Raw genomic sequence first — 230,160 nt, forward strand, 5'->3', positions numbered from 1 at the left:
TTACTTGTATAATTATGTATCATAGAAAATATCCTTTTTTGTACAGATTATACCATAGATTCTAAACAGGTTCTTAGAGGGAGGAGATTTCCAAAAAGCATTGAACACGTACATGTCACAAGATAGAAAGATTGCTAAAATGATCATCATTTTAGATGTAAATCCGTATTCAAAAGAAGCAATGCCGATTATTCAAGAAATCAATAAAACAATCGAGGGCACTGTAAAGGGAACGGAATTAAAGGATGCGAAAACAGCAATTGGCGGAACAACAGCTAGAAACGTTGATTTAAAAGAAGTAACGGGGCAAGATTTCTTACGTACAGCTACGATTATGTTATTTGGAATTGCGATTGTATTAATGGTAATTACACGTTCATTATTAAATACAATATTTATTATTGGCTCATTACTATTAGCGTACTTTGCATCGCTTGGTATAAGCGAACAAATTAGTGCACATGTATTACATGTAGAGTCATTAAGCTGGAATGTTCCATTCTTTAGCTTCATTATGATTGTCGCTTTAGGAGTGGATTATAGTATTTTCGTAATGATGCGCTATAACGAGGTAGAAGGGGATTCGGTAACGAAAATTATAACTGCATCTCGTCATATAGGAGGAGTTGTATTATCAGCGGCGCTAATTTTAGTAGGGACATTTGCAGCATTAATCCCTTCAGGTGTATTAACACTTATACAAGTAGCATCAGTTGTTGGCGTTGCACTATTACTATTAGCTTTAATCGTGATGCCGATATTGTTACCTGCTTTAATGGGGTTAACGAGTAAATTGAAGAGTTATAAAGAAAAGATAATAAATACGAAATAAGTGAAGACTGTAGGGGATGATTTCTCTACAGTTTTTCTATATATAAAATTTTGAATGAAAAATGAATCCAATGTATTACAGAATGAGAAGTGAATGGTTATATGAGAAAGAGGTCAATGATATACATACAATAGCTAGGGGAATGGATAAAAACTATCCGATTTCATTATAGAAAGGTAATCAACCGTTGCTATTCATCCAGCTTCTACTATATAATAGCTATAGTCTACAATAATTGAGTCGTAATATGCGATTTTTTAAGACAATCGGTGAGAAAACGCTGAAATAAGCGGTATTAGTAGGAGGACACAAATGATTACAGTAAGTAACGTTAGTTTGCGTTTCGCGGATCGCAAATTATTTGAAGATGTTAACATAAAATTCACGCCAGGTAACTGCTACGGTTTAATCGGAGCAAACGGTGCTGGTAAATCAACATTTCTAAAGATTTTATCTGGAGAAATTGAACCATCAACAGGTGATATACATATTACGCCAGGTGAGCGTCTAGCAGTATTAAAACAGAACCACTTCGAATATGAAGAGTTCCCAGTATTAGAAACAGTAATTATGGGTCACACGCAACTTTACAAAGTAATGCAAGAGAAAAATGCTATTTACATGAAAGAAGACTTTAGTGATGAAGATGGAATGCGTGCTGCAGAACTTGAAGGTGAGTTCGCTGAGCTTAACGGTTGGGAAGCTGAGTCAGAAGCTGCAATCCTTCTAAAAGGTCTTGGTATTGGTGAAGATCTTCATGACAAAAAATTATCAGAATTGACTGGTGCAGAGAAAGTAAAAGTATTACTTGCTCAAGCATTATTCGGTAAACCTGATATTCTATTACTAGATGAGCCTACCAACCACTTGGACTTAAAAGCGATTCAATGGTTAGAAAACTTCTTAATGAACTTTGAAAATACAGTAATCGTTGTATCCCATGACCGTCACTTCTTAAATAAAGTATGTACGCACATGGCTGATCTTGATTTCGGTAAAATTCAACTTTATGTTGGTAACTATGACTTCTGGTATGAGTCAAGCCAATTAGCTTTAAAATTAACACAAGATGCTAATAAGAAAAAAGAAGAGAAAGTAAAAGAGTTACAAAACTTCATTGCACGCTTTAGCTCAAACGCATCTAAAGCGAAACAAGCAACTTCTCGTAAAAAATTATTAGATAAAATTACATTAGATGATATTAGACCATCATCACGTCGTTACCCATTCGTTGGCTTCACACCTGAGCGTGAAATAGGAAATGACTTATTAACTGTTGAAGGCCTTTCTAAAACAATTGATGGCGAAAAAGTGTTAGATAATGTGTACTTCACTTTAAATAAAGGTGATAAAGTTGCATTTATCGGTCGTAACGATATCGCGATGACAACATTATTTAAAATCCTTATGGGTGAAATGGAGCCAGATAGCGGTTCATTCAAATGGGGTGTTACAACATCTCAATCTTACTTCCCAAGAGATAACTCTAAATACTTTGAGAACAGTGACTATAACTTAGTTGATTGGTTACGCCAATTCTCTCCACAAGATGAGTCAGAAAGCTTCTTACGTGGTTTCTTAGGCCGTATGTTATTCTCAGGTGAAGAAGTTAAGAAGAACGTTTCTGTATTATCTGGAGGCGAAAAAGTTCGTTGTATGTTATCTAAAATGATGTTAAGTGGTGCGAACGTAATCACACTTGACGATCCAACGAACCACTTAGACCTTGAGTCTATCACTGCATTAAACAACGGTTTAATTGCTTTCAAAGGTACAATGTTATTCACATCTCATGACCATCAGTTCGTACAAACAATTGCAAACCGCATTATCGAAGTAACACCAAACGGTGTAATCGATAAAGAGGCAACTTACGATGAGTACTTAGAAAATGAAGAACTTCAAAAACAAGTAGATGCAATGTACAAAGGTCAATAATATATCATGAAAAAACTCGCTCTTTTTAGAGCGAGTTTTTTTGTCGAGAAAACATAACACCACTGGTGGGGCAAATGAATAATTATTCAAATATAATATTAGTGAACATGAGGATTTTTCATGTACGGAAGAGATGTAATGACTTTAAGATTTAGTTGAAGCAGGGGAATGTAAGGTGAGCAATATAATTAAATAACATTATTTTGTCATGTGAAATATGTACCAAAATTGGAGATAGAATAGTTTGCGAATGAGTTTATAAAGGTATATAGTATGGGATGTCATAATTAGTGGATGAATCTTGGGAGAAAACAGGAAATGTTACAAATTTATTTTGTTAAATAGAAACCAAGGTCAAAATGTTTAAAAAGAAATAGTTGAATAAATACTAGCTTCAAATTATAATTACTAATATTCTTCATATAGTTAAATAAAGATAATCTATTTGAAGAAGAAAATTTGAATAGAGAGACAGACTTATAAAAAATAAGCCTTGGATGATTAAAAGAGGTGGAGAAATGAAACAGTTCTTATTAAAGAGCAAAAGTGTGTTAAGCAATCATTTTGGATTCTTTCTGTTTGCCGTTATTTTATTGTGGCTCAAAACGTATGCAGCCTATGTAACGGAATTTAATTTAGGAATTTCAAACACAATCCAAAAATTCTTGCTGTTTTTCAACCCGCTTAGTTCAGCAGTTCTATTTTTAGGACTTGCATTATTTGCAAAAGGGAAACGATCTTATATTTGGTTAATCGTTATCAACTTGTTATTGTCGATTCTTTTATACGCAAACGTAGTTTACTATCGCTTTTTCAGTGACTTTATTACGTTCCCGACATTAACACAAACGAATAACTTTGGAGATTTAGGTGGTAGTATTCTTGCGTTGCTACATCTTTATGATCCACTATACTTCTTAGACACGATTATATTAATTGTGTTAGTCGCAACAAAATTCGTAAATCCAAAACCAATTCGTGTTGCGAAGCATAAATTATCTCTAGTATTTGTAGCAGGTATTTTATTATTCAGTGTTAACTTAGGTCTTGCAGAGTCTGACCGTCCTGAATTATTAACAAGAACGTTTGACCGTAATTATATTGTGAAATATTTAGGGGCATACAACTACACAATTTATGATGGAATTCAAAGTGCGAAAGCATCGACAGAACGAGCATTAGCTGATGGCGATAATATGACAGAAGTACGAAATTATTTAACATCAACTTATGCAAGTCCAAATCCTGAGTATTTCGGTAAAGGAAAGGGAATGAACGTAATTTATATTCATTTAGAGTCATTCCAAAACTTCTTAATTGATTACAAATTAAATGGTCAAGAAGTTACACCGTTCTTAAACTCATTTACAAAAGATGCGAATACACTATACTTTGATAACTTCTTCCATCAAACAGGACAAGGGAAAACATCTGATGCGGAGTTTATGTTAGAGAATTCAATGTTTGGTTTACCACAAGGTTCTGTCTTTACAACGAAATCTCATAATACGTATCAATCAGCACCAGCTATTTTAGGACAACAAGGATACACATCAGCAGTATTCCACGGTAACTACAAAACATTCTGGAACCGTGACGATATTTATAAATCATTTGGTTTTAATAAATTCTTTGATGCGTCATACTACGATATGAATGAAAAAGACGTAGTAAACTACGGATTAAAAGATAAACCGTTCTTTAATGAATCTATTCCGTTATTACAAACGTTGAAACAACCGTTCTATACGAAGTTTATTACTTTATCGAACCATTTCCCTTATCCAATTGATAAGGCAGAAGCAACAATTGAACCAGCTACAACAGGTGATTCATCAGTAGATACGTACTTCCAAACAGCACGCTATTTAGATGAATCTGTAAAAGGCTTCATCGATTACTTGAAACAATCTGGTTTATATGATAACTCAATTATCGTTATGTACGGAGACCATTACGGTATTTCAGATAATCATAACGCAGCAATGTCAAAAGTAATGGGTAAAGAAATGAACTCATTTGAAAATGCACAGTTACAACGTGTACCTTTAATCGTTCGTGTACCAGGAGTGAAAGGTGGCGTACAACATCAATATGGCGGTGAAATTGACGTTCTTCCTACGTTATTACACTTACTAGGTACAGATACGAAAAACTATGTTCAATTCGGTTCAGATTTATTATCACCAGAGCATAAACAAGTCGTTGCGTTCCGTAACGGTAACTACGTAAGCCCAACTGTTACTGCACTAAACGGCAAATACTATGATACAACAACTGGAAAACCTGTAGAATTTACAGATGAAATAAAGAAAAATGAACAAATGGTTCAAAACTCACTAAAATACTCTGACCAAGTCGTAAATGGTGACTTATTACGATTCTACACACCGGAAGGATTCACTCCAGTAGATCGTTCGAAGTATAACTATAACAATCGTGATAAAAACAAAACGAAGGTAAAAACGACTCCGGAAGGGGAAGCTAAATAAAAAAAAGCGCTATTCATATGAATAGCGCTTTTTATTTGTAAATATACCATCATTATTAGACAGAACTAGCTGTTGCTTTTTGTTTTGCCTTTCCGAAGAAAACTACACCGACGATGATAATAATGATAAATGCCCATTTAATGAAAGGGTTACTTTCGAAAAATCCAGCAAACCATTTCTCATCTACAATCATTTTTGCAGCAGTATAAGCTAAAACCGCTGCTCCAATCGTAATGATGACAGGAAAACGATCCACCCATTTTAAAATCAATGTACTGCCCCATACGACTACAGGAATAGAAACTAATAGACCAATGATTACTAAAGAAAAGTTACCATGGGCAGCTCCTGCAACAGCGAGTACATTATCAATGCCCATTAACGCATCAGCGATAATAATGGTTTTAATAGCAGACCAAAATCCTTCTTCGGCTTTAATATCATGATTTTTGCCCTCAGCAATCAACTTGTAAGCGATCCATATAAGAAGTACACCGCCAATTAGGAGTAAACCAGGTATTTTTAATAACCAAACGACAACTAAGGTAGCGAGGGCTCTAATAGCGATTGCCCCGACAGTACCCCATATAATAACTTTTTTTTGTTGGTTTTTCGGTAATCTTCTTGCTGCTAATCCAATTACGATGGCATTATCACCGGCTAACACTAAATCGATTACAATGATGGCAAGTAAGGCAGACAAATATTCAGATGAGAGAAACTCCATATACATATCACTCCTTATGGTTAATATGTGCTAAGCTATATTAAAAATTCTAAAGATCTTTTTGTCATTGCTGTAAATGAATAATGAGGGGAACTTTAGAATTAAAGGAAAATAAAGTATTCCATCGGGGGAATGTATGCTGAAGTAATTTTTAAAGCACAATCATTGCACTACAGAGAAAACAAAATTTGGACTTATATTTGGAGGTAATAAAAGATATTATATTAATAGAAAACGATTACAAAATCTAATTTTGCAAAGTTAGTATCTATACTTGCAAGTCAATTAGTGAACAAGTATAGAAAGGGTGTACACCATATATGATATTAGGTAATCGAAGTGTAAATATTTTGCAACAAATTATTCAAGCAGAAGGTTATGTGTCTATAAATCAATTAATTGATGTAATTTGAGTTTCTAAGCGAACAATTTATTATGATATTAAGAAGATTGAAGATTGGTTAGAAGAGGAAGGGCTACATTCAATTGAATATATCCGGCCTCTAGGTTATTGCTTAAATAATGAAACGAAACAGATAATAGTAAAAAAATTAAATGAATTTACGAGTGATCAATATGAATATTCTCCACAAGAAAGAAAAATATGGTTAATTTTATGCTTACTCATAAAGGAAAACAGAATTTTATTAGAAGACTTAATTGACCTTTTACAAGTAAGTCGTAATACTGTGCTTACAGATTTAAAAAAGCTAAAAGTAGAACTAAATAAGTATGATTTATTATTACAATTTGGGCGTAAACAAGGCTATCAAATTGCTGGAGATGAACAGGATAAACGAAATTTGTTAATTTCCAGTCTCTCTCACATTATTTCCAAAAACGGCTGGGAGTATTTAATATCACAAGTAAAATGCATTATAACTGACATGAGGAAAGAAAAAGATACTCTGGAACGAGAAACACTTTACAACATAAAAAATATTCTTTCAAACTGTGAAGAGTTTTTAGGTATCCAATATACAGATGAGGTGCTTGAAAATTTAAGCGTTTACATGTATTTGTTCCATAGACGTATTTTAAAAGGACAGTACATTGAAATGGAAGAAGCAGAAAAAAATGTTCTTCGAGATTCAAAGCAATTTGAAGCAGCAAAGTATATCGCGAAGCAGTTTGAGCGAAAGTTTGCTGTTAAATTCCCAAGTGATGAAATTTATTATATTACGACGCATTTGTTAGGTGCAAAAGTAAATTACCAGGAAAATATGTATGAAAAAAATAATAAGGATGAAATACATTTGGTTGTTGACAGGATGATTAAAGAATTTCAGGACTATGCTTGCGTTATATTTGAAGATTTTAACGGGCTGTCTTCAGACCTATATTTGCATATGAAACCCGCATTTTATCGGGTGAAGTATGGAATAGATATTGAAAATCCATTACTGAATACGATTCAGCAAAATTATAAAGAGGTATATTGTCTTACAAAAAAAGTGATTCATCATTTTGAAGAATATGTGAGAAAATCTGTTTCAGATGATGAGATTGCATATATTACTATGCATTTTGGAGCGTGGATGAGGAAAGAAGGAATCGTTCCCAATCCGCGGAAAACTGCGCTACTTGTATGTCCGAATGGCATTGGAACATCACGTATGTTGCAATACCAATTAGAAAAATTATTTTCAAATGTGGATATATTAAATGCAATTTCAAAGCGAGAATATGAATCAAATACATTTGATGTAGATTGTATTATTACAACTACTGAAATTGAGAAGAGAGGGGTACCTGTTTTTAAGGTGAATCCAATTCTAACTGATTCTGAAAAAGCATCTCTTTTAAGAAACGTAAATGGAGTATTGTATGGTGAGAATCAAAAGGATTCTGTTGATGTAGTCATGGGAATTATTCGAAAATATTCCGATGTAGTAGATGAGCAATCTTTAAAAAGAGAATTGACTGAATTTATGAGTGGTCCGGTGTATTTTGAGAAGGAGGAGAAATATAAACCAATGTTAAACGAACTTTTAACTAAAGAGTTTATTCAACTACAAAATCGAGTTGATAATTGGAAAGATGCGATAAAGGTAGCAGCTGAACCGTTATTACAAAATCAATATATCATTGAAGAATATATTGATGAAATGATTGTAAATGTAGAAAAATTAGGTCCCTATATTGTTATTGCACCTAAAATTGCAATACCACATGCTCGTCCAGAAGCAGGAGTTAAGCAGCTAGGAATGAGTTTACTACAGTTAAAAGAAAGTGTTTCATTTTCAGAAAAACAAGAGCATGCTGCTAATTTGATTATTGTGCTAGCGGCTATAGATAATGAAACACATTTAAAAGCATTAGCACAATTAAGTGAGATGCTATCTGAACAAAAAAATGTGGAAATGTTAATACATTCAGATTCAAAAGATAAATTATTAGAAATGATAGCTAAATATTCTAATTAAAGGGGAAATTAAAATGAAAAAAGTATTAGTTGTATGTGGAAATGGTTTAGGAAGTAGTTTTATTGTGGAAATGAATGTGAAGAAAATTTTAAATGAACTAGGATTACAAGCAGAAGTATCTCATACAGATTTAGCTTCTAGTAAATCTGAGCAAGCTGATTTATATTTAGGTGCAAAAGATATTATTTGTAATCTTGAAGATGGCACACGCACAGTTGCTGGTTTAACAAATATTTTAGATCAAAATGAAATTAAAGAAGCATTACAAAAACACCTGATGTAGTACAGTGAAAGGGGAGTAATGCTATGTTTGATATAATAATGAAGGATATTTTGGGACAGCCTGCAATATTAGTTGGATTATTTGCTATGTGTGGTTTACTACTGCAAAATAAAAACTTTGCAGACACAGTTTCAGGAACCTTAAAAACAATTATGGGCTTTGTCGTTTTAGGAGGCGGAGCTACTATATTAGTAGGAGCTTTAGACGTTTTTGGTAAAATATTTGATAAAGCATTCCATATTAAAGGTATAATTCCAAATAATGAAGCTGTTGTTGCAATAGCTCAGCAAACATTAGGAAAAGAAACGGCATTAATCATGGTATTTGGTATGATTACAAATTTAATAATCGCACGATTTACGAAATTTAAATATGTATTTTTAACTGGTCATCATACGCTCTTCATGGCATGTTTAATTTCAGCGGTATTTTCAACTACAGGGATGCAAGGCGCTTCACTAGTCATTATTGGGTCAGTTATTTTAGGGGCACTCATGGTGATTTTTCCAGCATTACTACAACCGTATGTTAGAAAGATTACAGGGATGGATGATATTGCAATTGGCCATTTCGGTTCTGTTGGATATTTAGCGGCAGGGTTTGTTGGAAGTAAATTTGGAAATAAAGAAAAATCAACAGAACAAATTCAAGTTCCGAAATCACTTGGTTTCTTACGTGATACATCAGTATCTATGTCATTAACGATGGCTGTATTGTTCTTTATTGTCGCGCCATTTGCTGGTAAGGGGTTTATCGAAACTGAATTAAGTAACGGACAAAATTATCTCGTTTATTCTTTCATGCAGGCCATTACGTTTGCAGCAGGTGTATATATTATTCTAGCAGGTGTACGTATGTTAATTGCAGAAATTGTACCTGCATTTAAAGGGATTGCGGATAAACTTGTACCAAATGCAAAACCGGCATTAGATTGTCCAACAATCTTTCCGTTTGCACCAAATGCAGTTATTATTGGCTTTTTAACAAGTTTTATTGCTGGACTCCTTTCCATGTTTCTGCTTCCATTTATCGGTTTAAGTGTAATAGTACCAGGATTAATTCCTCACTTCTTCACAGGAGCAACAGCAGCTGTATTTGGAAATGCAACAGGAGGTAGGAGGGGAGCGATACTTGGCGCTTTTGTAAATGGGTTACTAATTTCATTCCTACCAGCGATATTATTACCTATATTAGGTGGTTTAGGATTTGAGAATACAACATTCGGGGATTCTGATTTCGCAGTGGTCGGTATTTTGATTAGTGAAATTGTGAAGTTAGTTGGCTATATTTTTTAATATATGGAATAAAAAAAGACTTGATAACCTACTAGAGGGAATCAAGTCTTTTCATTACATACGATTATCATGCCAGAAGTTTAATGGGAAGTGTTCGTTCTCATTATATGCTTCTAATTCATATCCTTTTTCTTTCAGTCCTTTAATAATTCCAGGAACTGCTTTTACTGATTGTGGATGAATATCATGCATAAGGATAACTTCTGTTGGATTTGTAGCACCATGTAACACGTTTTCTACAATTTTAGCAGATGCAGCATCAACTTGCATTTTGTTGTATTTCCAGTCTAAAGAATCAATTGTCCAATCCCAAACTTTTAAGCCATTTTCTACAACTTTGTTGCGAAGAGCTTCGTTTAATCCTGGCATAGAGCCGTAAGATGGACGAGTTAATACTGGTGATTTACCTAAAACACCAGCGATTAAGCCTTGGTCTTCCTTCATTTCATCTACGTAATGACCTTCTGTGTAAAGTTTCTTGTAGTTATGAGTCATACTGTGCATCCCAACGTAGTGGCCTTCAGCATCTTCGCGTTTTACAAGATCAGGGAAAGCTTTTACGTTTGAACCAATTAGGAAGAATGTTGCTTTTGCATTTTCTTTCTTTAACATATCTAAAAGCTCAGCTGTGTATTTTCCAGGACCATCATCAAATGTTAAATAAGCGACTTTTCTAACTTGCCCGTTATAATGTTTAGGAGCTTCTTTCGGAGCAAGAGATGTTTGAATCTCACTTACAAGTTGAACAGATTTTGCTTCATCCTCTGTACTAGCTAGAGCAGTATGTACTGATCCCAAAGCCGCTTCGTATGTGAATAATACCCCCGCACAAACTAACATAGCCCTTTTTACTAAAGTTGTCATTCGAATTCCATTGTGCATAATTTTCCTACTCTCTATAAAAGTTCTACTCTACTATATTAGCAATTATAGGTAGGGAAATGCAAAAAAACTTTTTTACAAGTGTAAAAAAGTTTACTCAAAAGTATGCAAGATTTTATATCAATTGCAGTTTTGAAAAATAGGATGAATTTAAACTTTATTATTTAAACTTTCAATCATCAAATTTAAATCTTCTAATAAGGATGCATGCGCTTTTTTAGGAGAACCTGTATCAAAGGGAGGCTGAGGGTCGTATTCTAACATGAGTTGAACTGCTTTGCTTTTTTCATCTCCAAATTCCCAAGCTATTAACTGAAGGGCCATATCAATACCTGCAGATACACCAGCAGCTGTTATAATTTTTTCATGGCGCACGAATCTCTCTTCAGTTGGAATAGCTCCGAGAGAACGAAGTAAGTTAAAACAGCTCCAATGACTAGTAGCATTAACACCATTTAGTAGACCAGTAGCACCTAAGATTAAGGAGCCCGTACATACAGTTGTAGTCCACTTTGTCGTTTTATGTATTTGGAGAATCCAATTAAGAGTTTCTTCATCCTTCATAAGTTGTGTAAAGTTTGGTGGACGACATCCGGGAATAATAAGAATATCTGCTGAAGTAATTTCATTAAAATTGTAATCAGCATGTAAATAGCCCATTTTCGAATCTAATTTTATTAATCCCTTCGTTTTAGCAACAAATTTTATGTTGTTGTTGCTTTCTGCAGCAAATACTTCGTATGGACCAATAGCATCTAATGCAGTAATTCCATCATAGAGCATAATAACGATTTCCATTAAAACCTCTCCTTTATTTGTTACGAATTGAATCTAGTAACGATAAGGAAGATAAAATTATTGAATATTCTTTTATCGTTACTTTAAATATACTATACCCCTAATGTGTATCGCTTAGTGCAACTTTGTCAAAGGTGTGACAAAATCTATGAATAGGTTCATTTATTTTGAAAAGATGTATTCACTTATTTAATGGGTAAAAGTTTAATTTACTTGGAATTTCTATTAAAAACGATATGCAACTTTCACAGAAAGAAGAAATGAAAAATATAGTACTTAGGCTAAAGTCTTAAAACGAAAGGAGACTAATCATACTTTCGTATCATTTCATTTTCGTTCCAATTATTGATTCGAATATTTTTGTTTTTTATTAAAATATTGGTAAAGAAACAATTACATGAAAAAAGGAGTGGGAATATGGATAATTATATTTGCACTACATGTGGAGTACAGTATCCCGAAAATGAAGAAGCACCTTCTCGCTGTAAAATTTGTAATGAGGAAAGACAATATGTTAATCCAATTGGGCAGTCATGGACAACATTAGAAACGATGCAAAATAGCAATTTATACAAAAACGAAATAATAAAAGAAGAAAGCGGTTTGTATAGCATTACTACTAAACCTAAATTTGCGATTGGACAAACAGCATTTTTAATACAAAGTAAAACTCTAAATGTTATGTGGGATTGCATTAGTTATTTAGATGATAAAACGATACAACGTATATATGATTTAGGTGGTATTCAAGCAATAGCACTTTCTCATCCACATTATTACTCTACACAAGTTAAATGGGCGGAAACATTCAATGTACCTATTTATATTCATGAAGATGATAAAGAGTGGGTGGTTCGTCCGAGTAAGCAAATTAAATTTTGGTCTGGGGAGCATCTGATATTATCGGAAGAACTTACATTGCATCGCTTAGGAGGCCATTTTAAGGGTGGAACTGTTATACATTGGAAAGACGGTAATGAAGGGAAAGGTATTTTGTTATCAGGTGATATTATACAAGTAGTTTCGGATCGAAAATGGGTAAGTTTTATGTATAGTTATCCCAATCTCATTCCATTACCAGCGAATAAAGTTAGAGATATGGCAGAGAAGGTAAAAGATATCCAATTTAGTCGACTATATAATGCATTTCATGGTGTGGTGGAAGATGCGAATAAAGCTGTACAAAGATCTGCTGATCGGTATATAAAGGCCCTGCAAGGAGAACTATTTCATACGTAATAGCTTGTAATTCATCTCTATATTTATATAACTAATTTTATATGAATTTTATACTAAAGTCCTATTGTTTATTAACTAATAGGTCTTTCAACTTAGGAAGTTCACACTAATGAGGGATGTTAAAGGGAATATATGTAACCTATACTAATTACTATAAAGCTTTGGAAAATGAAAAGGAGGAGATTTGCATGAAGAATTGGGTTCAATTTAGAATTGCAAGACCAACAGATAAATTTGAAGAAGTGATAAGTTTTTATGAAACAGGATTAGGTTTAAAACGTATAGGGGAATTTCACAATCATGAAGGATATGATGGGGTTATGTTTGGCTTACCAGATGAAGAGTATCATTTGGAGTTTACTACACATGTTAATGGAAGTCCATGTCCGGCACCGACAAAAGATAATTTACTAGTTTTTTATATGCCTATTAAAGATGAAATTGAAAAGATAGTGAATCGATTAAGTAATATGGGCTATCATGAGGTAGAACCTGAAAACCCGTATTGGATAGAGAAAGGAACCACAATAGAGGATCCAGACGGTTGGAGAATTGTGCTTATGAATGCATCTGAATAAGAAAACTATTTTCATATGAAATAGAGTGTAACAAAATGATTTAGACATAAATCCCTACAGTGTTTGTAGGGATTTTTATATAAGAAATTTTTATTGAGAGAGTTATTAAAATGTAGAAAGTATTTTGGCTAAGAACAAATGTAATAAACATAATTTATGAAGGAGGTATAAAAGTATGATAGTAAACCATTTTGAAGAGTTTTCTAAACATGTTGGAAATACACCTCTCGTGAAATTAGAATGCAAAGAAACGAAGGACCTTTCTATCTATGCTAAATGTGAATGGCATAACCCTACAGGGTCAATTAAGGATAGGGCGGCACTTGGAATGATTAATAAATATTTACAAGAAGCGGACAAAAAACAAAATATTTTAGAGTATAGTGGTGGAAGCTTAGCGAGGTCAATTGGGTGTATTTGTAATTATTTAGGGATTCAATGCACGTTAGTTTTAAGTTCTGGAACCGGTAAATCTCTCTTAAATGAACTTGATCGTTATGGTGCTAACGTAATCTTAGTTGATAAATATAAAGGGTTCTACGCAGTAATTGAGAAAACAATAGAGATTAGCAAACAAAAGCCAGAATTATACTTTTTATTCCAACATTATAATAATGCAAATCTAGTAAGTCATATAGAAGGTACAGGGCGAGAAATTATTGCACAAATGAATGGAAAACCAATACATGCATGGGTAGCATCTGCTGGTACTGGTGGAACTCTAATGGGAGTCTATACAGCAATAAAGAATTATACAAAAAATGTTGAACTACATTTAGTAATGCCTGCTGAATTGCCTTATGGTTCGGAACAACCACCAAATGATTTAAAGAAATATGCTGGATCAGGTGGGTTCGGCTTAGGAAGGAAACAACATTTCATAGAAAAGGAAGAAAATTTGATAGAAAAACAATGGACTTATTCATATGAAGATACCCTGTATGAAATGGCACGTTTTTACAAAGATACTGGTATAAAAATAGGAACTTCTGCGGCAGCGAATTTATTAGCAGCTAAACAAATTGGGAAAGAAAAAGGTGCGAATTTTAATGTAGTTACAGTTTTTCCGGACGCAGGGTCAATAGAAGAGTGGTCAGATGTAAAAAATTTAGTTGAAAAAATAGGTGATTGAGAGGACCATTAAAAGTTCTTTCGTAGTTTATATCTTATTCTACGCAAAATTGATACCATCAAAAAACTGTATGTTTAACATGTACAGTTTTTTGATGGTATAGCTGTGCAATGTTTAGAAATTTCACATATCGTATTTTAAAAATAAATATAGGAAAAACAAAAAGTAATGTAGAATATATCGTACATACATATATACAGTCAACATAAAAGATAAAGAGGTGGGTATATGTTACTTGAGGAAGTAATGCAGCAACTAGAGGAATATGGAACAGAACAAAATCGAAAAACGTATAAAAACCACGGAGCGAAAGAGCCATTATTCGGAGTTAGTTTTGCGAATCTAAAATTGTTAAAAAAGAAAATAAAAAAAGATCACGATTTAGCAGTTGAATTGTGGGAAACAAAAAATATGGACGCGATGACATTAGCAACTTATATTTTAGACCCGAAGAATATAACAGCAGAACAGCTTAATAGTTGGGTTCAGGATGTTGATTATTACTGTTTAATGGATGTTTTTATGACATCTATATGTACTTCGCCAATTGCAATAGAAAGAATGCAAGAGTGGACAAAGTCTAATGATGAATGGATTGGAAGAGCTGGCTGGTCTTTATTAGCAAATATATCGATTAAAAATAAAGCGTTACATGATGATTTCTTCTCTCCATACTTAGAAGAGATTAAAGAAAATATACATAATGAAAAAAATAGAAAAAAAGAAGCGATGAATAGTGCTTTATTCGCAATAGGAATTCGTAATGAAGACTTAGAGCGACAAGCGATTGAAATTGCACGTGAAATTGGAAAAGTAGAGGTTGATCACGGTACAACATCATGTAAAACACCAGATGCAGAAAGCTATATAAAAAAAGCGAGAGAAAGAGCTGAAAAAAAGAAAATGAAATAAGAAAAGAGGAACGGCTATGAAGCCCATTGAAGCAGCACAAAGCATAATTACATCACAATTTCCGAATTGTGATGTAGCTTTACTCGGTGGAAGCGTTGCACGAGGAGAAGCGACAAAAACATCTGACCTTGATATTGTAATAGTTGACCAAATTTTAACTTCTTGTTATAGAGAATCTTTCTATAGTAATGGATGGCCTGTTGAGGTGTTTGTTCATAATTTTACAACATATAAAACCTTTTTCAAAATGGATTGTGATCGAGGGAGACCGTCGTTACCACAATTAGTTTCAGAAGGGGTTGCATTAAAAGGGGAAAAGGAAATTGTTGAGAAATTAAAAAAAGAAGCGAATGATTTACTACATAAAGGACCAGCTAAATGGACCGAAGAAACGATTAAGCAGAAGCGATATTTTATTACGGATACTTTAGATGACTTTATTGGTGCAACAAAAAGAGAAGAAGAATTGTTTATCGCTAATTTATTAGCGGATTTAGTACATGAATATGTATTAAGAGTAAATGGTAGGTGGCTTGGGAGTTCAAAATGGTTTATTAGAGTGCTAAGAAGATATGATGAGCAATATGCAAACAAATTTGTAGCGGCTTTTGATCATTTTTATAAAACGGGAGAGAAAAATGAATTAATTCATTTTATAGAAATGACGTTAGAACAGTATGGTGGAAGAGTGTTCGAAGGATTTTCTATTGGTAAATAAAAAGGGGAGAGAAAAATGAATGTACCATATGTTCAATTAAGAGAATTGACACTAGATGATGTAGAAGATCGCTATCAATGGTCGTTAGATAGCGATGTAACAAAGCATTTAGTCGTACCAGACCAATATCCTCCGTTCACTCGTGGAGATACGAGAATCTGGATTGAAGCTTGTATAAGCCGAAAAAATGGTTATGAACAAAGGGCGATCGTTACTGAGAAAGGTATACATATTGGATGGGTAGACCTTAAAAATTTTGATAAAACAAATAAAAATGCAGAACTAGGAATTACGATTGGAAATAAAGACTATTGGGGGAAAGGATTTGGAATGGCAGCTCTAAACAGCATGTTACAAATAGGTTTTTCCCAGTTTGAATTGGAGAAAATTTGGTTACGTGTAGATGAAGATAATACACAAGCTAAAAAGAGTTATGAAAATGCCGGATTTGTATGCGAAGGGTTAATGAGAAATGATCGATTGAGACAGGGGAAGTTCATTCATCGCTATCGTTACAGTATATTAAAAGAAGAGTATGAATCAAAAAATAATAACCTATAAAAATATTATGTCAATTAAAAAGGGGAAGATAAAATGATTCGATTACTTACAAAAGCGGATGCAAAACAATATTGGGAGTTACGTTTACAAGCACTACAAGTAAATCCAGAAGCATTTGTAACGACTTATGAAGAAGCAGTACGTCAAGAAAACCCTCTTGAACGCGTTGCGGGTAATCTTTCATCCAACAGTAGTTTTACATTTGGTGCTTTTAATAATGAAAATCGTTTAGTTGGGGTTGTTACTTTATTAACAGAAGAAAAGGACGCATATAAGCATAAAGGGCATATCGTTGCAATGTATGTAGATACTGAAAATCGAAGAAGTGGTCTTGCACGTGATTTAATACGTAAAGCAATTGAAAGGGCAAAAGAGATGAAGCTAGAGCAATTGAACTTAGGGGTTGTGTCAACGAACGAACCAGCCAAACGATTATATGAATCAATGGGATTTAAAACGTACGGAATTGAAAAAAAGGCTATAAAAATGAATGGTGTGTATAGTGATGATGAACATATGGTGTTGTTCTTTTAAGAGAGGAAGTTTTGTATGAAAAAGGGGAAAATGCGACTATAAGATGGGGAGTTTGGCATATAGCAGATCATAATCGGTATCATCAAGCACATATAAGTCGATTGAGGAAATTATATAGAGAATATAAACTGCATATTCTTTAATTTTTGAATAAACAAACGCCCCTAAATAATAATTAAAGGGGGCGTTTATTTTTATTCGTTTGTTTTTCTTCCCAAGCTATCATTAAATTTTTATGATAATTTTTTGGTTTTTCAATAGAAAACCAGTAAATTGAATGTGCAATAGTTGGTAGCCATCTTTTATGGCAGATTCGTATATTTTCATGGTGAGTATAGTAGGTCGAGATTAAGGTAGATTTTGACCCTTAAAAATTTTGGTATGTAATATCCTCGATTTCATACCAATACACTTTATTCCCATGCAAATCTACTACAATTCCTTCATCATCCCAATAGGAACCTATATCGTTTGCACGTGTTTTCCATAAGGTTAGGGCATACTTTAGTAGCCATAAGGAGAAAAATATTGAAATAATTCCTAGTAAATCAAATTCTTCCATTAAAGATAAAACACTTATTAGAAGGAAAACAACTCCGAAAGAAAGTACAAATAAAATAGATTGTATAGAGGCTCTGTATATTTTCAGTGTTATCACATCCATAGAAGTAACTTATTTTTAAAATTATTTCTGTTTAATGTTTTTATATTAAGTATAATAAATGAATGAATGTATTATTATCTTTTTCATTGCAAGTGAATGGAAAGTGAAATGTAAGTTTGTATGTAGATTTTTCATCGCGTATACTAAAATATATGTTATAGAGATTAAAAATTAAATACAAGGGGTTTTACGATGAAAGCAATTGTTATAGGGATACTGGCATCATTTTTCTTTGCCTTTACCTTTGTTTTAAACCGGGCAATGGACTTAGAAGGTGGAAGCTGGATTTGGAGTGCATCATTACGGTATTATTTTATGGTTCCAATGCTATTACTTATTGTTATGTATAGAGGGAACTTAAAGCAACTCTTTCAATATATGAAAAACAATCCGAAAGAATGGTTAGTATGGAGTATCGTTGGATTTGGTCTCTTTTATGCACCGCTTAGTTTTGCTGGAGCGTTCGGACCAGGTTGGCTCGTTGCATCAACATGGCAAATTACAATCGTTGCAGGGATTTTGTTAACACCATTTTTTGCGGTGGATCCACTACATAAAAAACTTCCGATGAAGGAATTAGTTATGTCGGGCATTATTTTATTCGGTGTTGTTCTCATGCAAGTAGAACATGCTTCTTCATTAGGTATTCGTGAAACCGTTTTATGTGTAGTTCCTGTACTTATTGCAGCATTTGCGTATCCTCTTGGAAATCGAAAAATGATGCAAGTTTGTAAAGGGGAATTAGATGTATTTCAGCGAGTACTCGGTATGACATTAGCAAGTTTACCATTTTGGTTTTTATTATCTGGTTACGAAGTATCAACTGGCGGATTACCGTCAAGTAACCAAGTTTTTCAATGTTTTATTGTAGCAGTTAGTTCTGGGTTAATCGCGACAATATTATTTTTCTTTGCAACAGATCTTGTAAAAGATGATCCACAAAAACTAGCAACAGTGGAAGCGACGCAGTCTGGTGAAGTTTTATTTGCGCTAGTAGGAGAGCTGATATGGTTATCTGCACCAATTCCGTCATCTTTATCTTGGGTTGGTATGAGTCTCGTTATTATTGGAATGATACTTCATAGTTATGTGGCTGTCGTTGTAAAAAAAGAAGAAAAAATAACGGCGTAATGAGATTAGCTCTTTTTATTAAGAGTTAGTCTTTTTTCATAGAAAGGGATGAAAATATGAATTTACAGCGTGTTGAACAAATTGAAAAAGATTCAATATTAAATGTGCTACAATATGCCGTCGGTCCAAATGAAATAAGCTTAAAGACGGCAGTAATATTTTATCAAAGTAATAAAGGGACTTTGTACAAATATGAAGAAAAAGCTTGTATAGGTATTGAATTAATCGGAGCAACTAAAGCACGAGTATGTCATATAGCAGTGGCTTCAGATTATCGTCAAAAAGGAATTGCACTGCAAATGATTAAAGAAGTGGTAAGGATATATCAATTGACTTATATAGAAGCAGAGACAGACGATGGGGCGGTAGAATTTTATAAAAGAATTGGTTTTCAAGTTAAAAGTTTAGGAGAAAAATATATGGGAATCGAAAGATTTCATTGTTATTTGAAAAAATAGTATAAAAATATGCATATGGAGTATAGCTTGAAAAAATAAGATTTACATTTTTCTTCATTTAATAAAACTCTCGCTTATCATTCTCTACGATTTTAATAGAGTTTTGAGGCTTCAGTACACCCATATACATATTTTTGTAGTAATGAATATGATTAAGTTAAAAATTAAGAAAAATATGATAATATATTTATATAAAAGTTTAAATTTACGTGGCTAGTGAGGGAACCAATATGAAAATGAATGAAATAGTAGCAAGCACACAATTTCCAAATACAATCGAAACAATAACAAAAGATTTAAAAGCATTAGGAATCGAAAAAGGAATGACAATTATCGTTCATTCATCACTAAGTTCTATCGGATGGATATCTGGTGGTGCGGTTGCCGTAGTAGAAGCATTAATGAAAGTTGTTACGGAAGAAGGAACGATAATAATGCCAACGCAATCTTCGGATTTGTCCGATCCGAAACATTGGTCAAGACCACCTGTACCGGAAGACTGGTGGCAAATTATCCGAGATAACGTCCCTGCATTTGATTCACGTATAACCCCAACAAGGGGAATGGGTGAAATAGTTGAATGTTTTCGTACATATCCGAATGTAGTACGTAGTAATCATCCGTTAGGAAGTTTTGCTGCATGGGGAAAACATGCAGTAGAAATAACAATGAACCATTCATTATCAATGAGCTTTGGAGAAGAATCTCCATTAAGAAAAATATACGATTTAGACGGGTACGTATTATTAATTGGTGTTGGATATGATTCAAATACGTCTGTTCATTTATCCGAGGTGCGTACTGGTGCATGTGAGTTAATACAAGTAGGAGCACCTATTATAGAAAACGGTGAAAGAGTGTGGAAAGAGTTTGTTGAAATGGATTACGAATCTGAGAAGTTTGTAGAAATTGGTGTTGAGTTTGAGCGAAAAGGAACTGTAAAAAATGGGAAGATAGGGAATGCAACGTGTCGTCTAATGAAACAGCGTGATATAGTTGACTTTGGAACAGAATGGTTTCGTAAGAAAAATTAGTAAGGGATGGTTACAATGAAAGGGAAAAAGGTATTAATTACGAGCGGTGGTTGTCTAGAAAAATGGGATCAAGTACGCGGGCATACGAATATGGCTAAAGGTACAATCGGAAGGATAATCGCAGAAGAACTTCTAGCTAAAGGGGCACATGTTATATATTTACACGGTTATTTTGCGGAGAAACCGAGCGATGTACATAGAGGGTTAGAATTACATCCATTTGAAGGGATTGTTGATTTACAAGATAAAATGAAAAGTATCATCACACATGAAAAGGTTGATGCGGTTATTATGGCAGCGGCTGGATCAGATTGGATTGTGGAGAAGATCTGTGATCAAGATGGTAATGTTCTTAATATGAACGGAAAAATTTCAAGTGATATTGCACCGATTATTCACTTTCAAAAGGCTCCAAAAGTATTAAAACAAATAAAAGAATGGGACCCAGAAACAGTACTTATTGGTTTTAAACTTGAAAGTGATTTAAATGAAGAAGAACTGTTTGAAAGAGCGAAAAATAGAATGAAAGAAGCAAGGGCGAATGTAATGATTGCGAATTCACCACATTCTTTATATTCGCGCGGAGCTGTGCATTATGTAATTGGACAAGATGGTAAAGGGAAGTTGTGTAATGGGAAAGATGAAACAGCGAAAGAAATTGTCAAAAGCTTAGAGGTATTATGTAATCGTGTCACTGCTTTTTAAAATTAAGTTTTTAGATAAGAATGAATCCGCATAGTAATAAGTAAGCGAAACTTTAATTGGTGGGAATTTTACTTTTACACGAATGTGAAGCGTATATCAATCAAGAGCTATACACAGAATAATTGGTGAGGAGTGGATTCTATGGAACATTTATTAAAGCAAGCTATTAAACTTAGAAACGAAAAGAAATATGCGCAGTCTAAAGAGATGCTTATAGGATTAACAAACTTTACAAAGGATGCAGAAGTACTGTATCAGTGTGCGTGGATACATGATGTAATGGGGCTAGAAACAGAAGCAGTTCCGTATTATGAGCAGGCGATCGCAAATGGACTTGATGGCGAATCCCTTTGCGGTGCTTATATTGGTCTAGGAAGTACATATCGTTGTATAGGGGAATATGAAAAGGCAATTACAGTATTAGAAGCTGGGGTGAAAAAATTCCCAGAGAACGATCCGATGAAAGTATTTTTATCATTAGCAAAATATAACGTAAACGATCACGAGTCAGCGATGAAATTATTACTTGAAACTGTCGTGAAAGTAGAGGAAGTAAAAGAATTTGAACGTGCCATTTCATTTTATAAAGACCACTTAAATGAGGTTTTTAAATAAAGGAGTGAACGTATGAATGTTACACTATCGCGAAGGCGAAAAGGTATTTGGATTGGACTCGTCTCTTTAATTATGCTATCAAACTATTTATTGTATGCTCTTCCAATAGTACCAGCTGCGCCGAAAGAAGTTGTACTTGGGTCATTATTAGATTGCATGTTTGTCATTCCAATCATCACGTATTTCTTCATTATTCGAAAAAGGTACTCGTTAACGTATATAGTTCCTGTTGTAATAGCTGGTTATATTTTTGCAAGATTTATTATTCCAAGTGACTATTTACAAGATTTTTCATACGTTTCTTATATTATAGTTGCAGGAGAAATTGCTTTTGTATGTTTAGAGTTATTCCTTCTATATAAAATTGTTAGAAAGCTTCCTACCATAATAAAAAAATATAAAGAATATAAAAGTGAGTACTCTTCATTTTCTTATGCAATTGATGCTGCGTTTGACGCTACTATGAAAAGAAATAAATTAATAGATATCATTGTAACGGAGTGTAAGTTAATCTATTATGCATTTTTATCGTGGCGTGAAAAAGTACCAGAAGGTGAATACGTATACTCATATCACAAAAAGACTGGTGCAATAGGTGTATATATCATGATCACCCATGCGACCTTAATAGAAAGTATTGGTTTTCATTATTTGCTACACCAGTGGAATCCAGTAATAGCATGGATTTTACTTATTTTAAATGTATACGCGATGATTTATTTTATAGCTGAAATACAAGCGATGCGTAAAAATCCACTTAACGTAACAGAAGAACAAGTAATCATTCAAATTGGATTAGGAAAGAAAATTGTTATACCATTTACACAAATTGATAATATTGCGTTCTACAAGGGTGATGAATTGCTAACGGCAAAAGAAGGGAAACAGGTATTGGATGCAACTGTTATGGAGTTCATAAAAGAACCTGCTACTTTTGAAATAACATTAAAAGAGCCAGTGAAAGCACAGTTGTTATATGGATTTTCTAAAACAGTAAGTCGTGTGCACTTAAATGTTGATGAAGAACGAAAATTTTATGATGCGGTTAAGGAAAAGTTAAAACATGAGTAATAGTGCTGTTAGTTACATAAAAACAAATAAGCTTCCGTTAGAAGTGAAAAAATATGAAACATGGATAGTGAAAAACTCTTTCTAAATAAGAAGGAGTTTTTCTTGTGTACTTGTATAAATCATTATATAAAAAACTATATACTTCTTTATCGTTAGATGAATGGATATAATTGAGGATAGAACTAGTATAAGGGGAAACAAAATAATGAATAAGTTACTTACATCGAAAGGTGAAATTATAGAAAGAAAAATCCGATATAACTCAACAATAGTAGATCACAATTGCTTATTACTTGAAAAGCAATCACAAAGTATCGTTTTATTTCACGAGGTGCAGTATTCATTTACAATGATTGCAAATGATACTAAGTTAACAATTCCAAAAGGGAGTTATACAATCGCATATTACTGGAAAGATTGTCCGTACAATTTATACGTATGGAGAGATATAAAAGGGAAGTATTTAGGTTCCTATTTTAATATCGTAAAAAATACACAAATAAAAGACGAAGTGGTTTCCTTCGAAGATTTAATCATCGATATTATGGTACTTCCTAATGGAGAATACTTCATATTAGATGAGGATGAATTACCAGAACCATTAGGAAATTTCGAAGGTGGTTATGTGAAGAAAGCTCTTTATGGACTGAAAGAAATCATTCAAAAAGAGCTTCCACAAATAGTTTTGGAGACAGCCAGGGTGCAGAAGAACTAAAATTTAATTACATAAATATTTTGAATGGAAATGAGTAGTCTCAAGTTATATGATCTAACTTTTTTGATAAATCTAAGGTTAGTAGCATATTTCTTGAGATTACTTTTTTTGTAGAAATTTCGTTGCTTAGTTATTAAATGGATTTTAAATTTATGAAATAAGATTGACTGAATAAAGTTCAGTCGTTTATGATTGAATCAGATTCAGTCGCAGGAAAAACAAAGTAGGAGATGACCTATGAAAAGAATATCAAAAGAACCAGATATAAGACGGCAAGAGTTAATGGATATTGGTTTTGAACTATATATGAAAAATGGTATGAAAGGATTTGGCATAAAAGATGTTGTGAATCATGCAGGTGTAGCAACGGGCTTATTTTATTATTACTTCAAGTCTAAAGAGATTTTTGTTGATGAAGTTTTAAATGACTGTATTGTGAAAAATATGGAGTTAATTGAAGAAATACTTGTTTCAAATGAACGGTCTGTCATGCAAAAGATGAAAGATTCACTAGATATATTTTGGACATTTATTGAAAAGTTAGCACCCTATAAAAATGTGAGTTCGTTTCAGACGGAACAACATTTTCAACTGGAACAGAAATTATTCGCACGTATGCAACCGTTAATTAGACAAGTAATTGAAGAGGGAGTAAACATAGGGGTTTTTTATACTGATAACTCATTATTAGCTTCTGGGTTTATTCTATACGGTCTTAGCAGTATTGCTCATTCAGAAGTAAAGTTGAATCTAGATACAAAACAAGAAATGGTTAATTTAGTATTAACTACACTACGATACAATCAAAAGGAAGGAGAAAGTTTATGAAAATTATTATCGATGGAAATAATATCTCACAAGAGCAACTTATAGAATGGAAAAGAGAACGGATAAAAAAAGTATTATATACATTAGGACATAAAGAGCTTGAAATAAATGATACAGACGTCATGATAAAACAGCTAACGGAAATAAAGTTGCGATATACATACAATGAAATGTACGAAAAGTTGAAATCAAAACTTAGATTAAGTGCAATAGGTATGCGTATCTGTACTCTTTTATCTGGTGATAGACGAAAATTTTCGAAAACTAGTATTTATTTAGACGGGATTACAGCAGAAGTAGCTATACATGGAATTGATAGTTTGATGCTTGAACAATCATGTGAAAATAACAAAGTGAATTTATCTGCTTGTCCTGATCACTATGTACTAAGACCCTTTGGGGAAAATGAATTAGAGGTTATCGAAACTACTGGTAATTCTCCGTTTCCAGTTCAATTTTTCATTGTTTTTGGTGACGAAACCGGATTGAAAACACCGAGAGATAAATCTTATCAATACCAATCAACAGGTGTTGCACGTATGAAAGATGGTACTACTATTGGTGGAGTTCGACATCAATTTAAAGATACTGATACAGGGATAGAAGTAAGTCTAGTTGTTGAGTTCCCAGCCCTTTGTCCTAATAGTCTAATTAAATCCCATCAAATGCATTTAGCATGTGAGTTTTCTTATTGGTTACAGTGGATTAAAAATCAGAAAAAATAGTAAGTAAATGATATCGTTCAAATAAACAACAGTAAAAATATTTAAACGAATCATATGTATGTTTTGATAAAACCCAGTTGACTTATCGGAAATATTTGTATAATATGTACTTAATTCCATAACGTATTGCTGATTGGAGAAACCAAAGGCATTTTATCTGTTGATAAAATGCCTTTGGTTTTTTTATTGCACAAATACTGAATCTGTTCATTTATATGAATCATTTTAAGGAGGGGAAGAAATGACTGTTTCAATTGATGGGGTATCAAAATATTTTTTGAAACAAACTGGTACTGTTCAAGTATTAGAGAATATTAATTTTCAATTAGAGAAAGGGGACTTTGTTACAGTAATTGGTCCGAGTGGGTGTGGAAAAAGTACATTACTAAAAATTGTTGCAGGTCTAGATAATGATTTTGAAGGGGAAGTTGTTATTGATGGGGAGTCTATCTTAAAACCGAGTAAGAAACAAGGTTTTATTTTTCAAGAACATAGGCTTTTTCCGTGGTTAACGGTTGAAGAAAATATAGCGGCAGATTTGTCGTTAAAAGATAAGTATGTGAAAGATAAGGTGAGAGAATGGGTTGAAATCGTTCGGTTAGATGGCTTTGAAAAATCGTATCCGAAAGAAATTTCAGGCGGGATGTCACAACGTGTTGCGATAGCGAGAGCGTTATTAAGAGATCCGAATGTATTATTACTTGATGAACCTTTTGGAGCGCTAGATGCTTTTACTCGAAGTCATTTGCAAGAAGTATTGCTAAATATTTGGGAGCAGAAAAAAACAACAATGATATTCGTTACACATGATATAGACGAAGCGATATATCTTTCAAACCGGATCATCATTATGAATGCAAAACCAGGGGAAATACATAAAGTGATTGAAAATAATTTACCTTATCCGCGAAATAAAACTGCTCAATCGTTCCAACAACTTCGAACGAAAGTATTACAGCAGTTTGAATATGGAGGATTGATTCAAACAAGTATATAGGAAAAGGGTGATTTTATATGTATAAAAAATTTAAAGTTCTTTCTTTTGCTTTAGCTATATCAATGTTTTTATTAGGATGTGAAAAAAGTACAGCAAGTAGTAAGAAAGAAGATGTAACAATACAAATTGGTATACAGCAAGGATTAAGCCCGCTATTACTAGCAAAGAAAAAGGGATGGTTTGAAGAGGAGTTTAAAAAAGAAGGAGTTAAAGTGAAATGGACAGAGTTCCAAAGTGGACCTCCTTATTTTGAAGCAATCGCATCAAACCGGTTAGACTTTGGTGAAGTAGGGAATTCTCCAGTCATTTCAGCGCAAGCAGCAGGTATTGGATTTACGGAAATCGCCAATACAGGTTATGCGAGAAAAGGAACTGGAATTCTCGTTCAAAAAGATAGCAAGATTGCGAGTGTAAAAGATTTAAAAGGTAAAAAAATTGCAGTAGCAAAAGGAAGTAGTGCCTTTAATTTATTATATCGAGCGCTTGATAAAGAAGGTATTGATGTAAAAGATGTAAATGTCATTCAATTACAACCAGATGAAGCGCAGCCTGCATTCGAATCAGGATCAGTAGATGCATGGGCGATTTGGGACCCTTTCATATCATTACATACGTTAAATAAAGGTGCGAAGGTGGTTGTAGACGGTGAAACATTAAATGTCTCTTCACCAGAATTTTTAATTACGAGGACAAAATTTGCGAAAGAACATCCAGAATTAGTTGAGAAATTCCTCAAAGTTTATGAGAAAGCACGTGTATGGCAAGATGCTAACTTAGATGAAGCAATAAAAGTGTACACTTCTGTAAAAAAGATAGATGCAGAGATTGTAAAAGAAGTGTTTAATCACGACAAACCAATTTTAGTTCCGGTAACGAAGGAAATAATAGCAGAACAACAAAAGACAGCGGATTTTCAATATAAGCTCGGTTCTATAAAGAAAGAAATTAAGACGGAAAAAGTTGTAGATAATTCTTTCGTAGAAAAAGCATTGAAAGCGAAGTGAAAAGAGGTTTTGTAAAGTGGAAAATACGAAAGCTGTTATGAAACCAGCGAGTATAACGATTAAGAAAAATGGCATAAAGAAGGTACGAAAGTTAAATGTAAAAGTTTTAGTAAGGGCGATTACTATACCGGTTATTATATTAATAATTTGGCAGTTGGCTGGCGTATTCGGTCTTGTTTCTAAAACAGTTTTACCAACACCATTAGATATTTTTCTAGCTTTCCAAGAGCTTATTAAAACAGGAGAGTTATTCGGCCATTTAAGTATTAGTGTATTCAGGGCTGCGGCTGGTTTCATTATTGGTGGGGGCTTAGGAATCATTTTAGGAACGATTGTTGGATTTTCAACGAGAATTGAGCAATATTTAGACCCATCTGTGCAAATGTTAAGAACTGTCCCTCATTTAGCTGTTGCGCCGCTTTTCGTATTATGGTTCGGTTTCGGTGAAACATCGAAAGTGCTATTAATTGCAGATGGTGCATTTTTTCCTTTATACGTGAACGTATTTTTAGGTATTAGAGGTGTGGATTCAAAGTTATTTGATGTTGCGAGAGTATTAGAGTTTAGCAAAAGAAAACTAATTACGAAACTAATTTTACCATCTGCATTGCCTAACCTTTTACTAGGAGCAAGGTTATCGTTAGGTGTTGCATGGGTGAGTTTAGTAGTAGCAGAACTTATGGGATCTACAGAAGGTATTGGTTATATGATTATGGATGCAAGGCAATTTTCAAATACAGATATCGTATTTGTCGGCATAATTATCTTTGCATTTGTTGGGAAGTTTTCTGACTCTCTAGTACGTTTACTAGAAGTGAAGTTTTTAAGATGGCGAGATAATTTTAAAGGTGAGACTGGGAATTAACATATAAATTTTTAGGGGTAATTTATATAGAATTTGTTAGTATACGTTTCAAAATAAATAAGGGGTGTGTAAAGGTATGGAATTATTATGGTTTATTCCGGCTTATGGAGATGGTCGATATTTAGGAACGACAAAACGAGGAAGAGCAGCTGAATATGGTTATTATAAGCAAGTTGCTGCGGCAGCTGATTATTTAGGATATACGGGTGTTTTACTTCCAACTGGTCAAGGATGTGAAGACCCTTGGGTGTTAGCTTCAGCTCTTGCTGCTGAAACAGAAAAACTAAAATTTTTAGTAGCAGTGAGACCAGGACTAATGTCACCTACAGTTGCAGCGAGGATGGCATCTACATTTGATAGAATTTCAGATGGGAGACTACTTATTAATGTAGTAGCTGGAGGAGATCCAGTTGAACTACAAGGAGATGGATTATATCTGGAGCATGATGAAAGATATGAAGCAGCGGATGAATTTTTAAAAGTTTGGAAATCGACATTGCAAGGTGAAACGATCTCTTTAGAAGGAAAACATATTCAAGTTACAGATAGTAAAGTTGTATTCCCGCCAGTTCAAACACCATATCCTCCTATATATTTCGGAGGATCATCAGCTGCTGGAAAAGAAGTAGCAGCTGAACATAGTGATGTATATTTAACGTGGGGAGAGCCACCAGAGCAAGTGAAAGAGAAAATAGAAGAAGTAAGAAAACTTGCAGAAGAGAAGGGGCGTACAGTACGATTTGGCATTAGATTACACGTAATTGTAAGAGAAACAGAAGAAGAAGCGTGGGAAGAGGCAGAACGTTTAATTCAATATGTGGATAATGAAACAATTGAGCTTGCTCAAAAGACATTTGCAAGATATGATTCGGTTGGTCAAAAGAGGATGACACATTTAAATAAAGGTACGAGAGAGTCGTTAGAGATAAGCCCTAATTTATGGGCTGGAATCGGACTTGTAAGAGGTGGGGCAGGTACTGCACTTGTAGGCAATCCACATACAGTAGCAGAAAGGATAAAAGAATATGAATCGTTAGGAATTGATACGTTTGTTTTATCAGGATATCCGCATTTAGAAGAAGCGTATGAGGTCGCAGAATTGTTATTCCCATTATTGAAAGACGAGAAGAAAGAAGAAAATAAAATTGTTGGTGAAATGATTGCTGATGCATATGCATTAAAAAAATAGTGAGAAATAAAGTTTCACATATTTATTGCTTTATTTTGTTCACTGCCTGTTAATACGGGATAAAAAACCCGCAAGTTATTCGCTTGCGGGTTTTCATCGTAAATTATTAGAAAATATGGTAAAATTAAAGGGTAACTTCAGGTGCGGTTGGTTGTTCAATTATCACTTCTCCGAGTAGGAGGGGGGTGATAATACGTGAGTGAAATAGCGTTGCTACTGCAAGGTGGACTGTTTCTCGTTGCATTGTTAACGTTCGTCGTCGTTTTAATAGACAAGCTCAAAAAATAACAACCCACCTATGCTTATAGAATGTGGGTTGTTTTATTTGTAAGAAACAAATAGGATAAATGAACAATCCAATCTGCTAAGTTACGTGGACTAGTGTGTAGCCGCACACTAGTCTTTTTTATTTATATACAATTTATAATTGGTTTATGTGATTGTATTGTTCTTTTCATACTCATTATAACACAGTGTCTTTTCATCAAGAAAGGAGACCGTATGTTCTGGTTCCTGTTATATAGTAGGTGCTTTTTCTTTAAACAGTCCATCCATATACTGTTTTAAACTTTGGACATAAAATTTCTGCATACTCACATTATTTACACCGACAATTGGCGATGGAAGGTCAAATCTTTTTTCTGATAAATGAACGACAACATCAAAGATGTCAAACAAACGAATGAAGCAAAACAGGCCGTCTTTATCGCTAAGTAAAATAAAGTAATGATTTTCACTACTTGTATTTAGCGTATTCCATAATGAACTTTTGCTTAAATCACGTACAATGCTTTTTTCTTTTAGTTCCACGAAATCTGCATTTGAGAGAATGGTAGAAATATCAATTGCATCTTGATCTTCAAAGTAGCCATCAACTGCTTGTACAGCGAATGTATAAGCCATTTTTAATACACTCATTTTATATTTACGGTTATCTAATAGTAATTCACGTTGAATAGAACTCGCTACTTTCGTTACACGTTCCTCTTTCCAAATTTCATTATGTAAGGAAATATCATGCTTTTTACATAGTTTCATAATTAATGCATTAGAATAAAGAATCTCGTCGCTTACTTCGACAACATCAGTCTCAGCAGCCGCAAGTTCCTCACCGTGCTCATTCGTATAGAGTGGGGAATCAATTTGTCTTTTCATTTGTTCAATCTTAAATTGACTCAATTTATGCCTAATTAAAGGACGATCAATATTTGTTGTCATTTGTTCATGACAAGTATCACAAATTGAGTTTGTGAAATAATATCCACATAATATTTCTGGAATGACATATTGTTCACTAAGTTCTTTCGTATCTTTTCTGCAAATGATGCATTGTGTCATTTTTATCACCTTTACCCGCAAATTTGTATATAATCTCATTGTAGTGTATTTATTGGTATTTTGGAATGTTGTAAAGGAAAATATTATGTGAAATTCATGTTTATTTTGGTACAATGAAGAGAAGTGCTAGTTTAAAGGAGGCCATTTTTTTGAAATCGAAAGTGCACTTTTGGACATTAGAAGTGCTAATGGTTGTAGGAATCATATTTATTTGCACAAAAATATCATTTTTATTTCAACCGATTGGTATCTTCATATCAACATTATTTTTCCCAATCTTAATCGCGCTTTTTTTATACTTCATATTTAATCCTGTATTAATCTTTTTGGAGAATAAAAAAGTACCTAGAAATTTAGCGATATTACTGTTATATCTTTTTATCATAACATTAACTGCCGTTGGCGTTGGAGTAGTTGTTCCTACGATTTCACAACAGCTAATGGACTTAGTAAAAAATATGCCAGGCTACATAAAAGAGGGAAAAGTATACATACAAGAATTATCACATCATAGGTTGTTTGAATGGTTATCTACACAAAACTACGTTTCCATTGAAACAATTGAAAAAAATGCGATTGAATACTTAAAAGATATTCCAAATACAATTACGTCGAGTGCAACGGCTTTATTTGGTATTATCACGAACGTTGCATTAGTTGTATTTACTGTACCGTTCATTTTATTTTACATGTTTAAAGATGGACATGCCTTTCCAGGAAAAGCGGTAAGTTTATTACCAGAGTCTTACCGTGAAGAGGGGCTTCGTATCATTAAGGAAACGAACGAAACATTATCTGCATATATTCAAGGGCAAGCGCTCGTTTGTATATTTGTAGGTGCGTTTACTTTTATCGGTTATTTAATTATCGATTTACCGTACGCTTTCGTTTTAGGAATTATTGCAGCATTTACAAACATCATTCCTAACTTAGGTCCATTTATTGGGGCAGCACCAGCTGTTATTGTAGGACTGTTCGTATCTCCGATGCAAGCCGTATACGTAATTATTATCGTAACAATTGTACAACAGTTTGAAAGTAACATCATTTCACCGCGTATTATGAGTTCGAAATTAAATATCCACCCATTAACAATTATTATTTTAATTTTAGGGGTAGGTAACTTTGCTGGAATCATCGGAATGATTTTAGCAGTACCAGTTTATGCAGTAACAAAAACTGTTGTTTCGAACTTAGTGAGATTGTTTAAGACAAAGAGAAGTAATCGGAAATAGTGAAACCTGAGAAAGATACACCGCTTTTTAAGAGGTGTATCTTTTGTTTATAAATAAATAATTAAAAGTGGATTGATTTGATTTTATTATATATTTTTTATACATCAAATTCAGTGATAAACTTGTGTGATATAAGCTCTATAAAACTATGTGGAATCCCTCTGAACTATCCAAATCATTTCCTTACAGCGTGCTATCAACATCAAAATCGACTCCTTTCAATTCTATATAGTTAAACGATTAAAGGTGAGTGTAGTATTTGCTTCTACGATCTCGAATTTCATCAATAACTTGTTTATATTGTCTTTCTTGTTTTAATTCATTTCGAGATATTGTTTCTTTTTGAATCGTAATCGTTAAAAAGAAAAGGTGAAACTTCATATGTGAATTCCTCCTTTCGAATTGGAATTACAGATGACTACAGTAATGACTTTGTCTTTCTTTTACATGATCTATAGCCTGATTAATTTGTCGTTCATGAAACATTTCAGACTCAGAAAATTTATTTTTTTGAATGGTAATGGTTAAAAAGAATACTTTAAATTTCATTAGATAATTGCCCCTTTATAAGTGATTTAGAAAAAACGAGTGTAATAAGAAGATTGGCGCTCTTTTACTTCGTCCATAATGTTTTGAATGTATTGCTCACGTAAAATCTCTTTCTGTGAAAGTTTACGTTTTTGAATGATAATGGTTAAAAAGAATGCTTTAAATTTCATTAGATTTATGACCCCTTTATAAGTGATTTAGAAAAGACGAGTGTAATAAGAAGATTGGCGCTCTTTTACTTCGTCCATAATGTTTTGAATGTGTTGTTCACGTAAAATCTCTTTCTGTGAGAGCTTACGTTTTTGAATAGTGATTGTTAAAAAGAATGCTTTAAATTTCATGAATATATGACCCCTTTAAAATATATTTTTAATACATTTGAGTGTAGTATGAACTTTTAATGTCAGTTATTTTATCAGTCAGTTGTTTTAACTGTTGTTTACGATTGATTTCAGTTTTAGATAAAGTATTTTTTTGAAGTGCAGTCGTAAAAAAGAAAATATGAAAAGTCATAAATGAATTCCTCCTTTCGAAAAGGAATTACAGGTGATCACAGTAAAGTGCTTGGCGCTCCTTAACATCATTCATAGCTTTTTCAATTTGCTCATTATGAAGAATTTCATCTTTGGAAATTGTATTTCTTTGAATCGTAATACTTAAAAACAATACGCTAATAGTCATTGAATGTTGCTCCTTTCTTAGAAAAATAATGTAAGAGACTAAAAAACCGCGCAAAAAAACCACAGGAAGATACAGTTCTCCTATGGCTGGGCGTGAAAAAGCCACAGGAAAGTATACGACCTCCTGTGGCGAATTTATGAATTAAATGAAATAAAGTACGATTTTCAATTCTCCATTAGGGTGGTCGAATTCATATTTAATTGTCCAGAAAACACAGGTGCAGTTAACGCTAAAGTTAATGCATGTAATTGTAATTTCATCATTTCCTTCGACCTCCTTTTAGAATTTTTTTCTTACGTTAGTAAGTATATACAATTAATGGATAATTGTAAACATAAAAAATGAAAATTTTTAATTTTGATTAAAATGCGTATATTTCAAAAGGGATTTGAAAGTAAATATTGTAATTAACGAAATATCGATAAAAATGGGGGATGCTAAATGAAATATATGCATCATAACATGATCGTTATGCTAACAATTTTTTTATTCATTACGGCTTGTTCTAATGGAGAAAGAATAAAAGATATATATGATGTTAGGTCAGATGATTTTAAGAAATATACTGGGACATACGTTGGTAATAATTCAGATGTGGTTGCAATTATTAATCATTTATCCGGTGGTGGAACAGTTCAAAGTATAAGTTTAGAAAATGAAAATATAAAAGTGAACTATGGTGCAAAAGAGAGTGGAGCTCTTACAGAAGAAATGATTGAGACGTATTGGTTTGATGAGAAAGATACGATGAAGAAGAATTTTCTCTTTAATGCTACCTATCTAGTAATTTTAGTACCAAACGCAAAAGCTTATGAGTTTCAAATAGAAAATAAAAACTTTAAGATAACGAGGGAAGAAATGTTATCAATTTTGCATAGGGAATTCGATGATTTTCCAAAAGAAAAAGATATATGGGATAAAAATAAAGTTATAAAGTTCTTTAACGGCAATGAAGAAAAAATTAAAATGTTTGTGGAAGATAAAGATTTTCGGAAATCTTTATTTGCTAAATATCCAGTGAGCCAGTTGAAATAATGGAGGGGAGAAGATGGAGTTAGTATACAAAATTTCTTATCATAGAATGCAGGATCATTATTTACCTAAATTAGTACAGGCAATTAGGCTCGTTAGTGAAGAAGATTTGTGGAAAAAAGAGACCTCTGTTAATTCAATTGGTGGAATCGTACTACATATTTGTGAACATTTACAGAGAAATACAAGGCGTTATAAGGATCCAAATATAGTTTTTGAAAATGGAATTGAAGAATATTTTCCAGTGAAACAAATAAGCTCTGAAGCTTTGTTAAAAACTGTTGAAGAAATATTTGATGAGTGGGGCAAAGCATATATACAGGTATGGGAAGAAAAAAGGCATATTGATCTTCAAAGTCTATTACATTTGGTTGAGCATACAAGCTATCATTTAGGGCAAGTAGTAGATCGTACAAAATGTATTGAGGGACAACAGTTTAATTTTTGTCAAAATGGTATAAATGAAAAGAATTTGAGAACAAGAGTTGAAACTTCGAATTTTTAGAAAGAGAGACATTTTAAGAGATATCCCTTATTTTATTGTTATTTCAATTGGATTAACAATTCTTTATATCATAACTAGTAGTATATTTATTCGTAAAGTATCATTTGAACGAACAGTTTAAAATAGTGATAGATTATTTTTTTAGGGAGAAGGAAAATATATGGGAGACACGTCCTCACTAATAACCGTCTTTTTATGCATTGCACTACTAATATTTTGGCGTCGTTATCGCTCCATGCATAAGCCAATAAAGGGATCGGGAAAACGTATTTTATGGCCATTACTATTTTTAACACCAGGTATTGTATGGTTTTTAGGTCCCGTACATCCAGCTATATTACAAGTAATTATAGCGGTATTCATTGGTGTACTTTTTGCTGTGCCGCTTATAGTATTAACAAATTATGAACGAAGAGATGATGGGAATATTTGTACGAAAAAAAGTGCAGCTTTTTTAATTACTTTTATTGCACTTGTCGTTTTGAGATACAGTTCAAGAAAATATATTGTTGACTTAGATCAGCAAACGATTGGTTTATTATTTTACGTTGTTGCTGTCTCGTATATTATTCCTTGGAGAATCGCCTGTTATATAAAGTTTAGGAAAGTTTGGCGGGAAAATAAGAATCATGCTATATGAAAACTTCTCATTTGAGAAGTTTTTTTATTTTTACAGGTAAGCAAAACAAGTTGTTGAAGGGCAGGCTGTCATAGAATATGATACATATTATAATGAGGAAAAGTTGAGGGGATAAAAATGCGTACAATTTTACTTTTTCTAAACAACATGTTCATTAGCGAAATCGAGGACATTAGGCAAAAACATGATCCTTTATTTGGATTAATTCCACCGCATATTACAATTGTATTCCCATTTGAAAGTTCGATTTCAAATGATGAGCTGAAATTACATATTATAAATGTATCAAAACCGATACAGAATATAGAAATTGAATTTAAGAATCAAATTACAAGTGAAAGAGAATATTTGTTTTTACGAGTTGAAAAGGGGAAAGAACAAATAGAGGAACTACATAATATTCTATATACAGGACCTTTATTACAATTTTTGAAAGAAGACATTCCGTACATCCCGCATGTAACAGTCGGAAGAAAAGAAAGTGTCGCGTTAGCTGCTGAAGTAGTGAAGGAGATTCCTAGTTTTCATGGGAAGTTAAATTGTGTGATTGATAGAATAAGCGTGGAGCGAATTGGAGAGAACGGGGAATCAATTATTGAATTTGAAGTGCCATTTCTAAAAAGCTGACAAAAGTCAGCTTTTTATTTCGTAGCATGAAGTAATGCACCAATTGCACCGCTATTACCACCATCTTGTAAAAAGATTGGTGTTTTATTTTGATATTCGGTGTAGCTACTAATAATATGTTGAAGTTGTACGTTATTACATAAAGTCGAACCAATATAAATAATATGTTCAATGTTTTTTGTTTCAGCGAATTGAAGGCTTAATGCAGTAACGACTTCACCGACAAGTCCTTGTACAGTAGCTAGTATATCGGAGCTACTATTATTTGATTCTGTAATGGCTGCTTTTCCGAAGTTACTAGCAGTTAAGTTATTATCGATAGGGGAAAGAATGCCACCATAAATATCTCCAACCGTAATATCTAGTTCTTTTCTAGATCCTACTTTTGTTAGAGGGATTACATCTTCAAAATGATCTATATTTGTTAACAATTTTGAAAGTCCCATAATAGTCCCACCGCCAACTCCGGTTCCACCAGCGCGAATATATTGTTCATTATAAACGTAATGGATAGAAGTACCTGTACCGATATTGGTTAAAATAAAATTGCGTATAGCATGTTTTTCTTCTTTTAATATGTATTGGACACCTGCAAGAGTAGCTTCAAATTCGTTTAGCTCTATTATTTTATATGAACCTGTAAGCAGTTGCTGTAATAGTTTCGATTTACCACCCGTAATACATATTTGTTTTATGCCATTGTTGCTTTTAATCCAATCTATTATTTTATGTTGTTCATGCGAATAAAATTTTTCAAAAGTTAATAGCCTTTTTTCGTTAAAATAAGCTATTTTCGTTAATGTGCCTCCAGCATCGATACCGATAGTACGTTCCATTTTCCTGCTCCTAACTACGTAATATGTTTTCCTATTTATTTTTAATTGGTTGAGAATAGATATTCCCAACTGATATAAGGAACAATTTAATCTGCTTGATATATTAATAGTTTTTCTATAGTTACAATAGGCTGGTCGTTTACAGTTGCAATACCTTTACCAAGAACAAAACCTCGGCGATTGCGCGTTAGTTCATAATGTAAATCAAGTTTATCACCGGGATATGCTTTTCCTTGGAATTCAACTCCATCTAAAGAGGAGAGGAATCCTAGTCCTTCAGAATCACTTGTATGTACAAATGCACTAAGCTGAGCAAGTGCTTCTACAATTAACATATGAGGCATATGTTTTTGACTATCATTTATAAACCATTCGTTATTTGTAATGAGTTTATATCCTGTAACGGATTCACCTTGTTTTACATTTGTTACTTTATCAGTCATTAAAAATGGATAACGATGGGGAAGAGTGTCTTTAATATGCATATGAAAGTACCTCCAATTAATAATACCCCTGCTAAATTTAAGCAGGGGAGTGGGAACTAATTTTTAACTAATTCATTTAATTTTTCAAGAGTGAAAATGCCGCTATTTCTAATGTTTTCAACAACTTGTTGCAACACTTCTTTATCTTGAACGAGTGCAATACGTACGAAGCCTTCTCCGTGAGGTCCAAATGCATGACCAGGTGTAACAACGACATTCGCACGATCCATTAATGCATAAGCGAAGTCTAGAGAAGTCCATCCTTGTGGAATTTCAGCCCAGACAAACATACTACCGGCTGGCTTATCGACATTCCAACCAAATGTTCGGAATCCATCGACTAAAGTATCTCTCCGTTCTTGATAAATATCGCGGTTTTTCTCACAAAATGCCGCGCCATTTCTTAGTGCTGCAGATGCCGCTTTTTGAATTGGTAAAAATACACCGTAGTCGGTATTAGATTTAAATTGAGTAAGTGCAAGAACAATTTCTTCGTTTCCAATCATATATCCAATACGGCTACCTGCTAAACTATAACTTTTTGACAAAGAATTGATTTCTACACCAACTTCTTTAGCACCAGGTACAGAGAGGAAGCTAATTGGCTTATTACCATCGAAATAAAATTCAGCATAAGCAAAATCATGGACAACGATAATATTATGCTTTTTCGCGAATGCGATTACTTCTTTAAAGAAATCTTCATGAGCCATTGCTGGAACGGGATTCCCTGGGAAGTTTAAAATCATCATCTTCGCTTGATTGGCAATTTCTTCAGGGATGACTCCTAAGTCTGGTAAGAAATCATTCTCTTTCTTTAAAGGCATGTAGTAAGATGTTGCACCAGCCATTTGAATACCTGTTTCATAAGCTGTATATCCTGGATCAGGAACTAATATAATATCACCTGGATTTGCATAAACCATAGGTAAATGAACGAGCCCGTCTTGTGAACCCATTAATAATAAAACTTCTTTATCCGCATTTAATAAAACGTTATGAGTGTTGTTGTAATATTCAGTTACAGCTTCGTGAAATTCTTGAATACCTGATAATGTATACCCGTAGCTCTCTTTCTCACTCGCTGTATGTACCATTGTTTCTCTTACAAAATCAGCGGGCGGCATATCAGGATTTCCGATGCTCAAATCAATCATGTTATGACCTGCTGCAATTTTTTCTTTTTTATAGGCTCCTAATTCACTAAATATAGAAGATTGGAATGCTTTCATTCTAGTTGCTAACGTGTAAGTCATCAAAACCCCTCCTAAAACAGTGCTTTCATTCTGCGTTTTTAATTATTCTGAAAACACATGTTTATATTTTATCATTTTTTTATGAAAATTAAAACGATTGATAAATTTAGAGGAAGGATTAGCCTATTTTGAAAAAGTATCGATGTAAATAGCGTAGACGTGTTAATTGAAATGTCTATTATAGGATTCATTTTATATAACTTAAGTTATTTTATAGTTTTTATTAAGTATTTGTGGAAGATTTCTAAAGTGAAATAACGCAGAAAATATTTTCTGCGTTTCCTCTGAAATGTAATCATTTCTTTTTATACGTGCATAATTTTTCAGCTGTCAAAAAGTATACATTTAATGTACCGTCGGCAACTTTTAAAGTTTGCTCTGATGTAAATGAATTACCATAATCAATGTGATATACATTAGAATTTTTGACAAATGAGCCTTTATATAAATCGTCTTTATTCTTTGTGGTTTGCATTTCTACTAAATTTTGCACAATTTCCTCTTTATTTTCTTTTTTGACAACTGTTTCAAATTTATAATATACAGGGCATTCACCTTTTTTATTGTCAACGACTTCCCAAGAACCGTATATATCGTTATTGCTGCATCCACTAAGTAGGATGATTAGTATAGGAATTGTAAGTAGAACCTTTTTCATTTTGTGCTCCTTTCTTTTAAATTTGAATAAACGTGCGAATACGATAGGGATATTATAATAAATAAAGTTTAAATTTTTTTAAAGAATTATTTAATTTCATATAAAAATTTAAGAGAAATTAAATAAGCATGAATCTAGTGTAAAGTCAGATTCATGCTAGTACTATAGCCTATGTTATGTGTTTTTTGAGGATAAATAAAGAGGAAAGCAGAATCACTATTCCATTTAATATATATACGCATGCGATCATAAAGGCTAACGTACCTGCGCCAAATCCTGCTTTATCGAATATAGAAGCAAATGTTGCGATAGTCAAAAAAATAATGGGAGTCAGTAGTAAAAATATGAAACCTGCCACGATTCTTTTTTTTAAACTATGTCCAGATAAGGAAATGGCTAAAAAGTTTAGGATGCTAAACAGCGCAATTGCAAAGAGCAGGACAATAAATACTTGGATGCCATCAGACATTTTACCACTCCTTTTATAAAGAGTACTCTTTATAATCTATTCGAAATAAAAGAGGGATACTCCTTTAGATAATTTCAATAAACGTAATAAATAGGCGTATTATAAAACAAAGAAGTATGGATTCAATATTATATCCATACTTCTTTGTTTATTTTATAAATTCGCAGATTGCGAATGTTGTTTTTCATAATGTTTCTGCTTAGAAAGGGAAATAGAAATAATCAATAATGAAACGACTCCAAAGATGAGAACCATATATTGTAACCCAATTGTATCTAAGAAGAAGCCTGTGCCAAGTAAGACGATTTGGAACATAACCCTCTCAAACATATTACGGAATGAGAAGAGGCGACCGTGATAACTTTTTTCCACTTTCGTTTGGAAAATCGTCGACATAATAGGGAAGAAGCAGCCAACACTAAACCCAAACAAACCAAATGATGTAAGAGCCATCCATTTTATATCGCTAAAGAACAATGACAGATGTGCAAAAGCAGTACAAACTGCGAAGAAATATAGTAATTTTTCAGGTTTGAAATGATCAGATAGACGTTTAATTACGAAGGCACCTAACATAAATGCGACACCTTCAATTGTATATATGAACCCTTTAATCGTAGGATCATGTTGCATTTCGCTAATGTTAATAACCATTAAATTAAACCCAGCTATAAATAATAGAGGGATGATACTTAATATAAGTGCTGTAAAAGCAATAGGAATTCCTTTTAAAATACGAAATACTTCCATAAAGCTATTATCTTTTGCAGCTTGTTTACTTGGTGTTGTTGATTTCTTGTCTTCGAATTGTAGGAAGAAAGTCGAGAGGAATAATAAGGCGTATGCTGCCATTGAGAAGGCATACATGTACTGTAAACTCATCACAACTAAAAGAATTCCACCTAGTGAAGTACCTGCAATACGAGCAATTGTACCAACATTCATATGTACACCGTTCATTTGTAATAACTCATGCTCACGTACGATGAGTGGAATTACAGATTGTAATGCAGGGAAATAAAATGCTGCTGAAATTTGAAGAGCAACCATAAATGCAATCATAAATGCGATACTTTCAAATTGAATAGCAAAAAACATGAAAATAACACTTAAAACTCGACCAAACCCAGCGTAAAGAAGAACTTTTTTCTTCTCATACTGATCGATGACACGGCCAGCCATAGGTCCAACTAGAACACCGGCTAATAGTCCGATAAATAATATAACTGATTTCATGAAATCAGAAGGGACATATTTTTGCATAAATTCAAGGTTGCCAAGAATACCAAGCCATAATCCTAGACCTGCAATAAACTCCCCAATTAAAACAATCCAAACGTTTTTATTACGCCACATAACATAAAACCTCTCCATCTTTTAAAATGAAAAACTCGTATATAAAACCTCCTTATTTATGTATTATTTTCATACGAACTTTTTTAGAGTCAGAGTCTATATTACGTGTTTCATAATTGGATTTCAATCTTTTTGATTTGCCGAAAATTTGATTCGTTAATTGATGAAATAAGCAATTGAAATGTAAAAGACATATGGTTAAAAATAGGGAAAATAAAAAAGCAAGAACGTATAACTACGTCTTGCTTTTCTCAAGTGCAAAATTAAAAATTAATTTCACTTAGCAACATTTACGCTCTTGTCCAATAGCTAAAGCGCTAAAAGATAGTGGGCCAACAACTTCTGCGCTTGTACCACTAGTAAGGTTTTCTACAGTTAATGAATATTCGTGTGTTCCACTGCTAACGTTTTGATCTATAGCTTGAAATGTTTGTACATAAAATTGTTCAGAATCTGTAGATTCAATACCTACTTGTGCATTAAAAATTTCAATGTTATCACGGAAAATTCGGAATAAAACTTGTGAAGTCCCAGTTATACCTTCTACACCAATTGTAGCGATTAATTCTACTCGATTATTACGTGAATCTCTACTTGAAATTCTCAATTTCAAATTTGCTAAAATTGCTTTATTTGGAGAAGAGGGGATTGCAAAAGTTGTTTCACCAGTTTTACTAATAGGTTGAGTAGCTTGGTAATCAATGATATGAGTCATATTCTTCACCTCCTCATATACTAGAATATGAAAATAGTGAAGAATTAGCTTGGACAAATACTAGATTATTTAATAGAGTCAACAACAATTGTTGAAAAGAAGCAATTTACATAAAAGCATTAAGAATATATCACAATAAGATGATATTTTTCTTAATGCTTTTTGTAATTAAGCGGAATATTCTTCTTTACGTACTTCAAAAAATTCATTACGTCGTAAGTAATTATAGATTTTCTCTGAAACCTTTTCTTCTTCAGACACTAAGAAACGATGATCAAAAGCGTAGAATGATTGACCTTTAATTAATTTTACGTAATACATATTAAACGCCTCCTGACACTTGATTATTACTTGCTTCATATTATGATGGCCTATATGTCTGCTAAAAATACTTGGAGTTTCAAAGGGGGGGAAGTAAAGGGATGAAAGAGCTTACAATTCTGTAAGGTTTATGTCACCTTTTTCGATAGTTTACATTCACCAATTTCTTCTATACTACAAATAAGTTACATAAAATAAGGGGGTAAAAAGATGGATGAAGTAATTGGAGAAGTTGTAGCAGGTATTTGTGAATTTGTAGTGGAAGTAACAGCAGATGCTATAGGAAGTTTAGTTTCTGGAAATGATGAGGAAAAAGAAACATTATAATAATTTGTAAAAGTATAAAGTTGATCAAATTATAAAGGCTGATTTCTAAAGGGAAGTCAGCTTTTATATTTTTTACATTATATTAATCTGATTTGAATATTCATTTGTTATTATATTGATGAGACCTATATAAGGAGGTGAATAAACAAATATGTCGAATTCGGGGGCTGATTTATCTGTTTCTCGTTTGATTGTGGCAAATGTAGAGGAAAAGGAATATCATTTTATTGTTCGTGAACATCCGATTGTAGGAAAATTTATATCGCTATTTGAAAATGGAAAAGAATATGGTTTACTAGATAAACAAATCGCTAATAAAGATAAATTTATTACATCGGAGCTGACTAAATTAGATTATTTTAACATAGATGTTTTATATCATACACCTGGATGGATATGGATTGGTATGGATCAATTTGGTTTACATGCTCGTGAGGCTACTTATAACGAAGTAGATGTTATTATGAAGTTGAAAGAGGATTTATATTATATAGATATATATGAAGAAATAAAAATGTAGTAAATATTTAGTCAGGTTAGGGGGCAAGTTCCCGTAGCCTTTTTTGTTTAATGAAAGAACGTATAATCAAATTATTTTGATTATAAGGGAACGTAATGAGAAGTGAGATGAAAAGAGGATTTGAAAATACATGATGAGAATTGTAATAATTATATGAGCCGTATATGTAAATAACAATAGAAAGAAGATGATAATATGAGTAAAGAAGAGCTTGTGAAAAAACAGTTTGGCAGTAATGCAGATAAATATATAAATAGTAAAATACATGCTAAAGGACTGGATTTACAATATGTAGTTCAACAAGTTGAGTCTCGTCATAATAATCGTCTTCTTGATGTTGCTACTGGTGGCGGACATGTGGCAAATATGTTAGCACCTATGTTTGAAGAAGTAGTTGCACTTGATTTAACAGAACAGATGTTAGAAAAAGCAAAAGTTTTTATAAAGCAGAATGGTCATGAAAATGTATCTTTTGTAGCAGGAAACGCAGAGGATTTACCATTTGCAGCTCATTTTTTTGATACAATTACATGCCGGATTGCAGCCCATCATTTTACGAATCCGGCTCAATTTATTTATGAAGTAAATCGTACGTTGGAGGATAATGGATTATTCATCTTAATAGATAATGTTTCGCCAGAAAATAATGAATATGATACATTTTATAATTTTATAGAAAAAAAGCGGGACCCAAGTCATGAACGAGCTCTAAAAAAGACAGAATGGCTTACTTTATTAGAAAAAAACGGTTTGCAAATGCAGTCATGTCTTACTTTTGATAAGAAGTTTGATTTTGACTGGTGGTGTAATATGATGGATGTCCCTTTACAAAAGCGTGAAAAATTAACAGAATGTATGATGAAAGCACCAAACGAAATGAAGGAATATTTTAATATCCAATTTAAAGATAATAAAGTAGAGTCGTTCTATACTGAAATGGCTATGTTTATATGTAAAAAAAGTAAAACGCTAAAAAGATAAAGATAAATGTGTTGCAGTCTTTCTGAAGTACGATATACTTAGTACAGAGAAACTGAGAATTGAGGAATAGTTATAATGATTCGTGTACGTATTGAAGGTACTGAGGAAGAAATGCTTGAATTTATGGGGAAAATGCCGGACATTCCTGGATTTGAAAAGACACATATGAGAGAGCCGAGAAAAGGAAATAACCCGAAATACGATTCAAGTAAAAATGTACTTGCATATTTGTCTTATAAAAAGATTGAAGTCGCCAATAAATAGGCGGCTTTTTTAGTTTGCGCTGTTTCACCGCCTTGTCTTTTTCACATAATAATAATAGTAGATTATGCTGAAGAGGGGTGAGAATAGTTAATAAGAAAATTATCTTTTTTGGAGACTTTGGTATTGATGACGCCGTAGCGTTAATTTATGCAAATAAAACATGTAAATTAGATATTCTAGGTATTGTTGCAGAGTACGGGAATGTATCACGAGATATCGTTACGGAAAATGTTTATTTTTTAGAAAGGTACTATGCTACACAAGTGAAAATTATTGAAGGTGCGAGTAGGCCGATGACAGCTGAAGAACCTTTGTTTTTCCCTGAAATCCATGGGGATCATGGTTTAGGTCCTATTATTCCACCTGAAATGAGAATTTGTAAACGAGAAAATTTTTGTGAATTAATCAAATTAATCGAACCTTGTCCAGAAGATATTATAATTGTGGCGACAGGAAGACTAACGACGCTTGCTACGTTATTTTTATTGTATCCAAATATAATGGATCGTATTTGTTCGTATTATATAATGGGCGGCGCTTTCCTATTTCCAGGTAATGTTACACCAGTATCTGAAGCGAATTTTTATGGTGATCCAATTGCAGCAAATATTGTTATGAAATATGCGAAAAACGCTACTATATACCCGTTAAATGTAACACAGGGTGCGCTTATTACGCCTGAAATGGCCAATATAATAGATAAACAAGGAACTGGACAGGCGAAACTCATTAAACCAATGATTGATTTTTATTATGAGAATTTTTATAAAAAAGAATATCCAGGTATTGGTGGAAGTCCCATACACGATTTACTACCGTTTGTCTCGTTTATAAACGATAGTATTTTCGAATATAAAAAATCGGCAGTGTGGATTAGTACGACAAATGATGTGACTAGGGGCCAAAGTGTAGCTGACTTTAGAAAAATAGCTGAACCAACAAGGTTTGATGATCGGCCGATTCAGAGAATTGCTGTTGGTTTTAACTATCCTGCTTTTAAAGAAGAGTTTATGCGAACAATATTGAAGCCAGATTGTCCTTAATGTGTGTAATAACAAGTCGGATAAATCGTTAGTTCGAAAAATAGTTTATCGGTGTGTATTATTCTCAAAAATCTTATAGTTGAGCAGCATGAATAACTTATGAAAAATGTCACATAACTAATGGTAAGCAATTGTTTCTAATTATATTTTGATTGGTTAAATATAAAGGAGGTTATTATATGATTTGGTCTTTAATCGTTGGTGGTTTATTAGGATGGTTTGCAAGCTTAATTACTGGAAGGGATGTACCAGGTGGTGTAATTGGTAATATTATTGCTGGTATTATCGGTTCTTGGATTGGTACGAAATTACTTGGTAGTTTCGGTCCTGTAATAGGCGGATTTGCAATCATTCCTGCTTTAATTGGTGCGGTTATTTTGATCTTCATTGTGAGTTTTTTACTAAGAGCAATGCGGAAATGAATGTAGCAGGACTGTTTACATTTGTAAGCAGTCCTTTTTATATGTTATGCTAGTATTATACAATCAGGAGGTGTCAGCATTGAAATCATTTACAGTAAATTTCCATCAAGAAGATAATGCAAAAGCGACAACAGTACATAAATTAAGTGAAGAGGACTTCAATAAAGCAACTGAAAAAGGTACTCGTCATTTATTTGATTTAGATACAAACGTTGGCTTCTTCGTATTCTTTGATGCAGAAGATGCAGAAGGAAATGATCAATACTTAATGTTACAATATGAAGGAGATCATGAAGAACCAACTGCGTGTTATGGATTTGATTTAAAACTATACTATCAATTTTTAGCACTATACTTAAATGATCTGGAATACCAAGGTGAAACAGATGAGGAAGAGGAAGAATATGGTCCAATTCATCATTTAGCTCACTTACTTTATCATATTGTTGAAGACGGTAAGTCAATCGAAGTGTAATATACATATTTAAAGCTGTCCTTTTGGGGCAGCTTTTTTATATGACATTGAAATGGTGTACTTTGAGCTAAATAAAGTGAAGTTTTAATCAGTGGGGGGTTCATCCCCACTGATTATTAGCCCTACCAATCGGGCTTTTACGGGCAGCCCTTACCCCCATCTAACTTCTTTGCTTCGACGTGGGGATCTTACTGCCCGGCAAATAGCGGGATAAATTAATAATAGAAATTTATTTATTAAGTAGGATTATTTATTACTTTCATGTTAGTATCGTAAAACACCTGTTATAATGATTGTAATTAAATTCATGGAGGCTAATTCTATGCTTGTAGATGTAAAAGCTTTTATTAAAGCTGCAGGTTTAACATGTATTTCATCATTAAGTGGAGATAATACATTTGCTTATAATTTTGAAACTGTAAAAAGCACTATCGCTACATTTTTTAAGAAACTAAGATTTACCGTTTAATTTCATTTCAACCAGTAGGAAAAGAGTAATCACTTCCTACTGGTTTTTTTCTGTTTCAAGGAGCTGTTGTGACGGCATATTTTTAGCTATAGATAGAGGATATTATCATTGAGAAGAGAAGGTTTAAATAAGGAGATGAATACAGTGATTAACAATATAATTCCAAGTTTTTTAAAATTATGGGAAAGTGACGATTTAGAATTAGAACTCCTTAATCGATACTTTACTTCGCATTCAGAGATATTTGAAGAATACTTTAAGTATCATTGTCCTAAAACGAAAGAACATCTTTCTAATGCCATTAAACAATATCCCGCAAAAATAGAAGATATTCGTATTATTGCAGAATCATTACCAATCATTATTCAAGAGGTAACAAATGAATATCGTAATAAATATAACTTTGATGTAAATATGAAATTCCATTTATTCGTTGGAGGATTTGGTTCAAATGCATTTGTAGAAAGGGAAATCATTGGAGACATATTTTTTGCGGCAGAAAAATTATCTCCAGATTTGAATCATCTTCGTGTTATTGCTGCTCACGAAATAGGTCATATATATCATAATGTTATGATACAAAATACTGGAATGGATTGGACTAGGGCTGAATGGACCGATGCGTCGGTAAGTTTGTATCGTGAAGGTGTTGCAACTTATTTATCAAAAAAAATCGTTAAAGATTTAAATGAGTCTGTTTACTACTCATATAATAGTGACGGTGATCCATGGCTACAATATTATAAAGAAAATGAAGAGAAAATAAAGAAACGTTTTTTACAAGATTATGTTGAAGGATGGACAGATGAAAAAGAGAAAGAATGGTTCCGTTTATCAGGAGGTAGTTACTTCGGATATAACAGACTTGGTTACTTTTTAGGAACAGCTTTTGTAACATATTTTGTACAAGCCTTTGGAGAGAATGAAGCACTGACTTTTTGGAACAAACATAATTTGAAAAGTAGTGTAATGGGTTGGTTATCGAAATGAATAAGATGCAATAGGGGGGTAAAATGATGAAAGGGTATTTGAAAATAGTTATGTTGTTTTTGGCTATAGCATGTATGTTTGCGCTAGCAGCATGTAATGGGACAGACGAAAAAAAGGAAACAAATCCAACCTTGGAAAATAATAAAAATGAACAAAGCAATTCTTCAGAAGAACAGAAAAATCCTGAAGCAAAACCAAGTAATGAAAAAACAACAAAACCATCACCTGAGCCAGATTCGAAAAATAGAACACTTAATCAAAAATCAATTAACCACGTTAAAGATTTGTTTGAACTAGCAAAAGAAGGAAAAGTACCTAATGTACCATTTGGAGCCCATACAGGGGATATTGAAGAAATTGAAAAAGCGTGGGGAAAAGCAAATAAAACCGAATATGCAGGGAACGGAATGTACGCAACTTTTACAAATAAAAATGTTGTTTTCGGATTTAATAAAGGGTCACAAGTTTTTGATGTACGCTCATATCATGCAGAACTAAAATCGATTACATTACAAGAAATTGAAAAAGCGTTAGGAAAACCATCTTCAGTTAAAGGGAATGGTGAAGACAAAATATATGTATACAAAGTAAATAACCAGTATGAGTTAAAATTTGTCATTCCAAAATCGACTGGTAAGGTAGATCATATTTCCGTGTTTTCACCAGAGGATAGTATTAATAAAATGGCAGGATAAGAAATTAAGTGATTTCAAAAACACCTCACTTTCTTTAAGTGAGGTGTTTTTAGTTGTAAACAAGGAACGTTTCCTTTCATATGCGAAATACTTCACTTTTGTTTTTTAGCATGCATCCAATAAGAAATGTTGATCTACTGAAAAAGTAGTAACCTATAAATTATGTGTAGGCTGGTTCACGATTTTTTTTCGTTCCAAATTTTGAACAAATAACGCTTGTACAATACCTCCAACTACTAAGAAACTAGCGCAAATATAAAACAGCATACTTCCATTTAACTTACTTAATAAAACTGCACCAATAACTGGTCCACACGTTCGAGATATATCCCAGTGTATACCGTAAATTGAAAAATATAAACCACGTTTATCATGAGGTGCAATTCCTGAAACGAATCGTAATAAATGGTTTAGAGCAATACTTTCTCCAATGACTAAAAAGAGTAAGGTGAAGAATAACGACAATATCGTCGTTGAATAACTAAAGCCAACTGCAGCTATTGTAAAGCAGGTATAAGAAATAAGGATGATTTTCGCCATAGAAAATCGTTCAGACCATTTTACGAGGAAGATTTGTAGAATGATTTCCAAAATGGCTTTGCATGTTGAAATAAATGCGAGTATGAATACGAGATTAGGAAATACATGTTCTGCAAAAATACGATAATTCGTCTCAGTTTGTGCATAAAAAAAGCTAATAGGAAGTGTAGAAAGCATAAGACCGAATATGGCGTAATGTTTAAAAACAAATTGCTTTGGTGAACTTGCCTCAACTGTTTGTTTTGACTTACTTATAGGTGGAACGGTTTCTGGGAGCTGGGTCCAAACAACAACGGCATATATCGTAAGGGTTACACTTTGCACGATAAATAAATATTCTGGGTGAGTATTATAAAAACTTGCACCGATTAAAGGGCCGATTACGGATCCAATTGCTCCTATCGTTTGTAGAAGAGCAAAAATTTCTGCTTGCTGTTCTTTTTTTGTTAAATCAGCAATTTGTGCACGTTGAGCCGGAATATATAAGGAACGGCCAATGCCATTAATGACATATAACAGTGCAAATATAAAAACGGATTGAGCGAAAACGAAACTACCGATTGCAACACTTTGTAGCAATAAGCCGAGTAACATAATCTTTTTCCGGCCATATTTATCAGTAATTCCTCCAGCAATAAGTGTAAATAAAATGTCTGAAAGTGGCTGTAATCCGAAAATCAGCATAGTTATTATTACATTGCCGTTTAACATTTTATTAACGTAAATAATCATAATGATAGCTAGCATAGATTCAGTCGTTCGGGTTAATAATTCACCACACAGTCTAATAAAAATAGGTTTATTGTAACGAAGTAAGAGATAATTCAATATTAATTCCTCCTTTCTATATTGAAATGATAAGATGAAAGAAGAATTGGAAAAAGGGTAGAAACAATAGGGAGTATTTTTCACCTTTTAGGGGGATTATGATGTTTATTTTAGATCAATATATTGAACTATGGATTGCTTATGGAAAAGGGAAAAAAGAGGGAGAACGATTGGAAGTAACAGTGCAAAATATATCTGAAACATTATTTTGTACAGAGCGTAATAGTAAATTAATTATAAAAAAATTAGATGAGTTAAATTGGATCAAGTGGTTTCCAGGTCGCGGCAGGGGAAATCGTTCTAAGTTAATATTTCAAAAGCACCCGATGTCTTTAATTTTAGATAGAGGAAAAGAAATAACGAAAAAAGGGGATGTAAAAAGCGGAAGCATATTTGTGGAACGCTATAGCTCACATTTTCCGTCAGTAAAGGGAGAATATCACTGCTGGGTGGATTCAATATTTGGTCATAAGATTGAAATGACATCTGAAGGGAGAAGAGATGTACTCCGGTTGCAAGTACAAATGAATTTAGATATCACATTAGATCCTGTATACGCTACAATGCGTTCAGAATGTCATATGGTAAAACATATATTCGACACACTCGTGTATGTAGACGGTAATACAAACATTATAGAGCCAAGACTTGCATTTCACTGGGAATATAATGACGCTGAAAAAATATGGACGTTTTATTTACGAAAAGGAGTTCACTTTCATAATGGAAAACAACTTACTGCACATGATGTTATATACTCATTGAATCGATTTATGAAGCTGGAAAATAATGCACACGCATGGATGTTACAACACGTTGAAAGTATCCGTTCAGTGGATGACTACGTTGTCGAAATTCAATTACAAACGGAAAATAAAATGTTTTTACATATGATAAGTGCAGAACAGTGTTCTATCGTGAATGAAGATGAAGCAGGAGAGCTAATTGGAACAGGGCCTTTTCAATTATATAAAAGTAATGAAAATCTGTTCATTTTAGAAGGTCATCCTTTATATTTTCGTGAAAGACCTTTTTTAGATCGTGTTGAGTTGTGGAATGTAGAACAAGGTGTAAGTACATATGATGTTTTAGTAAAGGCGCAGTATAAAGATAAAGAAAAACATAATAAAGAATTGTCTCGGCTTGAGTCGAACGTGACATATATAACATGTAATCTTACGAAAGAAGGACCAATGCAAGATGAGTTATTTCGGAAAGCGTTATATAAAATCATTCATGGTTATACAATCGTTCAAGAACTCGGCGGAGAACGTGGAGAAGTGGCAAAGAAACTAATATTAGCAGGTGAAAGCATTGTAGAGATTGAGGAAGATGTAGAAAGTTTAATTAAAAGGAGTACTTATCATAATGAAGTGCTACAGCTCTACACATTTACAGGACGAGATCATGTTGAAGATGCACAATGGATACAAAAAGAGTGTGCGAAGTACGGGATTCGTGTAGAAAATAATTTTCTTGATATAGAAGAGCTATTGGAAGTAAGTACGATACAAAAGGCTGATATGATGCATGATAGTGCCACAATAAGCGAACGAATAGAAGATAGTCTATTATATATGTTTCTTACAAAAAATAGTTTTATTCATGGACAAAGCAACATGGACTTTTGTGAAAAGTTGTCTATTTATTTTAAACAAGAAGAATTAGAGAAAAGAGTTACATTGTTACGCGATATTGAGGATACTTTGTTACGTCAAATTCATATTATTCCTTTGTATCGTAATAAACAAGAGGTAAGTACACATGAAAAAGTCCAAAATATAATGATTAATTCACAAGGTTGGATTGATTTTTATAATATTTGGTTTAAATCTTGATATATAAGGGCTTTTGCGCATTTTCATAAGATGTGTAAGAGCCTTTTTTGTATGTAGGAATAGGTTTGTTTTACACATTGTTACGCTACTTGTGATAAAAGTCTATTTACAGCGTAACAGTGTTATGTTACATTGTTATCAGGAAGGAGTGTTATACAGTTGAGTACAGATTTGATTTCAAAAAAAGATTTATTAGAACTAACTGGCATTTCATACGGACAGTTATATAGGTGGAAAAGAAAAAATTTAATACCGGAAGATTGGTTTGTACGAAAGTCAACATTCACGGGTCAAGAGACATTTTTTCCGAAAGAAAAGATATTAGAGCGTATTGATAAAATCCAAACGATGAAAGAGGATTTATCACTTGATGAACTAGCGAATATGTTTTCACCGAGTGTGAGAGAAATTCTTTTAACAAAGGAAGACATTTTACGTAAGGGGATTGCATCAGAACCAGTTTTACAATTTTTCATAGAACAAACGAATAAAACAGCAGAGTTTCAATTTGTAGATATTCTTTATGTGTACATGTTAGAAGAATTATTACAATCGGGAGATATTAGTTTAGAAGAAGGAAAAATGGTCTTGCAAGTTTTACGTGAAAATTATGAAGCAATTAAACATAAAACTTGTGATTTAATCATTGTACGAAAGTTAGGGATTTCTACATGTTTATTAGTTTCAAACGTGGACGATTTAATTTTTGAAAAAGGCACTAAAATCGTTTTACGCGAAGCGATTATGAAATATACCGAAGCATTAAAAACGAAATTGTTGTAGTGGAGGAGAAAGTATGCGTACAGATAATTTGATTATAAATGGTTACGGTTCATCGAATGGTGGCGAGTTTCATAAAGTGCAATTAAACGGAAAAGGTACTGTGAATGGAAATGTTGAATGTGACCAATTTGAATGTAACGGTTACGGTGCCGTTACTGGAAATTTGAAAAGTAGCAATGCAAGAATTAGTGGATCAGGTAAAATCGACGGTACAGTTCATGCTGAAACGATGCGAATTGATGGAAAAGCAACAATTACGCAAGATGTGAAGGCAAACAGTTTGAAAATTGCAGGAAAAGGTACGGTAGGTGGAAATGTTACTGGTGAAGAATTTAAAGTCAATGGTCAAGCGACAATTGATGGTAATTGTGAAGTGGATACGTTTTCTTCAGAAGGACAATTTACAATTGGCGGATTACTAAGCGCTGATGAAATAAATATTAATATTCACGGTACATGTCGAGCGAAAGAAATTGGTGGTCAAACGATTAAAGTAAAACAAAGACTAAGTACTTTTAGTAGGCTGTTTCAATCAGTATTTGGTATGCAATTAGAGGCTGAACTATTAGAAGGTGACAATATCGATATTGATTATGCTCACATAAGAACGGTAAGAGGAAATAATGTTACGGTAGGACCGAACTGTGAGATTGAACTGATCGAATATACGGGTGTTCTTACTGTTGATAAAAGCGCAAATGTAAAAGAAATTAAGCAGATTTAATGGAAGGGAGAAAATGATATGGAACATCAACATAGTCTTACTGTTAATGGTTCTGGTAGTTCAGCAGGCGGAGATTATAATAAAGTGAAGATTCGCGGTGAAGGAACGATTTCTAATGACATGAGCTGTAATGAATTTAAAACGTACGGCACGAGTGAAGTGTGCGGTAATATGAAAGTGAAAAGTTATGTCGTGTATGGAGATAGTGAAGTACAAGGAAATGTAGATGCGGAATATGTAAAAGTATACGGAAATACACAAATGCATAGTGATGCTCATATTGAAAAAATAAAAGTAAGAGGTATGATAGAAGTTAAGGGGAAATTAACTGGTGATTTCGTAGATGTGAAAGGCGCTTTAAATGTAAAAGGAGATATTGAAGTTGAAGAACTATCACTAACTGGTGGCCTTGAAAGTGATGGATTACTTAATGCTGAAAATATTGAAATTTCACTTCGTTATGAAGGTAGCAAAGTAAGAGAAATTGGCGGTAAGAAGATTACCGTTCGTAAAAAAGCGAGATTTATTCCATTTACAAATCATGCTGGAAGCCTCCAAACGTCTATCATTGAAGGAGATGAGATTTATTTAGAGCATACAATTGCTGAAGTAGTAAGAGGAAATAATGTTACAATTGGTCCTGGATGTGAAATTAGTGTTGTAGAATATCATACTAGTTTTAATCAAAAAGGTAATGCAGTCGTAAAGGAACATAAACAAATATAAGTAGTACGAGGGAGAGCAAGGTTATGGTTGAAAAGAATAATAAGCTCGGCTTTGTTGTAGCGGGCTTATTGCTAGGTATTTTAATGGCATCAATGGATAATACCATTGTCGTAACAGCGATGGGAACAATCGTTGGTGATTTAGGAGGCCTTGAAAACTTTGTTTGGGTCGTTTCTGCCTATATGGTCGCAGAAATGGCAGGTATGCCGATATTCGGAAAACTATCAGATATGTATGGTAGAAAGAGGTTCTTTATTTTCGGTTTAATCGTCTTTATGATTGGTTCGGCGCTTTGTGGTACTGCTGAAAATATTACACAGTTAGGGATTTATCGTGCCATTCAAGGTATTGGCGGCGGGGCATTAGTGCCGATCGCGTTTACTATCGTTTTTGATATTTTCCCTCCTGAAAAGCGCGGGAAAATGGGTGGTTTATTCGGAGCAGTATTTGGTTTATCGAGTATTTTTGGTCCGTTGCTTGGTGCGTATATTACAGATTACATAAGCTGGCACTGGGTATTTTATATTAACTTACCGCTTGGCGTTTTAGCACTTATTTTTATTACATTCTTTTATAAAGAGTCACGAGTTCATAGAAAGCAAAAAATTGATTGGTTTGGCGCAATTACTTTAGTTGGTGCAGTAGTTTCTTTAATGTTTGCGCTTGAACTTGGCGGACAAAAGTATGATTGGGATTCTAACTTTATTTTAAGTTTATTTGGTGGATTCGTTATTTTAATTATTGCATTCATTTTTATTGAACGTAAAGTAGAAGAACCGATCATTTCATTTGAGATGTTTAAACAACGTTTGTTCGGAATGAGTACAATTATTGCTTTATGTTACGGAGCTGCATTTATGTCAGCAACTGTATACATTCCATTATTCATTCAAGGTGTATACGGTGGCACTGCAACAAACTCAGGATTATTACTTTTACCAATGATGTTAGGCTCAGTCGTAACAGCGCAGTTAGGTGGTTTTTTAACGACAAAGCTTAGCTACCGAAACATTATGATCATTTCTGCGGTTATTATGCTAATTGGACTATTTTTATTAAGCACATTAACGCCAGAAACAAGTCGTGCATTATTAACAGTGTATATGATCATTATCGGATTTGGAGTCGGTTTCTCATTCTCTGTACTAAGTATGGCAGCTATTCACAACTTCGGTATGGAACAGCGCGGATCTGCGACTTCGACGAGTAATTTCATTCGTTCATTAGGTATGACACTTGGTATTACAATCTTCGGAATGATTCAAAGAACAGGTTTCCAAGATCAATTAGAAGAAGCATTTAAAGGTATGAGCGGGGGAATGAATACAAACACATTAGGGGATTCAAGAGCCATTTTATCAGAATCGGCAAGATCTCAAATCCCTCCGCAAATATTAGATAAGATTATTGATGCTCTTTCTAGTTCAATTGTTCAAACGTTCATGTGGGCATTGGTACCAGCTGGATTAGCATTCATATTCATTTTCTTTATGGGAAATGAGCGCATGGTAATTAAGAAACAACAAAAGAATAAAAAGAGCGAAACATCAAAAGCGTAATGAAAAAGCTCCTTTCCAATTGGAAAGGAGCTTTTTCATATGTATGGTGTTAGATTAGCCTTCGATAATTTCGTATTCTTCGTCTGCAAGTAATAAAATTTGTGTTTTCTTACCTTTGTTTTGAACTTCGATTACATCGTATGCACCTAAGTCTCTTACTTTGCTTTGAGAAGCGTTAACCATAACTTCCATAGAATCAATTAAGATATCTTCTTCAATGTATGATTCAGGCAATGCCATATCTTCAGTTTCTAATACACATGCGTATAGATTTTGTAAGTTTTCAGCAGTTGGGTTTTGTTCCTCAACATCAATGATGTTTTTTACTGCTTCCATATTTTCTTCTTTTACTTGGTATACTTTAATTTTAGCCATTGTTTTAATCTCCTTTATAACGTAATCGTAGAGGCTACACTTCATTATAACGTTTTTTTCATGAAAGATGAAATTGTTATATGTATTTATAGTAAAAATTATGTGTTATTACTCATTATTGGTGTAATTCCCTTACTAATATTATGAATAGGTAACGATATTCCTACGTTAAAGTTATATTGTCCAAGCTTTTTTGTTTTCCTTTCATATATATGTATTAGCTATTCTATATAAAGAAGGGATGGAGTGTAAGTGGATTGTGAGCCGAAACGTGATTGTGGATGTTGCCAAAATAGTATATGTGAATTTTTACAAAGTCTAGAACCGTATACTAAAGTTGAAAGTATTGTAATAGCAGGAAACGAAATCGTTGTATCCTATTTTCTTTCGTTTAATGTGATGAAAGGGATTGTATCATTTGTACAAGAAGACAGTGAGGTTATATTTGTAGATTGCTCAAAAATTGATGCAATCCGAATAGGAAAAGTTTGTAGTTGCAAATCGAAAGTTAAATATATTGAAGAGGACTTTAGCTTGCTAGGAAATGTGTGCCCGCAATGTTTAACAGAGGGGAGCACAATCTTTTTCGATTTTCATAATCCAGAATTAAATTTATCTTTACAAGCGAAAACAATTGATGCACCTATATGTACTGAATTTACAGATGAACTTGGGAATATAGTAAAGCAAGTTGCAATCGTAGGTGAAGCAATTGTTTCTAAGGATTTTGTTCAAGTACCTGAACTGTTAGATTTTCGATTAGTTTTATCGGATACTGCTGCGAACCCTTTGAAGTTTGGAATACTATTCATTAATTTTCCTGATATTACATTCATTATTCTTTTCGCATCTAGTGGATACTTAAACATTTCAAATTCTTTAAAAGTAGAGAGTGGAACTGGTAATATCGAAATAGAAGAGCTGACAAAAATGATAAAGGATGACGATAACACGTACAAATCGGTTGTTAAATTGACTAAGGTATATAAGAACGGTGAGACGGAATCTTTTATTTCTAAGAAGGAGTTATAACGCATTTTTTGATAAATCCTCATACATTATGTTGAGGGTTTATACATACACGATGTATATTCTAAAGTTTAAAAAGTGAGATACTCTTTTTTTATTAGATGTTATAATAATTTTATATTTGTGAATAATTTATAATTATATAAAATTTTAGTTTAATAGGTGTTTGCTTATATGGTAAATGGTTTATTTAAAAATTATATATATTGAATATTAAATATTTAGAATACGATTGATTTTAAAGAAGGCGGGAATGTAAATGATATATGAAGCGAATATACGTACAAGAAAAAAACTAGTTTCTATGTTTGATGATTTCAATAACGTTGTTTTACTTTCTTATTTACAAGGACATATGGGTACTGCTTGGGTAAATGATCTTGAAAATCCAACAGTAGCACAAGTTACGGTAGGAATTTTCACATTTTACGCTGGAGACCCAAATGTGCAAGAAACAGAAGAGTTATTACGTAATATTCCAGAAAGAATTTTAGTTATCGTAAATAGTGAAGAGTGGAAACAACGCCTAGAAACATTCCATGAAAGAAAAATAGATAAGTTTTTACGTTATAAATTCAAACGAAATCCAGAAGTTTTTAATCGTTCAAAATTACAATCTTTTATATCAACACTTCCAAAAGGATATGAGTTAAAAAGAATAGATGAGCATATCGCAAATAGCCCTACATTACATAAGATCTCCGAAGATTTTACAAGTCAATTTCAGTCGGTAGAAGATTATATAAACCGTGGTATAGGTTATAGCATTTTATATAACGGAGAAGTTGTATGCGGTGCATCCTCGTATAGTATTTATAATGATGGAATTGAAATTGAAGTTGCGACTGATCACAATCATAGAAGAAAAGGTTTGGCAACTGTAGTTAGTGCAGCTCTTATATTGGATTGCTTAGAAAATGGAAAGTATCCAAACTGGGACGCAGCGAATACTACATCTGCTAACCTAGCAGAAAAGTTAGGATATGTTTTTGATAAAGCGTATGATACTTATTTTGTGGATAATAGATGAGTGAAGGAATTACATACTAAAAAATAAATGCGCCCTAGTACGTAAGTCTAGGGCGCATTTATTAGTTGGTAAATATCTTCATAACAATCTTATCACATTTTATCTTTTGAATGTTTGGAATTAAAGATATTTATGTGACTTTTTGAAAAAATAAAAGAGCAGCTAGCAAAAGCTTACTGCTCCTCTCCAAGGGAGAATGGAGAAATACAATCATGTTACCTATAGTATTGACGGAACATAGAGTTTTAACCAAAGCCCGATTGGTGAGGGGTTTGATTAAAACTCCCACTGATTAAAGTTTCACTTTATTACATTTACAGTTTAAATAGTAGAACGTGTTTATCGTAGTTCTCTAAACACCAATTATATTTTTTTAGAATAATTGGATGGACTGCTTCTTTCGTAGCATCGACTTCAGTATAGCCATATATCTTATAAAAGTTTTCTAATTCCTCAAAAGGAAGACAATATACATCTTGTATTTGTGATTTTCTCGCAGTTTCTACTAAAAATGAAACAAGCTCACCAGCTAATTGAAGCCCTCTAAATTGAGGCAGAATAAAAATCCCGCCCATTTCTAAAGTATCTTCATCTATTTGGACTAATCGGCCAACACCTGCATACTCGTTGTTATATGTAATAATTGCAACTTTATCTCTTTTTAAATCACTTCGTACAAATCCTATTGAGTCATATTGATTATTAACCCATTCTAAATCGTTAGATGTGGCCAATTGAATACTCATATACATCCTCCTTGGAAATACTAGCGCTTTCTTCATTATATAGAACATAACATACTATATCAAAAGAACCTTGAGATAGCACATTTGTTTAAGTTATTAGTTAAAAGTGTGGGATTGCTGGCATTGAAATGTAGGGTTCACCAAATATAGGATAATAATGTTGTGAATTTAGTGTTACATAGTCAAAACAAAAAATAGTTCATGTGTTCGATAACGCACGATTGTTTAAGTGTAGAGAAAATTATAGGTGTATTTTAATTAGTAGCTACTGTATTCATTGAAGCTATTAAGGAAATGTGGTAATCGCCAGCCTTAGTGATATAAATCATATTAGGATTTAGTAAAAAAACTCTTCCTAAAAAAGAGGGAGATTAAAGATAAGAGCACTTCGAAAAGTGCCCTTCAGTAACGACTACTCATTCTAAAAAGAAAGGATGCAATATATCATATGAAGTTAAGTGTATTTAATTATGGGCCTTTTATATAAAAGTTTTATTTTGTTCTGAATAAAAAGGTGGTTGTTTCCGCAACCACCTTTCAGTAAAACAAAGCACTTTTTATGAAATAAATTATGGATGGTCCCTAAAAAAGGTTATAGGATATACCCACATTTTTATAACTAAAGTGAAGAACTCAGGTTATAAGGAAGGAACAATTATATTGTATGAAATCTATTCTAGAGTAGTCACAAAGAAAGTTGTCTTCTTATTAGAAGGCAGCTTTTTTTATTAGAAAAAGAAGTAGAAGATTAAGTTACTTGTCCAAACAAATTTTAAAAAAATACATAAAATGCTATTAGTTAGTCAATATTTTAATATTGCTAATTTTTAAGACTAAAAGGGGTGATTTTATGTGTGAATGTGAAGTTTGTAGACGAAAGAAAAATCGGGATCCATTAAACCGGGAGTTTGAGCCGAAAAAACGAGTTCCTGAGCCAAAAAAAGAGGATCGCGAGCAAAAAAAAGAAGATTGCGAATCATTAAATTATTATTCGTTTAGTAAAAATGCAAATTTTTTAGAGGAAGCTATACAAACAGATGAAATCGATCAAATTTCTGAGGAATATATTGAAATAGTTGATTCAGCAGATGTACAAGTTACTACTACAGATACAAAAGCTGCGCTATCTATCCAAGCGGCATTACAAGCAGCTATCGTAGTTGTAGTAAGTATTTCTATAGCAGATAGTGAAAAGGCAGATAAAATAACACAAGAATTATTTCAAAAATCAGCTATTAAACAAATTAATAGACAAAAAACATTTATTAAAAATTCTAGAAACGTAACCGTAACAACTACTGATACAGATATTGCAGTGAATATTCAAATTCTCCTTCAAATTTTATTAGCTTTATTAGTTAAACTAAACATTTTATAAAGTGTCTATCCTATTGATATTTAGCTATAAGTTTTCACTCTAAGTAAATGTTTTTTGTTGTAATACGTGGTACAAGCTTGGACTTTTTATTAAGACTGAATTAATATTCAAGATTAATGGTAAAGCAAGTGTGGAAAACTACAAATAAAGATAAAATACATGATTTAACAGTAATGAAACTTATATTTATGTGAAGTGAAGGAAAGCTGTCTTCTTATTAGGAGTCAGCTTTTGATTTTATTAGCAAAAAGAAGTGAAAATAGAAGATTAAGTTACTTGTCCAAGCAATTTTTATTTCATTACATATAATGCTCGTAGATATTTAAAATTTTTATAGAAAATTGATTGGAGTGAATATTGTAAATGGATGATTTAAACAAATTTTCTTCCTTTAAGTTTGATAAGGATCAAAAGAATATAATTATAGACCTGTTACTCTCAGATATTTTTAATAGGCATGGGATAAATGAAGAAAAACTAAAAAATTTATCGCCAGAAAAAAAGCAGCAAATTAAAAGTATTGTTTCTGAAATACAATCACAAGTTAATAATTATTTAGATTGAAAGGGGGTGAACGCATGGACAAAACATGTCATTCAGATGAAAATAAAAAGTGGAGTGCATTAGATTCCTCAAATCCTCATCCATCTTTTAAAAATGCTAGCGTTTCAGAAGCAGCTGCGCAAGAAAGTAAAACGTATCAAATTTCTGAAGAATCTATTACAATTGTAGATTCAGCAGATGTAGAAGTTACTACTACAGATACAAAAGCTGCTTTATCTATTCAAGCAGCATTACAAGCAGCTATCGTGGTTATAATAAGTATTTCTATAGCAGATAGTGAAAAAGCTGACCGTGTAGCACAAGAATTGTTTCAAAAATCATCTATTAAACAAATTAATAAACAAGAAACTGTTATTAGAAATTCTAGAAATGTTACAGTTACGACTACGGATACAGACATAGCAGTAAATGTTCAAATTCTTCTCCAAATTTTATTAGCTTTACTAGTAAAATTAAATATTTTATAAAATGTTTAACTTGTTTTTATCTAGTGATTCTTACAGGTGAATATTCACTGTTTTAATTATAGTACAGGCTATAAATATTTATCATAACTGGACTAATATTCAACATCACCAAAGTATGAATGTAAAAGCCATTTCCTTTATTGGATTTGGCTTTTAAATTTTAAACAGTATGAATTTGAAAAGATTATATTAAGATAAAGAATTAAAATATAATGATACAAAATACTTATAAAATTATTCGTGTTTTAGAAAAATAATAAGAAAAAGGTGTTTAAAATAGAATCATTTTCATTAATAGTTCAAGTTTTGAAGAATAGTGCATACAATATAAAGTGTTTTCCTTTCTTCATTTAAGTTTTACGTATATAATTTAAAAGTACTATTTTTATTTTATTATTTTATATTTATAACAGAATAGAGGTTTAAAAATGGGTGTTAAAATCATTACGGATAGTGCGGCGGATTTACCAGTAGAATTGCTGCAAGCATATGATATTGATTTAATTCCACTCCGTGTATATGATGAAGCAGAAACAGAGTATTTTGATGGAGTAACATTAGAGTCAGTTACATTATTGCAAAAAATGAGAGAAGGCGCTGTTTATAGAACGTCATTGCCTTCACTTGAAACTTTCCAAGAAAAATTTGTTTCTTATGCAAAAGAAGGTAATCCTTGTATATATTTAGCTTTTTCATCTGAACTGTCTGGTACATATCAATCATCAGTTGTCATTAAAGAGGAAGTAAAAGAAACATATGTAGATTTAGATTTAGAAATTATTGATACGAAATGTGCTTCGCTTGGTCAAGGTCTTGTCGTTTTAGAAGCTGCTAAAATGGCAAAAGACGGCGCATCAAAAGAAGATATTTTAAACCGTGTCGATTTTCTAATGAACCATATGGAGCACATCTTCACTGTAGCTGACTTACAGTACCTTGTTAGAGGTGGACGTTTAAGTAAAGTAGCTGGTTTTATCGGTGGTTTACTAAACATTAAGCCGATCTTAAACGTGGAAGAAGGAAAACTTGTACCACTTGAAAAGGTACGAGGGAAAAAGAAAGTATTAAGCCGTATTGTTGATATTATGGAAGAGCGTGGTAAAGACCTTAAAGGTCAAACAATCGGTATGACTCACGGTGACGATTTAGAAACAGCTGAAGCATTAAAAGCATTAATTACGGAAAGATTTGGCTGTGAAGTATTTATCGTAAATACAATTGGTGCAGCAATTGGAGCACATACAGGTCCTGGCGTTATAACGTTATTTTTCTTAAATGAAGTAGAGTAAAGGATTGATCTTTTGATCAATCCTTTTTTATTTTTTAATCTGTGATAATCGGTCGTTATGGTATTGATGAAGATAAAATCTTTGAAGTTTTCCTATATCAAATGCAATCTTGTAGAAGGAGTATTTTTTATATGTGGAATGATACTTAATGGTAGAAAAAAAGTATAAATAAGAATGCATTTATAGGAATCTGAATATTCAATTATATCTAAATTTTATCATTTCATATATAATTGTGTAGGGAAATATCTGTAACTATTTGTAAAAATAGGGGGCGGCTATAAAAATGCAAGAAATTGCTAGATGGGATTTAAATCGATTGTATTTGAATGAGGATATTCTATTTCCGATTTTGGAGTTGAAAGAGCAATATTTTGTAACAAAAGATGTAGAGGTTCTTTCAAAGCTTATACAAACTATTGAAAAAGCAGAATACTATTTGTACTGTCAATCGGTTGAAGAAAGTGTTTCATCTGACCTTACTAAATTGACTGTGAAAGTGAAGGAACTAAAAAGTGAAGTACAGCAAGTAATAAAACATAATGAAGTGGAAAATTCAGATAATACTAAGTTAATAAAAGATGAGCTTAATGCGTGGGAAAATATGTACATACAATTACGGGATAGGATAGAAATAGAGCACAATAATAAACTATTATCCTTTGGACAAGCAAATACTATTGCAATGAATAGTGATAATGAAAAGGAAAGATTAGAAGTATTCGAGTTACTTACAAGTACTTTACATAAGGAAAAAGAAATCTTTGCTACCGTATTAAATCAAATAGGGAGATTGCGTAATATAAAGAGTAATGAAATAGAAGATAGAGAGATTTTAACACAATCTTTTCATGCGAATGGCATTTCAGAAACTGTATTATTAGAAATGTGGAATGTAACAGAAGAAAACCTTGATAAATTAGTAAGTGCTTTAAACGTGTATAAGAAAGGGAAAGCTTCGATTACATGGCATGAACTTATGACAGTAAAGGAAAGTAATGAGGTTACTATTCCTTTTTCAGTAGCAGTACAAAACGTTTATGATGCATGTAAGAATATTGATGAAGAATTAGCAGTATTTGCACGTAATGCGATAGAAAGTGGATGGATAGATGCTGAACCGAGAGAGAATAAACCACCAGGTGGGTTTTGTGCTCCATTTTTCAGTGAGAAAGAATCGAGAATCTCCATGCGTTATGATGGGAGTATAGATAGTGTAAGAGTGCTCGCTCATGAATTAGGACATGCTTGGCATTTTTATAATATGAGTTTTGAACAATCTACATCTTTTTTAGATGATTATTTGCCGATGAGTACGGCTGAATCAGCATCTATTTTCTTTGAAACGGTACTCTTAAATTATCTAATTGAAACAACTGATAGTAAAGATATGAAAAAGGCATTGCTTAGCTGGAAAATAAGAAATAGTTTTAATTATGTAATGGCAATACGAGCATCGTATCAGTTTGAAAAAACATTTTATGAAAAATGTAAAGAGGGTCCATTAAGTGCTGATGAAATTGAGAAATTATCTATAATGGCACAAAAAGAAGCATATGGAAATTCTTTAAGTGAATACCAGCCGTTTGTATGGATGAAATAAATTCAATTTTATATAGCAGATGTTCCTTTTTACAATTATCCATACACATTTGGATATTTAGTAAGTTTTAGTTTATTAGAAATAGCTCAAGAAAGTAAAAGTACTTTTCATCCGAAATATAAAGAGTTTTTAAGAGAAACAGGAAAGGCTCCAGTAGAGGAGCTTATGAAAAAATATTTTGAAATAGATATAAGAAATTATGAATTTTGGAATAAGGCTTTTATTCAAATTTCTAAAGACATTGATGAATATTTGCAGCTTATGTAAGGGGAGAGTATAGTGGATCAACAGTTTATAAAAGGTATACCTTTTTCAACTTTAGAATATGCAAAAGCTATAAGTTTATTAAAAGGTTGGATACATGAACAACAAGAGAAACCAAGGTTTGTAGTAACTGCAAATCCTGAAATTGTTATGTCTGCAAAGGAAAATACGGAAAAATCAAAGCAGTTTAAAAAGATGTTACTATCTGCGGATTTAATAACAGCGGACGGGATTGGTGTCATAATTGGCTCGAAAATATTAAAAGGAACTTTGAAAGAACGTGTTACTGGGGCGGATTTAACTCACGATTTAATAAAATATTGTAACGACAATGAATATCGTGTCTTTCTTTTTGGAGCCGCTCCAGAAAGTAATAAAAAGGCATTAGAAAAATTAAATGAGCAGTTCCCAGGAGCACAGTTTAAAGGACAGCATGGATTTGTAAATGGTGAAGAAATAGAAAAAATAAAAATAAAAATTAAGCAATTCAAGCCGCATTTACTACTCGTAGGACTAGGTTCACCAAAACAAGAAGAGTTCATCTATGAAAACATACAAACATTAAACGTTCCGCTATCTATTGGTATCGGAGGCATGATTGATATAATATCTGGTACTGTAAAAAGAGCACCGAAAATGATGAGGGATACTGGAACTGAATGGCTGTATAGGTTACTCTCACAGCCGAAAAGATTGAAGAGGCAACTTGTACTTCCGAAATTTTTATTGTCGGTTATGTTAGAGAGAGTGAAAGGAATGCCAAGCTAAGAAAGGACAAGTAAGATGATAGAGCCGTTATCTAATGAAAAAGCTACAATGATTTTTCAAGAGCTGAAAGTAGAATGTGAAACTTTATTTGAATTTAAAATTCGAAATGCAATACCTATTCATCGTGGTTGGCTAAATTTGAAGTGGAAACTCGAAACGGATGCAGGGGATTTTGTATTAAAGCAATATAATCAAGAACGGTACAAAATGTATAACTCAGACCTTTTAATACAAGCATTACAACAACAGCAAAGATTACATAATAATGGTGTAAGTTGTCCAAGGGTATTAATTTATAAAAATAATGTAATGCATATATCAAAAAGTGATGAAAGATTTATAGTATTAGAACATAAGGAAGGTAGCTTAGTTTCACCAGGAAAAGTGAATCAAAAGGAAATTCACTCTCTTGGTCAGACGATAGGTTATATACATAACTTGTTAAATGATGGCTCTTTAATAAAAGGAGAAAATCCTAAATTTGTTCCACCTACTAAAGAGGCGAGATTGAAACATTGGGAAGAAAAAATGAGAGAAGTAGAGAAGCTAGGAAAAGAGCACATTCTCTCTTATATAAAATTACAGCAAGAAGCAACACAATTGGTAAATACAGAACAATTTCATAATAGCCAACGGGGATGGGTGCACCGTGATTTATGGGTAGATAATTTCTTGTTTCTTAATGATAAAGTATCAGCGATTCTTGATTTTGATCGCATGGATTACGATTATGTAGAGTTAGATATTGGCCGTGTAGTTATATCGTGCGCATTAAGTGACGGAGTATTAAATAAGAGTCTTGTTGCATCATTTTTAGAAGGGTACCGAAATGAAGTAGACTTTCCAGTAGGGAATATTGTTCGGGCAATTCAAATGCTTTGGTACATGGAGAGTACTTGGTGGATCCATGCCAATATGGATCAGCATAGTGTACCACCTTCACGCTTTGCAGATGAAATGAATTGGATAGCTGAAAATTATGGTGTATTACATAATATATTGGCCGACTTATAAATAAAGAGGAGACTACATACATGAACAGAATCGGCATTATTGGAGCAATGCAAATTGAAATAGATTTACTTTTAGAAAAACTAGTTATACAAGAGGAACAGACAATAGCGGGAATGCCTTTTTATATTGGAGAATTCATGGGAATAGAAGTAATTATTACACGTTCTGGTGTAGGGAAAGTAAATGCAGCTGCATGCGCGCAAACATTAATTCATAAATTTGATGTAGACTCTATCATTAATACGGGCGTTGCTGGCGGATTACATTCAGATGTAAAAGTCGGCGATATAGTTATTTCAACGAATGTTACTCATCATGATGTAAGTAAAACTCAAATGAAAAACTTATTTCCGTTCCAAGAGGAATTTATTGCAAGTAAGGAATTGGTAGAGTTAGCACGTAAAGCTTGTATTAGTAGTAGTTTACAGATTGCAGTTCATGAAGGAAGAATTGTCAGCGGTGAATGTTTTGTTGAAGATTCAAAGTTAAAGGCGAAATTAATAGACGAATACGCACCTCATTGTACAGAAATGGAAGGGGCAGCAATTGGACATGTTGCCTATATAAATGATATACCGTTTCTCATTATAAGATGTATTTCTGACAGCGCAGATGATGAAGCTCAAATTTCTTATGATGACTTCGCGAAAACTGCTGCGAATTATTGCTCAGAAATTATTATTGAGATGCTTAAAAATATATCTGGTAAAACCATAGTCCAAAAGGAGAGATAGGAATGTTACAAGCATTAATTTTTGATATGGATGGTACGTTATTTCAAACAGATAAAATTTTAGAATTATCATTAGATGATACTTTTGATCACTTAAGATCATTACAATTATGGGATACAGTAACACCAATTGATAAATATAGAGAAATTATGGGTGTGCCGTTACCGAAAGTTTGGGAAGCTTTATTACCAGACCATTCTATTGAAATAAGAGAACAAACAGATGCATATTTTTTAGATAGACTTATTGAAAACATAAAAAGCGGAAAAGGCGCTTTATATCCAAATGTAAAAGAAATATTTACATATATAAAAGAAAATAATTGTTCCATTTACATTGCTAGTAATGGTTTGAAAGAATATTTACGAGCAATCGTAACTTATTATGCTTTAGACAAGTGGGTGATTGAAACGTTTAGTATTGAACAAATACAATCGCTAAATAAAGGTGACTTAGTTAAAAGTATTATGAACAAATATGATATAAAAGAGGCAGCGGTAGTTGGTGACCGGCTATCTGATATAAATGCAGCGAAAGACAACGGTTTACTTGCAATTGGGTGTAATTTTGATTTTGCGCAAGAAGATGAACTTGCTCAGGCTGATGTAGTAATAGATGATTTAATGGAGTTGAAGGGGATATTACCTGCTGTACAGAGGTAAATAAAGTGTGTGCGTTTTTTGCCAAGTCCTATATGTCTTAGTTTATGGAGGGAATATGATTAAAAATAATTTTAAAATTAGTAATATTCCTGCGGTTTTATGGGGAGATAAGAGTGATAAAATTTTTATTGCAGTACATGGAAATATGTCAAATAAGGAAGATACAATTATTCAAATATTAGCTGAAGAAGCCAAACAAAAAGGTTATCAAGTATTAAGCTTTGATTTACCTGAGCATGGAGAAAGAAAAGATGATAATACTCCTTGCCAAGTACAGATTTGTGTTAGTGAATTATCTATAATTATGAATTATGCAAAAGAACATTGGAAAGAAATAAACGTGTTTGCATGTAGTATGGGAGCGTATTTTAGCCTTTTAGCTTATCAAAATGATGTGGTAGAAAAGGCATTATTTTTATCACCAGTAGTTAATATGGAACGAATTATCGAAAATATGATGAAATGGTTTAATGTAACACCAGAGCTTTTGCAAAAAGAAATGATTATAGAGACACCTATTGGTCAAAAGTTATATTGGGATTATTTATGCTATGTAAAAGAACATCCTATTAATATATGGAATATAGATACATATATTATGTACGGAGCCAAGGATGAACTGTGCGAATTTGAAACTATTAACTATTTTACAAAAAAACATCGTTGTGAATTAGAAGTTATGGAGACGGGTGAACATTACTTTCATACTGAAGAACAGTTAAAGATATTTGAACAGTGGTTACACAAACATATCGATTAACAAATTACAATTTATTTTGAACCTGTTAGAGAAGAATGAGAAATATATAAACTTATAGTATATTTGAGAGAATTTATAAATGGTGAATGTATACACTTAAACAAACACATGCTTTAATTCGATAAGAATTAAACAACTTTAAAGAGCCTTATCACACACTAGATTGTAGCAAGGCTCTTATATTTTCATAATAAAATTAATCAACTGTATTATCGGTTTAGATATGAAGTGAAGAATACGCACGCTATAAATTACATAAAGTAACAACCATAAAAATACTCAGAATAAATGATTCTCGAGCATTTTATATATTTTCGTACTTAGGGGGAATGGACTTGAAAGATATACATATTCAACAAATAGAAAATTTAATGGGATATGAATTCAGTCATCTCGTTCAAGACAGTGAAGAAGAAGGTTTTAATTTCCTTATAAGGCTAATAAGTGAATATAAAAACGAAATAAATACATTCAATAAAACTGGAGAATGTTTATATGGTATTTTTCAAGGTGATATGTTAATTGGAGTTGGAGGTTTAAATGAGGATCCGTACACAAAAGACAATAAGATTGGGCGGTTAAGGAGATTTTATATTTCAAGGGATTATCGGCGTTTAGGGTTAGGGAACTTATTATTAAACCAACTATTATGTCATGCGGAAAAGTATTTTGAAGTGATTGTTTTACATACTGACACGAAGCAAGGAGATGTGTTTTATACTGCGAATGGATTTGTAAAAGGGGGATTATATAAGGGATCGAGTCACTACAAACTATTATAGAGATTGCTATCCAAATAATAGCTACGAACAGGTTTTTTGTTGGTAAATCGATATATCTTAAAAATCGCTGATATATGAAGTTGCGATCCTTATATTAAAAACCAACTTTTATAATTTCATTTACTAAATTGTTATTATAAAAAAGAGCACCTTAGCTTTTAAAATTTAGCTTATAAGGTGACTCCTTTTCAGTCAATTACGTTTTAACGTTCATTTGTTTCAATAATAATCCTGGTTTACCTTTTACATAATAAAAATGCGGATTATTTTCATCATCATAAAGCATAATATAAGGCTTTTCATTTAGTGGGAGCAGTATAAGTACTTCGTCTATTGTAGTGTGTAACCATTGATTAGTAATAGAAACCGGCTTAGATAATGGGATTTTTATCATATAGCCATCTTTTGGAACGACATTTAAGTTTTTAAATGGACCAGTAATTGCTTTAGCGTATTGAACTGCTTCTTTTTGGACTATTGGATCTAAAGATTGTTTTTGAATGACCATTTCTTTTTGACAATCAAACACTTCAATTTGTTGATTTGTATTTGCTAATGCATTTGTTGATAATAGAAATAAAAGAAGAGAAATGACCCCGATTTTTTTTATCATAATACAACACCTCACCATTACTATCCCCTCAAAAGCTTTAAATATTTTTCTGTCACATTCATGTAACAAAGATGTTGTATGATACAATTGGTTTTTGTTTAAAAGCAATGGAGGAAAAAATATGAAAGTTTTAATTGCAGATGACGAACAAGATATGTTAAGAATTTTAAAAGCTTATTTTGAAAAAGAAGGCTTCGAAGTTTTATTAGCAAAAGACGGAGAGGAAGCACTTCAAATATTTTATGATGAAAAAATTGATTTAGCTATTTTGGATTGGATGATGCCAAAACATAGTGGTATTACTGTCTGTCAGGAAATAAAAAAGAATTCAAGCGTAAAAGTATTAATGCTTACGGCGAAAAGTGAAAGTGAAGATGAATTAGCAGCACTTCAAAGCGGGGCAGATGAGTACGTGAAAAAACCATTTCATCCAGGAGTACTAATTACGCGAGCGAAAAAACTTATTCAGCATGATGATATTATTCAAGTACAAGATGTAAAGATAAATTTCGCCAAAAATAAAGTATATAAAAATGATATAGAGTTAGAAATTACAAAAACAGAGCTCGAATTAATAAAATGCTTTTTAAATCATAAAGGAACGATTTTAACTCGTAAAAAATTGCTAGATATTGTATGGGGATTTGACTATTTTGGAGAAGAGAGAACGGTTGATACACATGTAAGAAGGCTGCGTAAAAAAATTGGAGAAAATATTATTAAGACGCATCGCGGGCTGGGCTATAGTTTGGAGGAACAAAGTGAATAAACTTGGGAAAAAGTTATTTTTAAGTATTTCTGCAACTGTTATTCTCATCTTTATGATTTCATTATTATTCATTAACAATCTCTTACCGAACTATAATATTTATAAAACACGTGAAAACTTAAATAAATTTACAACACAAATACAAAATACAACAGTGGAAAATATAGAGGATGTTATTCATACAATTGAAAGTGAAAATAACGTTACAATTGCGTATACGCCAATTAATCAGTCAGAAGATGCTATGAACGAAGCGTTACGCATGCAACTTACGAAAAAGAAAGTAACTTTAAATAAGCTTTGGATTACGAAAGACGAAGTTATGAAAGTGAAGAGGGAAGGGCAATCGAATAAACTGTACGATCAAGGAAAGGTAAAAGCGAGTTTTTTTGCTAAATATATTGCGAAAGATGATACGATAATTTTAATTGGGACTTCCATTGCGAATTCAAATGAAATTATAAATACGTTAAATACATTTTACTTATACATCGTATGTTTCTCGCTCCTTCTTATTATTTTACTTGTGTGGATACTTTCAAAAATAATAACGACGCCACTGAAGGAGCTAAGTGATGTGGCTCAGGATATTTCACATTTGCAGTTTAAAAGAACGAAAGTGAAAACGAATGATGAAATAGGAGAGTTGGCCAATAGTATTAATATCATGAGTGAAAAACTACATGAAGCACATCAAGACTTAACTAATCGTAATGAACATTTAAAACGATTTATGGGTGATGTAACGCATGAATTAAAGACACCGATCGCATTAGTAAAAGCATACTCTATGGGGATTAAAGATGGATTAGATGATGGGACTTATGTAGATACAATTATTAAACAAACAGATCAAATATCAAACTTAATTGAAGAACTATTACGATTTTCTAAACTAGAAAGAGATATTTTACAAAAAGAAGAATTCCCCATTGAACCACTGGTCCAGAGTATATTAGATAAGCATCAGATTGACCTGGATTCGAAAGCAATTGACTTACAAGTAAACTGTAATACGGGTGATACAATCGTTTATGCAGATTTAAATAAAATGAGAATGGTATTTCAAAATTTAATTTCTAATGCAATAAAATATACAGTAAATCAAAGCATAATAATTACTTTAGAAGATAGAAATAAAAGTATATATTTTCAAATAAAAAATGGCATTCATACGGATAAAATTAAAGATATTGAGAAAATTTGGGAGCCTTTTTACGTACTAGAATCTTCTCGTAGTAAAGAAAAATCAGGTACAGGATTAGGACTAGCGATAGTGAAAAGTATTTTAGAAAGACATGGTTTTGAATATGGAGTTTCCTCTATAAATGGAGAAATTCAATTTTATATAAATGTGAAAAAGGACTAATGAAAATTTAGTCCTTTTTGCAGCTTTAGAGGTTAGCGATACAGGATGAATCACCATAATTTTCAAAATTGATGTATTAAATGGAGAATTAGCAAATGTTCTACTTTCATTAAATTCACGTGAAGTTCACAGTGAAACGTTATATTTACATAGTTACATTTGAATTTAATGAAGTGAGGTATTCGGATTTGAAAAGAAAGAAATTAGTAATTGGTAGCATTTTAATGGGGATGACGTTATCTTTATCTGCATGTGGTTCATCAGATAATATTGTAACTACAAAATCAGGAAGCATTTCAGAAAGTGATTTTAACAAAAAATTAAAAGAAAACTATGGTAAACAGAATTTATCTGAAATGGTAGTAGAGAAAGTATTAAATGATAAATATAAAGTTACGGATGAAGAGGTAACGAAACAACTGAAAGAATTAAAAGACAAGATGGGCGATAATTTTAATACATATATGGAATCTAATGGTGTGAAAAATGAAGATCAGTTGAAAGAGAAATTAAAGCTTACTTTCGCTTTTGAAAAAGCTATTAAAGCAACCGTAACGGAAAAAGATATTAAAGATCACTATAAGCCAAAGCTTCAAGTTAGCCATATTTTAGTGAAAGATGAAAAGACAGCAAAAGAAATTAAAGAAAAATTAAATAGTGGCGAAGATTTCGCGGCATTGGCTAAACAATATTCAGAGGATCCAGGTTCTAAAGAAAAAGGTGGAGAACTATCTGAATTTGGACCAGGTATGATGGTGAAAGAATTTGAGGATGCTGCATATAAGTTAGAAGTTGGTCAATTGAGTGAACCTGTTAAATCTTCTTTCGGATATCATATTATTAAGTTAACGGATAAAAAAGAGCTTAAACCGTATGAGGAAGAGAAAGAGAATATTCGTAAAGAATTAGAACAGCAACGTATACAAGATCCTCAATTCCATCAACAAGTTACTAGAGATCTGCTTAAAAATGCAGATATAAAGGTATCTGATAAAGACTTGAAAGATACCTTTAAAGAGTTAGAAAAATAATAAATGGAATGTAAGACAATCGATAGAAATATCGGTTGTCTTTTTCTCTATTTTTCCGGTTATTTGCCGGGCAGTAAGACCCCAAAACTCAAAATTCAGCGGAAGCAAAGAAGTTAGGTGGGGGCCCCGCTGCCCGTAAACGCCCGATTGGTGAGGGCTCACTTTATATAGAAGCTGGGAGTGGGAAAATACTTTCACACCTGTATTGAATTTTACTTAACAAGAAATCTTTGAGTTTCTCAACTATTATATAAAAATAAAACTGAATTTTCAGTTATTTTGTTATATAGTAAAAGAGAACGAATAAGGGGAGGGAACATTTTGAGTAAAAAGAAAATGGCAATTACACTGTCAGCAATGCTATCTGCAACAATTATACCTAGCTTTACTATGGATGTGCATGCAGAGAAGAAAGAAGAGACTAAAAATACGAAAATTGAATTAGAAAATGGGATGACAAAGCCGATTTATTCTCTCGATGAAGCTATTATCGAAAATTTATATGTAGAGACAGAAGTTGATAGTGATCGCGACGGTAAGAAAGACAGAGTATCGATAAAAGTTATGCGTCCAAAGACAGATTCGAATGTGAAGGTTCCTGTTATTTATGAAATGAGTCCATATCGATCTGGATTAAAAGATGTTCCTGTATATAATGTAGATGAAGAATTGTATGCGTATGAAGGAAAACCGTATGGAGCGGTTAATCTTGGTTCGTATGGGAACTATTACGTGCCAAGAGGTTATGCAGTTATTCTAGGCGAAAGTATCGGTACTGGAAAATCAGATGGATGCCCTACAACTGGAGATGAACAAGAAATACTCGGTACAAAGTCTGTTATTGATTGGGTAAACGGTCGCGCGAAAGCATTTACAGAACAGGGTGAGGAAGTTCAGGCAAATTGGTCTACAGGAAATGTAGGTATGACTGGAGTTTCTTATAATGGTACACTACCAAATGCTGTTGCGACTACTGGAGTTGAAGGTTTAAAAACAATTATTCCAATCGCAGCAATTAGTAGTTGGTATGATTATTATCGTGCAAATGGTGCAGTAATTGCGCCAGGCGGATATCAAGGAGAAGATACAGATAATATGGCAGAAGCAGTACTGACAAGGGAAAATCCTGAAGTTTGCGGACAAGTTATAAAAGAGTTAACGGCTGGACAAGACCGAAAAACAGGTAATTATAATGATTTTTGGGATAAACGTAACTATGTAAAAGATGCTAAAAATGTAAAAGCGAGTGTATTTGTTGTTCATGGTTTAAACGATTGGAATGTTAAAACGAAACAGTTCGCACAATGGTGGGATGCTCTTGGAGAAAATCATGTACCTCGTAAAATGTGGCTACATCAAGGTGGACACGGTGGGACATCAAGTAATAACTGGCAGCAAACACAAAATAAATGGTTAGATTATTGGTTATACGGAATTGAAAATGGAATTATGGATGAACCAATGGTTGATGTGCAAAGAGAAAATAAAACGTGGCAAAAGATAAAAAATTGGCCAGATCCATCAGCTGTATCTTCAAAAATCCGTATGTATTTAAGTAATAAATTAGTCAATTTGCCATTAAGTATGGGATCGGCTAATAAAGTTTTCTCATTCTTAGATGATGCACAAATGAAATCAAACCAATTAGTAGCAAACCCAGAATTAGAAGTAGCAAATCGATTAGTATATACAATGCCTGTACTGCAAAAAGATACGCGTATAAGTGGTACACCAAAGATTTCAATTACAGGAAATATTGATCGATCTGTATCAAATTTAACAGCATTACTTGTTGACTATGGAGGAGCGAAGCCGGAAATCGTAACGAGAGGCTGGATGGATCCACAAAACTTAAAGAGTATAGAAAATTCAACAGCGATTCAACCGGGCAAAGATTATACATTTACATGGGACATGCAGCCAGATGATTATGTATTTAAAGCGGGGCATCAAATCGGAGTTGTTTTAATTGCTAGCGACTATGATTATACAATTAGACCGAAAGCGGGCACGAAACTTACAGTGAAATTAAGTGAAGTGACATTGCCGATTGTGAAATAAATATTTTTTCAAAAAAGCTTACTAAAGTAAGCTTTTTGTTTTATAGTCTGAATTTTTAATTTTATATTTCAAATTGGAAGGTTATGTAATACAATATCATTATATTCTATGGAAAGTGAGTGATATAATATGACAGTCAGCTCTTTCGAAATCTCATTAAAATTAGAGGTACGAGAAGATTAGTTGAATTGGAATCTTCCGTACGTAAAAACGGAGGAGAAAATAAATGTTTAGTTTTTATAGTAAACTTTGTACGGAACTGTATGATTACACAAAACCAGTCGGTTATTCTTTAAATGGTGATATTGAGTATTACAAAGAACGTTTAAAAGATTGTAGAGGTAGAATTCTCGAAGCTGCAGTAGGTTCAGGGCGTGTCATCATTCCGCTTCTAGAGGCCGGTTTTAAAGTGGATGGGATAGATTATTCACCTGAAATGCTTGATTCTTGCCGTAAGCGGTGTAAAGAGAGAGGCTTACATCCTAATTTGTATGAAGGAAGCTTGCAACAATTTTCACTTCCGCATAAATATGACGCAATTATCATTCCTACTGGATCTTTTTGTTTAATTGAAAATCGTGTGGATTCTATAAATGCATTGAAATGTTTTTATGAACATCTTAATCCAGATGGACGATTAATCGTAGATATTATGCTTCCGCATGACTGGAAGACTGGGGAAATTCATACATCGACTTTCTCTTTGCCGAGTGGAGACGGAATCACATTAGAAAATAAATCAATTGAAATAGATTGGCTGAACCAAGTTACTGTGTCATATTTGAAATATGAAAAGTGGAGTAAAGGACAGTTAGTACAAACAGAATTGCAACGCTTTGCGCTGCGCTGGTATGGAATAGAAGAGTTTAAACTTCTTTTAGAAAGTATAGGTTTCTCTAATATTACTTGCTCTGCTGAATATGTTTATGAAAAAGAACCGTCAAATGCAAATCAAATGATTACTTTTGAAGCTGTGCGAAAAGAATAGAACTAAAACTATGAATAAAAAATAAGGCGATCGATTTAAAATCGGCTGCCTTATTTTTTATTTTATGTAATGGTTTATAGAGAAAGATTGGAGGGAAATAAATGAAACTTATATTAATATTTGGCCCACAAGCAGTTGGAAAAATGACAGTGGGGCAAGAATTAGCAACATTAACCGGTTTAAAACTTTTTCATAACCACATGACAATTGATTTAGTAAGTCCAATTTTTGATTACAGTACGAAAGAAGCAAAAAGACTAGTAAGTTTATTTCGTAATGAAATATTTGAAGAAGTATCTAAAAGTGATTTATCTGGAATGATTTTTACGTATATATGGGCATTTGACCTCCAAGCGGATTGGGATTATATACATCATGTAGAAAGTATTTTTGAATCAAAAGGTGGGACAGTGTATTTTGTAGAGCTGGAAGCGGAATTAGATGAAAGATTAGAACGAAATAAAAGCCCGAATAGATTAGAACATAAACCGAAAAAAAGAGATATTGAGTGGTCTGAAAATAATTTGAAAGAAACGATGAAAAAGCATAGATTAAACTCTCTTCATGGTGAAATTGAAAAAGAAGAGTATATAAAAATTAATAACACGTATTTGAGTGCAAAAGAAGTAGCGGAAATGATTAAAGAGAAGTTTCAATTGTGAAATTTATGAAGTCTATTTCGTTTTCGTTGTCCAAGCATTCTCCTACTAATTACATATACTATTTATGTTAAAGTCGGCTACTATTTTATATAGGGCTGTTATTTTCCTATAAATGCTATTTTAGTGAAGTGGGAGGAATCAATTTGGAAAACGTAGAACAAGATAGAATTGAAAATCAAGTGTATTCAAATCGTGTAGTAAGATCAGAATTTGATTCGAATTGGGAAACTTGTATATCAAAGAGTGGTTATGTAATTTATGTAGCAACAAGTAATAATGCTGAAGTAATAGTGCTTCTTGCAGATGGTTCAAGTAAATTATTAATTTTCGAAAAAGGCGGTAAAGTAGTAGTTGGTGGCGGTGGAACAAGTCATTACAGTAAGCCGCATATTGCAAGAAATATTTAAGATAGAACATGTTAATTAAGAAGAAGCTGGAAAACGGTTGTCATTCATGTTTAGGGCATGATAGACGAACCGTTTTTTATTTGTTTATAAATTTAGAAGAACTTCATTGATTACAAATACATCAGGATGAGCAGCGAAATTAGAAGAAAACTTGGCGGGTAATGGTACAAAATATTATGTAGGTTTGCAAGAATCTTATAAGCGATATAAAAAAGCATTTCCTATTTGGGGAAACACTACTTCTATGTTATAGTATAATAGTGTTTTTAGATGGTGCTATTTTAATATATTTATAATTTTGTTATGTATTATTTTTATATTAAATAAGCGTCTAAAGTATTTTTTTTATATAAGGAGTAATAATTAGAGAAATGAAAAATATAGACTTTATACTAGAAAGTGATGAGGCATTAAAACCGTCTGAACGATTAGTACTATTATTATTAGAGAAGCATAGAATGCTATATACGAACGATCTATTGGCATTATCAAATTTATCATATAAAACATTAACAGATTCATTAACGGCGCTTGTTTTAAAATCGTATGTGTTAAAGGAAACAGGTAAGGGAAGAAGACAGAATTGCTATAGATTAGTATGATAAGGCAGCTGTTTTAGAGATTTTTACATATGTTTTTTAATCGTAAGGCGAAAATGTGTTTTTGGTTTTCAAACGAAAAACTTACTATAAGAGGGGCTAAGATAGTAGTATTTCATTTTTGTAAGTGTAATTATTTCGTCATTGAAAATGCAAAAATAAAATAAACCGCATAAAACAGAAATAAAAAAACAATCCATTTTAAAAATGGATTGTTTTTTTATTGGAATAATATTATTTGATATGTTGAAAGCATGAATAGCAGAATAAACATTACCTGTTTTAGTTCATGCAACTGAACGAATATGATGAAAACTATGTGTATAGTTTTTTTAATTGCTTTTTTCAGTAACTCTAATGAAATCATAGTCTTTATTGTTTAAAGGTATTATTTTAAACATTATTGCTATTAAACATTAAGTACAAAAGTAATTTATAATATTATTATGTAAACTTAAGTTTTTAAAAGGAAAATGTAATAATTAATAGAACATGTAGAAGGGGATGCTTAAATATTTTGAAGGATAGGAGATTATTATGGAGCATTTACAATCAATAGTACAAGCTGTTTTAAGTGGTCATAACGAAAAAGTAGTGGAGTTTATAAAGGCGAGTCCAAGTATTGTTAACGAATGTAGTGAAGATGGATGGACACCACTTCATTTAGCAGCTTATTTTGGACAGAAAGAAATAGCGAGTTTTCTTTTAGAAAGCGGTGCAGATATACATAGTAGAGCGAAAAACGAAAATGAAAATACGCCTTTGCAAGCAGCAATTGCGAACAAGCAAAGTGAACTTGTTGCTTTCTTAATTGAAAAAGGATCAGATGTAAATATTATGCAAAGTGGTGGCTGGACAGGACTTCACGAAGCGGCATTATTAGGAAATGAAGAAATAATTATGTTACTCCTTAAAAATGGAGCTAATAAGATGATAAAGAAAAATGATGGGAAAACAGCGTATGATATTGCATTAGAAAAAGGATATGATCATCTATTACATCATTTGAAACAGGAAGTGAACTTATGATGAATAAATGGAGTGTTGGTATATTTTTATTTAATGAAGTAGAAGTGTTAGACTTTGCAGGGCCATTTGAAGTTTTTTCTGTAACTGAGGTGAATGAAGAAAAACCATTTACTGTTTATACAGTTAGCGAGAATGGGGAAATGATTACAGCAAGGAACGGATTGAAGGTACAGCCAGATTATAGTATTGAAAATTTACCACCAGTGGATATTTTAATAATTCCGGGTGGGCTAGGTGCTAGAGAATATGAAATAAAAAATGAAATAGTAATAAAATGGATTCGCCAACAAATGAAAGAAGTAAAGCTGATGACTTCAGTTTGTACAGGAGCGCTATTACTGGCGAAAGCAGGTTTACTGGAAGGTTTAAAAGCAACAACACATTGGGCTAGTATTGAAAAGTTTAAAAATGAGTTTCAAAATGTTGAAGTTATAGAAAATGTAAAGTTTGTAGATGAAGGACATATTATAACATCTGCCGGAATTTCAGCTGGAATTAATATGGCATTTCATATTGTGAAAAACTTGTTAGGTATGCATGTTGCGGAGGACACAGCGAAGCGAATGGAGTATGATATTAGTTTGCCAAATTAAAAAGCCCGGATTGGGCTTTTTATATTGAATGAATATAGTTAAGTTCTTCATCACTCAAAATAGGGCGAACAGATGCATTTGCATTTTCTTGTGCTTGCATTCCGGTTTTGGCACCAGGAATTACAACACTTACTGCCGGATGAGAGAGTACATAGCGAAGTGCAAGTTGCCCTAGGGTCTGATTTTTATTTGAGAGCAATCGAAGTTTTTCTACGGTTTGTAAGTCTTCTTGAAACCAAGTTTCATTTGGCCATTCTTTGCGTAAATCTCCATCTGGAAAAATTGTTTTATTTGTGAATTTTCCAGTTAAAATGCCCATTTTTAATGGACCACGAATAACAGCTCCTAGATTTTTCTCTTGTAAGAATGGTAATATATCTTTTTCTGGTTTTCGATTTAATATATTGTAATCAAGTTGTACGATATCAATTTCGTTGTTGTTATTGAAATGATGAATGTATTGTAAATCATGAGTCGAAACACCGACTGCCCTTACTTTTCCATCACGTTTTAATATGTCAAATGCACGTAGAAATGCTTCTGTTTCTCTACGATTATGCCACCAAATATGACAAAAATAAAGATCAATATAATCTGTTTGAAGATGTTGTAAACTTGTTTCAAATACGGCGATGATTTTTTCGGGAGTATCATATACAGGAACTCCATTAGGGTCGTAGTGGTGTCCGATTAAACCACCTTTCGTTGATAGGATAATATCATTACGATGTCCTTTAATCGCGGTAGCCACCAACTTTTCACTATGTCCTAAACCATACACATCCGCAGTATCAATAAAATTCACACCACACTCAATTGCTTTTTTTATAGCAGTTATAGATTGTTTATCGTTAACAGGTCCCCATTCATCACCACCGATTGCCCATGCCCCAAAACCTATTTCAGAAACAGTTATTCCAGTTTTACCTAATGTGCGGTAATGCATATTTCCCCTCCTTGTAAGCATGTTATAACATGGATATGTGGGGTAAGAATTTTGTGTGTGAAAAAACTCTTCTACAATAGTAGAAAAAGAATTACAGAAACTACTATTTTATAGCAGCATGTATAAAAAAAAACGGTGTAAATGTAGAAATGTCGTCGAATGCTATCTTTAATTGGTTAATTTATGGGATATTTTTGTGAAGGAGTTTATTTTATAAGAATAGAATTTAGTTTAGTAAGAAAACGTGCCGATGGTAGTGAAAAATATGGGTTAGGGGGATTTGAATGAGGAAACTCAAACGAGTAAATGTTCCTAATATACCAGAACAATCATCACAACCTAGTGACAAGCGTAAGATAAATAAAAAGAAGTTAAGGCGTCTTATTTTAATGGTCCTTTTTATTGCGGCAGCTACTCTGTACGTTCAATATATTTTAACGAAACAACAAGAAGTAATTGATAAAAAGAAAGATACGATTACGGATCAAAAGAAACAATTAGTATCTTTAAAGAAAGATAAAGGTTCTTTAAAGACTAACATAGAAAATTTAACAGACGATGAAGAAGAAATTTTGAAGTTTGCGAGAAAAGAGTATCAATTTTCTAAGTCAAATGAAACTATATTTGTGATGCCAAAGTAATAAAAAAACAGCTAGCCATTGAACTGCACCTCCAATTGTTAGACACCGTCTAACAATTGGAGGTGCAGTTTTTTATGTATGAATGTCATGGTACAAGGAACAATCACATATTGTAAAAATGAAGAGTTTAAGCTATTTGCATAAATATGGAATATGCACTAAAATAAATGTTGTTAAAATTCTGTCAATTATATTATAATACAAGGTAAGCGGATACATTTTTTAATCAACGTTGAGTTCCTCGCTCATACGACTATTAAGAAACCCGTTATCCTCGTATAAGAAAGGAAGATAGCTGTGTACGCTTCAAATACAATTTATATCGTAGGGGATGCGAAAGCACCTCAAAATAATCCCATTACTGAAAAGTTTAAAAGCTATTTCGTAGCATTTGTACTTGTTAAGGATACAGGGGAAATTGTAGATGCAGACTGCTCAGCGACAATTGCATTAACATCTCAATTTGTTAAATATTTATTTCTACATAAAAATATAAATGACCCGGCGTTAGTAATGGAAGTAAAGAACCGATATTTCGGCTCTTCTCAAAAAGCGTTACTTGTAGCGCTAAAAGATGCACAGAAAAAATATAATCAGATTGCTGCTTTGTCTACTCAATCATAGACAAAATCCAGCCGTAAGAATCATTCTTATGGCTGGATTTTTTTATTTCACATTATCGTTCTACATCAAAAGTAAACGAAAACAAAGTAGAGTGATAGAAGAGTAAATGCCCAATAAGTTTACCTAATAATTCGTGGGTATAAATCTCCGGTGGATTAAGATTTCACTTCATTGGAGAACGAAAGGATGAACAAAATGAAAATTACAGATGTAAAAGTAAATCGTAGACGTGTAAAACTTCATACACCGTTTAAAACCGCGCTTCGTACTGTAACAGAAATTGAAAGTATAGATGTTTATATTCATACAGACGAAGGAGTGATTGGTAAGGGGGCTGCAGCCGCAACGCCAGTTATTACGGGTGATTTCACCAGTGGAATGGAAGATGCGATTTTAGGACCGATGCGTTCATGTTTAATTGGTCAAGATATCATTCAGTTTCAGCAGTTACTACAGCGCATTCAAATGAGTTGTATTGGAAATTCAAGTGCGAAAGCAGCGGTAGATATCGCTCTATATGATGTATATTGCCAATATCAAAATGTGCCGTTATATGCATTGTTAGGCGGGAAGAAAGAAATTTATACCGATATTACAGTGAGTGTGGATGAGCCTGTATTAATGGCAAAAGAAGCGAAGAAACATATAGAAAAAGGATTTCAAACATTAAAGATTAAAGTGGGTAAGGAGGCGCATTTAGATTTGGAACGTATTGAGGCAATTCGAAATGTAGTACCAAGAAATACGACATTACGTTTAGATGCGAATCAAGGTTGGAGTCCAAAAGAAGCGATCTCTATCATTCAAGAGATGGAAAATCGTAATTTAAATATAGAATTTATTGAACAACCAGTACACGCGAAAGATTGGGATGGGTTAAAGTACGTCAAAGATCGTGTGCAAACGCCAATTATGGCCGATGAAAGTATATTTTCAGCAAGTGATGCATTAAAGCTCGTTCAAGGAAGATACGCAGACTTAATTAATATTAAATTAATGAAATGTGGTGGCATATGTGAAGCATGGCGTATTGCAGATATCGCAGAAACGGCTGGTGTGAAGTGTATGGTGGGAAGCATGATGGAATCTTCACTTTCCGTTAGCGCTGTTGCACATTTAGCGGCAGCACATCCTAATATACATTATTTTGATCTTGATGCACCGCTTTGGTTAATGGAAGAGCCAGAAGGAATGACTTATTCTGGATCAAAGGTAAACCTTCAATCGACAGTGAATAGTAAGTCTTAGGAGAAGAGACTAGTAAACTATTTTTTTAAGGGGGATATATATGAAAAAAGTAGGAACTGCATTTTTAACAACTTTATTTATATTTTCATCGTTTACATCGGCAAATGCTGAAGAAAAGAAGGATAATAAAGCATTTATAGATGTATCTGCTGCAACGTTATGGACAGCACCTGATTCATTAAGGTCAATCGATACACCGAGTGCAACAAATCCAGTGGATCTATGGAAATGGACGAAATCAATGACACTTGACGAGAAACTATGGTTAACAAATGCAAATAAATTAGAAACACAAGCGTTACTCGGTCAAGAAGTAACCGTTATTGATAAGAAAGGCGAGTGGGTGAAGGTATTAGTGCATGGACAGCCAACACCACGAAATGAAGAAGGTTATCCGGGCTGGATGCCTGAAAAGCAATTAACATATAATCAAGAATTTGCAGATAAAACAAATGAACCTTTTGTGTTAATAACAAAGCCAACAGCGATTTTATATATAAATCCTTCTGAAAAACATAAATCACTTGAAGTCAGTTATAATACAAGACTGCCGCTATTAAGTGAAGACACAATGTCATACCGTGTATTGTTGCCAAATGGTCAGAAAGCATGGCTACGAAAAAATGATGGAACAGTTTACCGTTCTCAAACTGATATTCCCAAACCGACAGCTGATGATTTAATTAACACAGGGAAAATGTTTTTAGGCTTACCGTATATATGGGCTGGTACAAGTGGCTTCGGATTTGATTGCTCTGGCTTCACGCATACGATCTATAAATCGCACGGCATTACAATTCCGCGAGATTCTGGACCGCAATCAAGAGCAGGAATTGCAGTTGATAAAGAAAACTTACAAAAGGGAGATTTAATTTTCTTTGCACATGATCAAGGGAAAGGTAGTGTCCATCACGTTGCAATGTATATTGGTGATGGCAATATGATTCACTCACCAAGAGCTGAAAGGTCGGTAGAGATTATACCGCTAAATACACCAGGATATATAGAAGAATACGCTGGTGCTCGTCGTTACTTACCTTAAAAATAGAGGGGGGTTTTTAAATGAAAAAAGTTGTTCGTTACTCATTAGTTAGTACTCTATTAGTTTCTTCATTTTTAGTTGGCTGCGCAAAAGAAAAAACTGCAACAAAGCCGAAAGATGAAAAGAAAGTATTACAGTTACTAGAAACGGGTGAAATTCCGTCGTTAAACTCAGGGAAAGTCACAGATGCAGTCTCGTTTAACGTTTTGAATAACGTAATGGAAGGACTATTCCGTCTATCGAAAAATGATGAAGTAATTGAGGCAGGCGCACAAAAATATGAAGTGAGTAAAGATGGAAAGACATATACATTTCATTTGCGTGATGCGAAATGGTCAAACGGAGATCCAGTAACCGCTCATGATTACGTATACGCTTGGAAGCAATTGATTAATCCAGATACCGCTTCTCAATATGCATACATTGCGTACGATGTGAAAAACGCTGAGAAGATAAATAAAAAACAACTAGGTCTAGATGAATTAGGAGTAAAAGCGAAGGATGATAAAACGTTCGTCGTAGAGCTAGAACATCCTGTACCGTATTTTACGAAATTATTAATTTTACCATCCTTCTATCCAATTAACGAAAAATATGCGAAAGAGCAAGGTGATAAATACGGATTAGAAGCAAATAAAGCGGTATATAATGGACCATTTACATTATCAGAGTGGAAGCATGAAGCTAGCTTTACAATGAAGAAAAACGATAAGTATTGGGATAAAAAAGAAGTGAAGTTAGATGAAGTAAACTATCAAATTGTAAAAGAAATTTCAACTGCGGTAAATTTATATGAAACAGATAAAGTTGATAGAGCTGTTATTTCTACAGAATTCGTGGATAAATATAAAAATAATAAAGAGCTAAAACAATATACAGATCCAGTTATGTACTTCTTCCGATTTAATGAAAATGTACCGATTCTTAAAAATAAAAATGCACGTCTTGCGCTAAGTACAGTTTTTGATAAGAAAGGACTTGCGGATTCATTTTTAAATGATGGTTCGGTTGCTGCAAACTATTACGTACCAAAAGGATTTTTAAAGGGACCAGATAAAAAAGATTTTAGAAGTACGGCAGGTGAGTTTAATAAAACTGATGTAAAAAAAGCGAAAGAATATTGGGAAAAAGCAAAGCAAGAAACAGGTACAGATGAAGTGACGTTAGAACTATTAAATTATGACTTAGAAAACTTTAAAAAAGTTGGAGAGTACATTAAAGAGCAGCTTGAGAAAAATTTACCAGGTTTAAAAGTGAATGTGAAATTGCAACCACATACGCAAAAATTAGCACTAGAGAAGAAGAAAGAATATGAAATGTCGTTATCACGCTGGTTACCGGATTATCCAGATCCAATGACTTACTTAGAAGTATTCCTTTCTGGAAGCAGTGTTAATAATACAGAATATGCAAACCCAGAATATGATGCGTTAATTAAGAAGATTAAAACAGAATTAGGTAATGATGAAAAGGCTCGCTGGAAAGCAATGCAAGAAGCTGAAAAAATGCTACTTGATGATGCAGTAATTGCACCGGTATTCCAGCGCGGATTATCTTACTTACAAAAACCGTATGTGAAAGATTTATATGTACATCAATTTGGTCCAGCTACAAGTTTAAAATGGGCAGATGTACAAAAATAAAAGAATGGGAAAACAGACTTCACGTATGTGATAGTCTGTTTTTTTGTACAGTTCCGAATGAAATATAGACATTTCATATGTTTTTTTACAACTTAATAATAAAATTATTACTAAAATTCCAGTGTGAAATTTATGTAGAATCTTGTATAATTAACGTGTTTCTATGGAAACATTTTCTTGCGCTATTTATATAGGGCTTAATAGAACAAGTAAGGAAATACATACATGTATATAATAGATAAATAGAATGGAACATGTATAGAGAAAAAGGAGAGAAAAGATGACGTGTCAAAAACAAGGGTTACAATTTAATACCGATAGAAAGAGGGACAGCAGATGAAAATGAAGCATGCTTTTGGTCCGATAATTTTAGCGTGTGTGCTTTTTTTCATTATCATTCTAATCCCATCGAAAAGTTTAGTATCGCTTATTAGTGATAAGAAGGTAGAAGATGCGGCAACTTCTTTACAAAAAGAGAAATTACAAAGTGTTTTCTTACAGCAAAAAATGTTAGAGAATTCACAGTATTTACCGATGTACGGTTCATCAGAATTTTTACGAATGGATGCATATCATCCGTCGAATTATTTCAAAGTAAATCCAGCTGGTTTTACACCGTTTTTAATTGGAACTGGCGGTACACAAAGTTTAGCTCATATTTTAAATATGACATCTACTATGGATGAATTAGAAGGTAAAAAAGTAGTCTTTGTTCTTTCACCACAATGGTTTACAAAGACTGGTGTTTCACAAGGGGATTTCACTAATAATTTCTCCAAACAACAAGCATATTATTTTATTTTTAATGATGAGATAAATCCAGAAATGAAGAAGCAAATCGCGAAACGGCTATTAGATTATAAAGTTGTTCAAGAAGATGATATATTAAAAAATTCATTAGAAGGTATTGTATATAATGATACGAAACATAACATTAAAGCAGGTTTAGCTAAACCACTTGCTTATATGCATCGAAATATTTTAGATCATAGAGATTTATTTAACTCTTTATTTAAAATCGAACCGATGAAAGAGAAAACAAATATCGGACTTCGTTCAATTTCTTGGGAAGATGCACGTAAACACGCGGAACAAGAAGGGAAAGCTGAGTCTACTACAAATACATTCGGAATTGAAAATCCTTATTATCATAAGAATAATCTGAAGAAAAAACTAAAAGGTTTAAAAAACTTTAGAGCAAATGAAACATATGATGAGTCACCAGAATATGATGATTTGCAAATTATTTTAGATTTATTTAAAGAGAAAAATGTCAAACCACTCTTTATTTCTGTACCTGTAAATGGGCCTTGGTATGATTATACTGGCTTCCCGAAAGAACGCCGTGAAGTGTATTATAAAAAAATTCGAGAACAGGTTGAGAAAGCAGGATATCCAGTAGTTGATTTCTCTGGTCATGAATATGATAAGTATTTCTTAAAAGATACGATTCATTTAGGCTGGAAAGGTTGGATTTATTTTGATGAAGCAGTGCAGAAATTTTATTCTGAGAAATAAAGTATAGAAATCGGAATGGCTATGAGCCGTTCCGATTTTTTTAGTATAGAGGATTTTGGTGAGGGCAATTTGGGAATGCATGTATATCTTGAACCTGTCTATAATCATAATGTTTCATTGCGAACTGAGCTTGATAAAGGTATTCATACACATATAATTGTCCATCATGCGCTGAACATAATACACCTGAAGTTCCTTGCCCATTTATGAAGGAAATACCGATAGGGCGTCCAATCAGGTATGGTATTTTTTGCTGCCAATGCATAGGGGAATCACTCCTTTTTGAGATAATATACGAAAAGAATGATTGAATGGTTGCTTATCCATATAAATGTAGATGGAAAGGTGTTTATATAATTCCTGAAGATTAATTCATATATAAATAAAAAACCGCTATAATTCCGAATGAATTTATAGCGGTTTTTATTATATTCTTAAGCAAGATTTTTACGCTTTTTTGTCCATTTTTTTATAACGAAGTATAAAAGAATGAGTACGACGCCACCAATTGCGAATGATTTCACATACGGACCAGCAATATCGTTTATATTCTCCCAGTTTTCACCTAGTTTTTCACCTAGATAAATGAAAATGATTGACCAAGGGATAATAGCAAGTGCTGTTAATGTAGTGAAACGTAGTAAAGGCATTTTTGTAATACCAGCAGGAATTGAAATCGCATGACGCACTACTGGAATGAAGCGTGCTGTAAAAATGACGCCAGTTCCGTAACGATTAAACCAATCTTCTGCAGCATCTATTTGTTTTTTATGTATGAAAATATATTTTCCATAACGTTCTAATATAGGTCGTCCGCCGTATCGTCCAAGCCAATAAATAAAGATTTGGGCAATAACACCGCCAATTGTACCGAATACAACAGCACCTATAAATGAGATACTTCCATTGAATACTAAGTATCCTGCATAAGCAAGGACAATTTCACTTGGGATAATCTCAATCATAAGTCCAAGCATAATGCCCCAATAACCTAATCCTTCAAAAAACGTTAATACTGAATGAATAAAACTACTTAACATTGTTGCACCTTCTAGTTTATGAATTTTTGAGTATAAGAACCTTTTATTTAATGACATAAAAGGTTCACTATATGTAGATTATACCTTATTTACATAGGGGATTGCTATTTCAATTCTTTTATGTCTCTCATAATTATTATAGTAAAAGATATAAGCCGCGTTTTCATGAAGGGTTAATGAAAAGATTATTAAAAATTTCTCATAAAAAAATAGAAGCATTTCTGCTCCTATTTTTTAAGGCTTCACATCTAAGTTCTGTAAAAATAAAGTTGCTGTTACGTAACGCTTTGCTAACATTTGTACATAAGCGGTATGTACAGAAAGGGTCGCAATGATAATAGCGTTACGAATTGCTTCGCGTTGTTCGTTATTAATTTGATCGAACTTGCTTGCGATTTTATCAGCTTTTTCTTTTACGATGTTTTCAATTGTATGAACGGTATCTGTTGCATTTAATTGTAAGCAATTCCCTTGATTGAGTTCTTCAAATAGAGAAGAGTATGCTACATATAAATGAACAGGATTGATTAAATCATCACTTCGATCGGCTGGGTCATTAACGATAAGGCGTAATAGCTTACGAATTGATTCAAAATCAAGTGCTGTTTTTAAATCTTCGACAATGAACAGTAAGGCTGCTTGTTCAATCGAATATTTTTTCCCTTTTTGAGGAGAGCCAATCATTTCTTTTATATCTCGTTTCACCCAGTTTTGCATAGCAGTTACAGAGAAACTTGTGTTTTCAATCTGATTGCCAAGCGCAACTATTTCATTTAAAGAAAAACCGACATCAGTATCGTCAATTTTAATCAGCTTTTCAAAAATAGGTGAAAGTGCGGTAGTAATAAAAGCTGTAACGCTTTGTCCGCTTTCAATATCTTTTTTATGTGACTTTGCCCAAGCTTCTTGTAAAATACCGAGAGGCTTTTTCGTATTCCATCCTCTTAGTGATAGAAGAAGGGTAGCCATTTCGTTTCGTGTGAGATGAAATGTTTCCATCTTTTCACCTCCAAAATAATAAAAAGTTCTTATGAACTTATAATATGTTTTGTTTCATTTAAAGTCAATTCTGTTTTGCTTAATTTTTCCTTTGTCACCAAACTGTTGAAAGTAAATAATACTTGCATATTTCGACAAAAGTTCATATAATAAGTTCATAAGAACCTTTAAAATGTTCTTAAAAACAAATCTATCATTCTGAATTTACTAGAAAGATAGATTTCACATATATCTATATAAAAGGAGAATGGATATAATATGTTGAAAAAACTTGTAGCAGTAATGACAGCATTCATGGTTATCTTTGGGGCTAGCAGCTTTATGTTCGTAGATCATGCAGCAGCGAAAAGTTACAAATCTGGTAAAAAATCATTTACACCAAGTTCAGGTCAAAAGTCAAAAGTTGATTTAAACAAAAAAGACTCAAATGTAAATTCTCAAAAAACGACTCCAGATTCAAAAACGAAAGCAACAAACACAGCACCAAAAAGTAATAAAGGAAGCTTTATGAAAGGTTTATTACTAGGTGGTCTTGGTGGTTTACTAATGGGTAGCTTATTTGCAAATATGGGAGCTCTTGGTTCTGTATTAGCGTTTATGGTAAATATGTTAGTAATGGCTGGTATCGTAATGTTAGCAGTTCGTGCATTTAAATACTTCAAAGACCAACGTAAGAAGAAGGCAGATGAAGTAGCATGGAAACAATAAAAATTTCTGAACAAGAATTAATAAATGCGCTTTGCGTATATATAGCTGAAAAAAGACAAGTGGGTCCAGAAGAAGTGTTAGTTGAACTCATGTATGACGATGACTACGGTTTCTCTGCGGAAGTAGAGGTAAATGGTCGCCAGCAAATTTTAATTCAAGCAAACTTAATCGAAGCATTACGCTTATTGCTTGACAGAGAATATAATGTCAATTCATTCGCAGCGAGATTACAACTTGAATTAGATGATGAAGAAGGTATTTACGCATTAGCGAAATTTAATAACTTGGATGAGTAGAGAAAAGAGCTGTTGAGAATAATCTCAGCAGCTCTTTTTAGTATGTGCATATGTAGAAGAATAATCACGCCAAATTTCATTCATCTTTCGTCTACCGATATCTACCATCGGATTAAACTGAATTGCAGCTTTCTGACGAACAGAGTGAACGTTTTGAATGGCGTGATATAATTGTTGGTCGACTATATCATGTTTTTCACCTGCATATTTAGCAATTGATAGACCTGCAACTGTTCCTTGCGCCATCGCAATTTTTCCGCTTTCAATGCCTGTAATATTGCCAGCTACAAATAAACCAGGAAGAGGGGTTTCCATTGTTTCGGAATGGAGAGGAACGTGTCCGCCTAATTCTGAAATGTAATGGAAGGGACAACCAGCTACAGCTGCAAGTTCGGCAAGTGGGTATAATCCCCCGGCAATACAAACAAAATCTGCTTCATATATTTTCTCTGATCCATTAATAACATTTCCTTTAGAGTCAATATTAGCAATACGTACACCTTCAACTTGATCCGTTCCGATAATTTCAAGAGCTGCTTTTCGAAGGTGAAGTGGCGTTCCGTTTATTTTCATTCCGCTGTTTGGATAGAATGTTAATCCAGCTTTTCGAATCCAATCATATTTCATAAAGTGGCTACCTATTCGTAAAATAGCAGAAGGAGCGAGATGTGCTGCATTTAAAAGAGAGTTTAAAACTTCTTCAGGTTCACCAGCTTTTTGACTTAACTCGCTTTTTTCAGGGAGTACAATATGATCTACTTTAATTCCCGCTAATTGCAGTTCACTTAAAATGGCGAAAGACAAAATGTTAGCACCAATAATGATTCCTTTTTTTCCAACTTGCACGCGATGAACATTTGTCATAACTTGAGCTGCTCCAATTGACATCACTCCTGGAAGTGTCCAGCCTGGAAGGGGAATAGAATATTCCGCAGCACCAGTAGCAAGTAGTACGAACGGTGCTTCTAACGTACCGATATTAGTATGTACAAACCAATTGTTTTCATCTTTATCTAAATTATAGACCGAAACACCGCACCTAATATGTACTGAAAGTGATTCTGCTTCTTCATGAAGTCGCTTCGATTCTTCTATTCCGTTCCACCATTCTCCAGTAGGCTCTTGATGCAACTGTCCTAACAATCTCCCGCCCGGCTTCATAAATTCATCAATAACGAGCACTTTTAGTCCGAAACGAGCACAAGAGATAGAAGCAGATAATCCCGCTGGTCCTGCACCAATGATAATTACATCACTCATCGTTTTTTCACCATCTCTCTCACGATATTTGGATGCTGTTTCCCGCTTTCAACAACCATGTTTTCTTCTACAACAGTTAAGCATGCGCGTACATTTGTTTGATTATTTACTGTCACGCGGCATTCAGAACAGTGCCCGATATTACAATAAATACCTCGCGGTGTCCCGCTATCTTCATGAACTCTTAATGTCCGTATTTCATTTGCTAACAGGGCAGCAGCTATCGTTTCATGTTCATATGCTTCGTATTGATGACCGTTAAATTGAAAAGTAATACGCTCACTACTTTGTAAAGTACCTAAAATAGGGTGATGTGTAATTCTACTCATTTACTTTCACCTACCGATCCAAAAGTAACTGCACGTATTGGTGGTTGATATTTTAACGGTAGTTCATTAAGAGTTACGTCAGGATTCGCATTTTCAATCATTCGATCTATCATTATTCTGCATGTGCGACCACCGCAAAATCCCATGCCAGCACGTGTTCTTAGTTTTAATTCTCTTGCCGAGCAGTTATATTCAGCAATTGTCGATTGAAGTTGTCCGTATGTAACCTCTTCACAACGACAAACGATTAAGTTGTTTTTATTGGTCATGTGTATTCCTCCTCTAGTTCGGTTTGCACAAATTATATATGCAAAAATCATGCCAATATAGAGGAGGGAGAGAGAGAGGGAGAGCTACCTGTAAACGCCTAATCGGTGCATACTGCTTCTTTATTGAAGTCCAAGTTTTTTTAAACGGTTATATAAAGTAGCCCTTGTTACGCCAAGTTGTTTTGCACATTCTAATTTATTCCCATTTAAAATTCGTAAAGCCCTTTCAATAACTTTTTTCTCATGCTCATCCATCTCTTCTTGTAAAGAAAGGATTGTATTATTGTTGCTGAGTAATAGGGAATGAGCTGTATGGTTGTCTAAAGTTTCAGTCGTATGAAATGGTAAATATTCTTGTTTTATAATTCCGTCTGTTGCGAATACCACAAGTCGTTCAACAACGTTTCGAAGTTCGCGAATATTACCTGGCCAATTGTAATGAAGCAGTTCATGCATAATGCTTGAAGGTAGGTCACGAATTGGTCGGTTATAGTTGATCGAAAAATCGTTTAAGAATGAGTATGTGAGTTCGATAATATCCTCTCGTCTTTCACGCAGCGGTGGAATATGCAGGCTAACTACATTTAAACGATAATATAAATCTTCTCGGAAAGTTCCTTTTCTCATTTCTTCTTGTAAATCCCGATTTGTAGCAGCGATAATGCGGAAATCAATATTAATTTCTTTTTCTCCGCCAACTCGGTAATACTTTCGTTCTTGTAGTACACGTAACAGTTTTACTTGCATATCGAGCGGCATTTCGCCAATCTCATCGAGGAATAAAGTACCGCCTTGCGCGAGTTCAATTTTACCTTTTTTTCCTTTACTATTTGCTCCAGAAAACGCCCCACGCTCGTAACCGAATAATTCACTTTCAAATAACGCTTCTGGAATTGCCCCGCAGTTAATCGAAATGAAAGGCGCCTTCGCTGCCTCACTTGCTTCATGAATTGCTTTCGCAAATACTTCTTTTCCAACTCCGCTTTCCCCAAGTATTAAAACAGTTGATTTCACCGAACAAACTTTTCTAGCTAATTGTATCGTTCTTTGTATAACAGGACTTTTTCCATTCATCGCAAGGAAAGGATCAGATTCATCTTTATACTTTGCCACTTCTTGTTCTAAACGGTGCATTTCATGTGACATATTAAATAGTTTTTCATTTAAAGCGACTTGATTTGTAACATCTGTTTCTGAAACGACTGCTCCTATAATTTCATCATTACAATAAACGGGATTTGAATTAATTAATACGAATAAATCGGGACGAGGCTGATGGAACTGAGCGACTATGCTTTTTCCATCATGTAAAGATTGTAAAATTTCCAAGTCTTTATAATCAAAAAAACGAGTAATCGGTTGCCCAATAATTTCATTATGGTTGACTGAAAATATTTTTTCAGCACCATCTGTCCAAGTTCGAACGCATTCTTTACTATCAATGACTGTAACAGAAGAGTCAGTTGTTAGTATTACGGTGTCATAAAATGCCTGTAGTTCATTGTAGGACTTATAAAGAAATGGAATCATTTGCTGAGAAGTTATACAGCATTTCGGCTCATCGTTTTCGTTAAGGATGATAACAGCTAATTCATAAGAAAAAGCGTCAATTAGTGCAGTGAATGAGTCATCTACATAAATAATGGCGCAATTATATTCTTCTGTAGTAGAAGGGAGATAATAAAACCTTTCGTTTACTTGCTTAATGTGATTAAGGCTACATGTATGATCGATTAAAATACTTTCCAAAAACTCTTGTATAGTCGGAAATGAAAATGCCATAATGCCCTCCTGTTATGTATAAAAATTTTGACAGTGATAAAAAAATAATACACCTATTTACTGTAAATTTAAATTATTTTTACAAATAAAAATATTGTTTATGGAAATTGTATATATGAAAAATTGGCACGTCAATTGCATAAAAGAAAGTGAGAGGTTTAGGGAAAGGAGGAGTATATTGTGAGGCACTGCGACGTTTTAATTATAGGTGGTGGAATAATAGGGTGTTCTATCGCTTATTACACTTCAAAATACGGAAGAGACGTAACAATCATTGAAAAAGGAGAATTTGTCAGCGGGACGTCTTCACGGTGTGATGGGAATATTTTGGCCATTGATAAAGATCCGGGATTTGATAGTCAAATGTCTTTAGTAAGTCAAAAATTAGTAACTGATTTAAGTGAAAAATTAGAGCATTCATTTGAATATAGGGCACCAGGAAGTATTCTCGTATGTGAGTCAGACGAAGAGATGGAGGCTGCGCAACAATGGGTAGATCGGCAAAAAGAAGCTGGATTACCGTTTCGAATGCTTGATAGGCAAGATATAAGAGAAGAGTCGCCTTTTTTTGCTGATGATTTATTAGGCGGTTTAGAATGTGCGACGGATTCAACTGTGAATCCATATCTCCTTGCTTTCTCGCTTCTGTCAGAGGCACAAAAGTTTGGCGCAAAAGCCTTTAAGCAGACCGAAGTAAAGAGTATGAAAATAGAGACGAATGGTTCATTTGTTGTAGAAACTACGAATGGTACTTTTACAGCAAAACAAGTTGTAAATGCAGCCGGTGTGTGGGCTCCTAAGATTGGTCAGATGTTAAATGTAAATATACCAATTGAACCGAGAAAAGGGCATATTATAGTAGCATCAAGGCAACAACATGTAGGATGCCGTAAAGTAATGGAATTCGGTTATTTAATTTCTAAATTTGGCGGAAAAAGAAAAGTAGATGTTTTAACTGAAAAATACGGGGTTGCGCTCGTATTTGAGCCTACTGAAAGTCAAAATTTCTTAATTGGAAGTAGTCGTGAATTTGTAGGGTTTCATACGAGAATAAACAATGAAGTCATTAAATGTATCGCAAATAGAGCGATTCGCTTTTATCCGAAAATGGCAGATATGATGGTAATTCGTTCTTACGCTGGTTTACGTCCGTGGACAGAAGATCATTTGCCGATTATTTCACGAGTGGAACATATTCCGAATTATTTCATTGCCGCTGGACATGAAGGGGATGGGATTAGTCTTGCAGCAGTTACTGGGAAAGTAATTGAAGAGTTATTAAATGAAAAAGAGACAATTATTCCTATTGAACCACTTCGTTTGAGTCGTTTTACAGAAAGGGTGTTAAACGGATGAGGTCACAAAGAGTCTTTACGACTATTGATACACATACGGGCGGGAATCCAACGAGGACATTAATTAGCGGACTTCCAAAGTTGATTGGAGAGACGATGGCAGAGAAGATGTTACATATGAAAAAGGAATATGATTGGATTCGAAAATTGTTAATGAATGAACCGCGTGGTCATGATGTAATGTCAGGGGCATTATTAACAGACCCATGTCATCCTGAGGCTGATATAGGTGTTATATACATAGAGACAGGTGGATACTTACCGATGTGCGGTCACGATACAATCGGTGTATGTACAGCGTTAGTTGAATCAGGTTTAATTCCAGTAGTTGAACCGATTACTTCTTTAAAACTAGATACCCCGGCTGGCTTAGTGGAAGTAGATATTGCTGTTCAAGATGGAAAAGCAAAAGAGGTATCTTTCTGTAACATACCAGTTTTTTTATTGAAAAATATTACTGTACACGTCAAAGACATTGGAACTGTAGAGGCTGATATTGCGTATGGAGGGAATTTTTATGCCATTATTGATGCGAAGTCAGTAGGCCTAGAATTAGTACCAGAAAATGCATCCACAATCATCGATAAGGCGATTCATATAAGAAACACAATTAATGAGAAGTTTGAAATCATTCATCCAGAGTATTCGTTTATTAGAGGATTAACACATGTTGAATTTTATACAGATGCTACTCATGAATGTGCGCATGTGAAAAATACAGTTGTTGTACCACCAGGCGGAATAGATCGATCCCCATGCGGTACAGGAACATCTGCGAAGCTAGCTGTATTATACGCTCAGAAAGAAATCAAAATTGGTGAAGAGTTCATTCATGAGAGTATTGTTGGTTCTTTATTTAAAGGATATGTAGTGAATACGACACATGTTGAAAATATTGAAGCTGTCATAACGAAAATTACGGGATCAGCTTGGCTTATGGGTATGCATAAATTTTTTTACAATGAAATGGATCCACTCAAAGAAGGATTTTTGCTAATTCCGCCGATGGAACATGAAACGGAGGATATAAAATGAACATTCAAAAAATGTATACAGCAGTAGACGTACATGTAAATGGCGAGGCATTTCGTGTAATGAAAGACGTACCGTGCAAATACTACTACAGTTTGGAGCAATTAAATGAACAATTTTCAGGTGAATTAGCAGAAGAGATGAAGCTTTTATTAAATGAACCACGTGGTTTTATCGGTTTGAATGGGTGTATTGTCGTTCCATCTATCCATAATGAAGTGGATGCAGCTGTATTATTTTTTAATCATGAAGGTTCGATTCCGCTTCATTATGGGGGCATTGTTGCGGTAATAACGATGTTACTCGAAAGTGGGTATTTAAAAAAGAGAGAGTCCAATCAATACAAAATTGAAACGTTATCTGGAATATTTTTAGTTCATGCGTATGTAGAGAATGATGAAGTTATATCTGTTTCGTTTGAAAGCAAACTTTGCTATTTGATTGAGGAAAATTTACAGGTTGGTAATGTAAGTTATTCTCTCATACAAGCAGATAAAGTATATGCAGTTGTAGAAAAAGGTGCGTATTCGCCAGAAATTCGTGTTGAAAACATTTCAGAATTGAAAAGATGGGGAGAAGCTACACTGCAGGCTATACAAAAACAGTCGCTAATAAAAAGGCTTATTTTAGTAGATCCTTCGCAAAAAGAAAAGAACCATATAAAGTCGATTACATTTCATGAAGATAACTTTATCGTACGTTCGCCAGGTTTTGTTTCTACTATCGTTTCCTATGTTCATGCATTATTTAAAAATGATTATATGGCGGATAAACCTTTTAAAAATGAAAGTATATTTAATAGTTTTATAACTGTGGAAAAAGTGAAGAAGGAGGAACTAGGATACATTTTCCGTTTTGAAAGTAGAGGATTTATTACAGGGATGCAGACGTTTCTATTAGACCCTACGGATCCGTTTCCGGCAGGATTCTTATTAAAATAAAATGTGATAGGGAGAGATAAATATGCAAAAAATTAAAGGGGCATTTCCAGTATTAATAACACCGATGGATGAATTTCAGGAAATTAATTGGGATGGGGTAAAACAAAATGTAAATTACTTTATCGAACAAAAGGTTGCAGGTATTATCATTAATGGAAGTACAGGAGAGTTTGTAAGTTTATCAAAAGAAGAACGATTTAAAATGGTAGAAACTGTGTTGAAAGAAATTGATGGCCGTATTCCAGTCATTGTTGGAACTGCAGCAGAGACCACAAAAGAAACAATTGAATATACGAAACATGCAGAAGCGCACGGAGCGGATTGTGCATTAATTATAAACTCTTACTATTGTAAACCGAAGGAAGAGGAGATTTATTTTCATTTTAAAGAAATCTCAAACTCTGTAAATATACCAATTATGCTATACAATAACCCATTTACTTCTGGTGTCGATATGAGTACAGAGCTAATGCTCCGTATTGGAAAAGAGTGTGAAAATGTTACACATATTAAAGAATCTAGCGGAGATATTCGAAAAGCGAGAGATTTAGTAAGACAAAGTGAAGGGGCTTTCCAAGTCTTCTGTGGTTCTGAAGATTTAGTTATGGAATCATATTTAGTTGGTGCTTCGGGATGGGTTTCAGTAGCAGGAAATATCGTTCCCGGTCTCGTTACAAAAATGTATGAGCATTTTCAAAATGGTGAATTAGAAAAGGCGTGGGAAATAAACGATGCTATTTTACCACTTTGCGAGTTTCTTGAAGGATCAGGGAAATATGTTCAAATCGTTAAACGTTCCATGGAATTACATGGGCAAGCGGGAGGACCTTCTCGCTATCCAAGACTAGGATTAACTGTTGACGAAGATCAAAAGCTTCAAACGATTTTATCAAATATTGCAGCTCATGCAGCTGTTTAAATAAGGAGGAGAACATAATGTTAAAGACAAATATTGAGCTGAAACCAAAAGTGGAAGCGTTTTTAAATGAAGAAATTAAAATGTTTATTAATGGCGAATTTGTTTCTGCTATTGGCGGAAAGACGTTTGAAACATACAATCCAGCAACAGAAGATGTTCTAGCAGTCGTATGTGAAGCGCAAGAAGAGGATATTGATGCTGCAGTAAAAGCAGCAAGATCTGCATTTAAATCTGGTCCGTGGGCAGAAATGACTACTGCTGAAAGAGCGCATCTTATTTATAAGTTAGCAGATTTAATTGAAGAACATAGAGAAGAATTAGCGCAACTAGAAGCTTTAGATAATGGAAAGCCATATCAAGTAGCACTTGATGATGATATTTCAGCGACTGTAGAAAATTATCGTTATTACGCAGGATGGGCTACAAAAATTATTGGGCAAACAATCCCAATTTCAAAAGATTACTTAAATTACACGAGACATGAACCTGTAGGTGTTGTAGGTCAGATTATTCCGTGGAACTTTCCGCTCGTTATGTCTTCTTGGAAAATGGGAGCTGCACTGGCGACAGGTTGTACGATCGTATTAAAACCAGCAGAGCAAACACCTTTATCCTTACTATATACAGCAAAACTCTTTAAAGAGGCTGGATTTCCAAACGGTGTTGTAAACTTTGTACCAGGCTTTGGTCCTGAAGCAGGAGCAGCAATTGTAAATCATCATGACATTGATAAAGTTGCTTTTACAGGATCTACTGTTACAGGAAAGTATATTATGCGTCAGTCTGCAGAAATGATTAAGCATGTAACGTTAGAGCTTGGCGGCAAATCACCAAATATCATTTTCGAAGATGCGGACTTGGAAGAAGCAATTAATGGTGCATTCCAAGGTATTATGTATAATCACGGTCAAAATTGTAGCGCAGGATCACGTGTATTTGTTCATCGTAAACATTATGAAACTGTAGTAGATGCACTTGTGAAAATGGCGAACAACGTAAAACTTGGAGCAGGTATGGAGAAAGGAACGGAAATGGGTCCACTCGTATCCAAGAAACAACAAGAGCGTGTGTTAAATTACATTGACCAAGGGAAGAAAGAAGGTGCTACAGTTGCGGCTGGTGGCGAACGTGCGCTTGAAAAAGGTTATTTCGTTAAGCCAACTGTATTCACAGACGTTACAGACGATATGACAATCGTTAAGGAAGAAATATTTGGACCAGTTGTTGTTGTACTTCCATTTGATTCGACAGAAGAAGTAATTGAACGAGCGAACAACTCATCCTATGGCCTTGCTGCGGGTGTATGGACGCAAAATATCAAAACGGGTCATCAAGTGGCAAATAAATTAAAAGCAGGAACAGTGTGGATTAATGATTATAACTTAGAAAATGCAGCTGCACCATTTGGTGGATACAAACAATCTGGTATTGGCCGCGAATTAGGTTCATATGCGCTTGACAATTATACAGAAGTGAAAAGTGTTTGGGTAAATATAAAGTAATAGGGCGTTTTACTGACAAAAATTGAGGGATGAAATAATGAAAGATGCGGACAACTAGAAAGTTTGATAATAGTTGTCCGTTTTCTTATATACAAAATTGCTTTTCCAAAGAATGATAAGGGGGATTTGGATGGAGAATTTAGTAGAATGGTTAGTAGGGCAAGTGTGGAGTATCGGTTTAGTTGCTTTTGCATTAGGGGCAGGCGTATATTTCACGATTGCAACACGTTTTTTGCAAATTCGTTATTTTAAAGAGATGATTAAACTATTATTTGAAGGAAAGAGTTCCGAGACGGGAATATCATCTTTTCAGGCATTTTGTTTAGCCTTATCAGGAAGAGTTGGAATTGGTAATATCGCAGGGGTAGCGACAGCGATCGCTTTCGGCGGGCCTGGAGCTGTATTTTGGATGTGGGTAATGGCTTTGTTAGGGGCAGCGAGTGCGTTTGTTGAATCAACATTATCTCAAGTATACAAAAGTAAAGTAGGGAATGAATATCGCGGCGGTACTCCATATTTCATTGAGAAAGGTTTAAAAATGAAATGGTTTGCAGTCATTGTAGCGGTAGTTGTAACACTTTCATATGGCATGTTATTACCAGGTATTCAATCTAGTAGTATCGCAGTTGGATTCGAAAACTCTAATGGTATTAACAAATATATAACTGGTATATTTTTAGTCGTGTTACTAGCAGCAATTATTTTTGGTGGTGTAAAGAGAATTGCTGGCGTTTCTCAAATGCTTGTTCCATTTATGGCAATTGGTTATGTAATTGTTACATGTATCATATTAATTGCGAATGTAACGGAGATTCCAAGTATGTTTGCTTTAATTTTCTCTAGCGCATTTGGTGTAAATGAAATGTTTGGTGGAATTGTTGGTGCAGCTATTGCATGGGGTGTAAAACGCGCTGTATTTTCAAACGTTGCTGGTGTCGGAGAAGCGACGTATAGTTCGGCTGCTGCTGAAGTATCGCATCCTGCAAAACAAGGATTAGTTCAAGCGTTTTCCGTATATATCGATACAATTGTCGTATGTACAGCGACAGCTCTTATGATATTAATTACAGGTATGTATAATGTTATACCTGAAGGGAAAAGCGCTATTGTAAAAAACATAGGAAATGTGGAAGCAGGTCCAATTTATACGCAACAAGCAGTTGAAACTGTGATGACAGGGTTTGGTCCAATATTTATTTCAATTGCAATTTTCTTTTTTGCATTTACAACGTTACTCGCTTATTACTATATCGCTGAAACGACACTTACTTATTTAGATCGTCAATTGAAGTATGGCTGGTTAAAACCAGTTTTAAAATTTGGATTTTTAATTATGGTTTACATCGGTAGTGTTGAATCAGCGTCGCTTTTATGGAATCTCGGAGATTTAGGAATCGGTAGTATGGCATGGTTAAACTTAATCGCGATTCTATTATTAAGTAAAATCGCATTAAAAGTGTTAAAAGACTATGAAACGCAGAAAAAAGAAGGGAAAGATCCAGTATTTAATCCTAAAAATGTGGGGATTGAAGGATTAACATTTTGGGAAGAAAGAAGTAAAGAGGTTGAAAGAAAAAGTTCTAGAGAAAAAGTTATTGTAGATGATAATTTAAAATTATAACGTAAATTAACTGAAAATTCTTAATTTAAAAGAAGGTATATTGCCTCCATTTCATCGCATACTACAATAGGTATGGATAATATGACTGGAGGGAATAAGATGGAACATGAGCAACATAGTTCGATAAATGATATTCTACATCATTATAAAGAAGGTATAGGTAGTTTTACAAATCAAATTCCTGAAATCGCTGAGACATATAATGCGTTCACGCAAGCTTGTTTTCAAGAGGGTGCTTTAACAAAAAGAGAAAAACAACTTATTGCATTAGGAATTAGTTTAGCAACGCAAGATGAGTATTGTACAATTTATCATACAAAAGGTTGTCTTGATCAAGGATGTTCGGATAAAGAGATTCTGGAAGCATGTGGTGTTTCAGCAGCATTTGCTGGCGGAGCTGCGATGAGTCAAGCGGTAACTTTAGTGCAAGAGTGTTTAACAGAACTGAAAAATCAAAAGCATTGAATAAAAAACGTTTTAAACTTTATGTTTAAAACGTTTTTTATGTGAAATTAAATTTGAGTATAAAAATTATCTAGGATGGGTTCAATTTTTATCGTTTTCAATTTGTATTCAATTTAATATTCTATATCTTCATAAATAGATTTTCCTACATCAGGAAGAACTGTGTATATACTCTTACCGATTAAAGCTTCTAATTCTTTCTTAATCGCATAAAACCCTTTCCAATGTAAAGATGTATGAGATGTTGTACCATGACGCAAACCAACGGAAATTAATCTTCTTTCCAGCGTAGTAAAGCCATCTGCGTCAGCAAGAGCGTCACAAAGAGTAATTACTTTATTATATAAGTCGTAGTTACTATGTTCATTCAATATTGCAACTAACCGGCTTTTCATATGGTCAGGAACGAGACTCCATTCCGCTGCGATATCTATATGTTCATTTTTACAGGGAAATGAGTGTGTCACACAAATAATGGCGTTTCCTGTATATCCTAAATCATTCATATAAATATAACCATCATAGGAATGAATGACCGATTTGGTAAAACCTTTGTATCTTCCGATATCATGCAAAAGGGCAGCGTTATATGCTATGTCAGCATCTAGCTTGTACCCTTTTTTTATAAGTTCTATAATTATGTTTTCAGTTGCATGAGCAACATGTAGTGAATGTTCAAACCAAGGGCCCGGGTTTTGTTCATATGCCCATTCGAGTAATTCTTTTGCGTACGTTCTATCTAATATATATTTCATATCGTTATCCTTTCAAAAAAAATCATATCTTAATATAAATTCATCTTATTATTTCATTATTCCTTCTTTAAAAATTGTTACAATGAAACAAAAGGGGGAAAAGTAATGCGAAATTTAGTAATTGAAGAAATTAAGAAACTAGAAAATGATATGGAAGAACTTTCGAAACTTTTGAAAATGGTTGTAAATGATGGGGCATCAATTGGTTTTTTGCCTCCACTGGAACAAAAAGACGCAACAAAGTATTGGCAAACAGTATTAGCGCCAGAAGTGATATTGTATGTGGCTAAAATAAACAACGAAGTAGCAGGGAGTATTCAATTACAATTAGTTACAAAGCCTAACGGAATTCATAGAGCCGAGATTTGTAAATTAATGACTCATCCAAACTTTAGACGTAACGGTATTGGACGATCGCTTATGCAAAAAGCAGAGGAACGAGCAAAGCAAGAAAACAGGTCTCTTTTAGTATTAGATACTAGAGAAGGAGATCCTTCCAATAAATTGTACAAATCACTAGACTACCAAGAAGTTGGAACAATACCAGGGTATGCAATTTCTCCGAATGGAAAGTTAGATGCTACGGTTCTTTATTATAAATGCATATAAATTGTGATTAAAAGGTTATCATACTGAATAATAATTAACGCACTAAATGAATTTGAGAAAGTTTTTAGAGGGTTCTTTTAGTAATGATTCTCGTCTTATAATAAATGTAGAGAAGATGACTAGGCAACTATAGTTATTTTCGCTTTATTATTGGAAGGGGATGAAAGAATGAAAAAGAATAGTTTACAAAAGATGAAGAAAGTTATTTTAAGTGGTGGCGTATTACTTACGGGATTATTAACATTTGGATTTTCAGAAAAGGCTTCAGCTCATGGATATGTAGAATCACCAGCGAGCCGATCTTATTTATGTAAGCAAGGGGTAAATGTAAATTGTGGACCGATTCAATATGAACCACAAAGTGTAGAAGGGATAGGTGGATTTCCGCAACTCGGACCTTCTGATGGACAAATTGCAGGGGCTGGTCATTTTCCCGCTTTAGATGTTCAAACTGTAGATAGGTGGAAGAAAGTTACGTTAAATGGCGGAACGAATACATTCAAGTGGAAACTAACGGCTCCTCATAGTACAAAAGAGTGGAAATATTATATTACGAAAAAAGGTTGGAATCCAAATAAACCTTTAACGCGATCAGATTTAGATTTAGTGCCATTCTATGTGAAAAATGACGGTGGAGCTAGACCAGGGACAACAGTAACGCACGAAGCAAATGTACCAACTGACCGTAGTGGATACCATCTTATTTTAGCTGTTTGGGAAATTGCAGACACTGGAAATGCGTTTTATCAAGTTATAGATGTAAACCTTGTGAATAATGGCTTAGCTTCAAATTTCGCTTTTAACAACGTAGTGCAAACTCCTACACTATTTTAATTGAAACATATATTTCGATCATCTAATTCATTTTAGATGATTTTTTTTATGAAAATGATGAAAAATATAGAAGAAAGTACAATTATTTATAAAAAAATATGCTTTAAATATTGTCATATTTGCTTCTTTAAGATATCCTTTTCATGAAGAGGTGGAAAACATGGAAAAAGTACTAGTTTTCGGGCATAAAAACCCAGATACAGATGCAATTTGTTCTGCAATTGCTTATGCAGAATTGAAAAAAGAATTAGGAATGAATGCTGAGCCTGTACGTTTAGGCGAAATCAGCGGTGAAACTCAATTTGCGTTAGACTATTTTAAAGTAGAAGGACCGCGTTTTGTTGAGACAGTAGCAAGCGAAGTGGACAACGTTATTTTAGTTGACCATAACGAGCGTCAACAAAGTGCTAACGATATCGAATCAGTTCGTGTGTTAGAAGTTATTGACCATCACCGTATTGCTAACTTTGAAACAAGCGATCCTATATACTATCGTTGTGAGCCAGTTGGATGTACAGCTACAATCTTAAACAAAATGTACAAAGAAAATGGCGTTACAATTCGTAAAGAAGTTGCAGGTTTAATGTTATCTGCAATTATTTCAGATTCTTTACTATTCAAATCTCCAACTTGCACAGAACAAGACGTAGCAGCTGCTCGTGAATTAGCGGAAATCGCTGGTGTAGATGCTGATAGCTACGGCTTAGAAATGTTAAAAGCTGGTGCTGACTTAAGCGGAAAAACAATGGAGCAATTAATCTCTCTTGACGCTAAAGAATTCCAAATGGGTAATGCGAAAGTTGAAATCGCACAAGTAAACGCTGTTGATACAAACGACGTTCTTGTACACCAAGCGGAACTTGAAAAAGTAATCTCTGCAGTAGTAGAAGAGAAAGGTTTAGACCTATTCTTATTCGTTGTAACTGATATCTTAACTAACGATTCTGTCGGTCTTGCGATCGGTAAAGCAGCAAACGTTGTTGAGAAAGCATACAACGTATCACTAGAAAACAACACAGCTACTTTAAAAGGTGTTGTATCTCGTAAAAAACAAATCGTACCAGTATTAACAGAAGCATTCCAAGCTTAATTTTATTGAGTACACATAAACAGCAAGGACAAGTAGTCAGATTGGCTACTTGTCCTTTTTTATCTCTAAAAAACAGAAAATTAAAAACGGGAGGATTGTGTATGTTGAATGATTTGGAGAGTAAATTACAGTCACTTTTAGAGCGAAATATTACGTCGGTTTCAGAATTAGAGAGCTGGCTTTCGGAGGAGCTGCGTTTAAACGCAGAAATAGAAGAAGAGTTAACGATCAATTTAATCGCTATGTATAGAGATACAAAAGATAGTAATATACGTGATATACATATGTATAACCAAAATGAAATTCAGCCACTTTTAAAAAGATACAATGCAAAATTTGACCAGAAATTTAGAGATTGTCCGTTTTCTGATTTATTAGATGAGCAGAAATATGGATTTATGAAAAAAGCAAGATTTGTGAAGAGTGAAATGTTTAATGAAAAGAACATAGCGCTTTCCGTTAAAGAGCAAGAACTTATTACGAAATATAGAGAAATAATGTCTAACATATCTATTAATTGGGAAGGCGAGCAAAAGACGTATGCATACGTAAAAGCAAGGATAGATAACCCAAATAGAGCTATTCGTGAAAAAGCTTGGTACGCTTTATGCGAAGCAAGAAGTATAGTAAAAATAGAAATAGATTGTATTATGAAGGAACTCGTACAATTGCGGAATCAGATGGCTTTAAATGCAGGGTTTAATAATTATAGTGAGTATGCCTTTAAACAAAAAAATAGAGATTACAGTATTGAAGATTGTTATAAGTTTCATGAGTCGATAGAAAAGTGTGTTGTACCAATTTGGAAACAGTTAGGAAGTCTTTTTAAAAAGAATCTTGATGTAAAAACGTATCGTCCTTGGGATCTTGCTCCTTGTAATTTGCAAAAATCCTCATTTGAAAATTACATTGATTTATTGGATGGGGTTGAAGAAATGTTTCGGAAGACAGATTCATGTTTTCATGAGGAATTTACTCATATAAGGGAAGCGGGATTAATTGACGTACAAGAACGGAAAAATAAAGCATCAGGAGCTGCTTGCTTTACCTTACCTCATAGTAAAGACGTTTTTATTTATTCTAATTTTAGTCCTTCATTTTATGCAATTCATGCATTAATACATGAATTGGGGCATGCATTACATTTTTATAAACAATTTAACAATGAAAGTAGTATGCAGGAAAGATACCTTCGTGAAGAGGTGGCGGAACTTTATTCCCTTAGCCTGGAGTTATTATTAATGGATAAGCTTACTATTTTTTATACGCAAGAGGATGATTATAAAGAAGTACAGCGAGTTCAATTATATCGTACTTTATCGTTATTAATATCGTCAGTTTCAGGAGATGTATTCCAGCACTGGCTTTATACAAATCCAAATCATTCACCAGAAGAGCGAAATGAGAAATATATTGAACTATGTAAAAGGTATCAATATTCATCAGTTGATATTGCAGGAGTAGAGAATGAAATTGGTTCTAGTTGGTTCGAGTCATTTCACTTTGTTCAGTTTCCTTTTTATAAAATTGAATATGCAATTGCGCAAATAGGAGCGATTCAATTGTTTCAAATTTATCGAGAGAATCCGGAACAAGCGATTACTTTCTTTAAAGAGGGAGCGAGTTCAGATTGGAATTTATCTATACAGGAAATATATAAAAATACAGGTGTTGCGTTTGACTTTTCGGAAGAAAGGATACAAAGTACTGCAAGGGCTATTTTAGATTTGATTAACGAATTAAAATAAGGATAGCGTTAGCTATCCTTATAATTGTTTATTCGTAAGATTTTTTCTTGTTTATATAAAATGTGATTATCGCAGTAATGAAGAAAATAGGTATCGCATACACTTGCCCAACAAATAACTTCCAGCCGACATAATTGTAGCCTTCAGATGCTGGGATGATAACGGAAATAACGCAAACGATAAAATAGACTAATAGTGCAGGGATAATATTTTTCATTTTTACGAACCTCCTTTTTAACTTTATTCATGCATCATAATATTGCAATTTATTTTTATTATTTTGAAGAAAAAAAGAAAAATTTTTATGGTATTATAATATTTACATTGAGAGTGATCCATAGTACTTATATGGTAAAATGTGTAATTAAAACTTTCAGAATTATTATATAGTATTTCGAGAGAAAAATGTACAAAATAATGGATTTTATTTATTGAAGTTAAGGGAGTAGAAATATATATGAAAAGGCTATGTATAATTCCATGTGGAAAAAAGAAAATTTGGGATAAGCATTCAAACTACGGACCGATGGAAGCAAAAGATGTATATATTAGTCCGTTCGGAAAAGCATGTCAGGCGTACGCATCCATGTTTTTCGAAAACTGGGTTATATTATCAGCGAAACATGGATTTTTAAGGCCAAATGATATTGTATTAAAAAACTATGATCTTGCATTTGATTCAAAAAGCGATGAGGTAATAAGTATAGAGAAATTACAAAAACAGATGGTAGATAAAAGTTTACTACAGTTTGACGAAATCGTCTTACTAGCAGGGAAGAAGCATAAAAAAGTAGTGACAAAGTTATATCCAGAAGAAATGATTACATATCCGCTAGAGGGGTGTAAAGGAATTGGGTATATGTTGCAGAGGTTAAAAGAGGCAGTGAAGGAGGAGGCGGAAATATAGGTATAGTTTCGGTCACCATGATCTTAAACTTTATTTAGGGAACTAAAAGTAAAATAGAGTTTTTAAGCATCGCCAAAAAGGTGATGCTTTTTTGTTCGTGTTACCATTCAAGTTAATACAATTTAGAGAATAAAGAATCCGATTTGTGAAGTGACATCTCTTTTTTTAATCGAAAACGAATTGCCTTCACTTTTAGAAAATGTATGACGTATTGGTGCAGTTAAGATTGTAAGTGGGAATAGCAATGAGACAAGTTTTGAATAGGATATTAAGAAAGGAGATGTTGATGAATAATGGCCAGATATAGTTTGCACGGAGGACACAATAGTATTGTTCAAGGTGCTAATTTTGGGAATCGGAGAGAACACGTTCTGGATAGGCAAGTTAAAGATGCTGTGGCGGCTAAGTTAAGAGCCTTGGGACACACGGTTTATGACGATACGGACGAGGTAGGGACAACTCAATCACAAAATTTAATTAATATTATTCGTAAAAGCAATTCCCATGCTGTGGATTTAGTTATTTCTTTTCATCTTAATGCGAGCAATGGAAATGGACAGGGTGTTGAGGTTCTGTATTATGATCAGAAAGACTTGGCGGCTAAAATCTCAGCTCAACTAGCAAAAGATATTGGATGGCGTAATCGAGGTGCGAAACAGCGTACAGATTTAGCGGTATTAAATGGGACGAAAGCACCTGCTATTCTTATAGAATTGGGGTTTATTGACAATGAATCCGACATGGCAAAATGGAATGTTGATAAAATCGCTAATTCTATTGTATTTGCTCTTACAGGACAAACTGGAGGAGGTGCAGTGGATTTGCTCAAAGTAAAAACTGGCGGTGTAGCATTTAGTAATTTACAAGCTTTGGCTCAAGCGATGGTTGATGTGGGTATTGATGGACAAATTGTCGTTCAGAAAGATGGCATTGGTTATGCTATAACGAATGGTTACCCGGCTGGAAATATCGATAAATTTACAGCTTGGTTAGATTCACGTAAGTGGTACTATGAGTATGTGAGATAAGACTAATTTTTATGTAATCTTCTAACTCTACTTATGATATGGAGAAAATAGACTAATATACAAGCCTTTGTATACTTTCAAACATAGAATATGATGAATTCTATTTAGGAGGAAGTATATTCATGGGGAATACTTGTCATTGTGCGCATTCCCGAAATTGCAATAAATTTTGGGATGATTTAATGTTTGGGAGATGTAGATGTAAACGCAGAGATTTTCACGAATGTTGTTGCAAAGAGAAACCGAAATGTGAGTGTGAAAAATGTCATTGTAAAACAAAACCGAAATGTCATTGTAGGGATGAAGAGGAAGGGGATTAATAATAAAAAAGAGTACGATACGTACTCTTTTTTTGGGGGGAATTATAATCCATCTTGAACAGATTTCTTTACAATTACCCATGTGTCTTTCTTTTTAACCGTTATAGCTACATTAGTTCCATTAGATTCCTTATAAAAGATATATCCATTGTTTGAGTTTACATATGTTACTGGTTCGCCTATGCAATCTCGCGAGCAGGATTTGTTGACCAGTTCAATTAGGGATAGTTCGCTTGGATCGGTTTTACTTGCTTCTATAACAGCATCAAGGCTTGTTTTTCGATAACCTTGCAAGTTTATATGAAAAAGCTGCTCTATTTCTCCTGTAATGCTAGTATTCATTACTTCTACTGAATTCTTTTTTTCTTGAAGGAATCCGTTTTCATAAAGTAATTTTGTATATCCAATCCATGCTATTAACACTAGCATGAAAAACATACCCGTCATTTTAAGTATTCGAAGTCGTTTGCTTATAATTGTTTCTGAGTATTTCATTCACTCTAATCCTCCAATGTTTTTAATTTAAAATATGCTTGGATACATACTTTTAGAAGAGGATGAAAGTTAATGAGTTTTCAATAAAAAAGAAAACATCCAGAGTTAGATGCTTTCTTTTTTTGTATTTTTGGCTATCTGTTCGTTACTTGTTTCATAAGTGGTCTTATTTCTTTAACTGGTGGTTTCTTATCATAGGCATCAACGTAAGAAAAGTAGTAGTTTAAGTTTCTTAGAAGACCTTTTCCTATTTTTGCACTTAAGAAAGGAAATACTTGTCCGGTATAATCATCGAGAGATTTACAGTAATATTTTTCATCTAAATATATACTGTATTTACATGTTAGTTCTACTAAAGAATTCCCGTCATCATCAAATACTTCTTTAGAATCAATAATATCTATTAGTGCAAATTTTTCATTTAGGTAAACTTTCTTTTTTTTCTCGTGTTTATTTGTAAGTATAAAAACGAGACCAATGGCGTTAATCAAACTATTTCCTCCTATAAAAAACGGATATTAATAAAATATATCGATATAAGCTAAATGTAAAGAGGAGAGGTGAAATATCCAGTATTAATGAGTAGTAACCTACTCTGATTAAAGTTTCACTTTATTGAAATACTTGCGGGAATTGTTTTACGATTGCGTTTGTTATCATGTCGGCCATTTCTAATGCTTCTTTTTCAATTTTATCGTAAAGTTTTACTCCTGCTTCATAATCCTTATTTAGGAAGGCAAGTGCTTCTGCTTTCGTTAGTGCTAAATGTTCATAAAACATTTTTCTAAATTCTTCTTTATCAATATATGGGTTAATACTGTTAAGAAATTCAGTAATTTCATCACCATTAGCGTACCATTTTTTCTCTATAGCGGCCGCTGCATTTTGATCACCAGCTTTTGCAGCTTTAACAAGATCCGCTGCAATTACTAAGTGATCTTTAATTAATGCACTATATTTTTTCACTGCATCCTCACCGTAAAATGGTTCAAGTGATAGTCCCATGTGTGTTGCGTTTTGTAGAAGCCGTCCAACAGTAACGTTAACATCTGGTAAATTAAATATAATACTTATAATAGCCAATCTCGTCCAAGCGACGTGTTGTTCCCATAAAGAACGCATATACCCTTTTAAAAAATTCTCGTTTTTACTAATTCGGTAGTTACGTACGGATAAATCATAGTTTACATAAGGGTTATGGTAGGGGGAGTAATACGATTGCCAATAAGAATACATAAATAGTAACACTCCTTTGAACATGTATAACTCAAAGTATGATAAATATTTATTTTTAGTTACGTGTCCTAGATTATTTTTAGGGAATTTGAAATGGAGAAATTCGATGAATGATGTTGTGGTATATATGAATAAAATGAATATAAAGTAAAAGAGGGGCTGCAAGGGAAGTTGCAGCCCCTCAAAAGGGTATTGCCGAGATGTCGGACTCGACTACGTAATATTATCATAAAATTCTTTTGAAAAAACCTGGTAAATGTGTCCAAATGAAATTGATACCGTCATAAAGTCAAAGGGACCTGCTTCCCGCGGCAGGCCCCATTAACTAGATAATGTCGATGAGCAAAAACTCATCTGGAGTACTTTTATAGTAACAAGTAAAATGTGTTTTGTGTATTGAGAAAGAAGAATTGCATAATTATATGTGAACAATTTAAATCCCAACAATTTATGATTATCATTAATTGCTGGGGTTAAATATAGTTATAAAATGGAGAAAAGACTTGGAAGTGGGATTGAAGTGCACAGAAGTATGTAATCATGAAAAAGACCTGCTAATATAAGCAGGTCAACTTAAGGGATTTATCCAACAGATTATTATATATGGTAACAACTGAATTGTAGTAAGTCTATACGTTTAATATTGAGAAAACTTCTGTGAATGATACATTTTTTTGCGCATATATTAACGTCTAAAAAGTTGAGAAAGAAAATGTAAAAGCTTTTTATAAGAGAGTAATGGCTGGTACTTATAGTATGATTCATATTTCCACGCTTCATTATTTGAGAATTGGAGTTGGTTCGATACCGTTTTCTGTTTGATGGAACTAATATTACGGTGCTTCATATAGTAACCCCCTGAATTCATATGTATAAGATTAGTAGTATTCAAGGAGAATTAATAAAATGTGTATTTATTTTGAAATTCGTTATAATTGCTAATCATTCTCAAAAACGTAAAGAAGCATAAAATAATGAAAAAGCAGGCTGTTAGTCATGTATTCATCACTTTCATGATGCATAAGAGATGATATAATAGGAGTAGATGAAAGATAAAGAAAAGCAGGTGACTCTTTTTTGTTTACTAAAGCACAAGAACTTTTAGCGTCCTACTTTGGTTATTCTTCGTTTCGAAGAGGACAAGATGAAACAATTAAAAATGTACTAGATGGGAAAGATACAGTTTGTATTATGCCAACGGGTGGCGGTAAGTCAATTTGTTATCAAATTCCGGCATTAGTATTTGAAGGAACGACGTTGGTTATATCTCCTTTAATATCACTTATGAAGGATCAAGTAGATACATTGGTACAGAATGGCATTTCAGCTACATATATTAATAGTTCTATTTCTATTGCTGAAGCAAATCAGCGAATTCAATTAGCGAAACAAGGACATTACAAATTACTTTATGTCGCGCCTGAGCGTCTTGATTCGATGGAGTTTGTTGACCAACTTATCGATATGAAAATCCCTATGATTGCGATTGATGAAGCACACTGTATTTCACAGTGGGGACATGATTTCCGTCCAAGTTATTTACATATACATCGCATATTAGATTATCTTCCAGAAAAGCCGCTCGTATTAGCATTAACAGCAACAGCAACACCGCAAGTACGTGATGATATTTGTAATACACTTGAAATTAATCAAGAAAATACAATTATGACAACGTTTGAGCGTGAGAACTTATCGTTTTCTGTCATTAAAGGGCAAGATCGAAATGCATATTTGGCGGATTATATTCGTCAAAATCAAAAGGAATCTGGGATTATCTATGCAGCTACTAGAAAAGTAGTCGATCAGTTATATGAAGATTTAATGAAGGCAGGAGTTTCTGTATCAAAATATCACGCTGGTATGAGTGATAGTGATCGAAATGAGCAACAAGAACTCTTTTTACGAGATGAAGTAAGTGTAATGGTAGCAACATCTGCATTCGGGATGGGTATTGATAAATCGAATATTCGTTACGTAATTCATTATCAGCTTCCAAAAAATATGGAAAGTTACTATCAAGAAGCAGGACGTGCTGGTCGTGACGGATTAGATAGTACATGTATATTGTTATATTCTTCTCAAGATGTACAAGTACAGCGTTTTTTAATTGATCAATCAACTGGAGAATCACGTTTTTCAAATGAACTTGAAAAATTGCAAAATATGACCGATTACTGTCATACAGAACAATGTTTACAATCATTCATTTTGCAATACTTTGGAGAAGAACCGAAAGAAGATTGTGGACGCTGTGGTAATTGTACAGACAATCGCGAGAGCATCGATGTGACAAGGGAATCACAAATGGTTTTATCATGCATGATTAGAACGAACCAACGCTTTGGAAAGCAAATGATAGCGCAAGTATTAACGGGGTCGAAAAATAAGAAAGTTATTGAATTTAATTTTCATACTTTACCAACGTATGGGCTTTTATCGAACCGTAGTGTAAAAGAGGTCAGTGAGTTTATTGAGTTTTTAATTTCAGATGAGTTAATTGCAGTTGAACATGGCACTTATCCGACGTTAAAAGTAACAGAAAAAGGGAAAGAAGTATTACTTGGTAAAGAGAATGTTTTACGAAAAGAACGAGTAGAGACAAGACAAATTGTTCAAGACCATCCTTTATTTGAAGTGCTTCGTGAAGTACGTAAAGAAATTGCACAAGGAGAAGGTGTACCTCCGTTCGTTATTTTCTCTGACCAAACATTGAAAGATATGTGCGTGAAAATGCCGCAAAGTGATTCCGAATTGTTGACGGTAAAAGGTATCGGAGAACACAAACTTGTGAAATATGGCTCGCACTTCTTACAAGCAGTTCAGCATTTTATTGAAGAAAATCCAAATTATGCTGAAACGATTAAGACAGAAGTAGTTTCAGAGCGTAAAAAGTCAGGAAAAGCGTCCGCAAATTCTCATTTAGAAACGTATGAAATGTATAAACAAGGTATTGATTTGAATGAGATTGCAAAAGAACGCAACTTATCAAGACAAACAATCGAAAACCATTTAATTCGCTGCTACGAGGATGGAATGGAAGTAGAGTGGCAAAGTTTTGTTCCATCAGAGTATGAATCTCTTATTGAAACTGCCGTTCAAAATGCAGAGGGTGGTCTGAAATCTATTAAAGAACAGCTTCCGAATGAAGTGAGTTACTTTATGATTCGTGCTTATTTACAAATAAGAAAGTAGAGACATATAAAGGGGATAAGAATTTATGTATCATGTTTTCGTTTATGGCACGTTAAGAAGAGGACAAACGAATGCTCATTATATGCTAGGTGCAACATGCATTGCAGACAGAGCTTGGACATATGGAAAATTATTTGATACGAATGAAGGATATCCGGCCATGACTTATTCGATTGAAGAAAAGGTGTATGGAGAAGTTTATGTAGTAAATGATGAGATATTGTGTAAGTTAGATGAACTAGAAGAATATACAGGTAATGCGGAGACTGATTTATATGATCGAATTACGCAAACAGTATATGTTGCTGATAGGGAAATTGAGGCATATGTGTATATCGCTCAAGATAAAAAGATGTTAAAGAAAGTGATAGAATCTGGTGACTGGCTTATGTATCAAAAAATATAATAAGGTAGTTTTAAAAATTGGAAAGCAGATAATGACGAATTCATTATCTGCTTTTTATTGTGTGAATAATTGTCGTTCTCTTTTTATTCTTATAGTTCTTAGTACGATTCCAATTCCGAGAAATAAAACAGTAGCAGCGACCCCGCTAATAGGATTTAACCAAAAATCACTACTGTTTGTAAGGGTAATAATCCCTGTTATGGTAACTAAAACAGTAGGAACAGCATCCTCGATCGCATGCATGATAACGCATGCCAGACGGATTTTGTAAGTCTATATATTTCAACATACATAATTGACCAACAAACCATAAGGATACAGCCAGATAAAAGCATATTTAATCTTGAGATAGATTCAAAATATTCATTTGAAGAGCCTCCTTTACTTTTATTTATCCTACTATTTATGGGCAGTAAAACGCCCATTGATTAAAGTCTTTAATTTTTACAATGTTTTTTAATAGATAAATTAAATAGGAGACAAATAGAAAGAAGTATCTTTTACATGCATCACTATACTATATGTGTATGATTTAGATGTTGCATATTCTTTTTAAATTAGAAAGATGAAAAGTAAGTTTTTTCGGAAAATTTAAATGGAAACTATTGACTTTATGATTGGATTTTTAATACAATGATACTTCGACTGAAAAATTAGAACGGACAGGAGGGAATCGTCGAAATGAGCAACATATTTGAAGATGAGTTACAAAAAATGAAGGATACTTTACATACGATGGATGAGCAATTGGATAAGCTTGAAAAAATCCCAGTTTATTATGGAGAAGATTTTAAAGAGCAAATTCTTGAAAGTATGAGGGAGTCTAATAGACAAAACTTACGTATTGGTGTGCAAGAGCCGTACTTTGGAAGGTTAGATTTTCAGGAAGATGGAAAAGAAGAAGTTATGCCGATTTATATCGGAAAAGTAGGGGTTTCGGATATGGACACGATGAAGCCAATCATTATTGATTGGCGGGCGCCTGTCGCAAGTATGTTTTATTCATTTACCGGTGGAGAAGAATTAGCATTTTATCAATCACCAGATGGGTTAGTAGAAGGTGATGTGTATTTAAAACGAAACATTTCCATTCGAAAAAGAGAACTTGAACGTGTTGTTGATACATATGTAAAAGGAAATGAGGATGTATCACATGCCGATGATTTTCTTCTATATCGATTAGGTGAGAATAAAGATAATAAGCTAAAGGATATTGTTTCAACGATTCAATCGGAACAAAATGATATTATTCGAGCGGAAAGAAATTTACCATTACTTATTCAAGGGGTTGCAGGGAGTGGAAAGACAACAATTGCTTTACATCGCCTTGCTTTTTTAATTTATGAATATCGTGAACAACTAGAAGCAGAAAGAATGATCGTATTTGCACCGAATAGTCTGTTTTTAGACTATATTTCGAGTGTACTTCCTGAATTAGGTGTAGGGAATATTAGTCAAACAACGTTTCCAGATTGGGCATTACGTACGTTAGATGATTCAGTGAAACTAAAGCAGACAGAAGAAAAATTGAAAGAAGCATTTTCAATTAATCGTGATGAAAAGAAGGTAATGCTAGGTAAATTAAAGGGTACGTTGGAATTTAAGACGTTTATTGAAGAGAGAATGATCCAATTTGAAAATGAGTTAGTTCCGACAAAAGATTTTGAGGCGTGGGATAGAGCGATTATTCCAGTAGAAGATATTAAAAAATGGATGCAAGTTGAATATAAACATTATCCTTTACAGAAAAGAAGAGAACGATTAGTAGGACGAATGAAGCGCTGGATTGAAATTGAGCTTAAAAAATTCGGGGAAACAAACGAGAAAAAATTACTTAAAAAAGAAGCGACTAAGAGACTGAACGCATATATGAAGTTTTGGCCGAAAACGAGTGCTCTTTCACTGTATAGTTCAATAGTAAAAAGTAAAGAAATACTTGAGGTATTACCTGAAGAACTTGTTAAAGAAACAGAAAAGAGTTGTCGTAAAAAAGAAGTGTATGTAGAAGATTTACCAGCTTTAATATACATACATCATCGTATAACAGGGATTGAAATCGGGCAGAAGTTTCATCACGTTGTTATTGATGAAGCGCAAGATTTTTCGCCTTTCCAAGTTTATGTATTAAAAGAAATTACATTAGGTAATTCTTTCACTATATTAGGTGATTTATCGCAAGCGATTTATGATTACCAAGGAATTGAAGATTGGAATGCTTTTAAGGAAGTATTCCAAGAAACCGGTTATTATGAATTGACAAGAAGTTATCGTTCTACAAAAGAAATTATTGAATTTGCAAATGAAATAATTAAAAATGCAGAAATCCCAGTAGGACTCGCAACACCAGTCTTCCGCAGTGGAGAAGATGTGAAAGTAATTCATGCAGAAAATCAATTTACTGAAATTGTGAAGACGGTAAAACATTTGCAAAATGCAGATGTGAAAACAATTGCGGTAATCGGAAGAACAGAAGATGAATGCCGTGATATATATGTGGAATTAACAAATGCAGGATTAACGGTAAACGTAATTGAAGCAAACCAAAGTAAATATGAAGGTGGTATATCAGTAGTACCTGTCTATTTAGCGAAAGGTTTAGAATTTGATGCGGTGCTTTTAATTGATGTGGATGAGGAACATTACAAAAATACAAAACATGATGCAAAGTTACTATATGTTGGATGTACGAGATCACTTCATGATTTATGGATTTTCCATAGCGGAAAAGCGTCACCTTTAATTAAAGGATTAAAATAAAGTGAAACTATAATCAGTGGGGAGTTTTACTGCAAGTTAATGTGGGATAAATATAAAAAGAGGATTTTCTAGTACAGTATGAAGATCCTCTTTTTTATATTGAAATGGTAGACGAATTAATGACTTGAGCTGTTGTTTAAATGATATACGATGCTATTTTCTAATTTCTTAGTTTGTTCTTTTTCCCATGTACGAACAGCATCTACTGGAGTTTGTGTATGTTTTAACCAATCTAGAATAAGGTGTAGTTGTTCTTGTATTTGACCAATGTTTTGCTCCTTTATGTTCTTATTCTGAATTCTATTAGTTAATTGAAGCATATAGGGAAGTTTTTCTATACATTCGCTTAAATCTCCGCAATAACCTGAAGGGAATTCATGTGTGCCAAATTCTAAAGTATTAATGTAATTAGAAACTAGGTATATCATAGCTTCTTGTTCGGTATCACCACCTAATTCAATCGCTTTTCGAAGGAATTTTTCTAAATCGTCATCTTTATTGCTAGAGTCCATATAAATTCCTATCCATCTAAAAGGTCTTGAATCAAATGGGTTGTTTTCTGTCCATCTATATAGAATGTCAATTAGAAAACTATTTAGTGAGAAAGTTAAGACCTCATCTTTTTCGTTTAATGCATCTAAAATAGTAAACAGCGAAATGGCAAACTCTTCTTGATCTTTTGATTCCCATTTCTTTGCATTTGAAATAAATGTCTCTAAATGTATATAAGCTAATTTTCGAAGTCCCGCTTTGCGATGCTGACAATAACAAATAAAATCATGCCAATACTCATTTGTATTCATATGTATAATAATAGTTTGTAATGCAGTGAGAGGTTTATCCATTATAAGTCCCCAATCTATTAAGCACGTGTTGAAAATTTAGTGTTATTATATCATTACATAAATTAAAAAGGGAGAGTCACTATGATTACAAAAGTAATTACGAAAAGTAATTGGGAAATCACAAAAACAACTGGAGAAATTAATGAAGAATCACTTATAGAAGAGGGATTTATTCATTGTTCATTATTAGATCAAGCTTTAAAAGTTGCAGAAAAATATTTCAAGCATGAAGAAGATGTTTTATTACTTACAATTGATCCAGCCCTATTAAAAGCAGAAGTAAAATATGAACTTGCTTCAAACGGTCAAGAATATCCGCATGTTTACGGAGTAATTAATGTTGAGGCGATTGTAGAGGTTGTTCCATTTTCTAAAGAAAAAGGGGAGTTTATATTACTTAAATCAGTTTGACTTTAGTAATAGGCGATGGAGTTCGCTATAATCGCTATATATAGCTAATGAATCCTATTGATAAACGAGATTTTTTGTTTATCAATAGGATTTTTAATTTTATTCGAACAGACTTAAAAAGAGCACATTTGAATTGTGCTCTTTAAGAGAAAAGTGAATTAGGGTTTTTACTTCTAGATAATGTATGAGTGATTCATCATAATGTGACGATGAATCACAAAAGAGCAGTTAGAGTGGGAAGAATTTAAGATGGATTTTATTGGTCACGGGATCTAATCGATTGGTAATGAAGCAGTTCTAAAAGGACTCATTATAGACTTTGAAGATGAAACGTAAAAAAAATATTATGTTTATCTGAATATTGAGGGAATACAAAAGTTTTATTTATCTAATTTTTAGAAAAAATAGACTATAACATTAATAAATGGTATAATTTCCTTGTTATTGGAATTAAAATGAAAATATTAGAAGAAAAAGGATTGGGTTGGTTTTAATGGGGGATTCTGATCACAAAGAAACAAAGGCAATATTAAAGTTATGGTTTATTTATATACCACTTGCATTTGGAGAGTTTGTCTTTTCGAATATCATAGGTTATTTAAAAAAATAAAGATTTTGCATTTGAAAAACAATTAACCTAATTTAATTGTTTTTTTATTTTACTTTAATAAGCCAAATAAAAATAGAGATTTTGAACCAGATGAAGTTTATGAAGGAAATAACGTTGATTAGGTGCTGAAAACAGTGTGAAATCAACAGTGCCTAAAGAATAAAACAGGAATCATTCAACCATGGTAATTTTCCGTTTTATTAGCTTCCTATAGTGAGATGTTATGGTCACATCATATGTGTACGAGACTTGTAACTTAATATAGCATTACTGGAATTTCAAAATTAGTAGTTAAGGTTGCTACCTTTTAGAGTGTTATAGATATATATATAACTTAGCTAAAAAAGCACAGTTTTTGTCACACTAATACTGTACGATACATAGTATAAAACACATACTGTATGACATATAGTAATGGAAATGAGGTGAGTGAATGGATACTTTATTAAACTCGTTAATTACTGAGTTAAGAAGAGGGACATTAACGTTAGCTGTTTTAAGCCAATTAAGAACGCCGCAGTACGGATATTCACTTGTCCAGTTATTGGAGCAATCAGGGATTACAATTGATCAAAGTACTTTATATCCATTACTTCGCAGATTAGAAAAGCAGGAGCTAGTAACGAGTAGTTGGGATAAAACGGAGAGTAGACCTCGTAAATATTATGTTTTAAGTGAATATGGATTAGAAATATTTTTGCAGTTAAAAAAGGAATGGATAAAGGATTCGAAAGAACTTTATAACTTATTAAAGGAGGAGGAAGAGAATGAATTTAATTGATCTCTATATCCAGGAAGTTGCGAAGAGATTACCTGAAAAAAATCGTGAAGATATTACACTTGAACTAAGGTCAACTATAGAGGATATGTTACCTGAAGATTATAATGAAGAAGATGTAAAGAGCGTTCTCGAAAAATTGGGTAGTCCGGTTTCATTGGCTAATGGTTATCTGGATAGACCGATGCATTTAATTGGACCACGTTATTTTGATGTATATACGACCTTGTTAAAAATGATTATACCAATCGCAGCAATCATTGCACTCATATCAATGGTTGCAGAAAATTTTATAGGCTATAGTGGTGATCAAGCGGTATTAAATGTTATTTTACAATTGATAGGTAAAGGTATTGGGGAAATTTTTGAAGTGGGTCTTCATGTATTTTTCTGGTTGACACTTGTGTTTGTTATTTTAGAAAGAACAGATAAAGACAAAGGTATTCAGCCGTTGACGACAAGTTTTAAAAAATGGACACCAGATGATTTGAAAAACATCTCGTATATCCCAAAGAAAAAAGCAATCTCAAAGTTTGAAGTTTTTGGAGGTTTAATGTGGACAGCAGTTTGGGCTACACTTTACTTTTATGCGAATCATCTTGTTGGCGTATATCATGGTACGGCAAATGGACTGAAGTTTGTCTCGCCAACTTTTAATCAAGCTGTTTTACTGCAGTACTGGCCAATCATTGTAATTATGATCGTTTTTGAAATAGGTATATCCCTTTATAAATTAGTGCAAGGACAATGGACGCAAAGATTGGCGATTGGAAATGCTATTCTTCAAGTAGCTGGGACGATAGTATTCATTGTAATTGTAGTAAATCCACATTTATTTAACGCAGGATTTATTACGTATTTGGCAAATGCATTTACTATTTCCCCAGAGGAGTTTAAAACGTGGCTCATTGGGGGAGGAATTTTCTTTTATATGTTATCTGCTGCAATAAATATATTTGATGGTTTCCGAAAAGCTAGTATTCGTATGTAGATAAAAATTGGAAATTTCGATAAAATAAAACTATTAAAAAAATAGTGAAATAAGATGAACATGATGAAAGGAAGAAAATAATGATAAGGGAAGCAACGAAAAGAGATTTAGCATACATTTTAGATATTTATAACGATGCGATACTTTATACAACAGCTGTATATGCGTATAAACCTGTAACCCTTGAAAATAGAATAGATTGGTATGAACAAAAAAAGGCTGAAGGGTATCCCATTTTCGTATATGAATTAGATAATAAAGTAGTAGGGTTTGCGACATTCGGCCCATTTAGAGCGTGGCCTGCTTATAAATATTCAGTTGAACATTCTGTGTATGTAGATAAGGCATATAGAAAAAATGGCATTGGGTCTTCATTAATGAAAGAATTAATCAAAATTGCGAAGGAAAGAGAGTATATGACCTTAATTGCTGGAATTGATGCAGAGAATGAAAAAAGTATTGCCTTGCATCAAAACTATGGATTTGCTCATGCAGGGACAATAAAAAAAGCTGGTTATAAGTTTAATAAATGGCTAGATTTAGCTTTTTATCAATTGGAGCTTAACGGGCCTGAAAATCCTATAGAAGAATAAATGTTTTTCGGTAGCAAGGAGTAATTCATGCTACCTTTTTCTTATTTTAATAGCTGATATGATCTGCTGAAAAGGTTTTTTATATTCGATATTGAATTTATTGGTATAATAGGAATGTTTAACGAATTTCCGTTTCTTTATGTTATTGGGGGAAAAGATTTACCTAGTCGACGTGAAAATAAAGAGGTAGATGAAGCTTTTGCAGTAGCTTTGAAATACATATACAAAGAATATAGTGAAAGCATGCTAGGAGTGAGCAATTGAAAAGAAACTTAAAGACTTCAACAATCATTATTTTAATTATAACGATTATTGCTCTTGAAGTTGGAATCGCACTATATGATCACAATTTATCATTAGATACAATTTACTTTGCAGCGATCCTTATTTGTATTGTATTGCTTTTTGGCACACGTGTTTCTGAAGAGAAAGAAAGTACATCGAAACGAGGACGAAGAAAAATAGCTGTTATATTTTGGCCATCTATTTTATTGTCTATCGCTTGTTTTGCAGTTATAAGTTACATAAGGGTAGGCAATGTCTCTGTACCAGGGATAATTGGCTTTTCATGCTTTGTTACATATGGTGGATTCGTATGTATTAGTATTTTAAAGAGAAAAAATAAAATGTAGCTTACTAAGATGAAAGGAAGCAATGTATATGAAACATATAGAGAACGGTACACGTACTGAAGGAGAATATATTAAAAATAAAGTTATTCAATATAATATGTCCATCTTAACAGATGAGGCAAGACAGCCGATGGAAGAAGTAAGCCTCGTAGTAAAAAATGAAGAAGGAAAAATTTTTGGTGGTGTAACAGGTACGATGTATTTTTATCACCTTCATATCGACTTTTTATGGGTTGATGAATCAGTCCGTCATGACGGTTATGGCAGTCAACTGTTACATAAAATTGAAGGTATTGCGAAGGAAAAAGGGTGTAGATTAATATTGCTAGATTCATTTAGTTTCCAAGCACCAGAATTTTAAAAAAAGCATGGTTACAGGGAGTATGGTGTCGTTGAAGATCACCCGAAAGGTCATAGTCAGCACTTTTTTGAAAAGAGATTATAAAGTGAAACTTTAATCAGTGGGGTCTTACTGCCCGTTAATGCGGGATAATAATATTATGTTTACTGGTTGATGGGAGAAAGAATATGTACACGTATATATTGCAACAAGAACAACCAATCTGTGCAGAAAAAATAAAGAAGCTTTATGATTCTGTCGGTTGGTGGCCAGAAAGAAAAGAAGTCGATATTGAAAAAATGTTAAAGAATAGTATAGCCATTGGAGTATGGGAAGAAAATGAATTAGTTGGATTTGCTAGAGTCGTTTCTGATGGTGTTTTTCGAGCATACATTGAAGATGTTGTCGTACATGAGAATGTAAGAAATAAAGGTATTGGAGAGAAAATGCTTACAATATTACTTCGAGAAATATCTCATATTGATATTGTTAGTCTATTTTGCGGTGAGAAGCTAATAAAGTTTTACGGTGAGCAGCAATTTCAAGCAACGAAGCAAATTGTGATGCATCGTAATCAAACAGGGAAAGAATAAGAGGTGCCAATTAAAATGAATGCAACAAGAGCGTACTGTTTATCGAAAAGAAAAGCGACAGAAGATTCTCCAGATGGCTGGAGTGCAACATGTATGAGGCTTAATAATAAAATATTTGCGATAGTAAATCATGAAGAAGGCGAAAAAGCTGCGATTACATTGAAGTGTGATCCAGAAGTCGCATTAAGAATAAGAGAAGATTATCCAGAAACAATTATTCCAGGGTATCATATGAATAAAAAACATTGGAATACCGTTTATATTCATAAGGATATAGAGCAGGAGCAAATTAATAAAATGATTGATTGGTCGTATGATTTAGTACTACAATCATTTTCAAAGAAAAAGCAGCAGAAGTTAATGGATTAATATGTATTAGGAGTGTGTGTAATGAAAGATTCGATTAAAGATACGTATGATAAATTAGCGAGTACATATAAAGAAAATCTAGATTTCGCAAATCCATATAACAGTTATTATGAAAGACCGGCGATGATGGAGCTTATTCCAAAGGAACTAGAAGGAAAAAAGATATTAGATGCTGGATGTGCAGCTGGATGGTATACTTCTCAATTCATAGGAAGAGGAGCAAATGTTACAGCAATTGATGTAAGTCCTGAAATGGTAAAAGCAGCAAAAGAAAATATAGGAGAAGAAGCAACGTTCCTTTGTCATGATCTGCAAGAAACATTGCCATTTGAAAATAATACGTATGATGTGATTGTAAGTTCGTTAACTCTTCATTACTTAGAAAATTGGAATCAAGTATTTCAAGAATTTCGTCGTGTATTGAAGCCTGGTGGGGAACTTATTTATTCTATTCATCATCCTTTTATGGATTTCACAAAGTTTCCATGTAAAAATTATTTTGAAAAACAGTTATTAATAGATACTTGGGTTAAACCGAATATTACTATTGAAGTCAAGTTTTTCAGAAGATCATTACAAGACATACTAAATGAAACTACAAATTATTTTGTATTAGAAGAGATAGTGGAACCGAAGGCAATTGAAAAGATGAAAGAAGTAGACGAAAAATCATATTATTATCTAAATACGAATCCACATTTTCTTATCATTAAAGCAACTAATAAATAGCTAGTAAAATAACTTTGTTTTACTAGCTATTTACAGTTTTACATTACATATTAGGGGACTTTAAAATGAATACGAAACGAAATAGAGTATTATATGCACTATTTACTATAGTTGTTATTATTTTAGGTCTTAGCTCAAGAAAGTTTTCTTTTGCACTACCACATCTATTAAATAATTACTTAGGCGATGCTTTATGGGCATTAATGATTTTCACTGGCTTTGGATTTTTGTTTCCTAAAACAGAGACGAAGAAGTTGGCTTTTATTAGTTTAATGTTTTGCTACGGGATTGAAGTGAGCCAATTGTATCATGCGAAGTGGATAGATAGCATTCGTGCAACGACTTTAGGCGGACTCGTGTTGGGATACGGTTTTTTGTGGAGTGATTTAGTGGCTTATACAATTGGTGTTGGAGTGGGAATACTGTGTGAGGTTATTTTTCGGAAGAAATAAGAATTGCAAAAGGGGTATTTGTAAATGGAACAAGCACTGGAAATTGCAAAGTTTTGGTTTCAAAATGAACATGTCACAGCTACTGTAATTCAACCAAAAGTAGCGAAGGTTTTATGCAAGAATAAAGAGTACATTTTAAAGAGAACGGGATCGATAAAGCAACTTCTAGTTGAATTCGATGTTTTGAAGCAACTGTATGAAAAGGGAATTAAAGTACAGAGAGTAGTAAAGACAGAAAATGATGAACAATATGTATTATATAAAGAAAAATATTATTGCTTATATGAGTATGTTGCCGGAAGTGTTTTAGAAATAAAAGATACGAATAAGCTGGAAAGGCTAGCAAGTACAATTGGAGAAGAAATAGCTAATCTGCACAAAGCATTACATTCGGTGAATAGTGACCAGGAGTTAATAAAAAGAGATTTATATAAGATAGTATTTGAATGGGCTATACCGATTCTAGAAAAGAATGAGTATGTTCATCGAGAGGTAATTCAAAAGATGGAGCGAATGCACGCAACTTTCAAGGAAACGGTCCATCCATTACCGAGACAAATTATTCATCGTGATATGCATCTATCAAATGTAATCTTTAAAGATGATAAACTGGAAGGGTTTATAGATTTTGAGATTTTAGAAAATAATGTAAAAATATTTGATTTATGTTATTGCTGTACAAGTGTATTAAGCGAGCTATTTAGTGATGAAAGATTAAGAGGAAAATGGTTACATATTGTTAGCAAAGTCTTTGAAGGTTATTATAAACAAAATGATTTAACGAAAGAAGAACTAAAAGCTATTTGGTATGTTATGCTTTCAATTCAAATTATCTTTATTGCTTATTTTGTCCAGTTACCAGGTTTATTAAAGTTAAATGAAGAAATGTTCTTCTGGATTTTTGCTAATAAGGAAGATATTGAAGAAATTATAGAAGGTATCGTAAAGGTATGAAAAAAATAATATTAATTGGTTCTGGTGGTTCAGGAAAATCTACATTAGCAAGGCAGTTAGGAAATAAATTAAATATTAAGGTGCATCATCTTGATGTATTATTTTGGAAACCGAATTGGGAAGGTGTTCCGAGAGAAGAACAAATAGCAGTTCAAAATAACTTAATTAAAGATGAGAAGTGGATTATTGATGGGAATTATGGCGGGACGATGGGTATAAGACTGAATGCAGCTGATACAATTATCTTCCTTGATATGCATAGAACAATTTGTATTTATCGTGCTTTTAAAAGAATTGTAAAATACCGGAATAAAACAAGACCAGATATGGGCGCGGAATGTGAAGAAAGATTTGATTTGCAATTTTTTAAATGGATATGGGAATATCCTAATGCTAAACGACCTACAATTTTAAAAGGGTTAGAGCAATTGTCCGAAGAGAAAAAGGTTATTGTTTTAAAATCTCCAAATGAGGTTCGGAAATTTTTAGAGCACATATAATAATAGAATGTGACATAACAATTCTTTTTGGATCTTACCGATTAGTTTAATTAAACTAATCGTTTTTTATTATGAAAAATTTAACACTTTTTGAAAAATGTATTTTGTAATGAGTATATGACTATAAATTCATATAAAATGAACGTTTGGAGGAATAGAAAATGACTAATGATTTAATTCAAACAATCGATTCATTAATGGTAAATATTCCAGCTGGAGAGGTAGTATTAAGAGATGATCGAATAAAAAAAGAATGGCTAGTGCAAATTCAACCATTTCTTCTTGCAAAGTATGCTGTAACAACGGAACTATATGATGCTATTACAAATAGTACATTAAATAATTTTGAAAATAATCATAAACCAGTTGTAAATATTTCATGGAACGATGCCATTGCGTTTTGTAATGTACTTTCAAAAAAAGCGGGATTAAAAGAATATTATTCTATTAGTGATGGTGGTCAAATTGTTAGATGTAAGTTAGATTCAAATGGCTACCGATTGCCATCTGAGGCAGAGTGGCAATATGCATGTAAAGCAGGTACAACCGGATATACATACAGGAAACTTTATGATATAGCATGGTATAATGAAAATTCAAATGGACATATTCATGACGTTGGCCAAAAGGAACCGAATGCATGGGGACTCTATGATATGTTAGGGAACGTTTGGGAATGGTGCTATGATTTGTATGATGAAAAAGTATACGGAACATACCGCATTTTTCGTGGAGGTAGTTGGGCTGAAGCAGCGAGAGGTTGCGGCGCTACTTGTCGTCGCCGAAGCCATCCTACATTTCATATAGAAGATCTCGGTTTTAGACTTGCTAGGTCAATTTAGCAGGAATATGATACGAACAACTAAGAAAAGAGTATGGAGAAAATCCGTACTCTTGCCAACATAGAAACGATTTAACGTAAGGAGTGTTTATTATGGCGCGTGTTTTATTTATTAACGCTGGATCAGAAGGACATATAAATCCAACTTTACAAGTTGTAGAAGAATTGATTTCTGGTGGTGAAGAGGTCGTTTATTTTTCAATAGAAGCTTTCAGGGAGCGGATTGAGAAGACAGGTGCTACTGTACGAACGATTGATGATCAAAATACAGCGGATATTGTCATACCTAGCGTTCTAGAACAAATTGAAGGTGAACATTTTGATTACATAATTCATGATTCTATGTTTGGCTGTGGCCATTTAATTGCTCAAATCCTTAAACTTCCAGCCATAAATTCATGCACATCTTTTGCGCAGGATGAAAAATCCTTTGAGCAAATGTTAGGTCATCTATCAAAAAATATCCCAGTAGAAATTTATGATAAAATACAGAATGATTTTCAAAACTTAACGAAGGGAATTGTTGAAAAATATGGTGTTGAAATAAAATCATCGTATGAAGTTTTCTGTAATCCTGCACCCCTTACTATTGTATATACAATTAAGGAGTTCCAGCCTTTTGGTGATACGTTTGATGAAACATATAAATTTGTAGGACCATCTATCTCTGCACAAATGAAAAACAGAGACGTTGATTTTACTTCAATTGAAGAAAAAAGTCCGATTTATATTTCATTAGGTACTGTTTTTAATGAAGCGATTGACTTTTATAAACTGTGTATGAAGGCCTTTGAGAATAGTGAGCATACAATTGTTATGTCTATTGGTAGTAAAACAAAAATAAGTGATCTAGGCGAAATTCCTAAAAACTTCATTGTGAAAAACTATGTACCCCAAACTGAGCTGCTTACATATACGAAACTATTTATTACACACGGCGGGATGAACAGTGCGCATGAAGGACTGTATAACGGGATTCCGCTCGTTGTAATACCGCAAAGTGCAGATCAGCCAGTAGTCGCAAAGCAAGTGGAGAGTCTTGGAGCAGGAATAAAATTACAAATGCAAGGATTAACTGCGGATCAACTAAGTGAAAGTGTAGAAATGGTATTAAATAATCCGTCATTTAAAGAAGTCGCTTTGAATTTGAAGAAATCTTTCCAAAAATCAGGTGGATATAAGGAAGCTGTTGATGAAATTTTTATATTTGTAGGTCAGTGAAAAAATGAAATTATACATTAGAAAAGCATCTAAATAGGATGCTTTTTATTTAACTTTATAATTCTTATTTTTAATATCTAGTATGGTTAAAACTAAGGCACTGAGAGATATAAGTATAAGAATAAAAGTTAACCAGTTAAATGTATTGTTAATTATGAAGTAAAGATGATAGATAAATATATTCAAATTGTATTTTAAAATGTTAGGACTTAGTTTTACATGTTAGTAATAATTTCACTGTTTCTGCACAACTTCTGCACATACTCAGGTAATTTCTATGTCATGATATATTCATAAAGTGAAATATTTCGCAAGGAAAATATAATTTCACTGCGGTGTATGTATAATTAACACATACATCGGTACAAGTTTGTCTCTTGTTATTCTTTTACATCAAAGCCCACATTCCACTACAAAGTATAACAAGAAGGAGACATGAACATGAATAATCGATTTTTAAAACAACTACAAAATATGAAAATGAACAAAAAAAGTTTAGGAGCTTTAGTATTAACAGCTGGAATTATTAGTACGACACTTATTCCTCAAAATGCTTATGCGCACGGTTTTGTTGAAAAGCCTAGTAGCCGATCCGCTTTATGTAGTCCAACTTATGGTGCGCTAAATGTAAACTGTGGAAGTGTTATGTATGAACCACAAAGTTTAGAAGCTCCAAAAGGGTTCCTACAAGGTGGTCCAGTAGATGGACAAATTGCTTCAGCAGGCGGAAAATTTGGTGGTATTTTAGATCAACAAACAGCAAATCGTTGGTTTAAAAATACAATCACTGGTGGGGAAAATACATTTACTTGGAAGTATACTGCGCCTCACTTAACGAGTAAGTGGCATTACTATATTACTAAAAAAGGATGGAATCCAAATAAATCGCTAACAAGAGCAGATTTCGAACCAATTGGAACTGTACAACATGATGGTTCTGCAGCTTCAAATAATTTAACTCATAAAATCAATGTACCTACTGATCGTAGTGGATATCATGTGATTTTAGCAGTATGGGATGTAGCTGATACAGCAAATGCATTCTATAATGTAATTGATGTTAATCTTATTAATGATGTGAAACCAGACATAGAAGCGCCAAGTATTCCAAATGGACTTCAGACGCAAAAAGTAACAGCGAATAGTGTAGAACTAACATGGAACGCTTCTACGGATAATGTAGGGGTAAAAGGATATCAAATCTTCCGTAACGGAGAGATAATTGATACAGTAATAGGCACTCATTTTATTGATAAGAAATTACAACCAAGCACAGAATACTCTTATACTGTAAAAGCAATTGACGCAGCTGGCAATGTATCGAAGGAAAGTACAGCGCTTACAGTAAAAACAACAGTTGAGATTCCTGATACAGAAGCACCAACACAACCAAAAGGATTACATAGTATGGGAACGACAGCGTCAAGTGTGGATTTAATGTGGAGTCCATCTGACGATAATATTGGTGTAGACCATTACGATATTTATAGAGAAACAGAAGGATCAATGAAAAAGATTGCAACATCCAATACAACTTCTTATATGGATAAAAATCTGCTCGCTAATACTACTTATAAATATGTAGTAAAAGCTGTTGATGTAGCTGGAAATGAATCCGTACAGAGTGATATATTCACAATTACTACAAAAACCGAAAGCGCTTCATATGAAGCGTGGGATGCAAAAAAAGCATATAAAAAGGGAGATAGAGTTCTACACGAAGGAAAAGTATATGAAGCAGTCCAGAGTTATCAAGGAAATGGTGATCCGAACTGGATTTATGCATTATCATTATGGAAAACAGTGTAAGCTTTACCTAGATATGAACTAAGAGATGATGGGCTTTGATTTCAAAAGAGAATCTTGAGAATTCACTTTTCTATTAATAATAAAGGGTAGTGTATGAATACATAAGATTCATACACTACCCTTTTTATTATGATAACATTTTCGTCATAAGTATGTGCGGAATGCCATCTTCCATAAATATATCAGAAGAAGTTTCATAACCTAATTTTTTATAAAATCCTTCAGCTTGTGTTTGCCCGTGTAGTTTCACTTTTGTAGCTTGTTCGTTACGAGCAAGTTCTTCTAACGTTTGAATGATGACTTTACCTAATCCGTATGTACGATAATCTTTTAAAATACAAATACGTTCTAATTTTCCGACACCATCAACAAATCGTATACGCCCTGTGCCTACAGGAAGCTCATTATAATAAACTAAAATATGTTTACATTGCTCTCCGATTTCATCGAATGTATCAAATTCCTCTGCAAGAGGGACACCTTGTTCTTTTACAAATACTTCTTTTCGAATATGAAAGGCAGTTTCTAAATCAGCAAGTTCTGTTATAAGTTTGGATTGCAAAATGTTCAGTCCTTTCTAGTGTAATCAGCTTGTGTTTTCATAGTATATCATAATAAAGCGCTATTAAGAGAAGAACATACTAAAAAGCCAACTTTAAAAAGTTAGCTTTTATTACAATTCCTTTATCCCATTTTTAGCGCCGATAATTACTTTACTCGTCATACTTATAAACAACCCTGTTTCAACTACACCAGTAATCATTTTTAATTGAGTGTGTAAATGGGCAGGACTAGAAATATAATTAGGGAATATACAATCGATAATCATGTTATTGTTATCGGTTATATAGGTTTCATTATTTTTCAAACGTAATGTTGTTTGACACCCTAAAGACTGAATTTTATTTTCGGTTTGTTTCCATGAAAAAGGGATGATTTCAATAGGTAATGGAAAAGTACCTAAATGTGTTACAAGTTTCGATTCATCAGCAATGATAATTAGTTCTTTAGAGGAAGAGGCAACGATTTTTTCACGAAGTAATGCACCGCCACCGCCTTTTATAAGTTGTAAATTTGAATCAATTTCATCCGCTCCATCAATTGTAAGATCAAGACTTTGTACGTCGTTTAACGAAATTAGGGGGATATTTAGTTGCTGTGCTAATGCTTCAGTTTCCTTTGATGTCGGTACAGCTTGAAATGATAATCCTTCTTTTACACGCTCACCTAATTTTTGTATTGTCCAATATACAGTAGAACCTGTACCAAGCCCAATCTTCATGCCATCATTTACAAAGTTAGCGGCATATTCGCCAGCGAGCTGTTTTAAATTCATCGCTTTACTCCGCCGGACGCGGTCCAGCATCAAGACCTGAATTTTCAACTGTAAGTACCGGACGAACGACTATATCTTTATGTACACGCATTTGACAAGATAATCGTAAATGATCTTCAATCCCTTTTTCCGTCATTGCATGTTTCTCATTCGCACTCGCTTCATAGAAATCACCTGCTAGTATTTCTACTCTACAAGTTGTGCAACGTGCATTCCCGCCGCAACGATGAAGAATGTTGACACCGCTATCTTCAATTGCTAATACTAACTTCGTTCCTTCTTTTACATCAAATGTTCCCGCACCTTCAATTGTTAATTTTGGCAAATTTGTTCCTCCTCACGTAAAATTGTACATAACATATTTATGACCGCGAATTATTGAACATAAACATTATTTTTTTATATCCCCGTAACTTTTTTTAATGTTGAATCGTTTATTAAGTAAGCGCTGAAAAGGAGTGGTTATTTTGTGCACAAAAGTAACTCATGTTTTAAAGAACCGTATCGATATGAATCATTCAAATATAAACTTTTTAATTGAACAATATGGAGAGTTAAAAAGATACTGTACTTTTTTAACGAAAAACAAATGGGATGGGGAAGATCTCGCCCAAGAAACAGTGTGTAAAGTGCTTCAAAAATATAGAAATAAAGATATTTGTATGACACTCGTCTATAAAATAGCAAGAAATCGTTGGTTAGATCAGATGAAGTCTAAGTCTGTTCATGAAAAAATAAGAGAACAAATCACTTTTGAAGAACCACATGAGAACATTGCAGATTTGCATGAAATGGTAGGGAAAGTATTGTCTTCATTAAATGTACAGCAATCCGCAATTTTATTATTAAAAGATGTTTTTCAATATAGTATCGCTGATATTGCTAAAGTGTGTTCTGTATCAGAAGGTGCAGTGAAAGCTTCTTTATTCCGGAGTAGAAATAGGCTGAAAACTGTAAGTGAAGAAGGGGTCGAGATAGTCGAATTCACAGATGATATGGAAGTTGTAGTAACGTCTATTCGAGAAGAGAGACCGGAATTATTAACGAAACTGCTTCCCTCAATAGATTTTACTAAGTTACCATCTAAACAGCCAGTCTTATTATTTAATGTGAAACAACCTTCTTCCTACAGTTGTATGCTTTGCGCAGCATAACAAGTATTGGAGGGATTTAAAATGAATGCAATTCCATATGTAGTAGAACAAACAAAATTAGGAGAACGTTCCTATGATATATATTCAAGGTTATTAAAAGACCGCATTATTATTATCGGTTCAGAAATTAATGATCAAGTAGCGAGTAGTGTCGTAGCTCAATTATTATTTTTAGAAGCAGAAGATGCAGAGAAAGATATATTCTTATACATCAATAGCCCCGGCGGTTCAACGACAGCAGGTTTTGCAATATTAGATACGATGAATTTAATTAAACCAGATGTGCAAACGCTGTGCATGGGCTTTGCGGCATCATTTGGTGCATTGCTATTATTATCTGGAGCAAAAGGAAAACGGTTTGCGCTCCCTAACAGTGAAATTATGATTCATCAGCCGCTTGGTGGTGCACAAGGGCAAGCAACAGAAATTGAAATAACTGCGAAAAGAATATTAAAGTTAAAGCATGATATTAATAAAATGATTGCAGAAAAAACAGGCCAACCGATTGAAAGAGTAGCACATGATACAGAAAGAGATTATTTTATGACTGCAGAAGAAGCGAAGGAATATGGGATTGTAGATGATGTTGTTACGAAAAAATAAGATGAAAAAGGCTAGAGGATATATTAATTCTCTAGCCTTTTTATTAATCCTTTACCCATTCATCAACTAATGCTTGATTTTTATTAATCCATTTTCGCGCAGCTTCTTCAGGATCTTTTGTTTTATTTAACATGACCATTAACGTACCGAGCTGTTCATCGTTCATTTTCCATTTATCAAAGTATTTTATAACATCTGGGTGATCTTTTTCGAAACCTTTACGAACGGAGTAATAAATGTCATCTTTTTCACCATATACTTTCTTAGGGTCTTTTAAATATTTCAAGTCAAATTCTGAAAACCCCCAATGCGGATTCCAAAGCGTAACAGCGATTGGTTTCTTTTTTGTATATGCTTTCTTTAGTTCACTCATCATCGCAGCTTCAGAGGATTGGACAAGTTTTAGTTTTATATCATATTCTTTCATTGCTTTATTCGTTAAATTCATAAGACTACTACCGGGTTCGATACCGACAATTTTATTATCTAGTTCATCTTTATGAGCATTTAAATCTTCGATACTGTTTATGTTTTTCATATAAGAAGGGACGACTAAACCTAGTCCAGTACCTTCGTACCATTTTGATTTTAAGACAATATCATCTTTATAACGATCGTTTAGCGGTTTATCTGTAACTGGTAGCCATACTTCTAAATTCGCATCAACATCGCCACGAGCAACACCAGTCCAAATTGCGGCTTTTTCTAAATACATGAGCTCAACTTTGTAGCCTTTTTCTTCTAATAAAACTTTCCACATGTTTGCAGTTGCAATATTTTCTTTCCAACTTGTTACACCAAGTTTAATTTTCCCTTTCGAATTTGCATTTGTTGCATTACATGAAGTGAAAATCATAGTAATAAATAATGCAAGGCATATAAACCAAATTTTCTTTCGCATTGAAAACCTCCTAAGTAACGTTTGCCTTATAAAATAAATGTATAAGTAAGCATTCTTATTATGAACGGAAACGAGAATTTTAAAGAAATCTTATGAATGTCATTTTTATGTAATATTTCTTTGTAAAATCGCAACACTATGTGAATAGATGGGTAGAAAAGGAGTAGTGACATGGATAATACAAAGGTGCGTGTTGAAAACGTAACAAAAGTATTCGGGAAACATCCGCAAAGAGCCCTTTCCTTATTAAAAGAAGGAAAAAGTAAATCGGAAATTTTAAAAGAGACAGGAATGAACGTTGGGGTGAAAAAAGCAACGTTTGAAGTATACTCTGGAGAAATTTTCGTTATTATGGGTTTGTCTGGTAGCGGGAAATCTACGCTAGTTCGTATGTTAAATCAATTGATTAAACCAACTACAGGTCATATATACATAGATGGTGAAGACATCGCAACGATGGGAAAAGAAGAGTTACGAAGAGTAAGAAGAACGAAAATGAGTATGGTATTTCAGAAATTCGCTCTATTTCCGCATCGTACAGTTATACAAAATGTTGCATATGGGTTAGAAATACAAGGAGTTCCGGTTGAAGAGCGAGAGAAAAAAGCGTTAGAATCGCTACAGTTAGTAGGACTCGATCATCATAAAGATAATTATCCAAGTCAACTTAGTGGCGGTATGCAGCAGCGCGTTGGAATCGCAAGGGCGCTAACGAATAATCCAGATGTATTACTAATGGACGAGTCATTCAGTGCATTAGATCCACTTATTCGAAAAGAAATGCAAGATGAATTGTTAGAGTTGCAAGATAAAATGGAAAAAACGATTATATTTATTACGCATGATTTAGATGAAGCGCTTCGAATTGGAGATCGTATCGCATTAATGAAAGATGGAGAAATCGTTCAAATTGGAACGCCAGAAGAAATTATGATGAGCCCCGCTAATGAATTTGTAGAAAAGTTTGTTGCGGACGTGAATTTAGGAAAAGTAATTACGGCTGAGTCTATTTTAAAACGACCAGAAACTTTATTGATTGATCGTGGACCTCGTGTGGCCCTTCAAATTATGAGGAATGCAGGCGTCTCAACTGTATATGTTGTAAACAAAAAGTATGAGTTTTTAGGTATATTAACTGCGGATGATGCGAGTAAAGCAGTACAAAAACAGTGGCCGATTGCTGATTTATTACTTAATGATATTCCGCATGTGTATTTGGATACTTTACTGGAAGAGACATATGCAAAAATGGCAGAGATGAAATATCCGTTACCAGTAATCGATGAGAAGAAAAGGCTAAGAGGAATTATTAAACGTGAAAGTGTCATTCAAGCTCTTGCAGGAAACATTGAGGAAGAGGTGAAAGACGATGAATAGTATACCACGTATTCCATTAGGGGAATGGGTCGACTCATTTGTTGCAAGTTTATATGAGCACTTTGAAGGCTTATTCCGAGGATTCTCTTATATTATTGGTGGATTCGTTGATTTACTCACTAATTTTTTAATAATAATTCCTGCCATATTGATGATTATTATCTTATGTTTCCTCATTTGGTACACAACGAGAAAACTATCTTTAGTCATTTTTACGCTTATTGGATTATTATTTATTTTGAATATTAACTACTGGGCACAAACGATGCAAACATTAGCACTCGTACTTACGTCAGTTATTATTTCAATTATTGTCGGAATTCCAATTGGTATATTAGCATCTCAAAATGAACGTTTCTCAAAATTTTTAAAACCAACATTAGATTTTATGCAAACAATGCCTGCATTCGTATACCTTATTCCAGCGATCACATTTTTCGGAGTAGGTGTAGTACCTGGAATTATTGCATCAGTAATCTTTGCAATGCCACCGACAATTCGTTTTACTGACTTAGGAATTAGACAAGTTCCAGAAGATTTAATTGAAGCAGCGAATGCATTTGGATCCACTGCATCACAAAAACTATTTAAAGTACAATTACCACTTGCAACCGGAACGATTATGGCTGGTGTGAACCAAAGTATTATGCTTTCATTATCGATGGTTGTAACAGCATCACTTGTAGGAGCTCCAGGACTTGGAGTTGATGTATATCGCTCGGTAACACAAGTTAATATCGGAATGGGATTTGAAGCTGGATTAGCTATCGTAGTAATCGCAATTATATTAGACCGAATTACACAAGGGTTCCATACGAAAAGAAAATAATGACCAAAAAACACACTTTTATACTACAAAGTGTGTTTTTTATTGCATCCAGTTTACATACGAACGATAACAGAACCTCCAGCTGGTGCACAAACTTGGTTTTGCTGTTGTTCCATGGATTTAATTAATTGATTATTTTCTTCAATTAATGAGATTAATTTAGCTAACTGACTTTCAAGACTTGCGATGCGCTGCATCATATATTGTGAATCATGATGCAATGTATTCCTTACAGGATGGGGGAATAAACATACTGTTGATTTATATTTGGATTCCAATGAGGATGCATTTGAATCGTTCCTCCTTCAATAAATTACGGATCTTTCTTATAGTAAATGCCTATATATATTTAATGGTTACTTGAAATTTTTTCATTATAAAAGGAGTATGTACAGAAAATGGAAAATATTATATATGAAGTTAAAGTGCATTTTTTGAAAAGATTCAAGCGAGATAGTGCGTATATTAATACATTTAAGTGAATGCATGTTGTTTAGGGAGAAATGATGGGAGGAGATGCAATTTTGGCTAAAAATAAAAAAAGAAATGATGCTTTGGCAATAGGTGTCGGTATAGGGGTTGTAATCGGTGTATTTCAAGGGCACTTTACAAATAATTTAGTAATCGGAATTGTGATTGGGATTATAATTGGGATTGCGTTTTTGAAGAAATAATGAGATGTAAATTCATTTCAAAAATTGTTGTATCAAAAGAATGAAAATTCGGAATACGAAACCTGTTTTTCCTTTTTTTGTGCTATTATATATGAAAAGGAAGGTGATGGATAATGTCAACAAACAATCAAATAGAACAAAACTGTTTCATTTGCGAAAAACATAAAGGAATTATTATAGTTCCAGGTGGAGCTATTTACGAAGATGAACTCGTTTACGTTGGACATGTCTACTGGGATAGTGAAGAAACATACCTAGGTTATGTAATGATAGATATAAAAAGACATGTACCTGGCCTTGCTGAACTAACAGATGAAGAAGCGAAAGCGTTCGGACTTATAACAAGTAGAGTAAGTAAAGCGCTAAAAGAAAGCGAAGGTGCAGAGCATATTTACACTTTTGTTTCAGGAAATGGTGTACCACATATGCATATGCACATTATTCCACGTTATCCAAATACACCAAAAGAATTTTGGTCACCAACCGAGGTAGCGAAATGGACTGGTGCACCATATGGTGATGAAGAGAAAATAAAAAAACTATGCGAAAGAATACGTAAGTATATGGTAAATGAGTATGCATACAACAAATAATACACAATATTCATGGGTTGGAAATATAGAAATGTGTTTAGGAGAAATTTCAGTTAAGCAATATGGTGATATTGTACTGGGTAAATATGGCGGGAATATAAGTGCTGGAGCGAAAAAGAATGAAGATGGTGCATTAGTTTGGTCAAATGGTGAATGGGAATTTGCAGCTATTTTAGATGGGCATAATAGTACGGAAAGTGTTGATTTAGTAGTAAATACAATCGACAAAGAATATGAAAATATAAGCGTAATTTTGAATGAACCAATTGATACAGTATTTCAGTCTGTTGAAAATCATATACTTACAATTTTTCAGTCACCTTCATTTAAGGAAAAGTGCAAAAGAATACAAGGTGAAACAGCTTGCTTACTATGTGTAAGAAAAGAAAATTATATATGGTGGCTTTCTATTGGTGATTGTTTAGTGTATGTATTTCATGAAGAGTTACATAAGTTAGGACAATATGCATTAAATCAACGTCATTTTTACGAATGGATTGGAAATGTAAACACATTTGATTTACCTGTTCCTTGTTATTCATCAGGTATTCGTGAATTACGTACTGGAAAGAACCGAATTGTAATGGTGACAGATGGAGTATTAGAATGCGGGGAACGCCGATATGAAACGCCAGTAAATCTGTATAATAATATGAATAGAAATAATAAAAAACTTGAAGAAAGTGTTCATCATGTATTAGAGCAAGTTCATCATCAATTCGGACGCGATAGTGCGACTATAATTAGTTGGGACGTTGAAAATAAAGAGAGTGCTACGTATCCGAGTGATCAGCCGGAGAAAATGCAAGTAAGAAAATAAAAGGATAGGGTTTTCTGTCAATTATAAAAATAACTCTATTAATTTTATCGGTACTATCTATATTCGTTTTTGAAAAAATAGAAAGAAAAAGGATAAACATCCCGAAACAAAAGGGATGGGAAATAGATTGTTGTTATACAATACATAAAACATGTCTTGATAAAACTACTACTAAAGAAGATAAAGAAAATGAATACATTATCTATGTATTAAAAAATATATAATCCACTTTGTTACGAAAACATAATTAATTTAATAGGAGGGAATGCAATGGGCAACTCTACTATTTGGATTATAGTTATTATTATGATAATTGGAGGATATTTTTTAGAAAAGTTTTTAAGAAAAAAACTAAATATGCCAAAGGGCAATGCTTGGATATATAAGCATGTAAATGGTTTACATGTAAAATTAGAAATAGGTCTTTTTATCGTATATCTTATAGTAAGTTTTATTTATCTGTTCAAAGTAGAAAATGCTAATATAGGAATTGTTGTACTTACTTATTTTGGAGCAATTTCCTTATTACGCGTATGGATGGAATGGAAGTATAACAGAGAGACAAAGGAATATATTCTTTCTATAATTGGATTCTTTGCATTTGTTTTTATGGTTTCAATGTTACTTTATTTTGATCCTCTTTCTACATACTAATGTCGTTTTGGTTTTTCATGATGAATATTTAAAAAGAGTAGCTACCATTATTTATCTTGATAGTTACTCTTTATATTTACATCTTCTTAAAGCTTCTCAAAACAAGGTATTCCCACAATTTCCAAGGAAGAATCTTCTTCGTAAAGATCATAAATTTTACACCTTTTCCAATAGGATATCGTAAAGTAGTACGCTTTGTTTCAGCAATTTCAACGATTTTATTAGCAACATCTATCGGATTACCAAATGTATCACTACCGCTATTAATATGTTTTTGTATTTTATCCATATATTCTTTGTAAGGAGATGTTGTATCAGATTGGTTTTCAGCTAGTTGTTTACCAACCTCCCATATGTTTGTGTTATAAGAACCTGGTTCAATTAAAGCGACGTCTATTCCGAAAGGTTTTACTTCTAAGCAAAGCGATTCACTCCAGCCTTCTAATGCATATTTTGAAGATACATAAGGAGATAAACCAGGAAATCCAACTTGGCCGCTAATGCTGCTTATATTAATGATTTTTCCGCTTCTTTGTTCTCTCATATATGGTAAAACAAGCTGAGTGATTGATATAGCTCCAAAAAGGTTCGTTTCAAATTGCTTTCGATATTCGTCTACTGGGATTTCTTCTACAAAGCCCCCATTTGCATATCCTGCGTTATTTATAAGGAGATCTATTCTATTAATTTCTTTTAAAAACAATTGGAAATTATGTATAGAATTTTGATCTGTTACATCTAATTGTTGAACTTTTATATTGTGCTGTAAGTTAAGTTGAGTAACTTGGGATAGTAAGGTTTCTTGTTTTTCTAGGTTTCGCATTGTAGCGATAACTAAATAATCTTTTTTTGCGAGTTCGAGTGTAGTTAATAGTCCAAATCCACTTGAGGCTCCTGTAATTATTGCGATTTTTTTATTCATTTTCCGCCAGCTTTCTTTTTCTTTTATCATAACGAGTTATGATAAGAAAATCTATTATTCTTACATTTAGTATGAAATCAATTTGTATGTAAAAAAAGGGGATTATAGGGAATCAGCGTATATAGAGTAGTGTATATTAATATGATAATGAAATGAGGGAAGAAAAATGGTCCATGTGAAAGATGTATTAGCAGATCAGTTATTAGCAAATGCGAATGATCCCAGTTGGTATATGCCATTTTCAGATGCAGTTAAGGATTTATCTGAGAGGGAAGCTTTCTGGAAACCGAATGAAGAGTGTAATAGTATAGCCGAAATCGTACAACATTTACTGTATTGGAACTCTACGTGGCAAACTAGGTATAAAGAATCACATGTTAATGCAGTACCCGCTATAGGAGATAATAATAAAAGTTTTATGCTTTCAGATAATCAAACTTTCGATGAATTACGGGAAAAGCTACTAGAAAAACTGTTACAATGGCAAAATCTTATAAATGAAGAAAAGGTTGAAAGTGATGTAGTAGGATTTCCTGTTTCTGCAAAATGGTGGGAAGTGTTAGCGAATGTAACAACTCATAATGCATATCATATTGGGCAAATTATTTACATCCGAAAATTACAGCAGAGCTTTGATAATGAATAAGATAATAGTTCTCAAATTAGGTGAACAAAAGTGGACAAAACGAGACAAATGTCTCATTTTTTCCACTTTTTTATTATGAAAGAAAAGAGAAAACCTATTAAAGCAAGGATTAGAATTTGGCACGGTACTTGCAATATAAAAGACGAACAAGAAAATAGGAGGGCTGGACATGTTAAAAACAACTGAAAGTAAAGGGAATGAAATTACGAAAGAACAAGCTCGTTGGATGTACGAAAAAATGTTAGAGATTCGTAAGTTTGAAGATAAGGTGCATGAATTGTTCGCGCAAGGCGTTTTGCCAGGTTTCGTTCATTTATACGCAGGTGAAGAAGCGGTAGCAGTTGGTGTATGTGCCCACTTAACGGATAGTGACAGTATTACAAGTACACATAGAGGTCATGGACATTGTATCGCAAAAGGTTGTGATTTAAATGGTATGATGGCTGAACTTTTCGGGAAAGCGACAGGATTATGTAAAGGAAAAGGCGGTTCCATGCATATTGCCGATTTAGATAAAGGAATGCTAGGTGCGAATGGCATTGTAGGCGGCGGTTTCCCACTTGCTTGCGGTTCAGCATTAACAGCTAAATATAAAGGAACAAAAGATGTAAGTGTTTGCTTCTTCGGTGACGGAGCAAATAATGAAGGAACATTCCATGAAGGGGTTAATTTAGCGGCGATTTGGAAGTTACCAGTTATTTTTATTGCAGAAAATAACGGTTACGGTGAAGCAACTACATTTGAATATGCTTCAAGTTGTGATTCTATCGCTGATCGCGCAAAAGCTTATAATATTCCAGGTGTTCAAGTAGATGGAAAAGATCTTCTAGCTGTATATAAAGCTGCTGCAGAAGCAGTGGAACGTGCGCGTAATGGGGATGGTCCAACAATTATTGAATGTATGACATATCGTAATTATGGTCATTTCGAAGGTGAAGCGCAAACATATAAATCATCAGAAGAAAAAGAAGAACATTTAAATGAAAAAGATGCAATTGTGAATTTCCGTAAGCATTTAATTCATGAAGGTTTATTAACGGAATCTGAACTTGTTGATATGGAAAAAGCAGTAGATGATGCAGTACAAAGATCCATTGAATTTAGTGAAAATAGTCCATACCCAGACGATGAAGAATTATTAAAAGATGTATACGTTTTTTACAAATAAGAGGAGGGTGAAAAATTATGACTAGAACAGTAAGTATGTCAACTGCAATTAATGAAGCGATGAAAATCTCAATGCGTCGTGATGAAAATGTAATTTTAATAGGTGAAGATGTTGCAGGCGGTGCACAAGTTGATCATCTGCAAGATGATGAAGCTTGGGGTGGTGTTCTTGGTGTTACGAAAGGACTTGTACAAGAGTTTGGCCGAAATCGTATATTGGATACACCAATTTCTGAAGCGGGTTATATGGGAGCTGCGATGGCAGCTGCTGCAACTGGATTACGTCCGATAGCTGAGTTAATGTTTAATGATTTTATCGGTAGTTGTCTTGATCAAGTATTAAACCAAGGTGCGAAATTCCGTTATATGTTTGGAGGTAAAGCAAAAGTACCCGTTACAGTACGTACGATGCATGGCGCTGGTTTTAGTGCAGCAGCTCAGCATTCACAAAGTTTGTACGCATTATTTACGAGCATACCAGGTATTAAAGTTGTTGTTCCTTCCACACCGTATGATGCAAAAGGATTATTATTAGCAGCAATTGAAGATGATGATCCAGTAATCTTCTTTGAGGATAAAACACTTTACAATATGAAAGGGGAAGTGCCAGAAGGATACTATACAATTCCATTAGGAAAAGCAGATATTAAACGGGAAGGTTCTGATGTAACAATTGTCGCAATCGGAAAGCAAGTTCATACAGCACTTGCAGCTGCAAAGCAATTATCGAAAAAGGGGCTTGAAGTAGAAGTAATTGATCCACGATCTTTATCACCGCTTGATGAGGATACGATTTTATCATCTGTTGAAAAAACAAATCGTCTTATCGTCATTGATGAAGCGAATCCTAGATGTAGTATGGCAACAGATATTGCGGCAATTGTAGCGGATAAAGGTTTTGATTTGTTAGATGCACCTATTAAACGAATTACAGCACCACACACACCTGTTCCGTTCTCACCGCCACTTGAAAAGTTGTATTTGCCAACGCCAGAAAAAGTAATTGAAACTGTATCAGAAATGATTGGAGATCAATCTTTATTACATGTGTAATAAAACGATGAGAAGGGAGAGAGAAACATGGCTGTAGAAGTTGTAATGCCGAAGTTAGGTATGGCGATGAAAGAAGGTATTATTACGAGCTGGAATATTAAAGCAGGCGATAATGTAGTAAAAGGAGAACTAATTGCTAGTATTAATTCAGAAAAAATTGAAACGGAAATTGAAGCGCCAGCTGATGGTACGGTGCTTGATATAGCTGTAAGTGAAGATGAAGGGGTGCCGCCTGGTACTGTAATTTGCTACATCGGTAAACCGAATGAAAAAGTAGAAATGCAGGAAAGCACACATGTGGTAGAAGAAAAAACATTTAATATAGAAGTACAAAATGTACAAAATCAAGAACCAAATGGGAAAGAAGTAGCCAAGCAAAGAATTAAAATTTCACCTGTAGCGAAGAAAATTGCAAAGTCTGAAAATTTGGATATCAAGGTATTAGTTGGTACAGGTCCTGGCGGAAGGATTACAAAGGCAAATGTATTAAAAGCACTTGAGGTAAGAGGAATCGTTCCGGAAATATCTGAACAAGAAGAAAGTAACGTGATTCCTGTTACTGGTATGCGTAAAGCGATCGCAAATCGTATGCACGCAAGCTTACAAAATAGCGCACAATTAACGTTAACGATGAAAGTAGATGTAACAGATTTAGTTGCTTTACATAAAGAAATAGCGGAAGTTGTACAAAAAAGATATGATAATAAATTAACTATTACGGATTTCGTCTCGCATGCTGTTGTATTAGCACTTGGAGAGCATAAAGAAATGAACAGCGCTTATATAGATGATGCAATTCATCAATTTGAACATGTGCATTTAGGCAGGGCAGTCGCATTAGAAAAAGGGTTAGTCGTTCCAGCTATTCGCTTTGCAAATAATTTATCTTTAGTAGAGTTGTCTAAAGAGATTAAGAATGTGGCACAAAAGGCACGAGCAGGTAGCTTAAGTAGTGATGATATGCACGGAACGACATTTACAATTAGTAATTTAGGTAGCTTTGGTATTGAATATTTCACACCGGTATTAAATACACCTGAAACGGGTATTTTAGGTGTAGGTGCAATTGAACATGTTCCTGTATTTAAAGGGAAAAAATTAAGAAAAGGAAGTATGTTACCTTTAAGTTTAACATTCGATCATCGTGTATTAGACGGTGCACCAGCAGCTGCATTTTTACGCACAATTAAACATTATTTAGAAGAACCTATAACAATTCTTTTATAAAGAGAAGGTGAGAGAATGAGTAAATTAGTTGTTATTGGGGGCGGACCTGCTGGCTATGTAGCAGCAATTACCGCGGCTCAAAATGGCAAAGATGTCACTCTTATTGATGAAGCTGACCTTGGCGGAACATGTTTAAATGTTGGGTGTATGCCGACGAAATCACTGTTAGAAAGTGCTGAAGTACATGACATTGTGAGAAAAGCGAATGATTATGGGGTTACGCTTAATACAGGAAGTATATCAATTGATTGGGATCAAATACAGGCGAGGAAATCACAAATCGTAATGCAACTCGTCCAAGGAATACAATATTTAATGAAGAAAAATAAAATTAAAGTTGTAAAAGGAAAAGCGAAATTCGAAACGGATCATCGTATGCGAGTTGTACAAGGAAATAAAGAAGAAGTAGTTGATGGAGAGAGCTTTATTATCGCAGCTGGTTCCGAACCTACAGAATTACCATTCGCTCCGTTTGATGGAAAATGGATTTTAAATAGTAGCCATGCCATGTCTCTTGAGAGTGTACCATCTTCATTGTTAATCGTTGGTGGTGGTGTAATAGGATGCGAGTTTGCAAGCATTTATAGTAGACTTGGCACAAAAGTATCGATAGTTGAAATGGCACCGCAATTAATACCTGGTGAAGATGAAGATATCGTGAATACTTTAAGAGAGAAATTAGAAAAAGATGGGGTGAAAATTTTTACGGGAGCAGTTTTAAAAGGTTTAAATAACTATAAGAAGCAAGCTTCATTTGAATACGAGGGAATTACTCACGAAGTAACTCCAGAATTTGTTCTTGTTTCTGTAGGAAGAAAACCACGAGTGCAACAATTAGGATTAGAAAAGGCAGGGGTTCAGTTTTCAAATAAAGGGATTGCTGTGAATGAACATATGCAAACGAACGTATCGCATATTTACGCAGCTGGTGATGTGATCGGTGGAATTCAGCTTGCTCACGTTGCCTTCCATGAAGGAACGACAGCAGCATTACACGCAAGCGGAGAAGACGTGAAAGTAAATTATCACGCTGTGCCCCGTTGTATATACACAGCTCCAGAAATAGCTAGTGTCGGGTTAAGTGAAAAAGGTGCAAGAGAACAATATGGTGATATTCTCATCGGAGAATTTCCTTTTATAGCGAACGGAAAAGCTCTTATTTTAGGAGAACAAGTAGGTAAAGTAAAAGTCATTGTAGAACCTAAATACCAAGAAATTTTAGGGATTTCTATTATCGGTCCTCATGCAACTGAACTTATTGGTCAAGGAACCGTAATGATTCATACAGAAGTTACCGCTGATATAATGAGAGATTATATTGCAGCACATCCAACTTTATCTGAGGCGATTCATGAAGCGTTAATGCAAGCAGTAGGACATGCTGTACATGCTTAAATAGAAATATGATAAACCACTATTCTCTAAATGAAAGAGAGAATAGTGGTTTGAATTTTTATAGAAGAAATTAAATATCTTATTACTATTTAATTTCAATCGCTGAAGTAATATCGTTCCAATCAGCAGCTAAATTAGCAGTTTTACCGTACCAATCAGCATGTTTAAATAAAACGCCTTTTCCATATCCTTGTGTTGAAGTGTGCTCCCAAAGTGTAGTTGAATAACTTGCAGAAGGTGACGCTGTACTTACAGAAGAAATTCTGTCATTCCAGCTAGATGGTAAGTTTTTAAAGCCGCTACTCCAGTAAATATATTGTCCACCTTTATCTTTATGTTCATAAAAATCAGTACTACCAGCACCGCTACCTAAAGGATTAATTTTATTTTTAATTGCTTTTTTATCCTTTTCAATATACGCATCTAATGTTTCACGGCTAGTAAAACCATAAGCTAGCCAATCTCCATTTTCATTTTGCTCTGGTAATACCATAGTAATTTGGATATCTTTCTTATCCTGCTCACTTAATTTTGCAAATGAATTAACATTTTGTTCATCCACTTTTAAATAATCAAATGACTTAATTGTGTTACTTTTTTCTTCAGCACTTACCGCACCTAGTCCTCCAGTTAGTGCAAAACCCGTTACTAATGTCCCTGCTACTAATTTCTTCAACATATAACCATCCCTTTTTGTTTGAATTTTTGTACAGGTGAATCTTGTACAGCTAAAATGTATTCTAATTTTATACTTTTGTAAATATCCTGAAGTTTTAGAAATAATAGACGGAATATTTACAGTTTTATATTTTTTCTTTAGAAAGAATGGTTATTGGAATGATATAATAAGTGGATATATTGCTTTTACTGGATGTAAAGATATTTTAGGAAAGGTGTCATTGAAATATTTTACAAGAGAATGGTATAAAAAAATGCAAGTTTTAGAATTTGTAAGTTTTATAGAGTCTATAAAAGAATGGTCGGAAATGGATATACAAAGTTTAAAGGAAGAAATAGAGAAAAGGAAAATAGATTTATTAAAGTTCCTTCCTGAATCGATATACTCAATTATACAAAACATCACAACTAATTCAGAATACCCATCAGGTGAACTGAAAAAACGTATGCGAAAGTGGTCAACAGATTATGAGAAAAGAGTGGCACAATTAGATCAATCATACGTAGAATATTTTAATTCCATTGAGAAAAAACTTCCGTCAAATATCGTTCAGTTACACAAGACATCATTACACGACAGTGTAATTAAAGTAGTAAAGAGAAAGTCAGAAGATACTTTGTCTATCGTATTAGATTGCAGTGGTACTTTTAGTGAATTTGATAAATTTGAAGTAACCTTTATAGGAGTAACAAAGTGTTCTATGCCGGAAAACTTTGAAAATGCTTGGTGGTTATATCATGAAATAGCTCTTACTGAAGATGGTTTTGAACTAGGTGTTTTATTCGACTGTCCATTTAGAGAAGTGACGATTTGTGCGACAGATGTATTACTTGTGAAGAAATAATTTTTTATGGAGCATTACAAACGTTTGACATAATAAAAAAATAAAGTTATTGTAGATACATGAAGTCTACAATAGGGGCTGTACTATGAAATATTCTAAAGCTACAAATTATGCTCTTCATACAATGCTTTTTCTGGCAAAGGCTACACCAAATAAGTTAGTTAGTGTTCACCAATTAGCAGAAATGCAAAATGTTTCACCAACGTACTTGTCTAAAATACTAACTAAGTTGACGAAGGAAGGGATGATACATTCATCATCTGGTCCAAAGGGCGGTTACTCGCTTAGTAAGAATTGGGAAGATATTTCATTTTTAGATATTATACATGCAATTGAAGGTAAAACATCATTGTTTGAATGTTGTTTACATGACAAACCTGGATGTTTAATTAATGAAGTAATGCTTGCAGCAGAAGAGAAAATGGAAGAAGAGTTACGAAATCAAAAAATCATAGATCTTGCGAAAAAAATAAAAGTGGATTTTTAATCTGCTTTTATTTTTAAATTAATTAAGGATAAAAAGACTCTGTGATATCTTTAATTGTAGTTAGAAAATGATATGAAGAAGGAGAGAAGATGATGACTAAATTTTGGAATGATCGATATAAATCAGATGAATATTTTTACGGGGAAGAACCTAATACATTTATTAAAGAACAAGCATTTCGTTTAGCAAATCACAATAAAGTAATAGCTTTCGCGGAGGGAGAAGGTAGAAATGCTGTATTTCTAGCAAGACAAGGGAACGAAGTAACAGCTATTGATTATTCGGAAGATGGATTAGAGAAGACAAAAAAATTGGCAGAGAAGCATAACGTAAACGTGCATACAAAAAAAGTAGATTTATTAGCTGATAGTTTGCCAGAAAATGAATATGATGCAGCAATTATGGTATTTGGACATTTTCATGATGATTATAAAAAAATGATATTAGGTAAAATGATACAAACGATAAAGCCTGGTGGTTTAATTATGTTTGAAGTTTACTCAAAAAAACAAATAAACTATGGTACTGGTGGACCAAAAGATGTTGATATGCTGTATGATCCAATTGATATCCTTACTTGGTGTGAAGAACATAAGATAATTCATTTCTTTAATGGCGAACAAGAGCGAATTGAAGGGAAAGGGCACACTGGTTTAGCTGATGTTATTCAAGTTGTTATTAGAAAATTAATATAAGTGTTAATGAAAGTTAAATGTATGAATGTAAAAGACCAGTCATGTAAGACTGGTCTTTCTATTTAGATACTAAATTATCAAGCTTCCAATATGTATCTGTTAACGGCGCTGCTTTGCTATCTATGTATAAATACATATTATTTAAATCTTTTGGTGAAGTTTTCATATTAAATTCAATGTCAGTAGTTAAAGAAAATTCAGATGGAATTTTTTTAGCATTTTCATTTTGTATAACTTTACCTTCGTATTTTTCACCCGTTTTGTCATCTTTTATGAAATATTTTATTTCTGAAAGATCTATCGTTTGTCCGTCAACACGAGCGTTATTTATAGTAACGCGAGCTGTGAGACGCCACTCTTTGTCTATTTTTTCGAATTTAGCATTTTCAACAGTTGCTCTATAGTATTCGTTTTTAAATATTTCCCCATAGTGCATTGCATTCTTTTCGAGAGCGCTCTTTTCTTGTTTTGATGTAGTATTGCTATTACATCCTGTTAATATTCCAGTAAATAATAATGCTGTACATGTCGTTTTGATTAATGGTTTCATAGTAATCCCTTTCTGTATTAAAAAGTAAAACATAGGAATAATTTTACATCAATAGGAAGGTGAATGGAAGTATTTTTTCGTAATATACAGATATATATTTATCCGGTTGTCAAGTTAACAGGATAGAAAGAGGGATAAGACTGTATAAAACGGAATAAATAAGAATTGAAAATATTGTAAAATGGAAGAGGCATGCATATAATTAAAATAAAGTTTAAGTTTCTGAATCTTCAATAACGGTGGTGATGACATGTTTACTGAAGAGCGTCGAGAGAAAATTTTAGAGCTACTTAATACAGATGGAAGAGTAATCGCAAAGGATCTTGCGGAAAGATTTGATATGTCTATTGATTCTATAAGAAGAGATTTGTCTATTATGGAAAAGGATGGTTTATTAAAAAGAACGCACGGAGGTGCAATTGAACTTACGCGAGTGAGAAACTTAGCTGCGGAACCAGCTAAACGTTATAGTGATAGCTCAATATATGAGGACACAATTGCAAGAGTTGCGGTATCTTATATACAAGAAGGTGATTCAATTTTTATTGGTGGGGCTTCCGTTCATAATGCGATGCTGAAATATTTACCAGAAGTATCATTTACGGTTATTACGAATTCTATAGAAATAGCTGGTTATCTACGAGAATATAAGAATATTGATACGTATTTAATTGGCGGAAAAGTAAAACCTTCAGGGAATATTACTGATACACTTGCCTCTGAATTGATAAGTAGATTTTCTATTGATCTTTATTTCTCTACAGGTGGAGGCATTTCATTACAAGGTATTAGTACTGCAACACCTGAAGTTGCTTATTTTAGTAAAAGAGTAAGTGAAATTGCTAGAAGAAATATTTGTTTAGTTCAGCATAATAAACTTGGAATAGATTGTTTTATAAGAGGAGAGTCTCTAAAAGAAATTGACATTATTATAACTGACGAAGAGGCTAGTAAAAAAACTGTTCAGGACTTTGAGAAACAAGATAAACAAGTTGTAATAGCGCCATTATATTCATTTGAAAGGAGTTTGACATGATTGTAAAAGAGCAAGAGTTTTATATAAATGGATTAACTTATACAATTCGTTCTGCAGCTGAGAAAGATGCTGAGCAGTTATCGAAAATTAGAGTTCAGATTGATGGAGAAACTGAAAATATGGATAGAGATGCTGGAGAGGGATTTATAGATAATCTAGGATTTCAAAAAATAATAAAAACAGATAGTGAAGAGACTAAGAATCTCTTTTTAGTTGCAGAAGTGCACAATCGAATCGTTGGATTTTCAAGATGTGAAGGATCAAATTTTAAGAGATTATCTCATAAAGTGGAGTTTGGCGTTTGCATTTTAAAAGAGTTTTGGGGATATAGAATGGGGAAGAGCCTATTACAACAATCTATTAAATGGGCTGACGAAAATGCAGTGAATAAAATATCTTTACAAGTATTAGAGACAAACGAGAAAGCTATTCATCTTTATAAAAAATTAGGTTTTGAAGTAGAAGGCATTTTGAAAAATGACAAAAGACTATCGGATGGAAAGTATTATAATACGGTAGTGATGGGAAGATTTACTAATACTTTTCATGAAAGGGGTGAAGAAGTATGTTTTACAGAAGGAAGTACTATGTAGTGAAAAATGAATTTATAGAAGTATTTAATGATCATTTCAATAATACGAACTTACCTAATCAATTAAAGCATGGTTCTAGGCTAATAGGACGCTGGATGAAAGATAATAAGAATGGTACGTCTGAAGTATTTGCCATATGGGAATATGATAGTTATGAACAGTATAATGAAATAGAATCGAAAATTAGAAGTGACGAGAGGCATATTAAAGGAATACATGAATGGTATGAAAACCATGGCGGGAAAGAATATGTTTTACAGGAGTACATAGTAGAGATGAAAAATGAAGAGTTAGTATGTACTGTAAAGTAACAGAGGGGTGAGGGATAATAGAAATTAAAACAAAATTATATTTTAGTTTAGCATCCGCTATTTTATTTGCAATAGCCGTGATTGTTTTCTTTATAAATGGTAATCCACAAAAGTGGTTTTGGTTATGTATTTTCTTTGCGTCCATTATACAAAATATAGTGCTACTAAAAAAGAATAAAGAAGTGCATTAGGATATTCAAATTATTAACATATTTGTGTCGTATTGCTAGTTGTATTGAAAACGCTTTTATTCAGTTTTATAATAAAAGTATGTTTTATAAATCTCCAAAACAATTAAAAGGGAGATGATACAATGTTAGCTTCACCGTTTTACTTACATACATGGAAAAAGTTTGTTAATGAAGGTGTTCTTGATTCAAATCGCATAAATCAAAGAATTTCAGAATCGTGGCATCGATGTAAACAGGCTAATGTTAATCCTCATATGAATAAAGGTCAGAAAGTTTTGTCTTCTAATATTTTTCGAGAACAAAAGAAAAAGAGTGAAATTTTCCTTGATATAGCATTACCCCAAATACAAAATATGAGAAAAACCATTGATGAACTACAAATGATGGCATTATTAATCGATCCAGATGGTTATGTCCTATCCTTAAGTGGAAATAAACAAACGTTAAAGCGAGCGAAACATATTAATTTTATTGAAGGTGTAAAATGGACGGAAGCAGCTGTGGGGACAAACGCAATAGGAACAGCGCTAGAAATTGAAGAAGCTATTATGATAAGTGGTACTGAACATTACTCCGTGGTATCTCATAGCTGGAGTTGTGCGGCTGCTCCCATTCATAACGATGACGGGAAATTAATTGGTATTCTAGATTTTTCCTGTCCAATTGAATTTTCACATCCATATATGCTCGGTATGGTAACTTCAATTGCACATGCGATTGAACGTGAATGTAGCATAAGAGTTCATCAAAATGAATTACACTTAATCCATCGTTTTTTAGATGTCATTGATAGTGATGAACAAGTAGTTATTTGTAATCATCGTGATGTTATCGTTTCTGCGAGTAAGAGCGTTCGGGAACGAGTAACTAATTGGTCAAGAATGAAACTTGAAGATTTAGTGCACCATGGATTGGAAACTAAATTAGAGATACCGGTATATAGTAATGAAAGAATGATTGGGAAATGTATGTATTTAAAGGAAAACAAACAAATGAATACATATTCTGCTTTCACATTTATAAAAGGAATTACTTTTCCAGGAGTTACCGGGACAAGTAAAGCATTTCAACACACACTAGAAGAAATTAAGCTTGTTTCACCGACTGATGCTAGTGTGTATGTATGTGGTGAGACAGGAGTAGGAAAGGAATATGTCGCGAGAGCGATTCATGAAAATAGTCCAAGAAAAGACGGACCCTTTATAGCTGTTAACTGCGGTTCTTTGCCTAAAGAATTAATGGAAAGTGAATTGTTCGGTTATGCTGAAGGTGCGTTTACAGGTGCGCGACGTCAAGGATATAAAGGGAAATTTGAACAAGCGAATGGAGGAACACTGTTTTTAGATGAAATTGGCGAAGTACCACCAGAGATGCAAGTAGCCTTATTGCGTGTTTTACAAGAACGCACAATAACTCCAATAGGAAGTTCAAAAGAGGTACCAGTAAATATTCGTATTATTACTGCCACACATAAAGATTTACTAAGGTTAGTAGAAGAAGGGAAATTCCGTCAAGATTTATATTATCGTTTGCACGTTTATCCGTTATATGTTCCATCGTTATTAGAAAGAAAAGAGGATATCCCATATTTTATACAACACTTTTGCGAACGGAAGAATTGGAATGTTGTATTTCCTAAAAGTATTTGCAATCAATTTTTACAACATACATGGCCCGGAAATATTCGAGAACTAGTAAATGTATTAGAACGCATTTACATTTTGTCGCAAGGACGGGAAATATGCGAAAAACAAGTCGCTTTTTTGATACAAACAATGATGGGAAATCAACAACAACTTGAGTTACAAGTTGAAAATAAAACAGAACATACATTGAATTTTCGTAAAAAAATACAGCGTGATAGCATGATTGAAGCATTACAAAAGACAAACGGAAATGTTTCGTTAGCTGCAAAACTATTAGATGTACCCCGTAGTACATTCTATAAACGAATGCAAAAATATAAGTTATAAAGTAGATTTTTGTAATCTACTTTTTCTTTGTGGGCTCATGTTCTGTCGGAATGTGCGCTTACCGGGGAAATAATAGAATTGTTAGAAAATAATTCCCGGAAGGGGGACTTATGTGAAGTATATTGAAATCGGCTTCGGAAATAGGTGGTTCGTTCGAACAGAAACCGAAAATAAAGATGGAACTGAATTTGAAGAACGAGGAATTATAAAACCTATTTATTTTGAGTCACTATATGTACGAATGTGGTTTCGGAAAACGTGTTTAATTTTTGATACGAAAGAAGGATTTAAAAAGATTAAGAAGAAGAGGATTGAATATAAATTTATAGTTGGAATTGTAAGTAGACTGAATAAAGAAAAAGTGTGCTAACATACATAGTTATATTGGCCAGGAAATTCTATTGACTTATATCAAACTCATAAAAAGTAATTTTACTAAATATAAATTGTTAATAAAACCACTAAGGAAACTTAGTGGCTTCTTTTTTTATAGGAAGGATTTTCATATGAATAGGATCTTAACGATTGTACTTGCAATTATTGTAATGGGGTATTCCATTTATAGTTGGAATGATGTTTCGGAACAGAGTATGCTAATTTTACAAACGCTTATAGGGATTATGTTAGTTAGTTTAGGAGTGCAAAATTTTAAAAATAAAGAAAATAAAAGTATGGGCATCGCTTGACTACTCGTTGCGTTATATTTAATTGTTGTATTGTTAGTAAAACATTTTGCATGAATAAGTATTTAAATTATTTATTCATGATTTTCTTATTACGAAAAACATTCTCGCAATAAAAGTTAAAATTCCACTTGTATTTCACTATATAAAATATGGCATAATGATTTAGTTAAATAGAAATGGATAGGGTATTTGAGAGGGGCAGTATAATGAGTTTTGCAATTGAAATAGTAATAAAAGCACCAATGGATATTGTATGTGACTATATAATAGAAGATGAAAAAATAAAAGAATGGAATACGTTTATAATAGAAAATCGCTATCCTTCAAATATGGATAAAGAGAATCCACGTGTAGGAGATAAATATATTTCTGTTCAAAAAGTAGGTAAGAAAATATTTGAGGCAGAAGTAGAAATTCTTGAATACGATACACCCCATATTATTTCACTAGGTAGTGAAATGAAGCAAGGTTATTCAGCGATGACTTATATGTTAGAAGAAGATGAGGAAGGTACAGCACTAACATTAATTTCAGAATATGAACCTAGTAATTTTTATTATAAAATGATGTATAAGTTAACAGGCTGGATATCACGAGGTATAACTATGGAACAAATGGAGCGTCTAGCAGAATGTGTAGAAGCTGCTTATCATAAAGAAGATTAATATTAAAAATATATTAAGGTAAAAGCGTTACTCAATCTCATGAGTAACGCTTTTACTGTTTGAAGATTTTTCATTGAAAATCTCAATAGCTCTTTCATATATTTCTTTATCAACACAAAATCTTTCTGTTATCCAATAATTAAGTTCAGAAGATGTAATGATTTGTTCTCTTTTCTTACCTTGGAAATATTGTTTTAAAACATTATCATTTATAGAAGTCGGAATGCCATCGATATAACCGAAAATCTGAATTTTCTTTAATACAGGAGATGTACGCCAATCGTTAGACCTTGAAATAAGTTCTTTCATATTTGATAAGTGTATTGGTTCTATGTGTAAGGTTTTTGTGGGACCTGGATTTCTAGTAATTTCAATCTTATTATTTGAGACTTCATAAGTGAAAGTTTCTCTTACATTACTTACTTGAAATGATTCATAAAGTGGGTAAGCTTGGAATAAAGGTGCACAGTAACCAACATCAACATAATAAGGTTGTTCTAAGTTAACCCGTAAGCATAAATGTCCGGGGTCCATATACATATATTGAACATCAAAACCAAGATTTGATAATAACCAATGGAATCCAATCGAGTGAGTCCAACAAGTACCGCCCAGACCTTTTGTTGTAATACGGTTTATGTATGTCTCAATGGAAGGGAAATAATCCTCTGTTTTCTTACCTTTTTCCCAGTCAATTATTTTAGTAAGAGTTTCCCACTTTACTTTTTCTTGATGAGCTTTAATAAGCTCATTTAAAAACTTTAAGCTAGTAGGCTGTTTTGTCGTACCTAAAAATGATAGAAAGCTATTTACTAGTTGTACTTGGGTCATTTTCGTATCCTTTCTATATAGAAATTGTTATTGGTATTATTATAGAATATATGTCAGAAAATACAGTTATTCATTAATGGAGTGGGAGAGAATTATATGTCGATGTCGCTATATTATAAAAAAATCCGGGAGCAATTAGGACATGAACTAATATTCATGCCAAGTGTAGCTGCAGTTATTAAAAACGAGCAGGGAGAAATCTTATTTCAATATCCTGGCGGAGAATATTGGAGTTTGCCGGCTGGAGCAATTGAACCTGGGGAAACTCCAGAAGAAGCAGTAATTCGGGAAGTATGGGAAGAAACAGGATTGAAAGTACAAGTAAAAAAACAAAAAGGGGTATTTGGAGGGGAAGAGTTTCGTTATACATATGCAAATGGCGATAAGGTAGAATATATTGTTGTTGTGTTTGAGTGTGAAGTTACTAGTGGAAAACTGAAATCGATAGATGGTGAATCTTTAAAACTACAATATTTCTCATTTTCTGAAAAGCCTACTTTAGCACTACCATACCCAGATAATATATTTTTATAGATGTAAAATAACACACCTTACTTATTGAAGGTGTGCTATTTATATAACCCGGTCGTATACATCTCCGTTAACGTATACACAATTTCCTCTAAGTTAATCTTTTTGTCATTTTGCGTAATAGTCCAAAGAAACGATTCATTCATCGCGAACCAACCGCGTGCTACAATCTCTTTATTTAAATTAGGTTGTGCTAATCCACTTTCTTGAGAGTAAGTAATATCCTGTTTAATGCTTGTTATAAAACGTTCCCGAATCTCATCCCATTTTTGCCGTATTTCTCTTGATAATCCTATCGCTTCCTCTACAACTTGCAAAATAGCGCGTTCTTCATTTGCTAATTGCAGGAATGCTCTAACTTGATTTTGGATCATTATACGTGCTTCCTCTTTTGTTTGTGGAGAAAAAGAGCGTTCAGCAATATTATAAAAACGATTCATAACATCTTCCATTAAACTAATTAGGAGATCATCTTTGTTTTTGAAGTATACATATGCTGTTCCGTAACCAGTTTCTGCATGTTTAATAATTTGTGTAATTGTCGTTTTTTGAAATCCATTATTTATAAAAATAGTGTAACCAGAGTGTAATAGTTTCTTCTTCGTTTCTAAGGAGCGGTGTTTTCTTGATGAAAGAGTAGAGTTTTTCAAAGAATCACCTCTTTATACTGAAATATCTGAAAGTATAACTGTATTGTAAAAGAAGTTCATATATAAAGTCAACTGACATAATATCATTGACGTTGTATCAATTAAGGTGATATATTTCAATTAGTTAGAATAAAAAGAAAATTAAGAGAAGGTGACACCATGTATAAAGAACCATTTCAACCAACTTATGAGTATGCGCTTGAATGTGATAAACATGATGAACTGAAAGATTTTCAAACTGAATTCTATAAAAAAGAAGGTACTATATATTTAGATGGAAACTCATTAGGGCTACTTTCAAAAAGAGCAGAGAAATCATTACTTACGTTGCTAGATTCGTGGAAAGAGTATGGCATTGACGGCTGGACAGAAGGTGAGCACCCGTGGTTTTTCCTTTCAGAGAAATTAGGTAAACTTACAGCCCCTCTTATTGGAGCTTTACCCGAAGAAACTATTGTAACCGGTTCTACAACTACAAATATACACCAAGTTATTGCGACGTTTTACGAACCAAAAGGAATACGTACAAAAATACTTGCGGATGAATTAACTTTCCCATCAGATATTTATGCACTTCAAAGTCAAATTCGTTTAAAAGGATTAGATCCAGAGGAGCACTTAGTAAGAGTGAAAAGCCGAGATGGTAGAACACTTTCTGAAGAAGATATTATCCATGCGATGGAAGATGATATCGCTTTAATTTTATTACCTTCTGTTTTATATAGAAGTGGTCAAATTCTTGATATGAAACGTTTAACAACGGAAGCTCATAAACGCGGCATTCACATTGGATTTGATTTATGCCATTCAATAGGATCTATTCCGCATCATTTCAAAGATTGGGATGTCGATTTTGCTGTTTGGTGCAATTATAAATATTTAAATGCAGGACCGGGTAGTGTTGCAGGCCTTTATGTAAATAGTAAACATTTTAATAGACTGCCAGGATTGTCTGGATGGTTTAGTTCTAGAAAAGATAAACAGTTTAATATGGAGCATACATTAACAGCTGCTGATCATGCAGGTGCTTATCAAATTGGTACACCGCACGTATTAAGTACAGCACCATTAATTGGTTCACTTGAAATTTTCAAAGATGCTGGTATTGAACGTTTACGTGAGAAATCTTTACATATTACGAGATACATGCTGAATTTAATTGGACATGAATTAAAAGATTTCGAATTTACAATTGGAAATCCATTAGAGGATGAAAAACGAGGCGGGCACATTTATTTAGAGCATGCAGAAGCAGCACGTATATGTAAAGCACTAAAAGCAAATGGAGTAATTCCAGATTTTAGAGCGCCAAATGGGGTGAGACTTGCGCCGGTCGCTTTATATAACACATACGAAGAAGTGTGGAAATCTGTACAAATATTAAAGAAAATTATGAAAAATGAAGAGTATAAGCAGTTTGAAAATAAGCGAGAGGTTGTGGCATAAATATGAAAACATCAGAGTGGATTGATATTTCACAACCGCTAAATAATAATATAGCAACGTGGCCAGGAGACACACCGTTCTCGTATGAAGTTTCATGGTCAAAAGAAGAAAGTGGCTCAGTAAATGTCGGAAAGTTAACGATGAGTATTCATACAGGCACTCATATTGATGCACCATTTCATTTTGATAATGATGGAAAGAAAGTATTGGATTTAGATGTTCAAGTTTATGTTGGCCCAGCACGGATTATTGACGTTTCTAATCTTGAAAGCGTCGGGAAAAAGGAATTAGAAAGCTTTCATTTAGAAGGTGTAGAACGATTATTATTACGTACATCTTCACATGGAAAAGCTGAAGAATTTCCAGAGGTGATCCCTCATTTACGTGCAGACATAGCGTCGTTTCTTTCAGAGAAAGGTATTCGTTTAATCGGAGTAGATGTACCATCAGTTGATCCGCTAGATGATAAAGGATTAGCAGCACATCATCAATTATTTAAACATGGAATTCATATTTTAGAAAATGTCGTACTAGATCATGTAGCAGACGGTGATTATGAACTTATTGCATTACCACTTGCATTAACTGATGCAGATGGAAGTCCAGTTCGAGCCGTTATTAGACCAATATAAGTAGAATCATATAAAAGGGGCGTTTGGCTAATATGAAAGAAAATGAAAAAGTAATTATGGAAAAAGGGATTCATACGGATTTTAAAGAGAATATGACGTATGGGGAGTATTTACAATTAGATAGTTTACTATCTTCTCAAAAAAGATTATCGGACCATCATGATGAAATGTTATTTATCGTTATTCACCAAGCAAGTGAGCTTTGGATGAAGCTCATTTTACATGAGCTAAATGCGGCGATTGAATCTATTAAACAAGATAAATTACAACCAGCTTTTAAAATGTTAGCACGTGTATCAAAAATTCAGTCTCAAATTATTCAATCTTGGGATATTCTTGCGACATTAACACCATCAGAATATATTGAGTTTCGTGATTCACTCGGTCAAGCTTCAGGTTTTCAATCGTATCAATATCGTATGATTGAGTATGCACTTGGCTATAAAACGCCACACGCATTAAAAATTTATGAAAAGGATCCAGAATTACATGCACGACTTCATAAAGCGCTACATGCACCAAGTCTATATGATGTCGCGATTCAAGCATTAGTAAAAGAAGGATTCCCTATTCATAAAGATGTGTTAAACCGTGATATTACGCAACCTTATGAAGAAGATGCAACAGTAGAAGCAGCGTGGTTAGAAGTATATGCGGATGTGAAAAAATATTGGAATTTATATCAGCTTGCTGAAAAATTGATTGATATTGAAGACTGGCTACAACAATGGCGTTTCCGTCATATGAAAACAGTAGAACGAATTATTGGATATAAAATGGGAACAGGTGGATCCTCCGGTGTTTCTTATTTAAAACGAGTACTTGATCAACAATTCTTCCCAGAGCTTTGGAATGTTCGTACGAAATTATAAAAATAAACCTGTCAGTTCATTATGGCTGACAGGTTTATTTTTATTTGAGCACAATTATGTTTAAAATGAAGGAACAAGATATAATAAATGGAGTAACTATTTAAATGGAGGTAAAGTTTTTGGGTTTCAAGCAACTAGAAAATAAATTCGAAAAGAAAAAAGTGAATACATTTCTTGTTTATCAAAAAGGGGAATTAACAACTGAGTACTATAAAACACCTGAATGTGCAAATAACTTATATAAAATAAATTCGATTACAAAAAGTATTGTATCTTTATTAATTGGTATTGCAATTGATAAGAGCTATATAAATGATATACATACATCGATTACAGAGTGGATTGAAAATGTACCTGGGGAAAAACATGATTTGACGCTTTATCACTTATTAACAATGACTACTGGTGAGGATTGGAAAGAGTTTGGAAATGGAGTAGTATTCCCAAATGACTTTGTAGAATCAGAGAACTGGGTGCAGTACATATTAGAAAAGCCAATAATTGAAGAACCCGCTACAAAAATGAATTATAATTCAGGTTCTTCTCATTTACTGAGCTATATTATTCAAGAAGCTACTGGAATGTCGACAGAGCGGTTTGCAAAGAAATATTTATTTGATCCATTAGAAATTAACGAATACGAGTGGCAACAAGATCCGCAAGGTATATATGTCGGCGGCTTCGGTATGAAAATGAAATCTACCGATTTATTAAAATTAGGAAAGTTATGTTTGCAAAATGGATATTGGAATGAAAAAGAAATTGTATCAGCGAAATGGTTAGAAGAGTCAAGTATGGCTCTATTTGAAACATATGAACATGTCGGTGCATATGGATATCACTGGTGGGTATTACATAACGGAAGATTTCACATACCGTATTGTATATATTTTGCTATGGGATACGGCGGACAATACATCGTTATCATTCCTCAGTTGGAAATAGTAGCTATTATAAGTAGTCATATGCCAAAACGTGGGCTCGTTCCATTAAAACTATTTATTGAGCATGTACAGGGAAATTCTAATTATATATAAGAAAAGGAGGGAATGTATGAAGGATGAAAAAATTTTATCTTTATTTAGATTATGTTTAAGTCTTCTAGTGTGTAGCACCATTATTACGCAATTCATAATTAGGGCACAAGTGAAGCCGTTTAATCCAGTTAACTTTTTTAGTTTCTTCACCATTGAAAGTAACATTTTAGTTGCATGTATTCTCCTTTTAAGCAGTATCGGAACAGCTACATTTGGTCACTCAGAACAGTTTAGTATACTTCGTGGTGCGGCAACGGTATACATACTTACGACAGGACTCGTTTATTTTTTGTTACTAAGAGGGTTAGAAGAGTCACTTCAAACGGCAATACCATGGGTAAATACTGTGCTACATTATATCATGCCGATTGCAATGCTTTTAGATTGGATTTTAAATCCACCTATTAAGAAAATCACTTGGAAACAAGCTGCAAGTTGGCTCTTATTCCCGTGTTTTTACGTTGTATATAGCTTAATACGTGGTCCAATCGTGAATTGGTATCCATATCCGTTTTTAGATCCGAGAATAGGTGGATATGGTAAAGTACTTTTATATAGTATAGGGATAGCTGTAGTAGTTGGCGCTATTTGTATATTGGTAAGATTTTTAGGGAATCGAAACTTTAGGAAAGAATTTTAGAAATGCAAGGAACCCCACTGTTTCCATTTTTAACAGTGGGGTTTCATTTTATCCCGCATTAACGGGCAGCCCGATTGGTGAGGACTGATTAAAGTTTCACTTTATCTACTCGTCTTCTGAAACGACAACTTTATAAATTTCTCCGTCTTCGTTTCAAATTCTACATCAACAAAAACACCATATTCTTTTCCATCTTCACGTAACCACAATTTAAATTTTTCAACAGTTATTTGAACTGTTTTTGGTTTTCTACCTATATGAAGATAGTCAATAATTTCTGCTTTTGGGTATTGTTCTTTCGTCTTTTCTACGGCAAGTTTACCCCATTTGGCATACGGCGGCTGCGCATGAACAATTGATGAGTCTGTATATATATTTGAACATGTTGTTAGGAACAGAATGACGAGTGCGACACGTTTTAACGATTTCTTCATGATGAACTCCTTTCATCCTTTTTTTATATTGTTTACATATTTTTTCAACGATATTAGTTTGGATTTTTTTGTCTTCTTTACATAAAAGCGAGGCTTTTACAAAACATAACCAAGAAATCATTTCCGTAATTAAGGAGGGAAAATTATGCGCCAAAAAGCTATTTTTAAAATAGCAGTTTTACTTGCGTTCATAGGGCTGTCTTTAATGGTCAGTAGTATACAACTAAAGAATGTAGAAGCTTTTTCTAATCAAGTTATTCAAAGAGGAGCATCTGGCGAAGATGTCATTGAACTGCAATCTCGTTTGAAATATAACGGATTTTATACGGGAAAAGTGGATGGTGTTTTCGGATGGGGTACATACTGGGCACTTCGGAATTTTCAAGAGAAATTCGGATTACCCGTTGATGGTTTAGCTGGAGCTAAAACGAAGCAAATGCTCGTGAAGGCAACGAAGTATGACAAGTCAACTGCTAATAAAGGGACGACAACGAATAAAGGAAATAGCGGCGGAACTGCACAAGAGAATAAACCACCTCAAAATAAAGGGACAAATGTTCCGAACGGTTATTCTCAAAATGATATTCAGCTTATGGCAAACGCAGTATACGGAGAATCACGTGGTGAACCGTATTTAGGACAAGTTGCAGTAGCTGCCGTTATTTTGAATCGTGTTACAAGTGCGTCATTCCCAAATACTGTTTCAGGTGTAATCTTTGAGCCTAGAGCATTTACCGCGGTAGCCGATGGACAAATATATTTAACGCCAAATGAAACAGCAAAAAAAGCAGTTTTAGATGCGATTAACGGATGGGATCCAACAGGAAATGCTTTATATTATTTCAATCCAGATACTGCGACTAGTAAATGGATTTGGACTCGTCCACAAATTAAAAAAATCGGTAAACATATTTTCTGTAAATAGAGCGGAGGTGGGACAATGTTACGAGGTATTATCATTGTATTATTAACAGTCGGTGTAGTAGGAACAGGCTATTGGGGCTATAAAGAGCACCAAGAGAAAAATGCGGTTTTAATTCGAGCGGAAAATAGCTATCAACGTGCATTCCATGATTTAGCATACGAAGTCGATTTATTACACGATAAAATTGGTACAACACTTGCGATGAATTCACGATCATCTTTATCACCTGCATTAGCGGATGTATGGCGTTTAACATCTGAAGCTCGCTCAGATGTAGGACAACTTCCTTTAACATTAATGCCATTTAATAAAACGGAAGAATTTTTAGCGAATATCGGTGATTTCAGTTACCGTGCAGCCATTCGTGATTTAGAAAAAGAGCCGTTAAATGAGCAAGAATATAAAACGCTACAAACTTTATATTCAAATGCAGGAAATATACAAGATGAACTAAGAAAAGTACAACATCTTGTTTTGAAAAATAATTTACGCTGGATGGATGTAGAAATGGCACTTGCATCAAATCGTGATCCAGCAGATAACACAATTATTGATGGATTGAAAACTGTAGAGAAAAACGTAACATCATATTCTTCTACAAACTTCGGACCGACCTTTACAAGTGCGCAAAAAAATAAAAAAGGCGGATTTGAAGCGGAAGGAAAGGCAATTTCTAAAGATGAAGCAGCGAAAATTGCCAAATCGTTTTTGAATTTAAAAGGAAATGAAAAAGTAGATGTAGAGAAAAGTGGAAAAGGTGCGAAAGAATCCTTCTATAGTGTGAAAATTAAAGATGAAGCAACGAACAATGAGTTCTATATGGATATTACCGGAAAAGGCGGATATCCAATTTGGGTTATGAATAACCGCGAAATTAAAGAACAGAAAGTTAGTTTAAACGATGCAGGTAGTAAAGGTTTGAAATTTTTAAAGGACCATAAGTTTAATAATATGGAGCTTTATGATAGCTCTCAATATGATAATGTTGGTGTATTTACGTATGTAGTAAATGAAAATGGAGTACGAATTTATCCAGAAGCAATCCAAATGAAAATTGCTTTAGATGACGGTTCTATCGTAGGGTTCTCCGCAAAAGAATATTTAGCGTCACATCAAAAACGAACAGTTCCATCGGCAAAGCTAACTGCAGCAGAAGCAAGAAAGAAAATCAATCCGGATGTAAAAGTAATGGAAGAACGTAAAGCTGTAGTAGTTAATGATTTGCATAATGAAGTACTTTGCTATGAATTTGTAGGTACTTTAGGAAAAGATACGTACCAAATATTCATTAATGCTAATAGCGGGGCCGAGGAAAAGGTAAAGAAAATGCAAGCTGTTGAAAAAATTTATGATTAAACCTTAAAAGTGAAGTGGTGAAAATGATGAAAACTCTAATATATATATTAATGCTTTGCTTCGTTATAACTGGATGCAGTATTGGAACAAAAGAAAACCCAAACGAAAAGCCGGAACAAAAAAATGTTTCAATGAAAAATGTTAATTATACGAATAAATCAAATAAGCCAAATGAAAAAGCGGCAGATCATTTAGCATCTTTAGCAGCAAGTGTGCCAGGTGTGAATGATGCGACAGCGGTCGTCGTTGGAAAATATGCTATTGTAGGTATAGACGTAAAAGCAAAACTTGATCGAACTCGTGTTGAATCAATTAAATATTCTGTTGCAGAAAGTTTAAAAAATGACCCTGACGGTGCTAATGCAGTCGTTGTAGCAGATGTTGATACGTATGAACGCCTCAAACAAATCGGAAAGCAAATTAAAAAAGGAAAAACAGGTGAAGGTATACTAGATGAATTAGCGGCTATTGTGGGACGAGTAATGCCACAAGTTCCAAATGATATGATTGAAAATCGAGAAACGAATCCAATTAAAGATAATGATAAACAATTACCAAAAGATGAAGAACAAGAGTTAAGAAAAGAACAGGATGATCAATCAAATAATCATTTGAATAAATGAAATTAGCCTCGTACTTAATTGTGCGAGGTTTTTAAGTATAATATTAAATATTCAGTTTATTTTTAAGGGAATATATGGTTTAATTATGATGGGAGGGACAACTGTTATGATGAAAAAAAGCGCATGTATATTGTTTAGTTTATGCTTAGGTTTCAGTATGACAGCGTGTGAAAAGAGAAAAGAAGTGAAAAATCAAACAGCAACTTCTTCTACTGTGATGGAAAGGCAACAGAAAGAATCTATCAATATAAATCATTTCTCGAACATAAATGAAGGAATGACTTATACAGAAGTGAAAGATTTAATTGGTTTTGAAGGGGATTTACTTATAGAAGAAGGGGTAGAACATTCTACACAAATTAAACAAATTTTTGCTTGGAAAGGAAACAATCCAAATTCATTTGTTGAAATTACCTTTTTAGATGGAAGAGTGCATTCAAAAGCACAGCAAGGTATAAGTTAATAAGCTAAAAAATGGGAGAGTTTAGCATGAACATACACACAGGGGAAATTCAATTAGTTCCGTATAAGGAGAAATATAAAGAAGTTATACAAACATTTACTTTACCAAGTGAACAAGTTCAGTTTACAGCAGATCCAAGCGCATTACTGGAAAAAGCAAAAAGTGATCGTACAAAAAATGTGATTGTTATGTTAGATTACAATGGGGTACCGGTGGGTCTTTTCGCATTGGAAACGGGAGATAGAGTAAAGGAGTTCACAGATAATGAGGATGCTTTACTTTTAACGTCATTTTCTATTAATCACAATAGACAAAGAAAAGGATTCGCTAAAAAGTCATTGTTATTATTAGAAGAGTTTGTAAAATGCTATTTTCCAATAAAAAATGAAGTTGTACTTGCTGTGAATGAAAGAAATATTCCTGCACAAAATTTATATGCAAAAGTGGGCTTCGAGGATAAAGGTTTTAGAAGAATGGGACCAATTGGCCAACAAATAATAATGCATTTACCTATAATGAAATAATGAGATAGAAAACTTACTCTTGAATATTCACGTAGTAGGTTTTTTTATTTTAGTAATATATAATATATGTATATAAAATGAAACAGAAATGAAGGATATAAAAAATGAATCAAGATAGAAAATGGAATATCGTTGGGGGAAGAGTGATTAAAACTGGGATTGCAGTTTTTCTTACAGTGTTAGTTTGTGAATTTTTTAACATTCCAACTATTTTTGCTGTAATAACAGCAATTGTTACAATTGAACCAACTGCAACAGACTCAATAAAAAAAGGGCTTATTCGCTTTCCGGCCTCAACAATTGGATCGGCATATGCCATGACGTTCACATTTTTCTTAGGTCATCAAGCAATTTCTTATGCATTAGCTGCGATGTTTACGATCGTTACATGTCAAAAACTAAGGTTACATGCGGGAACATTAGTCGCAACTTTAACTGCTGTAGCTATGATTCCAATTACGGCAGATCATTATTTCACTGCATTTTTAATTCGTTTAGCTACTACATCTACTGGTATTATAGTATCTACTTTAGTGAATTTTTTCATTTTCCCACCACACTACACGAAAACGATTTTTGGATGTACAGAGGATCTATTTGCTAAAACAGCAAATATTATGGAAGAATGGATTACTGCATTAGTTGCAGGAAAAGGTATGAAAAAGGAGACCGCTCAGGATTTATCTAAATTGACTGTATTATTGCATAAGGCGATACAATTTGTTCAATATGAGCAGAAAGATTGGAAATATCATCAACATACAAAGAAGGAAATGAGAAGCTTTTTAACCATGCAGAACCAACTTCATATATTACAGCAAATCATTTACCATATAGATAATTTAGCTCGAGTGTCAATTGAGACTTGTGACTGGTCACAAAGTGAAAGGGAAATATTACAACGAACAATTCATTCTATAATTGCTATATTGAGAAACCGTTGTAATGAAATTGATGAGGAACATTTGAAACTTATTGCTGAATTAGACAAGCAATTTTGGAGTTATAAAAATGATTTAAAAGATTATAAACCAAATCATTATCATCACCATTTTTCAAGTGAGTCTATTATTTTATTTGAGGTATTATCTATTCATGATATGTTAGAAGAATTAAAACAAATATCCGAGAAATATGAGTGGGAAAATCGATTCAATTGATAAGTTTATTTTATTGTGAGGGGAATAATATGACACTTTATATTGCATTACTAAGAGGAATCAATGTCGGTGGACATAAAGTAATCAAAATGGCTGATTTAAAACGAGTGTTTGAATCAATAGGGTTAAAACAAGTGAAAACATATATACAAAGTGGTAATATCGTGTTCGAATCTGAGGAAGATATAAGCTTTCTAAAGGACCGAATACAATCTGAAATAAAAAATGAATTTGATTTCGATGTTCCAGTCATGCTAAGAACATATGGTGAATTTATAAATATTATTAAACAATGTCCGTATGAAGTTCATTCATTGTTAGAAGGAGAAAGTGTTCATGTTGCTTTTTTAGCTAATGTACTTTCTGAAGAGGAAAGTAGTCAATTGCTTACATTTAAAAGTGAACTTGAAGATTGCTATATAGATGAGAAGGTTGCTTATTTGTTTTTCAAAAATAGCATTCGAAATTCTAAATTAATGAACCAGTTTCAGAAGTTACATACACCAGCTACAGTTAGGAATTGGCGTACTGTGAATAAATTAAAAGCAATTGTAGAGAGTATGTAAATATAAAAAGATGAGGTTTTCTACATGTAGAAAACCTCATCTTTTTACTTATATTGTTTTGCAACTATGAGTTCGACAATAGGATAAATAAAGAATGAAGAGCAAATTGCGATGAACAGAGGGAGGTTTTTAACGCCATCTAAATTAGCCCCCATAGAAAATCCTTCGGAGAAGATTAATAAAAGGAACATTACAACTACAAGCACAAAATACGCAATTTTAAAGCTTTTATATGTAATTTGTTGGCCCATTTCATCTTGACTTTCTTCTGATACACCGTGGGGATCTCCCCAAGTAATGTGATTAATTAAATTACTAAGTATTAACGAGATAGCAAAAATCGTACCACCCAAAATAGAACCTTCAGTGATGTATTTATATGTGCCATGTACTAGTATTGCAATTAATGCTAAAACAATGATTATAAAAATAGTTTTTTTAGTATTCAATAAATAATTGCCCCCCTCGATTGTAAAAAACTCTTTACAAATATAAGTATAAAATTGGAAAAGTATCATGTCAAATACTTTTTACATATAATATGTAAGTATGCAATATTTTGGTTTTATGATAAATAAAAAATTACAATACATTTGAATGTAAAAGAATGGGCTCGCATATATTTGGAAGGGATGTCAGATTAATTTAGGGGGTAGTTATGTCTATACTTTTAAAAGCTGGTGCAGATGCAGGAAACAACGGTTTGAAGTTAATGGTGAAAGGGCAAGACCCTATTTTTATTCCGAGTATTTATTCTTTATATATAGGTGAGCCGACAGGACTCTTAGATGAGGTAGATGTTTCATTATCTGAATTAGAAAACCACATTGATGTGACTATAAGTTCGCCATCGTTAATGCTTAATAATGTACGATACATCGTTGGAGAAAAAGTCATTCAAGATCAATTAAAAGGTACTGAGGTAGAGAAGAAATCAAATAAGTCAACGGATGAGTTAATGGTTATTACAATACTATCAGGTTTGGCGGTAAGCGCTATGCGTCAAAGTCCAACTTCTAGCCATATTAATATTCGTTATGATTTATCTGTCGCTCTTCCTATGCAGCTTATTACACAAGAAATAGCTGCTGAAAATGCAAAACGTTATATGGGAAATCATAAGGTTATTTTCCATTATCCGAACGGACGCGATGTGACAATTAATGTTTCAATTGAGTATTGTAAATGCCTGCCTGAGGGTGCTTCTGGGACGTGGGGCATTGTATACGATGAAGAAGGAAATGTTGTGAAACATAAAATAGAATGTGAGCAAAATCAAGTTTCTGAAATTGATTTTGTAGATAAAACTCTACTCTCTTTTGATATTGGTGCAGGGACGACAGAAGAAGTTGTTTCATTAGGGGTAAATTTCCGTCCGCAACTAAGTAAAGGTTTATCTTATGGTGTAAAAGAGACGTTACTACAAATCATTACGAGATGGAACCGGAAGTATCCAACTAAGACGATTGATAGTATTACAGAATTCAATCAAATTTATTTAAATGATACGCATCCGAGAAATACCTTATTAGTTGAGGAATCACAGCCGGCACTATTAGGTTTAGCAGCGCGTGTCGCAACAGATATTATAAATAAAATTGATGATATGAAAGACGATCCATACGTGTTTATTTATGGCGGGGGTGCAGTAATTATTAAAAATAGTTTAAAAATGATTTTAAAGCAAAAAGGACGACTCAAAAATGTAATCTTTGTAGATAATCCGTTATTTACAAATGCACGAGGATTATTAGTATATACTTGTTCGCCAAAATATAGAGAGCATAAGCAAAAAGAGTTAGGATTTACAAACTTAACGATAAGTTAGTTGGTGGAAGTATGCGATCTAGGCGATATAAACGTGGTGATCGAGTAAAAATCAATATTCATAAATCGGTATCACCTGAAATGCTTGCGTGGCTGAATAAACAATCAAATCCAACTAATTTCTTCTTTTTTGCTGCGCAGCAATTATTTAAACAAGTAGGAGATATTGACGTTTCAAAAGCTTTACCAAGCAGCCATGTTTTCTCATTATATGTGGAGCCTTCATCCTTATTAAAAGTCGAAGTAAACCCTTTTAAAAACATGACACTAGAAGCAAATACATCCACCGAAAATGCAAAAAAAAAATTATGGGAATCTGTTGATCAATTAGATTGTCCATTTTTTTAAACATAGAAAAATATAAGAAGTCCCATCACTATACATACGAATACAGTGATGGGTTTTTGTTTGTAAATGGAAGGGGGCACAATACAATTTGTGCCCCTTCTGTTAATTATTTGTTTGTCTAAATTTCAGATGTATGTTTAGAAACCGCAGTAATTATGCTTTCCCAATCATTTGGATGATTTTCATGACCTGCCCCTTTAAGAGTTAATAATACTGAGCTTGGAATTTCATCAATTAGTGCGAGGCCATGTTCAAATGGGAGTGCTGTATCGTCTGTTCCATGAATAACCAATGTTGGTGCTTGTATGGAGTGAAGTACACCTTCATATGCATCATCACCTTGAAGTAAAGCGTGATTAAACATACTTAATAAATTGTTTGCGCGTTCTATTTCTTGTTTTACTTGTGTATAAACTCTATTTTCATCAAATATTCGTTCTGATCCACATAATAGACGAGATCCTGAAACTAAATACTCTGCCACATCATTTTTATTTGTCCAATCAATACTTGCGCTCTTTACATGATGTGTTAAAATCCTTTCATCCATTGGGGGTAAATCGCGAGTATTATTATCAGATCCTATTACACTAGTCGCTAGTAAAGTTAGCGTCAAAATTCTTTCGGGATGTTTTACAGCGGCAATTTGAGCAATCATACCACCTAATGACATACCAAAAAGATGGGCTTTATCAATATGATAAGCGTCTAATACCCCGATTGCATCTTCAGCCATATCTGTTACTGAATAATTTGAAGTGCCAGGTTCATATGTAACAGAGCGTCCAACATCGCGATTATCAAAGCGAATAACAAATTTTCCTGTGTTCGCCAACTGTTCACAAAATTCTTCATCCCAATATATCATTGAACAAGTAGCTCCCATAATTAATAAAATAGCGGGATCATTAGAGTTACCGAAGCTTTCTGTACATATATCAATACCGTTTATTTTAAATATCTTTTCACTCATAAAGTTAGCCCCATTTCTTTTGAATTTAATTAATAATACAGTTTTGAATAATTCTAAGATGTGTGTAAGATTCTTTTTGAAATTCATCCCGCTATTTGCCGGGCAGTAAGAGCCCGATTGGTGAGGAATGATTAAAGTTTTACTTTATAATGCTTTTTGCATAATTACCCCCAAAAATAAGTATATGGTAATTCAAGGCAAAAAATTTTGAGAAATAATTGTATGTTATTAAAATAAACAGTAAGGAGGAGAGGAAATGAAAGCAATTGTTATTGATCGATATGGCAGTGTTGAAGAATTAAAAGAAAGACAAGTTTTAAAACCGGTTGTTAAGAATAATGAGGTATTAATACGTATTCATGCAACATCTGTTAATCCAGTTGATTGGAAAATAAGAAAAGGTGAGTTACAAGAACAGTTACGCTTTTCATTTCCAATCACTTTAGGATTAGATGTAGCTGGAGTTATTGAAGAAGTTGGAGAAGATGTAGAGTGTTTCAATATAGGAGATAAAGTGTTTACGAAACCTGAAAATATAGGAAGCGGCTCTTATGCTGAATTCATTGCAGTACAATTAGATTTAGTATCACATATGCCTAATAATATTAGTTACGAAGAAGCAGCTTCTATTCCTCTTGCAGGACTTACAGCGTGGCAAAGTCTTGTAGATTACGCAAAAATAAAAGAAAATGACCGTGTATTCATTCATGCTGGAGCTGGTGGCGTTGGAAGTTTGGCAATCCAAATCGCAAAATCATTTGGAGCTTTTGTTGCCACGACTGCTAGTAGAAAAAATAAAGAATTTTTACAGTCTTTAGGAGCGGATCTCGTTATTGATTATAAAAAAGATAAATTTGAAGAACTAGTATCAGATTTTGATATTGTGTTAGATACAATAGGTGGCGAAGTGCAAGAAAAAAGTTTTCGAATTATTAAACCTGGTGGTGTTCTAGTTTCCATTGTTCATGAACCACTACAAAAAGTAGAAGGAATAAAATCAGGATTTTTATGGCTAAAACCAAATGGAAAACAATTAGAAGAATTATCAGCTTTAATTGTAAACGGGAAAATCAAACCAATCATAAGTAAAGTGGTGCCATTTAATGAAGCAGGAGTTCGAGAAGCTCATATTTTGAGTGAAGGACAACATGTTAGAGGAAAGATTGTAGTTAAAGTGGAATGATAATCAAGATTACAGCTTATAGAGTAACTAGATTTGAATAACGAAAAAGCTCAACAATAGATAATATCCCATACTATACATTTTCATTTGCAGGTATTATTTATTGTTGGCTATTGTGATATTACTTCTAATAAATACTGTTTCGTATTGTATCGTGTAATTTCTCTAATCCAATTTCCATATCTTTCTCGTTTAACATTGAATAGCTAATTCTTAATTGGTTATCATTTGTTTCGTAATTTAATAGACAAGCTGTTCCTGGTAAAAAAGAGACATCTACTTCATTTGCTTTTTGTAATAAGGTAAAGGGATCTATCGAATCAGGCAGTGTCACCCATAAATTAAAACCGCCATTTGGTATTTCAAAGTTTAGTTCTTTTAATGGCGATAATATATCAATTGTTAAATCACGTCTCATTTGTAAAGCTGTTCGTAATTTTTCTAAATGATTTTTCATACGTTCCGCACGTAAAAACGGTAGAAGTGCCTTTTGTGTTAATAAAGGACTACCGATATCCATTGAACCTTTCACTGCATATAGCCATTCAAAAATAGGGCCATCGGCAATAAGTGCTGCAATACGCAATCCTGGTGCTAACGTTTTACTAAATCCTTTTATATATATTACGTGGCCATCCTTATCAAAACTTTTGATTGGAGGTGGTACTACAGCATCTTCAAAATATATTTCTCCGAAAGAATCATCTTCAATGATAAAAAATTGATATAGCTCCGCTAGTTCTATAAGTTCCATTCTTCGTTCTTTACTCATTACTGTACCTGTCGGGTTTTGGAAGGTCGGATTCGTATACAATAAAACGGGATTTTTACTTTGACAAATATCATCAATTAAGTCGGAGCAAACTCCATGATTATCAAGAGAAACAGGAATGATTTGAACACCTTTATTGATGAAAACATCAAGCGCGGCACTGTAACACGGACTTTCTACTAATACAGTATCTCCAGGTTTTAATAATGTTTGAGCAATTAAATCAATTCCTTGTTGTGCTCCGCTTGTAATTAATAATTGAGATGGGTCCGTCACTAATTTCTGGTGTTCATTTAAGTAATTTGCTATTTCAACTCGCAATTCATAATCGCCTTGAACTGGCCCATAAGTTGCTAACAACATCGGATTTTTATCTAGCAATTTATGCATTTCGTCTGTCAAAAATGGATTTGGTAACAGACGGGGATACAGAATTGCTTGTGAAAAATCATAATATTTACGGTGTTTATTCATTGCATATTGAGAACGCATAACATTAATAGATCTTGATTGTTGCCATTTATACGGTATCGGTTTGAAATCTTTCTTTACACGTTTATATATGTAAGCACCTTTTCCTTGTTCGATGCGTATATACCCTTTCGTTTCTAACTGTTTATACGCTTTACGAACAGTTAATACATTGATTTGTAAATCTGTGGCCATACAACGTAAAGAAGGAAGGGATTCGCCATGTGAAAGCATACCACTTTGTACTCTTTCAACAATTTGCATATATATTTGCTTGTAATACGGTATGTTTGATTCTTTACGCAATACAATCTTCATAGGTTCACCTATTTTTCTTTTTAATTTAATTAAAGCGAAAAATATATAGGGAATCAACTACAACTTGAAGTAACTGTTATATGTACCGATACACTGTTATACACCATAGCCTCTATACTCATTTTAAGAGTAAAAAGGAGGAAGTAAAATGGTCATTTTTAATTACATTTTAGTGTGTATTATTTTCGGGACAACATTTTTAACGATTAAAATTGGAATTGAAGCAGGGGCGCCACCGTTGTTTTCAGCAGGAATTCGCTTCTTTTTAGCGGGTATAATTCTTATGATTATTTTTAAATTAAAGCGAAAAGAAATTATGCCACATATATTTTCAAAACGTATTATGTATGCTGGATTTTGTTTAACATTTATGACATTCGCAAGTTTATATTGGTCAGAACAATATATTTCTTCGGGATTAGCTGCTGTTCTTTCTGCTACGGGACCAATGATGATTTTATTAATACAAGCAAAGAGGAATAGGGAGAAATTACAAAAGGAACAACTCGTTGCTTTAGTTATTGCACTAATAGGTGTTATATTTGTTTCTTTACCAGGAATGCATCAACAAGTAAGTTTCATATGGAGTATTGCTTGTATTGTTTTAGTTATAGGAGAGTTATTTTACGGAATAGGCTCTATTCGTTCAAAAGAAATACTTTCAGATTTATCAAATGTATCACCATTTCTTATTAACGGAATTCAAATGTTTTATGGAGGGATTTTACTACTAATCGCATCTATTATTGTAGAACAACCAAATGTAACTGTATTAACTTCATGGAGTGTACAATGGCCTATTTTATATCTCATATTTATCGGATCGATCGGTGGACACGGATTATATTACTGGCTCTTATCAAAAACAAACCCAGTATTTCCATCGACGTGGTTATATGTATCACCATTAATAGCAATTATCGTAGGGTATATCGTATTAGGAGAACCCTTAAATCCTACAATGGGAATGGGGGCTTGTTTCATTTTGATAGGTGTATTTTTAGCAAACCGTACAACAATTGGAGCTTATTTTAAGCAAGGGAAGCTATTAAAGAAGGAGCTTTAAATAGAAACGACTAAAGTGTTTTGAGAACTTAAATAAATAGATGACACAAAAAACATGCTATTACTAATTTGTAGCATGTTTTTCTTATTGGAGCCGTTACCATAATTTTCTTAGAGAATAACGAACACTGTACTTTACGAACAGTGTTCGTTATGTTATAAATAGAACAAGTAATTCAAAAACATGTAAGGTGTGATTAATGATGGAAAGAACGAAAAATACGAAAAAAAGAATTGCCATTATAGGCGCTGGACCAGGAGGATTAACATTAGCTCGTATATTACAACAACATGGTTTAAAAAGTGTGGTGTATGAAAGAGAAACATCCCCAATGATTCGTCAACAAGGAGGTTCATTAGATATCCATCATGATACTGGTCAAGAAGCGCTAAAAGAAGCAGGATTGTTAGAGAAATTTTATGAATTTGCTAGATATGAGGGAGAAGATTTTCGATTATTTGATAAAAGTGGAAAAATATATTTAGATGAAGAAGCAGATTCAGCTGGCGGGAATCGTCCTGAAATTGATCGTGGTACTTTGCGTGAGTTGCTTTTAAACTCTGTTGATTCAGAATGTATACATTGGGGATATAATTTAATAAAAGCCGTTTCTCTAGAAAATGGTATGCATAAACTTCATTTTGAAAATGGACATGTAGATATTGTGGATTTAGTTGTAGCGGCAGATGGTGCTTTTTCACAAATTCGCCCACTTGTCACAGATTCGGCACCGCAATATACTGGAATTAGTATGATTGAATTGAATTTGCAAAATGTCACGGAAAATCATCCGGGAATAGCGGAGTTTAATCGACGTGGTAAAGTCTTTGCGCTTTCGGATCAAAAAGGTATTTTGACACAGTTAAATGGAGATGACAGTATTCGAGTATACTTAAGTTTTAGAACTAATAAAGAATGGTTTGATAATTGTGGGATTCCATTTGAAAATGTAGAAGAAGCAAAGAGTCAACTTCTACAATATTTTGAGGACTGGGATGAAACTCTTAAAAATTATATTAGATGTGCAGATGGTGCAATTTTTCCTAGACGAATTTATATGTTACCTGTGGGGCTAACTTGGAATAGTACACCTGGTGTTACTTTAATTGGTGATGCTGCTCATTTAATGTCTCCATTTGCTGGAGAAGGTGTGAACCTAGCTATGCGTGATGCAGCAGAACTTGCACTAGCTATTGTAAAGTATGACGATTTGAACGAAGCAATCAAAACTTATGAAGGAAAAATGTACGATTATTCTTCACAATCTGCTGCTATCTCAAATGATAACCTTGAAATTTGTTTTTCAGAAGATGCTGCTATTAAAATGTACAATCTTATGAATCAACTTCATGGACAACAATAAAACTGGATGTAATTAAGGAGAACTATGGAAGAGAAAACAAATACAACGAATAGCCGTCGTTCGCGACCAGCAAAAGAACCATTGAGTAAAGAAATCATTGTGAAAACCGCATATAACCTCCTGGAGTCTGAAGGAATATCAGGCCTTAGTATGAGAAAAATTGCAAAAGTGCTAGATACAGGACCATCTTCTTTATATGTTTATGTTAAAAATGCTGATGAATTAAGAGCGTTTGTATTAGATTATGGTCTAGGAAACATTGAAGAAATAGATGTCAAAAATGAAACATGGAAAAAAGAATTATTTGAACTTGTATATTCATATTTCAGAATTTTGTTCAATTCCCCTGGAATGGCAGAATTGGCTTTAATGACAATTCCAATTGGACCAAATTCGTTAGCTCTTACCGAACGGATTTTGCACCAATTACACCTAGGAGGAGTAAATGCGAAATCATCAGCATGGGGAGTAGATATTCTACTGTTATATGCTGTTTCAGTCGCCTTTGAACAAACAGCACGTAAAGAAAAGGGAACTACACTTGACGCAATTCGTGCTTCGTACGAAACATTAGATGTAGTAAAGTATCCGATGATTGTAAGCTTAAAAGATGATATGTTGTCTGGTGGAGAAGAAAGGTTCCGCTGGGGATTAGAAGTTGTACTTCAAGGTATTTTACATGCACAATAATAAGGATTTTAAAATCGAGAATTAATGGCGATATTTATATAAAATAAAAAACACACTATGTCTTTAAAATATAGTGTGTTTTTTATAATTAATTCACTTTTTTAATAAAGCCTTTATAATGACGTTTTACAAGCTGGCTTTCTAACGTCTTCATAGTTTCTAGTGCTACACCGACAATGATAAGTAAGCTTGTACCACCAATTTGAGCAGAAGGTGGTAACGTAGCAATTTTCGTGAATACGAGCGGTAATATAGAAATTGCACCTAAGAAAATTGCACCAATAAATGTTAAACGGTATAAAATTTTAGTTACATATTGTTCAGTTGCTTTACCAGGACGAATACCAGGAACATATCCATTTTGCTTTTTCAAATTCTCAGCCATTTGTTCAGGATTTACTTGAATAAATGCGTAGAAGTATGTGAAAGCAACGATAAGACCGACATAAAGTGTCATTCCAATTGGATGTGCGAAATCAAGATTTGCAACTAACCATTTTGATACGCTTGAATCAGGGAAGAGCTGCGCAATTGTACGCGGCGTCATTAAAAATGCAGAAGCAAAGATAACTGGTATAACACCAGCACTATTTACTTTAAGCGGTAAATGCGTGTTTTTTGCTCCTTGATATTGATTGTTTCCTGAAACAGCTTTTGCATATTGGATCGGTATTTTACGTACAGCTTGTTGAATGTAAATAACACCAACAACTATCGCTAAAATTACGAGTCCAATTAAAACAATTTTTATTATGTGCATAAATAGCTGATCGCCAGCATTTTGGAATTGTTGTAAATAAATTTGATTTGCAACATTTGGAATCGCGGCAACGAGACCTGCGAAGATAATCATCGAAATACCATTACCAACTCCGTTAGCGGTAATTTGTTCGCCTAACCAAAGTAAAAATGCAGTACCTGCAGTTAAAACTGTCGCAATAAATAAGTATGTAGTCCAGCTTTGATCTGTTATTAATTGTCCACCTGCTATATTATTAAAGCCATAAGACATTCCGATGGCCTGTATGAATGCGAGAATGATTGTAAAGTATCGAGTGAATTGAGCTGATTTCTTACGGCCCATTTCTCCTTGCTTTGCCCATTCCGAAAACTTAGGTATAACATCCATTTGTAGTAATTGTACTATGATGGAAGCTGTAATATATGGTGTAATACCTACAGCAAAGATTGAGAAATGTTGCAATGCTCCTCCACCAAATACGTTTAACATACCTAGAACGTTAGCTTGATCTTGTACTTTTAATACCTCTGCGTTAGTATGAGGAACTGGAATAAACGTGCCAATTCGAAAAACGATTAACATCGCTAGTGTAAAAAGGATTTTCCTTCTTATCTCAGCTACTCTCATGAAATTTGAAATCGTACGAAACATTATGTCGCCTCCTATATTTTTATCAGTAAAAAACTGATTATTATACCCTATGAAGTAACCACAAACCTCCTTCCGCACTAAATTCATTTGACAAATGGATTTTCATACACTTTGTAGTTTTCACGGATATAAAAATATAAGGTGTTATATAAGCGACCTTTACACTTTACGTAATCATTCAATACCCATAATATATCGAATAAATTAACAAATGTACATACTTACGCATTAAAAATGAATAAATAGAGTCATTTTTTACATTTATTTAATGATAAATTGATAGGACATTATTATTCAAGATTGTTATACATGTTATCAATTAAAGTTTATCCCGTATTAACTGGTAGCCCGATTGGTTCAACTAATAATCAGTGGGGATGAACAAAACCATCGCTGATTAAAGTTACACTTTATGTGATTAGAAAATTCTTTTTGTTTAAGAAGGAATAAATATTAAAGAAAGCTAAATAAACAGTGTACGTATTTATAGGGGAGAAGATGTAAATGAAAGTTGTTATAAAAAAATTACCACCATTAGAAGTAGCGTATATAAGACGAACTGGTAGCTACTTTGAACTGCAAGATCACTGGGGGAAGTTACTGAACTGGTCAATTGAAAATAAACTGTATCCACCAGAGCAATCATTTATCGGAATATCATTAGATAATCCTGAACTTGTTGCAAGTCATAAGTGCCGGCATGATGCATGTGTTACGATTCCTGAAAACTTCGATAAAGAAAAGTATCTTGATGTGCAATTTAAAAGATTAGATGGAGGTACATATGGTCTATACCAGTTCTATGATGAACCTCATAAATTAAGTGAAGCGTATCAATACATGTATGCAGCGTGGCTACCAAATAGTGAGTATGATGCAGATTATGATAGAGATAATTTAGAGTTTTGCTTAAATAATGTTGCTGAAGATCTAGAAGGAAAGTTAAAGGTTGATTTATTTGTGCCAATTAAAAACATACAAAAAAACAAATAACTTCATTTGTGACTTTAAAATGAAATTGGAATAGTAGTGAAAGAAAATCTGTTTTCGAAGATAATATTTTTAGCGTAGAAATTTAAGTATGTAGGTTGCAATGAAAGGAGAATCCGCATGGGTACATTTGTAAATGACAAGTTTTATGAAACGAGAAATCAATTAGTTGAGGAAATTTCTTTTTTGAGTGATGCTCAATTTAATAGGAAACCAGATAAGGATAAATGGAGTATTGCACAAGTTTGTCATCATTTAGTTTTATTAGATGAGAGAGTGATAACAGTTATTTCGTCAGGATTAAAAAAGTTAGATAGTACCCAAAATGAGCGTAAAGAAATTCACACTATTTTATTAGATAGAACGAAAAAGTTTATAGCTCCAGAAATGATTGAACCAAGTATAGAACCATTTGAAGTGGAGCAAATGCTCAATATGCTAAACGAATCAAGAAAAGAATTAATGCGTTTCCTGAGTACAATAGAAGATGAATCTATATTAGCGAAAAAATCAGTGATGCATCCAGCTCTTGGAGAATTATCCCTTGATCAGTGGATAGAACTGATTTATTTACATGAACAGCGTCATATTTCACAAATAAAAGAGATAAAATTGCTTTGTGAAATTGAAAAGTAAAAATTTCTCCCTATTTATTGATACGTATTATAAACAGGGAAAACGGTTGATTCATATTGATTCAGAAGAAGACAAAAGTAGAATGAAATTAGTTGAAAGTAACCAATAAACTTAAGAAAATATGAAACTACCCGATTTTCTGTATAAGTGTAACCCCGTCTTAAATGAAGAGCGGGGTTATTTTTTTTGAAAGTGTTTTTATTTAGAAGGAAATAAATCAGCAACGAAATTCCAAAAAATAATCATCATAACATATTGTATATGCCCGTTTTAATAAATTGAAATAATGATTTTTATGTTGACGAATGATATGTATATATTTTGAAAGTACTCTTCACACGTTTAAGGAAGGAGTATTCTGTCAGAAAACGATAAAATACGATTCTGTTAGGGGATGTATGCAATTTATTCTCTTTATTTTTGCAACAGAACAACCTTCAAAATTATCTTTTGTAGTTGAAGTTTCCTGAATAATAAGTTACATTTTTAAAGTTCAAACAACTTTACGAAAGTACAAAAAGGGGAGAAATATTATTATTATGCAAAAAATGAAATGGAAGAACTATGTATGTTACTTTGTAATTCTATTACTGCTTGGAACAGCAGTAATAGTCAAACCACCTATCTCTAAGGCTGAGGAATCTGAAGTAAATATTACATTGTTAGGTACTGCAGATATTCATGGTAGATTTATGCCTTGGGATTATGCGCTTGATGGAGCAAATATGAGTGGAAGTTTGACACAGCTTTATACGGTTATAAAGAAGGTCCGTCAAGAAAATCCAAATACCATATTAGTAGATGCAGGGGATACAATTCAAGGGAACTCAGTAGAATTATTCAATGATAAGCCGCAATCGCCAATGATGGTAGCGATGAATACAATGGGATATGACGCCTGGGCATTTGGAAATCATGAATTCAACTTTGGATTAGATACATTGAAAAAAGTTAGTGAGCAATATAAGGGAAAAACGTTAGCAGGAAATATTTATAAGGAAAATGGAGAGCGCTTTCTTCCTGCATATACAATTGTAGAAAAAGGTGGAATTAAAGTCGGGATTATTGGTATGAATACACCAATGATTAGTGATTTTGAAAAAGGGACAGATCACTTAGATGGTTTAGTGGTGAAAAATCCGGTAGAAGAGACGAAAAAGGCAATTAAGGAATTAGAAGGTAAAGTAGATGTAATGGTAGGAGTTATGCATATGGGATTAGAAAATGAGAATGGTATCCCTGGTACTGGTGTTCAAGATATTGCAAATGCTTGTCCGGAACTAAGTGCTATTTTTGCGGCTCATATGCATAAACTTGTAAAAAAAGAAGTTGTAAATGGCGTAATTATTACAGAACCAGATAAATATGGAACACATATTTCACGTATTGACCTTACTTTTACAAAGCAAGATGGGAAGTTGGTTTTAAAAGATAAAACTGCTACCGCTATACCTGTAAAAAATGCTGATGGAACAACGATATTATCTGATCCTACACTTGAAGAAACATTAACACCTTTTCACGAATATGCGAGAGGCGATGCAAATGTTGTAGTCGCTCAATTAAAGGGTAGAAATCTTGTTCCTGAAAATGAAATAAAGGGTATTCCGAGTGTTCAGATTCAAGAAACACCTTTATCAGATTTCTTTCATGAAGTCATGCTCTATTACAGTAAAGCGGATGTAGTAGCCCATCAAATTGATAATGATTATGCCCGTTTGGATATTGGGCCTATAAAGAAGAAAGATATTGCGTATAATTATCAATATGCTTTGGGAGAAATTACAGTATATAAGATTTCTGGAAAAGATTTAAAAGACTATATGGAATGGGCAGCAGGATATTTTAACTCATCTCGTGTCGGAGATGTAACCGTTAGCTTTGATAAAACCCGCCGTGCATCTAAATACAGTACGAACGATTTCTTTGGAGGCGTAAAATACGAAATTGACTTAACAAAACCATACGGAAGTAGAATTACAAATTTACGCTCTATTCGTACAAACAAACCAATCAAAATGAGCGATGTTATGACGCTGGGAATGAATGCATATAGAATGGAGGCTCTTCAGGCAAAAGGAGGAGCTTTAGAGGGGCGTAAGTTTGAACAAATTTGGTCATCTAAACAAGAGAATGCATTCGGAGAAACAGGTGGAACCATTCGTAACCTCGCTATTACATATTTAAAAGAGGTAAAGAACGGTGTATACACGCCAAAAGTTATGCGTAATTGGAAAATTACTGGTGTAGATATACATTCTTCAGAGCATAAGGCGGTAGTTGATCTTGTAAATAAAGGGATTTTAGAAATTCCAAAAACAGAAGACGGAAAATACACAAATATAGCATCTATAAATACTAAAGACTCAATTTCAAAAGAAGAGATTGTAGCACTCTCACAAAAAGCAAATATTAATCCAAATCAGTTTAAGCATATAAAAACGAAAGGTGAATTTTACAAAAAACTTAGTAGGATTACTAAAAAAATATAAATTATAAGGTTTCTTATAGTAATTGTTATTTTAATAACATTAAACCCACTCTTAAAATAGTAAAGAGTGGGTTTTTATGGTGTTATTTAGAGGTAAGTATACTTTTATTACAATGAATATAGATAATTAATAATTAACCAATTGGATGAGCGCTTAAAAGGACTCTTTTTTTATTCAAATTAATGTACATATGTGTTCCGTTCATTATTTATAATATTGACCACAATTTATGTAATTTTGCATAATGTTACATAAATTGTGTATTTTCTCTTTTTTCCGACAGAAATAGACAGTATACTTTGTACAAGCTTTCTATTTCAAAAATTATACGAGGTGAAATAATGAAAAACAAAAAGACATTTACTAAGGTAGCATTAACAACAGGATTAGCTTTAACAGCTGTGGCACCATATGGGGTAGGTCATGCAGAGGAAACAGATCAACTACAAGTTCAAATTCAGGAGGAATCGTTCCGTTCGGGTGAACTTACACAGCCGTCACAAAAGGCACCAGAAAATGTAGTAAAGGATGCACTTAAGGAGAAAACAGGGCAAGCTCTGTCCCAAAAACAAGTCAATGGAGAAGTAGGAGTAGATTATAAAGTCCTGCAAAAACGTGGTTCGTATGATGGAACTACACTTGTGCGTATGCAGCAAACATACGAAGGAAAAGAAGTATATGGTCATCAATTAACTGCACACGTAGATAATAATGGTGTTATTAAAAGTGTTTCAGGTGATAGCGCGCAAAATTTAAAACAAGAAGAATTGAAAAAACCTATTAATCTATCAAAAGATGAAGCAAAACAATTTATTTATACGAAGTACGGGAACGATATCAAGTTTATTACTGAGCCAGAAGTTAAAGAGGTTATTTTTGTTGATGAAAATAATGGACAAGCTAAAAATGCATACCAAGTTAAATTTGAAGCTGCAACACCAAACTATGTTTCTGGTACTTATTTAGTAAATGCACAAAATGGTGATATGTTAAAAAATATGGTACAAGAATCTAACTTAAAAGCCAGTGACAAACTAGTTGGCGCTTTAAAGAAAAGTAAACAAAGCAGTCTTACATCATTAACCGGAACAGGAAAAGATGATTTAGGTATTAATCGTTCATTTGGTATCTCTAAACAAAGTAATGGCAAATATGCTCTTGCTGATTATACAAGAGGGCAAGGAATTGAAACATATGATGTGAATTACAGAGATATTACTAAAGAAGAAAGCTATTATCCTGGTACATTAGCGACTAGTACTTCGGCAACATTTAACGATCCAAAAGCAGTAAGTGCTCATTACTTAGCAACAAAAGTATTTGATTTTTATAAAGATAAATACAAGCGTAATAGCTTTGATAATAAGGGACAAAAGGTAGTTTCAGTTGTACACGCTTGGGATTCTGAAGAGACGAATGATCCGAAGAATTGGCAGAATGCATTAAGTGCTAATAATGGAAGTATGCTTGTATATGGTGATCCTATTGTTAAAGCATATGACGTAGCTGGACATGAATTTACACATGCTGTTACTTCTAGCGAATCTAATCTTGAATATTACGGGGAATCCGGTGCGATTAATGAGGCACTATCTGATATTATGGGAACATCTATTGAGAAATACGTAAATAATGGAAACTTTAACTGGACAATGGGAGAACAAACGGGATCTGTTTTCCGTGATATGGAAAACCCAGCTTCTGTTCCATCTTCACTTGGAGTACCTTATCCAGATGATTACAGTGAATTTAACGATTTTAATGGATGGGATCAAGGCGGTGTTCATTTTAATTCAAGTATTATTAATAAAGTTGCGTATCTCATTGCAAAAGGCGGAACTCATAACGGAGTGACTGTTAAAGGAATTGGTGAAGATAAAATGTTTGATATTTTCTATTATGCAAATACTGATGAGTTAAACATGACTTCTAATTTCAAAGAATTGAGATCAGCATGTATTCGAGTGGCAACTAATAAATATGGTTCAAATACAGCTGAAGTTCAAGCAGTTCAAAAGGCATGTGATGCAGCAAAAATTAATTAATTTAGAAATATAGTTATCATTCATATATTAACACATTATGAAAAACAGCTAATATCATTTTAAGGATATTAGCTGTTTTTTTCGTAGCAATTTATTGTTGGAAATAAACTGACTAAGCAATAATTAGGTGCGTTATCTGTAAGAAGTTGCGATAAATAAGGTTTAAAGTGTGTAAAAACAGAAAATTAATAATATATTGACCTCTTGATAGAAAGTCTATAAAATGAAAGCGATAACAAACGATTGCTTTAAAATGATTTCCCTGACCTTTTAGCATTTACAAATATATGAGGGCATACAAAAATCTATTTTTTTAAGCATTAATGCAAACGTTTTCGTATTAAAAGGTCATTGAAATACATACGTGAAAATAGCCAATATGGAGGTGAATTAAAAGAGATTTCTAGATTAATTTAAGCAGTGTTATTCAGTGTAAGCATAATAAATCGCTAGTAATATTTGAAGAAAGGGTGTATGTGGTGCAAATTACAAAAAGGTTAATTAACAAATCATTCTTATTACTTACCATAATCGTTATGTTATCATCTGTTTTCTCCTTTCAGAGTGTGAAGGCAATTTCAAATTCGAAAACAACTGAAATTATCATTCATTACAAAGAGAAGCTTGGAAATACAAAAGACTGGAATCTTTGGTTATGGGGTGAAAATGCAAATGGTACATCTTATGAATTTACTGGTGAAGATGAATTTGGAAAATACGCTAAGATAAAAATAGACGGTGACTATAATCGTGTAGGATTTATAGTTCGAACAAATGAATGGGAAAAAGATGGTGGAGATCGTTGGATTGAAAATATAAAGGACGGTCGTGCTGAAGTATGGATTCTTTCGGGTGATGAAAAAGTATATAACTCTAAACCTTCATCGGATCTCTCAATTCAAAAAGCAACTATTGATAGTTTCCATGAAATTACTGTAACGACTAATGTCCCATTTAATATTAGGGAAAAGAAAATTGAAATTGAAGGCATTAAAATTAAGGATATTAGTCCTTATGATATAAACAGTGGAGATATTACTAATAAGGTTAAAATAATTACGGAACAGAAAATTGATTTAAAACAAACATACAAACTTAAAATAGAAAACTTAGCTGATACGAATACTGAAATTGGTAAAATCATTCGTAGCGAGGAATTTGATAATTTATTTTATTATAGTGGTAACGATTTAGGAAATATATATACTCCGCAATATACAAAGTTCCGTGTATGGGCTCCTACTGCGAGTGAAGTGAAGTTGGTTACATATAAAAAATGGAGCGATAAAATAGGTACTGAAATAAACATGCAGCAAGGTGAAAAGGGAACTTGGACAGCAGAACTAAAGGGGAACCAAAAAGGGCTCTTTTATACGTATAAGGTCAAAATTGGTGATAAGTGGACTGAAGCAGTTGATCCGTATGCACGTGCTGCTTCTGTAAATGGAGATAAAGGTGCGGTTGTTGATTTAGAAGAAACAAATCCGAAAAAATGGAAAGCAAACAAAAAGCCAAAATTTAAAAATCCAGAAGATGCTATTATTTATGAATTACATGTACGCGATCTTTCCATCCAACCTGAAAGTGGTATTAAACAGAGAGGGAAATATTTAGGTGTAACAGAAAAAGGAACAAAAGGGCCAGAAGGTGTAAAAACAGGACTTGATCATATAAAGGATCTTGGTGTTACTCACGTTCAGTTTTTACCGATATTTGATTATGCTTCAGTAAATGAAGAGACTTTAAATGAACCGCAATATAACTGGGGATATGATCCTAAAAATTTCAATGTTCCAGAAGGCTCCTATTCTACAAATCCTTATGAGCCGACTGTTCGAATAACTGAATTAAAGCAAATGGTTCAAACACTGCATGATAATAATCTTCGTGTGGTGATGGATGTAGTATATAACCATATGTATAATGCTGCTGAATCTAATTTTCATAAGTTAGTTCCAGGTTATTATTATCGTTACAATGAAGATGGAACATTTGCAAATGGAACCGGTGTAGGAAATGATACTGCTTCAGAAAGAAAAATGATGAGGAAGTTTATGATCGATTCTGTAGCATACTGGGCAAAAGAATACAATTTAGATGGATTCCGTTTTGATTTAATGGGTATTCATGATTATGAAACGATGAATGAAATACGTAAAGCTGTTAATCAAATTGACCCTTCTATTATACTGCATGGAGAAGGCTGGGATTTAAATACACCTCTTGCAGCTGAGTTGAAAGCAAATCAAAAAAATGCGGGGAAAATGAAAGGGATTGCTCATTTTAACGATAATATACGTGATGGATTGAAAGGTAGTGTATTTGAGGAGAAAGAAAATGGTTTTGTAAATGGAAAGCAAAACATGGAAGATCGTATTAAAAAAGGCATTACAGCAGGTATTGACTATGATACCAATTTGTCTACCTATCAAGATCCAGAGCAGGTATTAACTTATGTGGAAGCACATGACAATCATACATTATGGGATAAACTTGAGTTAACTAATCCAGGTGACAACGATGAAGTGCGAAAACAAATGCACAAATTGTCTTCTTCAATTTTATTAACATCACAAGGAATTCCATTTTTACATGCAGGGCAAGAGTTTATGCGGACGAAATACGGTGATCATAATAGTTACAAATCTCCAGATTCAATTAACCAGATGGATTGGCTGCGCCGTGCAACGTTTAATAATGAAGTAGATTATATGAAGGGTTTAATAGAATTACGCAAAAAGTACTCAGCTTTTCGAATGACATCTGCAGAGCAAATAAAAACACAAGTTTCATTTATAGGTGCCCCGAAAAATACGTTAGCTTATACAATAGAGGGGAATAAAAATGAATACTTTACGGTGGCTCATAATGCAAATAGAGAAGCGGTTGAAATAACACTTCCATCGAAAGGGCCTTGGAAAGTACTAGTAGACGGGAAGCAGGCGGGAAGTAAACCACTATATGTTGTCCATGACAATAAAATTAAAGTTCCTGCATTAAGTTCATTTGTTTTAAAGTTAAAATAATATAATTTCACATACTGTAATTATATTACAATTTAATAAACAAAAAGAGAAGAACTCACTAAGGTTCTTCTCTTTTTAATGTGAAATTAGGGTTTCCATAATTGTAGATATAAGAGTTCTTGAAAATAGCAAAAGGCAAGACGATGAACCTATTTACAAAATGACAAGAAAATGACAAAACTGTAAGAATGCATGAATGTTTGTAAGAAAGTTCGATGTTTTCCTTTTTCTTTTTTTATTAAAGTGAAAAAGAAGAAAGTGATGTCATAAGAGGTTGATATTTTTAGATAGATACAATAACCAAAACTATTTATGTAATGAAAGTATATGGAAATCAGTAAAACACCTTACTAAAAAGGAGGGATTTGAAATGTCTTTTTCTCAATTCAATATTGATATTTTTCGAGCAATTAATGATTTAGGTAAACAATATTCATTCCTAAACTCAGCCATGGTATTTTTGGCAGAATATATGGTATATATTTTAGCTTTTATTATTTTAGCTTATTGGTTTACTGGGTCCAGAAAAAGTAGGATGATGGTTATTCAAGCGATGGTTGCTTTTGTAATTGCTGAGGTAATCGGGAAAATAGCAGGGAAATTTCATTTGAATTATCAACCATTTGCAGTATTGCCTGATGTTAATAAACTTGTCAATCATGCTATAGATAATTCATTTCCTAGCGACCATACGATTCTCTTTTTTTCGATTTGTTTTTCATTTTTGCTTGTTCATAAGAAGACTGGATGGTTATGGCTTATACTTGCATTTTGTGTGGCAATCTCTCGTATTTGGGTAGGAGTTCATTATCCTTTTGATGTAGTAATAGGGGCTTTAATAGGATGTGTTTCAGCGTTATTTTCGTATTGGTTTATACCGAAATTTTCTTTTATCAACAAGTTGCTTACTCTATATGGAAGAGTAGAGAAACATGTTTTACCATCAAAAAACAAATCAAAGGGATTTTGAGTATACAAGTATGTGAGTCTTTTGAATTAATCAAATGGCATTACATTAAATCGTCTTGGAGGTCATTTTAAAGGAAGAACTGTTTTACACTGGAAAGTTGGAAATTATATTAAGGCATTTTGCTAACAGGTGATATTTTTCAAGTGATTGCCAACTGTCAGTGAGTGAGTTTCATGTACAGTTATCTACATCCACTGCTAGTAAAGTAAAATAGCTGACGGATATAGTAAAAGGGCTACCATTCAACCGTATTTATAATGCTTTTCATCGAGTCGTGTCAAAGCATGTGGACCTTGCTGTTCAGAAGTCAGCAGATCGATACATAAATGCACTGCAGGGAACACTTTTTAATACATGGGATGTTTCAATATTATCTATAGATATCTGTAAGAAATAAATAGATAAGTTTAGAGCATGTTATTATCATTTTTTTAAACATGCTCTTTGTATTTAAAGTAACACCAGCATTACTGACACGTACAAGTTATCAACAATCTTTATGTTGAAAGAATCTTAGTGTACGAATGTTGGTACTACCCCTACTTAGTAATCTCACAATTTAAGACCTGTCATTGGATAAATGTGGGGAGTTCAATCGATTCTGAATAAAATTAATAGTATCAGCGGCAATTTTTTTACGTTTAAGAACAATCCCGGCATGCCCACATGTATAAATATATCGCGTAGGTCTTTCCCAAGATTCCCACAAATAGTCCGTATCCTCAGAGTGCACATATAAATCGTGTTTACCTGAAATTAATAAAATATTTTCTTTTTTTACTTTTGGTAATGCTTGACTCGGTTCAGTGATTTTCCAATAATCTATTAAATTATCATACGTTACACCATGATGTTCCAAGTCTTCTCTAATAAATTTACCTGGAGTTGTATTCCAAATTGAATAAGAGAGTCGATTTGCATAGAAAATGGATGCTAACACATCAATTTCTTCTTCAACAAGAGAGGTTAAGTTAGTAATAAATCCACCTAAACTAATTCCTATTAGAATCAGGGGACCATTTTTATTTGCTTTAATCCATTTAATCAAAGCTCGTAAATCAGCTACCGCTTGTCTAGTTGCTTGTACTGTTCGTTCAATATTTGCACTTACCATATACTCTCCACTGAAAAAGGATTGATCGGGTTTTCTTTCAAAATGATAGGGTAGAGTGAAATAATACATATTCCACTTCAGGCTGGTCATATGATCGTGGAATATTTTTTTCACACGTTCGTTAGAATCCATTCTCCAACCGTGAACAAAGATAACATGAGGTGCATTTTTATTTTTATGTAAGAATAATTCCCCAGTTACAGAGTCGTTGCGTGAATCACCGGATTGAACCGAGCTTTTATATTTGAATTGCCCAACCATGTATTCCTTTTCCTGTTTTGAATGCTTAATGTCAAAATGAATATAGGATGGTTTTACTTTATAAAAAGATTCTATGTCCTTTATATTTAATGAAGTGTTAGATAGGGAAGTATACTGAAACGCTACACTTCTTTTTTTGTGTAAATCATATAAGGCGTACCGATCAATGAGTTTTGAAAAAATCAAATTAACCTCCTCCAAAATACATATTGTTTAAAACCTGGACAAAATTTATGTTGTAAATTAATTATAAAATATGCTCTTTTCCTAATAGTAGGTGATAAATTTGTATATCATATTATAAAGCTTGCAATAAAATAAAACTATAAATAAATTATACTAAAATCTAAAAAGTAAGTTAATATTCTTATTCATATAAGAGAATATTAACTTGCTTATTTTCGTATTAAAAGATGCACCTTTTAAAGCGACGTGATTTGTATGAGATACAGTAACTATATTAAAATCCCTATTATAGATATCCAAATAGGTTTCTCTATATTTATTGTATAGAAATTACACAGTAAATATTTTTTGTGCTACATATATTAAATTAATCTTAACCTTATAATTTATTAAACGGAATAACTCCTTACCGAAATTAAAAAACGACTGAGTTTTTGAATTTGTGTTCTAGCTTTTTTGGAACAGGTAAATAACTACACATAAACTCCTTGTATCTCTAGTTAAACTACCGATTAGCTCCATATAAACTCTAGATAACCTATATAGAATACAAGTTATCAAGGAGGTAAGAAAAAATGAATTTTATGAAACGAGCAATTCTCAGTATGAAAAAAAGGATAGGAACATCATTAATTTTGATGGCAGTTTTTCTGATTGTTACAAATTTGGTTCTTTCAGGTTTTACAATCCAAAATGCATCAAAAAAAGCAGCGGATGCTGCGAGAAAAAAACTTGGTGCAGATGTTACTTTAGGTCTTGATTTCGACAAATTAGGTCAAAAAGCTAAGGAAACTGGAGAAATGCCAAATCCCCCGCAGCTTGATACAAAAGAAACAGAACAATTAGCGAAGTCCAAGTATGTAAAAGACTATAATTACATAGCTAACACTTTCGGTATTTCTGATGGACTTAAACTAGTAGGAGCTTCAGAAGGAGAAGAAGAAGGTAAAGGTAAAGCCGGAATGACGGCTGTGCGAGGCGGTTCAAGCTCTGGTACAGAAATAGATATGAATGCTTCTTTTATGATTGAGGGAGTTCGCAAGACTGCATTACAAGAAAGCTTTAAAAACGGAAAAAGTAAAATCATTGATGGAAAACCAATTACAGAGCAAATGAAGGATCAGAATGTAGCTTTAATGGAAAAACGATTAGCGGAATTAAACAATTTGAAAGTAGGAGACAAAGTTAAAGTGCAATCAGGGGATAAGAAGGAAACCCTTGAGGTTGAAATTATTGGTATTTACGAAACAAATGAGCAAGCAATGGTTCAACAGGTTCCTCCTATAATGGATCCGGCTAATAAACTATATATGCCGCATTCAACTATGAAAAAATTAGAAGTAGACCAAGGTATAAGTAGTGTTCAAGTCGTGTATTTCTTGAATGATCCACAATATATTGATGCATTTAAAAAAGAAGCAAAAAAATCTAATATTGATTTTAATTATTATAAATTAGATGCGCATGATTCATTGTACAAGCAAATGATTGGTCCTATCGAAAATATCTCTTCGACTTCTCAAATGATTATTTATATTGTATCAATTGCAGGTGCGATCATTTTAGGATTAATCATTATGCTATCAATTAAAGGGCGTCGTAAAGAAATGGGAATTCTATTGTCTATTGGAGAAAAAAAGTGGAAACTGATGGCGCAATTCGTAGTAGAAGTGGTCTGTGTCGCTATTTTAGCATTTGGATTATCCATAACAACAGGAGCTAAAGTTTCTCAATATATCGGGGATAATTTACTTTCGAATGAAATTGCTACTGCGAGCGAAGAAACAGATACCTCGCAACATGGTACTGTAATGATGGCTGGACCTGGTGGTACTCTACAAAATCAAAAAGAAGATCCAATTGATAAAATTGATGTAAGTGTAACAGGAGAAGATGTAGGAAAAATGGGTGGAATTGGACTAGCTATTGCTATAATAGCAACGCTTCTTCCGGCATTATCTATTCTACGTTTAAACCCAAAACAAATTCTTTTAAAAGATGAATGAGGAGGCTCGATATGGAGACGATTTTACAGTTTAAAAATTTGGACTATTATTATGAAAGTAATGGGAAAAATGTAGCGATACTAGATAATGTTAACTTTTCTTTTCAAAAAGGACATTTCTACACGATTTTAGGACCATCTGGATCTGGTAAAACCACAACTCTGAGCTTAGGTTGTGGACTGGATGTCCCTAAAAATGGTTATGTACTGTATAATGGCAAAGATATTAGAAAAATTGGTTTGGATCGATACCGTAATCAAAATGTATCTGTAATTTTCCAATCTTATAACTTAATTACCTATATGACCGCTCTTCAAAATGTCTTAACAGCAATGGAAATTACAGGTGTTAAAGTACAAAATAAAACAGCAAGAGCATTAGAATTATTAGAGAGGGTAGGACTCACAGAACTTGAAGCGAAACGAAACGTATTGCAACTAAGCGGTGGACAGCAACAGCGTGTAGCAATTGCTCGAGCACTATCTTGTAATGTTGATTTACTAATTGCAGATGAGCCGACAGGAAACCTCGACGAGGAAACCGCAATGGATATAATAGAACTGTTTCAAGAACTTGCACATAAAGAGAATAAATGCATTATTGTTGTGACGCACTCACAGGAGGTTGCTAAAAAATCAGATCGTGCAGTGTATTTAAGTAAGAAGAAGTTAGTCATAAATGAAATCTAATATAAACATCGTAGCTGTTTAATTCACATATTTTTCAAAAACTAGACCTTTCAAAAGCTTATATTTGATTTATAATAAAATCAAGCCATAATCAAAATGGTCTCCCTGTACTGAATGTTAAAATAGTTTGTCGTTCCCGTTTTAATAATATTTGAAAAAGAACTTGTAGAATATCCTACAAGTTCTTTTTATTATAATTGGTTACCTATATCATGGGATAATTACACATAAAAAACGGGACATTACCTAGATGTATGATCTAAATGCTGTCCCGTTTCCCTATGTATCTGTATAGTTATTGCAGAATTAAACCTACAATCATAATTAAACTAAATACTATCATCCAACCAAACGCGCAATAGCCAAAAATTCTAATCCATTTAGGTAATTGATTCATGTTAATTTTATTTGTGGGAACTCCTTGCATAGAAAACATCATTTTTTGATCTCTATCTCTATTATTTTGTTGTTCATACATAATATCATCACCTTTCCAGAACTATTGTGTTTATAGTATATCAGCCTAAAGAAAATTATGTACAGAATAAGAGGGGATAACATATATATTATGTGGTGAATTTTATAAATAAAGACATTTAATTGCCATGGTTCTAAGCGCTAATCCGTTATAAATTCTGAAAAAGAGCCCTACATAAATAGGAATCTTTTTCTTCAAATATTAAGTTGCTGGATATACATCAGAACCAAGGTAACGTTCTTTTATAATTTGAAGATGATGAAGCTCATGACCAGCAATGATGTATGCTAATGCACGAACTGTAACTTCAGAATTATTCGCATTTCCTCTTTGTGATCAAGCTTCTTTATCTAAGCTTCTAAGTAAATACAGGGTAGATTGGCGAACAACTATTAAATTCTCAAGAAGATCTTGCATAGATTGCTTATCAAAAGAAGCTCTAAGAACATACATATCATCATTATAGCCTGGAAGTTCTGCTGTCTCGCCTCGAGCGATTGATAACAATCGATACGCCATAATCCGTTCTGTATCTGCTATATGACCGATTACTTCTTTTATACTCCATTTAGTAGGAGCATACCGGAAAAGTCCCTCACTATTAGAAATTCCCTGTAATAAAAGATTCGTTTCCTTCATTTGTTGTTCTAGAATATGTATGATATTTCCGTCTGATACCAAGTTGGTATACGTTGCATAATAGGAGTTATATTCACTTACCTTTGGTCTTATTTGCATACGAATCATCCTTTATGTTTTATGTTTAATCTTTACATATAGCTTATCATAAAAGAATTCCAAATTAATCTGAAAGTTTGAAATTGAAATCAAAAATTATGCTTACTTCCGTAGGTGAGCTATAAATATTGTTTCACATATATAGGAAGGTTCAAGTCGAATGTTCTGCATCCGCTAAATGAAGGGACTACTTCATCATCAAAATAATAAAACTTGTTTATGACAAAAAGATAAGTTTTTTAAATATTATTATGTTTTATTAGATCTATTCCAGTTCATTCTAGTAACTATATATTCAATACGAAACACAAATGAAACAAGTAGAATGAACTTAATAAAGACAAGAAACTATCCCGTTAGGGCTTTCTGAGGCTGCATCAATTTTTTAGCGTGGAAAACACACCTAGATTTCATCGTAGCAAACTAGAAGAAGGGGATTAAAGTTCATCCGTTTTTCTCTCTTGAAAACTAGGATTCAACCCTTTGGAGAGTGAAACACAACCATATTTTATAGCATAAAAAAGCAAGAGGGATGAAGCATTACCATATTAAAACATCAAAATCGGATAGTGTCATAAATGTATTTACTACATTCAAAATGTGAACACTTATTATTCTTTAGCGTGGTCTCAATTTATTGAAAAAGCTATTCTTTCCTATTATTGTATAGAAAGAATAGCCTGTTTTGTCCGTTATATTTTTTTATGTTAGTTCAATTGCTATATGCAGCATGACGTAAAAATCCTTGAAATCCCAAATTAAGAAATACTTCTATATTGAACTGGTGATGATAAGTTAATTAAAGTTGATGGATAGCCGAACTCCATAGAATCATCGATAAATTCTTCTAACTGATGCACGGATTCAGTGATTATTTTCACCAAATAACTATATTGTCCAGCTAATCTGTGGCACTCAAAAACCATGGGATTTTCTTTGCAAAAATCCCTGAATTGCTTACATTTTTTTGATTCAAACAATACAAAAGCCGTTACATTCTTATTCAACTTTTCTGGGTTTATAACTGCCCTATAGGCGGTAATTATACTTTTATCTTCTAACTTTTTAACTCTTTCTTTTACAGCAGGTGTCGATAAGTTAACCATTTTTCCGAGCTCAGTCATAGATACCCGTCCATCTTCTTGCAGTATATATATAATTTTTTGGTCAATGTGATCCATTCTCAATAACTCCTTTTTATTTAATGTAAAATACGTATAATAAATTAAATTTTTAAGTTTACCAGATGAAATAACTCATAATTTGTATTTAAACAAAATTATTTAAAATTTATAATTTTAAGTATATCATGAAAATAATGTTATTGGAGGAATTGAAATGGGACTTGAGATGAGAAAACATTGCGAGAAATGCAATAAGAAGATTGAGGCGCAATCATTAGCCTTTATTTGTACACATGAATGTACATTTTGTGAGGAGTGTACAAAATTAATGAACAATGTATGTCCTAATTGCCAAGGAGAACTTGTTAAAAGACCTAGAGCCCTGTCGAATAGTGACTGTCCTATTAGTTTATAACAATATTACTTATTAAGTTTATAGTGAAATAGTTTCTAAAAATACTAGATGGCGACATTATGATTGTAAAAATGAGAAAAGCTATGGATAACATAAATATGTTACATAAAGGAGTTTTTATATTGAAACATGCCTTGCGTATTATTGATGTACAACAAGAATTAAATGTAGATAATTTTTCTGTTGTTCGAACTAGCCACGAGGATTTGTTTCAACCCATTCATAATAATTACAGATAAATCTATACCAAGGGTACAACTCTTACTGAATAATTATCGGAAAGGATTGTACTTTTTATTTAATATACAATAAATCGATGACTTTAATATCATTGGGTTTGAAACTGAAAAATTACTTTCTCAGATACACAAAATCAATGGATTGTGAAATAGATTTTCACGAAATGTTTGATAATCAAATTGTAATTGTATAGGATGCTTTAATACACCGAAATACAAAAGAAGAGCAAATTCAGGCTGCGAAGAGTGCCTATGATGATTGTATATTAAAGAATCGTAAACAAGAATATCGTTTCATTTAAAACGAAAAGCCAGCCTATTAGTTCCTGATAAGTCTATAGTTACTACAAAAACAAACAAACTCGTCCTACTAAGAGGGGAGGTTGTTTGTTTTTGGTCTAGATAATGGAATCCTTATGCAAAATTGTACACTATGTTCCATATTTTTTATTGAATACTTTATATCTAGCGTTTCAAGAATTTGTTTAACAATATATAGCCCCAAACCACTTCCTCCAGTATTTCGATTCCTTGATTTTTCAATACGAAAAAATGGTTTGAAAATTTGTTGTATATCTTCATCTTTAATATTGATACCTGTATTTGTAATTTGTATTTCGATTTGATCTTGTTTAGAATTCTCGCTTAACTTTATATAGACTTTTTCATTATGTGGTGAATACATAACCGCATTGTGAATAATATTTTTACATGCTTTTTCTAAAAGAGCACAATCTGTATAAATAGAAAGATCAGAATCAATTTCTTTTATTATTTCGATGCTTTTTTGAGAAGCAAAAAATTCGAGATCTTTTGTGATTTTACCTATTAACTTTGAAGGATTAACTTCCTCTACTTTTAGTTTGAAGGTGTGTTGTTCTAATTTCGATACGCTTAAAATTTCACGAACTAATTGTTCCATACTTTCAATAATTTGATGATTTTTCTTTAAATATTGATCGCGATTTTGATAAGGGCCAATATTGTAAATCATCCCTTCTAAGTAGCCTTTCATTACAGTAAGAGGGGACTTTAATTCATGTGCTACAATCGCAAAAAACTCTCTGCGTTTTGTTTCTATTTCTCTTTCTTTTTCAATATCATTTTTTAATTGTTCATTTGCTTTTTTTAAATCAAACATAGCTTGTTGTAAGTTAATAGACATGTCATTCAAACTATTAGACAATTCTCCTAACTCATCTGTAGAGCGAACCTCAATTTTTTCGGAGAAATCTAAATTTGCCATCTTTTGTGCACCTTCATTAATATAAATAAGTGGCTTTGTAATAAACCTGGAATAAAAATAAGCACTCCCTATACCAATTACGAGTACAATGATACTAATATAGGGGAGAAAGCGTACTAAAACCTGTGAAGCTTCATCAATCGGTTGAAATGTAGCAAAGACTATAAGCGTTAAACTACCATCTTGGAATTGAATTGGTTTCGTAACGTTATATGAATTGCTAAGGGTACTTGCATTCTCGAATCGTGTTGCTTTAGTAACTACTGTTTTTTGCGTACCACTTTGAATAAAAGAAAACGAAGGAGAGTAAATAATTACCCCTTCTTTATTTTGAAGGTAAAGCATCGCATTATTTTTTTTTGCGTATTCATCAAAAAGTGGTGTCGCATCTTGAAACGTAAGATTTTTAGACTTATCAATGATTTCGTTTATCCCTGTTTGAAGTTGATCTGTTTTATATTGCTCATAAAATGTAGGGAGAAAGAAGTATAAAGTTAAATAAATCAATACTGCAAAGGATAACAAAATGAGAGATGTAGTCATAAAGAGTTTATAAGTGATTTGCTTCATCTTCATAAGTTTCACAATACTATTCATCAATTTTATAACCAATACCCTTTATTGTTTTAATATAAGGGATAGCTAATTTTTTACGTAGATTTTTAATATGTGTATCAATTATTCGTGTTTCTCCAAAATAATCGTACCCCCAAACCTTCTCTACGATATTTTCTCTTGTAAGTACTTTTCTCTCATTTTGAAATAGTAGTTGTAGAATTTCAAACTCTTTTGTCGTTAATATAATTTCAACGTCATTTACATACACTCTATATGCATCCACATCGATACGAACTTCTTTAAATATCAAATGATTATTTACATTTTTATCATAACTTCTTCTAAGTACAGCTTCGACTCGTCTAATCAAAACATGAAATGAAAAGGGTTTTGTTATATAATCATCGATCCCAAGATCGAATCCTTTCATTTGATCTTCCTCTTCTTCCAACGCAGTTAGCATAATAATTGGTACGTTTGACTGACTTCGGATCATTTTAGAAACTTCAAACCCATTAAGATTGGGCATCATAACATCTAGAAGAATTAAATCAAATGATTGCTTATTAAATTGTGTCATACCCTCTAGTCCATCTGAAGCGACTACCACTGTATAATGCTGTGTCATTAAAAATTGTTTAATTAATTCCTGAATTTCTTGATCGTCCTCAACCACGAGGATATGATAGTTTTTCATAATATCACCTCTGGTAGTCATTATAGCCGTACAATCTGGAGTTTATGTGGAGATACAGTAGTAAACTTCATAGGACGTTTACTATCAAAAAGTATTATTAGCTATATTCCTTTTTTATGGAGAAATAATTGCTTAAAAAAACTTATCGTATGAATTGATGTACGATTAATATTTACGAAAAACTAATGTATAATAACGTGAATTGTATGTAGTTTCTTAAAATTCTCGAAAATATACTTTTGCTTCTTTACCAAAAGAGGAAAAGGAATTTCAATATAGAAGAAGCTACTGTAATACTAGAGTGTGTGCCAAGAACTATGGATTTCTTTCATCTAGTTTTTATTTAATCGTTAATCACTACATAACAATGTTCTTGCTAAACCAAAAGTTTAAAGGTACAAACTTGGAGAGATTTATATAATGCTAGAAAGGTTGTGAAATGATTTGATGGGTTATAAAGCGATGCTGTTTGATTTAGATGATACATTACTTGATAGGGATAAAGCAGTAGAGGCATTATTTTTAATTGTTTTAGAAAAGTGTTATGAAAATGTAGATGGTGCGGCTAAAAGCAACATGTTACAGAAATTCAAAGAATACGATAAAAGAGAATATGGCATAAGTAATAAAACGACAGTTTTAGAATCATTGTTTGATGAATTCACGCCGAAGTATAGATTGCCACGCAATTACCTCCAAGATTTTTGGAATAATAATTTCCCTAGATGTTTTTCAATAGACCAAAATACTATTCATTTCTTAAATCAAATAAAGAAGCACTTTAAAGTTGGAATTATAACAAATGGCTCAACTCAGAGGCAAAAAGCTAAAATATTTAACACGAATTTAAATAAGTATTTTGAAACAATCATTATTTCTGAAGAAGTGGGATTTAGTAAACCTGATAAACGTATATTCGAACTAGCATTAAATATGTTAAATTTACAACCGGAAAATACTTTATTTGTTGGGGATGACTTAGAAAAGGATATTGCTGGTCCTCAAAATGTAAATATAAAAGGTGTGTGGTTTAATCCTCAGAAGATCAAGAATACTACCAAAATACAACCGTATGCCGAGATTAACACTTTGGATAGTTTGTTAAGTTATGTTACTCCACAATATTTTTATAACAAGTAAAAGTAATCTCATATATATTCAAAAATATAATAAAGAGAAACTATCATTAATTTCATTGACCGTATTAGTAATAAAAAATATATACTTACAATAAAAAATAGGGGCGATTTTAATAGCTGTGGCTAATTTAATCTATGATTAATACAAAGTTTTGTAAAACAATTTTACTCATACTGTGTAAATTATAAAGGGGTGGGACTATGGAAATAAAGAAAGTAGTAATCGATGGAATCAATATTGCGGTCATTAGAAATGATAAGGTATTAATATCGGATGTTCAGTCTGCATTAGATACTATGGCAACAGTTCAATATGAGGTAGATGCGAAACATATTATTATTCATAAATCTTTAATAAGTGAAGATTTCTTTGACCTAAAAACACGGCTTGCGGGTGATATCCTTCAAAAGTTTATAAACTACAAGGTAAAGATTGCTATTGTTGGAGATTTCTCTATGTATACTAGTAAAAGCTTAAAGGATTTTATTTATGAATGTAATAAAGGGAATGACATTTTTTACTTAGCAACTGAACAACAAGCAATTGAAAAACTAAGTACATTAAAGTAATAATTATATCCTGCTAAATTCCCCCATTTCACTTAGTTCATAATTATATACGATATAGAAGAACTGATGTTTGTGGTAAACTAAGAGATGAATAAAGGGGGAGTTTTTTTGAACAATTTTAATAATATAATCCAAAATTTAAATAATATAGTTTACAAACCTAACAACTTAATGATTACGAATCTAAAAGAAGAAAAGCAAAACGCAGAATATGCCGGATGTTTATTCCACTTAAATAACAAAACCATTCGTTTTAGAAAATCAAAAGTTACTCCTAATAAAATTGGGCAATTTGTTTCTTTTTGGGAGAAAGATGAAAATATGCGAAATAGAGCTTTCTCTTATGAAGCTGCTCCTGATTTATTAGTAATCACGTGTATTGCTGATAATAAACTAGGGCAATTTATTTTCCCTAAAGAGATTCTTCTTAAAGAAAAAATATTGAGAACACCAAGTCAAACAGGGAAAATGGCAATGAGAATTTATCCTGTTTGGGATACCACTGTTAGCAATCAAGCTAAAAAGAGCCAAACGTGGCAACTTCAATATTTTGTTGATTTAAGTGATATTAATAATTTGCCTATAGATAAACTATTAAATTTATATTCGTAGCTTTTGATTTGCCCCAAAAAGAAGTAATTACAGAAAAGACATTTGTAATGACGCCTTCTATTAATTTACCTCGTGAATCGTAATTTTTGTACCGGTACAGTTAAATGAAATGTACATTGTTACAGTGCCCCTTAAAATTTACAATCAGCATATATTATTTTAACTTATAAATTTTTAAGGGGTGCTAAATATGACAAGTTTACAAGATCAGCTTTTCACAAGATTAAATCTTAAAAAACGTAATGATGTAACGATTGAAGAATTACCTACCATACTCTTTTCGTTTGCGCATACTATACCATTTGAGAATTTAGATGTTATAGCACGAAATACGAATCAAATATCTCCGGAAAACTTGCGAGAGAAAATTTTAACTAGTTCCCGTGGTGGACTTTGCTACGAATTAAACACTCTTTTTTACTATTTTTTAAGAGACTGTGGCTATGATGTACAACTGGCATTAGGTACGGTTTATAAAAACGATATAAATGCATGGGCACTTGAGGATGGCCATATAACAATTATTTTAACTTATGATAATGTACAGTATTTAATTGATGTAGGTATAGCTTCGTTAGTACCTCTTGTTCCTGTACCTTTTACTGGTAAGTCTGTTTCTTCAAAAAATGGTTCGTACCGGGTGAGACGAAAAGATACGAGTAAAGGAAATTATGTTTTAGAAAGAATAGATACTGATGGAGAATGGAAAGTTTGTCATGCTTTTTATAAACATAATATTGATGAGATAGTAGTAAATGATGTTCAAAGAAGAGTGATAGAAGATGAGAAGTCTATTTTTAATAAAGGACCAATTGCAGTAAAGTTGACGAACTCTGGCCATATTTCATTAACGAATACAAGTTTAACCGAAATTATTCATGGGGAAAAAACTAAGCGTGAAATTACAGAAGATCAATATAAAGAGTTTTTATATACTTTATTTGCTATTAAGTTATGAATAATAAAGATAGCCGGTTCTTATTCAGAAGCGGCTATCTTTATTATTTTTGGTGTAAATGGTTTTCTTCTAATATGTTTCGGAAACTGCGGTATAGTTAATGTTTTTAATGTTTCCTCAGCTTCTTCATATGTATGAAAAATTGGTTCTTTTCCATCATCCCCTTGTAAAAACTAGCCCTTCATCTCGGATTACATATGGCATAAAACCACCCCATCTAGTAAAGAATTATGTTCTTTTGCAGCAGAATAATATGATTTAAAGTTTGATTTTCTTAATACATATAATACACTAGAACAGTACTAAAAAGTATGTACAATGAATTTTGAATGTAAAGGAAGATTATTATGTCAGTTATTGATAAATTGAAACTTAATAAGTATACAAATATGGTCGTTATTAACGAACCAAGTGATTATGACATTTTTACAGGTAAAGAAACTGCATTCTCAAAAGAACACGATGCTATCTTTATATTTGTAGAAACGCTTGATGAAATGGTGAAACAAACGAATTTTATTATTAGTAATGAAGAATTACTAATTGAAAAAGGTTACGTATTCTTCGCATATCCGAAAAAAGGTAATGCTCGTTATAGTACGTTTATTCACCGTGATGAGATGTTTCCGGCATTAAACGTTGGAGAAGATGGTTATGTGGGAGAAAGCGATATTAAATTTGCACGAATGGTAAGTATGGATGAAGTCTTTACTGTTGTTGGTTTAAAACGTGAAAAGAAAAAAACAACAAAAACATCTGCTATGAGTCAATGTGTTGCCGATTATGCAGATCGAATTAAAGATGTTGAAGCATTATTAGCTAATCATCCGAATGAACTTAAGTTTTATCAAAGTTTAACGCCTGGATATCAGAAAGATTGGGCACGTAATCTTTTTTCTGTAAAACAAGAAAAAACACGTGAAAAACGTCTAGAGAAAATGATAGAGATCCTTTCACAAGGCTATAAAACAATTGAATTATTCCGTAAGAAGAAAAAATAATGATTAAGAAAGTCACAATGCTGCAACAATTAATTGTGATGAGTGCATTGAAAAAAGCATTCCTTCCATTATACTAAGGAATGTTCTTATATTTATATAATTAGCAAAAGAGAAAAGGTGTTTGAAATGAAATCGTATATTGTAGTTGGATCTGGAATTTTAGGAGCGTCTACTGCTTATCATCTTGCTAAGGCAGGTGCGAATGTTACTATCGTGGATCGCCAACAATTAGGGCAAGCAACTGATGCAGGAGCAGGTATTGTATGTCCATGGCTATCACAGCGTCGTAATAAAGCATGGTATAAAATCGTTAAAGGCGGTGCACGTTACTATTCTTCGTTAATTCAGCAATTAGAAGAAGACGGTGAAACTGACACAGGATATAATCGTGTAGGTGCAATTAGTTTACATACTGACGAGAAAAAGTTAGATCAAATGGAAGAGCGAGCTTATAAACGACGTGAAGATGCCCCAGAGATTGGTGAAATAACTCGCTTATCAGCTGAAGAAACAAAAAAATTATTCCCAGCATTATCAGACGAATATAGTTCTGTTCATATTAGTGGTGCTGCACGAGTGAATGGAAGATTATTACGCAATGCATTAATAAGTGCTGCGAAAAAACATGGTGCAACTTTTATAAAAGGCGATGCCATATTAGTCCGTGAAGGAAATCATATTACTGGAGTTACAGTAAACGATGAAACAATTTTAGCAGAAAAGGTTATTGTAACTGCAGGCGCATGGGCGAATGAAATCTTGAACCCATTAGGAATTAATTTCTTAGTTACATTCCAAAAAGGACAAATTGTTCATCTGCAAATTGAAAATACAGCAACAGAAAATATGCCAGTTGTTATGCCACCGAACGATCAATATATTTTAACGTTTGACAATGGTCATGTCGTAATTGGTGCAACACATGAGAATGATACTGGTTTCGATCATCGTGTAACAGCAGGTGGTTTACATGAAGTATTCCATAAGGCATTAGCAGTTGCACCTGGCTTAGAAAATGCTACAATGCTTGAAACGAGAGTTGGATTCAGACCATTCACACCAGGATTCTTACCTGTTATCGGGCCACTACCTAACTTTGAAGGAATTCTCGTTGCGAATGGATTAGGGGCTTCGGGTTTAACAGCTGGTCCATACTTAGGAGCGGAACTTGCTAAACTAGCGCTCGGACAACCGATTGAATTAGATTTAAATGATTATGACGTTGCTGGCGCAATTGAATAATATGGAGTACTGCTAACATTTATGAAAAACCATGCTAAACAAATTCGACAGAGAATAAGTAGTTTTTCCTCTGTTAAGAGTAAGCATGTTTATGAAAAATAAAATTATTTAAAAATAGAGGGCCGACATTATAAACCTGCATTAATAATGTAGAATTGTGATGTCGGCTCTTTATTCATATTGCTTTAAAACTTATTTTCGAGAGGAGGTTAAGTAATGAGAGCGCCATATCAAGTATTGATATTTCCTTATATAAAAACTGCCGATTCTATTCAATATGCCATTTTTAACCGAAGTGATTATGGTTATTGGCAAGGAATAGCTGGTGGCGGAGAAGACGGTGAGATTCCTATTGAATCAGCAAAACGGGAAGCATTTGAAGAGGCTGGTATTACAAGAGAATGTCCATATATACAATTAGATTCTGTGTCTTCACTATCAGTAGAAGATGTAGTTGGAGGATTCCTTTGGGGAGAAGAGGTTTATGTAATAAAAGAATTTTCTTTTGGAGTTAAAGTCCCTACAAAAAACATATCATTATCTAAAGAACACTTCAATTATAAATGGTTATGCTTTGAGGAAGCAGTAACGTTTTTGAAATGGGATAGCAACAAAACAGCATTGTGGGAATTAAACAAAAGACTATTAAAACAATAAAAGTTTTAGCTAACAAAGATAGTATTGGAACAAGAATGGAACCATTAACAAACCTTTGCTACACTTCTAAACAATGTTTTAGATTATAAAATAGAGTAATATAGATTTTGTATAGGTAATTTACTAAGAGAACTTGTACTAAGAAAAGCCCTATACAATTGACTCTGAAAAAATGAAAATAGTTAGAAATATTTTTATATCGTACGGTTTTTGGCTATGAATAACGGAATAGATATTAAGTATTCAACAGTTTAAATAAAACGAGTTAGCTTTTTATTTTAAGAAGAAAGATGACTCGTTTTATGCTAAAATTCGCTTAGTGTATATTTTCGTTAAAATGTGGGTGGGCCCCCTTTTAGCAAAACCGGAGTGGGAATGATGAGTATAAATAGTTTTGTGGGATTGATAAAGGACGAATTATTAAAAGAGGTAAGTATAAGAAGTGAGGATGAATTCGAGCCTGTAGTAGTTAAAGATATTCCTAGACTTTGGAAGTGTTTAGGAACAGGTAATTATGCCGCAGTATTCATGCACAAAGAATACAAAGATTGGGTAGTGAAAGTTTACGTGCGAGAAGGAGAAGGAATTGAAAAAGAGTCAGAAGTATACCGAAGGATTGGAGATCATCCTTCTTATTCAAAGCTTATATATAAAGGAGAAAATTTCATAGTATTGAAACGTTTAAAAGAAATTACCTTATACGATGCTATTCATAAGGGAATTAAAATTCCTAAGCAAGTAATACTTGATATTAATGAGGCTTTAGAGTATGCGAGGGAACAAGGGTTAACTCCTTGTGATGTTCACGGGAAAAATGTGATGATGGAAAAAGGAAGGGGATATGTAGTCGATGTATCTGATTTCTTAAAAACAAAAGAAGATAGTAAGTGGAGAGACCTAGAAAAGGCATATTTCACCTTTTATTTTCCTTTCATTTATAAATTGCCTTTCCCCGTTAAAATACCGTATTTTATGTTAAACATTGTTAGACGTTCGTACAGAAAATATAAGAAGCTTAAAAAGAACTTCAAATTATAAAAGGATCACATATGTTCCTGAAAACGATTTGAATTCACATAAATAACTTTAGAAAAATTTAAAATTTTGTTTAGGGTCTACTTCAAGACCTTAGCTTGCTGGGCATATGGTGCTACCTCAAAATATAAAAAAATTAGGAGTGAATCCTAATCTTTTTATTTATACATATTTTTGTTATGAATATCACTATTAATTCCAAAACGGGATATTTTGAATAAATGAAACCGTCAAAATAAGTGTTGATACGGAACCAGCAGTTACTAAAGTTACTATTTTTCGTCCATTCTGTTCTTTTGAAGGTTTTATAAGTTCTGTAATTAACACAATCCATATTATGATAGAGATTATTGAAATAATATTTATAGACATATGTAACACATCCCTTCTTGTTTTCACATAAATATTTCTTCTTTTATAAAATAAAAGCAATTTAACAAGAAAATATGTAACGCATTACAAATCAATATTTTCCTGTTAAACCACCTTTTTTAAATAGAAATACGACTGATAAAACGATAACAACAGCCTTCAAACTTCCCCAATATGGATAAATAGCATGATCTGTTAGACTAGCATATTGAAAAATATTCTCTAAACCGAAAATTCCTATCATGACTGCTAAAATGAATGAAGCTGATCCATACGTCCCGTTATGATAGAGGGTAAATAAATAGACTGCGAAAATTAGTGGTAAGATGATTTGTAGTACGATTATCATAGTTCGTCCCCCATATTATTTATAATTATATTATATACAAAATTGTAATAAAAAGGAATACGACTTATTTGATACTAACAGAACTACTCTAATCATATTCTTCTATAAAAAGAAGAAAAAGGGGTGTACAGTTAATTGACAAAAGTTAAAGTTAGTTTACGACCCATTGTTCATAATATAAATTTACCAACCGTATTGAAAACAACAATACTTCCAGGCGAATCGACCGAAAGACTATTTATCGCAACCCAATTAGGAGAGATTTTTTACATAGGGAATGGAGTTATAAAGATATTTTTAGATATTCGTCACCTAATTATTAAATTAGGTACATTTGAAGAAGGTGTTTCTAGTAGCGGTTATGATGAACGCGGATTGCTAGGACTTGCGTTCCATCCACAATTTTATCAAAATAGGTTATTTTATCTACATTATTCAGTAGCCGGAACTCAAGGGCCAGGTGCACTTTCTGAACAATTTAAACCTAATCCTTGTGACCCTAAAACATTAAATTTAAAGTGGGTTAATAGAAATACGCAATATGATCACATTGATACTGTGGAAGAATGGACTTTACAACCTAATGGTCAAGCTCAAAAGCGACGAACATTACTGAATGTAAGAAGACCATTTTTTAATCATAACGGAGTCAATAGTTTAAACTTTTCACCTGAGACTGGAAAACTTGTTTTTACAAATGGAGATGGCGGATCAGGTTATGATCCATTTAACTTAAGCCAAGATGATTTAGAAATAGCAGGTAAAATAATTGAAATCGATGTAAGTAAAAATACATTTATAAATAACCCTCCTGTAGTTACACGCTTCGATGAACTTCCTTTATCTATACAAGAAACACTTACAGTAATTGCAAAAGGAGTACGTAATATAACCGGCATTTCATTTCAAAGGTTTTATAATCAATATATCAAATACGCCGGAAATGTCGGACAAGATATTGTAGAGTCTATTTTTTCATTTGTTCAATATAAACCTATACCGGTTACAGAACTTGTTCAAATGCATTTTATGAGGCTCACTCCCAATCAAGATGGGTTTATCAATTTTGGTTGGAGAGGATGGGAAGGGGATTTACCTACTTCTTTTATACGGCATTGTTCCGAAAATCAGACTTTGGATGAAAGAACAATGACTTATTATGATGAAACAATACAAACTTCAGCGAGGCGTATTCTGCCTCTACTTAGTTATTTTCATCAAGATTCCAGACCCGATAAGTTTGGAGGAACTTCCCTTACAGGAGTTCAGCCATATATGGGAAATGCAATTCCAAATTTAACAGGTAGCGTAGTGTTTACTGACCTTGCTAAGAAAGAAGATTCTCGACCGCCAGTTAAAGGTGTTTTAGCATATACTAGAGCAGGTACAGACGGTAAACATGCTGATTTTCATGCTATTGAAACCAATTATGATTTTGGTACGCAAGCAGCTTATTATATGAGTTTAGGAACAAATTTGAATCAAACTAAATTATATTTAGGAGTTTACGGTTCTATGAAAGTAACTGATTTTAATAAAGGTACCATTTTTGAAATTATCCCTTAATACGATACAAATTATCAGTCTAAAAATATAATATAAGGAATTCATTCTGTTCCCAAAACGCACGACTTAACTTATCCCCCTAAAAATCTTCAATGTATGAGCATCTATTAACTTGCAGAAAGTAACTCATAAACCGTATGTGTACGAATAATATAGAAAGTAATGAATGAGGTATCTTTAGGGGGTATTTTAATGAATCGGTTTGTACGTTATTGGTATCAACTGATGATAGAGCATGATACAAGCTTTGTTCATAAAAGGAAATTGTCCCTTGCGAATAAATTAGTACTTACAGCTTTGATGAGTGCATTGGCTACCATGTTTCAAGCAGCGGGGAACTTAATTCCTGGTATAGGTTTGCTCATTAGTCCATTTTCGACATTACCGATTTTTTTTGCTATTTTCTATTCTATTCGTGAGGGAATACTTTCTTATATTCTTACTATTCTTCTATTATTTATTATTGAGCCCAGTGAACTAATTGTTTTTCCTTTTACTACAGGCTTATTAGGTCTAGCCTTAGGGGTATCCTTTTTAAAATTAAAGAACAGAATTTGGATTGTTTCTTTTTCAGCAACTTGTCTACTTATAGGTATTATGATCGTTCTCGATGTTTTCCGCTTTCCGGTACTTGGTCCTGCTGTTCATACAACTATGGATATAAAAATTATTTTATTGATATTTATACTGAGCTTTCTATACTGCTGGATTTATGCAGGTTTTTGCAGAATAATGATGAATAGATTATGTAAAGTGTTGTATTGACAATGGCATAATGAAGATTGGAGAATGCATTCATGACTAACGTTGCAGTTAGAAGACCGAATTTGAATGATGTAGATGAACTATATTTATTTTTCCGTATCGTTATTACGAATACATACAAAAATGAAGGATTGTCACAATTATTGGATGACATAGAAAATGAAATTAACTCAAAAAAGCGGTATTTGAAAAGTGATTTTGAAAGTAACGGAGAAAGTCGTTACTTTTTATTAGCGATTGATACAAATAACGATAAAATCATTGGAACAATTGAAGTTGGTCCAGCAAGTACATTGATTAATAGTTGTACAGGTGGTGTACTTAAGGATTTGTATGAAATAGGAACTGTATTTATACTTCCAGAGTATCAAAGAAAGGGTATCGGGAGTTTACTGCTACATACAATGTTTCTTACGTTACTTAGCAGAGGAATAACAGAATTCTGTTTAGATAGTGGATACAGAAAAGCGCAAAGTATATGGACAAAGAAGTTTGGAGAGCCTAGTTATGTACTGAAAGATTATTGGGGAGAATCAAGTGATCATATGATTTGGAAGAAGAGTTTACATGATACACCTATAATATTTGAATTATAAAATGAAATATACCTATGAACGTAGCTTTTCTTACATATGTATGCTATTATTTATCTTTATAATAAAAGAGGACGTGAATGAACTTGATTAAAATTAGTATCCCTGAAGTTGATGTTACAATTACTGAACGTAAACAAGTTATTAAAGGAGACGAGCCAATCATTACTCCAATTAATGGATTTATCGATTTCCACTTGTTCCCTAGAGATAAAGGCGGCATTTTTATGTTTTACAATATTAATGACGAACTACTTTTCGTAGGTAAAGCTCGTAAAATTAGACAACGTATTAAGAAGCATTTTGAAGATAATGTTTCACCAATTAAAAATCACCGTGATGAAGTATACCGCATTGATGCATGTATCGTAGAAGATCCAACAGAAAGAGAAATTTACGAAACGTATATCATTAATGAATACAAAGCGAAATATAACGTTGATAAAGTATTCTACAAATAATCAACATTAATAAAAAACAATCCTAGCTAATATGCCAGGATTGTTTTTTATTTAGATTTATTCTTCATATCTTTCTCCTTTTTTCAAATGATTAGCCACAATAAAACAGAATATCCCTATAAATATAAGTACAATACCAAGCGTTTTATGTTTTCCCTCAAAGAAAGGAATATCTGAAATAACATTTGTCATACATAGTCCTAAAAATACAAGGATAGGGCCCATCCAAAGTAATACATTACCGAATTTTGTGTGCTTCCACATAATAACCCTCCTTAATTCTCTTTACATATATATCCATAAACGAAAAGTAAATTCATAGAGAAATATAGTTTTTTTCATATCGAAAATTTAACCCTCATATATTGGTACAAGCAAAAGAGAAAGGAGACCATCATGAATTGGTTAGAAGCTTTCATATTAGGTATAATTCAAGGTTTAACAGAATTTTTACCAATCAGTAGTACCGGACATCTTTATTTAGGAAGGCATTTATTTCAATTAGATGAAGCAGGCTTATTTTTAGATACGATGTTGCATATTGGGACTTTACTTGCAGTGTTTATTTATTACAAAAAAGAATTTATATATTTAATTAAAAACCCATTTTCAAAGCTCATGTTATTACTTATTGTTGGGACGATACCTGCAGTTGTTATTGGTTTATTGTTTAAAGACTTCTTTGAAGATATTTCAAAAACAGGAATCACGATCGGTTGGGAGTTTTTAGTGACCGGATTCTTTCTCTACATGGCAGATAAACAAAAGAATGGTCGTAAAAAAATGGGTGACATAACATATAAAGACGCATTAATTATCGGTTCATTTCAAGCTGCTGCTATTTTTCCAGCCATTTCCCGTTCTGGAATGACAATTGTCGCTGCATTATGGAGAAAATTAGACCGTGAAACTGCTGCTTACTTTTCTTTTTTACTGTCGACACCAGCTATTGTTGGAGCTATCATTTTGCAATTTGCAGACGTTTTTCAAGGGAAAGCAGAATCTATTTCTAGTACATCTTTAATTGTCGGAACGTTATCAGCAGCGTTTTTTGGATACATAGCCGTTTCATGGATGATTCAATATTTAAAACGTCACTCCTTAAAAGTATTCGCGTATTACGTATGGGGATTAGGTATTTTAATTTTAACGTTGCAATTTACTGATGTATTTTAAGTATAATGATAAAGAAGTTAATTAGTTTAAGATCCTGTTTCATTCATACAAGGCAGGATCTCTTTTTATTAAGGGGGAAAATATGTTTAATAAGGCTATCGTTATTGGTGGAAGTATGGCAGGAAAGTTTGCAGCAAAAGCATTATCAACTTTTTTTAAAGAAGTAATCATTTTAGAAGTCGGTGAAAAATGGGATGGAAAAGCTTCAAGAAAAAGAGTTCCACAAAGTAATCATCCTCACGTGTTATTAAAAGGTGGAGAAAAAGCAATTGAAGAATTGTTTCCTACTATTACGAATGAATTAATAGAAGCGGGTAGTATTATAAACAACTTTACACGTGATTTGAAATGGCATCAATTCGGTCTATGGAAACAACCGTTCATAGGGGAAGTACATATGATTCAACAAAGTCGTCCTTTACTAGAATGGCATATTCAAAAACGAATACATCAGATTTCAAATATTACTATTAAATATGAAACATTGGTTAAAGGGTTATTGGTAGATGAAAAGCTTAACAAAGTGTGTGGAGTAAAAGTTAAATATTTAGAGACAGACATACAAGAAGAAGTTCATGCAGACCTTGTAGTTGATGCGAGTGGATTTGGCTCAAAAAGTATAGAGTGGTTACGAGAATACGAAATTGAAGTACAAGAAGAGAAAGTTCGTATTGATTTATTTTACGCAACGAAAATGTTCAAACTTAAAGAAAATGAGAAATTAGACTGTTGCAATGTGCTAATGTCTCCGAGTTTCCCTGATAACCCTTATGGCGTTCTTATTCAAACGATAGAAGATAATCGTTATTTTGTTACTTTCAGTGGATACGCAAACGAGAAAGCACCACAAACAGATGATGAGTTTTATGATTTTGCTGAAAACCTATCAATTTCTAATGTTACAGACTTCCTAAACAAGGCTGAGGGAATTACTGATATAAAGACATACAAAATTCCCTATCAAGTACGCCGGCGATTTGATTTAGTGAATAATGTACCAGAAGGCTTATTAGTTGTTGGAGATGCGCAATGTCGTTTTGATCCCGTTTTCGGCCAAGGCGTATCAGTTGCTGCTATGGAGGCTCACCAGTTGCAATTACTTCTGCAAGGTAGAAAACAACTTGATAAAACATTTACACAACAATTTTATAAAAAGGCAGCTAATATAATAGAAACCCCATGGGATATGACAACAACGGAAATATCACGTCATCCGCAACTAAAGAGAGAATTAACTACAAAACAAAAATTTCAGCTATGGTATACGAAACAAATATATCGACTATCCGCAAGTAATTCTGATGTTTATATTCGGTTAGTACGAGTGATGAATTTAATTCGTAGTCCATTTCATCTTTTTCATCCGAAAGTGCTACTATCTGTATTACTTAATCGAAAGTAATAGCAGGAATATAATTGATTAAAAAAGAATGTATAACAGTTAGTAAATCTAGAAGGAGAATACGGGATGGAAATATACATAGAGCAACTAAAGAAACAAGATGCTAAGGATTTATTTACGTTTGAACTTACGAATAAATATTTTTTTGAAACAATGGTACCAAATCGTGGCTCAAAATATTTTGAATTTGAATATTTCCAAAAACTACTAGACGATTTATTAATAGAACAAGCAGATGGAGATTCTTATTTTTATTTAATTCGTAATGAAGAAAAAGAAATTGTAGGGCGAATTAATTTAGTAGATATAGATACGGAAACTCGAATTAGTTCTCTAGGGTATCGGGTCGGAGAAAAATTTACTAAAAAAGGAGTTGCTACAGCAGCCGTAAAATTAATTTTAGATGTAGCGAAAAAGAATGAAATTACTGAAGTTCATGCTAAAACAACTACTAATAATCTCGCATCACAAATTGTACTAGAAAAAAGCGGATTTTCTTCTTATCAAAACGAATCAGATATAACATCTGTAGAATTAAATGGAGAACATGTGAAGTTTGTACACTATATTTGGAGAAATACTTCGCGCTTATAATAAGGAGGACTTATTCATGAATGATTTACGTTATCCAATTGGCCAATTTACATACAAACGTCCTATAACTGAAGAAATGATTGATACATGGATTCAAGAAATTGAAGATTTACCTCATGAACTAACAAAGGCAATTAAAGATTTAGATCAGAAGCAGTTAGATACACCATATCGCGTTGGAGGGTGGACTGTCCGTCAAGTTGTTCATCACGTTGTTGATAGCCATATGAATAGCTACATACGCTTTAAATTAGCACTGACAGAAAAGAATCCAACTATTAAGCCGTATAAAGAAGAGAAGTGGGCAGAGTTACCCGATTCAAAATTACCGGTAGATGTTTCACTAGTAATGCTAGATTCATTACATAAAAGATGGGTTAACCTTTTATATTCTCTAGAAATTGAAGATTTAGAAAAGACATTTAACCATCCTGAAACTGGTGAAACAAAACTTGCTGTTGCAATAGGACTATATGCATGGCATGGTCGTCATCATACCGCTCATATTACCTCGTTAAGAAAGCGACTTAATTGGTAACATGGAGATTACATTAGAGAAGGCGACAGAAAGTGATGCAGAAGTTATATTTCAAATGCAAATAGACTCATTTAGCCCTTTATTACATTAATATAAAGACTATGAAACAAATCCAGCAAATGAAACTATCGAAAAAAATATTTGTAGAATAAATCATGTAGACGGTGGCTTCTATAAAATAATAGTGCCAATGAATCTTGTTGGAGCGATATGCATTTCACAAAAAGAAACACCCTCTAAATTTTGGATCAGTCCAATGTTTATTCACCCGAGTTATCAAGGAAAAGGAATTGCCCAAAAGGTACTTACATTAATTGAGGAAATGTTTCCTGAAGCAACGAGCTGGGAACTTGCTACTATTTTAGAAGAAGAGAAAAATTGTTTTTTGTATGAAAAGATGGAGTATAAAAGAACAGAAGTTATAAAGAAATTAAATGCTGAAACTACACTTATTTATTACAAAAAAGAAAGGTAAAGCATATAAAATACGCTTTACCTTTTTATGTTATTTTAGATTAAAAATACAAAAATAATGTATGTTCTTCCAAAATACTCGGGTTAGTAATTTTAAAAATGAATAAAAATACAAAAACCACTACTTTGTCGTAAAGGTTACTAACGCTTTTTGAATGCTTAAAATACTATCGTCACCTTTAAATTCTTTCGTAATTGGATCCTCCATACTAGACACCCAAATTTTAAGTTCTGCATCTAAATCAAAATGCCCAGCCGTTTCGATGCTATATTGTGTAATACTTTTATAAGGAATAGAATGGTATTCTGTTTTTTTGCCAGTTACTCCTTGTTTATCTACTAAAATAAGACGACGATTTGTAAATACGATTAAATCACGAATTAATTTATAAGCATGCTCTACTTTTTCATCGTCTAGCATAATCTTCTCTAAATCACGTTCTACACTTTCAGAACTCGTATTTGATGCATTTCCTAAAATACCGCTAAATAAACCCATATTAAATTCCTCCTTTAATATATGTGGAATGAATTACTTATATTGTAACATGTTACTCACAAAGATATTATGACATTACTTTAGTAGTTTCTGGTTATTGTTGTAATTAGTTTATATAACCTCATCTTAAAATCTTATGCTAATATGAAATTAAGAAAAAAGAAGCAGAGGGATATAGCATGAAGAATATAGGTTTAGTATTAGAAGGCGGAGGAATGAAAGGTTTATATACTGCAGGTGTACTCGAATATTTCATGGAAAAGAACTTATTCTTTCCGTATGTAGTCGGCGTATCAGCTGGAGCCTGTATGGGAGCAACTTATTTATCACGTCAAAAAGGGAGAAATAAGAAAGTAAATACAGAGCTAGTAGCAGATCACCGTTATATATCTTATCGAAATTTGATTCGAAAACGCGAATTATTCGGAATGGATTTTTTATTTGATGAAGTACCTAATAAAATTGTACCATTTGATTTTCAAACTTTCTTAAAATGTAATGAACAGTTTGTCATAGGGACGACTGATTGCGAATCAGGACAAGCCATTTATTATAATAAAGCAGAACACGGAAATGATATTTTAAAAATCATTCGCGCCTCAAGCTCTGTACCGTTTATAGCACCTGCTGTAGAATATAATAATCGAAAATTATTAGATGGAGGGATTATAGACCCTATACCAGTTTTGAAAGCCCAAAAGGATGGTTATGAAAAGAACGTTGTCATTATGACAAAGCCAGAAGGATATGAGAAGCAGCGAAATAAATTTTCAGGCCTGGCTAAAATTTTATATAGAAAATATCCGAAAATCGCAGAGAATTTAGTAGACCATTATCGTTTTTATAATGAGACGATATCTTATATGAATCGAGAAGAACAAAAAGATAATTTTTATGTAATTCAACCAAGTGTACAGCTTCCTATAAGCGGAATAGAAAGAAATAAGGAAAAGCTCGTTAATCTATATAATCTTGGGTATATAGATGCTCAATATCATTATGAAAACTTATTAAATTGGATAGGGAAATAAAGGGGTGGAAAGTTGAAGTTAGGAAAACGAATTATTTTTAAGGAATTGCAGAAAATGCATAGTCCACTTCATAAACCGTTTCCTTATCGTGCTACAGCAAAATTGCAGCGAGACTTAAAAAGTAAATTTACCGAAGATGACTGTATAAACGCTGATTTTAATCATTATTGGATGCATACAGCAGCTACTTTAAATTCTGTACTAAATGGAAACGAACAGAACATTACGTTTCAACAAATAAAGTGGTTAAGAAAATCGTTTTTTGAGTGGTTTCCGCAATATCGTTTTCTAGAAACAGAAATTGTGAATTATCCCATTTTGTATAGAGATTTCATAAGTTATGAGAAGACCAGGAAGCTATTACTTTATTACCTTACTGAATAAAAGCGAAAACGTACAGGTTACATTACTTGTACGCTTTTTTGTTCATAAAACATTCAATATTAACAACTAGTTTATATAGGAATTCTAATGAGAAGAAAGAAGTACATATAATAGAATGATACAGGGGAGGAGAGAGGAATAGCTGTTTTACTTTAAGTTATTGTCCAACTCGAATACAGTTAGTTATTTATGTTAAAATATTTCGAGTGAAATCAAGCTTTTAAGGATTTCATTAAACATTAAACAAAACAAGTTAGCAACGTAGAAGGGATAACATTAACATGAAAAACGTATCAAATATAGATAAAGTAGAATCAATAAAATCTTTACAGTCAACAATTAGTAAACTTGAAAATGCCTTATCACAGATGACTCAAAAAGGATCAAATACTACTTTAGTGAAAAAAAGACTCAAAGCAGCTAGTATCGGCTTAGCTATGTTAGAAAGTGTTTGGAAGCAAGAAACTCATTATTATACTCAGGAAGATTTAGCAGAAGCTCGTAATGTTCTAATTGGTTTGCTTCCATCAATTGAAAAGATTTACGTTAAGTCAAAGCTTGGGAGTCCTCAAAGAACGCTTTTAGAAAGAAGAATAAAATCATTAGAACTTTCTATTCAGGCAATTGATTATTTTTCTAATAAATAACTTCGCTAAACAAATAACTTACGACTACTTTTATATAGGGATTCTAATGAAAAAAACTACATATAGAATACTACAAAGGAGGAGAGGTGACTACAATAATCAGTCCTAAGTTAGAGAAGCTTAAAAATTAATTAAAGAATGGAAACAAAAAAGCTCTTTATACTTTTTTGCATGAAATAAAGTCAAATCACACGCCACTAATAGAACAATGCCCTGCAGATAATCAGTATAAGCTTATAACGTATATATGGTTAGGGGATCAAAACACTGAAAACGTTTATGTATTCGGTAGTTTTCCTGGTTGGGATTTGTCTGTAAATCAATTACAACGATTGTTACAGACAGATATTTGGTATGTAACGTTTAGGACGGATAAGAGTTTTATTTCAACGTACTATTTTTCAGTAAACGATGTTTTCGAAAATGATTGGATAAAGCGTAGTGAACAGTACGAAATAGACCAATTTAATCGAAATACATTTGGAGAAGGTACCAATAAAGCGTCTGTGTTAAACATAGGAATGGAGGTGCAATATAGCAGTCGTTTTCCTTCAAATGATTATCCATCCGGAAAGATTGAAACATATTCTTTTTATAGTTCGATTTTAAATAACACACGCAAAATTCATATTTATACGCCTCATGATTATTCTCACACTTCACATCTTCAAGAACTTCTCATTGTATTTGATGGGAATTCATTCATTAATGACCTTTCAATCACAAAAACACTTAATTATTTAATTTACGAAAAAGAAATCCCATCGTATATTGCTGTTGCTATAGATCCTGTCGATCGATTAGAAGAGCTAACTTATAACGATAAAATGAATGCATTTTTAACGAAGGAATTACTTCCGTGGATTCAAGCTAAGTATCACGTTTATCAAGAAAAGAATCATATAACAATTGCTGGTTTCAGTCTTGGTGGCTTAGCAGCTTTTTATGCAGCACTTCAAAATCCACATATTTTCGGAAATGTGTTGTCACTGTCTGGATCCGTACATTGGAAAAAGGATAATTATGAAAATACAATTCCTTGGATTGAAAATCAAATTTCATCAATATATTCTAATGCGACTCATCTACATTCTTACATTGCAGTTTCTTACATTGCAGTAGGTGAACTCGAAAACGAACCTCTTTTAACGGCTAATAGACGGCTATATAAAGCTTTAGAAGAAAAGAAACGCCCAAACCACTTACGAAGAGTTTCAAGGCGGACATGATAGCGTATGGTGGCGAGAAAAGCTATTCGATGGATTAAGGGCATTAGAATTTACAAAAACGACATTAGAAAATAAAAAGGAGAGAGAATCTATGAATCAAGAAGAACTAGATAAAAAACTAAAAAAACAAGAGATTTTAGTAAAAGATGAGAAAGTTTGGTCTTATACGTATGAGGATCATATTAGTTCTATCGTTAAACAAGCAGAACAGAAAGGAGCTTTTGATAATTTACCTGGTAAAGGGAAACCTCTTAATCTTGATAAAGATCTTTCTTACAATCCTGAAAAGCAACTTTATAGAACTTTAGCAAATAATCATGTTTTACCTAGGTGGATTGAGCTTTCAAAAGAAATTGATGATTTAAAAGAAAAACTAAAAGAAAATACAAATACTGCAGAAGCAGCGGACTTAATTCGAACTATTAATAAAAAGGTTTTAGAACATAATCTACTTTGTCCACCAAGCGCGCAAAAAATGAGGGTGAAAATGGATTTTTAACGATTTTCAATTAAGCTATCGCTTGCTATATAATTAAGTTAGGCATTTTCAATTCATTACTAAAGGGAGGCAAATGTAGTGAAGAATACGTATCAACTTCAAATTCCGAAAGAACTAGAACAGTATCGTAGTATTTTAGAAGAAAGTGTGAAACCGTATGTTAAAGTGTCTGGAACGCAAGCAGAGACAACGCTTTTTGAAAGTAAGTTTGGTGGATATCCGTATTTACCTATAGATCAAGAGCATCCTAAAGACTCAAACGGACAACCTATGATGTTACTTGCGCAGTTAAACCTTGAAGAAATACCAAACATTGAACATATGCCTCAACATGGAATGTTACAGTTTTTCATAAGTGCTGAAGAAGATCTTTTTGGAGCAGATTTTGATCATCCCACAAGCCAAAAAGACTTTCGAATTGTTTATCATTCTACAATCACAGCGGATTTAACTAAGGTGATTACTGATTTTAGTTATTTAAACACTTTAGATTTAGAGAATTTTATCATACCCAAAGCAGCAAAACTAAAGTTTGAGTTGGCATATCAACCAGTAACACCAAGAGATTATCGATTTGAAATGATTTTTAGTGATAACATTGATTGGGAAGAAATTGTTGATGAAGAAAATAATACAGAATTAGGCGAACTGTATGATGATTTATGTAAGGATCAAGGACATAAAATTGGTGGTTATCCATTTTTCACACAGACAGATCCAAGGGAATGGGAAGAAAAATACCAGCAACATGACATATTATTGCTGCAAATCGATACAGACGATTCATTAAATATTATGTGGGGCGATTCTGGGGTTGCTAATTTCTTTATACGTAAGGAAGATTTGTTAAATCTAGATTTTTCCAATGTCATTTACAATTGGGATTGTTACTAGAAGATATAAATAAAATAATAGCAAACAAAAAATCTTCCTGAAGGTGAGGAGGATTTTTTTATGTTAAAAATAAGCGTTATGTTAACTAGAATAAAAAACAATGAGTGTAATGAAAGTCAAGTCTAAATAACAGAAATAACAACAAATTTCTTGCCAATCAAAAATGTTTTTAATTCGTTAAATCTTAAGCGATTATTGATTAAGATTTGCTGTGATGAATTTATAACAAATAAAAACGATAAAAACTGAAGAAATTTGTTTAGATAAGATTTCATGTGAATCTCACTAAAAATCTCTGTTTCGTCTCATTAAGTATAGTTTACTTGGTTTTTGATACCTGATATTACTTTGTTTCTACAACTGCCTATAATATATATTATGTTAACTGGATAAAAGTAATAAACTTATTATATGTTAGTGTAGATTGTTACGCTTCCCTTTTCATCGGATTCATTCTGTGTAATCGATTGTGTGCTTATTTGTTATTGTTGTTTTATGAGTTGTTGATGATAATGTCTCCAGATATAAATTATATTTAAGACAATAAAAAATGCAATTCGTTTTAAATGAACGCATTAAACGAATTGCATGGATATGATTCATAATAAGTTTTTAAAATTAGTTTGCTACAGCAATTGCTTCAATTTCAATTAATAAGTTATCGTTAATTAACTTTCTAACTTCGACAGCTGAACTTGCTGGTGGATTTTTAGTATCGATGTATTGATCTCGAATATCTCTAACAATGGCCATCTGAGAAATATCTGTTAAGAAAAATGTTAATTTGACTACATCATTAAATTTTAATTCCGAAGTTTCCAATGCACTATTAATATTTTCGAATACTTGTCGCGTTTGTGTAGCTAAATCGTCAATTCCAACTATTTGACCGTCAGTGTTAATCGCTACTTGTCCAGATATGTAGATTGTGTTTGCAATTTCGTTAAGTATAGATAAGTCTGTTGATTTAAATACAGGGATAAAAGGTTTTGAATTTTGATATAAACCTAATTTTTCGTAAACTATATTTAAATGTAAATCTATTTGTCTATCTGTTGCTACGTAACCTTTTACTAATTGCTTTTTCTTATAATTAATATCAGTATTAGTGTTTTGAAAATATTCTTCAAATGTTTCGTTACCTGCTGTTATTAAATTTAATGTTGAATATCGAGCATTTCCATAAAGACCAATTTGAACTTCTCCTAAATCTAAATACGTATTACCATACATCACGAAAGCCTCTTTATCTGTTAGTTCTTGTTCTTGAATAGCATAATAATATCTTTTCTTATTTCTTAAAGGTCGTTTCTTTTTTTAATAGTTTTCTTCAATATAATTTATTTGTCCAAAATCTAATAACACACTACTATACAGTAACAGACTATACGATTCTTTAGATAAATGATTAAACGTGTCGTTTCTTTTTGAAATAGATTCAATTTGATTTGAATGATCTTCAATGATCTTAAGTGTTGGTTTAATTAGAGGTTCACAAAGGTTATAAAGCCTTTTTCCTTCATAAGCTGTATGTAATATATTCTCCGGACTATTATTAGTGAGCATTTCATATTCCCTCCCTTACTAATAAATTCATTGTAAAATCTATGTATTTATTAAGTTCTATAAACGAAAATGAGTGTCCTCTAATAATCGCAAATTTAATCCCGAATTAAAAATCTTAGCATAGATATACTAAGGTTTCTTGCATTTTTATAATGAATGAATTCTTTCATAGTCTTTTTTAAATTGATTATCATTTTTTAACCAACTTTTAAAAGTTGGTTCCTTTATTTCTAAAATGGAACAAGTTTTAGCGATACATTTATTTTTCATATATTCCTTAAGGAAATTTTGTTTTCTCTGCTTAACAGCAGCTTGAGTTCTTTTTAGCTTTCGATCTTTTAATTGATCTAGACTTAGACTTTCTTTCTGAAATTCTTCATATTTTCTATGCAGATAAATATCTTTGTCTTTATAAATCCACTTTGAAAATAGTTGTATTGGTTTTCTTCCGGTTAAAATGACGCGATAATGTTTATTTTGATTTAGTAAATCGGCTGGTAAATTATGATTTTGTAGTACCTGATTTAAAGAATTCATAAAGTTATATGATCCTCCTACAAAGCTTACTGTATAAGTTTCATACTTGACGTAACCATCCCCATCAAAATATCCACGAACAAAATGATGCAAATATTCTTCTGGTACAAAAGGAAATTCGATGTTAAATGATTTACATGGCATAATTCCGTGTATGTTCATAAGGTCGTCTTTTATTGTTTTGCTATTAATATTTAGCATGTATACGCCTGTTTTTTTGTTTTGATAAAGTGGCTGGTTTGTTTTTAGTTCTTTTTTTATATTTTCTAAAATATAACTTTCTTTTTGAGATATACTGACACATTGATTTTCTTTCTGTATAACACCATCTGCTGCTATAAACCCTAAAATATAAGCCATGTTATTTGACCACGTTTTAAAATAATTTTCTGTTATGTCATACTTTCTCTTCCAACTCCCTATAGCGCGCCTTGGAACGTTGCTGTCTGATAAAACCATACGAATATACCTTGCAGATACATTAGCAAGTGTAGCTATTTCTGAAGTACTCTTCCCTTCTGCATATTGCTGCGTTATTTCCGATTTTGATAGTTTACATTTTGAGTTCTTTTTTCTTTCTATTTGCACTTACATCCTCTCCTTCCTTTTAATAATTTGAGACTTATCTTCTTCTATAACATACAACGAAACATATGTTCTTTGTTACGTATAAGAAGGAATTTACTAAATAAAAACAATTTACATGTACTTAATATTTGTCTTAGCTGCTGCTGTGCGATTTGTACTTTATAGATACAAATAATGAATTTGACGGATTTATGAAATACAAGGCATTTTAGATGAAAGGTAAAATAATTTAGTTTAAACTAAAAATAGCTACAATAACAACATACGTAAATTGTTAATCGTAAAAAGGAGAACGAATGAATAAGAAATATACAAATCAAATTCATACTGATATGAGTTTTAAACCGAAAGATATTATAAGTTTAATGACAGATTACTTTAAAATAAAATCAAAGCTGCGTCCTATAAAGGATTTGCCTATCGTTTTATCAAATAAAGATAATGAATCGTTAGAGAGTGTTACATGGTTTGGCCATTCTGCTTCTCTTTTGAAAATAGAAGGTAAAAAACTATTATTAGACCCTATGCTTGGAGATGCCTCTTCCCCATTCCCTTTGTTTAATAGTAAACGCTATAGTGGTGCTTTTTCTTTAGAACGTGATGACCTTCAAGAAATTGATGCGATTATCATTTCTCATAATCACTATGATCATTTGAATTACAAAAGTATTATGCAGTTAAAAGGTCGCGCAAAACACTTTTATGTTCCAACTGGAGTTGCACAATATCTTATTAAATGGGGTGTTTCACCTAGTAAAATTAGTGAGCATAATTGGTGGGACGAAATTACGTTTGATAATATTAAGTTAGTATGTGCGCCTGCAAGGCATTTCTCTGGACGTGGTATGACAGATAGAGATCGTTCATTATGGTGTTCATGGCTTATTCTTGGTCAAGAGACTAAAATTTTCTTTAGTGGTGATAGCGGTTATGCCCCTCACTTTAAGGAAATTGGTGATAAATACGGTCCATTCGATCTTACATTAATGGAATGCGGGCAATATGATCCGAGGTGGTCTGCGATTCATATGTTGCCTGAAGAAACGGTACAAGCTCATATTGATGTTAAAGGAGAATTACTTCTTCCGATTCATTGGGGTGCTTTTACGTTAGCATTACACGAATGGAGTGACCCGATAGAACGTGTTACGAAAGAAGCTAACCGTTTAGGAGTTAAAATTACAACGCCTCTAATTGGCGAATCTATTACGTTAAAATCTACAAATTATCCTTCATCAGCTTGGTGGAAGGAAATTTAATTTTAAAATATAAAAAGAGCGAATCCTCTTATAAAGAATTCGCTCTTTTTTCTGTATTTAAACTTATTTCACTATATTGGATTTCCCACTATCTAAAACTCTATTTGTTGGTACACTGGACATTTCAACCAGTGTATTCATACTCTTATCAGTCAGTTCAATGAGTTCGTTTTCATGTTTTATTTTATTTAAATCCCACACCATTCCATGAAATTCATTATGCTGACCACTTACCTGTATAATGCTTTTTGTTTTATTTGAAGGCTGTATTTGAAGATTTGTAAATTGATTTCCACTAATTTCATTTGGCGTAGTTACTTGACTATCCATATAAATCATATTTACACAGTCTTCTAAAGAAAAGTTCATAAAACGATTGGCATTTATCCAAGCTTGTCCGGTGCTCGGTTTTTTCGCTACTAATTTTAGTCCGGTTTCCATTCCTACAATTTTAATGTTTTCGAAGTTAACAAACGAAATTTCATTTTCTTTTCCAGCAGAGTATAAAGAAATTCCGGTACCTTTATTCGTTTCCGTCCAATTAATAATATTTATATCTTTTATTTGTGTTTTGTTCCAAGTGTTATAATATTTATTTTTACCGTCTAAATAAATAACTTCAGAGTTAAATTTAGGATCGTCAATAGCTATATACGCTCCTTCAATGGATGCGTTTTTCTCTAGTTCTAGAACTCTAAAGTTTCCCTCAACCACAAATTGTGATCCATAACCAAATAATAATTTCACACCTTTTTTAACAGTGATTGGTGACGTGATTTTATACTTTTTATCATCAAGCAATACGGTTTTTATTTTACTAGACGCTGCTTTATTAATAGCAGATTGTATTTTTATTGAATCATTTGCCCCTTTAAAGTCTTCTACATACAAGTTAGTACTTTTAGCTGCATAGTCTTTTTTGTTGTATTGATAAAAAGCAAAAATAATTAAAACTATACCAATGAGTAAAACAATTACTTTCTTCATCGTACTCACCCCATATCGATTAATCTATGCTTTTATATTTAGGTTATTATTATTTTGCTTTGTATTTCAGATTACCATTGCTGCTTTGTCTATGATTGAATTATATTATGTAGGATTTAGTAAACTGTTTGCTATACTAATACATCATTCTTATAATGTATTAATTTATGATTTCATAAAACAAAAGTCTGCTTGTACCTAATGTAATCCCTTCCTCTATCCCTAATAAGCTCTTACTAGTGATATAAGATGTACTGCTGCAGATTGCTCTCCTGCTTCAATCAATATCGGTCTCATAGAACCACCAAAGCTTAAAGTAATCGTTTCTTCTTTTATTGCTCTTAAAGCATCAACCATAAAACGCCCATCGAAAGATATATTTAATTGTTTTTCACCTTGAATCGCATCTATTTGTTGCGTTTCGGATATTTGCCCAATTTGAGAAGCGTTTGAAGAAATTTTAATTGTAGATTCGTTTATGATTTCTAAGTTAACATTGTTATTGGCCCATTCACTTGCTAATAAACTTGATCGGTCTACACCTTGTAATATCTTTTTTCTATCTATGTTAATAATCGTTTTAAAGTCGTTCGGAATAAGATTAGAAATATTAGGATATTTACCTTCGATTAGTCTTGAATATAATGTAGTAGTTCCGAGCGTAAATATAATATGACTCTCTGAAAGATAGATATATACGAATTCTGAATTGCTGTTCATTAATTTTAGAAGTTCACTAATGGTTGCGCTTGGTACAATACAATTTGCTTTTACATCTGAGGAAAGCAATGTTTCACGTATCGCTAGTCTATGTGAGTCAGTTGCAGCACAAATTAACTTATTATTAGATAACTCTATATGCACCCCAGTAAGAACAGGTCTAGATTCATTTTTCGCTACCGCAAAGACTGTTTGTTTAAATACTTCAATCAATTGCTCTGTCTCTACTTTGATTTCTGCATGATTGTCTATAAGCGGTACATTCGGAAACTCATCTGCAGGAAATCCATTTAAACTTAATGTGATTTCTTCTGATTGTATCGTAATTAATTGCTCATTCTTACTTTTTATTGCTATATCACTTGGCATTTTCTTTATTATTTCAATGAAATACTTTGCAGGTACAACAATAGTTCCTGCCTTTAAAATAGTTGCAATCTTTTCGTCTTCAATTGAAACAGGAATGAATTTTTCGATAAAAATATTCGAGTTACTTGCGATTAAAGTAATTCCAGATTGATCTGCAGTTATTTTTATACCAGATAATATAGGAATTAAAGATTTTGTTGATATTGCTTTACTTACTTCTGAAAGTGCTTGAGTGAATTGTTTGTAATTAACGATAAACTCCATGTTTTCCCCGCCTTACATGAGATAATATTTTTATGAAGATTGATGAACGATTGTTCCGTTAAAAAAATAATGATCTCTTTCCTCAAAAAAGGCTTCGCTGATAGAACAAATCCCGTTTACATTTATATGTAACCCTGTTTCTTCTTTTACTTCTCGAATTACTGCTTCTTCTAACGTTTCTCCTAATTTAACTGCGCCACCTGGTAATGTATAATAAGAACCATTTTCCCCTTTGTTTTTTACCATTAAGATCTTTTCGTTTGTTTTATCGTATAAAAGTGCATATGTAACATTTACTTTTTTCATATGTACCTCCTCTATTTTTAATAAAAGGAATTTTCTGTCTTCTATTCATTTTACCATTAACTCCTTTTAATATATATAAGTTAGTTAAGTCTTGCCTTTACCAGTATTGGTGGAATTAATAAGAATAGGCTACTGATATAAAAAAAGAACGTACCTTAGGAAGATTATCCAAAGTACGTTCTTGCAGTTTTAGAATAAAAATTGATTCAATTAATACTGAAATTAATAATAACCTCGCCCTTATTGCATGTGTATTCCAAATACTAATGTTAACAAATTCTATATACTTTTTAGCCGTTTTTCTAAATAATAATGATTATGTCCTTTCGGATGATCTTCACTTACTCCGATTACTTTATATCCATGCTTCTTATAAAAATCAGGTGCCTGAAAACTAAAAGTATCTAAATTGATTAACCTGCACTCTTTTTCAATTGCAAACTCTTCAATAAGCTTTATTAACTTGCTTCCGTAACCTTCATGCCTATATTCTTCAGAAACCCATAGAAAGTCAACGTGTATATGGTGCCTAAAAGTTATTGCTGTTACCCCACCTACTATTTCTTCTTTTTCATTTCTTACTATGAAACTAACCTTTTCTGAAGGTGTTTTTTCTTCACCTGCAAGATATTTTTGATTGTATTCAATTACTTTCTCTCTTATGTAATCACTATCTTCTTGTACCCACTGCTGTACTATTTTCATTTTAAGTGTCACGCTCCTTTTTACTTATCTATTCAATTTTAAAATGATATTGTCCTGTCTTTAATGAGTTAGTAAAGAAGCAAAGTTAATGGAATAAAAAAGAGCCCTAGTATGAGGACTCTTTTTAAAATTAAGCTACTTTCCGATGTAAATGTTTTAGTTCCTTTTTCTTTTCTACATTTGGTGGACGGATTAATATTGAAATAATGAAGGAAATAACACTTAAAACACCGATTATAATGAAAGTTGGTTGAAATCCCCCGAGTATCGCTCCAATAAATGATCCTGCAAGCGCACCAAATCCAAAACCTTGGTAGACAATCCCGTAATTTGTACTATGGTTTTTTAATCCAAAGAAATCTCCGACAATAGCTGGGAATATAGTTATATTACCACCGAAGCAAAAGGCGACACTTGCTACACAAGCAAAATAGATTTCGTAATTTAGCGGAATAAAACTTAAAGTAAAGACTGACAAACCTATAATAATAAAAGTTGCAGAGACAATTTTCATTCGGCCGATTTTATCTGATAACGTCCCAAGAATGATTCTACCTACTGTATTAAAGATCGCAATCATAGCAACGGCGTTTGCAGCGGTTGCTGCGCTAAGTCCAACAAGTTGTACGCCGATATCTTTTACCATACTGATTAAATACAAACCACCCATACACGAGGTGAATAACATAAAAAATAGCAGATATACTTGTTTCGTTCGCATCATTTCACGCGGAGTATAGTCATTGTGTAATGTTTCAGTTACAGCATTACTTACAATTGCCTCACGTAAGAAGAACGATCCGATTAACACTAAAAGTAACACGATAATACCCCAATATAAAAATGCTTGTGATACACCAAGCTTATCGATAAGATTTCCGTTTATATATCTAAAGATTAAGCTGCCCATTCCATACGCTGATACAGATATACCTGAAATAAGCCCTTTCCGATTTGGAAACCATTTAATTAAATTAGATAGTGATGTAATATAAGCTGTTCCATCCGCATAACCAACAACGACACCAGCTAATAAATATAATAGTGGTAAAGAAGAAACTTGTGAACTAAGTATTAAGCCGAGTCCTAAAACAATTCCTGCAGTAGCAATAAGTTTTCGAAGTCCTAATTTTTTCTGCAACTTGGCTGCAAATAAAGTTGAGAATGATAAAGAAAAACTAGTTATGGAGAAAGTTATCGCTACTGAATTAAGATTCCATCCAAACTTACTTACAAGGGGTTGATTAAATAAACTCCATGTATAAATTGTTCCAAGGCCAATTTGAACAATGATTGTACCTAGAACAATTAGTAACGGATTTATAGAAGTTTGTTTCATACTAACTGTCCCCTTCTTTTATCTTGACATGAATTTTCACAGTTAGTATATCCATCATAAATTGCAAGATACTGTACGGAAAATGGTAATTAAGTTCATATACACAAAAAGACACTTCATAAAGAAGTGCCTTTTGCAGGTTATATCAGATATTTCTAAAGAAAGCTTTGTTAAGATAAGACATTTTCAAATGCTTATGTATATATGTTATCAAATAATTTCTTAAATGTTATGAGACTTAAGACGTATTTTTCATTCATCATATAGTCGGATGAAAAATTAATATTCGATTTCATCAAAATCTTTCGGCTGCGGTACAGTTTGCATATTAGCTGCATCTTTAGGATCGCTATAAATTGCATTTTGCTCTGTATTTACATCTTTTATATTTTGCTTTTTATTTTTGTTCACTTTATCTTTCATTTTCAATCACTCCTTTTTGTTATAGGAGTAATTATGCCCTATTACCGGTACTAAATGTATCAGCGACTAAATTACTAAATTCACGTAAATAATATAAGTAATTATCACCACCGTAGTTATATCTTTTATTATACATTTTTGCAACAACTACATTATATTCAGGTATTACTAAAATGGTCGGTCCAGTAATCCCTAATATTTGATATGACCCTTTTGGAACACGTTCACCAAGTTCGCTTAATTGCGCAGGCTCATTTTGGATGAACCAAAACAATCCATTTTGTGGTAGCTCTTTGTTTATATATGTTGGACTCTGCAAACTCGTAGCGATTTTTATAACTTCTTTTGGAACAATTTGTTTACCATCTATCCCACCTTGATTTAAATGAAGATTGCCCCACTGCGCAAATTCTCTAGCTGAGACAAACAAATTTTTTTCAGTACCGTCATCTACCGTACCAATTTCACTAATTGCGTCTTCATTTGGATTATTAACAACGTCAACTAAATTTTCATCTCGCTGAACTCTCCAACCTGTTTCTTGAAAATTAGCAGGTTTAAACACACGCTCCTTTAACAATTCAGGAAAACTTTTGTTATATAGCTGATAAATAAGACGTGTCATCATTCTTACATTAATATCTCTATACGCCCATGATTGTCCCGGTGCAAATTCACGAAAAATTGTCCTGTCATTCGTTTCTTCTAATCCGTGCGAATGTGTTACTAAATGTCTTATCGTCGTTTTACTAAGCAATGCAGGATCAAAGTCTTTAAAATATTTTATCGCTTCATCATCAATAGAGTTTATTTTCCCCTCATAAAGCGCATACGCTATCATTAATCCTAAATAACTTTTTCTAGCAGAAGCAACGTTAAATTGTGAAGATGCTGTTAATCTCTTGGTTGTAGATGTATTTGAGTGATAACCACTATAATGCTCTAGTACGATTTTATTATCTTTTATAATACAAAGTGCTGTAGCAGAACTATGATTTTTTTCTTTTATATCCTCTACCCAAGAAATCAACTTATCATATGTATACAAATAAATCCCCCTTAATACACATCAAAATTACAGCATGAAAGAAAAGTGCAAAATAGTTTTTACACCTTTCTTTCATATAAAATAACTTGGATTTTCTATACTTAAATAATCCACCAGTTCCAGCAATTAAAGCAACTGAAACATCCTGCGCATCCTATACATCCGCCGCAACGACCTGCACAACCACCACATCTACCGCCACATCCGCCGCAACGACGTGCATCGTCTTGAATGTAATAGTATGGATATTGACTTTGTTGTTGATCCCAATACACAACATTGCCAGTTTGATAATCATTAAGGTTTAATGATTGTAGTTCTTGTTGAAACTGATTCATTATGAAACCCTCCATTTATAAATGTAAATTCCGTCCAAACATTAAAGTTAATAAATTCTTTTAAACAAAGTAGAAACAAGACTATAGACTAAATGCGTACATCAACAAAATATGAACTTACACTAGGTGATGTACCTTGTTTTTCAGCCTATTTTCTTTATATTCATTCGATGGACGTATTTACTATAAATAAAGTGATTTAAAAATTACTAATCCAACAATTTAGGAGTTCATCATTTAACTTACTTTCTAGTAATTCCTTTACTAAAGGCATTGGCATGATTTCATAATGATTTAAGGCTTCTTTATTATAAGCTATCCAGTGAAATGCTAAATGAGACTCGCTAGATTTCGGTGTTAAGTCCGTATGTAAATCTTGTGACTCTACTTCAAAAATGTGGTTAATTTCATGATGAAGAACTTCTTTATCTTGCCATTGATTTTCTATGACGCCTAAAAATTGTTGTATACTACAGTTTACTCCAAGTTCTTCTCTTAACTCTCTTTTTAATGCATTCTCTGCTGATTCTCCAATTTCAACATGGCCACCAGGTAAAAAATAATGATGGCCGATATATTCAGCAACTAATAATTTTTCATCTTTTATCATGACTGCTCGTACAATATGATGAAATTTACTTTTCAATTGATATTCCTCCTAGTTATTTAATGTATAGTTTCTCAAAATAGTCATTTAGTATTGGTATAATATAAATCATAGGTGTTTCATACGGATGAATATCATTAATAACTTCAAGAACATCTTTTACAAGTTCTCGTTTACACTTTATTTCAACTTTACATTCTTGTCCTTCGCATATTTGACCAATTTCTCCATTAAAAGGAGATGCCTCTTCTAAAGGTCTCCAATATCCTTTCACTGAACTATAGGAAAGACAATGGTCATATTCGCCCGTTTTACATGCTCCAATTTTATTTAATTCATCCCTTAATGTTTCAATATATTCTTCAGGAATGAACACTTCAATTTTCACTTCAGTAAATTGCATATTTCATTTCACACCTTTACTTCCTAATAGTTAAACAAATAAACGATATACTTGCTCACCATCATACTCCTGTCCTAATGATATGAAACCATATCGTTCATATAATTTCTTTGCAGAGATATTATCTTTATGTACGGTTAATCTAATTTCTTTACACGCCTTAAACGTATTTTTTATTATATTAATACTTTCTTGTAATGCTGCTTTTCCATAACCATTACCTTGTTGCGATTGATCAATAATAAATCCGTTAATCCAATACATATCCGATGTCTCTATTACAACAGCATGCATAACAAAACCAACCATAAGGTCACCATCGTATATAGCGAATGGTATGTACTCTACATTGTCACCATCTGGTTTTATATATACTTTAGCAAGTGAAACTGCTACAGCGGGGACAAATTTTCTTTGATCTTCTTTAACTTGTAACTTTAATGCATCTTCCCAATTGTCTCTCGTAACAACCTTTAACTGGACATTCAATATTGTAAGCTCCTTTATCTAGAGGATGTATTTTTATATTCAACGCATTGAAATAATTCCCTTTTTCGACAGCAACTTATAACATAATTTTTATAAAATCTTGAATGAATTTTTCTGCATCTATTTCTAAAGCTATACGGGCTCCTTCAGATTTAGAGTTAGGGCGAAAATCAGCAAATGTTTGTCCTTTCGTATCTCCGTATGTATCTACATTTACTGTACGATGCACAAATTCAAAAAAACTTGGATTTACTAATCCACTTATTGCAACCACATCATGTAGCAAAGGTCCTTCCATAGATGGATTAAGTTTTTGGTATGCGGATAGATAGTAGTCATACATTGGTTTCATTATCATATGAAATGGATTCTTTGCATTAGCTTGAATATAGTTAAATACATTTGGTGTTAACACAGCTTTGTTTGTTACATTTAAAGGGAATATTAATAAATTCTTTGCTTGATGGAAAACAATTTTACTTGCTATCGGATCTCCATACACGTTTGCCTCTGCTAATGGCGTAACGTTTCCTACTTCTAAAAAAACACCACCCATGAAATAGATTCCTTTTACATTTAGCATTAAATCATTCCATAAATTAAAAGCAATTGCTAACGAGGTAGATCTTCCTACATCAACAATCGTTAAATCTTTTCCGTACTTTATAAGAATCGCAGCAATACTGCCGAAATTATATATTGGAATAGATAATATATTTCCTGGAACATGGATGGGCCCTAATCCTTCTGCTCCGTGAATTTCAGGATAGTACGTAGTGATTTCTTCTGTCAGTGGTTTTGTTGCACCACTAATGACAGGAATGTCTTGTCTATTTGCTAACTGTAAAATATACGCTGCATTATGTGCAGCATGTATATGCTCAACATTTCCGTATCCGGTTACAATACCGACAATTTCAATTTCGGGATGCAGTAAACCATACATAATGGCAAATGAGTCATCAATACCTGGGTCTCCGAAAAATAATACTTTTTCCAAGAAATACTCTCCCTTCATAAAAACATAGAGTCATCAATAACTATGTATATGAAAAAAGCAAGTATATCTATGCGAATTTTAGAATGGATAATGTTTTACAAAACATTAAAAAGGAACTAGCGAATGCTAATTCCTTTCTTCAGTAACCATTCTCAAATTTAATTAATTATCGTATCCTTCATAAATTGCATCATTTATTAGATTTTGTGTTTTTTTATCATCAGGTGCAGGCTTCCACCAATTTCCTGTAATAAATAACATAGTTAATAAATTATAACTATCACTAAAATAACTTTCTCTCTTATTCTTCATCCAATCCCAACCACTATTTACCCACTTTTGATTATTGCTACTCGTTATACTTGCAACAATAAACGGTGAAACAAATACAGCAGTTGGATAACTACCAAT

252 protein-coding genes, 15 pseudogenes and 1 riboswitch (1 of these 268 only partly in view) are annotated in these 230,160 nt (G+C 33.0%); of the genes and pseudogenes, 187 read left to right on the forward strand and 80 right to left on the reverse strand.

The window, feature by feature from the left end; translation table 11 throughout:
- Positions 1-73 precede the first annotated feature (73 nt).
- The 3 genes and pseudogenes from ACQRBL_RS11905 to ACQRBL_RS11915 form a co-directional block, all read left to right on the forward strand.
- A pseudogene (locus tag ACQRBL_RS11905) lies at positions 74-832 on the forward strand (MMPL family transporter); the annotation flags it as partial.
- Between the two features lie 312 nt (positions 833-1,144).
- The gene (locus ACQRBL_RS11910) at positions 1,145-2,770 is read left to right on the forward strand and encodes an ABC-F family ATP-binding cassette domain-containing protein (RefSeq protein WP_000633860.1); all 1,626 of its coding nucleotides are present in this window, start codon (positions 1,145-1,147) and stop codon (positions 2,768-2,770) included.
- 518 nt (positions 2,771-3,288) lie between these two features.
- Complete coding sequence (locus ACQRBL_RS11915) at positions 3,289-5,262, forward strand: LTA synthase family protein (protein WP_000808777.1); 1,974 nt, start codon at positions 3,289-3,291, stop codon at positions 5,260-5,262.
- 55 nt (positions 5,263-5,317) lie between these two features.
- Here ACQRBL_RS11915 and ACQRBL_RS11920 read toward each other — a convergent pair whose 3' ends face one another.
- Positions 5,318-5,989 carry a TerC family protein gene (locus ACQRBL_RS11920; protein ID WP_063547656.1) on the reverse strand — a complete coding sequence of 224 codons (672 nt, stop codon included), beginning with the start codon at positions 5,987-5,989 and terminating at the stop codon, positions 5,318-5,320.
- A 320-nt stretch (positions 5,990-6,309) separates the two neighbouring features.
- Between ACQRBL_RS11920 and ACQRBL_RS11925 the strand changes: the two are divergent.
- The 3 genes and pseudogenes from ACQRBL_RS11925 (at position 6,310) to ACQRBL_RS11935 (ending at position 9,993) form a co-directional block, all read left to right on the forward strand.
- Positions 6,310-8,415 (forward strand): annotated as a pseudogene (locus ACQRBL_RS11925) (BglG family transcription antiterminator).
- A gap of 13 nt (positions 8,416-8,428) precedes the next feature.
- On the forward strand, positions 8,429-8,698 hold the full coding sequence (locus ACQRBL_RS11930) for a PTS sugar transporter subunit IIB (protein WP_000757316.1): 270 nt from the start codon (positions 8,429-8,431) through the stop codon (positions 8,696-8,698).
- Positions 8,699-8,721: 23 nt separating this feature from the next.
- Complete coding sequence (locus ACQRBL_RS11935; RefSeq protein ID WP_023522263.1) at positions 8,722-9,993, forward strand: PTS ascorbate transporter subunit IIC; 1,272 nt, start codon at positions 8,722-8,724, stop codon at positions 9,991-9,993.
- Positions 9,994-10,047: 54 nt separating this feature from the next.
- On the opposite strand, the gene ACQRBL_RS11940 is transcribed toward ACQRBL_RS11935, so the two are convergent.
- Both ACQRBL_RS11940 and ACQRBL_RS11945 read right to left on the reverse strand, forming a co-directional pair.
- Positions 10,048-10,875 carry a peptidoglycan-N-acetylglucosamine deacetylase gene (locus tag ACQRBL_RS11940; protein ID WP_000551449.1) on the reverse strand — a complete coding sequence of 276 codons (828 nt, stop codon included), beginning with the start codon at positions 10,873-10,875 and terminating at the stop codon, positions 10,048-10,050.
- Between the two features lie 150 nt (positions 10,876-11,025).
- On the reverse strand, positions 11,026-11,673 hold the full coding sequence (locus ACQRBL_RS11945; RefSeq protein WP_000407025.1) for a DJ-1/PfpI family protein: 648 nt from the start codon (positions 11,671-11,673) through the stop codon (positions 11,026-11,028).
- Between the two features lie 417 nt (positions 11,674-12,090).
- On the opposite strand from ACQRBL_RS11945, the gene ACQRBL_RS11950 reads away from it, so the two are divergent.
- From ACQRBL_RS11950 to ACQRBL_RS11985, 8 genes and pseudogenes are all read left to right on the forward strand, one after another.
- Positions 12,091-12,912, forward strand: coding sequence for an MBL fold metallo-hydrolase (locus tag ACQRBL_RS11950; protein WP_000371021.1), 822 nt, complete (start codon positions 12,091-12,093; stop codon positions 12,910-12,912).
- Positions 12,913-13,100: 188 nt separating this feature from the next.
- Positions 13,101-13,490 carry a VOC family protein gene (locus ACQRBL_RS11955; RefSeq protein ID WP_000800667.1) on the forward strand — a complete coding sequence of 130 codons (390 nt, stop codon included), beginning with the start codon at positions 13,101-13,103 and terminating at the stop codon, positions 13,488-13,490.
- 175 nt (positions 13,491-13,665) lie between these two features.
- Positions 13,666-14,622, forward strand: a complete 957-nt coding sequence (locus tag ACQRBL_RS11960) for a PLP-dependent cysteine synthase family protein (protein WP_078993802.1) — start codon at positions 13,666-13,668, stop codon at positions 14,620-14,622.
- 228 nt (positions 14,623-14,850) lie between these two features.
- Positions 14,851-15,534, forward strand: a complete 684-nt coding sequence (locus ACQRBL_RS11965; protein ID WP_023522260.1) for a DNA alkylation repair protein — start codon at positions 14,851-14,853, stop codon at positions 15,532-15,534.
- 16 nt (positions 15,535-15,550) lie between these two features.
- Positions 15,551-16,252 carry a nucleotidyltransferase domain-containing protein gene (locus ACQRBL_RS11970; RefSeq protein ID WP_411995592.1) on the forward strand — a complete coding sequence of 234 codons (702 nt, stop codon included), beginning with the start codon at positions 15,551-15,553 and terminating at the stop codon, positions 16,250-16,252.
- Between the two features lie 15 nt (positions 16,253-16,267).
- Positions 16,268-16,813 (forward strand): GNAT family N-acetyltransferase, encoded by a 546-nt coding sequence (locus ACQRBL_RS11975; protein ID WP_023522259.1) that lies wholly within the window; start codon positions 16,268-16,270, stop codon positions 16,811-16,813.
- Positions 16,814-16,846: 33 nt separating this feature from the next.
- Positions 16,847-17,347: a GNAT family N-acetyltransferase gene (locus ACQRBL_RS11980; RefSeq protein WP_063547638.1), complete on the forward strand. Its 501-nt coding sequence runs from the start codon at positions 16,847-16,849 to the stop codon at positions 17,345-17,347.
- Positions 17,344-17,490 (forward strand): annotated as a pseudogene (locus ACQRBL_RS11985) (DinB family protein); the annotation flags it as partial. The gene ACQRBL_RS11980 and the pseudogene ACQRBL_RS11985, both read left to right, overlap by 4 nt.
- 224 nt (positions 17,491-17,714) lie before the next feature.
- Here the strand turns inward: ACQRBL_RS11985 and ACQRBL_RS11990 are convergent.
- Positions 17,715-17,909, reverse strand: a complete 195-nt coding sequence (locus ACQRBL_RS11990; protein WP_230387334.1) for a hypothetical protein — start codon at positions 17,907-17,909, stop codon at positions 17,715-17,717.
- A gap of 294 nt (positions 17,910-18,203) precedes the next feature.
- Here ACQRBL_RS11990 and ACQRBL_RS11995 point away from each other — a divergent pair, with 294 nt between their 5' ends.
- The 14 genes from ACQRBL_RS11995 to ACQRBL_RS12060 all read left to right on the forward strand — a co-directional run bounded on the left by ACQRBL_RS11995 (position 18,204) and on the right by ACQRBL_RS12060 (position 29,636).
- On the forward strand, positions 18,204-19,142 hold the full coding sequence (locus ACQRBL_RS11995; RefSeq protein WP_000644593.1) for a DMT family transporter: 939 nt from the start codon (positions 18,204-18,206) through the stop codon (positions 19,140-19,142).
- A 56-nt stretch (positions 19,143-19,198) separates the two neighbouring features.
- Positions 19,199-19,600 (forward strand): GNAT family N-acetyltransferase, encoded by a 402-nt coding sequence (locus tag ACQRBL_RS12000; RefSeq protein ID WP_411995591.1) that lies wholly within the window; start codon positions 19,199-19,201, stop codon positions 19,598-19,600.
- Positions 19,601-19,830: 230 nt separating this feature from the next.
- Positions 19,831-20,634 carry an aminoglycoside N(3)-acetyltransferase gene (locus ACQRBL_RS12005; protein ID WP_000783341.1) on the forward strand — a complete coding sequence of 268 codons (804 nt, stop codon included), beginning with the start codon at positions 19,831-19,833 and terminating at the stop codon, positions 20,632-20,634.
- 15 nt (positions 20,635-20,649) lie between these two features.
- Positions 20,650-21,339: a phosphopantothenoylcysteine decarboxylase gene (locus ACQRBL_RS12010; protein ID WP_000676727.1), complete on the forward strand. Its 690-nt coding sequence runs from the start codon at positions 20,650-20,652 to the stop codon at positions 21,337-21,339.
- 141 nt (positions 21,340-21,480) lie between these two features.
- Positions 21,481-21,954 (forward strand): tetratricopeptide repeat protein, encoded by a 474-nt coding sequence (locus tag ACQRBL_RS12015; RefSeq protein WP_000400637.1) that lies wholly within the window; start codon positions 21,481-21,483, stop codon positions 21,952-21,954.
- A gap of 12 nt (positions 21,955-21,966) precedes the next feature.
- Complete coding sequence (locus tag ACQRBL_RS12020; RefSeq protein WP_411995590.1) at positions 21,967-23,025, forward strand: hypothetical protein; 1,059 nt, start codon at positions 21,967-21,969, stop codon at positions 23,023-23,025.
- Between the two features lie 205 nt (positions 23,026-23,230).
- On the forward strand, positions 23,231-23,740 hold the full coding sequence (locus tag ACQRBL_RS12025; RefSeq protein ID WP_023522254.1) for a DUF402 domain-containing protein: 510 nt from the start codon (positions 23,231-23,233) through the stop codon (positions 23,738-23,740).
- Between the two features lie 237 nt (positions 23,741-23,977).
- The gene (locus tag ACQRBL_RS12030) at positions 23,978-24,568 is read left to right on the forward strand and encodes a TetR/AcrR family transcriptional regulator (RefSeq protein ID WP_023522253.1); all 591 of its coding nucleotides are present in this window, start codon (positions 23,978-23,980) and stop codon (positions 24,566-24,568) included.
- Positions 24,565-25,293, forward strand: coding sequence for a hypothetical protein (locus ACQRBL_RS12035; protein WP_065484115.1), 729 nt, complete (start codon positions 24,565-24,567; stop codon positions 25,291-25,293). The genes ACQRBL_RS12030 and ACQRBL_RS12035 overlap by 4 nt, the downstream gene beginning before the upstream one ends.
- A gap of 241 nt (positions 25,294-25,534) precedes the next feature.
- Entirely contained in the window at positions 25,535-26,290 is a 756-nt protein-coding gene (locus ACQRBL_RS12040) for an ABC transporter ATP-binding protein (RefSeq protein ID WP_023522251.1), read from the forward strand.
- Positions 26,291-26,307: 17 nt separating this feature from the next.
- Complete coding sequence (locus ACQRBL_RS12045) at positions 26,308-27,294, forward strand: aliphatic sulfonate ABC transporter substrate-binding protein (protein WP_411995589.1); 987 nt, start codon at positions 26,308-26,310, stop codon at positions 27,292-27,294.
- Positions 27,295-27,310: 16 nt separating this feature from the next.
- Positions 27,311-28,159, forward strand: coding sequence for an ABC transporter permease (locus ACQRBL_RS12050; RefSeq protein WP_411995588.1), 849 nt, complete (start codon positions 27,311-27,313; stop codon positions 28,157-28,159).
- A 76-nt stretch (positions 28,160-28,235) separates the two neighbouring features.
- Positions 28,236-29,348 (forward strand): FMNH2-dependent alkanesulfonate monooxygenase, encoded by a 1,113-nt coding sequence (ssuD, locus tag ACQRBL_RS12055; protein WP_043938042.1) that lies wholly within the window; start codon positions 28,236-28,238, stop codon positions 29,346-29,348.
- 195 nt (positions 29,349-29,543) lie between these two features.
- Positions 29,544-29,636, forward strand: a complete 93-nt coding sequence (locus tag ACQRBL_RS12060; RefSeq protein WP_001289320.1) for a putative holin-like toxin — start codon at positions 29,544-29,546, stop codon at positions 29,634-29,636.
- A gap of 228 nt (positions 29,637-29,864) precedes the next feature.
- Here ACQRBL_RS12060 and ACQRBL_RS12065 read toward each other — a convergent pair whose 3' ends face one another.
- A complete protein-coding gene (locus ACQRBL_RS12065) occupies positions 29,865-30,686 on the reverse strand; it encodes an HNH endonuclease (RefSeq protein ID WP_016081205.1) in 822 nt (273 codons plus the stop codon).
- Between the two features lie 149 nt (positions 30,687-30,835).
- Here ACQRBL_RS12065 and ACQRBL_RS12070 point away from each other — a divergent pair, with 149 nt between their 5' ends.
- Positions 30,836-31,921, forward strand: a complete 1,086-nt coding sequence (locus tag ACQRBL_RS12070) for an AI-2E family transporter (protein ID WP_411995587.1) — start codon at positions 30,836-30,838, stop codon at positions 31,919-31,921.
- A 240-nt stretch (positions 31,922-32,161) separates the two neighbouring features.
- Here the strand turns inward: ACQRBL_RS12070 and ACQRBL_RS12075 are convergent, their stop codons facing one another.
- Genes ACQRBL_RS12075 through ACQRBL_RS12100 form a run of 6 tightly spaced genes read right to left on the reverse strand, consistent with a single transcriptional unit; the run spans position 32,162 to position 33,151 of the window.
- Complete coding sequence (locus tag ACQRBL_RS12075; RefSeq protein ID WP_411995586.1) at positions 32,162-32,302, reverse strand: YrzI family small protein; 141 nt, start codon at positions 32,300-32,302, stop codon at positions 32,162-32,164.
- A 27-nt stretch (positions 32,303-32,329) separates the two neighbouring features.
- On the reverse strand, positions 32,330-32,470 hold the full coding sequence (locus ACQRBL_RS12080; RefSeq protein WP_000669802.1) for a YrzI family small protein: 141 nt from the start codon (positions 32,468-32,470) through the stop codon (positions 32,330-32,332).
- Positions 32,471-32,496: 26 nt separating this feature from the next.
- Complete coding sequence (locus tag ACQRBL_RS12085; protein WP_411995585.1) at positions 32,497-32,640, reverse strand: YrzI family small protein; 144 nt, start codon at positions 32,638-32,640, stop codon at positions 32,497-32,499.
- Positions 32,641-32,667: 27 nt separating this feature from the next.
- Entirely contained in the window at positions 32,668-32,811 is a 144-nt protein-coding gene (locus ACQRBL_RS12090) for a YrzI family small protein (protein WP_000668963.1), read from the reverse strand.
- A gap of 28 nt (positions 32,812-32,839) precedes the next feature.
- Entirely contained in the window at positions 32,840-32,983 is a 144-nt protein-coding gene (locus ACQRBL_RS12095) for a YrzI family small protein (protein WP_098277203.1), read from the reverse strand.
- 27 nt (positions 32,984-33,010) lie between these two features.
- Positions 33,011-33,151 carry a YrzI family small protein gene (locus ACQRBL_RS12100; RefSeq protein ID WP_000156193.1) on the reverse strand — a complete coding sequence of 47 codons (141 nt, stop codon included), beginning with the start codon at positions 33,149-33,151 and terminating at the stop codon, positions 33,011-33,013.
- A gap of 441 nt (positions 33,152-33,592) precedes the next feature.
- Between ACQRBL_RS12100 and ACQRBL_RS12105 the strand changes: the two genes are divergently transcribed.
- The 5 genes and pseudogenes from ACQRBL_RS12105 to ACQRBL_RS12125 all read left to right on the forward strand — a co-directional run bounded on the left by ACQRBL_RS12105 (position 33,593) and on the right by ACQRBL_RS12125 (position 35,955).
- Positions 33,593-34,186 carry a DUF4825 domain-containing protein gene (locus ACQRBL_RS12105; protein ID WP_411995584.1) on the forward strand — a complete coding sequence of 198 codons (594 nt, stop codon included), beginning with the start codon at positions 33,593-33,595 and terminating at the stop codon, positions 34,184-34,186.
- A gap of 13 nt (positions 34,187-34,199) precedes the next feature.
- Positions 34,200-34,688, forward strand: coding sequence for a DinB family protein (locus ACQRBL_RS12110; RefSeq protein WP_074047317.1), 489 nt, complete (start codon positions 34,200-34,202; stop codon positions 34,686-34,688).
- A 13-nt stretch (positions 34,689-34,701) separates the two neighbouring features.
- Positions 34,702-34,809 (forward strand): annotated as a pseudogene (locus tag ACQRBL_RS12115) (DUF4052 family protein); the annotation flags it as partial.
- Positions 34,810-34,848: 39 nt separating this feature from the next.
- The gene (locus ACQRBL_RS12120) at positions 34,849-35,328 is read left to right on the forward strand and encodes a CcdC family protein (RefSeq protein ID WP_109737105.1); all 480 of its coding nucleotides are present in this window, start codon (positions 34,849-34,851) and stop codon (positions 35,326-35,328) included.
- 117 nt (positions 35,329-35,445) lie between these two features.
- Positions 35,446-35,955, forward strand: coding sequence for a 2'-5' RNA ligase family protein (locus ACQRBL_RS12125; protein ID WP_001259198.1), 510 nt, complete (start codon positions 35,446-35,448; stop codon positions 35,953-35,955).
- A gap of 14 nt (positions 35,956-35,969) precedes the next feature.
- On the opposite strand, the gene coaW is transcribed toward ACQRBL_RS12125, so the two are convergent.
- The 8 genes from coaW to ACQRBL_RS12165 all read right to left on the reverse strand — a co-directional run bounded on the left by coaW (position 35,970) and on the right by ACQRBL_RS12165 (position 42,051).
- The gene (coaW, locus tag ACQRBL_RS12130; protein WP_063547606.1) at positions 35,970-36,791 is read right to left on the reverse strand and encodes a type II pantothenate kinase; all 822 of its coding nucleotides are present in this window, start codon (positions 36,789-36,791) and stop codon (positions 35,970-35,972) included.
- A gap of 86 nt (positions 36,792-36,877) precedes the next feature.
- Positions 36,878-37,276: a 3-hydroxyacyl-ACP dehydratase FabZ family protein gene (locus ACQRBL_RS12135; RefSeq protein ID WP_065484095.1), complete on the reverse strand. Its 399-nt coding sequence runs from the start codon at positions 37,274-37,276 to the stop codon at positions 36,878-36,880.
- Positions 37,277-37,332: 56 nt separating this feature from the next.
- A complete protein-coding gene (locus tag ACQRBL_RS12140) occupies positions 37,333-38,532 on the reverse strand; it encodes an LL-diaminopimelate aminotransferase (RefSeq protein ID WP_411995583.1) in 1,200 nt (399 codons plus the stop codon).
- Positions 38,533-38,827: 295 nt separating this feature from the next.
- Positions 38,828-39,190, reverse strand: coding sequence for a hypothetical protein (locus tag ACQRBL_RS12145; RefSeq protein WP_065484090.1), 363 nt, complete (start codon positions 39,188-39,190; stop codon positions 38,828-38,830).
- 169 nt (positions 39,191-39,359) lie between these two features.
- A complete protein-coding gene (locus tag ACQRBL_RS12150; protein ID WP_142419400.1) occupies positions 39,360-39,659 on the reverse strand; it encodes a hypothetical protein in 300 nt (99 codons plus the stop codon).
- A gap of 153 nt (positions 39,660-39,812) precedes the next feature.
- Positions 39,813-41,015, reverse strand: a complete 1,203-nt coding sequence (locus ACQRBL_RS12155) for an MFS transporter (RefSeq protein ID WP_000269261.1) — start codon at positions 41,013-41,015, stop codon at positions 39,813-39,815.
- Positions 41,016-41,295: 280 nt separating this feature from the next.
- Positions 41,296-41,730: an exosporium protein ExsC gene (gene exsC / locus ACQRBL_RS12160; protein ID WP_098277208.1), complete on the reverse strand. Its 435-nt coding sequence runs from the start codon at positions 41,728-41,730 to the stop codon at positions 41,296-41,298.
- Between the two features lie 168 nt (positions 41,731-41,898).
- Positions 41,899-42,051, reverse strand: coding sequence for a YqbF domain-containing protein (locus tag ACQRBL_RS12165; protein WP_000291907.1), 153 nt, complete (start codon positions 42,049-42,051; stop codon positions 41,899-41,901).
- A 478-nt stretch (positions 42,052-42,529) separates the two neighbouring features.
- Between ACQRBL_RS12165 and ACQRBL_RS12170 the strand changes: the two genes are divergently transcribed.
- The 9 genes from ACQRBL_RS12170 (at position 42,530) to ACQRBL_RS12210 (ending at position 48,237) form a co-directional block, all read left to right on the forward strand.
- Positions 42,530-42,898: a hypothetical protein gene (locus tag ACQRBL_RS12170; RefSeq protein ID WP_161114657.1), complete on the forward strand. Its 369-nt coding sequence runs from the start codon at positions 42,530-42,532 to the stop codon at positions 42,896-42,898.
- A 195-nt stretch (positions 42,899-43,093) separates the two neighbouring features.
- A complete protein-coding gene (locus ACQRBL_RS12175; RefSeq protein ID WP_411995582.1) occupies positions 43,094-43,879 on the forward strand; it encodes a class I SAM-dependent methyltransferase in 786 nt (261 codons plus the stop codon).
- Positions 43,880-43,954: 75 nt separating this feature from the next.
- A complete protein-coding gene (locus ACQRBL_RS12180) occupies positions 43,955-44,143 on the forward strand; it encodes a DUF3970 family protein (RefSeq protein ID WP_000621885.1) in 189 nt (62 codons plus the stop codon).
- Positions 44,144-44,220: 77 nt separating this feature from the next.
- Positions 44,221-45,186, forward strand: a complete 966-nt coding sequence (locus tag ACQRBL_RS12185) for a nucleoside hydrolase (protein WP_001223685.1) — start codon at positions 44,221-44,223, stop codon at positions 45,184-45,186.
- A 179-nt stretch (positions 45,187-45,365) separates the two neighbouring features.
- On the forward strand, positions 45,366-45,608 hold the full coding sequence (locus tag ACQRBL_RS12190) for a GlsB/YeaQ/YmgE family stress response membrane protein (protein ID WP_000638310.1): 243 nt from the start codon (positions 45,366-45,368) through the stop codon (positions 45,606-45,608).
- A 79-nt stretch (positions 45,609-45,687) separates the two neighbouring features.
- Positions 45,688-46,083, forward strand: coding sequence for a hypothetical protein (locus ACQRBL_RS12195; RefSeq protein WP_000834885.1), 396 nt, complete (start codon positions 45,688-45,690; stop codon positions 46,081-46,083).
- Between the two features lie 322 nt (positions 46,084-46,405).
- Complete coding sequence (locus tag ACQRBL_RS12200; protein WP_000959551.1) at positions 46,406-46,552, forward strand: hypothetical protein; 147 nt, start codon at positions 46,406-46,408, stop codon at positions 46,550-46,552.
- A 135-nt stretch (positions 46,553-46,687) separates the two neighbouring features.
- Positions 46,688-47,542, forward strand: coding sequence for an Hsp33 family molecular chaperone HslO (locus ACQRBL_RS12205; RefSeq protein WP_142419403.1), 855 nt, complete (start codon positions 46,688-46,690; stop codon positions 47,540-47,542).
- Positions 47,543-47,565: 23 nt separating this feature from the next.
- Entirely contained in the window at positions 47,566-48,237 is a 672-nt protein-coding gene (locus ACQRBL_RS12210) for a YjgB family protein (protein ID WP_065484084.1), read from the forward strand.
- A gap of 153 nt (positions 48,238-48,390) precedes the next feature.
- On the opposite strand, the gene ACQRBL_RS12215 is transcribed toward ACQRBL_RS12210, so the two are convergent.
- Entirely contained in the window at positions 48,391-49,605 is a 1,215-nt protein-coding gene (locus ACQRBL_RS12215) for an MDR family MFS transporter (RefSeq protein WP_023522231.1), read from the reverse strand.
- 101 nt (positions 49,606-49,706) lie between these two features.
- On the opposite strand from ACQRBL_RS12215, the gene ACQRBL_RS12220 reads away from it, so the two are divergent.
- From ACQRBL_RS12220 to ACQRBL_RS12240, 5 genes are all read left to right on the forward strand, one after another.
- The gene (locus ACQRBL_RS12220; protein ID WP_097983917.1) at positions 49,707-51,443 is read left to right on the forward strand and encodes an SgrR family transcriptional regulator; all 1,737 of its coding nucleotides are present in this window, start codon (positions 49,707-49,709) and stop codon (positions 51,441-51,443) included.
- Positions 51,444-51,602: 159 nt separating this feature from the next.
- The gene (locus ACQRBL_RS12225) at positions 51,603-52,226 is read left to right on the forward strand and encodes a YhbD family protein (protein WP_023522229.1); all 624 of its coding nucleotides are present in this window, start codon (positions 51,603-51,605) and stop codon (positions 52,224-52,226) included.
- Positions 52,227-52,239: 13 nt separating this feature from the next.
- Positions 52,240-52,950, forward strand: coding sequence for a bactofilin family protein (locus ACQRBL_RS12230; protein ID WP_023522228.1), 711 nt, complete (start codon positions 52,240-52,242; stop codon positions 52,948-52,950).
- Between the two features lie 18 nt (positions 52,951-52,968).
- Positions 52,969-53,676, forward strand: a complete 708-nt coding sequence (locus ACQRBL_RS12235) for a polymer-forming cytoskeletal protein (protein ID WP_000401031.1) — start codon at positions 52,969-52,971, stop codon at positions 53,674-53,676.
- A gap of 23 nt (positions 53,677-53,699) precedes the next feature.
- Positions 53,700-55,235, forward strand: a complete 1,536-nt coding sequence (locus ACQRBL_RS12240; RefSeq protein ID WP_000229635.1) for an MDR family MFS transporter — start codon at positions 53,700-53,702, stop codon at positions 55,233-55,235.
- A 54-nt stretch (positions 55,236-55,289) separates the two neighbouring features.
- Here ACQRBL_RS12240 and ACQRBL_RS12245 read toward each other — a convergent pair whose 3' ends face one another.
- Positions 55,290-55,610, reverse strand: coding sequence for a hypothetical protein (locus tag ACQRBL_RS12245; RefSeq protein ID WP_001062742.1), 321 nt, complete (start codon positions 55,608-55,610; stop codon positions 55,290-55,292).
- Between the two features lie 252 nt (positions 55,611-55,862).
- Between ACQRBL_RS12245 and ACQRBL_RS12250 the strand changes: the two genes are divergently transcribed.
- Positions 55,863-56,642, forward strand: coding sequence for a BC_2878 family exosporium-associated protein (locus ACQRBL_RS12250; protein WP_411995581.1), 780 nt, complete (start codon positions 55,863-55,865; stop codon positions 56,640-56,642).
- 256 nt (positions 56,643-56,898) lie between these two features.
- A complete protein-coding gene (locus ACQRBL_RS12255; RefSeq protein WP_000638744.1) occupies positions 56,899-57,669 on the forward strand; it encodes a GNAT family N-acetyltransferase in 771 nt (256 codons plus the stop codon).
- A 314-nt stretch (positions 57,670-57,983) separates the two neighbouring features.
- On the opposite strand, the gene ACQRBL_RS12260 is transcribed toward ACQRBL_RS12255, so the two are convergent.
- Positions 57,984-58,415 (reverse strand): GNAT family N-acetyltransferase, encoded by a 432-nt coding sequence (locus ACQRBL_RS12260; RefSeq protein ID WP_023522226.1) that lies wholly within the window; start codon positions 58,413-58,415, stop codon positions 57,984-57,986.
- A gap of 850 nt (positions 58,416-59,265) precedes the next feature.
- On the opposite strand from ACQRBL_RS12260, the gene ACQRBL_RS12265 reads away from it, so the two are divergent.
- From ACQRBL_RS12265 to ACQRBL_RS12315, 11 genes and pseudogenes are all read left to right on the forward strand, one after another.
- Positions 59,266-59,793: a spore coat protein gene (locus ACQRBL_RS12265; protein ID WP_411995580.1), complete on the forward strand. Its 528-nt coding sequence runs from the start codon at positions 59,266-59,268 to the stop codon at positions 59,791-59,793.
- 363 nt (positions 59,794-60,156) lie between these two features.
- Positions 60,157-60,357 (forward strand): spore coat protein W, encoded by a 201-nt coding sequence (locus ACQRBL_RS12270; RefSeq protein WP_000342253.1) that lies wholly within the window; start codon positions 60,157-60,159, stop codon positions 60,355-60,357.
- A gap of 14 nt (positions 60,358-60,371) precedes the next feature.
- Positions 60,372-60,824 carry a spore coat protein gene (locus ACQRBL_RS12275; RefSeq protein ID WP_000361676.1) on the forward strand — a complete coding sequence of 151 codons (453 nt, stop codon included), beginning with the start codon at positions 60,372-60,374 and terminating at the stop codon, positions 60,822-60,824.
- A gap of 428 nt (positions 60,825-61,252) precedes the next feature.
- Positions 61,253-62,113: a DegV family protein gene (locus ACQRBL_RS12280; protein WP_023522223.1), complete on the forward strand. Its 861-nt coding sequence runs from the start codon at positions 61,253-61,255 to the stop codon at positions 62,111-62,113.
- 286 nt (positions 62,114-62,399) lie between these two features.
- Positions 62,400-63,983 (forward strand): annotated as a pseudogene (locus ACQRBL_RS12285) (M3 family metallopeptidase).
- A 12-nt stretch (positions 63,984-63,995) separates the two neighbouring features.
- Positions 63,996-64,748: a WecB/TagA/CpsF family glycosyltransferase gene (locus tag ACQRBL_RS12290; protein ID WP_000372649.1), complete on the forward strand. Its 753-nt coding sequence runs from the start codon at positions 63,996-63,998 to the stop codon at positions 64,746-64,748.
- Between the two features lie 15 nt (positions 64,749-64,763).
- Positions 64,764-65,762 (forward strand): phosphotransferase, encoded by a 999-nt coding sequence (locus ACQRBL_RS12295; RefSeq protein WP_411995579.1) that lies wholly within the window; start codon positions 64,764-64,766, stop codon positions 65,760-65,762.
- 20 nt (positions 65,763-65,782) lie between these two features.
- Positions 65,783-66,496, forward strand: coding sequence for a 5'-methylthioadenosine/adenosylhomocysteine nucleosidase (locus ACQRBL_RS12300; RefSeq protein ID WP_001079715.1), 714 nt, complete (start codon positions 65,783-65,785; stop codon positions 66,494-66,496).
- Positions 66,497-66,498: 2 nt separating this feature from the next.
- The gene (locus ACQRBL_RS12305; protein WP_000938413.1) at positions 66,499-67,158 is read left to right on the forward strand and encodes an HAD hydrolase-like protein; all 660 of its coding nucleotides are present in this window, start codon (positions 66,499-66,501) and stop codon (positions 67,156-67,158) included.
- Between the two features lie 55 nt (positions 67,159-67,213).
- The gene (locus ACQRBL_RS12310; protein ID WP_023522219.1) at positions 67,214-67,918 is read left to right on the forward strand and encodes an alpha/beta hydrolase; all 705 of its coding nucleotides are present in this window, start codon (positions 67,214-67,216) and stop codon (positions 67,916-67,918) included.
- A 335-nt stretch (positions 67,919-68,253) separates the two neighbouring features.
- The gene (locus tag ACQRBL_RS12315; RefSeq protein ID WP_000651687.1) at positions 68,254-68,700 is read left to right on the forward strand and encodes a GNAT family N-acetyltransferase; all 447 of its coding nucleotides are present in this window, start codon (positions 68,254-68,256) and stop codon (positions 68,698-68,700) included.
- Between the two features lie 196 nt (positions 68,701-68,896).
- Here the strand turns inward: ACQRBL_RS12315 and ACQRBL_RS12320 are convergent, their stop codons facing one another.
- Entirely contained in the window at positions 68,897-69,313 is a 417-nt protein-coding gene (locus tag ACQRBL_RS12320) for a hypothetical protein (RefSeq protein WP_000591776.1), read from the reverse strand.
- A gap of 121 nt (positions 69,314-69,434) precedes the next feature.
- On the opposite strand from ACQRBL_RS12320, the gene ACQRBL_RS12325 reads away from it, so the two are divergent.
- The 10 genes from ACQRBL_RS12325 (at position 69,435) to ACQRBL_RS12370 (ending at position 78,821) form a co-directional block, all read left to right on the forward strand.
- Positions 69,435-70,082 carry a response regulator transcription factor gene (locus tag ACQRBL_RS12325; protein ID WP_000865979.1) on the forward strand — a complete coding sequence of 216 codons (648 nt, stop codon included), beginning with the start codon at positions 69,435-69,437 and terminating at the stop codon, positions 70,080-70,082.
- Complete coding sequence (locus ACQRBL_RS12330) at positions 70,075-71,451, forward strand: sensor histidine kinase (protein ID WP_411995578.1); 1,377 nt, start codon at positions 70,075-70,077, stop codon at positions 71,449-71,451. Before ACQRBL_RS12325 ends, ACQRBL_RS12330 begins: the two co-directional genes overlap by 8 nt.
- Positions 71,452-71,639: 188 nt before the next feature.
- The gene (locus tag ACQRBL_RS12335) at positions 71,640-72,482 is read left to right on the forward strand and encodes a peptidylprolyl isomerase PrsA (RefSeq protein ID WP_001987511.1); all 843 of its coding nucleotides are present in this window, start codon (positions 71,640-71,642) and stop codon (positions 72,480-72,482) included.
- Positions 72,483-72,803: 321 nt separating this feature from the next.
- Entirely contained in the window at positions 72,804-74,543 is a 1,740-nt protein-coding gene (locus ACQRBL_RS12340) for a Xaa-Pro dipeptidyl-peptidase (protein ID WP_411995577.1), read from the forward strand.
- A 226-nt stretch (positions 74,544-74,769) separates the two neighbouring features.
- Complete coding sequence (locus ACQRBL_RS12345) at positions 74,770-75,531, forward strand: class I SAM-dependent methyltransferase (RefSeq protein WP_109737113.1); 762 nt, start codon at positions 74,770-74,772, stop codon at positions 75,529-75,531.
- Positions 75,532-75,632: 101 nt separating this feature from the next.
- The gene (locus ACQRBL_RS12350; protein ID WP_000767062.1) at positions 75,633-76,193 is read left to right on the forward strand and encodes an AAA family ATPase; all 561 of its coding nucleotides are present in this window, start codon (positions 75,633-75,635) and stop codon (positions 76,191-76,193) included.
- Between the two features lie 143 nt (positions 76,194-76,336).
- A complete protein-coding gene (locus ACQRBL_RS12355) occupies positions 76,337-76,600 on the forward strand; it encodes a hypothetical protein (protein WP_000432429.1) in 264 nt (87 codons plus the stop codon).
- 371 nt (positions 76,601-76,971) lie between these two features.
- A complete protein-coding gene (locus ACQRBL_RS12360) occupies positions 76,972-77,202 on the forward strand; it encodes a hypothetical protein (protein WP_000789031.1) in 231 nt (76 codons plus the stop codon).
- 534 nt (positions 77,203-77,736) lie between these two features.
- The gene (locus ACQRBL_RS12365; protein WP_411995576.1) at positions 77,737-78,228 is read left to right on the forward strand and encodes an ankyrin repeat domain-containing protein; all 492 of its coding nucleotides are present in this window, start codon (positions 77,737-77,739) and stop codon (positions 78,226-78,228) included.
- Positions 78,225-78,821, forward strand: a complete 597-nt coding sequence (locus ACQRBL_RS12370) for a DJ-1/PfpI family protein (RefSeq protein WP_000981422.1) — start codon at positions 78,225-78,227, stop codon at positions 78,819-78,821. Before ACQRBL_RS12365 ends, ACQRBL_RS12370 begins: the two co-directional genes overlap by 4 nt.
- Positions 78,822-78,840: 19 nt before the next feature.
- Here the strand turns inward: ACQRBL_RS12370 and ACQRBL_RS12375 are convergent, their stop codons facing one another.
- Positions 78,841-79,767 carry an aldo/keto reductase gene (locus ACQRBL_RS12375; protein ID WP_097920596.1) on the reverse strand — a complete coding sequence of 309 codons (927 nt, stop codon included), beginning with the start codon at positions 79,765-79,767 and terminating at the stop codon, positions 78,841-78,843.
- Positions 79,768-80,051: 284 nt separating this feature from the next.
- Between ACQRBL_RS12375 and ACQRBL_RS12380 the strand changes: the two genes are divergently transcribed.
- From ACQRBL_RS12380 to dltD, 6 genes are all read left to right on the forward strand, one after another.
- Positions 80,052-80,408 (forward strand): FtsB family cell division protein, encoded by a 357-nt coding sequence (locus ACQRBL_RS12380; protein ID WP_023522209.1) that lies wholly within the window; start codon positions 80,052-80,054, stop codon positions 80,406-80,408.
- A gap of 297 nt (positions 80,409-80,705) precedes the next feature.
- On the forward strand, positions 80,706-81,032 hold the full coding sequence (locus tag ACQRBL_RS12385; protein WP_000271314.1) for a DUF3870 domain-containing protein: 327 nt from the start codon (positions 80,706-80,708) through the stop codon (positions 81,030-81,032).
- 186 nt (positions 81,033-81,218) lie between these two features.
- Positions 81,219-82,280: a dipeptide epimerase gene (locus ACQRBL_RS12390; protein WP_411995575.1), complete on the forward strand. Its 1,062-nt coding sequence runs from the start codon at positions 81,219-81,221 to the stop codon at positions 82,278-82,280.
- 40 nt (positions 82,281-82,320) lie between these two features.
- Positions 82,321-83,322, forward strand: a complete 1,002-nt coding sequence (locus tag ACQRBL_RS12395; protein WP_078993775.1) for a C40 family peptidase — start codon at positions 82,321-82,323, stop codon at positions 83,320-83,322.
- 20 nt (positions 83,323-83,342) lie between these two features.
- Positions 83,343-84,965, forward strand: a complete 1,623-nt coding sequence (locus ACQRBL_RS12400; RefSeq protein WP_023522206.1) for a peptide ABC transporter substrate-binding protein — start codon at positions 83,343-83,345, stop codon at positions 84,963-84,965.
- 336 nt (positions 84,966-85,301) lie between these two features.
- Positions 85,302-86,483, forward strand: coding sequence for a D-alanyl-lipoteichoic acid biosynthesis protein DltD (gene dltD, locus ACQRBL_RS12405; protein WP_023522205.1), 1,182 nt, complete (start codon positions 85,302-85,304; stop codon positions 86,481-86,483).
- Between the two features lie 40 nt (positions 86,484-86,523).
- On the opposite strand, the gene ACQRBL_RS12410 is transcribed toward dltD, so the two are convergent.
- From ACQRBL_RS12410 to ACQRBL_RS12420, 3 genes are all read right to left on the reverse strand, one after another.
- The gene (locus ACQRBL_RS12410) at positions 86,524-86,748 is read right to left on the reverse strand and encodes a hypothetical protein (RefSeq protein ID WP_000558692.1); all 225 of its coding nucleotides are present in this window, start codon (positions 86,746-86,748) and stop codon (positions 86,524-86,526) included.
- A gap of 169 nt (positions 86,749-86,917) precedes the next feature.
- A complete protein-coding gene (locus ACQRBL_RS12415) occupies positions 86,918-87,523 on the reverse strand; it encodes a DedA family protein (RefSeq protein WP_000952913.1) in 606 nt (201 codons plus the stop codon).
- Positions 87,524-87,757: 234 nt separating this feature from the next.
- Positions 87,758-88,522, reverse strand: a complete 765-nt coding sequence (locus ACQRBL_RS12420) for a DUF1836 domain-containing protein (protein ID WP_000447231.1) — start codon at positions 88,520-88,522, stop codon at positions 87,758-87,760.
- 258 nt (positions 88,523-88,780) lie between these two features.
- Here ACQRBL_RS12420 and ACQRBL_RS12425 point away from each other — a divergent pair, with 258 nt between their 5' ends.
- Positions 88,781-89,230: a hypothetical protein gene (locus ACQRBL_RS12425; protein ID WP_000914478.1), complete on the forward strand. Its 450-nt coding sequence runs from the start codon at positions 88,781-88,783 to the stop codon at positions 89,228-89,230.
- The gene (locus tag ACQRBL_RS12430) at positions 89,218-89,526 is read left to right on the forward strand and encodes a YxcD family protein (RefSeq protein WP_023522202.1); all 309 of its coding nucleotides are present in this window, start codon (positions 89,218-89,220) and stop codon (positions 89,524-89,526) included. Before ACQRBL_RS12425 ends, ACQRBL_RS12430 begins: the two co-directional genes overlap by 13 nt.
- A gap of 24 nt (positions 89,527-89,550) precedes the next feature.
- Here the strand turns inward: ACQRBL_RS12430 and ACQRBL_RS12435 are convergent, their stop codons facing one another.
- The 4 genes from ACQRBL_RS12435 to ACQRBL_RS12450 all read right to left on the reverse strand — a co-directional run bounded on the left by ACQRBL_RS12435 (position 89,551) and on the right by ACQRBL_RS12450 (position 93,166).
- A complete protein-coding gene (locus ACQRBL_RS12435; RefSeq protein WP_016081262.1) occupies positions 89,551-90,786 on the reverse strand; it encodes an NAD(P)/FAD-dependent oxidoreductase in 1,236 nt (411 codons plus the stop codon).
- The gene (locus ACQRBL_RS12440; protein ID WP_000087063.1) at positions 90,783-91,115 is read right to left on the reverse strand and encodes a (2Fe-2S)-binding protein; all 333 of its coding nucleotides are present in this window, start codon (positions 91,113-91,115) and stop codon (positions 90,783-90,785) included. Before ACQRBL_RS12440 ends, ACQRBL_RS12435 begins: the two co-directional genes overlap by 4 nt.
- A complete protein-coding gene (locus ACQRBL_RS12445; protein ID WP_000182619.1) occupies positions 91,112-91,384 on the reverse strand; it encodes a (2Fe-2S)-binding protein in 273 nt (90 codons plus the stop codon). The genes ACQRBL_RS12440 and ACQRBL_RS12445 overlap by 4 nt, the downstream gene beginning before the upstream one ends.
- Positions 91,385-91,504: 120 nt before the next feature.
- Complete coding sequence (locus tag ACQRBL_RS12450) at positions 91,505-93,166, reverse strand: sigma-54 interaction domain-containing protein (RefSeq protein ID WP_063547555.1); 1,662 nt, start codon at positions 93,164-93,166, stop codon at positions 91,505-91,507.
- Positions 93,167-93,346: 180 nt separating this feature from the next.
- On the opposite strand from ACQRBL_RS12450, the gene ACQRBL_RS12455 reads away from it, so the two are divergent.
- The 7 genes from ACQRBL_RS12455 to ACQRBL_RS12485 all read left to right on the forward strand — a co-directional run bounded on the left by ACQRBL_RS12455 (position 93,347) and on the right by ACQRBL_RS12485 (position 101,001).
- Positions 93,347-94,522 (forward strand): NAD(P)/FAD-dependent oxidoreductase, encoded by a 1,176-nt coding sequence (locus ACQRBL_RS12455; RefSeq protein WP_001215274.1) that lies wholly within the window; start codon positions 93,347-93,349, stop codon positions 94,520-94,522.
- The gene (locus tag ACQRBL_RS12460) at positions 94,519-95,556 is read left to right on the forward strand and encodes a proline racemase family protein (RefSeq protein ID WP_411995574.1); all 1,038 of its coding nucleotides are present in this window, start codon (positions 94,519-94,521) and stop codon (positions 95,554-95,556) included. Before ACQRBL_RS12455 ends, ACQRBL_RS12460 begins: the two co-directional genes overlap by 4 nt.
- Entirely contained in the window at positions 95,553-96,494 is a 942-nt protein-coding gene (locus ACQRBL_RS12465) for a proline racemase family protein (RefSeq protein ID WP_001025560.1), read from the forward strand. The genes ACQRBL_RS12460 and ACQRBL_RS12465 overlap by 4 nt, the downstream gene beginning before the upstream one ends.
- 22 nt (positions 96,495-96,516) lie before the next feature.
- Complete coding sequence (dapA, locus tag ACQRBL_RS12470) at positions 96,517-97,413, forward strand: 4-hydroxy-tetrahydrodipicolinate synthase (RefSeq protein ID WP_001169449.1); 897 nt, start codon at positions 96,517-96,519, stop codon at positions 97,411-97,413.
- 17 nt (positions 97,414-97,430) lie between these two features.
- Complete coding sequence (locus tag ACQRBL_RS12475) at positions 97,431-98,915, forward strand: aldehyde dehydrogenase family protein (protein WP_063547549.1); 1,485 nt, start codon at positions 97,431-97,433, stop codon at positions 98,913-98,915.
- A 130-nt stretch (positions 98,916-99,045) separates the two neighbouring features.
- Positions 99,046-100,536 (forward strand): alanine/glycine:cation symporter family protein, encoded by a 1,491-nt coding sequence (locus tag ACQRBL_RS12480; protein WP_411995573.1) that lies wholly within the window; start codon positions 99,046-99,048, stop codon positions 100,534-100,536.
- A gap of 72 nt (positions 100,537-100,608) precedes the next feature.
- The gene (locus ACQRBL_RS12485) at positions 100,609-101,001 is read left to right on the forward strand and encodes a carboxymuconolactone decarboxylase family protein (protein WP_001999958.1); all 393 of its coding nucleotides are present in this window, start codon (positions 100,609-100,611) and stop codon (positions 100,999-101,001) included.
- A gap of 113 nt (positions 101,002-101,114) precedes the next feature.
- Here the strand turns inward: ACQRBL_RS12485 and ACQRBL_RS12490 are convergent, their stop codons facing one another.
- Entirely contained in the window at positions 101,115-101,756 is a 642-nt protein-coding gene (locus ACQRBL_RS12490) for an HD domain-containing protein (protein WP_411995572.1), read from the reverse strand.
- 105 nt (positions 101,757-101,861) lie between these two features.
- Here ACQRBL_RS12490 and ACQRBL_RS12495 point away from each other — a divergent pair, with 105 nt between their 5' ends.
- The 4 genes from ACQRBL_RS12495 (at position 101,862) to ACQRBL_RS12510 (ending at position 106,037) form a co-directional block, all read left to right on the forward strand.
- Entirely contained in the window at positions 101,862-102,365 is a 504-nt protein-coding gene (locus ACQRBL_RS12495; protein ID WP_023522191.1) for a GNAT family N-acetyltransferase, read from the forward strand.
- Between the two features lie 168 nt (positions 102,366-102,533).
- Complete coding sequence (locus ACQRBL_RS12500) at positions 102,534-103,199, forward strand: lytic polysaccharide monooxygenase (protein ID WP_016081274.1); 666 nt, start codon at positions 102,534-102,536, stop codon at positions 103,197-103,199.
- Between the two features lie 160 nt (positions 103,200-103,359).
- A complete protein-coding gene (gene ppaC / locus ACQRBL_RS12505; protein WP_000416871.1) occupies positions 103,360-104,289 on the forward strand; it encodes a manganese-dependent inorganic pyrophosphatase in 930 nt (309 codons plus the stop codon).
- 101 nt (positions 104,290-104,390) lie between these two features.
- Positions 104,391-106,037, forward strand: coding sequence for a M3 family oligoendopeptidase (locus ACQRBL_RS12510; RefSeq protein WP_063547545.1), 1,647 nt, complete (start codon positions 104,391-104,393; stop codon positions 106,035-106,037).
- Between the two features lie 28 nt (positions 106,038-106,065).
- On the opposite strand, the gene ACQRBL_RS12515 is transcribed toward ACQRBL_RS12510, so the two are convergent.
- Positions 106,066-106,254 carry a DUF4017 family protein gene (locus ACQRBL_RS12515; RefSeq protein WP_000789485.1) on the reverse strand — a complete coding sequence of 63 codons (189 nt, stop codon included), beginning with the start codon at positions 106,252-106,254 and terminating at the stop codon, positions 106,066-106,068.
- A 240-nt stretch (positions 106,255-106,494) separates the two neighbouring features.
- Between ACQRBL_RS12515 and ACQRBL_RS12520 the strand changes: the two genes are divergently transcribed.
- The 3 genes from ACQRBL_RS12520 to ACQRBL_RS12530 all read left to right on the forward strand — a co-directional run bounded on the left by ACQRBL_RS12520 (position 106,495) and on the right by ACQRBL_RS12530 (position 108,350).
- Positions 106,495-106,944, forward strand: coding sequence for a DUF6884 domain-containing protein (locus ACQRBL_RS12520; RefSeq protein ID WP_000824876.1), 450 nt, complete (start codon positions 106,495-106,497; stop codon positions 106,942-106,944).
- A gap of 293 nt (positions 106,945-107,237) precedes the next feature.
- Positions 107,238-107,972 (forward strand): N-acetylmuramoyl-L-alanine amidase, encoded by a 735-nt coding sequence (locus tag ACQRBL_RS12525; RefSeq protein ID WP_063547543.1) that lies wholly within the window; start codon positions 107,238-107,240, stop codon positions 107,970-107,972.
- A gap of 186 nt (positions 107,973-108,158) precedes the next feature.
- The gene (locus ACQRBL_RS12530; protein WP_065484010.1) at positions 108,159-108,350 is read left to right on the forward strand and encodes a hypothetical protein; all 192 of its coding nucleotides are present in this window, start codon (positions 108,159-108,161) and stop codon (positions 108,348-108,350) included.
- On the opposite strand, the gene ACQRBL_RS12535 is transcribed toward ACQRBL_RS12530, so the two are convergent.
- From ACQRBL_RS12535 to ACQRBL_RS12545, 3 genes are all read right to left on the reverse strand, one after another.
- The gene (locus ACQRBL_RS12535) at positions 108,335-108,787 is read right to left on the reverse strand and encodes a hypothetical protein (protein WP_000877573.1); all 453 of its coding nucleotides are present in this window, start codon (positions 108,785-108,787) and stop codon (positions 108,335-108,337) included. The genes ACQRBL_RS12530 and ACQRBL_RS12535 overlap by 16 nt on opposite strands.
- A gap of 134 nt (positions 108,788-108,921) precedes the next feature.
- Positions 108,922-109,278, reverse strand: a complete 357-nt coding sequence (locus ACQRBL_RS12540; RefSeq protein ID WP_128854407.1) for a cytoplasmic protein — start codon at positions 109,276-109,278, stop codon at positions 108,922-108,924.
- Between the two features lie 121 nt (positions 109,279-109,399).
- Entirely contained in the window at positions 109,400-110,023 is a 624-nt protein-coding gene (locus ACQRBL_RS12545) for a hypothetical protein (RefSeq protein WP_063547539.1), read from the reverse strand.
- A gap of 1,077 nt (positions 110,024-111,100) precedes the next feature.
- On the opposite strand from ACQRBL_RS12545, the gene recQ reads away from it, so the two are divergent.
- Positions 111,101-113,218 (forward strand): DNA helicase RecQ, encoded by a 2,118-nt coding sequence (gene recQ, locus ACQRBL_RS12550; RefSeq protein ID WP_063547537.1) that lies wholly within the window; start codon positions 111,101-111,103, stop codon positions 113,216-113,218.
- 25 nt (positions 113,219-113,243) lie between these two features.
- On the forward strand, positions 113,244-113,624 hold the full coding sequence (locus ACQRBL_RS12555) for a gamma-glutamylcyclotransferase family protein (protein WP_063547535.1): 381 nt from the start codon (positions 113,244-113,246) through the stop codon (positions 113,622-113,624).
- A gap of 54 nt (positions 113,625-113,678) precedes the next feature.
- Here ACQRBL_RS12555 and ACQRBL_RS12560 read toward each other — a convergent pair.
- Positions 113,679-113,992: pseudogene (locus tag ACQRBL_RS12560) on the reverse strand (CPBP family intramembrane glutamate endopeptidase); the annotation flags it as partial.
- Between the two features lie 313 nt (positions 113,993-114,305).
- On the opposite strand from ACQRBL_RS12560, the gene ACQRBL_RS12565 reads away from it, so the two are divergent.
- Positions 114,306-116,381 carry a HelD family protein gene (locus tag ACQRBL_RS12565; protein ID WP_411995571.1) on the forward strand — a complete coding sequence of 692 codons (2,076 nt, stop codon included), beginning with the start codon at positions 114,306-114,308 and terminating at the stop codon, positions 116,379-116,381.
- A 116-nt stretch (positions 116,382-116,497) separates the two neighbouring features.
- Here ACQRBL_RS12565 and ACQRBL_RS12570 read toward each other — a convergent pair whose 3' ends face one another.
- Entirely contained in the window at positions 116,498-117,226 is a 729-nt protein-coding gene (locus tag ACQRBL_RS12570) for a hypothetical protein (protein ID WP_023522180.1), read from the reverse strand.
- Positions 117,227-117,307: 81 nt separating this feature from the next.
- Here ACQRBL_RS12570 and ACQRBL_RS12575 point away from each other — a divergent pair, with 81 nt between their 5' ends.
- From ACQRBL_RS12575 to ACQRBL_RS12650, 16 genes and pseudogenes are all read left to right on the forward strand, one after another.
- The gene (locus ACQRBL_RS12575) at positions 117,308-117,637 is read left to right on the forward strand and encodes a DUF952 domain-containing protein (RefSeq protein WP_023522179.1); all 330 of its coding nucleotides are present in this window, start codon (positions 117,308-117,310) and stop codon (positions 117,635-117,637) included.
- A gap of 2 nt (positions 117,638-117,639) precedes the next feature.
- A riboswitch (Fluoride riboswitch) is annotated at positions 117,640-117,701 on the forward strand.
- A gap of 979 nt (positions 117,702-118,680) precedes the next feature.
- Positions 118,681-119,028 (forward strand): PadR family transcriptional regulator, encoded by a 348-nt coding sequence (locus ACQRBL_RS12580; protein ID WP_000380295.1) that lies wholly within the window; start codon positions 118,681-118,683, stop codon positions 119,026-119,028.
- Positions 119,015-120,016: an HAAS signaling domain-containing protein gene (locus ACQRBL_RS12585; protein ID WP_411995570.1), complete on the forward strand. Its 1,002-nt coding sequence runs from the start codon at positions 119,015-119,017 to the stop codon at positions 120,014-120,016. Before ACQRBL_RS12580 ends, ACQRBL_RS12585 begins: the two co-directional genes overlap by 14 nt.
- An 80-nt stretch (positions 120,017-120,096) precedes the next feature.
- Positions 120,097-120,609 carry a GNAT family N-acetyltransferase gene (locus ACQRBL_RS12590; protein WP_097966357.1) on the forward strand — a complete coding sequence of 171 codons (513 nt, stop codon included), beginning with the start codon at positions 120,097-120,099 and terminating at the stop codon, positions 120,607-120,609.
- Between the two features lie 99 nt (positions 120,610-120,708).
- Positions 120,709-120,873, forward strand: a pseudogene (locus tag ACQRBL_RS12595) (serine hydrolase); the annotation flags it as partial.
- A complete protein-coding gene (locus ACQRBL_RS12600; RefSeq protein ID WP_411995569.1) occupies positions 120,870-121,241 on the forward strand; it encodes a hypothetical protein in 372 nt (123 codons plus the stop codon). The pseudogene ACQRBL_RS12595 and the gene ACQRBL_RS12600, both read left to right, overlap by 4 nt.
- Before the next feature lie 28 nt (positions 121,242-121,269).
- Positions 121,270-121,686, forward strand: a pseudogene (locus ACQRBL_RS12605) (GNAT family N-acetyltransferase).
- A gap of 83 nt (positions 121,687-121,769) precedes the next feature.
- Positions 121,770-122,174 carry a GNAT family N-acetyltransferase gene (locus tag ACQRBL_RS12610; RefSeq protein ID WP_411995568.1) on the forward strand — a complete coding sequence of 135 codons (405 nt, stop codon included), beginning with the start codon at positions 121,770-121,772 and terminating at the stop codon, positions 122,172-122,174.
- A gap of 15 nt (positions 122,175-122,189) precedes the next feature.
- Positions 122,190-122,543: an MmcQ/YjbR family DNA-binding protein gene (locus ACQRBL_RS12615; RefSeq protein WP_411995567.1), complete on the forward strand. Its 354-nt coding sequence runs from the start codon at positions 122,190-122,192 to the stop codon at positions 122,541-122,543.
- Positions 122,544-122,564: 21 nt separating this feature from the next.
- Entirely contained in the window at positions 122,565-123,272 is a 708-nt protein-coding gene (locus ACQRBL_RS12620; protein WP_023522171.1) for a class I SAM-dependent methyltransferase, read from the forward strand.
- Positions 123,273-123,337: 65 nt separating this feature from the next.
- Positions 123,338-123,724 carry a DUF2809 domain-containing protein gene (locus ACQRBL_RS12625; protein ID WP_023522170.1) on the forward strand — a complete coding sequence of 129 codons (387 nt, stop codon included), beginning with the start codon at positions 123,338-123,340 and terminating at the stop codon, positions 123,722-123,724.
- A gap of 24 nt (positions 123,725-123,748) precedes the next feature.
- Complete coding sequence (locus ACQRBL_RS12630) at positions 123,749-124,678, forward strand: phosphotransferase enzyme family protein (protein ID WP_023522169.1); 930 nt, start codon at positions 123,749-123,751, stop codon at positions 124,676-124,678.
- The gene (locus ACQRBL_RS12635) at positions 124,675-125,178 is read left to right on the forward strand and encodes a DNA topology modulation protein (RefSeq protein WP_023522168.1); all 504 of its coding nucleotides are present in this window, start codon (positions 124,675-124,677) and stop codon (positions 125,176-125,178) included. The genes ACQRBL_RS12630 and ACQRBL_RS12635 overlap by 4 nt, the downstream gene beginning before the upstream one ends.
- Before the next feature lie 161 nt (positions 125,179-125,339).
- Entirely contained in the window at positions 125,340-126,020 is a 681-nt protein-coding gene (locus ACQRBL_RS12640; RefSeq protein ID WP_411995566.1) for a formylglycine-generating enzyme family protein, read from the forward strand.
- Positions 126,021-126,112: 92 nt separating this feature from the next.
- Positions 126,113-127,240 (forward strand): macrolide family glycosyltransferase, encoded by a 1,128-nt coding sequence (locus ACQRBL_RS12645; protein ID WP_411995565.1) that lies wholly within the window; start codon positions 126,113-126,115, stop codon positions 127,238-127,240.
- 441 nt (positions 127,241-127,681) lie between these two features.
- Positions 127,682-129,049 (forward strand): lytic polysaccharide monooxygenase, encoded by a 1,368-nt coding sequence (locus tag ACQRBL_RS12650; RefSeq protein ID WP_411995564.1) that lies wholly within the window; start codon positions 127,682-127,684, stop codon positions 129,047-129,049.
- A gap of 127 nt (positions 129,050-129,176) precedes the next feature.
- Here the strand turns inward: ACQRBL_RS12650 and ACQRBL_RS12655 are convergent, their stop codons facing one another.
- The 3 genes from ACQRBL_RS12655 to ACQRBL_RS12665 all read right to left on the reverse strand — a co-directional run bounded on the left by ACQRBL_RS12655 (position 129,177) and on the right by ACQRBL_RS12665 (position 130,710).
- Complete coding sequence (locus ACQRBL_RS12655) at positions 129,177-129,611, reverse strand: GNAT family N-acetyltransferase (protein ID WP_071732119.1); 435 nt, start codon at positions 129,609-129,611, stop codon at positions 129,177-129,179.
- A 111-nt stretch (positions 129,612-129,722) separates the two neighbouring features.
- Positions 129,723-130,385, reverse strand: a complete 663-nt coding sequence (gene rpiA / locus ACQRBL_RS12660; protein ID WP_078993750.1) for a ribose 5-phosphate isomerase A — start codon at positions 130,383-130,385, stop codon at positions 129,723-129,725.
- A gap of 4 nt (positions 130,386-130,389) precedes the next feature.
- The gene (locus tag ACQRBL_RS12665; RefSeq protein ID WP_411995563.1) at positions 130,390-130,710 is read right to left on the reverse strand and encodes a 2Fe-2S iron-sulfur cluster-binding protein; all 321 of its coding nucleotides are present in this window, start codon (positions 130,708-130,710) and stop codon (positions 130,390-130,392) included.
- 142 nt (positions 130,711-130,852) lie between these two features.
- Between ACQRBL_RS12665 and ACQRBL_RS12670 the strand changes: the two genes are divergently transcribed.
- Both ACQRBL_RS12670 and clpP read left to right on the forward strand, forming a co-directional pair.
- Complete coding sequence (locus tag ACQRBL_RS12670) at positions 130,853-131,539, forward strand: RNA polymerase subunit sigma-70 (protein WP_000337521.1); 687 nt, start codon at positions 130,853-130,855, stop codon at positions 131,537-131,539.
- A 21-nt stretch (positions 131,540-131,560) separates the two neighbouring features.
- Positions 131,561-132,142 carry an ATP-dependent Clp endopeptidase proteolytic subunit ClpP gene (gene clpP, locus ACQRBL_RS12675; RefSeq protein WP_000991612.1) on the forward strand — a complete coding sequence of 194 codons (582 nt, stop codon included), beginning with the start codon at positions 131,561-131,563 and terminating at the stop codon, positions 132,140-132,142.
- A 43-nt stretch (positions 132,143-132,185) separates the two neighbouring features.
- Here clpP and ACQRBL_RS12680 read toward each other — a convergent pair whose 3' ends face one another.
- Complete coding sequence (locus ACQRBL_RS12680; RefSeq protein WP_411995562.1) at positions 132,186-133,043, reverse strand: glycine betaine ABC transporter substrate-binding protein; 858 nt, start codon at positions 133,041-133,043, stop codon at positions 132,186-132,188.
- Between the two features lie 171 nt (positions 133,044-133,214).
- Here ACQRBL_RS12680 and ACQRBL_RS12685 point away from each other — a divergent pair, with 171 nt between their 5' ends.
- Together ACQRBL_RS12685 and ACQRBL_RS12690 are read left to right on the forward strand one after the other, a co-directional pair.
- Complete coding sequence (locus ACQRBL_RS12685) at positions 133,215-134,420, forward strand: quaternary amine ABC transporter ATP-binding protein (protein WP_065483974.1); 1,206 nt, start codon at positions 133,215-133,217, stop codon at positions 134,418-134,420.
- Entirely contained in the window at positions 134,413-135,249 is an 837-nt protein-coding gene (locus ACQRBL_RS12690) for an ABC transporter permease (RefSeq protein ID WP_001084752.1), read from the forward strand. The genes ACQRBL_RS12685 and ACQRBL_RS12690 overlap by 8 nt, the downstream gene beginning before the upstream one ends.
- Before the next feature lie 53 nt (positions 135,250-135,302).
- On the opposite strand, the pseudogene ACQRBL_RS12695 reads toward ACQRBL_RS12690, so the two are convergent.
- Positions 135,303-135,538: pseudogene (locus ACQRBL_RS12695) on the reverse strand (hypothetical protein).
- Between the two features lie 217 nt (positions 135,539-135,755).
- Here ACQRBL_RS12695 and ACQRBL_RS12700 point away from each other — a divergent pair.
- The 4 genes from ACQRBL_RS12700 to ACQRBL_RS12715 all read left to right on the forward strand — a co-directional run bounded on the left by ACQRBL_RS12700 (position 135,756) and on the right by ACQRBL_RS12715 (position 137,990).
- Positions 135,756-135,923, forward strand: a complete 168-nt coding sequence (locus tag ACQRBL_RS12700) for a hypothetical protein (RefSeq protein ID WP_000508401.1) — start codon at positions 135,756-135,758, stop codon at positions 135,921-135,923.
- 113 nt (positions 135,924-136,036) lie between these two features.
- Positions 136,037-136,516 (forward strand): HIT family protein, encoded by a 480-nt coding sequence (locus ACQRBL_RS12705; protein WP_023522158.1) that lies wholly within the window; start codon positions 136,037-136,039, stop codon positions 136,514-136,516.
- On the forward strand, positions 136,494-137,336 hold the full coding sequence (locus ACQRBL_RS12710; protein WP_023522157.1) for a PP2C family serine/threonine-protein phosphatase: 843 nt from the start codon (positions 136,494-136,496) through the stop codon (positions 137,334-137,336). The genes ACQRBL_RS12705 and ACQRBL_RS12710 overlap by 23 nt, the downstream gene beginning before the upstream one ends.
- 270 nt (positions 137,337-137,606) lie before the next feature.
- A complete protein-coding gene (locus ACQRBL_RS12715; protein ID WP_023522156.1) occupies positions 137,607-137,990 on the forward strand; it encodes a DUF4181 domain-containing protein in 384 nt (127 codons plus the stop codon).
- Positions 137,991-138,066: 76 nt separating this feature from the next.
- Here ACQRBL_RS12715 and ACQRBL_RS12720 read toward each other — a convergent pair whose 3' ends face one another.
- Positions 138,067-138,912, reverse strand: a complete 846-nt coding sequence (locus ACQRBL_RS12720) for an oxidoreductase (protein WP_218012228.1) — start codon at positions 138,910-138,912, stop codon at positions 138,067-138,069.
- A gap of 166 nt (positions 138,913-139,078) precedes the next feature.
- Between ACQRBL_RS12720 and ACQRBL_RS12725 the strand changes: the two genes are divergently transcribed.
- The 5 genes from ACQRBL_RS12725 (at position 139,079) to lpdA (ending at position 144,400) form a co-directional block, all read left to right on the forward strand.
- Positions 139,079-139,558: a DinB family protein gene (locus tag ACQRBL_RS12725; RefSeq protein ID WP_023522154.1), complete on the forward strand. Its 480-nt coding sequence runs from the start codon at positions 139,079-139,081 to the stop codon at positions 139,556-139,558.
- Between the two features lie 169 nt (positions 139,559-139,727).
- Positions 139,728-140,726 carry an acetoin:2,6-dichlorophenolindophenol oxidoreductase subunit alpha gene (acoA, locus tag ACQRBL_RS12730; protein WP_023522152.1) on the forward strand — a complete coding sequence of 333 codons (999 nt, stop codon included), beginning with the start codon at positions 139,728-139,730 and terminating at the stop codon, positions 140,724-140,726.
- 17 nt (positions 140,727-140,743) lie between these two features.
- Entirely contained in the window at positions 140,744-141,778 is a 1,035-nt protein-coding gene (acoB, locus tag ACQRBL_RS12735) for an acetoin:2,6-dichlorophenolindophenol oxidoreductase subunit beta (RefSeq protein ID WP_000198901.1), read from the forward strand.
- 27 nt (positions 141,779-141,805) lie between these two features.
- Complete coding sequence (locus tag ACQRBL_RS12740; RefSeq protein ID WP_411995561.1) at positions 141,806-143,005, forward strand: dihydrolipoamide acetyltransferase family protein; 1,200 nt, start codon at positions 141,806-141,808, stop codon at positions 143,003-143,005.
- Between the two features lie 15 nt (positions 143,006-143,020).
- On the forward strand, positions 143,021-144,400 hold the full coding sequence (gene lpdA / locus ACQRBL_RS12745) for a dihydrolipoyl dehydrogenase (protein ID WP_411995560.1): 1,380 nt from the start codon (positions 143,021-143,023) through the stop codon (positions 144,398-144,400).
- A gap of 85 nt (positions 144,401-144,485) precedes the next feature.
- Here the strand turns inward: lpdA and ACQRBL_RS12750 are convergent, their stop codons facing one another.
- Positions 144,486-145,079 (reverse strand): hypothetical protein, encoded by a 594-nt coding sequence (locus tag ACQRBL_RS12750; protein ID WP_411995559.1) that lies wholly within the window; start codon positions 145,077-145,079, stop codon positions 144,486-144,488.
- 220 nt (positions 145,080-145,299) lie between these two features.
- Here ACQRBL_RS12750 and ACQRBL_RS12755 point away from each other — a divergent pair, with 220 nt between their 5' ends.
- The 3 genes from ACQRBL_RS12755 (at position 145,300) to ACQRBL_RS12765 (ending at position 147,105) form a co-directional block, all read left to right on the forward strand.
- Positions 145,300-145,923: a DUF4085 domain-containing protein gene (locus ACQRBL_RS12755; RefSeq protein WP_023522148.1), complete on the forward strand. Its 624-nt coding sequence runs from the start codon at positions 145,300-145,302 to the stop codon at positions 145,921-145,923.
- A gap of 85 nt (positions 145,924-146,008) precedes the next feature.
- Positions 146,009-146,410, forward strand: a complete 402-nt coding sequence (locus tag ACQRBL_RS12760) for an Rrf2 family transcriptional regulator (RefSeq protein ID WP_277509444.1) — start codon at positions 146,009-146,011, stop codon at positions 146,408-146,410.
- Positions 146,411-146,499: 89 nt separating this feature from the next.
- Positions 146,500-147,105 (forward strand): class I SAM-dependent methyltransferase, encoded by a 606-nt coding sequence (locus ACQRBL_RS12765; protein WP_113302951.1) that lies wholly within the window; start codon positions 146,500-146,502, stop codon positions 147,103-147,105.
- 58 nt (positions 147,106-147,163) lie between these two features.
- On the opposite strand, the gene ACQRBL_RS12770 is transcribed toward ACQRBL_RS12765, so the two are convergent.
- Positions 147,164-147,655 (reverse strand): hypothetical protein, encoded by a 492-nt coding sequence (locus tag ACQRBL_RS12770; RefSeq protein ID WP_000803253.1) that lies wholly within the window; start codon positions 147,653-147,655, stop codon positions 147,164-147,166.
- A 250-nt stretch (positions 147,656-147,905) separates the two neighbouring features.
- Between ACQRBL_RS12770 and ACQRBL_RS12775 the strand changes: the two genes are divergently transcribed.
- The 7 genes from ACQRBL_RS12775 to ACQRBL_RS12805 all read left to right on the forward strand — a co-directional run bounded on the left by ACQRBL_RS12775 (position 147,906) and on the right by ACQRBL_RS12805 (position 153,110).
- Positions 147,906-148,691 carry a DeoR/GlpR family DNA-binding transcription regulator gene (locus ACQRBL_RS12775; protein ID WP_411995558.1) on the forward strand — a complete coding sequence of 262 codons (786 nt, stop codon included), beginning with the start codon at positions 147,906-147,908 and terminating at the stop codon, positions 148,689-148,691.
- Complete coding sequence (locus ACQRBL_RS12780) at positions 148,688-149,284, forward strand: GNAT family N-acetyltransferase (protein ID WP_000635684.1); 597 nt, start codon at positions 148,688-148,690, stop codon at positions 149,282-149,284. Before ACQRBL_RS12775 ends, ACQRBL_RS12780 begins: the two co-directional genes overlap by 4 nt.
- A complete protein-coding gene (locus tag ACQRBL_RS12785) occupies positions 149,257-149,595 on the forward strand; it encodes an NIPSNAP family protein (protein ID WP_000499992.1) in 339 nt (112 codons plus the stop codon). Before ACQRBL_RS12780 ends, ACQRBL_RS12785 begins: the two co-directional genes overlap by 28 nt.
- A gap of 313 nt (positions 149,596-149,908) precedes the next feature.
- Positions 149,909-151,759, forward strand: coding sequence for a sigma-54-dependent Fis family transcriptional regulator (locus ACQRBL_RS12790; protein WP_097960864.1), 1,851 nt, complete (start codon positions 149,909-149,911; stop codon positions 151,757-151,759).
- A 112-nt stretch (positions 151,760-151,871) separates the two neighbouring features.
- Positions 151,872-152,129: a DUF3977 family protein gene (locus ACQRBL_RS12795; RefSeq protein ID WP_000873828.1), complete on the forward strand. Its 258-nt coding sequence runs from the start codon at positions 151,872-151,874 to the stop codon at positions 152,127-152,129.
- A 136-nt stretch (positions 152,130-152,265) separates the two neighbouring features.
- Positions 152,266-152,445 (forward strand): DUF3953 domain-containing protein, encoded by a 180-nt coding sequence (locus ACQRBL_RS12800; RefSeq protein WP_001079915.1) that lies wholly within the window; start codon positions 152,266-152,268, stop codon positions 152,443-152,445.
- Positions 152,446-152,651: 206 nt separating this feature from the next.
- Positions 152,652-153,110, forward strand: coding sequence for an SRPBCC domain-containing protein (locus ACQRBL_RS12805; RefSeq protein ID WP_063547494.1), 459 nt, complete (start codon positions 152,652-152,654; stop codon positions 153,108-153,110).
- Between the two features lie 27 nt (positions 153,111-153,137).
- Here ACQRBL_RS12805 and ACQRBL_RS12810 read toward each other — a convergent pair whose 3' ends face one another.
- Positions 153,138-153,941 (reverse strand): arylamine N-acetyltransferase, encoded by an 804-nt coding sequence (locus ACQRBL_RS12810; RefSeq protein WP_078993735.1) that lies wholly within the window; start codon positions 153,939-153,941, stop codon positions 153,138-153,140.
- Between the two features lie 96 nt (positions 153,942-154,037).
- Here ACQRBL_RS12810 and ACQRBL_RS12815 point away from each other — a divergent pair, with 96 nt between their 5' ends.
- On the forward strand, positions 154,038-154,475 hold the full coding sequence (locus ACQRBL_RS12815) for an NUDIX hydrolase (protein ID WP_000062925.1): 438 nt from the start codon (positions 154,038-154,040) through the stop codon (positions 154,473-154,475).
- A gap of 35 nt (positions 154,476-154,510) precedes the next feature.
- On the opposite strand, the gene ACQRBL_RS12820 is transcribed toward ACQRBL_RS12815, so the two are convergent.
- A complete protein-coding gene (locus tag ACQRBL_RS12820; RefSeq protein ID WP_078993734.1) occupies positions 154,511-155,122 on the reverse strand; it encodes a TetR/AcrR family transcriptional regulator in 612 nt (203 codons plus the stop codon).
- Positions 155,123-155,281: 159 nt separating this feature from the next.
- Here ACQRBL_RS12820 and kynU point away from each other — a divergent pair, with 159 nt between their 5' ends.
- The 5 genes from kynU (at position 155,282) to ACQRBL_RS12845 (ending at position 159,749) form a co-directional block, all read left to right on the forward strand.
- Positions 155,282-156,568, forward strand: coding sequence for a kynureninase (gene kynU / locus ACQRBL_RS12825; protein ID WP_411995557.1), 1,287 nt, complete (start codon positions 155,282-155,284; stop codon positions 156,566-156,568).
- 2 nt (positions 156,569-156,570) lie between these two features.
- On the forward strand, positions 156,571-157,200 hold the full coding sequence (gene kynB, locus ACQRBL_RS12830; RefSeq protein WP_411995556.1) for an arylformamidase: 630 nt from the start codon (positions 156,571-156,573) through the stop codon (positions 157,198-157,200).
- 32 nt (positions 157,201-157,232) lie between these two features.
- Positions 157,233-158,072, forward strand: a complete 840-nt coding sequence (gene kynA / locus ACQRBL_RS12835) for a tryptophan 2,3-dioxygenase (RefSeq protein ID WP_025118391.1) — start codon at positions 157,233-157,235, stop codon at positions 158,070-158,072.
- A 119-nt stretch (positions 158,073-158,191) separates the two neighbouring features.
- Positions 158,192-159,109 carry a serine hydrolase domain-containing protein gene (locus ACQRBL_RS12840; protein ID WP_411995555.1) on the forward strand — a complete coding sequence of 306 codons (918 nt, stop codon included), beginning with the start codon at positions 158,192-158,194 and terminating at the stop codon, positions 159,107-159,109.
- 16 nt (positions 159,110-159,125) lie between these two features.
- Complete coding sequence (locus tag ACQRBL_RS12845; RefSeq protein ID WP_411995554.1) at positions 159,126-159,749, forward strand: Pr6Pr family membrane protein; 624 nt, start codon at positions 159,126-159,128, stop codon at positions 159,747-159,749.
- 101 nt (positions 159,750-159,850) lie between these two features.
- Here the strand turns inward: ACQRBL_RS12845 and ACQRBL_RS12850 are convergent, their stop codons facing one another.
- Positions 159,851-160,183, reverse strand: a complete 333-nt coding sequence (locus ACQRBL_RS12850; RefSeq protein ID WP_016512695.1) for a DUF3889 domain-containing protein — start codon at positions 160,181-160,183, stop codon at positions 159,851-159,853.
- 145 nt (positions 160,184-160,328) lie between these two features.
- On the opposite strand from ACQRBL_RS12850, the gene sleB reads away from it, so the two are divergent.
- The 7 genes from sleB to ACQRBL_RS12885 all read left to right on the forward strand — a co-directional run bounded on the left by sleB (position 160,329) and on the right by ACQRBL_RS12885 (position 165,800).
- Positions 160,329-161,108 (forward strand): spore cortex-lytic enzyme, encoded by a 780-nt coding sequence (gene sleB / locus ACQRBL_RS12855; protein ID WP_001249053.1) that lies wholly within the window; start codon positions 160,329-160,331, stop codon positions 161,106-161,108.
- Positions 161,109-161,123: 15 nt separating this feature from the next.
- Entirely contained in the window at positions 161,124-162,464 is a 1,341-nt protein-coding gene (gene ypeB, locus ACQRBL_RS12860; RefSeq protein ID WP_016081334.1) for a germination protein YpeB, read from the forward strand.
- Between the two features lie 26 nt (positions 162,465-162,490).
- Positions 162,491-163,087, forward strand: a complete 597-nt coding sequence (locus ACQRBL_RS12865; RefSeq protein ID WP_000854060.1) for a YhcN/YlaJ family sporulation lipoprotein — start codon at positions 162,491-162,493, stop codon at positions 163,085-163,087.
- 106 nt (positions 163,088-163,193) lie between these two features.
- Positions 163,194-163,550, forward strand: coding sequence for a hypothetical protein (locus ACQRBL_RS12870; protein WP_016512697.1), 357 nt, complete (start codon positions 163,194-163,196; stop codon positions 163,548-163,550).
- Positions 163,551-163,561: 11 nt separating this feature from the next.
- The gene (locus ACQRBL_RS12875; protein ID WP_411995553.1) at positions 163,562-164,074 is read left to right on the forward strand and encodes a GNAT family N-acetyltransferase; all 513 of its coding nucleotides are present in this window, start codon (positions 163,562-163,564) and stop codon (positions 164,072-164,074) included.
- A gap of 104 nt (positions 164,075-164,178) precedes the next feature.
- Positions 164,179-165,234 (forward strand): aromatic acid exporter family protein, encoded by a 1,056-nt coding sequence (locus ACQRBL_RS12880; RefSeq protein WP_023522130.1) that lies wholly within the window; start codon positions 164,179-164,181, stop codon positions 165,232-165,234.
- 29 nt (positions 165,235-165,263) lie between these two features.
- Complete coding sequence (locus tag ACQRBL_RS12885) at positions 165,264-165,800, forward strand: DUF1697 domain-containing protein (RefSeq protein WP_000177386.1); 537 nt, start codon at positions 165,264-165,266, stop codon at positions 165,798-165,800.
- 44 nt (positions 165,801-165,844) lie between these two features.
- On the opposite strand, the gene ACQRBL_RS12890 is transcribed toward ACQRBL_RS12885, so the two are convergent.
- On the reverse strand, positions 165,845-166,249 hold the full coding sequence (locus ACQRBL_RS12890) for a hypothetical protein (RefSeq protein WP_001093141.1): 405 nt from the start codon (positions 166,247-166,249) through the stop codon (positions 165,845-165,847).
- Between the two features lie 209 nt (positions 166,250-166,458).
- On the opposite strand from ACQRBL_RS12890, the gene ACQRBL_RS12895 reads away from it, so the two are divergent.
- Both ACQRBL_RS12895 and ACQRBL_RS12900 read left to right on the forward strand, forming a co-directional pair.
- Complete coding sequence (locus tag ACQRBL_RS12895; protein ID WP_000025623.1) at positions 166,459-167,628, forward strand: ParM/StbA family protein; 1,170 nt, start codon at positions 166,459-166,461, stop codon at positions 167,626-167,628.
- Positions 167,629-167,639: 11 nt separating this feature from the next.
- On the forward strand, positions 167,640-167,975 hold the full coding sequence (locus ACQRBL_RS12900; RefSeq protein WP_001257761.1) for a hypothetical protein: 336 nt from the start codon (positions 167,640-167,642) through the stop codon (positions 167,973-167,975).
- A gap of 118 nt (positions 167,976-168,093) precedes the next feature.
- Here ACQRBL_RS12900 and ACQRBL_RS12905 read toward each other — a convergent pair whose 3' ends face one another.
- Entirely contained in the window at positions 168,094-168,948 is an 855-nt protein-coding gene (locus tag ACQRBL_RS12905; protein WP_001290786.1) for an alpha/beta fold hydrolase, read from the reverse strand.
- A 256-nt stretch (positions 168,949-169,204) separates the two neighbouring features.
- Here ACQRBL_RS12905 and ACQRBL_RS12910 point away from each other — a divergent pair, with 256 nt between their 5' ends.
- The gene (locus ACQRBL_RS12910; RefSeq protein ID WP_166695083.1) at positions 169,205-170,131 is read left to right on the forward strand and encodes an NADP-dependent oxidoreductase; all 927 of its coding nucleotides are present in this window, start codon (positions 169,205-169,207) and stop codon (positions 170,129-170,131) included.
- A 127-nt stretch (positions 170,132-170,258) separates the two neighbouring features.
- Here ACQRBL_RS12910 and ACQRBL_RS12915 read toward each other — a convergent pair whose 3' ends face one another.
- A complete protein-coding gene (locus ACQRBL_RS12915) occupies positions 170,259-171,692 on the reverse strand; it encodes a PLP-dependent aminotransferase family protein (RefSeq protein ID WP_223617849.1) in 1,434 nt (477 codons plus the stop codon).
- Positions 171,693-171,840: 148 nt separating this feature from the next.
- On the opposite strand from ACQRBL_RS12915, the gene ACQRBL_RS12920 reads away from it, so the two are divergent.
- The 3 genes from ACQRBL_RS12920 (at position 171,841) to ACQRBL_RS12930 (ending at position 174,811) form a co-directional block, all read left to right on the forward strand.
- A complete protein-coding gene (locus tag ACQRBL_RS12920) occupies positions 171,841-172,758 on the forward strand; it encodes a DMT family transporter (protein WP_000234338.1) in 918 nt (305 codons plus the stop codon).
- Positions 172,759-172,957: 199 nt separating this feature from the next.
- A complete protein-coding gene (locus tag ACQRBL_RS12925; RefSeq protein WP_411995552.1) occupies positions 172,958-174,121 on the forward strand; it encodes an FAD-dependent oxidoreductase in 1,164 nt (387 codons plus the stop codon).
- 24 nt (positions 174,122-174,145) lie between these two features.
- A complete protein-coding gene (locus tag ACQRBL_RS12930; protein ID WP_277509404.1) occupies positions 174,146-174,811 on the forward strand; it encodes a TetR/AcrR family transcriptional regulator in 666 nt (221 codons plus the stop codon).
- Between the two features lie 88 nt (positions 174,812-174,899).
- On the opposite strand, the gene secY is transcribed toward ACQRBL_RS12930, so the two are convergent.
- A complete protein-coding gene (gene secY / locus ACQRBL_RS12935; protein ID WP_000490135.1) occupies positions 174,900-176,204 on the reverse strand; it encodes a preprotein translocase subunit SecY in 1,305 nt (434 codons plus the stop codon).
- Between the two features lie 504 nt (positions 176,205-176,708).
- Here secY and ACQRBL_RS12940 point away from each other — a divergent pair.
- From ACQRBL_RS12940 to ACQRBL_RS12970, 7 genes and pseudogenes are all read left to right on the forward strand, one after another.
- Complete coding sequence (locus tag ACQRBL_RS12940; protein ID WP_411995551.1) at positions 176,709-177,197, forward strand: AraC family transcriptional regulator; 489 nt, start codon at positions 176,709-176,711, stop codon at positions 177,195-177,197.
- Positions 177,198-177,314: 117 nt separating this feature from the next.
- Positions 177,315-177,830: a DinB family protein gene (locus tag ACQRBL_RS12945; protein ID WP_120460127.1), complete on the forward strand. Its 516-nt coding sequence runs from the start codon at positions 177,315-177,317 to the stop codon at positions 177,828-177,830.
- A gap of 539 nt (positions 177,831-178,369) precedes the next feature.
- Complete coding sequence (locus ACQRBL_RS12950; protein ID WP_411995550.1) at positions 178,370-180,322, forward strand: bifunctional metallophosphatase/5'-nucleotidase; 1,953 nt, start codon at positions 178,370-178,372, stop codon at positions 180,320-180,322.
- A gap of 341 nt (positions 180,323-180,663) precedes the next feature.
- Complete coding sequence (locus tag ACQRBL_RS12955) at positions 180,664-182,367, forward strand: M4 family metallopeptidase (protein ID WP_411995549.1); 1,704 nt, start codon at positions 180,664-180,666, stop codon at positions 182,365-182,367.
- A 479-nt stretch (positions 182,368-182,846) separates the two neighbouring features.
- Positions 182,847-185,393 (forward strand): type I pullulanase, encoded by a 2,547-nt coding sequence (gene pulA / locus ACQRBL_RS12960; protein WP_411995548.1) that lies wholly within the window; start codon positions 182,847-182,849, stop codon positions 185,391-185,393.
- Between the two features lie 370 nt (positions 185,394-185,763).
- Positions 185,764-186,363, forward strand: a complete 600-nt coding sequence (locus tag ACQRBL_RS12965; RefSeq protein WP_411995547.1) for an undecaprenyl-diphosphatase — start codon at positions 185,764-185,766, stop codon at positions 186,361-186,363.
- A gap of 30 nt (positions 186,364-186,393) precedes the next feature.
- Positions 186,394-186,760: pseudogene (locus ACQRBL_RS12970) on the forward strand (hypothetical protein); the annotation flags it as partial.
- Positions 186,761-186,922: 162 nt separating this feature from the next.
- On the opposite strand, the gene ACQRBL_RS12975 reads toward ACQRBL_RS12970, so the two are convergent.
- A complete protein-coding gene (locus ACQRBL_RS12975; protein WP_411995546.1) occupies positions 186,923-187,924 on the reverse strand; it encodes an alpha/beta hydrolase in 1,002 nt (333 codons plus the stop codon).
- A 575-nt stretch (positions 187,925-188,499) separates the two neighbouring features.
- Between ACQRBL_RS12975 and ACQRBL_RS12980 the strand changes: the two genes are divergently transcribed.
- The gene (locus ACQRBL_RS12980; RefSeq protein WP_411995545.1) at positions 188,500-189,930 is read left to right on the forward strand and encodes an ABC transporter permease; all 1,431 of its coding nucleotides are present in this window, start codon (positions 188,500-188,502) and stop codon (positions 189,928-189,930) included.
- An 11-nt stretch (positions 189,931-189,941) separates the two neighbouring features.
- Entirely contained in the window at positions 189,942-190,619 is a 678-nt protein-coding gene (locus ACQRBL_RS12985) for an ABC transporter ATP-binding protein (protein WP_053564280.1), read from the forward strand.
- A gap of 295 nt (positions 190,620-190,914) precedes the next feature.
- Here the strand turns inward: ACQRBL_RS12985 and ACQRBL_RS12990 are convergent, their stop codons facing one another.
- The 3 genes and pseudogenes from ACQRBL_RS12990 to ACQRBL_RS13000 all read right to left on the reverse strand — a co-directional run bounded on the left by ACQRBL_RS12990 (position 190,915) and on the right by ACQRBL_RS13000 (position 193,016).
- Complete coding sequence (locus ACQRBL_RS12990) at positions 190,915-191,097, reverse strand: hypothetical protein (RefSeq protein ID WP_000273238.1); 183 nt, start codon at positions 191,095-191,097, stop codon at positions 190,915-190,917.
- 201 nt (positions 191,098-191,298) lie between these two features.
- Positions 191,299-191,835 (reverse strand): annotated as a pseudogene (locus tag ACQRBL_RS12995) (DinB family protein).
- 758 nt (positions 191,836-192,593) lie between these two features.
- On the reverse strand, positions 192,594-193,016 hold the full coding sequence (locus tag ACQRBL_RS13000) for an Lrp/AsnC family transcriptional regulator (protein WP_000349584.1): 423 nt from the start codon (positions 193,014-193,016) through the stop codon (positions 192,594-192,596).
- A gap of 157 nt (positions 193,017-193,173) precedes the next feature.
- On the opposite strand from ACQRBL_RS13000, the gene ACQRBL_RS13005 reads away from it, so the two are divergent.
- Positions 193,174-193,374 carry a DUF1272 domain-containing protein gene (locus ACQRBL_RS13005; RefSeq protein WP_023522116.1) on the forward strand — a complete coding sequence of 67 codons (201 nt, stop codon included), beginning with the start codon at positions 193,174-193,176 and terminating at the stop codon, positions 193,372-193,374.
- Positions 193,375-193,983: 609 nt separating this feature from the next.
- Here the strand turns inward: ACQRBL_RS13005 and ACQRBL_RS13010 are convergent.
- Both ACQRBL_RS13010 and ACQRBL_RS13015 read right to left on the reverse strand, forming a co-directional pair.
- The gene (locus tag ACQRBL_RS13010) at positions 193,984-195,456 is read right to left on the reverse strand and encodes a sensor histidine kinase (RefSeq protein ID WP_411995544.1); all 1,473 of its coding nucleotides are present in this window, start codon (positions 195,454-195,456) and stop codon (positions 193,984-193,986) included.
- Positions 195,449-196,114, reverse strand: a complete 666-nt coding sequence (locus ACQRBL_RS13015; RefSeq protein WP_000800727.1) for a response regulator transcription factor — start codon at positions 196,112-196,114, stop codon at positions 195,449-195,451. The genes ACQRBL_RS13010 and ACQRBL_RS13015 overlap by 8 nt, the downstream gene beginning before the upstream one ends.
- Before the next feature lie 447 nt (positions 196,115-196,561).
- Here ACQRBL_RS13015 and ACQRBL_RS13020 point away from each other — a divergent pair, with 447 nt between their 5' ends.
- From ACQRBL_RS13020 to ACQRBL_RS13035, 4 genes are all read left to right on the forward strand, one after another.
- Positions 196,562-197,254 (forward strand): HAD-IA family hydrolase, encoded by a 693-nt coding sequence (locus ACQRBL_RS13020; RefSeq protein ID WP_411995596.1) that lies wholly within the window; start codon positions 196,562-196,564, stop codon positions 197,252-197,254.
- Between the two features lie 200 nt (positions 197,255-197,454).
- Positions 197,455-197,823 (forward strand): DUF4180 domain-containing protein, encoded by a 369-nt coding sequence (locus ACQRBL_RS13025; RefSeq protein ID WP_000403464.1) that lies wholly within the window; start codon positions 197,455-197,457, stop codon positions 197,821-197,823.
- Positions 197,824-197,910: 87 nt separating this feature from the next.
- Complete coding sequence (locus tag ACQRBL_RS13030; protein ID WP_080451150.1) at positions 197,911-198,435, forward strand: MepB family protein; 525 nt, start codon at positions 197,911-197,913, stop codon at positions 198,433-198,435.
- Positions 198,436-198,625: 190 nt separating this feature from the next.
- On the forward strand, positions 198,626-199,393 hold the full coding sequence (locus tag ACQRBL_RS13035) for an arylamine N-acetyltransferase family protein (RefSeq protein ID WP_411995543.1): 768 nt from the start codon (positions 198,626-198,628) through the stop codon (positions 199,391-199,393).
- Between the two features lie 20 nt (positions 199,394-199,413).
- Here the strand turns inward: ACQRBL_RS13035 and ACQRBL_RS13040 are convergent.
- Positions 199,414-199,597 (reverse strand): annotated as a pseudogene (locus ACQRBL_RS13040) (hypothetical protein).
- A 143-nt stretch (positions 199,598-199,740) separates the two neighbouring features.
- On the opposite strand from ACQRBL_RS13040, the gene ACQRBL_RS13045 reads away from it, so the two are divergent.
- The 4 genes from ACQRBL_RS13045 (at position 199,741) to ACQRBL_RS13060 (ending at position 203,331) form a co-directional block, all read left to right on the forward strand.
- Positions 199,741-200,394, forward strand: coding sequence for a YdeI/OmpD-associated family protein (locus tag ACQRBL_RS13045; protein WP_000110844.1), 654 nt, complete (start codon positions 199,741-199,743; stop codon positions 200,392-200,394).
- A 126-nt stretch (positions 200,395-200,520) separates the two neighbouring features.
- Positions 200,521-201,636, forward strand: a complete 1,116-nt coding sequence (locus tag ACQRBL_RS13050; protein WP_000844382.1) for an NAD(P)/FAD-dependent oxidoreductase — start codon at positions 200,521-200,523, stop codon at positions 201,634-201,636.
- 216 nt (positions 201,637-201,852) lie between these two features.
- A complete protein-coding gene (locus tag ACQRBL_RS13055) occupies positions 201,853-202,293 on the forward strand; it encodes an NUDIX hydrolase (RefSeq protein WP_001202588.1) in 441 nt (146 codons plus the stop codon).
- A 378-nt stretch (positions 202,294-202,671) separates the two neighbouring features.
- Positions 202,672-203,331, forward strand: a complete 660-nt coding sequence (locus ACQRBL_RS13060) for a serine/threonine protein kinase (RefSeq protein ID WP_000026522.1) — start codon at positions 202,672-202,674, stop codon at positions 203,329-203,331.
- Between the two features lie 189 nt (positions 203,332-203,520).
- On the opposite strand, the gene ACQRBL_RS13065 is transcribed toward ACQRBL_RS13060, so the two are convergent.
- Together ACQRBL_RS13065 and ACQRBL_RS13070 are read right to left on the reverse strand one after the other, a co-directional pair.
- Positions 203,521-203,700 (reverse strand): hypothetical protein, encoded by a 180-nt coding sequence (locus ACQRBL_RS13065; RefSeq protein ID WP_000026312.1) that lies wholly within the window; start codon positions 203,698-203,700, stop codon positions 203,521-203,523.
- Between the two features lie 91 nt (positions 203,701-203,791).
- On the reverse strand, positions 203,792-204,049 hold the full coding sequence (locus tag ACQRBL_RS13070; protein WP_000587696.1) for a hypothetical protein: 258 nt from the start codon (positions 204,047-204,049) through the stop codon (positions 203,792-203,794).
- A gap of 135 nt (positions 204,050-204,184) precedes the next feature.
- Between ACQRBL_RS13070 and ACQRBL_RS13075 the strand changes: the two genes are divergently transcribed.
- The 4 genes from ACQRBL_RS13075 to ACQRBL_RS13090 all read left to right on the forward strand — a co-directional run bounded on the left by ACQRBL_RS13075 (position 204,185) and on the right by ACQRBL_RS13090 (position 207,434).
- Entirely contained in the window at positions 204,185-205,615 is a 1,431-nt protein-coding gene (locus ACQRBL_RS13075) for a PQQ-dependent sugar dehydrogenase (RefSeq protein WP_000169996.1), read from the forward strand.
- A 192-nt stretch (positions 205,616-205,807) separates the two neighbouring features.
- Positions 205,808-206,380, forward strand: a complete 573-nt coding sequence (locus ACQRBL_RS13080) for a hypothetical protein (protein WP_411995542.1) — start codon at positions 205,808-205,810, stop codon at positions 206,378-206,380.
- A 32-nt stretch (positions 206,381-206,412) separates the two neighbouring features.
- Complete coding sequence (locus ACQRBL_RS13085; RefSeq protein WP_000185964.1) at positions 206,413-206,976, forward strand: GNAT family N-acetyltransferase; 564 nt, start codon at positions 206,413-206,415, stop codon at positions 206,974-206,976.
- A 77-nt stretch (positions 206,977-207,053) separates the two neighbouring features.
- A complete protein-coding gene (locus ACQRBL_RS13090) occupies positions 207,054-207,434 on the forward strand; it encodes a nucleotide excision repair endonuclease (protein WP_001048947.1) in 381 nt (126 codons plus the stop codon).
- Positions 207,435-207,491: 57 nt separating this feature from the next.
- On the opposite strand, the gene ACQRBL_RS13095 is transcribed toward ACQRBL_RS13090, so the two are convergent.
- Entirely contained in the window at positions 207,492-207,698 is a 207-nt protein-coding gene (locus tag ACQRBL_RS13095) for a hypothetical protein (RefSeq protein ID WP_000265470.1), read from the reverse strand.
- 132 nt (positions 207,699-207,830) lie between these two features.
- Between ACQRBL_RS13095 and ACQRBL_RS13100 the strand changes: the two genes are divergently transcribed.
- The 5 genes and pseudogenes from ACQRBL_RS13100 (at position 207,831) to ACQRBL_RS13120 (ending at position 211,619) form a co-directional block, all read left to right on the forward strand.
- Positions 207,831-208,610, forward strand: a complete 780-nt coding sequence (locus ACQRBL_RS13100; protein ID WP_001104276.1) for an undecaprenyl-diphosphate phosphatase — start codon at positions 207,831-207,833, stop codon at positions 208,608-208,610.
- An 82-nt stretch (positions 208,611-208,692) separates the two neighbouring features.
- Positions 208,693-210,012 (forward strand): FAD-dependent monooxygenase, encoded by a 1,320-nt coding sequence (locus ACQRBL_RS13105; protein ID WP_000482039.1) that lies wholly within the window; start codon positions 208,693-208,695, stop codon positions 210,010-210,012.
- Positions 210,013-210,078: 66 nt separating this feature from the next.
- Positions 210,079-210,606, forward strand: a complete 528-nt coding sequence (locus ACQRBL_RS13110; RefSeq protein WP_000409246.1) for a GNAT family N-acetyltransferase — start codon at positions 210,079-210,081, stop codon at positions 210,604-210,606.
- A 16-nt stretch (positions 210,607-210,622) separates the two neighbouring features.
- On the forward strand, positions 210,623-211,144 hold the full coding sequence (locus ACQRBL_RS13115) for a YfiT family bacillithiol transferase (RefSeq protein ID WP_000999062.1): 522 nt from the start codon (positions 210,623-210,625) through the stop codon (positions 211,142-211,144).
- 1 nt (position 211,145) lies between these two features.
- Positions 211,146-211,619: pseudogene (locus ACQRBL_RS13120) on the forward strand (GNAT family N-acetyltransferase).
- A gap of 120 nt (positions 211,620-211,739) precedes the next feature.
- Here the strand turns inward: ACQRBL_RS13120 and ACQRBL_RS13125 are convergent.
- The gene (locus ACQRBL_RS13125) at positions 211,740-212,117 is read right to left on the reverse strand and encodes a PH domain-containing protein (RefSeq protein WP_000522472.1); all 378 of its coding nucleotides are present in this window, start codon (positions 212,115-212,117) and stop codon (positions 211,740-211,742) included.
- 179 nt (positions 212,118-212,296) lie between these two features.
- Between ACQRBL_RS13125 and ACQRBL_RS13130 the strand changes: the two genes are divergently transcribed.
- From ACQRBL_RS13130 to ACQRBL_RS13150, 5 genes and pseudogenes are all read left to right on the forward strand, one after another.
- The gene (locus ACQRBL_RS13130; protein ID WP_023522107.1) at positions 212,297-213,148 is read left to right on the forward strand and encodes a patatin-like phospholipase family protein; all 852 of its coding nucleotides are present in this window, start codon (positions 212,297-212,299) and stop codon (positions 213,146-213,148) included.
- Between the two features lie 12 nt (positions 213,149-213,160).
- The gene (locus ACQRBL_RS13135; protein ID WP_000765936.1) at positions 213,161-213,532 is read left to right on the forward strand and encodes a YxiJ-like family protein; all 372 of its coding nucleotides are present in this window, start codon (positions 213,161-213,163) and stop codon (positions 213,530-213,532) included.
- Positions 213,533-213,813: 281 nt separating this feature from the next.
- A complete protein-coding gene (locus tag ACQRBL_RS13140; protein WP_023522106.1) occupies positions 213,814-214,179 on the forward strand; it encodes a hypothetical protein in 366 nt (121 codons plus the stop codon).
- 86 nt (positions 214,180-214,265) lie between these two features.
- Positions 214,266-215,907: pseudogene (locus ACQRBL_RS13145) on the forward strand (DnaJ family domain-containing protein).
- Positions 215,908-215,985: 78 nt separating this feature from the next.
- Entirely contained in the window at positions 215,986-216,801 is an 816-nt protein-coding gene (locus ACQRBL_RS13150) for a YwqG family protein (RefSeq protein ID WP_000799810.1), read from the forward strand.
- Positions 216,802-217,419: 618 nt separating this feature from the next.
- Here the strand turns inward: ACQRBL_RS13150 and ACQRBL_RS13155 are convergent.
- From ACQRBL_RS13155 to ACQRBL_RS13165, 3 genes are all read right to left on the reverse strand, one after another.
- Positions 217,420-217,782 carry a RidA family protein gene (locus ACQRBL_RS13155; RefSeq protein WP_411995595.1) on the reverse strand — a complete coding sequence of 121 codons (363 nt, stop codon included), beginning with the start codon at positions 217,780-217,782 and terminating at the stop codon, positions 217,420-217,422.
- A gap of 336 nt (positions 217,783-218,118) precedes the next feature.
- The gene (locus tag ACQRBL_RS13160; protein ID WP_000957219.1) at positions 218,119-218,367 is read right to left on the reverse strand and encodes a hypothetical protein; all 249 of its coding nucleotides are present in this window, start codon (positions 218,365-218,367) and stop codon (positions 218,119-218,121) included.
- Between the two features lie 147 nt (positions 218,368-218,514).
- Complete coding sequence (locus ACQRBL_RS13165) at positions 218,515-219,492, reverse strand: LAGLIDADG family homing endonuclease (protein WP_001165411.1); 978 nt, start codon at positions 219,490-219,492, stop codon at positions 218,515-218,517.
- A gap of 296 nt (positions 219,493-219,788) precedes the next feature.
- Between ACQRBL_RS13165 and ACQRBL_RS13170 the strand changes: the two genes are divergently transcribed.
- The gene (locus tag ACQRBL_RS13170; RefSeq protein WP_023522103.1) at positions 219,789-220,751 is read left to right on the forward strand and encodes an MBL fold metallo-hydrolase; all 963 of its coding nucleotides are present in this window, start codon (positions 219,789-219,791) and stop codon (positions 220,749-220,751) included.
- 63 nt (positions 220,752-220,814) lie between these two features.
- Here the strand turns inward: ACQRBL_RS13170 and ACQRBL_RS13175 are convergent, their stop codons facing one another.
- From ACQRBL_RS13175 to ACQRBL_RS13235, 13 genes and pseudogenes are all read right to left on the reverse strand, one after another.
- Positions 220,815-221,738 carry a hypothetical protein gene (locus tag ACQRBL_RS13175; RefSeq protein WP_097983939.1) on the reverse strand — a complete coding sequence of 308 codons (924 nt, stop codon included), beginning with the start codon at positions 221,736-221,738 and terminating at the stop codon, positions 220,815-220,817.
- 222 nt (positions 221,739-221,960) lie between these two features.
- Positions 221,961-223,091, reverse strand: a complete 1,131-nt coding sequence (gene dnaN, locus ACQRBL_RS13180) for a DNA polymerase III subunit beta (protein ID WP_411995541.1) — start codon at positions 223,089-223,091, stop codon at positions 221,961-221,963.
- 57 nt (positions 223,092-223,148) lie between these two features.
- Positions 223,149-223,397: pseudogene (locus tag ACQRBL_RS13185) on the reverse strand (NUDIX hydrolase); the annotation flags it as partial.
- A gap of 279 nt (positions 223,398-223,676) precedes the next feature.
- The gene (locus tag ACQRBL_RS13190) at positions 223,677-224,102 is read right to left on the reverse strand and encodes a GNAT family N-acetyltransferase (RefSeq protein ID WP_411995540.1); all 426 of its coding nucleotides are present in this window, start codon (positions 224,100-224,102) and stop codon (positions 223,677-223,679) included.
- 130 nt (positions 224,103-224,232) lie between these two features.
- The gene (locus ACQRBL_RS13195) at positions 224,233-225,441 is read right to left on the reverse strand and encodes an L-lactate MFS transporter (RefSeq protein WP_063547444.1); all 1,209 of its coding nucleotides are present in this window, start codon (positions 225,439-225,441) and stop codon (positions 224,233-224,235) included.
- A 279-nt stretch (positions 225,442-225,720) separates the two neighbouring features.
- A complete protein-coding gene (locus ACQRBL_RS13200; protein ID WP_000653680.1) occupies positions 225,721-225,864 on the reverse strand; it encodes a hypothetical protein in 144 nt (47 codons plus the stop codon).
- Positions 225,865-225,895: 31 nt separating this feature from the next.
- A complete protein-coding gene (locus ACQRBL_RS13205) occupies positions 225,896-226,912 on the reverse strand; it encodes a serine hydrolase domain-containing protein (protein WP_097966175.1) in 1,017 nt (338 codons plus the stop codon).
- Positions 226,913-227,013: 101 nt separating this feature from the next.
- The gene (locus tag ACQRBL_RS13210) at positions 227,014-227,250 is read right to left on the reverse strand and encodes a heterocycloanthracin/sonorensin family bacteriocin (RefSeq protein WP_127063985.1); all 237 of its coding nucleotides are present in this window, start codon (positions 227,248-227,250) and stop codon (positions 227,014-227,016) included.
- Positions 227,251-227,449: 199 nt separating this feature from the next.
- Positions 227,450-227,896: an NUDIX domain-containing protein gene (locus ACQRBL_RS13215; RefSeq protein ID WP_000836831.1), complete on the reverse strand. Its 447-nt coding sequence runs from the start codon at positions 227,894-227,896 to the stop codon at positions 227,450-227,452.
- A 16-nt stretch (positions 227,897-227,912) separates the two neighbouring features.
- Complete coding sequence (cutA, locus tag ACQRBL_RS13220) at positions 227,913-228,260, reverse strand: divalent cation tolerance protein CutA (RefSeq protein ID WP_001160792.1); 348 nt, start codon at positions 228,258-228,260, stop codon at positions 227,913-227,915.
- Between the two features lie 30 nt (positions 228,261-228,290).
- Positions 228,291-228,749, reverse strand: a complete 459-nt coding sequence (locus ACQRBL_RS13225) for a GNAT family N-acetyltransferase (RefSeq protein ID WP_001102673.1) — start codon at positions 228,747-228,749, stop codon at positions 228,291-228,293.
- 76 nt (positions 228,750-228,825) lie between these two features.
- A complete protein-coding gene (locus tag ACQRBL_RS13230) occupies positions 228,826-229,749 on the reverse strand; it encodes a nucleoside hydrolase (protein ID WP_088020203.1) in 924 nt (307 codons plus the stop codon).
- Between the two features lie 162 nt (positions 229,750-229,911).
- Positions 229,912-230,160 carry the 3' portion of a glycosyl hydrolase family 8 gene (locus ACQRBL_RS13235; RefSeq protein WP_098377089.1) on the reverse strand. Its footprint extends 1,113 nt past the window's final position, so only the last 249 of its 1,362 coding nucleotides appear in the window; its start codon lies beyond the right edge, outside the window; the stop codon is at positions 229,912-229,914.

Origin of the sequence: Bacillus sp. AF62 (assembly GCF_050312695.1) — a bacterium.
Taxonomy (GTDB): Bacteria; Bacillota; Bacilli; order Bacillales; family Bacillaceae_G; genus Bacillus_A; species Bacillus_A cereus.

Coding starts and splice junctions, on each gene's coding strand:
- ACQRBL_RS11910 (WP_000633860.1), top strand. CDS start 1,145: ATGATTACAGTAAGTAACGTTAGTTTGCGTTTCGCGGATCGCAAATTA.
- ACQRBL_RS11915 (WP_000808777.1), top strand. CDS start 3,289: ATGAAACAGTTCTTATTAAAGAGCAAAAGTGTGTTAAGCAATCATTTT.
- ACQRBL_RS11920 (WP_063547656.1), bottom strand. CDS start 5,989: ATGGAGTTTCTCTCATCTGAATATTTGTCTGCCTTACTTGCCATCATT.
- ACQRBL_RS11930 (WP_000757316.1), top strand. CDS start 8,429: ATGAAAAAAGTATTAGTTGTATGTGGAAATGGTTTAGGAAGTAGTTTT.
- ACQRBL_RS11935 (WP_023522263.1), top strand. CDS start 8,722: ATGTTTGATATAATAATGAAGGATATTTTGGGACAGCCTGCAATATTA.
- ACQRBL_RS11940 (WP_000551449.1), bottom strand. CDS start 10,875: ATGCACAATGGAATTCGAATGACAACTTTAGTAAAAAGGGCTATGTTA.
- ACQRBL_RS11945 (WP_000407025.1), bottom strand. CDS start 11,673: ATGGAAATCGTTATTATGCTCTATGATGGAATTACTGCATTAGATGCT.
- ACQRBL_RS11950 (WP_000371021.1), top strand. CDS start 12,091: ATGGATAATTATATTTGCACTACATGTGGAGTACAGTATCCCGAAAAT.
- ACQRBL_RS11955 (WP_000800667.1), top strand. CDS start 13,101: ATGAAGAATTGGGTTCAATTTAGAATTGCAAGACCAACAGATAAATTT.
- ACQRBL_RS11960 (WP_078993802.1), top strand. CDS start 13,666: ATGATAGTAAACCATTTTGAAGAGTTTTCTAAACATGTTGGAAATACA.
- ACQRBL_RS11965 (WP_023522260.1), top strand. CDS start 14,851: ATGTTACTTGAGGAAGTAATGCAGCAACTAGAGGAATATGGAACAGAA.
- ACQRBL_RS11970 (WP_411995592.1), top strand. CDS start 15,551: ATGAAGCCCATTGAAGCAGCACAAAGCATAATTACATCACAATTTCCG.
- ACQRBL_RS11975 (WP_023522259.1), top strand. CDS start 16,268: ATGAATGTACCATATGTTCAATTAAGAGAATTGACACTAGATGATGTA.
- ACQRBL_RS11980 (WP_063547638.1), top strand. CDS start 16,847: ATGATTCGATTACTTACAAAAGCGGATGCAAAACAATATTGGGAGTTA.
- ACQRBL_RS11990 (WP_230387334.1), bottom strand. CDS start 17,909: ATGGAAGAATTTGATTTACTAGGAATTATTTCAATATTTTTCTCCTTA.
- ACQRBL_RS11995 (WP_000644593.1), top strand. CDS start 18,204: ATGAAAGCAATTGTTATAGGGATACTGGCATCATTTTTCTTTGCCTTT.
- ACQRBL_RS12000 (WP_411995591.1), top strand. CDS start 19,199: ATGAATTTACAGCGTGTTGAACAAATTGAAAAAGATTCAATATTAAAT.
- ACQRBL_RS12005 (WP_000783341.1), top strand. CDS start 19,831: ATGAAAATGAATGAAATAGTAGCAAGCACACAATTTCCAAATACAATC.
- ACQRBL_RS12010 (WP_000676727.1), top strand. CDS start 20,650: ATGAAAGGGAAAAAGGTATTAATTACGAGCGGTGGTTGTCTAGAAAAA.
- ACQRBL_RS12015 (WP_000400637.1), top strand. CDS start 21,481: ATGGAACATTTATTAAAGCAAGCTATTAAACTTAGAAACGAAAAGAAA.
- ACQRBL_RS12020 (WP_411995590.1), top strand. CDS start 21,967: ATGAATGTTACACTATCGCGAAGGCGAAAAGGTATTTGGATTGGACTC.
- ACQRBL_RS12025 (WP_023522254.1), top strand. CDS start 23,231: ATGAATAAGTTACTTACATCGAAAGGTGAAATTATAGAAAGAAAAATC.
- ACQRBL_RS12030 (WP_023522253.1), top strand. CDS start 23,978: ATGAAAAGAATATCAAAAGAACCAGATATAAGACGGCAAGAGTTAATG.
- ACQRBL_RS12035 (WP_065484115.1), top strand. CDS start 24,565: ATGAAAATTATTATCGATGGAAATAATATCTCACAAGAGCAACTTATA.
- ACQRBL_RS12040 (WP_023522251.1), top strand. CDS start 25,535: ATGACTGTTTCAATTGATGGGGTATCAAAATATTTTTTGAAACAAACT.
- ACQRBL_RS12045 (WP_411995589.1), top strand. CDS start 26,308: ATGTATAAAAAATTTAAAGTTCTTTCTTTTGCTTTAGCTATATCAATG.
- ssuD (WP_043938042.1), top strand. CDS start 28,236: ATGGAATTATTATGGTTTATTCCGGCTTATGGAGATGGTCGATATTTA.
- ACQRBL_RS12065 (WP_016081205.1), bottom strand. CDS start 30,686: ATGACACAATGCATCATTTGCAGAAAAGATACGAAAGAACTTAGTGAA.
- ACQRBL_RS12075 (WP_411995586.1), bottom strand. CDS start 32,302: ATGAAGTTTCACCTTTTCTTTTTAACGATTACGATTCAAAAAGAAACA.
- ACQRBL_RS12080 (WP_000669802.1), bottom strand. CDS start 32,470: ATGAAATTTAAAGTATTCTTTTTAACCATTACCATTCAAAAAAATAAA.
- ACQRBL_RS12085 (WP_411995585.1), bottom strand. CDS start 32,640: ATGAAATTTAAAGCATTCTTTTTAACCATTATCATTCAAAAACGTAAA.
- ACQRBL_RS12090 (WP_000668963.1), bottom strand. CDS start 32,811: ATGAAATTTAAAGCATTCTTTTTAACAATCACTATTCAAAAACGTAAG.
- ACQRBL_RS12095 (WP_098277203.1), bottom strand. CDS start 32,983: ATGACTTTTCATATTTTCTTTTTTACGACTGCACTTCAAAAAAATACT.
- ACQRBL_RS12100 (WP_000156193.1), bottom strand. CDS start 33,151: ATGACTATTAGCGTATTGTTTTTAAGTATTACGATTCAAAGAAATACA.
- ACQRBL_RS12105 (WP_411995584.1), top strand. CDS start 33,593: ATGAAATATATGCATCATAACATGATCGTTATGCTAACAATTTTTTTA.
- ACQRBL_RS12110 (WP_074047317.1), top strand. CDS start 34,200: ATGGAGTTAGTATACAAAATTTCTTATCATAGAATGCAGGATCATTAT.
- ACQRBL_RS12120 (WP_109737105.1), top strand. CDS start 34,849: ATGGGAGACACGTCCTCACTAATAACCGTCTTTTTATGCATTGCACTA.
- ACQRBL_RS12125 (WP_001259198.1), top strand. CDS start 35,446: ATGCGTACAATTTTACTTTTTCTAAACAACATGTTCATTAGCGAAATC.
- coaW (WP_063547606.1), bottom strand. CDS start 36,791: ATGGAACGTACTATCGGTATCGATGCTGGAGGCACATTAACGAAAATA.
- ACQRBL_RS12135 (WP_065484095.1), bottom strand. CDS start 37,276: ATGCATATTAAAGACACTCTTCCCCATCGTTATCCATTTTTAATGACT.
- ACQRBL_RS12140 (WP_411995583.1), bottom strand. CDS start 38,532: ATGACTTACACGTTAGCAACTAGAATGAAAGCATTCCAATCTTCTATA.
- ACQRBL_RS12145 (WP_065484090.1), bottom strand. CDS start 39,190: ATGAAAAAGGTTCTACTTACAATTCCTATACTAATCATCCTACTTAGT.
- ACQRBL_RS12150 (WP_142419400.1), bottom strand. CDS start 39,659: ATGTCTGATGGCATCCAAGTATTTATTGTCCTGCTCTTTGCAATTGCG.
- ACQRBL_RS12155 (WP_000269261.1), bottom strand. CDS start 41,015: ATGTGGCGTAATAAAAACGTTTGGATTGTTTTAATTGGGGAGTTTATT.
- exsC (WP_098277208.1), bottom strand. CDS start 41,730: ATGACTCATATCATTGATTACCAAGCTACTCAACCTATTAGTAAAACT.
- ACQRBL_RS12165 (WP_000291907.1), bottom strand. CDS start 42,051: ATGTATTACGTAAAATTAATTAAAGGTCAATCATTCTACGCTTTTGAT.
- ACQRBL_RS12170 (WP_161114657.1), top strand. CDS start 42,530: ATGTCGAATTCGGGGGCTGATTTATCTGTTTCTCGTTTGATTGTGGCA.
- ACQRBL_RS12175 (WP_411995582.1), top strand. CDS start 43,094: ATGAGTAAAGAAGAGCTTGTGAAAAAACAGTTTGGCAGTAATGCAGAT.
- ACQRBL_RS12180 (WP_000621885.1), top strand. CDS start 43,955: ATGATTCGTGTACGTATTGAAGGTACTGAGGAAGAAATGCTTGAATTT.
- ACQRBL_RS12190 (WP_000638310.1), top strand. CDS start 45,366: ATGATTTGGTCTTTAATCGTTGGTGGTTTATTAGGATGGTTTGCAAGC.
- ACQRBL_RS12200 (WP_000959551.1), top strand. CDS start 46,406: ATGCTTGTAGATGTAAAAGCTTTTATTAAAGCTGCAGGTTTAACATGT.
- ACQRBL_RS12205 (WP_142419403.1), top strand. CDS start 46,688: ATGAATACAGTGATTAACAATATAATTCCAAGTTTTTTAAAATTATGG.
- ACQRBL_RS12210 (WP_065484084.1), top strand. CDS start 47,566: ATGATGAAAGGGTATTTGAAAATAGTTATGTTGTTTTTGGCTATAGCA.
- ACQRBL_RS12220 (WP_097983917.1), top strand. CDS start 49,707: ATGTTTATTTTAGATCAATATATTGAACTATGGATTGCTTATGGAAAA.
- ACQRBL_RS12230 (WP_023522228.1), top strand. CDS start 52,240: ATGCGTACAGATAATTTGATTATAAATGGTTACGGTTCATCGAATGGT.
- ACQRBL_RS12235 (WP_000401031.1), top strand. CDS start 52,969: ATGGAACATCAACATAGTCTTACTGTTAATGGTTCTGGTAGTTCAGCA.
- ACQRBL_RS12240 (WP_000229635.1), top strand. CDS start 53,700: ATGGTTGAAAAGAATAATAAGCTCGGCTTTGTTGTAGCGGGCTTATTG.
- ACQRBL_RS12245 (WP_001062742.1), bottom strand. CDS start 55,610: ATGGCTAAAATTAAAGTATACCAAGTAAAAGAAGAAAATATGGAAGCA.
- ACQRBL_RS12255 (WP_000638744.1), top strand. CDS start 56,899: ATGATATATGAAGCGAATATACGTACAAGAAAAAAACTAGTTTCTATG.
- ACQRBL_RS12260 (WP_023522226.1), bottom strand. CDS start 58,415: ATGAGTATTCAATTGGCCACATCTAACGATTTAGAATGGGTTAATAAT.
- ACQRBL_RS12265 (WP_411995580.1), top strand. CDS start 59,266: ATGTGTGAATGTGAAGTTTGTAGACGAAAGAAAAATCGGGATCCATTA.
- ACQRBL_RS12270 (WP_000342253.1), top strand. CDS start 60,157: ATGGATGATTTAAACAAATTTTCTTCCTTTAAGTTTGATAAGGATCAA.
- ACQRBL_RS12275 (WP_000361676.1), top strand. CDS start 60,372: ATGGACAAAACATGTCATTCAGATGAAAATAAAAAGTGGAGTGCATTA.
- ACQRBL_RS12280 (WP_023522223.1), top strand. CDS start 61,253: ATGGGTGTTAAAATCATTACGGATAGTGCGGCGGATTTACCAGTAGAA.
- ACQRBL_RS12295 (WP_411995579.1), top strand. CDS start 64,764: ATGATAGAGCCGTTATCTAATGAAAAAGCTACAATGATTTTTCAAGAG.
- ACQRBL_RS12300 (WP_001079715.1), top strand. CDS start 65,783: ATGAACAGAATCGGCATTATTGGAGCAATGCAAATTGAAATAGATTTA.
- ACQRBL_RS12305 (WP_000938413.1), top strand. CDS start 66,499: ATGTTACAAGCATTAATTTTTGATATGGATGGTACGTTATTTCAAACA.
- ACQRBL_RS12310 (WP_023522219.1), top strand. CDS start 67,214: ATGATTAAAAATAATTTTAAAATTAGTAATATTCCTGCGGTTTTATGG.
- ACQRBL_RS12320 (WP_000591776.1), bottom strand. CDS start 69,313: ATGATAAAAAAAATCGGGGTCATTTCTCTTCTTTTATTTCTATTATCA.
- ACQRBL_RS12325 (WP_000865979.1), top strand. CDS start 69,435: ATGAAAGTTTTAATTGCAGATGACGAACAAGATATGTTAAGAATTTTA.
- ACQRBL_RS12345 (WP_109737113.1), top strand. CDS start 74,770: ATGTTTAGTTTTTATAGTAAACTTTGTACGGAACTGTATGATTACACA.
- ACQRBL_RS12350 (WP_000767062.1), top strand. CDS start 75,633: ATGAAACTTATATTAATATTTGGCCCACAAGCAGTTGGAAAAATGACA.
- ACQRBL_RS12360 (WP_000789031.1), top strand. CDS start 76,972: ATGAAAAATATAGACTTTATACTAGAAAGTGATGAGGCATTAAAACCG.
- ACQRBL_RS12365 (WP_411995576.1), top strand. CDS start 77,737: ATGGAGCATTTACAATCAATAGTACAAGCTGTTTTAAGTGGTCATAAC.
- ACQRBL_RS12370 (WP_000981422.1), top strand. CDS start 78,225: ATGATGAATAAATGGAGTGTTGGTATATTTTTATTTAATGAAGTAGAA.
- ACQRBL_RS12375 (WP_097920596.1), bottom strand. CDS start 79,767: ATGCATTACCGCACATTAGGTAAAACTGGAATAACTGTTTCTGAAATA.
- ACQRBL_RS12380 (WP_023522209.1), top strand. CDS start 80,052: ATGAGGAAACTCAAACGAGTAAATGTTCCTAATATACCAGAACAATCA.
- ACQRBL_RS12390 (WP_411995575.1), top strand. CDS start 81,219: ATGAACAAAATGAAAATTACAGATGTAAAAGTAAATCGTAGACGTGTA.
- ACQRBL_RS12395 (WP_078993775.1), top strand. CDS start 82,321: ATGAAAAAAGTAGGAACTGCATTTTTAACAACTTTATTTATATTTTCA.
- ACQRBL_RS12400 (WP_023522206.1), top strand. CDS start 83,343: ATGAAAAAAGTTGTTCGTTACTCATTAGTTAGTACTCTATTAGTTTCT.
- dltD (WP_023522205.1), top strand. CDS start 85,302: ATGAAAATGAAGCATGCTTTTGGTCCGATAATTTTAGCGTGTGTGCTT.
- ACQRBL_RS12410 (WP_000558692.1), bottom strand. CDS start 86,748: ATGCATTGGCAGCAAAAAATACCATACCTGATTGGACGCCCTATCGGT.
- ACQRBL_RS12415 (WP_000952913.1), bottom strand. CDS start 87,523: ATGTTAAGTAGTTTTATTCATTCAGTATTAACGTTTTTTGAAGGATTA.
- ACQRBL_RS12420 (WP_000447231.1), bottom strand. CDS start 88,522: ATGGAAACATTTCATCTCACACGAAACGAAATGGCTACCCTTCTTCTA.
- ACQRBL_RS12425 (WP_000914478.1), top strand. CDS start 88,781: ATGTTGAAAAAACTTGTAGCAGTAATGACAGCATTCATGGTTATCTTT.
- ACQRBL_RS12430 (WP_023522202.1), top strand. CDS start 89,218: ATGGAAACAATAAAAATTTCTGAACAAGAATTAATAAATGCGCTTTGC.
- ACQRBL_RS12435 (WP_016081262.1), bottom strand. CDS start 90,786: ATGAGTGATGTAATTATCATTGGTGCAGGACCAGCGGGATTATCTGCT.
- ACQRBL_RS12440 (WP_000087063.1), bottom strand. CDS start 91,115: ATGAGTAGAATTACACATCACCCTATTTTAGGTACTTTACAAAGTAGT.
- ACQRBL_RS12445 (WP_000182619.1), bottom strand. CDS start 91,384: ATGACCAATAAAAACAACTTAATCGTTTGTCGTTGTGAAGAGGTTACA.
- ACQRBL_RS12450 (WP_063547555.1), bottom strand. CDS start 93,166: ATGGCATTTTCATTTCCGACTATACAAGAGTTTTTGGAAAGTATTTTA.
- ACQRBL_RS12460 (WP_411995574.1), top strand. CDS start 94,519: ATGAGGTCACAAAGAGTCTTTACGACTATTGATACACATACGGGCGGG.
- ACQRBL_RS12465 (WP_001025560.1), top strand. CDS start 95,553: ATGAACATTCAAAAAATGTATACAGCAGTAGACGTACATGTAAATGGC.
- dapA (WP_001169449.1), top strand. CDS start 96,517: ATGCAAAAAATTAAAGGGGCATTTCCAGTATTAATAACACCGATGGAT.
- ACQRBL_RS12475 (WP_063547549.1), top strand. CDS start 97,431: ATGTTAAAGACAAATATTGAGCTGAAACCAAAAGTGGAAGCGTTTTTA.
- ACQRBL_RS12480 (WP_411995573.1), top strand. CDS start 99,046: ATGGAGAATTTAGTAGAATGGTTAGTAGGGCAAGTGTGGAGTATCGGT.
- ACQRBL_RS12485 (WP_001999958.1), top strand. CDS start 100,609: ATGGATAATATGACTGGAGGGAATAAGATGGAACATGAGCAACATAGT.
- ACQRBL_RS12490 (WP_411995572.1), bottom strand. CDS start 101,756: ATGAAATATATATTAGATAGAACGTACGCAAAAGAATTACTCGAATGG.
- ACQRBL_RS12495 (WP_023522191.1), top strand. CDS start 101,862: ATGCGAAATTTAGTAATTGAAGAAATTAAGAAACTAGAAAATGATATG.
- ACQRBL_RS12500 (WP_016081274.1), top strand. CDS start 102,534: ATGAAAAAGAATAGTTTACAAAAGATGAAGAAAGTTATTTTAAGTGGT.
- ppaC (WP_000416871.1), top strand. CDS start 103,360: ATGGAAAAAGTACTAGTTTTCGGGCATAAAAACCCAGATACAGATGCA.
- ACQRBL_RS12510 (WP_063547545.1), top strand. CDS start 104,391: ATGTTGAATGATTTGGAGAGTAAATTACAGTCACTTTTAGAGCGAAAT.
- ACQRBL_RS12515 (WP_000789485.1), bottom strand. CDS start 106,254: ATGAAAAATATTATCCCTGCACTATTAGTCTATTTTATCGTTTGCGTT.
- ACQRBL_RS12520 (WP_000824876.1), top strand. CDS start 106,495: ATGAAAAGGCTATGTATAATTCCATGTGGAAAAAAGAAAATTTGGGAT.
- ACQRBL_RS12525 (WP_063547543.1), top strand. CDS start 107,238: ATGGCCAGATATAGTTTGCACGGAGGACACAATAGTATTGTTCAAGGT.
- ACQRBL_RS12535 (WP_000877573.1), bottom strand. CDS start 108,787: ATGAAATACTCAGAAACAATTATAAGCAAACGACTTCGAATACTTAAA.
- ACQRBL_RS12545 (WP_063547539.1), bottom strand. CDS start 110,023: ATGTATTCTTATTGGCAATCGTATTACTCCCCCTACCATAACCCTTAT.
- ACQRBL_RS12555 (WP_063547535.1), top strand. CDS start 113,244: ATGTATCATGTTTTCGTTTATGGCACGTTAAGAAGAGGACAAACGAAT.
- ACQRBL_RS12565 (WP_411995571.1), top strand. CDS start 114,306: ATGAGCAACATATTTGAAGATGAGTTACAAAAAATGAAGGATACTTTA.
- ACQRBL_RS12570 (WP_023522180.1), bottom strand. CDS start 117,226: ATGGATAAACCTCTCACTGCATTACAAACTATTATTATACATATGAAT.
- ACQRBL_RS12575 (WP_023522179.1), top strand. CDS start 117,308: ATGATTACAAAAGTAATTACGAAAAGTAATTGGGAAATCACAAAAACA.
- ACQRBL_RS12580 (WP_000380295.1), top strand. CDS start 118,681: ATGGATACTTTATTAAACTCGTTAATTACTGAGTTAAGAAGAGGGACA.
- ACQRBL_RS12585 (WP_411995570.1), top strand. CDS start 119,015: ATGAATTTAATTGATCTCTATATCCAGGAAGTTGCGAAGAGATTACCT.
- ACQRBL_RS12590 (WP_097966357.1), top strand. CDS start 120,097: ATGATAAGGGAAGCAACGAAAAGAGATTTAGCATACATTTTAGATATT.
- ACQRBL_RS12610 (WP_411995568.1), top strand. CDS start 121,770: ATGTACACGTATATATTGCAACAAGAACAACCAATCTGTGCAGAAAAA.
- ACQRBL_RS12615 (WP_411995567.1), top strand. CDS start 122,190: ATGAATGCAACAAGAGCGTACTGTTTATCGAAAAGAAAAGCGACAGAA.
- ACQRBL_RS12620 (WP_023522171.1), top strand. CDS start 122,565: ATGAAAGATTCGATTAAAGATACGTATGATAAATTAGCGAGTACATAT.
- ACQRBL_RS12625 (WP_023522170.1), top strand. CDS start 123,338: ATGAATACGAAACGAAATAGAGTATTATATGCACTATTTACTATAGTT.
- ACQRBL_RS12630 (WP_023522169.1), top strand. CDS start 123,749: ATGGAACAAGCACTGGAAATTGCAAAGTTTTGGTTTCAAAATGAACAT.
- ACQRBL_RS12635 (WP_023522168.1), top strand. CDS start 124,675: ATGAAAAAAATAATATTAATTGGTTCTGGTGGTTCAGGAAAATCTACA.
- ACQRBL_RS12640 (WP_411995566.1), top strand. CDS start 125,340: ATGACTAATGATTTAATTCAAACAATCGATTCATTAATGGTAAATATT.
- ACQRBL_RS12645 (WP_411995565.1), top strand. CDS start 126,113: ATGGCGCGTGTTTTATTTATTAACGCTGGATCAGAAGGACATATAAAT.
- ACQRBL_RS12650 (WP_411995564.1), top strand. CDS start 127,682: ATGAATAATCGATTTTTAAAACAACTACAAAATATGAAAATGAACAAA.
- rpiA (WP_078993750.1), bottom strand. CDS start 130,385: ATGAATTTAAAACAGCTCGCTGGCGAATATGCCGCTAACTTTGTAAAT.
- clpP (WP_000991612.1), top strand. CDS start 131,561: ATGAATGCAATTCCATATGTAGTAGAACAAACAAAATTAGGAGAACGT.
- ACQRBL_RS12680 (WP_411995562.1), bottom strand. CDS start 133,043: ATGCGAAAGAAAATTTGGTTTATATGCCTTGCATTATTTATTACTATG.
- ACQRBL_RS12685 (WP_065483974.1), top strand. CDS start 133,215: ATGGATAATACAAAGGTGCGTGTTGAAAACGTAACAAAAGTATTCGGG.
- ACQRBL_RS12690 (WP_001084752.1), top strand. CDS start 134,413: ATGAATAGTATACCACGTATTCCATTAGGGGAATGGGTCGACTCATTT.
- ACQRBL_RS12700 (WP_000508401.1), top strand. CDS start 135,756: ATGGGAGGAGATGCAATTTTGGCTAAAAATAAAAAAAGAAATGATGCT.
- ACQRBL_RS12705 (WP_023522158.1), top strand. CDS start 136,037: ATGTCAACAAACAATCAAATAGAACAAAACTGTTTCATTTGCGAAAAA.
- ACQRBL_RS12710 (WP_023522157.1), top strand. CDS start 136,494: ATGAGTATGCATACAACAAATAATACACAATATTCATGGGTTGGAAAT.
- ACQRBL_RS12715 (WP_023522156.1), top strand. CDS start 137,607: ATGGGCAACTCTACTATTTGGATTATAGTTATTATTATGATAATTGGA.
- ACQRBL_RS12720 (WP_218012228.1), bottom strand. CDS start 138,912: ATGAATAAAAAAATCGCAATAATTACAGGAGCCTCAAGTGGATTTGGA.
- ACQRBL_RS12725 (WP_023522154.1), top strand. CDS start 139,079: ATGGTCCATGTGAAAGATGTATTAGCAGATCAGTTATTAGCAAATGCG.
- acoA (WP_023522152.1), top strand. CDS start 139,728: ATGTTAAAAACAACTGAAAGTAAAGGGAATGAAATTACGAAAGAACAA.
- acoB (WP_000198901.1), top strand. CDS start 140,744: ATGACTAGAACAGTAAGTATGTCAACTGCAATTAATGAAGCGATGAAA.
- ACQRBL_RS12740 (WP_411995561.1), top strand. CDS start 141,806: ATGGCTGTAGAAGTTGTAATGCCGAAGTTAGGTATGGCGATGAAAGAA.
- lpdA (WP_411995560.1), top strand. CDS start 143,021: ATGAGTAAATTAGTTGTTATTGGGGGCGGACCTGCTGGCTATGTAGCA.
- ACQRBL_RS12750 (WP_411995559.1), bottom strand. CDS start 145,079: ATGTTGAAGAAATTAGTAGCAGGGACATTAGTAACGGGTTTTGCACTA.
- ACQRBL_RS12760 (WP_277509444.1), top strand. CDS start 146,009: ATGAAATATTCTAAAGCTACAAATTATGCTCTTCATACAATGCTTTTT.
- ACQRBL_RS12765 (WP_113302951.1), top strand. CDS start 146,500: ATGATGACTAAATTTTGGAATGATCGATATAAATCAGATGAATATTTT.
- ACQRBL_RS12770 (WP_000803253.1), bottom strand. CDS start 147,655: ATGAAACCATTAATCAAAACGACATGTACAGCATTATTATTTACTGGA.
- ACQRBL_RS12775 (WP_411995558.1), top strand. CDS start 147,906: ATGTTTACTGAAGAGCGTCGAGAGAAAATTTTAGAGCTACTTAATACA.
- ACQRBL_RS12780 (WP_000635684.1), top strand. CDS start 148,688: ATGATTGTAAAAGAGCAAGAGTTTTATATAAATGGATTAACTTATACA.
- ACQRBL_RS12785 (WP_000499992.1), top strand. CDS start 149,257: ATGTTTTACAGAAGGAAGTACTATGTAGTGAAAAATGAATTTATAGAA.
- ACQRBL_RS12790 (WP_097960864.1), top strand. CDS start 149,909: ATGTTAGCTTCACCGTTTTACTTACATACATGGAAAAAGTTTGTTAAT.
- ACQRBL_RS12800 (WP_001079915.1), top strand. CDS start 152,266: ATGAATAGGATCTTAACGATTGTACTTGCAATTATTGTAATGGGGTAT.
- ACQRBL_RS12805 (WP_063547494.1), top strand. CDS start 152,652: ATGAGTTTTGCAATTGAAATAGTAATAAAAGCACCAATGGATATTGTA.
- ACQRBL_RS12810 (WP_078993735.1), bottom strand. CDS start 153,941: ATGACCCAAGTACAACTAGTAAATAGCTTTCTATCATTTTTAGGTACG.
- ACQRBL_RS12815 (WP_000062925.1), top strand. CDS start 154,038: ATGTCGATGTCGCTATATTATAAAAAAATCCGGGAGCAATTAGGACAT.
- kynU (WP_411995557.1), top strand. CDS start 155,282: ATGTATAAAGAACCATTTCAACCAACTTATGAGTATGCGCTTGAATGT.
- kynB (WP_411995556.1), top strand. CDS start 156,571: ATGAAAACATCAGAGTGGATTGATATTTCACAACCGCTAAATAATAAT.
- kynA (WP_025118391.1), top strand. CDS start 157,233: ATGAAAGAAAATGAAAAAGTAATTATGGAAAAAGGGATTCATACGGAT.
- ACQRBL_RS12845 (WP_411995554.1), top strand. CDS start 159,126: ATGAAGGATGAAAAAATTTTATCTTTATTTAGATTATGTTTAAGTCTT.
- ACQRBL_RS12850 (WP_016512695.1), bottom strand. CDS start 160,183: ATGAAGAAATCGTTAAAACGTGTCGCACTCGTCATTCTGTTCCTAACA.
- sleB (WP_001249053.1), top strand. CDS start 160,329: ATGCGCCAAAAAGCTATTTTTAAAATAGCAGTTTTACTTGCGTTCATA.
- ypeB (WP_016081334.1), top strand. CDS start 161,124: ATGTTACGAGGTATTATCATTGTATTATTAACAGTCGGTGTAGTAGGA.
- ACQRBL_RS12865 (WP_000854060.1), top strand. CDS start 162,491: ATGAAAACTCTAATATATATATTAATGCTTTGCTTCGTTATAACTGGA.
- ACQRBL_RS12870 (WP_016512697.1), top strand. CDS start 163,194: ATGATGAAAAAAAGCGCATGTATATTGTTTAGTTTATGCTTAGGTTTC.
- ACQRBL_RS12875 (WP_411995553.1), top strand. CDS start 163,562: ATGGGAGAGTTTAGCATGAACATACACACAGGGGAAATTCAATTAGTT.
- ACQRBL_RS12880 (WP_023522130.1), top strand. CDS start 164,179: ATGAATCAAGATAGAAAATGGAATATCGTTGGGGGAAGAGTGATTAAA.
- ACQRBL_RS12885 (WP_000177386.1), top strand. CDS start 165,264: ATGACACTTTATATTGCATTACTAAGAGGAATCAATGTCGGTGGACAT.
- ACQRBL_RS12895 (WP_000025623.1), top strand. CDS start 166,459: ATGTCTATACTTTTAAAAGCTGGTGCAGATGCAGGAAACAACGGTTTG.
- ACQRBL_RS12900 (WP_001257761.1), top strand. CDS start 167,640: ATGCGATCTAGGCGATATAAACGTGGTGATCGAGTAAAAATCAATATT.
- ACQRBL_RS12905 (WP_001290786.1), bottom strand. CDS start 168,948: ATGAGTGAAAAGATATTTAAAATAAACGGTATTGATATATGTACAGAA.
- ACQRBL_RS12910 (WP_166695083.1), top strand. CDS start 169,205: ATGAAAGCAATTGTTATTGATCGATATGGCAGTGTTGAAGAATTAAAA.
- ACQRBL_RS12915 (WP_223617849.1), bottom strand. CDS start 171,692: ATGAAGATTGTATTGCGTAAAGAATCAAACATACCGTATTACAAGCAA.
- ACQRBL_RS12920 (WP_000234338.1), top strand. CDS start 171,841: ATGGTCATTTTTAATTACATTTTAGTGTGTATTATTTTCGGGACAACA.
- ACQRBL_RS12925 (WP_411995552.1), top strand. CDS start 172,958: ATGATGGAAAGAACGAAAAATACGAAAAAAAGAATTGCCATTATAGGC.
- ACQRBL_RS12930 (WP_277509404.1), top strand. CDS start 174,146: ATGGAAGAGAAAACAAATACAACGAATAGCCGTCGTTCGCGACCAGCA.
- secY (WP_000490135.1), bottom strand. CDS start 176,204: ATGTTTCGTACGATTTCAAATTTCATGAGAGTAGCTGAGATAAGAAGG.
- ACQRBL_RS12940 (WP_411995551.1), top strand. CDS start 176,709: ATGAAAGTTGTTATAAAAAAATTACCACCATTAGAAGTAGCGTATATA.
- ACQRBL_RS12945 (WP_120460127.1), top strand. CDS start 177,315: ATGGGTACATTTGTAAATGACAAGTTTTATGAAACGAGAAATCAATTA.
- ACQRBL_RS12950 (WP_411995550.1), top strand. CDS start 178,370: ATGCAAAAAATGAAATGGAAGAACTATGTATGTTACTTTGTAATTCTA.
- ACQRBL_RS12955 (WP_411995549.1), top strand. CDS start 180,664: ATGAAAAACAAAAAGACATTTACTAAGGTAGCATTAACAACAGGATTA.
- ACQRBL_RS12965 (WP_411995547.1), top strand. CDS start 185,764: ATGTCTTTTTCTCAATTCAATATTGATATTTTTCGAGCAATTAATGAT.
- ACQRBL_RS12980 (WP_411995545.1), top strand. CDS start 188,500: ATGAATTTTATGAAACGAGCAATTCTCAGTATGAAAAAAAGGATAGGA.
- ACQRBL_RS12985 (WP_053564280.1), top strand. CDS start 189,942: ATGGAGACGATTTTACAGTTTAAAAATTTGGACTATTATTATGAAAGT.
- ACQRBL_RS12990 (WP_000273238.1), bottom strand. CDS start 191,097: ATGTATGAACAACAAAATAATAGAGATAGAGATCAAAAAATGATGTTT.
- ACQRBL_RS13000 (WP_000349584.1), bottom strand. CDS start 193,016: ATGGATCACATTGACCAAAAAATTATATATATACTGCAAGAAGATGGA.
- ACQRBL_RS13005 (WP_023522116.1), top strand. CDS start 193,174: ATGGGACTTGAGATGAGAAAACATTGCGAGAAATGCAATAAGAAGATT.
- ACQRBL_RS13010 (WP_411995544.1), bottom strand. CDS start 195,456: ATGAATAGTATTGTGAAACTTATGAAGATGAAGCAAATCACTTATAAA.
- ACQRBL_RS13015 (WP_000800727.1), bottom strand. CDS start 196,114: ATGAAAAACTATCATATCCTCGTGGTTGAGGACGATCAAGAAATTCAG.
- ACQRBL_RS13020 (WP_411995596.1), top strand. CDS start 196,562: ATGGGTTATAAAGCGATGCTGTTTGATTTAGATGATACATTACTTGAT.
- ACQRBL_RS13025 (WP_000403464.1), top strand. CDS start 197,455: ATGGAAATAAAGAAAGTAGTAATCGATGGAATCAATATTGCGGTCATT.
- ACQRBL_RS13030 (WP_080451150.1), top strand. CDS start 197,911: ATGAATAAAGGGGGAGTTTTTTTGAACAATTTTAATAATATAATCCAA.
- ACQRBL_RS13035 (WP_411995543.1), top strand. CDS start 198,626: ATGACAAGTTTACAAGATCAGCTTTTCACAAGATTAAATCTTAAAAAA.
- ACQRBL_RS13045 (WP_000110844.1), top strand. CDS start 199,741: ATGTCAGTTATTGATAAATTGAAACTTAATAAGTATACAAATATGGTC.
- ACQRBL_RS13050 (WP_000844382.1), top strand. CDS start 200,521: ATGAAATCGTATATTGTAGTTGGATCTGGAATTTTAGGAGCGTCTACT.
- ACQRBL_RS13055 (WP_001202588.1), top strand. CDS start 201,853: ATGAGAGCGCCATATCAAGTATTGATATTTCCTTATATAAAAACTGCC.
- ACQRBL_RS13060 (WP_000026522.1), top strand. CDS start 202,672: ATGAGTATAAATAGTTTTGTGGGATTGATAAAGGACGAATTATTAAAA.
- ACQRBL_RS13065 (WP_000026312.1), bottom strand. CDS start 203,700: ATGTCTATAAATATTATTTCAATAATCTCTATCATAATATGGATTGTG.
- ACQRBL_RS13070 (WP_000587696.1), bottom strand. CDS start 204,049: ATGATAATCGTACTACAAATCATCTTACCACTAATTTTCGCAGTCTAT.
- ACQRBL_RS13080 (WP_411995542.1), top strand. CDS start 205,808: ATGAATCGGTTTGTACGTTATTGGTATCAACTGATGATAGAGCATGAT.
- ACQRBL_RS13085 (WP_000185964.1), top strand. CDS start 206,413: ATGACTAACGTTGCAGTTAGAAGACCGAATTTGAATGATGTAGATGAA.
- ACQRBL_RS13090 (WP_001048947.1), top strand. CDS start 207,054: ATGAACTTGATTAAAATTAGTATCCCTGAAGTTGATGTTACAATTACT.
- ACQRBL_RS13095 (WP_000265470.1), bottom strand. CDS start 207,698: ATGTGGAAGCACACAAAATTCGGTAATGTATTACTTTGGATGGGCCCT.
- ACQRBL_RS13100 (WP_001104276.1), top strand. CDS start 207,831: ATGAATTGGTTAGAAGCTTTCATATTAGGTATAATTCAAGGTTTAACA.
- ACQRBL_RS13105 (WP_000482039.1), top strand. CDS start 208,693: ATGTTTAATAAGGCTATCGTTATTGGTGGAAGTATGGCAGGAAAGTTT.
- ACQRBL_RS13110 (WP_000409246.1), top strand. CDS start 210,079: ATGGAAATATACATAGAGCAACTAAAGAAACAAGATGCTAAGGATTTA.
- ACQRBL_RS13115 (WP_000999062.1), top strand. CDS start 210,623: ATGAATGATTTACGTTATCCAATTGGCCAATTTACATACAAACGTCCT.
- ACQRBL_RS13125 (WP_000522472.1), bottom strand. CDS start 212,117: ATGGGTTTATTTAGCGGTATTTTAGGAAATGCATCAAATACGAGTTCT.
- ACQRBL_RS13130 (WP_023522107.1), top strand. CDS start 212,297: ATGAAGAATATAGGTTTAGTATTAGAAGGCGGAGGAATGAAAGGTTTA.
- ACQRBL_RS13140 (WP_023522106.1), top strand. CDS start 213,814: ATGAAAAACGTATCAAATATAGATAAAGTAGAATCAATAAAATCTTTA.
- ACQRBL_RS13160 (WP_000957219.1), bottom strand. CDS start 218,367: ATGCTCACTAATAATAGTCCGGAGAATATATTACATACAGCTTATGAA.
- ACQRBL_RS13170 (WP_023522103.1), top strand. CDS start 219,789: ATGAATAAGAAATATACAAATCAAATTCATACTGATATGAGTTTTAAA.
- ACQRBL_RS13175 (WP_097983939.1), bottom strand. CDS start 221,738: ATGAAGAAAGTAATTGTTTTACTCATTGGTATAGTTTTAATTATTTTT.
- dnaN (WP_411995541.1), bottom strand. CDS start 223,091: ATGGAGTTTATCGTTAATTACAAACAATTCACTCAAGCACTTTCAGAA.
- ACQRBL_RS13190 (WP_411995540.1), bottom strand. CDS start 224,102: ATGAAAATAGTACAGCAGTGGGTACAAGAAGATAGTGATTACATAAGA.
- ACQRBL_RS13195 (WP_063547444.1), bottom strand. CDS start 225,441: ATGAAACAAACTTCTATAAATCCGTTACTAATTGTTCTAGGTACAATC.
- ACQRBL_RS13200 (WP_000653680.1), bottom strand. CDS start 225,864: ATGAAAGATAAAGTGAACAAAAATAAAAAGCAAAATATAAAAGATGTA.
- ACQRBL_RS13210 (WP_127063985.1), bottom strand. CDS start 227,250: ATGAATCAGTTTCAACAAGAACTACAATCATTAAACCTTAATGATTAT.
- cutA (WP_001160792.1), bottom strand. CDS start 228,260: ATGCAATTTACTGAAGTGAAAATTGAAGTGTTCATTCCTGAAGAATAT.